A 230,686-nucleotide genomic window follows, 5' to 3' on the forward strand; every position below is an offset into this window, starting at 1 on the left:
CTTGGAATATGAGCGTTAACTTAATGAAATCGCATTCACAACTTGTTATTGTAGAGCGATTGTTATCCCTAAAAGCGTGCCCCTTTGAAAGAGAACACTCCCGTCGTCGAATTTAGCAACGTAAACAAGTGGTATGGCGATTACCACGCTCTAAAAGATATCAACTTCTCCGTACATTATGGCGAGATCGTCGTTGTGTGTGGCCCTTCTGGTTCAGGAAAATCAACGCTCATTCGTTGCATCAACCATCTTGAATCGATTCAAGACGGCAAACTTTATGTGTTTGACCAGCCTTCTCATGCAAAATCCCTCAAGCCCGGTAAAATCGGCATGGTGTTCCAGCACTTCCACCTTTTTCCTCATTTGACTGTACTGGAAAACCTTACCTTAGCGCCGATTCGCACACTCAAATTGTCAAAACAAGAAGCTGAAAAACGCGCACGGCATTACCTCAAGCGCGTCAATATTGAAGAACAAGCGAGCAAATACCCCATCCAGCTTTCCGGCGGTCAGCAGCAGCGCGTCGCGATTGCCCGTTCCTTATGTATGGAACCGGACTTACTCCTTTTTGACGAACCGACTTCGGCGCTTGATCCGGAAATGATCAACGAAGTGTTGGATGTCATGGTTGAACTGGCACAAAGCGGAATGACGATGATTTGCGTCACGCACGAAATGGGATTTGCCAAAAAAGTAGCGAACCGCGTGGTATTTATGGATGAAGGCAAAATTGTGGAAATGAACTCACCGACCGCCTTATTTGAAACACCAAAGCATCCACGAACCCAAGCATTTTTGAACCAAATTTTAAGTTACTGATGATAGTTCGCGTAATCAAACCCGTCCTTCAAGCTTTGCTGCAAATGATGCTCCTCTTCATCGCGATTGTGTGGGTGTTGGACTCTGGTGCCGATGCTATGGGCTATCAATGGCAATGGGAACGCGTACCTGATTACATCGCTTTTTATGAAGATGGCGAATGGTGGCCAGCAGAACTTATCGATGGGTTATTGGTCACGCTTAACATCTCGGCTATTAGTCTATTCTTCACCTTAGTGTTGGGGTTGGTCACCGCGTTACTAAGGCTTAGCGATTCGAAAATCGGCAATGTTATTGGCACCACTTATGTCGAGGTAATACGTAACACGCCGTTGTTGGTGCAAATCTATTTACTCTACTTCGTGTTTGGCCCCGTGATTGGTTTGGACCGATTCAACACCGCCGTTTTGGCATTGTCCCTTTTCCAAGGTGCCTACACTGCGGAAATATTCCGCGCAGGTTTAAACAGTATTCCTAAAGGGCAATTCGAAGCTGCACAAACACTCGGGTTATCACCGTTTTACACTTACAAAGACGTGATTTTGCCTCAGGTTTTACAGCGCACATTACCGCCTTTGACCAATGAAGTGGTTTCTTTGATCAAAAACTCTTCCATTGTAAGTGTGATGGCGATTTTTGATTTAACAACACAGGCACGCAACATCGTCTCTGAGACGGCGATGCCGTTTGAAATTTGGTTTACCGTGGCAGCAATTTATCTTGCTCTCACTCTATCACTTTCTGGCTTGTCTGCATGGCTAGAACACAAACTCGGAGCCAGTTGGCGCAAATTATAAGGAGATAACATGAAGTTATTCAAAGCGACCATTACTGCATTATTAGGGCTAGCCATCGCTATGCCTACAATCGCGAAAGAAGATGTTGCCACACCCAATGTAGATCAAATCAAAGAACGAGGCACTTTGCGCGTTGGTATGTCAACATTTGTCCCTTGGGCAATGCGCAACAAGCAAGGTGAGTTAATCGGTTTTGAAATCGATGTTGCCAAACGCTTAGCAGAAGATTCAGGTTTGAAAGTGGAATTTGTACCGACCGCGTGGGATGGCATTATTCCCGCACTACTGGCGAAAAAGTTCGACGTGATCATCGGTGGCATGTCGGTCACGCCCGAGCGTTCGAAAAGCGTGTTGTTTACTGAACCCTATTCACACTCCGGTGTTCAAGTAGCAGCAAATAAAGAACTGGCTTCTGGTTTTAGCGAATTTTCGGACTTTGACTCACGACGCGTAAAAATAGCGGCCCGTCGTGGCGCATTCACCGTTCAAGTCGCCAGAGAAACCTTCCCGAAAGCGAAGATTCTGCAATTTGATGACGACGCGCAAGCCTTCCAAGAGGTGCTGAATGGTAACGCCCACGCGGTCATTGCCTCTAGCCCAAAACCAGCACATGAGACAGTGAAACACAGCGACAAACTATTCCTTCCATTCTCTGAGCGACTATCAAAAGGTAACGAAGCCTTTGCGGTTCGTTTAGGGGAGGAAGATAAAAAAGCTCTTTTCAATAAATGGATTGAAGAAAGAACCCAAGATGGATGGTTAAAACAGCGTTATGAATACTGGTTCTCGACATTAGATTGGCAAGATCAAGTCGCGCAAGGCCAGTAATCTAAAAGGCTCGTGGTCTTCGCGAGCCTATACTTTCCAATCATCCATTTTACTTTTTCATCATCTATCGGAGTCAAATTTTTGGGCGAACAAACCACCACTCGCACAGTACCCACTAATTCCAACACAGGTTCCTTTCTATCGCGGTTAAACACGCTAGATTGGGTACTGCTTATTATCTGTGGTATTGGTGGCGTTTGGCTGTACCATCGCTCCACTGTTGGTGTACATTATTTGTGGCAGTGGAAAGAGGCGTTTGAACTACTTTTTACGCCAAGAGCCGATGGTGGTTTGCCCTACTTCTTCCAAGGTTTGATTTCGACGTTAAGGCTCAGTATTTGGGGCATTAGCTTCGCGTTAGTGCTTGGCACGTTGCTAGGCTTAGCACGCTTCTCTCGCTCCGTTTGGTTGCGCACACCTGCAAGCACATTTATCCAGTTGGTAAGAAACATCCCACCGTTGGTTTTTGTTTTTATTTTCTACTTTTTCATTTCTAACCAGTTGATCCCGTTACTCGGTTTGGAAGATCTTCTACGAAACTATAACGGCGAACCAAATACGCTACAGAGCTTTCTTTTTGGGCCTTATAACCTTTGGGAAAATCTTGCCTCTGGCGTGTTATGCGTCGGCCTACTCTCTTCTGCCTACGTTGCAGAAGTGGTGCGTGCAGGTTTACAAAGTATCGACCAAGGACAGTGGGAAGCGGCAGATTCATTGGGCTTGTCTCGGTGGGTGAAATACCGATTCGTTATCGCACCGCAAGTGCTCAAAGTCATCACCCCAGCACTTGCAGGTCAAACCATCTCTCTAGTGAAAGACACCTCTATCGTTTCACTGATCTCGATACAAGAAATGACGTTTGTTGGTACCGAAATGGCAAATTCATCAGGGTATATCTTTGAAATTTGGCTCATTGTCGGCCTTGCTTACTTTTTGATTTGTTTCGGGTTGTCACTTATTTTTCGCTATATTGAAGCAAAATCGGAATCCATTTCAAATTAACTCAACCGTATATGTAATTAGACACATTTGAATCTTCAAATCAGAATTGCATCCTGTTACATTGAAAAGATGCTAAATTTTCGGCGTTTTTCATGGAGTTAAAGAATCAATCGGACTACGAGCGATACATTAAGCAAGATAATCTTGGTGAATATTACGTAGTTCTCAATCAATTCACTTTTCACAGTGTTTATCAGCCGATTTTTGATAAGCACCAGCGTATTATTGGAATGGAAGCTCTACTGCGAATTCGTGGCATTGATGGTTCGTTAATTCGTCCTGATGTATTTCTGGCCAACAATGGCCTCGATCCCTACTTTCGATTGTGTGTTGAGTTTTTATCCAGAGCAATGCACATTCGAAATTTTGCACGCTGTTTCGCAGGAACGCCTATCAAACTGTTTCTCAATGTCATGCCTCAAACCCTACTCACCCTAACCAAAGACATGGGCTTTAAAGACAACGGCCTGCTTTACAAGCGCCTTTCCGACCTTGGTATGAGCCCATCAGACGTGGTGTTTGAAGTAGTCGAAGAGTCATGCGGTGATACTGATTTACTGATCAAAGCCGTGCAGTTAATGAGAGCGAATGGCTTTATCTTTGCTATCGATGATTTTGGCGCTCAACATTCTGATATCGCACGTGTTCAGCAGCTCTGCCCTGACATCATAAAAATCGATCGCTCCTATCTACTTGATTACTGCGCCGGAGAAACCTTTTCCATACATAGCGCCGTTGAGCTCGCGGCTCATATGGGAGCAAAAGTGATCATAGAAGGGGTAGAAGAAGACGTGCAGCTGCAAGCGATGTATCAACTTGATTTGGATTATTACCAAGGCTTTTACTTAGGTAAGCCTTGCGCCATTCATCACTGGACCGATAGCCTAAACATTGAGACGACAGTGCATTGACACTGCCCCCTTACGATACAGTAAAACCAAAAAAGCGCCGATATATACTCGGCGCTTTTTGGTTTTGCTTGGCGATGACCTGCCTAGCTAGATATTAATTTGCTTAGAAAAAGTCAATAGAGTTACGCCCACTCTTCGGATCGCGAGTCGCTTGCGGCTTTTCAGCTTTCTTACCTTTCTTCGCCGATTGCGACAGCGAGTTTTGTTGTGCTTTGCGCTCTTTATGCGCTGCTTTTCGGCCTGTTGACTTAGGTCCAGAGCCTTTAGCTGGCTTGCTTTGGCGAGATTTCTCTTTACGTGCAGATTGCGCTTCTTTCTTCGCTTTCTTTTCCGCTTTTTGCTCTGCCGTTTCAGGTTCAGTTACTGGCGCATCGCAAACCACAACATAATATTCCTGGTTAAACTCAAAAAAGTCACCATCATACATCTTGCGGCGCTTACGTGTTTCTAGTTCACCATTCACCGCGACGTAACCTTCTTCGATGATATGCTTTGCTTCGCCGCCACCGCTGACCAAGTTCGCGATTTTAAAAAGCTTGTACAGTTCGATCGGATGCGCATCAACGTCGATGCCAATCGCTTCGATCTCAATCTCTTCGCCTTCTAAATACTCTTCGTGGTCGTAATCTTGGGTCATGTTACTTACTCTTACTATTTGATGCCCTGAAGTTTAAACGCAATGCTTAAAAATAGAAACCTCTGCCGATGCTCAATCACTGATTAGCCTTGGCATTTGAGCACCTCTTAACCCATTTAACTTGCTACTCGTTAGCTTGTATGTCGAGGCTTGGCTCAAACGAAGCTGCAATTACGCAGTCTGAAGGTATATACTCTTCAAGTTATTGTTGAAAAGAGCGAATACTTTGTCTCAACCAAGCAGAATTACCTTTGTCACGGCTAACTTGTTTAATTTTGTCGCACCTCCTGATGCCTACTATGATTTCGAAAACATCTACTCGTTAGAGCAATGGCAAGACAAACTTGATTGGACGCAACGTCAAGTTGAAAAACTGGAAGCTGACGTGATTGGCTTACAAGAGGTGTTCAGTATTGAGCAAACTCGCGCATTCTTTTCAACCATCGGCTACCCCTACTTTGCGACCGTTGACACCCCACATGTAGAGGATGAGTACATTTACTCAAGCCCTATTGTGGCAATCGCATCTCGGTTTCCAATAGAAAAAGTACAAGCGGTAGAGTTTGACTTAGCAACGCTTGAGCCTTTTGGAGTAAGTGTTGCTCCAGAGTTCAGTCGCAAACCTATCTATGCCCAAGTCATACATCCTGTACTCGGTCATGTCGCCGTTTACGTGACGCACCTAAAATCTCAACGCCCAGCCGACTCAGAACAACCAGAAACGTCTAGCACGATTATTGGGCGCTGGTTATCCACCCAGCAAAGAGGTTGGGAAGCTGCGATGTTAAGAGACGCGATGCAAAAAAGGTATAGAAAGGAGCCAATGCCAACGGTGTTAATGGGTGATATGAATCAACCTATCACTCCAACCAGTGTTAATAGCGCATTGGTATCCAATGCTGGTGACAGCGTCACTGAATTGCAACTCAAAGATGGATGGTCATTACAAAGTGACGCTCTGAAGGATGAACGCCCCGCTACGCATTATCATTTTTCCACTGGGAATGTGCTCGACTATATCTTGCTCTCTCAAGAGTTTGACACCTTATCAGATATATCGGTTGCCGAGGTTGTTGATTATCAGGTGTCTAACCAACATCTGATCAACCCGATTTATGACAGAGATAAAAACGCCAGCGACCACGCATTTGTGGCGCTGACGGCTGAAGTAAAGCTTTGAGTAACCTGTTTAGTGACGTTTAACAATTTTACGTGGAATCAACTCAACACCCGGTTTATAACGCTTGGCGGAAGCGTTGAGTGCTAACTCCATTGCGCTGTCCGCGATCAACTCAAACTGTTGAGGCAAAGAATTGATTTTCACAGGCAAGAAGTCCAGCAGTCGATTATCACCAAATGTCGCTAGGCGAACTTTGCTCATGAGTTCTGGCTTTTCGAGCATCACATCCAACACACCTTCTAACAGTGTGTATGACGTTGTGACAATGGCATCTGGCAGCTCGTTCTCTGCTAGCCATCTCTCTAAGACTTTCTTGCCTTCTTCTCGGGAGAAGTGTTGTCCATAACCCACTGTTGCCGTTTTGCCACCTTGTTGAGAAGCGGATAGAAAACCGAGCTCACGCTCTTTTGAAACTTGAAGGTCTTGCAACGCTCCAATCAAGCCTATGGACTTTATATCCTCGGACAGTACTGACTGAGTGAGTTCAAGTGCGGCGTCAAAATCTTCGCTGATGACACAACAAAAGTGCTCATCATCCATTGGGCGGTCTAGCGCGATAACTGGCGTACCAGAATTTTGCAACTTAAGATAATACTCGTTTGCAGTGGGCATACCACTTGCCACAAATAACGCATCAATGCGACGACTGACTAACGCTTCCGCCACCTTTTGCTCTGTATCAGGATCATCATCAGAGCAGCCAATTAAAATTTGGTACCCCGCTTTACGCGAGTTTTGTTCAATCAGTTTTGCAAGACGCGCATAACTGGTGTTTTCTAAGTCTGGGATGATAAGCCCAAATGAGCGTGAATTACCTGCTCGCAAAGAAGACGCCGCATGATCTGGCTTATAATTGTATTCCTCTACAACGGCCATCACTTTCTTCTGAGTCTTCTCGCTGATGCGGTATTTCTGCGCTTTTCCGTTAATCACATAGCTTGCAGTTGTCTTAGAAACGCCTGCTAATTTGGCTATTTCATCCAGTGTCATATTCTAAACCTTATTCTGTGCGCGCGATCATATTAATACATCAGCGATCTTTCGATAAGTTGAATTATAAGCTGAACCGATTCAGTATAAAAGCTGAAAGGATTCAGCAAAACTTAAAAATTGACGTAAATCACCTGAATACACAACAAACCAATTTGTGAGCTAGGCTATAGGACAGCGGTAAAGGCTCGTTTGTTAACGTCAGTTTTTAAAACAGTTTTTCTGAGTCTTTTAAAAAATTTGCCAACAAGCTGAATCGATTTAGCTTGAAAGATAGAAAGGTTTGAGGAGTGATAAGCGCTCAGCAGAAGCAGCGTTCAACTTCTCACACAGAATACATTTTTGAATTGATACCTTAAGGCTGGAGAAGCACCATGCTTAAGCTAAATAAGAACGACATTACCCTCTCGCAATCAGCGACAGATAAGTTTGCAGCAATCAAGAATATTGCGCAAAGCCTGACAGACAAGGGCCTTGTTGAACAAGGTTATGTGGAAGGCATGCTAAACCGTGAAAACCAAAACTCTACGTTTTTGGGGAACGGTATTGCCATCCCGCACGGCACGACTGACACTCGCTCAATGGTGAAAACAACGGGTGTTGCTGTGCATCACTTTCCACAAGGTGTCGACTGGGGTGATGGTAACACGGTATTCGTCGCTATCGGCATTGCAGCTAAATCTGATGAGCACCTTGGCATTCTTAAACAGCTAACGAAAGTGCTAGGCGCTGACGGCGTAGAAGAACGCCTACGTAATGCAAAAAATGAAGACGAGATTATTGCCCTGCTCCACGGTGATGTTCAGCTTGAAGCAGACTTTGACGCTTCTTTAATTCAACTTATGTTCCCTGCGAGCGATATGCTACAAATGAGTGCTGTTGCTGGTGGTCTTTTGAAAAACACGGGCTGTGCTGATAACGAGTTCGTCGCAGATCTCGTTACCAAAACACCAACTCACTTAGGTAATGGCCTTTGGTTAATTGGCAGTGACAAACATGTAACTCGCACAGGCGTGTCATTTGTCTCGACGGCAAACGACTGCGAATATGAAGGTCAAAAAGTGCGTGCACTTGTCGCGTTTGCGGCATGTAACAATGCTCACCAGCCTATCCTAAAAACGCTTTCTAATATCGTGTTTAACAATGAGCACGGCAAGCTTTTAGATGCATCAGTAGAACAGATTCTTGCTTTGTTTAAAGGTGAAGAAGTCACAGCCGCATCCTCAGAAGAAGGCAATACCGCTGTATTTAAAATCAAAAACTCTCATGGTTTACATGCTCGTCCGGGTGCAATGTTAGTGGCGGAAGCGAAAAAATTTGAATCCACCATTCGCGTTGCCAACCTAGACGGTGATGGCAAAACAGTAAACGCGAAGAGCCTAATGAAAGTCATTGCGCTTGGCGTTAAGCACGGTCACCAACTTCAATTTACTGCGGAAGGCCCTGATGCACCGCAAGCCTTGGAGTCTATCGGGAATGCTATCGCTTCTGGCCTTGGTGAAGGTTAAGGAGCCGATATGACGAACAAAACAAGTAAAGTTGTCACTATTACGCTCAACCCGGCATTAGATTTAACAGGTTCAGTAAATGAGCTAAACGTTGGTTCCGTGAGCCTAGTGCAGCAAAGCAATCTCCATGCTGCAGGTAAAGGTGTCAACGTAGCAAAAGTGTTGAGCGATTTAGGCGCAGATGTCACGGTTACTGGCTTTCTTGGTAAAGATAACCCTGAGCTATTCCATCAGCTTTTCAATGACATCGGCGTTAAGAATGAGTTTGTAGAAGTACAAGGTGCCACTCGTATCAACGTCAAGCTCGTTGAGGCTAGTGGCAACGTTAGTGACATTAACTTCCCTGGTGTTCAAGTAACGGCTGACGAAATTGCTCGCTTTGAGGAGACGCTATTCCGTCTCGCAGAGACTCACGATTACTTTGTGCTTGCGGGTAGCTTACCTGGTGGCGTAACCGCCGAACAATGTGCTGCGTGGATAAAAGCACTGCATCAACAAGGCAAAAAGGTGTTGTTCGACAGCAGTAAAGCCGCATTGAAATCAGGTATTGAGGCTCACCCATGGTTGATTAAGCCTAACGATGAAGAACTTGGTGATTTTGTTGGCGAACACCTAGAAACACCAGAACAATGCCAAGCCGCCGCGCAAACACTGAGTGACAAAGGCATCGAGAACATTGTTGTGTCGATGGGCGCTGACGGTGTGATGTGGCTAAACCAAGGTAAATGGCTTCGTGCACAACCCCCTCGAATGAATGTAGTAAGCACCGTTGGCGCTGGCGATACGCTAGTTGCTGGCTTGTGTTGGGGTCACATGCAACTGATGCCGAAAAACGATTTATTGCGCTTCGCTACAGCACTTTCTGCCTTGGCAGTTAGTCAAGTCGGCGTAGGGCTAACCAGTCAGGAAGAACTGGAGAACATCAAGCAGCAAACTGAAGTTAGCGAGCTTTACCCTATTACAAACTTAGAACAAAACTAAGGAACAGAAGGTTATCGTATGAATATTGCCATTATTACTGCCTGTCCGAGCGGTGTTGCAAATAGCATCCTTGCGGCAGGGTTACTAGAACAAGCAGCCGCAAAATTAACCTGGAATGCAAAAATCGAATGTCAATCAAGTGTGGTTGAACCTACACTGCTGACGGAAACTGACGTTGAAAAAGCAGAAGTCATTATCATTGCGGCAAATACTAGCGTGGATACTTCTCGTTTCGTAGGGAAAAAGGTTTACCAAGCGGAAATCAGCGAAGTAGCAAAAGACGCAACTGCGTTTCTCCAGCAAGCGGTTGAAAACGCCACTTTACTTGAAAAAGCAACCACACTTGCAGCCCCTATCACTCCAGAAGCAACATCAGCAGCGAAGAAAATTGTCGCAATCACCGCTTGTCCTACTGGCGTTGCGCATACCTTTATGGCAGCAGAAGCGCTAGAAGAAGAAGGCAAACGCCGTGGCCATCAAATCAAGGTGGAAACTCGTGGTTCAGTTGGTGCGAAAAACCAACTGACAGATCAAGACATCGCAGACGCTGATCTAGTGATCATTGCTGCCGATATCGAAGTGCCACTTGATCGCTTCAACGGCAAAAAGATGTACCGCACGAAAACAGGCCCAGCTCTGAAGAAAACAGCCGAAGAGATGGACAAAGCATTCGAGCAAGCCACGATTTACCAACATTCAGGTTCTGCAAATTCTGCTTCGGCAGCAGACGAGAAGAAAGGCGCTTACAAACACTTGATGACAGGGGTATCGCACATGCTGCCTGTGGTTGTCGCTGGTGGTTTGATCATCGCTCTATCGTTCGTGTTTGGTATTGAAGCATTTAAAGAAGAAGGCACGCTAGCAGCAGCGTTGATGAACATTGGTGGTGGCTCTGCATTCGCATTGATGATTCCTGTTCTTGCGGGTTACATCGCGTTCTCAATTGCTGACCGTCCGGGTCTGGCTCCTGGTCTTGTTGGCGGTATGCTAGCAAGTTCAACGGGTGCTGGTTTCCTAGGAGGTATCGCAGCTGGCTTCATTGCCGGTTACGCGGCGAAGCTCCTTGCGGACAAAGTAAAACTCCCACAATCGATGGAAGCGCTTAAACCAATTCTGATCATTCCATTTGTGGCAACACTGTTCACTGGCCTTGTGATGATCTACATCGTAGGTGGCCCAGTTTCAGGCATCATGAACGGCCTGACTGACTTCCTAAACAACATGGGATCTGACAGTGCAGTTCTGCTAGGTATTATCCTTGGTGCGATGATGTGTTTCGACCTAGGTGGCCCAGTAAATAAAGCCGCTTACGCATTTGGCGTCGGTCTATTGGCTTCGCAAACTTACGCGCCAATGGCAGCAATCATGGCTGCTGGTATGGTTCCTGCGCTAGGTATGGGTTTAGCGACCTTCATTGCGAAGAACAAATTTGAACAAAATGAACGTGAGGCTGGTAAAGCATCATTTGTATTGGGCCTGTGTTTCATCTCTGAAGGTGCTATTCCATTTGCCGCGAAAGATCCAATGCGTGTGATTCCATCTTGTATGGCAGGTGGCGCGCTTACTGGTGCCCTATCAATGCTGTTCGGTGCAAAATTAATGGCACCACACGGCGGTCTGTTCGTACTGTTAATCCCTAACGCCATTTCACCAGTGTTAATGTACTTAGTGGCTATCGCAGCTGGTACAGCAGTAACTGGCTTTACTTACGCTTTCTTAAAAAGCAAAGCAGAAGCCAAACAAGAAGTCGCGGCATAAACAGAATTACACCGCTTAACAATGCCACCCTCGAATTTGGCATTCAGCACCTCCCTTTAATTCCGGTTAAGGGAGGTGTTTTTTATTCCGCAGCCGGAACGGCAACAATGTCTACTTCCCCACTGTTCATATCCACGGTAGCTTTATAAGTACTATGCGGATCACCGTAATGTTTAAAGGTGAAGTGGTATACATTGGCCGGCGTCCACAAAGTTTTCGAATCAGCGGGCATAATGTCATAGCCATCTTGCTGATAAAGCTCTGTCGCCATTACATTCGCAATTGCCGCCTGCTGGTTTGAGTCACGATCCACCTTTGGCTCCAAAGAAGGGTTACTCGGGTAAGATTCACCGTTGTAACTCATGAGTCGATATGAGCCATTACTCCAAACGATGAAATCTTGCCAGCCATTGCTGTAACTGTCGGCTAGTACAATAGGCGTGCGAGTGACAGACATTCGATTGATAACATTCCCCTCATTATCAAACATATAAGCTGCACAACCACCGCTGCCACAGAAATAACGGTCTTGTAGCAATACAATGTGTTCTGCATTGCCATCGCTGTTTAAGTCGGCGCTACCCGATATATAACGTAGATTGTCTTGTTCGAGTGAAAGCCCTTCAGGCGCTAAAACCTTGCTATCAATCCAGTTGGAGATGACTTCAGTGCTAACGCTGTTGATTTTAGGAATGGCTTGCTTAGCCTCTTCTGTAGTCATACTGTCTGTCGTAGTACAGCCGACCAAGGTGAAAGAACCGACGAAGAAGAGTCCGTGTAATACGCGCTTGTTCATGTTATCTCGCTCTTTGATGTATCGTTCCATCAGTATACGCATGATTTGCATTGCATTCGTAAGAAAATCATTAGAATCAAGTAAATGAATGGATTGCTGTACATTGGTAAGATCAAAAAAGCCCTGAAGAAAACCTTCAGGGCTAGGCAGGAAGCTGGCAAACAGCCAGGAGTCCCTATGCAGTGGTCGGTTTTACCCTAAACAGAATCGCAAACATTACTGGCACTACAATCAGTGTCAGTACTGTAGCAAAACCAAGACCTGCCATAATCGTTATTGCCATCGATCCAAAGAAGGCATCGAAGACGAGTGGAATCATCCCCAAGATGGTCGTCAGAGCAGCCATACTTACCGGACGAACACGACTGATCGCACTATCGACAATCGCGAGGTAAGGCTCTTTCCCTGACTCCAACTCAAGGTTAATTTGATCAAGCAACACAATACCGTTTTTCAAAATCATGCCACTTAGGCTCAGCAAACCAAGGAATGCTGTAAAGCTGAACGGCATATTTGTGGTAAGCAAACCAAAAGCAACACCAATGATCGCCAACGGCACGGTGAACCAAATGACCAACGGCTTTTTAATTGAGTTAAACAGCAAAATAGTAATGATGAACATCAACAAGTAACCCATCGGCAACGAACCAAACAGACCTTCTTGCGCATCTTTCGATGATTCATACTCACCCCCCCATGTGATTTCGTAACCTTCTGGAATATGCAGTGCCATCACTTTAGGCTGCACACGCGCAAACAAGCTTGCCGCCGTGTCGTCGCTCAACACATCGTGGTCAGCGAGCACAGTTAACGTGCGCTTGCGGTCACGACGCTGAATTAGCGGCTCGCTCCAATCCAATTTAACGCCATCAATCACTTGGTCGACCGGAATATACGTTTGCAGTGATGGGCTCCAAATGGTCACGTTTTGTAGTGATTCAAAGTCCACGCGTTCTTCTTCAGGAAGGCGCGTCATAATTGGCAAAGTGTGTGTACCATCGCGTAAGTAACCCAACGTGCTACCACCAAACGCCATTTGTAGTGTGCTTGAAAGATCTTCTTTCGAAATGCCCAAGCGACGAGCTTTAGACTCATTGAAAACAGGCACAAGCTCCTTAGTACGCTCTCGCCAATCGTGACGAATGTTTCGGGCACCAGGGTCGGTATGAAGGATGTCTTCAACTTGCACCGCTAAATCACGTAAAACTTGCGGATCGGGACCAGTAATACGCGCTTCGATCTTAGACGCTGGTGAAGGGCCAAATTCCATCAATTTAAATTGAAATGTCGGTGCATCAAACGTCTTCGCAAGGTTAGCGTCTAACTTGTGCAACAAACCGAACATGCTCTCACGATCAGTGGCGCGAACTTGGAACTGGGCGTACGCTTCGTAGCTTTTCTCTGGCTGGTAAGTCAGAGCGAAACGCTGCAAACCCTGCCCAATTGAAGCAGAAACAAAGTCAATATCATCTTGCTGACGAATGTAGCTTTCGACGTCTTCAGCTTTTTTGATCGTTTCGCGGATGTCCGTACCTTCTGGCATCCACATATCAACGTAAAACATCGGCGTGTTCGATGGTGGGAAGAACTGCTGTTTTACATTACCAAATGCCACGACAGCACCCACTAATAGCGCGACCATGCCAGCAACCGTTAGCCAACGGAATCGCAGTGCGAATTTCAACGATGCGCCAAATACAACAAACAGCCAACCTTTGTAGGGATCCTCTTCGTTAGTATCTTGGCCCTTGTCCTCTTCTTTCAACAATAGATCTGCGAGGAATGGCGTCAGCGTAATAGCGGTAATCCAGCTCAAAAATAGTGAGAAACACAGCACCCAGAATAGAGAGCCCATGAATTCACCCGTTGCATCTTGCGACAAACCGATAGGTGCAAAAGCCGTAATCGCAATGATGGTTGCGCCAAGCAAAGGCCATTGTGTTTGCTTTACAATATCGACGGCCGCTTGAACTTTAGTGCGCCCTTTTTTTAGGCCAACCAAGATGCCTTCCACGACCACAATCGCGTTATCAACCAGCATACCCAGAGCAATAATTAACGCGCCAAGAGAAATACGGTGCAGCTCGATATTGTTGTAATTCATCAATATGAAGGTACCGAACACCGTCAATAACAGCACGACGCCAATGATGACACCACTGCGTAAGCCCATCGTAAACAGCAGAACGATGATAACGATCGCCACTGCCTCTGCTAGGCTAATCACAAACGCTTTAACGGACTCATCCACTTCATTGGCTTGGTTGTAAAAGTAGTTCATATCGATGCCTGCAGGCTTGATAGACTCAAGGCTCGCAAGCTCCGCATCCAAACGTTCGCCAACCTCAACCACGTTCACACCTGACGCAAACGAGATACCGATATTAATTGCTTTTTGACCGTTAAAGAGTACGACGTTGCTTGGCTTCTCTTGGATACCACGAGAAATCGTTGCTACGTCTTTTAGACGAATTAGGTTCCCAGTGTCACGACCATGAATGATCAAGTTTTCTAGCGCTTCTACGGTGTTTAAGGTACCACTTGGACGAATGACAAGGCTTTCGCCATTGACCATCACTTCCCCTGCTGAAACCACATTGTTTTGTTGGTTCAACAAGCTCGCAACCACGTTCATGTCTAAGTTCAGCGCGGCAAGGCGGTCAAGAGAGATCTCAACAAACAGCATTTCTTGTTGATCGCCCGTGATATCCACTTTTCCTACGCCATCAACCAGCTCGATTTCACGAGTCAGGTAATCAGCATAGCGTTTTAGCTCCACATAGTCGTAATCGTCACCAGTGAGCATTAACATCACGCCATAAACGTCACCGAAATCATCAATGATCTGCAAAGATTGTACGCCCTGAGGCAAAGTTGGTCGCAAGTCATTAATTTTACGGCGCATTTCATCCCAAATTTGCGGCAGTTCATCAGGACCATAGTCCATTTCCATACTGACCGTGATTTGAGACATACCATCAGAAGACGTAGAGGTAATTTTGTCTATATAAGGGAGTTTTCGAATCTCTTTTTCTAAAGGATACGTCAGCTCTTCTTCAACCTCTTTCGACGTCGCGCCAGGGTATGTTGAAATGATCATGGCATCTTTAATCGTAAATGCCGGGTCTTCTAGTCGTCCAAGCTCCAAAAACGACGTTAGACCACCAACAGCAAGGATAATAATGAACAACCAGCTGATGACTTTATTTTTTATTGAGTACTCAGCAATGTTCATTATTGTTTATTCTCCACAACATCCACATGTTTACCTTCACGTAATTTACGTAGGTTTGAATTAATCAGAACGTCGCCTTGCTTAACTCCTGACGACACAATGGCTCCGTTGCCATTCACTTGGGAAATCATCACAGGCACCCGAGTGACAACGTCACCCTCTTTTTTCCATACAAAGAACTCATTCTCTTCGCTGCCCGCTTGAAGCGCCGTCACTGGAATACTGTAACCATCTATGGAGGTAATCCCCGCTTTCACCATATCGACCAGAACACTGACGCTGGTTCCCGGTAGAATCTCTGCTTTTGGCTGTGGCATCGTCAAATACATTTCGTAAGTTTGAGTTTCGGAATTAGGCTCACTTGTGTGCTCTAAATAGTCCAAAGCAAATGTGTCATTAATGCCGGAGAAAGTTGCTCTAGGTTTGTAGCTCATGTTGTCTGAATTTGGGTCCACCATAGCGAGAACATTGTCGGAAAGCTCAATACGCACGTACACCAAATCGTTTTGATATAGGTTCAACACTGGCTCTCCAACTGCCACACGTTCAAAACGCTCTTTGAAAACGTCAGACACTTTACCGACGAACGGGGCAAATAAACGGGTGTAGTTCAATTGATTGGTGGCGTTATAGAAATTAGCCTCTGCCAACTCTTTATTAGCCGTTAGCTCATCAAGCTCGGCTTTTGAGATCATCTGACGAGCGTGTAGGTCTTCGCCGCGTTTGAGCTGACGAATCGCCAGTGTATATTGCGCTTCTGCGTCATTTACGGCTTGCTTTTCTTTGCTGTCATCCAGCTTTGCGATCATTTGGCCTTGCTTAACAACGTCGCCTGCTTTCACCAACACGTGTTGAATTTCTCCCGCGCGGCGGAATGCCATAGGCGTTTGCTCTGCTGGTACAACTATTCCTTTAAAAGCTCGATATTGGCTTTGTACCGGCGCATCCACAGAGATAGTCGATACAAAAAGCGGCTGCTCGACGACAGCTTGGTTTTCATTTTTGCAACCCGTTAAAACTGCAAGCGCAATTGCAGAGATCGTAAATAGAGATCGTTTCATTAAATGCCTCCCTCACGAACCCAAGCTTTCACGACTTGTCCTTCGACCAGTCGCTCAACGCCAGCAACAACAACGTAATCATTGTTATCAAGCCCTGCTTTCACACCTCCAGAGGCATCAAGAGACACAGTGACTTTATTAACTTGCTGTGTGTTTCTGTCCATTACCCACACTTCGCCTTGCGTCTCTTTTTTGTTTACCCAAGCGGATTGAGGCAACGTCATCGCGTCCGATAGATGTTGTTTAGCTATGTGTACCTGCCCCGTCATACCTGTTAGCAAATTGCGATCTTCTGGTCGAGTTATAGTTACGATCGCCTCATAACTGTTGGTATCGACATTTGGCTGAGTCGAAATTTCTTTAAATTTTCCAGGGATACGTTTTCCTGGCTCGCTATCCATCGTCACCCACATATCGGAGTTTTGCAGTGACTCAAGTGATACGGATTCCGCATAACTGACTGGCAGTGTGAACGACACATCTAAGGTCGTGTTATCGATAAGATTCAGGATCTCTTGCTTCTCTGCGACCACTTGAAACGGGTTGACATAGGTGTATGACACGATGCCATCAAAAGGCGCGTGAATCTTGGTATAACTCAAATCTGTTTTGGCTTGTTCGTGGTTTGCCAATGCCGCTTTATATTGAGTTTCTTTCTGGTCGTACTCATCTGTACTAATCAGCTTTTTTCCATAAAGGTTTTTCGCGCGCTCCCATTGCGTTTTTGCTAACGCGAACTGAGCTTGAGAGGCGTCTAACGCAAGCTGAAGATCTTTAGGGTCTAACGTTGCAAGCACTTCACCTTTTTTTACCTCTTGGCCCATGCGAACAAGTAATTCATCGACCTCACCACCAACCTGAAAAGAAAGCTGTGCGCGATGTGTCGCATCAATACGCGCTAAAAAGGCATGCGAGTCTTCAACTTCTAGATCTTTCACCGCCAGTAATTTTACAGGTTTGATTAAAGGTTCAGACGGCTCGGAAATGGCTTTGTTACACCCAGTTAGCATGCCAGAGAGACTTAATGTCACCACAGCACCAACTAAAGTGCGCTTTAAATATTGTTTTCGCACCCGCTTTCTCCGTAGGTTTTATATATTACACAGTCGTGCAGTATATGCAGAATTTGAAATTGATCAACATATTTTCCAGGCGGAAAGCAAATTAATTAGTCAAAGCGTCCGGTTTCTGGTAAAAGTAAGCGCGTTGATTAATATTCGGGAAAATTCGAACTATGAATGAAAGAAAGCAGGGGCGTAGAAGTGCTGAAGCCGCAGAACAAACTAAGTGTCTGATCCTTAAGGTGGCAGCAGATATGTTTTGTGAACTTGGTTACGAGCGTGTCTCACTGCGCAATATCAGTGAAAAGGCTGGTGTTTCACATAGTTTGATCCGTCACCACTTCGGCAGCAAAGAGAAGATTTGGCAAGCGGTTAGCGACGCGATGGATGAATTCATGCAGTGCTATATGGCTGAATTAATCAATGAGATGCCTGAGAACACACCTTCGAATAGAAAAATTTATCTGTTCATGGTTCGCATGTTGGCATTTGCGCTCGTTAACCCTCACCCTGTACAGATGATCGCTGATGCTATTCGCCAAGGCGATGATGGTGCCCTGCTGCAGTATTTCTTAAAGTCAAAAGATGAGTTTGCTGCGATATTTACCGGAATTTTTGAGCAGTACAACAGTGAAAACCCTAACGCCCAATTTGATCAGTGGGAATCAAAGTGGCAGATGTTGATTTTTGCACATGGTGCAATCAGTCTTACTCCGATGATGCAAGAGACATGGCCTGACATCGCTGATAATCGCGAAAAAATGCTGATCAAACATTGGGAGCTGTTCAATACGATCATGGCGTCTCAGTTTGGGATTGCAAAAGAAGACATGATTCATCCGGAAAAACTTGAAGATATCGTTATCGACATGTGTTGTACAATAGACAAAGCGGTCGGATAAGGCTGCAGAAACTACGATAACTTCCAAGCGTATATATAAAGCCGATATACATAAAAATGCCGAGCTAGAAAGCTCGGCATTTTTGCTTGTTTCTTGCCTCGCGAATACGCGAAGAATGACAATAATGAGTAACCTAACCGCGGTAGTAACGTTGCGGTACAAACGGCATTTTCTCAACCGTCATTGGTAGCATTTTTCCGCGTACTTCAGCGAACAATTCGGTACCAATCGCAGCAAGATCAGCACGCACATAACCCATTGAGACAGGCTTACCTGCATTTGGACCCGCAGTGCCGCTGGTTACAACGCCAATTTTAACGCCATCAGCATCAAACAATTCCGCGCCTTCACGTACTGGTGCTTTAGTTTGGCCAACTAAACCGACACGCTTGCGCGCCACATCTTTGGTCTCGATCTGCTTAAGAATAATATCCGCACCTGGGAAACCACCTTCACGTTCACCGCCGATACGACGAACCTTTTGGATGCCCCATAACAAGCTTGCTTCTACAGGTGTAGTTGTTGTGTCTAGGTCATGACCGTATAGGCAAAGACCACACTCGAGACGAAGTGAATCACGAGCACCAAGGCCAATCCATTCAACTTCCTCTTCCGCGGTCAGTTTACGTGCGAGTTCTTCTGCCTTGTCAGCAGGAACCGAGATCTCGTAACCATCTTCGCCAGTGTAGCCACTACGAGAAACAATGCATTCGGCGCCTAAAATATCGACTTTACGAATATCCATGAACAGCATGTCAGAAACTTCTGGGGCAAAACGTGCCAATACAGCCGCTGCTTTAGGACCTTGGATCGCAAGCAGAGCACGGTCTTCGATAATGTCTAGCTCAACACCAGATGGCAAATGCGCTTGTAGGTGTGCAATGTCTTGTTCTTTGCATGCCGCGTTCACAACCACAAAAAGATGATCGCCTAGGTTCGCTACCATCAAGTCATCCATGATGCCGCCCTCTTCATTAGTGAAGAACGCATAACGCTGTTTACCAGACTCAAGATCCACAATATCTACTGGCACTAATGTTTCTAGGAACGCAGCTGCACCGTCACCAATTAGGCGAAGTTGTCCCATATGAGAAACATCAAACAGACCTGCCGCATCACGAGTGTGTAAGTGTTCCTTTTTTACGCCTAGAGGATACTGAACAGGCATATCGTAACCCGCGAACGGGACCATTTTGGCACCAACTTCAACGTGAAGTGCGTGTAGTGGTGTTTTCAGTAGTTCTTGAGTCATTTTCGTCTCCATTTAGATAGACCCGAGAATGCTATCGGCATTCGATGTGTTTCCAATAATAAACACGGCTCATTCTATTTTGCACGAACAAGACGTAGATCGACTTGCAAAAGTGTGACTCTTAACATTTTAATCACAACAAATCGTACAAAAAAAGCGCTTTAATGAGTGTGTTCTCATCAAAAAAGCGCCTTTTCATCATAACGACCACCGACAGCAATCGTTTGCCTTCACTATAGGAAATTTACAATTATTTATCACTATTTGGCTGTCACCCACAAAATGTGCGCATCTTCCTCGCTAACACTGGTCAACATATGTCCCATGTTCGCATCGTAATAGACGCTGTCGCCCTCGCTTAGAACAACAGGTTCGTAGAACTCAGAATAGAACATGACCTCACCAGATAAGATAAGCAGAAATTCTTCGCCATCATGACGAACCCAGTCTTTGTATTCATCAAAACTGCGAGCACGAATTTGGCTCTTAAACGGCATCATTTTCTTATTGGAAAGTTGAGTAGCGAGCAGTTCATGTTCATAGGTTTGCGTTGGGTGTGGTTTGCCTTCATTCTTCTTGGTAACATCCCTACGCCCTGTCGCAACCTTTTTTCTAGGTGGCTCAAATAGTTGCGGCATATCAATTTGTAAGCCAAGCGCCAATTTTTGCATTGCTTGAAATGTCGGAGAAATCTGCTCATTTTCTATTTTACTCAGTGTAGAACGAGCAAGCCCTGTTCGCTGACTGGCTTCTTCTAGTGTAATACCAAGTTTTGAGCGGATATCCTTGATACGCTGACCCAGCTTTAATGGCTCGATATTTTGATCATTTTGCTCTTTCGCTAACGTCATCGATGGGTATTCATCGTAAATACTTTCTGCCATAAATCCCTCTATAGATATCCTTATTTTTGTCCTACTAGCATTGTGCATGAAGCACATAGTGGATAAAAGTCCACCAAGTGAATTAAACCGTGCTCTTGTTAACAAATTTTGAAATCTTGTTTCCTATAGGAAATTTTTGGTTGATTGTTCCCGCCGCAGGCGCTATGTTACCAACTTGTTAGATGTAGAGATGCATATTTCCGTAAGAGATTGGTAAAGGAAACACGCAATCCGACGGAGTTTTTGCCCACATTTAGGGCCGGATGTTCACTCTGTTCTGCTATGCAGTTCAGCTGTTTTGAGGACAAATGAACCACAACCGCAAATCATAATTCATCTATTGCGGGTTCATTTTAAGATTTGGAAGGTCAACTACCATGAATAAGAGTTACCCTAACCACAGCTTGGAAAACTTTTTCTCTACCAACCTCTCTGCGACAGATGATGCTGTCTTTGCTGGAATTCAGGCGGAATCCGCTCGCCAAAACGAACAAATCGAACTTATCGCTTCTGAGAACATTGTTTCTAAAGCGGTAATGCAAGCTCAAGGCACATGCCTAACAAACAAATACGCTGAAGGTTATCCAGGTCGTCGTTACTACGGTGGTTGTGAGCACGTAGATACAGTGGAAGCCATTGCTATCGAACGCGCGAAAAAACTTTTTAATTGCGAATACGCAAACGTTCAACCTCACTCAGGCGCTCAAGCAAATGGTGCGGTGAAACTGGCTCTTCTTCAACCAGGTGACACCATTCTTGGCATGTCTTTGGACGCTGGTGGCCACCTAACACACGGTGCACGCCCAGCACTTTCTGGTAAATGGTTTAACGCAGTTCAATACGGCGTTGATCGCGAAACACTAGAAATCAACTACGACGACGTTCGTGCACTTGCAGTAGAGCACAAACCAAAGATGATCATCGCGGGTGGCAGTGCTATTCCACGCGTTATCGATTTTGCTAAGTTCCGTGAAATCGCTGACGAAGTTGGCGCAATTCTTATGGTCGATATGGCGCACATTGCTGGCCTTATCGCAACAGGTGCACACCCTAGCCCATTGCCACATGCGCATGTTGTGACAACCACAACACACAAAACATTGCGTGGCCCTCGCGGCGGTATGATCCTGACTAACCACGAAGACATCATTAAGAAAATCAACTCGGCCGTATTCCCTGGCCTACAAGGCGGCCCACTGATGCACGTTATCGCAGCAAAAGCGGTTGCATTTGGAGAAGCGCTTGGCCCTGAATTTAAAACTTATATTGATTCGGTGATCAATAACGCAAAAGTCCTAGCGGAAGTATTGCAAACTCGCGGTTGCGACATCGTAACTGGTGGCACAGATACACACCTAATGCTGGTTGACCTTCGCCCTAAGGGCTTGAAAGGCAACAAAGCAGAAGAAGCTCTAGAACGTGCTGGGATCACATGTAACAAAAATGGCATCCCATTCGATACAGAGAAGCCTATGATTACATCGGGCATCCGTTTAGGAACGCCTGCGGGTACAAGCCGCGGCTTTGGCGCTGAAGAATTCAAACTCATCGGTAATTGGATTGGTGACGTACTGGATGGTTTGGTGAACAACCCAGAAGGTGACGCAGACGTTGAAAAACGCGTTCGCAAAGAAGTAAAAGAACTTTGCAGTCGCTTCCCTCTTTACCAATAAACGATTTTTTAAAAATCACAATAATTCCTGACAAGTTATTTGGAGATTAAGCAATGGACAAAACACTGAAGTTTACAGATAGCCACGAGTGGGTACGTGACAACGGTGACGGCACAGTAACACTTGGTATTTCTGAGCATGCGCAAGAAATGTTGGGTGACGTAGTATTCGTTGACCTACCAGACGTAGAAGATGAAGTAGAAGCAGGTGAAAGCTTCTCTTTGGTTGAGTCTGTAAAAGCAGCGTCAGATATCTACTCTCCTGTTACCGGTGAAATCGTAGAAATCAACGAAGAACTAGAAGACAGCCCAGAGCTAATCAACGAAGAACCGTACGAAGGTGGTTGGATTGTGAAAGTGAAGCTTTCAAACCCATCTGAGTTGGATGACTTAAAAGACGCGGAAGAATACCTAAACTCTATCGAAGAAGAGTAATTAGGATGTGACGAAAGCTGTTCCCTAGCCTGTTTAGAGAGCAGCTTTTTTTCTAGGTTCGGACGTATAATTAAATGTGTCACTAACGACCATTTCCGTTACCCGAGCCAAGGAGTAGGTAAAGGACAATGACTGAATTACTTCAAAGCCTCAGCACACAAAATGAGTTCGTTGGACGCCACAACGGACCAAGCAAATCAGACCAACAAAAAATGTTGGATGCCATCAACGCGGTAAGCCTTGACGCCCTCATCGAAGAAACTGTGCCTGCACAAATTCGCCTAGAGCAACCAATGACGTTGGCAGAAGCGAAAAGCGAAGCAGACATGCTAGTGACGATGAAGCAGTTTGCTAAACAAAACCAAATTAAACGTACATTCATTGGCCAGGGCTACTACAACACGTTTACTCCAAACGTCATTCTACGTAACGTGCTAGAAAACCCTGGCTGGTATACCGCTTACACACCTTACCAACCTGAAATCTCTCAAGGTCGCTTGGAAGCACTTTTGAACTTCCAACAAATGATCATCGACCTAACTGGTATGGAAATCGCGAACGCCTCATTGCTAGACGAAGCAACAGCGGCAGCAGAAGCAATGACTCTGTGTAAGCGCGCAGGTAAGAGCAAGAGCAACGTATTCTTTGTGGCTGACGATGTTCACCCACAAACGCTAGAAGTAGTAAAAACTCGTGCAAAATTCATCGGCTTTGAAGTTCTGGTTGGTTCGCTAGAATCCCTACCAGAGCAAGACGTGTTCGGTGCATTAGTTCAATACCCAAGCACAACAGGTGAAGTTCGTGACCTAACGGACATCATCGCAAAAGCGCAAGCAAACAAAACGCTTGTCACTGTTGCGACTGACCTGCTTGCTTCTACCCTATTGAAACCTGCTGGTGAAATGGGCGCAGACGTAGCAATTGGCTCTGCACAACGTTTCGGCGTTCCTATGGGTTACGGCGGTCCACACGCGGCATTCATGGCAACGCGTGACAAACACAAGCGTACCATGCCAGGTCGTGTTATAGGTGTTTCTATCGATACCAACGGTAACCAAGCACTGCGCATGGCAATGCAAACTCGTGAGCAGCATATCCGCCGCGAAAAAGCGACATCGAACATCTGTACCGCTCAAGCATTGCTAGCGAACATGGCGTCTTTCTACGCGGTTTACCACGGCGCAGAAGGTCTACGCACTATTGCTCGCCGTACACACCATATGACTGCGATTATCGCCGCTGGCCTAACCAAAGGCGGCTTTGAACTTGCTCATAACAGCTTCTTCGATACCATCACCATCAACACAGGTTCAAAAACAGAAGAGCTTTACGCAAAAGCACTTTCAGCAGACATCAACCTACGTCTACTACCTGGCAAGCTAGGTATTAGCTGTGACGAAACAACCACGGTCGCTGATGTAGAAGCACTATTTTCAGTCTTTGGTGTAAAAGAAGACGTAGCAGCACTATCGACGGAAATCGCAGGCAACGAGTTTGCGGCAATTCCAGAAACGCTACGCCGCACAACAGAATACCTGACTCACCCTGTATTCAATACGCACCATAGCGAAACGCAAATGATGCGTTACCTGAAACAGCTAGAGAACAAAGACTTCTCGCTAACGCATGGCATGATCCCACTAGGCAGCTGTACGATGAAGCTGAACGCAGCAGCAGAGATGATCCCAATCACTTGGCCTGAGTTTGGTTCTATCCACCCATTCGCGCCAGCAGAACAAGCGGCAGGCTATGCAGCACTAGCGAAAGATCTAAAAGAGAAGCTTTGTGAGATCACAGGCTACGACGCATTCTCACTTCAGCCAAACTCTGGTGCATCGGGTGAGTATGCAGGTCTTATCGCGATTCAACGCTACCACGAAAGCCGTGGCGAAGGTCACCGCAACGTATGTTTGATCCCGAGCTCTGCTCACGGTACAAACCCTGCAACGGCGTCTATGGTGTCAATGAAAGTTGTGGTTGTTAAGTGTGATGAAGAAGGCAACATCGACATCGATGACCTAGCAGCGAAAATCGAGAAGCACAAAGACAACCTATCAAGCATTATGATCACTTACCCTTCTACGCACGGCGTTTACGAAGAGAAAGTGAAAGAAGTGTGTGAAATGGTTCATGCCGCCGGCGGTCAGGTTTACCTAGACGGCGCTAATATGAACGCGCAGGTTGGTCTAACATCACCAGGCTTCATCGGTTCAGACGTTTCTCACCTAAACCTACACAAAACCTTCTGTATCCCACATGGTGGTGGCGGTCCGGGTATGGGTCCTATCGGTGTGAAATCTCACCTAGCGCCTTTCCTACCAGGCCATATTGAAGACGGCGTAGAAGGCGAAGATTTTGCAGTATCAGCAGCAGATATGGGTAGCGCTTCTATCCTACCTATCTCTTGGGCTTACATCGCAATGATGGGCGAAGCAGGCCTAACAGATGCAACAAAAGTAGCAATTCTGAACGCAAACTACGTGATGGAAACACTTCGCCAACACTACCCTGTTCTTTACCGTGGCAAAAATGGTCGTGTAGCGCACGAATGTATTATCGACATTCGTCCACTGAAAGAAGAAACAGGCATCAGCGAAGAAGACATTGCGAAGCGTCTAATGGACTACGGTTTCCACGCACCAACTATGTCGTTCCCTGTGGCGGGCACGCTAATGGTTGAGCCAACGGAATCGGAAGATCTAGAAGAGCTAGACCGCTTCTGTGATGCGATGATCGCTATCCGCGAAGAAATGGAAAAAGTGAAAAACGGTGAATGGCCACTAGATAACAACCCACTTGTTAACGCGCCACACACACAAGTTGATCTTTCTGCTGAAGAGTGGGACCGTCCTTACTCTCGAGAGCTTGGCTGCTTTCCTTCTAAAGCAACCAAATCTTGGAAGTACTGGCCAACGGTAAACCGCGTAGATAACGTATACGGCGACCGTAACCTAATCTGCTCGTGCCCAAGCATCGATAACTACGAAGATTAATTTTTGGTAGCATCTAAATAGACAAAGGCGAACCGTTTGGTTCGCCTTTTTGTTTTTGGTGTGCCGCCCTAACATTTGTTGATACATCAAGAAGGAATGATGGCTAGTTATTGTTTGCACAAAAGTGATTTAGAAATATTGTGACTTCTGAGAACCTTTGAATTAGCACTAATATCTCAGAACCTTAAAAGCTTGTTGGAAACTCCTCATGAACACTATGTTATGCAGGTAATGTGTAGTTTCTCAGTTCAGTTGCAGTAAGTCCCATTTATTACCATAGAGATCTTGGAACACCACCACTGTCCCGTATTCTTCCACACGAGGCTCTTCATTAAATACAACACCATTTTTCTTCATCAACTCGTAGTCACGCCAAAAATCATTAGTTTGCAGGAACAGGAAAACACGACCACCTGTTTGATTTCCTACTGCATGCGTTTGCTCTGGGGTACTCGCTTGAGCTAAAAGTAGGTTTGTACCATTGGAGTTTGGAGGAGAAACTTGAACCCAGCGTTTACCACCTCCTAGGTTGGTATCTTCAACCAGAGTGAATTGAAGTTTTTGAGTATAAAATTCGATAGCATCGTCGTAATTTTCAACGACTAGAGCAATGTTTCCGATTTGCTGCTGAACAGTTTTGGACATGATGATTTCCGCTGTGTCAAAACGCTAATTGTACGCTAATTTGAGACTTTTCTAGAAAGCACGTAACGCCTTGCAAAAGTGTAAGGCACACAATACGAATGTTTACGCATAGCATCAAATAGACATCCTTTTTCGCTTTCTTCGTTCACTCCTTTATCTAACTTTATTGAGAGCATGTCGAAAATCTTCAATCTTTTGCTAAGAGCGTTTCTTATTATGTGAAAAACAGAGGAGAATGACCATGAAAAAACGACTCAACTATATTGAAGTAGCGCCAAAGGCAATAGAAATCCTATACGCTCAGGAAGCTTACTTCCATGAACAATTTAGCCAATCAGAAACCATGAACATGATCATATGGGAACTGGTTAAGTTACGCATATCGCAAATCAATCAATGTGCATTTTGTATCGACATGCATAGTAAAGATGCGCTTAAGTTAGGTGAAAAGCCGGAACGCATATGGGGGCTTAGTGCGTGGAAAGATATGCCATTCTACAGCGATGCAGAACACGTTGCACTAGGCTGGGCTGAATTACTAACTGCTGGCCTACCAGTAGATGATGATACCTATCAGCTGACCTTGAATACCTTCGGAGAAGAAGTTATGGTCAATCTAACAATTGCGATCAACGCGATCAATAGTTGGAACCGAATAGTTAAGGCATTTAAGCCAAAGGTTGGAGACTATAAGCCTAGATAATTCTATCTGACAGTTTTTACTTATAAGTCACTGCTTATTCCTCAGCTTAATATGATGAAAAGTTCATGTGTATCACTTTCTCATTTAAGTTGAGGTTAAATAGGATGATTCATTTGAACTTAGAATTTGATATTTTAAAACCTCAAAGGGCTTTAGCTGGCTATGTTCAAGCCATTTGGTCAGCATCCGTCAAACCTGATACGACGCAAACCGTACGTAAACAATTACTCAGTGATGCTGGTACAGGTGTGGTATTCATTTTACAGAATGAAGTGCAAATGGATGGTGAATGGCAGGCGCCGGGGATTGTCCTACTACCTGTGAGCATTCTGGCACATCAAGTCTGCCTACCGCCAGGTGCGGTGATGACTGGCGTACGCTTTCATCCTGCAGTTGGTTATCAACTATTTGGTAAACGCCTAGAACAGCTATTGCGGATTCAAGATGACCACCCTTTGGCTTCTTCTGCGCTAGCAACATTTGAGTCTCTGAAAACAGCGCGTTCGCCGTCTGCAAGGATTTCTACTTTGTATCGTTGGGTTCAAGCACTGATTGAGGAATATGAACCACAGTACGTCGGCCACATCATTGACCAGCCTACAGGGACGCTCAGTCAGCGCCAGAGAGAGCGCAATTTTCAGAAATGGTTGGGGATTACTCCTAAACATTACCAACGCATTAAACGAGTGAAGCACACTTTAGAGCAACTCCGAGCGCAACCCGATCTTACTTTATCGGAGTTGGCGCTGGAGCAAGGTTTTTCCGATCAAGCACACATGACTAGAGAGTGTAAGCAGATTGCGCGCATGACACCGAAGCAGTTTGTCCGAAAGAGAAATCTCTAAACCCTATTAGTTTTGTACATCAAACCCAGTTGATTCAGAATCAACCAAGCACTTGTTATGATGTTCGATCATATATCACCTACTTTTTAGATCGCTCACTCCAGCTTGATGTGAATTTGTTAGCTCGCTTTTGATGCCGCGTGCTGCTCTACCATAAACGCGATCACTTCTTCGTTTAAGCAAGATTTGCTGATGTATTGGCGTTGTTTACCAAGGTGAAGGATAAAGCCCAAATCAGTTTGTTCGAGTTGGTCGATATCATTCCAAGCGAGGCTGCGGTCAACTTTACCACTTTTGTAGCGCACGCCATCTGCATTCACTTCAAAAGCCACTTTACTGCCGCGACTTGAGCTGATGGTTTGACGCCTCAGCCACCAAGTTCTTTTGAAGTAAACGCTGCACGCTTCAATCACACTCAATACGATAAAGAACCAACCGACATAACCGTTAGGTAGCAGTTCAAACTCCAATAAAACCACACCAAAGATAAGAAACAGCATCCCTTTTAGGTACGCCTGTGGAAACTTCGTTGGTTGGCTAGTTTGATCATAACACTCAGCAAAGAAAGGTTTGTCGAGTATGTATTCTGTAGTGAATTCGAAATCTTTAGACATGTATGGTTACTTCAAGGCTTCTGTAAATGAGTAATCTTGGTTGCACTCTCGCAACGCCTGCATTGTAGCGCTTCTCGGGATTTATCTTTAGTCCTTTTGATTCTGTTTTGTAAATCAATGATACCGCCACGCAAAAAGACCTCGGTGCACTCGCCAAGATCAAACAAGGCGAACCATTTGGCTCGCCTTGTTAATTAATGGCCTGTGTTAAGTAATGACCTATGTGACTTCTTGAGTTTTCTACTTTAGAGGGTCGTTGTCTGGCAATGCACTGTGTATCCATACTGCCAGTCGGTGTTTGATGCTTGCGCCGTCTAGCTTACTTTCCGGTAGTGGCGTTATCTGTTTTGCATCGACCAAGAATAGGTAAATCGCTTTTACTCTCAGAGGTTGTGGTGACTGTGGAAGGTCAAAGCCTTGTAGTTTCGCCATCTTCCCACCAATCTCTAGTGCCTTCTTAACCAATTTGTCTTCATTGTGAAGCTTGGAGCTTTTTGACATTGATAAATCCTCTTCTTCGCTTCAATTAAGAATACATGAAGTATCGCCAATAACGTGTTATAAAACTCTCATATTGATTACGTAGCGTCGATTTTTTGGAATCTACATCGACAAAGATATACCAATTGGTTCACCTTTCTTTTTCTGTCGCTTTCGATAATACTCTTGCGCAATATTACTCAGTTGGAAAATTTTATGCCTCAAGCAAACTCTGTCGTCGTACTCGACTTTGAAACCACTGGACTCTCTCCTACTTTGGGTGACCGTGCAATAGAAATTGGTGCGGTAAAGTTAGTCGATGGCGAGATTGTTGATAGTTTTCAGCAACTCATGAATCCCGGTTTCAGAGTGAGCTCTTTCATTGAGAACTATACCGGCATTACCAACAATATGTTGCGTTCGGCACCAAGCTGCGAAGAGGTAATGGCGTCATTTAGTGAGTTCATTGATGGCGAGAACCTTATCGCTCATAACGCTTCATTCGATAAACGATTTTTAGATGCAGAACTTGAACGAATCAACTGTGGTTATTCGTGTGAGTTTGCTTGCTCCTTACTGGTGGCAAGACGGCTCATTCAAGATGCCCCATCACACAAACTAGGTGAACTTGTTCGCTATAAAAATATCGACAACGACGGTATTTTCCACCGTGCACTAGCCGATGCACAAATGACGGCCAAGCTTTGGCTCTTAATGGTCGAAGGATTAGAAAACTCAGGTATCGTTAAGCCAAGTTTTCAGTTGATGCAAACGGTTAGTAAAACAGCAAAAGGAAAGGTCGACCTGCTACTCGCCAAAAGCCGAGCTTAACTCCCTCCTAGCTAAAAGCTGACTCTAGTCTCTTAGACGTTTAAATGATTTTCGATATACATGCGATATTGGCTATATCAGTGAATATCGCAGTGCTTCTTATTCAAAACAAAGATTGGCTAGGTCACTCTATCCTCCAAAACTTCTAAAAAATCGTGAATTATGTCTCACCGATTTAGATACTCGCTATAGTCACTCAAGACAATACGCAACAATTCGAGGTGTATTCACTGACTACTGATTTATAAGCTATGATCAACAATGTTTTTCTGTTCTTAGAACAATTTGCAGCTTTACTCATACTCGTACTGATTTCTGCTTTTGCTGTTGGCTTTTTATTTTTTGGTAAGGAAGCTCAAGAATTTACACCAAGTATAAAAGGACGTATTACGAAGAACGATACTCCCATAAAAAATGCAAATGTAGTACTTAATATTCGGTCAGCAAATCGTTCTTTCGAACGTAGCTTCACCACTAATACAAATGGGGAATTCAAGTTTGATCCTGTTTTCAGAAAAAGGAACAAAGTTCTAAGTATTTTCGATGGTCTATTTCAAACAATATGCAGCGTAGAAGTGACCACAACCGTTGCTAATCAAAAGGTTGTTATTTGGAAAGGAATTTTCAGGCATCACGTCATCGGTGTGAAGGAAAGAGTAAATATGTCTAATTTAATCTGCGAAGCCACCAATCCCATCAGAAAGTTTGAATTTCAATCCCATGGGGATTCCGTAAGTAGTCAATGTGACTTAAGTGATTACTTAAAAGTAAACAGATAGAGTAATGTTTACTCTATCAAACTCCTCAACTTCCTACTCCGAAAACGGCAGTTCACTGGTCTCTCCTACAAAACTGGCTTACTATGCCAGTTACCTAAAACGCTTTGTGAGTCACTCATGAGCAGAAAAAATAACAAAAATCTCAGCATTCTTCTTAAACTCAACACCTTTATTGCACCTTATAAATGGCGGGTTGTGGCGGCTTTGGTTGCCCTTGTCGCGACGGCAAGTTTGACGTTATCCGTTGGCTATGGGGTGCGTATTCTTATCGACCAAGGCTTTGCACAGCAATCATTGCAAGAGCTCACCAATGCGATTCAGTTTATTGTCGGTGTCACACTGTGTATTGCCATTGGGACGTTCTTTCGCTTTTACCTTGTATCTTCGGTGGGTGAGCGCGTCAGTGCGGATATTCGCCTTGCGGTGTTTAACCATGTGATTACGCTGCACCCGAGCTATTTTGAGACCAACAGTAGCGGCGATATTATGTCGCGCCTGACTACCGATACCACGTTGCTGCAAAGTATTATCGGTTCATCGTTCTCGATGGCGATGCGTAGCGCTTTGATGTGCTTTGGTGCCATCATAATGTTGTTTGCCACCAACGTTAAGCTCACACTGATTGTGCTGGCTTCTGTGCCTTTGGTTCTGGTTCCGATTTTGTTTTATGGACGGCGCGTGCGTGCGCTCTCTCGCCAAAGTCAGGACTCAATGGCCGATGTCGGCAGCTACGCTGGAGAAGCGATAGAACATATTAAAACCGTGCAAAGTTTCAGCTCAGAGCCACATGAACGAGCGGCTTTCGCTGTCGAGGTGGAAAAAGCTTATGAAGTGGGCAGACAGAGAGTAAAACAGCGCGCGATCCTAATCTCTGGCGTTATTGTGATTGTGTTCAGCGCGATTGCAGGCATGCTTTGGGTTGGCGGCAGCGATGTGATTCACGGGGAAATGTCTGCGGGAGACCTAGCAGCGTTTGTGTTTTATGCCATTATGGTTGCCTCATCAACTGCAACCATTTCTGAAGTGATGGGTGAACTGCAAAGAGCCGCAGGCGCTACCGAACGGCTGATTGAGATCCTTCAAGTAGACAGCGATATCAAAGCGCCAAGCAACTATTTGCCTGTCCGTCCGGATATGCCTGCTGAGGTTAACTTTAATTCGGTGAGTTTCAACTACCCTTCTCGCCCAAATCAACCAGCTATCAAAGAATTAAATCTAACCGCAGAACAAGGCAAAGTATTGGCGTTGGTTGGCCCTTCTGGTGCAGGTAAAACAACACTATTCGAACTGCTGCAACGCTTTTACGACCCGCAGCAAGGGCAAGTGTTTTTTGGTGGTGAAGATATTCGACAGTTCGACCCAAAAGAGCTTCGACGCCAAATGGCACTCGTACCACAACAGCCAGCGCTGTTTAGCTATGATGTGTTCCACAATATTCGCTACGGCAATCCAGAAGCCACGGATGAACAAGTCATCGAAGCCGCCAAAAAAGCTCATGCCCATGAGTTTATTGAGAAGCTTCCCGAAGGCTATCACAGCTTTTTAGGCGAGCGGGGCGTTAGACTATCAGGTGGTCAAAAGCAGCGCATTGCGATTGCCCGCGCGATTCTAAAAGATCCAAAAATCTTACTACTAGACGAAGCTACCAGCGCCCTTGATAGTGAAAGTGAACATCACGTTCAGCAAGCACTTGAAGCACTGATGAAAGGACGCACAACACTTATCATTGCTCATCGCCTTTCGACTATCCAACATGCGGATAAAATAGCGGTGCTGGACAATGGTGAGTTAGTCGATGTTGGTAACCACCAATCATTAATGCAAAGCTGTGAGTTGTATCAGCGACTCGTGGCGTTACAATTTAAGCACTTAGAGTAACGCCTAGTTAAGCCCTCAAGAATAAGCAAAAACGGACCAAGTGATTTAATGCCAATAGCTTAACGATGTTTTTGTGTCATTCCAGCGAGCCTTGGCGAGACTAGGAATCTAATAGCAACGTGCTGAGTGGTTAAAGAGACAATTTTGACCATAAAGAGCTAGGATAGAAGATCCTATATCACGCACCTTCGCCGCTGTGCGAGATAACGAAATACAAAAAGATGCCACTCGTAGTTAAACGAGCGGCATTAAACCAAGTGGTTCTCGTTTTAATACAGGAACTCAGGTAAGAATCCAGTAACCAGCGTACTCTCCCTTCAACTAGAAACACTCATCCCCAAGTACCATATAAAATCCAATCAACTTCATTTGTAACAAGTTAGGTTTCAAAAATAGGAAATCACCACTGTAAAAATTCACCGCGTTTTGTCTTGCTGCCTATGGTTACAATGTTCGTGAAATCAATGCCTTTAAACCAAGTTACAAGTAAGTGGCACCGAGATGAACAGTGAAGCGAAACAACTTTTTTATCATTTATGTCAGCAATACGATGCGCTTTCTCAAGAACTAGAGTCTCGCGCGTTTCCTGAGTTTTCCGAGACCATCACTCATCCGCTTGGACACTGCTTTGTCCGTTGCCCTGTAGGCTGTCAGCGCTTTTCCATTGTTGCAGTAAACTTCGTGCCCTCCGTTCGCGGGCAAGGTGTGCTTACTGCATTTATCGACTACATTAAAAGCCATCCATATCATTACCAAGGCGTTGAAGTCGCTATCATTGAAAACAAAAGCTTAGCAAAACGACTGTTGTCTCTTGGCTGGAAGTATAAGTCTCTGTTTGGCAAAATTTTCTTCGCCAGCAAGCCTACCCTAGTGAAGGACTTTCAGTCAGCGTGATGGTTATTACGACACCGCATCGGTACCCAAAGTAAAACCATCACTCAAAATCTGTAAGCATATTGAGAAAAGTTTGGCGGTCTTCCGTTGTACTACCTCGATGAGCAGTGTATTCGACGTGCATATTCGGGCTAGCGTTGGGTGATAAATTGATGCCCCACAGCGCGTTAATTTGGTTTGGAACGATGGAGTAACGCACGTCAACAATTCGCATTTCGTTATTCGGGTCTTGCGCTACAAAACCATTTGAAAACCAACGGAAACGTTCGATGTCTTTCGCTTGCTGCGATTGCGGATCGAGCCATGGAAATTGAGTCTTCACATTGAGCTTTGGTGTGGATTCGCCTGGGTAAATTTTTATTGAGCGCCCCACTCTTACCGCATCCACATAGTAGTTATCTTCGGTTTCATAAATCACTTTCCAGACCAAAAGATTCCCGAAGGTTGGTTTTGCTTTTAGCTGCACAGCGCTGTGCTGTCGCTCTTGGACGATTTTCCACCCGGCCGCTTCTGCTCTATCTCGTTGAATAACCCCAAGAGTCAGATAAGCCAGAGACCATAGAAATGCGACACGCGCGTAATTTCGATTTCGCTTCATTGCGGCAAACAAAAGCAGGATCAAAATAGGAAATGTGAAAGCGGGGTCGATAACCGAGATTGTGTTCCAAGCATAGCGTGTGTTGCTTATCGGCCAAAAAAGCTGAGTCCCATAGCTGGTGCAAGCATCTAACAGCGCATGGGTGCTATAACCAAGGGCACAATAAAACCAACTCTGTCGGAAGTTTAGCCCTCGTCTTTTTGCAAACAACGGATACAACACTAAAGCACAGAGAAAGCTGCCAAAAGGGATAAACAACAATGAATGGGTAAAGTGTCGGTGATATTCCAAAAACAGCAATGGGTCAGTTGATGAACGGATAAGTACGTCCAAATCCGGCGCCATCCCTGAAACCACGCCTAACACGCCAGCAGCCACAATGTGCCGCTTGTTACTCGCAGACTGTGGCAAAGCAGCGCCCAGTAAACCTTGCGTTAACGGGTCCATTATTTACGCCCGCAACGAAAATGTAGCCGAGATAGAAAGCATATGCGCTTCAAAATAGGCTCAAATTTAAAAACCAGAACGCTCTCCGACATAAATTATCCGTATTTAAGTGGATTGGAAGACACACCTTAATGACGTATTAAAGTGTTCGAAAACAAATACTTTGATTTTAGTGTAAGAAGAAATCGCCCTATTCGCTAGTGAGAAGCGAACCTAAAGCGAGGCTCATGGTGTACGTCAAAAGTCCAAAACTGCGGATTTTACAGATGCAAAAATAAAACAAGGCGAACCGAATGGCTCGCCTTGTTTACTGAACGATTAACGACAAAAACCTTAGTCTTGAGGGTTTTCTTTCGCGTTGATTTCAGCGTAAGTGTTCAGAAGCTCTGTCAAAGTTTTCACCCAAACAAAAACATCCGAAGGTGTATTTTCAAGTAGTTTTTCCACTAGTGCACAGTGTGTTTCTAACGTGATCGCCTCTTCCAAATGGAATGAAATCGCATAGAAATGCCAAAGAACCAGTCGCGTCATTCGCTCGCTATTTTGCTTCGCATTGTCTGAGTCATCAAACGCTTGTTGAATTTCACTCAGTGCGATTGCTGTCATGCGTAACATGGCATCAAGACGTGCAGACAACATACGGTCTTCGCTATCCACTTCTTCTTGATCGAAAGTAAATAGCTCATTCATCACGTCTTCAGGCACCATTTTACTGATCATGCGAGCACTAAACTCTTCCAGTTCATGACGAGGCATGGTTACAAGACAATCGAAGGTGTAATCACGAAGCATAAAATCACTCTAGGTTGGAAATCAATTTCAGCCACGCATTCTAAATACTGAAATCTCAATTGCCAGCGTTTATTTCTATTGGGCTACCGAAAAACTACAGAACACCGTTGATCGCAATACCAACACCAATACGCTGCTGATTATGATCATAGTCAATCAAGCTCTTACCATACCCCGTCGAGTACTGTGCGTATCCCTGAAGTTTGCCCCAGATCGGAAATGACACCCCTAATTCGGCAAAGCCTTTATGCGTTTGGAAGTTCTGGCGGCCTAAGAAGGTAAACTCATAACCATTCCATTTGTACGCACTCGATAGCTCAAAGTGCCCCATGTAATCTTCGATATCCGGGTTATCATCACCTGTAGGATCATTCGGAGATGTTTTTTCATCCTCAGGTATACGCCACCACGGTTGAAGAGAAACCGCAAAATTGTCTTTCGCAAAGGTTAAGTTGGCGTAAACACGATTCCAACTGCGCGATAACTCTTGTCTCTGCCCATTCGACTCATGCTCAATACCAAAACCTAACCAAGTCGAACCATCAAGTGGCTTCCAGTCTGTCGGGGTATAATAAAAAAGCTCAGGACGATAATTGGTTTCACGAAATGGACGCGATGCGGCTCCTGTATACACTTGCCAAAATGACTTGAGCGTCATACCAAAGAACAAACCATCCCCATCAAACAACAAATCGTCGTAGTTCATTGGCACTTTAAAACTAATTTGGAACTCCGCTTCTTCCTTACGCAGCTCATCCCCGTACTTAGTGTCCGCATAAGCACGCTTATTTACGCGATCACTGTAAGTGAACGGCAAGATGTAGTTAACACGATGCGCCACCAAACTAAATGGTTCAAAGGCGTTTTCTCGTTCTGATTCCAAACGCTTGTCGACCAAGCTTTCCTGAAGCTCCTCAGGTTCTTCAATTTCTGGATCAGCGGGCACTGTACTTGTTACTGCATCGAGCTCACACTGCGCGCGAATGCTCTTTATGGTTTCCTCACCTTTGCTTTGCTTAATTTTGTCTAGCAAACATAAATCATAAGCACTGGCTGTTTCTCCCATCGCAACTGGCGCTGCCAATAAGCTCAGTATTGATATCCCTGCCACTTTTGAAGCCATCTGAAACCCTTAATATTCTTTATGTCAAACCAGATAATTTTAATTTTTCTTGGTAAACCGCTTGCCATTCTGGCGTTAAGGTAATGTTAAATGTTCGCCGACTTTACGTCTTGGATAAATACGACAGACCTCAAACATATCGGCCCACTATGAGCAACGCGCCAAAAACGTCCAAGAGTTGAGCATCATAAATAAAAACAAAAAAGACTCGTTTGCATGATGCTCATATTCCCTATGCAAAATACTGGCTCGCCACTTTGATTGCAAACGCGGCTATGAATAAACCCAAGCCATAAGCCAAATGCGCCAATGTGCTAAGAAAACGGGCTTTCCAAGGTGTTGGGGTTTTACTGGCAGCAAAACCAAATCCTAGACAAGGTTGAATGACAAAAAATGGGAACACCAACGTGACCACACCAGTGGCTAAGCCGGGCACTAGACTAGGCTCTACCAACCAATGATGCCCAAAAGCAGCAATGTGAGCCAAAGCGAAAACAACACCAATGGCATAGTGCAAAAACCAACCGAGTGCTTTTTCTCCCGACATCGCGTCTGTTGCCATAATTGGCGCATGCATAAGCTTTCCTTTGGGCATGTACAAAACCCAGCGCGCAACCAATGCATAGTTTAGTGGGGGAATACCAAACACTCTGCTTTGTAGCCAAGCCCATAAATCCATTATCAAAGTCGCACCAATCCCTATTAGCGCCGCTTGTAATCCTATTAAAAACAGCATTTTTCGCTCCTCAAGTTTTTGATTTGTTAAGGTCTTAGTTGCATGCTACAACTTAAAGCCAACTTGAAGTCAATGAGGAATAATATGGATATTGCAGAAGTGGTTAAAAAATCAGGATTGCCGACCTCAACGCTCAGATACTACGAACAGTTGGGGTTAATTCGCTCGATAGGAAGGAATGGATTGAGACGTCAATATTCACCAGAGATACTCAATAAACTCAACATCATTAGTTTGGGGCGTATCGCTGGAATATCACTTAACGAAATGGCAGAAATGTTGAATCACTCAGAAGACTCAAAACCATACATTGATCGTGACTTACTGGCGAAAAAGGCGCTTGAAATTGATGAGCAAATAACACGTTTGAAAGCGGTGCGAGACAGCCTAAACCATGTTGCCAGCTGCCCTCATGAGTCACATATGGACTGTTCTTCATTTCAGAAGCTTATGAAGGTCGTGAAGCGTTATGTCCCCAAAAAACCGAGATAAAGCACTCTACTTATTCTTGATTTAAAAGGAAGCAACTCGCGATTGTGAGTTACTTCCTCCCATCTTACTTAGCTTGCGCTTTTACGTACTTCTTCACTTTTTTCATCGCCATTTTTTGCTTTAACGGTGAAAGGTAATCAATGAACAAGTTACCAGATAGGTGGTCAATTTCGTGCTGCATCACAATCGCTAAGAACTCATCGCTCTCGATTGTAATCGGGTTACCATCACGGTCCAATGCAGACACAACAACTGATGTGTAACGCTCTACATCGGCATAGTATTCGGGAACAGATAGGCACCCTTCTTGACCAAGCGCTTTGTTTTCTCCGCTCACCACTTCTGGGTTAACCAAGATTAAAGGATCATTGCGTTCGTCAGAGATATCGATGACAACAACCGCCTCTTTTCTGCCCACTTGGGTTGAAGCTAAACCGATGCCATTGCCCGTTGCGTAAAGTGTTTCTAGCATATCGTCGATCAACGTTTGTACTGTCGATACATCAGTGACTTTTTCTGCTTTTACTTTAAGCCTTGGGTCTGGAATGGAGAGAATTTCGAGGACTGCCATACTTACCTTTCGTTATCTGTAAATCGTAATTTCCGGCGAATTATACACACGTTTCGGCAGACATAAACATGTTGAGTTTTCGTGGAAAGACCGTTTCGTCTAAAACATTCGATTTTGCTAGATACCAAAGAGGCACAAAGAAAGAGAAAACAATAACGCCAGCACGATATAGCTGGCGTCTTTTTTACGTATCTATCTTTAAGCGTTCGTTATATGTGAGTTACGCACTCTTTTGCGCTTTTAGCAAAACCTTAATCGCCATTTTTTCACCACTCTTGAAAATAAAGTACCCGAGACAAACGGTTATTAACGTTAATACAACGATAATAATACTGAACCAGCCTAGTTCCGCTATCAGTTCAAATATAGAGATGCCCAAAAACATTAAGATGAGAGAAAACACCACTAAGCTCGATAAATTCCAAAGCAGCACTGAGTACCATCTCGTTGTCGAAGGCATTATATTCCCTGTTTTATAGCCAAAATAATATCCTACACTCATCGCTGGTATTAACGTCCCAAGAAAGCCGACACCGTTCATTTCCATGCCAGAAATATACTCAATAATAAATAGCAGTATGGCCAAACAAACTGATGCCAAACACAAAAGCGACGTTACAAAGAGCACCGAGGGAGCGTTGTTTTCTGTTGAGTAATTATTTTTCGATTCCACTTTCATTTCCTTCCATTTATTTCAATAAAATCAGACTTTAGATCATGCTGCCGCTTGGACAACCTAGAGAAACAACGCCGCCATAACTCGTTGAGGGTGTAGCTACCATGACTAAATCAACAGGAAGAAACACAACGTCCGTTGCTAACGACAAAGGAATGTCAATCAATGAAAGTGGATATAACGCGATGGAAGTAATATCAGATCTTAAATAGCAAGGTTGTCGTGCGACTGATAACGCGGTGCCTGAAAACGGCTTTCCGTATCCGCCACCAGCATGCGCATCTATAGATGAACACCCCACCATTAAAGATGCTGACACCACAAGAAATACAACTTGTAGCTTTTTAAATATATTTATTTTCATTTAACCTAGATTCCAAATAACTATTATTTTTTAAAACTAAACCCTCTCTCTCAAATTGTATATTCAATGAATTTACTCATATAGGTCTAGTGCAACCATGTTAATACGTTCTATGTATTAGAAACAATTCATTTATTGCCAATAGCACCCGTGAGTTCATGCGACGTGACTAGAATCGCACTTGATTTTTTATGCAAGCACCAAGTTAAGCTCAACCTATTCGCTTTCCCGTTGGAGTCGCGTACCTTTCATCTGATGTAAAAAAGCCGCCAGAACCATTTGGCTCTGGCGGCTTTTGTTTTTATCGAAAACTCGATTACTGCTGTAGCTTAGCTTTGGCTTCTACTACTTTGGAGAAGTCTAGGCCCAGCTCTTCCACTGCTTCTTTAATCAGTACAGGGTCTTGCATTACCTGCGCCATTAACGCTTGAAGCTGATCTTGTGGCAGACCTAGTTGGCTGATAGTTGCCATTGCAGCCAGAGGGTTTTGAGTTAACGCCTGAAATAGCTCGTTGATTTGCTCGTCGCTAATATTGTTTTCTTTCAACATCGCAAGAATCGGGTTCATCAAATTACCTTTAAATACTATGTAAAACAGACCCGCAGTTTACCACTGGGGTTTGTTAGTTTGCACGCAGACTTTAACCACCACACTACCATCGACCAAGTTATGGTCGAATATTGGTGAACGTTGCGGTAGTGACTCCATCACTTTGCGATGAAAGCGCTTTTATATCCGCGTTAAAGTAATATGGATTAAGTGACATTTTACTCTCGGCTGGTCGCGCGTAGTAAAGCTTGGCAGGCTGTTTTGCCATTTGTTGCACGTATAAATACCCGACCAACGCATGTTCAAACTGGTGGTAACCATTTCCCCAATGGAACGCTTTGGTTGATTTAGGATTCAGACCAACACCTCCGTACTGATGATCCACCCACACGTCCATAAAGGTGGGTAACGTGTATTGAAGCGTTTCTTTCATCGAACCATCAACAAGAGAAACCGTCATCGCCGCTTGATCGAGTTCTGCCCATTCCCAAGACGAGCTATAGTGCTTGTGCGGTCTTGATTGCCAAGCAGGAATGCTCTCTTGCGTCCATTTACTCTGCCATTCTGGTGAGAAGAGCGCTTTGACTTGCTCAAAGTTTTGCTGGTATTGCGCTTGTTTAAGCGTGTGTTTCATGCCTTTGAAACCAAATTCTGTCCAATTGGAATTCTCCAACAACTGACCAGTGAGATACGTCATCCAATACGCTTTGATGGTGTGTCCAAAATCATTGTGTTTCGCATCTGGCATCATTACCGCTTTGTGGTGTATCGCGCCATAAAAGCGCTGCTCTTTGTCGGAGTGGTAGTTATCCAGCATCACTTGCGTCAGCCATTGCAGATCTTGTTTCCACTTGGCTTGCGCTGCCTCTGGTAAAAGTGGCGCCGTTAACAACAAGTAGCCATTAATTTGGTCAAGTTGAGCGACTAACTCTTGCTGCTTCTCACTTTCTCCATCACCATCTTTCAAAACCCACGCCAGACCGCGATCATCGCTTCGTCGGTATTGTTTAAATATAAACGCTTGCTGGTCGATAAGTGCTTGTTCAACCTTTGGATCTTGCGTCAAGTAGTAGTACATCGCCAAGCCCACCAAGGCGTAAGCTTGGTCTTGAGAAGTTCGCTGTTGCCACTCCATCCCCGGTTTTCCACTACGCGTAAAGCTCACGAAGCCACCGTTTTTCTCATCTTGTAGATGATCAATCAGGTAATAAGCCCCTTTCTTGGCTAGCTCTAATGCTTGTTTGTCACCCGTAAGATGAAAAAGCACGCCATAAGCGTAAGTTTGACGCGACTTCATGCGTGTGTATTCGCGATCGAAGTGCGGGCTAATCCACCCTTTGTTTAATTCTTCACACGGCTTTTGTGGGTCGAGAATGACACCGTTATCACAACGAAATGTCGGAAAATTCCCCGCAGGTTGCCCATGCGCACTTTCCATCATCCAATATGGGGCTAGGCCATTCGTCACATGGTTTAACCAATCATCCCCCGAAGGCAGCTCCACATCAGCAAAGCTGTTCATGCTCGTCGTTGCGAGCAATAAGGTAAGATATTTAAAAGACATAATACTCAATTAAGTTATTGAATTTTATCCAGTATAAATAACTCCCTTTACGCATATTGTCGTCGTGGTCACAATCGCCTTACGCATTTGTTTGCATTATTCATCTGTCTGCCTTATTCGATGACTGAGTCGAGAATAAACGCCACTCTGTCTTCGACTGACATTTCGGGCACTTCGATCAATTGATAACCAAACTTGTGGTATGCATCGACCATCTGTTGATATGTGGCGACCGCTTCAGAAAAATCTTGCTTTCGCTCTTCGTCGTTGCTGAATATCGACGCCCACGGTGGAAAAATGAATACTTGAGAATGATAACGAAGCGTCTGGCAATGCGTGATGAGCTCATGCGAGATTGGCAATTGTTCCAACTTGCTGTAGCCATATACGTCCACAATACTGCGATCAAAAAACACGTCCCCTTGGCGGACATTGAAAGCTCGGTAATTGCTCACTTCTGCCTTCATCATTTCGTCTCGAAAGGCTTGTTTGTCATTCCAAGGTAATGCTGAACCGTGATTCGTAACCTGCCTTTGTATTACGTGACGACCTGTTTCTGGCGAGCAGATAAAGCCTTGTGTTTTTAGTTGTTCGATTACCGAGGTTTTTCCTGCACCGGGACCACCAGTGAATACGATGAGTTTGTTCAAAATCTTTTCCTTATTTTTTGTTTGAGTGAAGTAATGCGTGTACAGCCAAGAAAACTGGCATTTGGCACGCCAGCGTTAAGCGAGATCGGCAGTGGAAAGTTTTGGGATAGAAATGAGCAGTGAAAAATATTGATGAAATGAAAGCTTAAACGGCGTGTTCAGCGTTTATGAAAAACGGAGGAATTTTGAGCGAACCAAACTTGCCCAAAATATTGGGTTGGGAAATGGAGAGATTGGATCATCAGGTTAACGCGTAAATTGGCTTTCTATATCAAGAAGATGGCACCTAAGCCTAAGAACGCAAAGAAACCGACGACATCGGTAACGGTTGTCAATACTACCGAGCCAGCCACGGCGGGGTCAATGTTAAACTTCTTCAACGTGAATGGTATCAGCGTACCCGATGCCGCAGCCGCCAGACTATTGAGAAAAATTGCGCAGCAGATAATAAGCGCCAATGGCCAAGAGTCAAACACCATGTAGACGACACCCGCGATGACTAATCCCATGATCAAACCATTAATGGTGGCGATTTTTAATTCCTTATTCACCAATAGCTTCAAGTTACTTTGGTGCAAATGGTTGAGTGCGATACCCCGAATGGCCACCGCTAAGGTTTGGCTACCTGCGATGCCGCCCATACTCGCCACCACGGGCATTAAGATCGCAAGCGCAACGACTTGCTCGACCACATTATCAAAAATACCAATGATTGCAGAGGCAACAAAAGCGGTCAGCAAGTTAATCACCAACCAAAGTGCTCTTAGCCTTGTCGCCACAGTTAATGGTGTGAACAAATCCTCTTCGCTTCGTACGTTTTCTGCCACTACAGCTTGTAAGCTGAGTTCACGCAAAGTAATCGCGATGGTCGCCATCGACAAAACCCCCATAATTTTGCCACCAGCCATGATAGGAAACCAATGCGCGCCACCATCAATCGAGACCTGTTTACTGACGCTTTGAATCGTTTGGATATCTTCCAGAATTGGCGTGACCACGGTCAAGTCTGTGAGTTTGGTATGGTTCTCATGCAGCAACAGGGTTTGAGGTTCTATCGTCCCAATAACGCCTCCGACATCACGCACGATGATCAATCGCACCGGGCTTTGTCCACGTTTTAACAACTCGGTTTTGATGCCTCCTACGCTGTTTTTAGGATTTGCGACCAAAAAATGCGGCTCGGCATATCTCCCCACTTTGTTATCTTCATACGACAGCGCTTGTTGAATGTGCGCGACCGACTCTTCACTTTGGTCGATAAGGTACTCATCCACAAACTCGGTCGGTAGAAAGTCTGCAAAGATGATCAGTTCCGAATCCGTGATGTACGCTAAGCGTTCATGTTGCAGCTCTTTGTTGAGTGATTGATGAATGTGCTTGGCGGTGTCGTATCGCAGCAAGTTTAATACCGTCCAGTACTTCTCTGGCGGCACCGCTTCTATCACGCGTTTACGATAAGCAATGTTGACCGACTCCAAAATGTTCGCGATTTGCGCTTCCTGATAGTCTTTCAAAAAACCGAGGTCTTCGGTCGACTCTATCGCTTTAATGATCTCGGCAAGCAAATGAGGCACTTTGCGATTAATTTGTAATTGGCTGGAATCTATCATCATTGTCACCGATTTCCTTGGGCATCACGTTAGTGTCAACACGATGTCTATTACCTAAAGGCATGAGATCCTGATGTTAAAATTCTAGGCAGTGGCGTGCACAATTGCGGAATTTATATTTTGCTCGCAGAAACAGAACGTCTTTGCATAAGGGGATGGTATAAACTTTTAGTGTGCATTAGGCGCATTTGCCTCGTTTGATAATGGAGTAATCAATGGCACCAGTATTTTTTCTGACTCAGCAAGCCGCCTTACCAAGTCGTAAGGTGCTTCGTAAAGTGATTCAGTTTGCGACAGCGCTGGCTCAACCCATCGTGGTATTGGTGGAAGACCACCGCCGGAGTGAAGATCACGCGTTCGCGCATTTCCTTAGTTTCAACTCTGACCATATAGAAAAGAGACAAGCTGAGTTTGAAGCTTGGACATCAAAATTTAAAGACTTCGTTATCGAACTTTGTGAAGAAGAGGAAGTTGAAACGCCAACACTCTCTTACGAGCATTTCAAAGGGAGTCATTGGATTGCTCAAGTCGCGAAACGGCTTGTCGACGACACAGATTTACTGCTCGTGGGGCATTTTAACAAGCACGACATTCAAACCTTACTCACCGAGCTAGCAAAAAACGATTGTGATTTATTGCTATTAAGTGAGCGTTCATGGCCTTCTCACGCCAACATGCTTTGCGCGATAGATCCGCTTCATCGCGGAGATGCAAAATCAGTCGTAGATAAAGCCATCGTATCGCGAGGCTCAAAGCTAGAAAAATCCTTGAGCGGAAAAATGACATTAGTTTACTGCCGCTACGTTGCGCCTTATCTGTCTCGCTATCGTGCAGAGATTTTGAGCAACCAAAAAGCAGGCATTACGGACTTTATTACTGCGCAAAAGTTAACACGAGTACCACTGCTGCTGCCAGAAGGAAACCCTGAAACGGCGTTACCAAAAGCAGTTAAGCAATCACAAGCGGCAATTCTGATTATGGGCGCGTGTAAGCGAAGCATGTCATCCCAATTTTGGTCTGGCAGCACTGTAGACACGTTACTTGATCAACCGCCTTGTGACCTGCTGTTGGTCAATAGCACGAAGGATTGATCAGGCTTCCCCATTCCGCCGCATCTTAAATAATATCACGCGCAGTTATTGGCTCTTCATGGTCTCTAACTGCGCGGCTTCATGTTCCGCGTTCAAGGCTTGTTTCTGCTGCTGTTTAACCTCATCCCAACTGCGTCCCGATTCAATCGCAGATACACGCTGCTCGTATTTAGTGCAGGCTCTTTCGAGTACTTTCTCAGGATCTATGCCCTTTTCTCTTTCCAACGCTTTTAATACATTAAGATAGTTCCACAACACATCGCCTAACTCGTCTTCCAAATGACAAAGGCGATCCTCACGAATCTCTTCACGGACTTCATCGACTTCTTTGCCAATGGCCTCCAGATAAGTCTCTACGCCTTTAAACCAAGTGTTGGTTTGGTCATATTGAGATTTTCTCGTCGCAATTGCGTACAGCTCATCAAATTTCTTCATTATCTCTCCGTAGAACGAGTTTTTATTTACGCCTCTTTAGGACGAATAAACTTCCCTTTTGCCGTCACTCTAACTTCATTATTGACCAGTAATTGAGCCACCAGTTGATATATACCGCGGCGTTCACCTTCACAGTGTGCAGTAATCGTGACGCGCTCATCTAGCTCAATAGGTGCATGGTAGCGCACATCCAACTGCGCGGTAAGGGCTTGAATGTCTCTAAATAACAAACAGTGCGTCATTGCACCATCGAGCAGCGAACTCGCAATGCCACCATGCAACAGGTCGGTGTAACCTTGATGACGCGGTAAAACGTGAAACTCTCCGACCACAGAACCATCGGCTAGGCACTGGTAGTTCACAGCCAAAGAGTTAGGATTTGCATCGATTGAAGAACAAACCGCACATTGATAATGAGATTCGTGTGTGGAATGAAAGTGACTGTTTGCGGACATGTTAAGTACTCGGCTTGTAAAAAGAGTAATTAGCATATGCCAATTATTAAAAAGAAACGGCGAGTAATCTTTGTTTGCATGTTGTAGGGCCAACAACCTCATTACCCATAACGTTAAATAATCATTTTCATAATTAACGATAATTTCCAGTTAATTTAGAGTGGCGATAAGGTTTGCACCGTGATTACGCAATGTTATGAAAGGCGACTTATGAAGTTTCTCCACACGATGATCCGTGTTGTTGACCTAGACAAATCTATCGAATTTTATACAAACGTTTTGGGAATGAGCGTTTTGGATCGTTTTGAAAACCAAGAATACCGTTACTCACTGGTGTTTGTTGGTAGCCCTGATCAACCAGATGGCGCGACCATCGAGCTAACTTACAACTGGGATACCGGCAGTTACGACTTAGGTAACGCATTCGGGCACATAGCGCTTGGGTGTGAAGACATTTACGCAGCTTGCGAAAAAATCAAAGCGCTTGGTGGCAACGTCACTCGCGAACCCGGTCCAATGAAAGGTGGAGAAACGCACATCGCGTTCATTAAAGATCCCGACGGCTACCAAATCGAACTGATTCAAACTAAACAATAACGAGGTTTCCTATGATAGACGCATTATTTCAACCGATTCAACTTGGCTCTCTCTCATTAAAAAACCGCATCGTTATGCCTCCGATGACGCGCTCTCGAGCCTCTCAACCGGGTAATGTTGCCAACGACATGATGGCCACCTACTACGCTCAACGCGCCGAAGCGGGATTAATCGTTGCTGAAGGCACGCAAATTTCACCAATGGGTCAAGGCTATGCGTGGACTCCGGGTATTTATAGCCCAGAGCAAATTGCTGGCTGGAAAAAAGTAACTGATGCAGTGCACGAGAAAGGCGGCGTTATCTTCGCGCAATTATGGCACGTTGGTCGTGTTACTCATCCTGACAACATCGGCGGCGAGCAACCTATTTCTTCTTCTGCGCTCAAAGCAGAAAACGTGAAAGTATTTATCGACAATGGCACAGACGAACCTGGCTTTGTCGACGTGGTTGAGCCACGTGAAATGACCAAACAAGACATCAAGAATGTTATTGAAGAATACCGCCAAGCCGCATTAAACGCGATAAAAGCTGGGTTTGATGGTGTCGAACTTCATGCAGCAAATGGCTACTTGGTTAACCAGTTTATCGATTCTGAAGCGAACAACCGCACCGATGAATACGGCGGCTCAATTGAAAACCGTCTGCGTTTTCTTGGTGAAGTGGTCGAAGCAATGACGCAAGCCATTGGCGCAGAGCGTGTTGGTGTTCGTCTTGCACCATTCACTTCGTTAAACGGCACCGTTGATAGCACACCAGTCGACACCTACACCGCTGCTGCTGCGCTGCTTGATAAACTCAATGTGGTTTACATTCACATTGCAGAAGTGGATTGGGACGACGCGCCAGACACTCCGCACGACTTTAAAACCGCAGTTCGTGAGGCGTATAAAGGCACACTGATCTATGCCGGTCGTTACAACGCAGAAAAGGCGCAACACGCGATTGAGAGTGGTTTAGCCGACATGATCGGTTTTGGTCGTCCGTTTGTTGCAAACCCAGACTTACCAAGCCGCATCAAGCATGGCTATCCACTGGCAGAACATGACCCTGCCACATTGTTCGGCGGCGGTGAAAAAGGCTTAGTGGACTACCCTGCTTATCACGCGTGTTAACTCATCTACGTAAAGCCGATTCGCAACTCGCGACAAACCAATAGCTAACCCAAAAGAACCTTGCTCTTCCCCCTGTGACGCCAAGATGCAGGGTTCTTTTTTAGGCTAAGCCACCAAGAATTAACGTCTTTGACAAGATGTGCAACCTCGGCACGCAGAGCGCGTCGTTTTACTTAGTAAACTGCGTTGTACTTTACAGTAGGCATTTTTCAGTGCGCGGCGGCCTGAAAACCAATCATCCGGTTTAGTGAGGATTAAGTAGCCATTAAATCTCTTAACCAACTCGGTTCGGTTGTTTTCGATAAATCGGTTATCAAACTCGATTTCGAAGTAATCCAACGCTTCTTCGATACAAGTAAAGCTGGCAATTTTTTCCTGAATCGTATTCTCTGTCATTGTTTCTTTAGCGTTATCATTTTCAATGAAGTCTAAGAGCCTCGCGCTTTACGTTCTTTGATTTAGCGCTTCTTAACATCACTCTTTCTGGGATTTCCATATTGAAATTCAATTTGGGAATTCGTTATTTCCCCCAGCCTTTTCATTTTGACACTCAATTTAAGGTGCTGATTTAAAGCAATATTATTTCTGGTTCATATTTTGCTCTACTTCGTTAAACGGAATGTTGGAGGGACACGATATGACTTACAGAGCGGAAGTGGACGGATTAAGGGCGATTGCTGTCACGTTGGTGATTTTGTTTCATGCAGGAGTTGAGCAATTCGCTGGTGGCTTTATTGGCGTCGACGTATTTTTTGTTATCAGCGGCTATTTGATCACCACCATCGTGATTAACGATTTGGAAAACCAGAAGTTCAGCCTCGGTGATTTTTATGAGCGACGCATTCGCCGCATACTTCCCCTGCTACTGGTGGTGATTGCCGTCAGCTATTTGATGTCTTGGTGGCTGTTTTTGCCACAAGCACACAAAGACGTTGGTCAGTTCGCAGTGTCTTCTATACTTTCTTCATCCAACATTCTTCTGTATTTAAAAGGTCACAATTACTTCGGTTTAGAAGATCAAGCCAATCCGCTATTTCACACCTGGAGCTTGGGCGTTGAAGAACAATACTACATTGTCATTCCTTTGCTACTCATGCTACTCGCTCGTGGCAAAAACGCGTTTTACCTGACTTTTTTCATCGCGGTATTTGCGCTGAGTTTGATGACTATTGTTTATGCGAGCAACGATCCTGATTTCGCCTTCTACATGATCTTCTCTCGTGCTTGGGAGCTGGCAACCGGTTCATTACTCGCATTAGTAATGAGAAAAGCCCAAGTTCAATCCAACGATACGCTGGCAACCATTGGCATCGTTTTGATATTGGCCTCTGCACTTTTGTTTGAAAAATCGCAAGATGGCGCGGGTATCACTTTGCTGGTACCGGTCATCGGTAGCGCGTTAGTGATTTTGTTTGCCTCTAAAGACAATGTCTGTGGTAAAATGCTGAGCCTCAAATGGGTCGTGTTCGTCGGCTTAATCAGCTACAGCTTGTACTTGTGGCATATTCCGCTATTTGTGTTTTACCGCTACATGCTGGGCGCAACTCAAGACGTCAATATCTCGCTTTACATTGCCGCTCTTTTTGTACTGTCTTACTTCACTTGGCGCTTTGTGGAAAAGCCGTTCCGCAGCCGAAAAGCCATGAGCATGCGCACTGTGTCTGCGGTTGTTGTGTTGTTGACGCTACCCTTGCTGACGTTCGGCGTTATTGGTCATCAAAACGGTGGTTTTCCAGAAAGAAGTGCATTTTTCGAGGCCATGCGCGTTAACAACGGTTACGGTTTAGATTGCAACGGCAACACCGACGTTAACGATGTGTGCTCGTCTGCGCCGCAGCCCACCATTGCTGTGTTAGGCAATAGTCACAGCATGGTTTACGTGAAGCGTCTGTCCGAAGTAACACCAACTGGCGTGGTGCAACTTACTCAAGATTCCTGTGCGGTCGGTTATGTCGACATCCTCGAAGCTGCTGGCTCAATTTCTTGCCGACAGTTCTTCAAACAGGCAGTCGATACCATTTTGCGTACCCCTTCTATTCGTCGCGTCGTTATCTCTTCCAACTTCAATAAAGAACTTTCACAAGCCGATTATGAGGTATCATTAACTGGATTGTTGAATGAACTGGAAGGGAAAGAAGTGGTCGTTTTCGGCCCAACGCCTTCTGCACCATTTGCGGTAGGAGAATGCCTTTGGAAAGCGCGTTTGTTCGGCGAGACAGAAGAGTCCGCATGCGATTTTTCTCCCAAGCGACATCACCCTCAAAACGTGGCGAAGTTAGTGAACTACTTTGAGCAATTTGAGCACGTAGAGTTTGTCGACTTGACCGATGCCATTTGCAGAAATAGCGTATGTCGCATGAAAGTTGGTGCGAACAACGCCATGTATACCGATGACAGCCATTTATCTTACAAAGGTGCTGAGTTAGTGCTTGGGCATTACCACAGCAGTACGAATGAAACTCAACAGTTCACTTACGACTTACAATAACCAAGAAAATAAGCATTTATGCTTCAGCGCTTATCTCAGGTAAGCGCTGAATATTTTAGAGCAAGACAAAACCAACGCCTCTATTTGAAAATGCGCGGGTCAAACGCGAAATCAAGCTTTTCAGCTTTCTTGATGATCTCTTTCATTTTGGGATGATTTGGGTTCACCACGTAGTTTTTATCGCGAGGTGAAATCGTTGAAGGCACTTGCAGCGCGGCAAACTCAGGATGAGGATCATTGAGAAACTGATCACCAATGTATTGCGTAGACTCGCTCGCCGGTATTGCTCGCCACGTCACTGGGAGATCTTCTTCATCTAAGGTGGCGATGAGATACTCAGGCATTTCAATACGATATAAATCGTACAGTTTGGTGATAGCTGGATCGTTGTTTACGTGAACAAACACTTCCAACGAGCAAAGGGATTCCGATTCAGAGAAGTAGAGGGCTTCGGTTCCTTTTGAGTTCCATCGCCCTCCAAATAACTTTGCGCCAACGGGGCTAAATGGCGTGTCAGCAAATTTCTTTTGTGTGAGACGATAGAGCTTCATATTACGAGAACACCCCGTGCTCTAAACGGCCGATCAAATCTTTCACGATTTCAAAATCCACCGTGGTCGAGACCATGTCTAGCGGCCTTTTTCCACCTAAGCCGTAAACATTCTCTTTCATCCATTCAAGCGCGCGTTCTTCGTTGTCAAACAACTCTGTTGCGAGTTTCAATAACATCGCTAATCGATAGATTGCATCACTCTCTTGAGTATTAAAACGCTCATCATTTTTAAGACGACGCTTAATTGTACTAACAGGAATCAGTGTCACATGTTGGAATTCACTTTGAGAAAGCTTTACTCGATCAACAATGTTCCGGTATACCTTGGGCTCAAAGCCTTTGTGAACCGCATCAATACGACCCGTTTCAGCATCTTCAATACCTAACATAAGCCAGAAATTGGCTTTATGAGATTGTTTCGGCTTAAAGCTTTTTAATGCTGCAGTTGCCATATCAGGCTCCTATGGTTCATATGGTTCATATGGTCTAGTTATTATGGTTCAAATGAGCTCAACTTTCAATCAAAGTAAAAAGACAGGTAAAGAAAAAGGCGAGCTTTGCGCCCGCCTCTCTTACTTATTCATCAACTTTGTTTACGCATCTACCGATTTGCATCGTTTCACTTACTACAAGTCAAAACGGTCGGCGTTCATGACTTTCGTCCATGCAGCGATGAAGTCGTGGATGAATTTTTCCTGATTATCATCTTGCGCATACACTTCCGCGTACGAACGTAGAATCGAGTTTGAGCCAAAGACAAGATCCACACGGGTTGCCGTCCACTTCACAGCGTCGGTTTTACGATCACGGATTTCATATTGATTAGCACTCACTGGTTTCCACGTATATGCCATGTCAGTAAGGTTCACGAAGAAATCATTCGACAAAGTGCCGACTCGGTCAGTAAATACGCCCTCTTTTCCACCACCGTAGTTACTGCCTAAAACGCGCATACCACCGATAAGTACCGTCATTTCTGGTGCTGTCAAACCCATAAGCTGCGCTCGGTCGAGCAACAACTCTTCCGGCTTAACCGCGTAGTCTTTCTTCAACCAATTTCGGAAACCGTCAGCAACAGGCTCAAGAACTTCGAATGATTCAACATCCGTCATCTCTTGGGTGGCATCACCTCGGCCTGGCGCGAATGGTACGGAAACATCATGACCTGCGGCACGCGCAGCCAGTTCAATACCTACGTTACCAGCAAGCACGATAGCGTCCGCAACACTACAGCCCTCTTCTGCTGCTATTTTTTCTAGCACAGCAAGAACACGACTTAGACGCTCTGGCTCGTTTCCTTGCCAATCTTTTTGCGGAGCCAAACGAATTCTCGCACCATTTGCGCCACCTCGGCGGTCAGAGCCACGGTAAGTACGCGCACTATCCCAAGCCGTGCTTACTAGCTCGCTAATGGATAGGCCACTTGCTTCGATTTTTGTTTTCACTAAATCGACATCGTAGTCTGTCTTACCTGCAGGCGTTGGGTCTTGCCAAATAAGATCTTCGCTTGGCACATCAGGTCCGAAATAACATGATTTTGGTCCTAGATCGCGGTGTGTCAACTTAAACCAGGCACGAGCAAAAACGTCATCAAAGTACGCTGGGTCATTTTGGAACTTTTCTGCAATCTTGCGATATTTAGGGTCCATTTTGAGCGCCATATCGGCGTCAGTCATGATTGGATTGTAGCGCTTAGAGCCGTCTTCAACATCGACAGGCTTGTCTTCTTCTTCAATGTCGATTGGCTCCCACTGCCATGCACCTGCTGGGCTCTTCTTCAGTTCCCAATCGTACTTAAATAGTAGGTGGAAGTATCCGTAGTCCCATTGTGTAGGGTGTGTCGTCCAAGCACCTTCAATGCCGCTCGTTACCGTGTCACGGCCAATGCCACGTGTTTTGTGGTTAATCCAACCAAGACCTTGTTCATGAACGTCTGCGGCTTCGGGCTCTGGACCAAGGTTTGCGGCATCACCATTACCATGACACTTACCGACCGTGTGACCACCCGCTGTGAGCGCGACAGTTTCTTCATCGTTCATTGCCATTCGCGCAAAGGTCACACGCATGTCATGTGCTGTTTTGAGGGGATCTGGGTTACCGTCCACCCCCTCAGGGTTCACATAGATAAGACCCATCATTACCGCAGCAAGCGGGTTTTCTAAATCTCGCTCACCAGAGTAGCGGCTGTTATCAGCATCACTTGTGGCTAACCATTCTTGCTCAGACCCCCAGTAAGTGTCTTTTTCGGGATGCCAAATGTCTTCTCGCCCAAAGCCAAAACCAAAGGTCTTAAAGCCCATGGATTCATACGCCATGTTACCGGCAAGGACAATCAGATCGGCCCAACTTAATTTGTTGCCATATTTTTTCTTGATGGGCCATAAAAGGCGGCGAGCCTTGTCGAGGTTTGCGTTATCTGGCCAAGAGTTGAGAGGAGCAAAACGCTGGTTGCCTGTCGCAGCGCCGCCACGTCCATCCGCGATACGATAACTACCCGCTGCGTGCCATGCCATTCGGATCATTAAACCGCCGTAATGTCCCCAGTCGGCAGGCCACCAGTCTTGGCTATCAGTCATTAACTCTTTTAAGTCTTTTTTAAGTGCTTCGACATCTAGCTTTTTCAGTTCTTCTTTGTAATTAAAGTCCTGGCCAAATGGGTTGGTTTTGGAGTCGTGTTGATGCAGGATGTCTAAGTTTAAGGCATTCGGCCACCAATCCATCACCGACTTATCTGTAGATGTTTGCCCACCATGCATAACTGGACATTTACCTACCGAACCGCCGTTTGTGTTGCTCATATAATGCTCCTTCGTATCGTGGTTGTGGTAACCACTCTTTGTTATTCAACAAATCGAATATCCACCTCAAACAGCGTAGTTCATACACTGAATTTTTAGTTAACGCCAAGTCAAAATTTCCATATCTCGGCTAATAAATAATTGTTATCAAACATGTACCTATATGCAGAAAATATGGATAGAGATCAGTTTAAGTCCATACCTGAATACTTGATCCCAGACAGTCTTGCCATGTTGTGATCCCAAGTCGCTAAATCATGGCGACTAAATTCATTCAGAGCGTGGTGACCACATGCCCTTGCCATAACTTGCATGAGCTCGACCGAGGATTCGAAGAAATTTTTCAGTTGCTGAGATGATTTTTCGATATCGAGACGCTGCCTCAAATCGGCATTTTGCGTTGCGATCCCCGCAGGGCAATTATTGGTGTTACAAATCCGGGCCGCGACGCAACCGATCGATTGCATCGCACTGTTTGCTATCGCCACTCCGTCTGCCCCAAGTGCCAACGCTTTGACAAAATCCATAGGAACTCGCAACCCACCAGTGATGATTAATGTGACACGGTCACTTGCGCCTTTTTCATCTAAGTACTTACGCGCACGAGCTAACGCAGGAATAGTTGGCACGCTAATATGATCACGGAATATAGTTGGCGCCGCGCCCGTGCCACCACCGCGACCATCTAAGATGATGTAATCGGCACCCGCATCGAGCGCAAATTGTATGTCTTGCTCAATATGGTTTGCACTGAGTTTAAAGCCAATTGGAATGCCGCCAGTGATGCCACGGACTCTGTCAGCAAACTTTCTGAAATCGTGAGTAGTATGAAGGTCTTTAAATGTTGGCGGTGAGATTGCTGGTTGCCCTTCGGGGATACCTCTCACCTGAGAGATCTTACCCACATTTTTATTTGCAGGAAGATGACCACCCGTGCCTGTTTTGGCGCCCTGCCCACCTTTAAAATGAAAAGCCTGAACATTAAGAAGCTTAGATTCATCGTAGCCAAACTGAGCACTGGCAAGCTCATAGAAATACCGCGAATTTGCAGCTTGTTCTTCAGGTAGCATCCCCCCTTCACCGGAGCAAATCCCAGTCCCTGCCAACTCAGCACCTTTTGCTAGCGCAACTTTCGCCTCTTCCGAGAGTGCGCCAAAACTCATATCCGACACCAACAAAGGAATAGCAAGCTTGAGCGGCTTACGCGCGTTTGGCCCCACAATCAACTCGGTAGACACGGGAACGTCTTCTAACAACGGTTGTGTCGCCATTTGCGCCACCATGATTTGTATAGCATCCCAATGTGGTAGCAAATGCCTAGGAACCCCCATTGCAGCCATCGGACCATGATGACCGAGTTTAGAGAGCCCTTCTCTCGCTAATTGGTGGATAAACTCTAGGGTTGGTTCTTCTTGAGTAGCGGACGCAGTCGGTTTGTCACTTTTCTCTCGCTTTTGCTCAGGGCCTTCTTTGCCGACTTGCTCATTAGAAAAACGCTTATGTGTTCCATCACAAAATGGGGCATTAGAGGTATGCTTGCACTGGCAGAGATAGGCATCTTCGTCTTTTTCCGCAGTAAAGCTCATTGGCTTTAAGCCTGTTCCCGAATGCGACCCATCGCAATAAGGTTGATTTTTAGAACGTCCACATCGGCAAAAGTAATATTCTTGCCCTTCGGTTAGATTCACTTTAATCGGCTTATTATCGGCGATGATTGGCTTGCTCATGTTGCCCCCTGTTTATTATTGTTAACCACGCTTTCTCGCTGGCTTGCAATAAGCGTAGAACAGGAGCGGAAAGAGCGTCAGCGAAACCAGAGTAAAATACGCGATTGTCGCTTGCCTCACCTATACTCTTTATGGGTCTCATACACGTGGAGGCTATATGACGATTGCAACCCGATTAGATGAATATTTGACTGAGCATAACATTCACTTTCAAACCGTGAATCACAGTCACAGTCATAGCTCGCTACAAAGTGGTGTTGCCGCAGGTGTGCCTTTAATGAATATCGCAAAAGGCGTCATTCTTGAGGATCATGAAGGGCATCATATGATGGCGGTCTTACCTGCCAACAACAAAATCAGTTTGTCGAGATTAAACGATGAATTTAACGCTACTTTCCACTTGGTGAAAGAGCGTATGGTTTACCGACTCTTCACTGATTGTGAGCACGGCGCGATTCCACCGATTGGTAGTCCTTACCACATGTCGACCGTTTGTGATGAAAGATTAGCAAACTTGGAACATGTCTATCTTGAAGCCGGCGATCATGAAACTCTGATTAAGCTAGATAGAAAGGCATTTAAAGAGCTAATGAACGACTGCAAATACTTAAGATTCAGCAGTGAAGTTCTGCATTAAACTTCCAAAAATCTGTCGACATTTCATGAAAAAGGCTCTTTCAAAAAGAGCCTTTCTTTTTCTATTGGCAGTGCGTGGTGGAAACTTCCCGACCTTAGGTAATCCGCAATTCAGAACACATAGAAGCAAAAAACGCCCGTTTGAGCGGTTTTAACAATCCAACCACTATCGAACAAAAATCTTTTGTATCGCTTTTATCGCCATAGCTCTGCGACGCATTAATGCCCCCGTCCTTGGTAGCCATTTCGGCGTGTGGAGTAAGGTTTTCGCGTGGCTAAAGGTTCTGAATCCTTCCACTCCGTGATAATGACCAATACCTGACTCACCAACGCCACCGAAAGGCGCATCTTCAGCGCCAACGTGTAATACCGTGTCATTGATGCCAACGCCGCCACTGTGCGTGTTGCGTACAATATGCTTGATGGTCGATTTGTCGTCCGACATAACATACAGCGCAAGTGGTCTTTGGTGTTGATTAATGTAGTCAATCGCTTCATCTACCGCTTTGTAGGGCTTGATGGGTAGAAATGGCCCAAATATTTCCTCTTGCATGATGCGCATATCTGTCGACACGTCTGTGATCAAATGAGGATACAAAAGCCTTTCCTGTTGAGGTGACGCTTCAACAGTATGGATGCTTGCGCCCTGAGCTTTGGCGTCCTCAAGTAGCGCAGTCAAACGATCATACTGTCGTTGATTAATAATATGGGTCAGCTTTTGATTCTTGTTGGATTTCAAATAGAGTTTTTCAAAACGTTTTAAGAACAGCGCAATGAACTCTTCGACGCGTTCTTGTGGTACAAACGCGTAATCAGGCGCCACACAAATCTGGCCAGCATTGATGCATTTACCAAACAAAATCGCATCAACGGTTTTCTTCATGTCTGCATCTTCTGCAATAATCACCGGAGATTTCCCGCCCAGCTCTAACGTCACTGGAGTCAGGTTATCTGCCGCTGCTTTTGCCACAGCGCGACCAACATTTGTCGAGCCTGTAAACAAAAGATGATCGAATGGCAGTTGACTGAAGGATTGGGCAACGTCCGCTTCTCCTTCAAATACTTCAACATATTCAGACAACTCGCGACAAATATTGACGATGACTTTATTGGTTTTGGGCGTAAATTCGCTGAGCTTCATCATCACACGGTTGCCTGCGGCCAGTGCAGTGACTAAAGGCGCAAGGCTCAAAATGACAGGAAAATTCCACGGCGAAATGATCCCGACCACGCCGATTGGCTGATACTGAACGGTCACTTTCGACGGAGCAAGCAACAGACCGGATTCACGCTTACTTGGTTTGCACCACTTTTTTAGCTGCTTGAGGGTGTAATTGATGTGCGAGACCGTCGGCAAAACGTCGGTCATGGCGGTATCAAATTCGGAACGATAACCAAAATCGTCACTCAGCGCTTCCACCAATGCTTGTTTATTCGCGATAAGCGCTTGTTTTAGCAAGACAAGGCGCTGCTTACGTTCATCCAGACTAGGATAAGGTTCGGCGGCATACGCCGCTTTTAAGCGATCAAGGCTTTGTTGTAACGAGTTGTCCACTTCAACCTCTGTGATTGCGTTCATGATGCTTCTCCTAACCTAGTTTCAACCGATCACGCTCCAAATTAACACGAGCGCAACAATGTTACTATTGTAGCGCTCGCGAAATTAGAGTTCGAACTCTGATTAAAATATCAGTGGGTTTGGAGCTAAGTCAGACGCAATTCATAAATGCCTAGTCGTTGAGAGCGGTCAAGCATCTCGAACTCGTGATCAACGTATTCTTTTAATGTGGCACCAGCACGCTCAGCAATATTGATACTGGCAATGTTGTCTTCCATACAGTGGAATTGGATGAATTGCGCGTGCCCTTTCTGTTTCAAAAAAGGAATCAACACTGCGAGTACTTGGTCGATCACTCGGTGTCCTCGCCCATTGTTGGCAAGCCAATAGCCAATCTCAGTGACGCGTGTATGCGAATCCACACCTTTAATGCCAATAACACCCGTAAACTGCCCATCAAAATAAATAGCGCACCAGTGGGCATCTAACGCTTTGCTGTTCACGCGCTGAGAGATGTAGCTCACCGCTTCTCTGCGGTTGGTCACAAAGTCCGTCCAAGGCAAATAACCAGAGAGGCTGTTTCGATACGTGTTCACCACTTCCAGTAAAACGGTCGCATGCTTAGTAGTGAGAGGCTCAATTGAGACCCTTTCTGAAACAGAAAAACTGGCCTGCATGCTATTTCCTTGATACGCCTTTTGGCACATGACCTCATCCATCCACATTATCCCTTTTTCAGTAAACACTACTCACAAATCCTACCGCCTCATTGCGTTGAGAACAAACTTCCATATTCGTTATGTCAAACGTGCTTAAAAGGATGGCTATCTCGTCTAGTCTGTTTGTTCAATTAACGTAAATGGCGTCAACGATTCCACATCCACGTAATGCCTCCACACATGTTCGTAAAGGTGGTGCTGATTTGCAAACGGGGCTAGTCGCTTTGCTTCTTCAAGCGTACACCAACAATACTCTGTGTGTTCTTCGTTAAGTACAACCGATTGGTTAGGTGGACAAAATAATACGAAGCATGGAATAACCATGATGCGGTTATTTTTTGCTTCGTAGAACTGTTCTAGAAAGTCTGCAGTATGTAACTCAACATCGTCAATTTGCGTCTCCTCTTTCAGTTCTCTGAGAATAGTTTGCCATCCGGTTTCACCGGCCTCTACACCACCAGCAACATGGCACCAATAACCACCTTTAACACGTTTGAGCAACAGCATTTTATCGACGCCATCAATTTTAGAAATGACAACGCCAGAAGTATGCGTTGCTTGTACTGGGATCATGTATGCTCCTTAAATATCTAGATATTTCCTAGATGCGCTCCATGCGCGAATCAAAGATAGGGTTGCTTGAGACTCCATAGTCTACTGCTTATTCTCACTCTCGGCAGATATGTTTGAATATCACGGATCATTTTGTGAGCTGAGTATGCTAAAGTGCGATCTGTCGCAACAAATGAGCAGTAAAATGTCTAATTCATTCAACACTCTGGTTCCCATTGGTGTGCGCTTTATGGTGCTCTCCGCATTCGGTTTCGCGCTGATGTCTGCCACAGTAAAGCATGTCAGTCTTCATGGTATCCCTGTATTTGAGATTGTTGCAGCGAGGGCACTCGTCTCACTTGTTATCAGCTATTTAGATGTTAAGCGAAAACGAATTTCTGTATGGGGCAATAATAAGCCATTACTGTTTGCGCGTGGCGCAGTGGGCACCATGGCATTGATGTGCGTATATTATTCGGTGACTACCTTACCTTTGGCAGAAGCGACCATATTCCAATACATTCACCCAGTATTTACTGCGCTCCTAGCCGTCTTTTTCTTGAAGGAACGCATTCAACCATCGACGTTCCTTTGTATTGCCTTGTGCTTACTCGGCATCTATATAATGGTAAGTCCAGAAACAGGACAAGAAGCAGAGCGCACTTTACCTATGTTTAGCGTAATGATTGCAATCTTGGGCTCATTTGGTAGCTCAATTGCTTATGTCATTGTTAGAAAACTTAGCCAAACTGAAGATAGTTCAGTGATCATTTTCTATTTCCCTCTGGTTGCTCTGCCCGCTTCACTCTTACTGATTGGCGATGATTTTGTTATGCCCGACCTGTATCTGACTTTCATGTTGGTTTTGGTTGGTGTATTCACCCAAGTTGGGCAATTGGGATTAACCAAAGCAATGCAAACTCAACAAGCGGGCAAAGCGTCTGCTTACTCGTATATTCAGATCGTATTTTCTGTGTTGTTAGGCATCATTTTCTTCGGCGAAATCCCGCTCATCTGGACGTACATCGGTGGTGCACTAATTGTAGCGGGCGCACTAATTAACGTATTTGGCCACCATTTGCGATTGCCATTCGTTAAGCGCAGCGCTTAACCCTTCAGCCCCAAAGCGAGATAACACTAAAACGTAAAAAGCCAGAGTCGACTCTGGCTTTCTTTTTATGTTTAACCTGACGTTAAGCGGATAATTTTAATCCAGCGATACCGGCAACAATAAGCAGTAAACTCAGCAATTTTATCAGCGTCGCGGGCTCGTTAAATATGTAGATACTGACGATTGCCGTTCCAATCGCTCCTATACCTACCCAAACGCCGTAAGCGATACCGAGAGGTAGCGTCTTTAATGCAATTCCAAGTAACCAAAAGCTCAACACCATAAACGTAACGGTAAAGCCAGATGCCGCCAATTTGGTAAAACCTTGTGAGTATTTTAGTCCGACAGCCCATGCCACTTCGCATAAGCCAGCAATGAAGAGAATTCCCCAAGCCATGTCATATTTCCCAACGAGATGGGGTCGTCCCCGAGAAAAGATAGAGCGGTGAGGTCGTCCTCACTTCTTTGTGACTCGCTATTATATACAGAAAATTGAACGTAAAAAAATAAGGCCCTGATATTTCAGGGCCTCTTTACATAAAAATCGCTAGGGCTTAGCGATGATGAATACGGTACCATCCGTCAACGTAAAGCTAACCTCACTGGTTTTCTTTCCGATACCGGATAAACTGCACTCGTTATCGTTATCACACGGCGTATTTGAAATAACATTCCACACGCCATTCATCAAGCCAGAACCAGTAATAATCGCCGTCCATGTTTTACCATTGTTGATTGATTGTGTAGTAACTTCATCAGATGGTGGTGGCGCTTCTTGTCCTACATAACTTGCTTCCACATTCAAGTTACTGTAACTGCTGTAAGCGTACACACCAATGTGCCACGTTCCTTCATTCGGAGAAGTAATACTACATGTTTCATTACTGTTGCTACTGTATGAGCGACAATCGTAGCTAGTTAAACTTGGTTCACTTCCCAGCTTAACGTAAAGATCCGCATCGCCGTTTGCTCCCGATGTGGTAACAGTAAAATCTGAACTGTTGGTAGGTACATCAATCGTAAAACAATGCCACTCACCAGTAGATGAAGAGTCTATGTTGCTGGAAACACCATTGTTTAGGGCGATAGCCTCACACGTGCTAGATGGTGGCTCGACGACTCCGCCATCAACTGAAACACCGACCTGAGCAAAAGCGTCGGCTACATCATTCGCCGCCACGTTTAAGCTTTGGGCGGCCGCCAATACACCCGCAGCTGCAGAGTCAAACGTTTCGCTTGGCGTCCAGTAGTTCTGGTTAGCGTACGCAAAAACCTCGAACGCTTGTCGCGTTCCCCAATTGTACTCAACCGCCAATAGATAAAACGCTTTGTTAAACACACCACTTGAATAATGCACATCCATGCCACTCACATACTGAGACGCATGATCAATTGAACGACCATCAAGGGGCGGATTATCCATATAGCGCAACGCCGCATTGGCAGCCTTTCTAATATCGTACCCAACTTTCCAGTCGTTAGAACCACGTGAATAGAATTCAGCCGCCTCACCTGCCATATCTGAGAAAGCCTCATTGATTCCGCCAGATTGCTCTGAATAAATCAGATCAGAGTTTTGTTCTGTAAATCCATGGCTAACCTCGTGCGCTGAGACATCTAAACTCACTAAAGGATAGAAATAACTCGCACCGTCGCCAAAAGTCATGCTTGAGCCATTCCAAAAGGCGTTTTCATAGCGTTTGCGGTAATGCACTCGCATTTGAAGCTGAAACGTTAAGGGAGCGGTATTTAGCCAATCTTTGTACATGTCGTATACCACTTTGCCAAAGTAATGCGCATCGTTTAACGGGCTGTACGCTCCATTAATTTCTTTAACACTATTGGTTGGACAAACGAACGTATGTGTATTGCCAGACGTCCTACCATTCAAGTTGATGGTTTTGACCACGCCAGGAATGTCCATCAAACACGTATCACCGGATTGCTGGACTAATAGAGACTCAAAGTCCACACCATAATGATAACGACCAATTTTTTGGTTTCCTCCCGGACCATTCGCTTCTACGTGCGCTAACCCCTCATATTGCAGCAAAATGTTTCCTGTTTTAGCATCAACAAGAAAGGTGGGACGTGTAGGCTTACCTCCATGCTCATTATCAGCAAAAAACTGGACAATATAAGCTAAGTGCGCCACGTCACTTTTATCGACATAAATACGCAAACCTTGGCGCTGATTCTCTATTTGGTATCCGTTTTCACGGTACGGCTTTTGCGTTGAAGACATTACTTGAGAAAGCGACAATTTAGGCACCATATCATTGATATCTCGGGCAATATCCTTTACGAGAGTGCCGTTGATATGCTTGATTTGGCCCTGTTTATCACGATGTACGACAATTTGCTTGCCCCAAATCGGGACGCCTTTAAACATCTGCTGATAACGATTATGCGTACCGCCGTTTTTACCTTTGTTAGTTTTCAGCTTTTGTACACGATTTCCATTTTGTAAACCTAACACACGATCTATATTTTGTGTGGCTGCAAGGTTGCGTTTTTCTAAAGCAACAACAAGACCATGGTTTTGCTCTAGCCGTTCGGACTGAGCGGCGGATAAAGATGTTGAAAAAAGAAGTGGTGAAGCAAGCATTGCCGTGACAAATAACCTGCTCTGATAGTTTGATACTGAACCCATCGGTTAGCCCCCCTATTTTGCATCAATAGCAAAGCCAAACTGACCAGTTCTTATTTGTTTGTTTCTCACCCCAAAGTGAAGTCAAACTTATCGTAATTATTCCGCTCATTGATTTTAGCACACACAATCATACAGCTTATGTTTTAGTGCCATTTCATCTATTAAAAACGACACCGTTTTTTAACAATTTGCATATAACCTTTTGGTGTTGAAAGTGTTGCGTTTATTGCACAAATCACACAAAAACTAATTGAACATGTAAATATGAAAACGTTTGTGTGATTGATATCGCTTAAAACAATTACTGATGACTTTAATATTCAGCCGAATCAATTATAAGGTATGACGTACCCATGAAAACAATCAAAACCTCTATCGCTCTCCTGGTTGGCGCCGCTCTATTATCTGGATGTAATGACGACACTGAATACGTCAATGTTCAGCCTAAAGAAGTAAAAATAGCGACTTACAACCTCTCTTTTGACCGTGCAACTTTTGAAGCTTTAGTGAGTGAAATGCAAATTGAACCAGCGCAGCAAACTGTATTGGTTAATGCCTATTTAGACGGTTCTATCGCCGCTGAAGACAAAACCACTGCGGAAAAAGTCATTCAAATTCGAAACGTTGCTGCGATTATTCAGAAGAATCGCCCTGACGTTCTTATGATGGCGGAATACAACAACGACGGAACAGGCGAAAACAAAGCAGCCCTTGAAGGCTTCCAGAAGAACTACCTGTCTGTCGCGCAAAGCATCAATGGTGCAGGCGGTGAAGCGAACCTTGAACCTATCGAATATCCTTACGCGGAGTCTTACTCTACCAACACAGGTTTGCTAAGCGAGTTTGACCTCGACAACAATGGAACAGCAGGTCAAATGCCGGGCGATGCATGGGGCTTTGGCATGTACCACGGTCAATATGCCTTTGCCCTAATGTCTAAATACAAGATTGATACGGCAAATACGCGTACGTTCCAAGCGTTTAAATGGAAAGATATGGAAGGTGCGAAGATTCCAACCATTACTATCTGTGACGGCTCACAAAAGATTCCAGATGGCATGAAGTGTGGTGATGAGTGGTACTCTGCAGAAGAATGGGATCAAGTACGCCTATCTTCTAAAAACCACGTAGATGCACCAATTATCATTCCGACTCGCAATGGCGAGGAAGTTGTGCATCTACTGATGTCGCACCCTACTCCACCAGTATTCGACCCAGGTAAAAACAAAGCGCAAAACGCAGCCGAAGTAGAGTTCTGGCATCACTACATTCAAGGTAAAGACTATTTCTACGACGATGCAGGTAAGCAAGGTGGCTTAGCGAGCGGGGCTAAATTCGTAATGATGGGCGATCAAAACCTTGATCCAGTAGCCGGTGACGGTATTAGCTCAGTAATGCAAGAACTGCATAATGACCCATTGGTTAACCAAACCGTGATGAATGGCGAGCTTTATCCGACAAGCTTTGGTGCAGCCGAACACGCTGTTGACCGCAGCTCAACTCACCCATATCCGAATCGCATCACTTCGACGTTTGGCTTAGGTGTAGATTATGCCTTGCCTTCTGCAAACCTAAATGTGGTGGACTCTGGTGTATACTGGTCAGCTTCTTATGAAGAAGGTCGTAAGCTATTTAACGATGCGCGTATTGGCAAGTATGGTGATGGCAAAGATGTGTCTTCCGACCATCGCATGATCTGGATTAAAGCACAGTTCTAAACTGTGTCATTTAAATAAAAAAAGCCAACCACAAGGATTCGTGATTGGCTGTATATATTTGTGAACAAAGTGGTTCACTAACAACGTCAGTTGGCTAGGTGACCCTCGGCTTAGAAAGGGTCACTCATACTAAAGCATGAGGCGTGCCAACTTTGTAGCGCACAAAAACAGGTTGTTATTTAATCACTTTCATTAAAACTTCACCAATAGCCACTGTTTGCTCACGCAATGAATTGCAATTTGCAAATTATTGTTGGCATTTCGCAATAAACCCTACCATTAACTTTTGTTCTAAGGCTTCCTAGCCAAATCACGTGCGAGGATTAATGCGAGTCCAAATACTTGCAAGAAGAGCCCGATATTCTTGTACCAAGCGATCTTTTCATCTTGCTTTACCATTAGCTCATTGAGCTCTACATTCTCAATGTAATAGTCATCAATGCGATCTCTATACGAAGCTTGTGCTTGGTTTATCTTTGACATTAGCTGAAGGAGTTTATCTATTTGTATTTCATCCGATTCGTGATGAGTCCAAGAGGATAAGTGCCCTTCCAATATCTGTTCTATCTCCGAAGGTATCGCTGCGCTCTGACCTATGTGCAAGTGAAGCAGCAACGCCTCTCTTTTTCTTTCTAGAGTTTCAACGCTATTCCACGCGAGTTGGATGGAATACAAGTTTTCCGCCTTTTGCTCTGCGAGTTGCGAATACTGTTTGCCAAGACTATCAAGGACCAAGCTAGTAAGAACGATCGCGCCAATATTCAGTACTAACCCAATCAGAACGAGTACCCATGGCGGCGGGATATAGCTACGAAGACTTACCATAACTTATCGTACGGAAGATAAATCATATTCAACACAACCAGCGAAAGTATCACTAGGAATGTCACCTGCATGCCCCTAACACGCCTTTTTAAGTCCTCTTTCAATATACCTCGAGCATGGATAATTCGACCGATCACGAAAATAATGCCTGTGAGATGTATCCAGGTTGGGTAAGCACTATTGGATTCTAATAGTGCCATTAGAATCAGAGTAATGGGGATATATTCTGTCGCGTTACTCTGTGCACTACGAGCGATTTGGAGAGCCTCTACTCCTCCGTCAGCATAAGCAACCTGATTTAAGCGACGCTGCTTAATCACTTGAACGGCCAACCAAATAATCAGTATTGCAAGAATGCTAGCGTATAGAGCTGTGATCATATGTCGTCCTTTTTGATCCGGTTTTCATTATATAGCGTGTCACTTGGCTATAAATATAGCGGTATCCTAATGATAATGCGTCAATTAACCTCAAATTATGCTTTGACTCGAATATAAGAAAACGAGCAAGAGAATACTTTATGGAACTAAAAACGCCCTCGAATAGAGGGCGTGAGAGTGGAATCGTGAATATTCAAGAATAGTGCACTATAAAGGATGATTGGCCAACTTTTTACGCTTATGCCCTTTGACAATACTTTCAAAGATTGTAAATAACAGCCCCACCCAAATAAAGGCAAAAGTCACTGCTTTAACTTCATCAAACAGTTCACCGAAAAACATCACAGCCAAAACAAATTGCAAGCTTGGTTCAATATATTGCATTAAACCAACTGTCGATAAGTTTGTTATACGTATCGCGATAGAATAAAAAATCAGTGGTAAAAGCGTGATCGGTGCGCTGCCAAAGTACAAAAGCAATGTTGTGATATCTACGCCTGAAGCCAACTCACCCACTGTCCATTGTTTGTAAAACAAATACGCCACGGCAACTGGAGTCAATAGCAGGGCCTCAACAAACAAGGTGGTGCTCCAGTCGTATGTTATCTTCTTCTTGTACAAGCCATACAAAGCAAAGAACAACCCCATCGTTAGTGCGATAACAGGCAACTGGCCATAATGAATCACTTGATACATCACGCCAATTGTTGCTAGCACAATTGCGATGAGTTTGCCTTTTGAAAGCTTATCTCCAAGAATAAACACGCCTAACGCCACTGACACCAACGGTCCAATAAAAAAGCCTAAGCTTGCATCAATGACTCGATGGTGAGTCAAAGCCCAAGTGAACGCACTCCATGAAATACACATCAAACTGCTCGCGACAAACGTGTACCACAAAGATTTTTTGTCACACCAGATTTCTTTCCAATTCGGTCCTCGACGGGTTATACCAAGCACAATTAAAAAACCGACCGGAACTGAGCCGATGATTCGCCATGCCAGCAACTCATCCATTGAAGCATTCGGTAAATAACGATAATAAATGGGTAGCAGCCCCCAAATTACAAAGGAGAATGCTGCCATAAAAGTGCCATAACGAGTGTTATTCATAAAACTATCGCTCATCTAAACGAATAAGTCAGCGCAAACAAATCGCGCTATGCATAATAAAAGGAACGCGATATCCCTGTGAGTTTAAGATGCTGAGGGCATTACTGGTTCAACGCTTGTACTACTGCTGTAAACCCACTCACAAAACACAACATAAGTGCTCCAAACCGAATTTTTTCTTTTGGTAACGATTGGGTGGTTTTCATCGCGAGCCAATACCCAAGTGCTGCCGCAGGTAATAGCGGAATAGTAATCACCAAATGGTGTAATGCGAAGAAACCAGCGGGAATTTGAACAACGAGCGAAATGATGGAACTGAAAACAAAAAATGCCGATAGGTTACCACGTAACTGATTTGCTTCTTGATGTTGCAACAACAACGCCATCGGTGGGCCTCCAATCGCCGAACTGGTACCAAACAATCCAGAAAAGAATCCTGCTAATGTCATACGCGCTGGTGTAGGTTCAACCCGAAACGGTAACACACTCACCACAACCGCGAATAACACCAAAAAACCAATCCAAAGTGTAAGAGCTTGAGTCGAGACAAAAAACAGTAGCAAGCCGCCAGCAACCGATCCGGGCACACGCCCAATCAATGCCATTTTTAAACCGCCGATTTCAACACTACTGCGGTGCTTCATCGAATTCATCAACGAAATAAATAACGCGACTAAACAGATTGGTGCAGGCACATACTCCGGCGCCCAAAGAATCAGTAAAGGTGCGGCAACAATTGCCAAGCCAAAGCCTATTGCGGTTTGTACATAAGAGCCAAGAAATATTAGCCCTATCGCAAGCAAGTTTATCGAATCGAATTCCATTTAGATTATTCTTATATTTGAAAGCCAAACACGAAACCAAAGCACATTCGCACGATGAATGCGTCGAGTGTGTTGTGATATGAATCTCGCGTAGCATTCATCAAAGTGAACAAAAAGACAATCCATTTGTGCGGTTTGCCGTCACTTCTTTTCGTCTTTCATTCAGCCGATGTACGCGTATGCTTATATCTAGGCGAATTCATGCTCGACTGTTCATGCAGCATTTCTTCCACGGAATTAATGACTGCTCAAAAACGGCCGCATTAGATCTTTGAACCCTCCTCCCGCTCTATATAGGCGTAATCGATTCTCACTACGTCGGTATAGCACTTTATGACTCATCGCTTTATACTATTGATCATTTTGTCATTACCGTACTTATTTACACAACAACAAGTGTACGGTCAGTGTTACTTTTTCTACCTTTAACTTGCTGTGAAAATAATATGAGAAAACAAACTGGATTTACTCTAATAGAGTTAGTCGTAGTTATTGTCGTGCTTGGCATTCTTGCTGTCACTGCCGCACCACGCTTTTTAAACCTTCAAAGTGATGCGCGTGAAGCGCGATTAGAAGGCATGAAGGGCGCGATTGCATCAGCGCTCGGTGTCGGTTATGGGAAAATGGCGATTGCAGGGTTGGAGAGCAAAGCATATGTTGCAAATTTTGATAATAAATTCACCAAAGCAGAGCTGCCTTTCGAAGGCTGTACTATTGGCGCCAACAAGCGATGCGTCTTCTTATACGGATACCCTGATGCAGATGAGACTGCTTTGGGGTTGCTTGTTCATGAACTTGAACATCAGTACGGTACAACAGATTGGAAAATTGAGGCTTTTGAAGATAAAAGGCTCGTAGCGATAATGGCAAGAGATGACAAGAGTGCGTCAAAAGAGAAGTGCAGTATCATTTATGGTCCACCACTTAGAGAAAACCAAGACTATACTCTAGTAATTAATCATTGTTCTTAAAACAACAGGGCTGCCCATCGGCAGCCTTATTTTTAATCTTATCGGGTTTGTTTACGCAAAGTTAAACACGTATTTATCCATCATATTCACCATACGGCCAATCTCTGGCTTGGTAATCGTATCATTTGCGCCAAGAGACAGTGCTTTGGCTCGGTTATCCTCACTCATCAATGATGAGAACATAATGATCGGCATTTCATGAAACGCTTCAGTATCGCGTAGTCTCTTCACTAAGTGCATACCATCCATTCGAGGCATTTCTACGTCCGTAACCACCGCATCTAACAGCTCTTTAACTGGCAAGTTTTCTTCTTTCGCGACCTCGATTAAGCTCATTAATTTCTCATGAGCCTCACCACCGTCTTTACAAGTGATCACATTGTAACCTGAAGAAGCTAATGTATCTTGAATCAAAGAGCGAATAAATGCTGAGTCATCCACCACCATGATCGTTTTAGCATTACGCTTACCCACCATTCTCTGGTTTAGATCTACCGACTTATCCCCTTTCACATCGTATTTTTCCATACTCAGCTCTGGGTTAATATCCGCGATGATTTTTTCAAAGTCGAGAATCATGATCAGGTTGCCTTCTTTGCGGACAACTGCCACTACACAATCTTGTTCGCCCGCTTCCAAAAACTGACTTGGTGATTCCACATCATTCCAAGAGATACGATGAATACGTGAAATACTATCAATCAGAAAGCCATTGGTCATTTTGTTGAAATCAGTAACGATAACAAATTTACGCTCTAGGTCCTGGCGTGTTGGTACACCTAACCAACCAGCTAAATCAACTAAAGGCGTCAATACATCTCTGGACGAAAACACCCCGATCATGTGAGGTTGTGCGTTTGGATAATCGGTTGTCTCTGGTACGCGAATCACTTCTCGTACTTTCGCAACGTTGATGCCGTAATAACAAGTTTTTGTGCTGCCATCCGGCAATGTTTTTTCTAAATGAAACTCGATGATTTCAAGCTCATTGGTACCACTTTCTGTCAAAATGGTGCTGGTTACGTTACTCATAAAGCCAATTATCCAACCAAAATACGCATCAGAAAAAGTTTGATGCAAACGCCATGAGAAGCCATTCTCAGGCTAAAAATCCAAGAATCCTTTTTAGTCGTTACAACAAAGTTTGTAAACCACCAAAAGGACGGCCAACGCACATTTCCATATCAAACTGTGAAAAAATGTCTCATTTTTGAACAGGATAACATGAGTTAACTTAGTGCGAGCTTACCTTCCCCCTTTTAGCGGCTATTTCGATGAAAAGTTTAGGGTTAATATTGATGTTTTTCGTTGGCCTATCACTATACCCACACATATGAAATCCCTCGTGTATTGGCGTATTCGATAGTATCTTATTCAATTGTGCTCAGTGAATTTCAATTATAGAAAATGTCATTTTCCTTTCCATCAGAAAGGTTTTTCCTACAATCCCTCTTAATACAATCATATTGCGTTGGGCGGTATGACAGTTCGGATAGTAGTGAGGCTCCATTTGAATAATGTTCTTATCATTGATGACCAACCACTTTACAGCGAAGCACTAACTTCTCTTGTTGAGAGCGTAATCAACACAGCCGAAGTCATTCAGTCGAAAGACAGCGCAGAAGTAATGGACTTAGTTCGAAATACAAAAATTGATTTTATTATTCTAGACGTTGTCCTTGGTGATCGAGATGGTATGCGTTTGGCGAAGAATATTTTAGCAACGGGCTATCAAGGTAAATTACTTTTCATTTCTTCACGCGACTATTCCAGCCTTTCTAAAGCGGCTTACGAGATGGGAGCTCATGGTTTCTTGAATAAAAACGAGACAAAAGAAGCGATTGCTGACGCGATTGTGAGTGTCTCACGTGGGTACTCTATGTTTAAGTCTACTCACGCTCCTTCTACTGGTGATGTCACGCTATCCAATCGCGAAGCCATGGTGTTCCACTACTTAGCTCAGGGCTATTCAAATAAACGTATTTCAGAACAACTATCGCTCAGCGCTAAAACCATCAGCACTTACAAAACTCGTATTTTGAAAAAATACCATGCAGATTCATTGATTGAATTACTGCATACGATCCCAAGCGCTGAAAACATTCAATGCGATCGTTAGTTCTTCATATATTTTGCAATGGCATCGGTTAATATCTGATGCATTGCGTCGTGACGATGGCTTTGCTTCATCTGAAGTACAACCTTTGGCCAGCCGTTGGGGTAATAAGATTCAGGAATACTAATAAAACGGTATCCTTCGATTGGCGCCTGATACTCCAGAAAAACCGTCGCCGCCTTTTTTTGTTTGAGCAGCTTTAGCACACTGCTCACGTTATCTAGCGCTGCAATTCGATTGATCACCATACCGTGATTCTCCATTGCTCGTTTTGCAAGCTGCTCTTTCTCTTTCCAACCGATAATTTCAAGCATAATAAATGGCAGTTTGGCAGCCTCTTCAAGAGTGGTGATCCCAAGCTCTTCCGGAACAACAACCACAGCAGGCGCGTAGCCAATAAATTTCTGATGGATAGATTTTGGCAATTCATCATTGAAGTAATGAAGCTGGGCATCCACTTTGCCTAAAAGGATTTCGTCCACCGTATATTCCGTGATGGTTGCGACAGTAATATGAGCTTTAGGAAACAGCGTCATTAAATCCATCGCCAACAAGTGTCCAAATGAGTACTGAGCCGTTTGGGGTAAACAGACCGTTATATCCTTACTGTATTTTTCTGGTTTGAATTCTGATCGAACTAAGCATGTTTCTAAGTTATCTAATGCATCTGCAATTTTGGGTAGCTGACGCATCAGAAAGTTGGTGGGTTCTAAATGATGTGGGTGACGAATGAATAGTTCATCACCAAGTTGGATGCGTAAGCGAGCAAGATATTTACTGATCGACGCCTCACTCTTGCCCAAGGCTTTCGCTACGGGTTTAAGCTGACGATGCTTTTCTAACAGAACCAGTATTTTTAATAGGTTTAGATCAAGGTCTTTGTTCACGATACAGTACCAGTTGGGTCTTATGATAATCAGCAATCAAAGGAGCATTATGCATTGCTCGACTAATATAAAAGACCAAGGGTACTGCTTGGTCAAATTTATCAAACAGTTATGTCATGGTTATGTATTGTTGTCCTCAAACACGCTGTTTTTTCATTTCATATAACTCTTCATCTGCTCTCACGATCACCTCTTGCATCGTTTCATCCTCTTCGCGCATAGCAACACCAGTACTAACGCTGATCTCTATATCTAATGTATTTAAACGATTGTGTTTAACAACGCCACGGAGCTTTTTCGCTAACATGGAAGCTTTGCTCATGCTGCATCCGGGCAAAATTACAATAAACTCATCACCACCAGTCCTGACTAAGTAGTCACTGTTCCGAAAAACCTTTCTCATTGAGTCTGCAATAATAACAATGACTTCATCGCCAACATGGTGTCCGTAACGATCATTAATCTTCTTGATACGATTTCCGTCAATCGCAATGATAGAGTATGGTTCAACCTCCATTCGATGTTTAAACCGCTCTTCTTTAAATACTCGCCGATTTAATAATCCGGTCAAGTCATCTTGCGTTACATCACTCAGAGCATTTTCTAATTGAATTTTGCTCTGTTTAGATTCATTGGCTTTTCGATAATAGGCGAACGCTACGACAAAATAGATGACAAGAATAAAGCTGTAGTCCACCACTATTTTACTAAACGGATATTGGTAAATAACAAGATTATTATTGTCGGCAACATAGGATTGAGTGTAAGCAAAATGAGCTAAGGGGTAGCTCGGAAAGTAAATAATTATCTGCTTATTTCCGTTACTAACCTCTACGTCAACGGCTTTGCCTTCATTATAAAGCGATGATAAATACAGTTGTTCCGAAAATTCGCCGACAAGCTTCCCTCTATAGTAGACGGGACTCATGATACTTAATGCCATCTCATCAGAATACGTGGTTTTGAAGGGCTTAGAGATAAGAACTCGGTCGGAGAGCTGCTCTTTCCACGCGGCAAGAATACAAGCGTAATTCACTCTGCACCATTCTATATCAAACGTCTCTTTAGATCCCTCTAGAGCTGGGATTGGTCGTTCTAAGATGAGTTTGTCACTAGTGTAAGAACGAAAGTACAATATGGCGTCTTCTCTATCGTAGACATTGGACAAATGAGCTTCTGCTTGGTGTAGGGCTTTACGAGCAACAGTTTCTACATAATCTAGGTTTTTATACGGCCTTAAAGCATAAATTGCATCTTGAAAACTGAAGTCAGTGAGTACTTCTATTTGTTCGATGCTGAAGTTTTCATACTGCGCCAATTGAGCTTCGGTCAACAAGCCTAGCAGAATGACCTTCTGCTTTGTTTTTGCTAAATTGTTAGCGTACGTATTAAATTGCTTCTTCTCATAAGAGATGAGTACAGCACCAATCATGGTCACCGATACAATAAATAACAACATCGCAACCGCAAAAGAAGAAACAAAACTTCTTACATTCATAACACTTTATGTTCCCACTACTTTTGCAAGTTCAATAACATCATTCACATTAAACTTGTCTAAAAATCGACGTTTCTTGGTACTCACGGTTTTATCACTGATAGCCACACAGATAAGCATTTGATCATCAAAGATCAAACAGTTCAATTTTTTCATATTTTTACTTCAAAATAGTGATTACCTCTAACGGCATGGGCTTATCAATGTAAAAGCCTTGGCAGATGTCTATTCCACATTCGCGCATGGTTTTATAGGTTACTTCGTCTTCGACACCTTCTGCGACAATACGAATATTGAGGCTTTTCGCTAAAGCACAAATAGCGATGACAATGCTTTTCTTTTTCAGGTCTTCACTCGCTCCGTAGACAAAAACGCGGGTCAAGTTTGATCTCGTTAAAAGGTAACTTTGCCAACTTTTCAAATGTAGATGAGCCCGTACCAAAATCATCAATTGATACCGTGACACCTTTCATTCTGAGTTTGATGAGGTTTTTGTAGATAGACGTGCTAGCTTGGAAAGCTTGCCGCTCTGTAATCTCAATGGTGATTTGTGACGGGTCGACACCACTTTCCGAGCATTGTTGAATAAAACGATGCGAGAAGTCAGGGTCGTTCAAGTTTTCGTGGTCGACATTAATCGAGACCTTTTGGGTTAATCCCCTATTGTTGATGTCATAGATTGTATTAATCAGCACTGATTGAAAAAGTTCAGAAGACAAATGGCATCGTTTTACGATCGGAAGAAAGTGGTTTGGTAACAACACGCCATAAATGGGATGCACCCAACGCGCTAACGCTTCATAACCTAAAAGCTCACCACTGTGTGCGTCTACCAAAGGTTGGTAATAATTCTTCACTCGCCCTTCACCCAAAGCAAACAAAAACTCTTGGTCTTGCAGTACGATAGGTTGAGCAAACGCTGTTTTTCGCGTTCTTTCATCTTTTATTTGGTTGAGGAGTTTAACCACTTGCATTTCGTCGTACGGCTTAGGCAGTTCTCCTAATATCTCAAAACTAAACCCTTCGCACATTTCTCGTACTGCCGAGATGATGCTCTGCTCCAACAAACTGACTAGCACGACTTGCCCGTGATACTGAATTTGGTCGAATACTTCCAAGATGTCGATACCGCCTTTTCCCGGCATCTGGAGATCGCAAAAGATCACATCAAAATATTGCTCTTGTGCACATTGACTAGCAGTGTCCACACAATTGAATGTACTGACTGAAGCGCCACTATGACCCAATATTTGGGTAAGTATCTTGGTTTGTAGAGGATGACCATCAATCACCATCACATTAAGCTGTGTATTCATTTATCTCTATCCAATAGTCTATATTTTCGATCTCCTGCTCGATTGGTTAAATTAATCCTGCCACTCGCTGATCAAAATCGACCAGCATTACTCAGCCTCAATGTAAAACTCAGTCTGCTTGTCTGTTCTCAATAACTGTCACTATCAATGAGTTAAAAAAGAAACTACTGGCAAAAATGTGGCAACGGACAACGCTGTAATACGACTTATCGTACTGAGCATAAAGCCTTACTCGGACTGGGCAGTCAGATTAATTTGTGTCGGCTAAAAGTCAAATTTCGACTAATAGCGAAATGAAATATAAATTACTGATATAAAGATAAAAATTTGAAATAAGTCAGGAAAAGCCGACAAAACAATCCACCTTTGACTACACAATATTTGCGCTTAATATCTCACCAAAGTGAATACTTGTTGTAAGTCCGTTGGCGAGCATACTCAACAAATGTTTGCTTGCTCGTTTGTAAACCGTGGCTTTTTGTCTCCATCTTGAATGCTTCGCCTTCATTCCGTGATAAACTAGCTCATTAACACGAAAAAAACGCTCAACTTTGCGGTACAGAGCCACAAAAGTAAGTACGGTTTTAACACACTCTGTCTAAAACTATGCTGCTCGAAGCTCAAATTACTACTCGTACGCCCGTTGGAGCAGTAAGAAAATTAAGGTATTAAATTCAAATGGTTAATAACTCAATCCAGTGGTTTCCTGGCCACATGCACAAAGCACGCAAAGAGATCGAAGAAGCAATCCCACAAGTGGATGTGATCATCGAAGTACTGGATGCTCGTATTCCTTTCAGTAGTGAAAACCCTTTGATTTCTCAAATCCGTGGTGACAAGCCAGTCGTTAAAGTCTTGAACAAGCGTGATTTAGCCGATCCTGAGTTAACTCAATTATGGATTGAGCACTTGGAGCAAGAGCAACACGTAAAAGCAATGGCAATCACGACGTCAGAACCACAAGAAGTGCATCGAATCATGGAGCTTTGCCGTAAACTTGCCCCACACCGTGAAGAGATAGGTAAAAACATTCGTACCATGATCATGGGGATCCCAAACGTTGGGAAATCGACAATCATCAATACTCTAGCTGGTCGAACGATCGCGGTGACTGGTAACCAGCCCGCGGTAACACGTCGTCAGCAGCGCATCAACCTGCAAAATGGCATCGTTTTATCCGATACACCAGGGATTCTGTGGCCAAAAGTGGAAAACCCACACAGTGGCTTCCGTTTAGCTGCTACTGGCGCTGTAAAAGATACTGCAATGGAATACGACGAGGTTGCGTTTTACACCATTGAGTACCTAGCAGCCCACTATGCAGACAAGCTTAAAGAGCGTTACCAAATCGAAGAGCTTCCTGAATCAGATATCGAGATCATGGAAGAGATTGGTCGCCGCCGTGGTGCACTACGCGCAGGTGGACGTGTGGACTTGCACAAAGTATCAGAGATTTTGTTGCACGAACTTCGCCAAGGCATACTAGGCCAAATTACACTAGAGCGCCCAGAAATGATCACTCAAGAGCTGATTGAAGTCGAGATTGAAACCGCTCGTAAAGAAGAAGAAAAAGCGAAGCGTAAAGAAGAGCGCCGCAAGCGCTATCTACGTAATAAGCGATAAACTGATATTATCTTTTCCCATTTATATTTTAAGGCGCGATTTTCGCGCCTTTTTGTTATCTAATGCGCCCATTTTTTCACTTTTCAAACTTTATATTCCTCATACAAAGTCCAGACATGAAGCACGAAAAAAACACCGAAAAATCGCCGTATAAGCTTTAAGCACAAACTAGTTTAGACCCCGGGCCCCTATAGAGTTACAGCCACCATCCAACCCTCAAATGTCGAGTTTGCAAGGGTCTGCAAACTTATGCAACCTGGTTAGTGACACTCTCCCCAAAATCCGCAATATGAATAAGTGTCAGCGCTGGCGTTTTTCCATATGAAGAAGAGATTTATTATGAGTGAAACTATACAAAGCAAACCACTTCCTTCCTTTATTGAGGAACGCCTAGATTTTCATATTCAAGATCTAATTGAACCGAACGAGAACAAGAAACACCTTGTTCTTGGTAAACGTCCAACGTGTAATGCCATTGTTATGCAAAGCAATGATTACCTTGCACTGTCTCATAACAAGGAGATTCAAAACGCGCATCGTGATGCGATTTCTCAACACGATGACAACGTCGTGATGTCCGCGATTTTCTTGCAAGATGATGAATCAAAACCTGCATTTGAAACTCAACTAGCCAGTTTTGTCGGCATGCCTAGCTGTCTGCTTTCTCAATCAGGATGGGCTGCGAATGTCGGTTTATTACAGACTATTTGTGCACCGAACATACCTGTGTATATCGACTTCTTTGCGCATATGTCTTTATGGGAAGGTGCACGTATCGCAGGAGCACAAATTCATCCGTTCATGCATAACAACACCAACCACTTGCGAAAACAGATTTCACGCCATGGTTCGGGAATTATTGTTGTGGATTCGGTTTACAGCACTATCGGAACCATTGCTCCTCTACGTGATATCTACGAAATAGCACAAGAGTTTGACTGCGGCTTAGTTGTGGATGAATCGCACTCGTTAGGTACGCACGGTCCGCAAGGCGCGGGGCTACTGCAAGAGCTGGATTTGACTCATATGGTGGATTTTGTAACCGTAAGTCTTGCAAAGACATTTGCTTATCGTGCTGGCGCAATTTTAGGTGCAGAAAAGCTGGCTAAGACGCTTCCATTTGTCGCGTATCCTGCCATTTTCAGCTCCACCGTGTTACCGCAAGAAATTATTCGGTTAGAAAAAACACTGGACGTCATAAAAAAAGCCGATGACAAGCGGGAGATTTTGTTTAAAAGAGCGAAGTCTCTAGCCGTTGGTTTAAAACGTATTGGGTTTACTATTCGCAGTGAGTCGCAAATTATCGCGCTAGAATGTGGCAACGAAAGAAACACTGAGCGAGTTCGCGACTTTCTAGAAGAAAGGAATGTCTTTGGCGCAGTTTTCTGTCGCCCTGCAACAGGAAGAAACAAGAACATCATTCGTTTTTCTGTCAATGCGGACATGACTGCCGCCGAAGTCGATCACGTTCTTTCCGCCTGCCAAGAAGCGTTTGTTCATCCCGATCTAGAGTTTGTATAAGCTAGAGTGTAGGTAAAAATAAAGAGCTCAGCCGTTTGCTGAGCTCTTTATCCGTATTCGCGTTATGATCAACTCGTCTCGAGATAACACAGTTGCGAGTGATTAAATCCAGTTTGCGATTTTGTCGAATAAGCGATTTTTATCCGCTGGTTTTACGATAAAGTCAGACATGCCAGAAGAGCCTATTTTGTCCAGCGTAACAGGTGAGCTATCCCCAGTATGCGCAATAATAGGTACCGACGCATAGTTTTTATCCGAGCTTCGAATTCGCCTTGAAGCTTCTACACCATCCATGATGGGCATCTCGATATCCATAAGAATGAGGTCAACGTTCTCTTGCTCTAATGTATCCAGTGCTTGCTGCCCGTCTTCTTTCTGAATCACTTCAAAGCCCTGCTTTTCGAGTAACATCGCGGTAAATTTTCGCAAAGATTCGTTATCATCCACGACCATAATTGTCCGTTTATTTGACGTATCCAAAGCCACTGAGGCCGTTGGTGTCGACACATAGCTTGAATCATACAAGAGACGGTCAATGGTTGGCTTAGTATTCAATAACCAGGCTTGAGTCTCGACCCAAATAGGCTCATATGCCGCTTTGCATGCTCTCTGTGTCGGGTGATGCTCAAAAAGATAAACGATACGAGCTTCCGTGAAAGACAAAAGAGATTCTAATCTATCCAATTGGTTTGCTCTTGCATCCAAGCTCTCAAGATCGATAAAAATCAGGTCGAATTCGAACTCATACTCTTTCTTTTTGAGCACTTGATTAACATCTAAGATCGTTGATTCAAAACCCATAAAACGGCTAATGTCCGTCACTTTCGACACAAGAATATCTTGATTAGTCACCGTTAGGATGGTTTTGAGTTTGGTCAAATCGTTTTTAATTTCAGTCACGATATCAGATGTGATCGGCGGGAAAGTTAACGTGAACTGAGACCACTCACCTAGCTGAGACTGGCATTCAATGTTACCTCCAAAAGAACGCATCACTTTTTTACAAAATGGCAAACCCAAACCATAGCTGCCTGACTTACCAGTTGTGTAAAAGTCCTGAAATATATTACGTAGGACATCAGGAGCAATACCAGCACCATTATCGGTTACAACGATTTGGTTTGAGTGCTCCGTGCTCGTCATGGACACATGTATGTGGAAATCTTCAGATGTGCGATGATGGAAGGCGTTCTTGAAAAGGTTATACATAACGTATTTGAGTAAGGTATCGCTACCAAGAAAATCAAACTCACTTCTCGCATCTAGGGATATAGCAAAGCGATCCGTCGCACGCTTATAACTAAAGCTTTCAATCGCTTTTTCAACCACAGAGTGAGCAGAATGCTTTTGAAAACTGGATCGCGAGACACGGTTTTCGTCTATAGATGTCAGAAGTAAATCTATCGTCTCGTTGCCCGACTGGATGATGTTCATCGCATCCTCACTAACTTCGCGCAGCAGGGTGACATCCTCTCCGCTCATCAGATATTGGTCTTTCTCGGCTTCTTTTTTATTGGGTAAGACTGATTGGATAACATCGATTGACGTGCAAAGGCCACTTAAAGGGTTACGCATTTCATGCGCAATTCCGGCCCCGAATGACTTGGCCAACGACACTTTCGCTTCGTGCTCTACTTGGTTCCGAAAGTAGAATAAATTGCCAAATACATAAATAAAGAGAAAGATTGGCACATGCGTCCAGTCCATTGTTAAATCGAGATGAAACCCTTTCGCCACCCAAGCAAAGAACGTCGCTAAACCTATTCCGGCAAAAGTTTGAGCGAACATAACTCTTGTGACATGAACCAATAGAATGTGCAAGAAAATCGCGGACATAAAGGACATGACCCAAACATTGGACCAGTCATTCATCAGTAACATATAGAAAAAGAAAAACGGTAAGCAGATCGTTATCGTCACTTGGTAGTAAATATGGATATATTTTCGCCACGTTGACGACAAGCGGTTTCTAAAAATGATGCCAAAGAACAATAGTGAACAAAACAGTCTGAGCGGCAAGTTTTCATAAGCCTGTGGGAAAACAAAATCCCAAACAAAGTAGTACAGCGGAAAGCCAAGAAACCCCATCCAACCAACGAGAGTCAGGTTGGGTTCTGCATATTGATAAACCTTACGTATCGAGTCCATATTATCTATTTTGCCTACTCCGCCTGACGCCCCAATAGTGTGATTTGTATTCATTCTTATCGTTTTATTATTAAGTAATTATATATTACTTAACGCTTATAAGCAGCGCGAAATGGCGCAAATATTTCGCGACGCTTGTCTTTAATTTCAATCTTTTAAGATAGCGACACTTGATTTACAACCAAATAAATGAAGTTGCATATAGTTTAGTGTAATTTTGCGATAATCGCGTTGTATCCTAAGGGATGTTAATCTCATATACGTTCGAGACACTTAAACAGCGCCTTTGGCTCGAACTTCCAAAGATTTAACGACAGCATTCACTGTGGATGTAACGCGGTGATGAACAATTGGCTTGGGGGGGTGTTATGGAACCTTTACAAATAAAAAACGTAATTTTTGATGTGGGAAATGTATTAGTACGCTGGTCTCCGGTAGAGATTGTTCGCTTAACATTTGGTCACTCAGTAGAAGCGGAAAAAATGGCCCAGTTGCTGTTTTCATCACAAATCTGGAAAGACTTAAACAAAGGAATCATTTCCGAAGAGGAAGCCAAACTGTGCTATCAACGTGAGCACAAAGTGACAGCGGAAGAAATGGACCGCTTTTTTTACTACGTAAAACATACACAAATATTACTTTACGGCAGTGTCGAACTGCTAAAAAGAATAAAAAGTGCAGGATATCGCGTTTATGCGCTCACAGACAACGTCAACGAAATTGTTGAGCATCTTCGTGCTACCTATGAATTCTGGCCGCTGTTTGAAGGTGCAATCATCTCTTCTGAAGTGCAGTTACTAAAGCCACAAGCTGAGATCTACCAAGCCCTACTTTCAACATATCAGCTTCAGGCCGAGGAAACGGTATTTCTTGATGATATGCCATACAACGTCGAAGGGGCCCGAGCGGTAGGCATGGAAGCCATTCAATTTGAAAATGCTCAGCAATGCGAGTCAGAGCTAAAAGCCATGGGGCTTTGCTTTTAAGTCGCCCACTGAAACACAAAACTTTAGGACAGGCACAAAAAAGAGCAGCGTTGATGCTGCTCTTATTGCTAAGCTAAAACGTCAGACTAGGAGTAAATAACGTTTTCTTCTATCCCACTGACTAATGACTGAGCATTCTTCCAACGGAATACCTTCTCCAATACTTCTGTACCACCTGGCGCACGCCAAGTTCGCTCTTGACATTCTTGACCTCCAATATGGCGGTAGAATTCAATTGCAGAAATGTTTTGCGATACGACTTCTAGATAAAGGCCAGTGTCTTTAAAGTACTGTTGCTGCCATTCTGCCACAGCAAGTAATAGCTGCTTGCCAATACCACGACCACGGTAGCTGTCATCAACATGCAGTGCGTCAATAAAGGTTCCACGCTCGAAGTCATGGTTGCCAAACACACAAACGAAGCCGAGCAACAAACCACCCTCTTCCGCCAAGACAATGTGCTGGTTGAATGGTGGGTTGGTCAGACGGGTTTGCCAGATCAGTAGTTTGTCGTCAATCGCCTCTTTATCAAGATAGTTATCACTAAGAATGCCACGGTAATGACGCTTCCAACTATCCGCATGAAGATGCGCAATGCGCTCGTAGTCCTTATATTCCGCTAATCGTAAATCCATTACGTATTCCTATTTTCTTACATTTTTTACTTCTTTATAGAGTCTCGGCATATTCCACCTTTATAACACTTGTTTCTTGGCAGATTTTATACACCTTAAGCCAGAGCTCATTTTTTAATACTACTCATTATTCAATTAAAAGCAAAATATCCCATCAAGTTCCTTAATGTACATCCAAAGGAACAGTCACATTTGTCTAACTTTAATTTGACTTACACGTGTACGCTGATATTCTGGCGAACAGTTGTTAGCTCAAAGTTAGGAATACACCTGTGACTCAAAACAAACCACCCATTATCTGGTTGAATACATTGATATTTTCTTCCAGTTTTGTTCTGACTTTTATTGTAATGCCTTGGTATGCATATCATTTTGGACTGGGTTGGGAGCATCTAGTTTGGGGAGTGATAGCATTCAGTTTTACGAATCTTTCTATTACAGCAGGCTATCACCGACTCTGGAGCCACAAAACATACGAAGCTCATCCAATTTTACGTGCTATTTTTGCGATTGGAGGAGCATTTTCTTTGCAAAATAGTGCATTACACTGGTCTTCTGATCATCGTGTACACCACAAGCATGTCGACAATAACGACAAAGATCCTTACTCAGCGAAACGTGGCTTTTGGTATTCTCATATTGGTTGGATGTTACGCGACTACAACAAATCGCAGGAAAACGAATACACCAACTGCCGCGATTTAAAGCGTGACAAAATCGTCATGTGGCAACATAAGTACTATGTTCCACTTGCTCTACTCACCAATATTGGCTTTCCGGTCGCTCTTGGTATTATCTACGGCGATATTTGGGGTATGTTATTAGTAGTTGGTGCCGCTCGACTATTTATGAGCCACCACACGACCTTTTTCATTAACTCACTTGCGCATGTTTGGGGAAAACAGACTTTCACGGACAAAAACACCGCTCGCGACAACGGCGTATTAGCCTTTTTTACATTTGGTGAGGGCTACCACAATTTCCATCATATCTTCGAGAATGACTATCGTAATGGTGTGTATTGGTGGCATTACGACCCAACCAAGTGGTTGATTAAGTCATGCTCTTGGCTAGGACTGACATCTAAATTACGCACAACGCCAACATTTAGAATAGAAAAAGCTCGCGCAACTCAACTCTTGAAGAAAGCAAAAGAAAAACTGGGAGCAAAACCGAATACGCAGACGATTCTCGATCAGTTACAACACGAGTTTGATGCGCTAGTTCATCACATGCAGGAATATTATGAAATGCGCAAGGAAGTACTCGGTGCAAAAACAGCCAGTGTGGTAAAAAAATACGAGTGCTCTGTGACAAAGATAAAGTATCAGCAAATCAAAGCGGAGTTCGAACGGCAACAACGCAGTTGGAACCTCATGGTGCGCCGATACGCTTAACTTAACCCATCCTTACGATTTAGCTTCGCTTCGGCGAAGCTTTTTTGTTGCAAGGATTATTACCCTCTCCCAACTCACTGAGTTGTTTCTTTTTCTCATTTTGAATCAATTCCCTCACTATTTATTCAAATTTCTGGTCATATTTTCCTTCCTGCAAACAGCTTCAAACCAGCACATAACACTTAGAAAACCAAATTCCAACAATACAATCTAACGAAATTAATTATTAAATTATTATTTGTCTCAGATCATGCAAGCCCCATATTTGTCTCGTGCCACAGTTAAGAATTCTGTAAATTCCTTGTCATAAAATGAAACAGTTTCTTTCTTTTTTTCATAACATTCGGAGATCCCTATGTTAGAGCTCTTAATTGGCTTAGTTGTCACCATTGCTGTGGGTTACTTTATCGTCAAAGGCTATAAAGCTGCGGGCGTGTTACTGACGGCTGGTATTGCTTTACTTCTTATGACTGGCGTATTGGGGCATGACGTGCTGCCCTCAAAAATCACCTCAACCGGTAACATGGTGACAGACGCGCTAGAATACGTGAAATACATGCTACAATACCGCGGCGGCGGCCTTGGTATGCAAATCATGTTGCTATGTGGCTTCGCTTCCTATATGACTCACATCGGCGCGAATAACGTTGTAGTGAAACAGTTCTCTAAACCGCTTTCTGTTATCAAGTCTCCTTATGTCCTTTTGGTAGCGGCTTACATTGTGGCGTGTTTGATGTCTCTTGCGGTAAGTTCTGCAACTGGCCTTGGCGTACTATTAATGGCGACATTGTTCCCAATGATGGTCGCAATGGGGATCTCTCGTCCAGCAGCGGTTGCAGTTTGTGCCTCTCCTGCGGCAATCATTCTTTCTCCAACCTCTGGTGATGTGGTGATCGCCGCCGAAAAATCTGGCTTGGCGCTTGATGTGTTTGCGGTACAAACAGTGTTGCCTGTTTCTATCTGCGCAATCATCGTGATGGCTGCCGCGGCTTTCTTCTGGAACAAATACTTAGATAAGAAAGAAAATACGCCAATGGAAAAAATTGACGTATCAGAGATCAAAGCCGATGCACCAGCGTTTTATGCGGCACTGCCATTTCTACCTATCATCGGCGTGTTCCTATTCAACGGTCGTACCATTCCAGGACTTAGCCTAGACATTTACACTATTGTGGTCGGATCGATTTTCCTTGGCGCTCTGATCCATTACGTTGTAAATAAGTTTGATGGTAAGAAATCACTGGAAGATTTAGATTCTTGTTACGCTGGCATGGCTGACGCGTTCAAAGGCGTTGTGATGCTTTTGGTTGCAGCGGGGGTTTTTGCGCAAGGTCTAATGTCTATCGGCGCTATCGATAACCTACTTCACCTTGCAGACAATGCAGGTGCAGGCGGTGTTGCTTTAATGCTTATCCTTACTGCATTGACAGTTGCAGCAGCAATTGCAACGGGGTCTGGTAACGCGCCTTTCTATGCATTTGTAGAGTTGGCACCATCTTTGGCTGCTAAAATGGGACTAAACCCAGCGTTCCTAATTATCCCGATGCTTCAAGCATCAAATCTAGGTCGTACTATCTCACCAGTGTCTGGCGTAATCGTTGCGACATCCGGCATGGCGAACATCAGCCCGTTTGAGGTTGTAAAACGAACATCTGTTCCGGTTCTTGCCGGTCTTATCACAGTTATAATTGGTACTATGGTGCTTGTTCCAATGAGTGCCTAACGGCATCGCCAATATTGCTTATCGACAAGGCCCGGCTTCTAGCTGGGCCTATTTCTTTCATCTCTCCAGTGCCATTATTCTTTCTGTATTGCTTTGTAAATGCATTTTAATTGTTACTCAACTCGTGACATATTTCTCGGTTATTACATCGCTTCTTCAGAAGCATTTGCTTAATATCTCAACAGTTTATATAAGAACTGAATACATTAAGAAAATGGGATTTATTATGACTGCATTTATTGTCTTTATCGTTATTGTCCTGCTCGTTGTGGTGTACGCCGTCAGTATCTACAACAAGCTCGTTACTCTACAAAACCGTTTCAAAAACAGCTTCGCTCAAATAGAGGTTCAATTAAAACGTCGATACGATTTGATTCCGAACTTAGTTAATACTGCAAAAGGCTATATGGAACACGAAAAAGAAACATTTGAACGTGTCATCCAAGCTCGTAATCAAGCAATTGCTGGCCTGAAAGCAGCCAGTGACGCGCCTGGTAGTGATGCGGCAATTAGCCAACTAAACCAAGCAGAAGGCATGCTGCAAAGTGCGTTGGGCAAACTTAATGTGGTAGTGGAAGCCTACCCTGAGCTTAAAGCAAATGAAACCATGAGTCAGCTTCAAGAAGAATTAACCAGCACTGAAAACAAAGTTGCGTTTGCTCGCCAAGCATTTAATGATGCGGTAACCAGCTACAACACATACAAACAAACGTTCCCGCCAGTGTTGTTTTCCAACGCATTCGGATTCCAAGATGGCAAACTGTTAGAGTTTTCTGACAGTGCTGAAATACAAGCTGCCCCAAAGGTTGAGTTCTAATGGATTTCTTTGACCATCAAGATACCGCGCGTCAACGCACTGGGCTTTTGGTGTTCCTGTTTTCCTTAGCAGTTGTCACCATCACTGGTTTGGTAAGCGTATTATCGATTGGTATCTATTACGGAGTAACAGGCGAACACTTTGATCAAGAAACCGCACTTACCTACGTCTTGTTGTGCTTTGCTGGCGTATTGCTGGTTGTTACGATAAGTTCAATGGTTCGCTTATCCGCCCTCACCTCCAATGGAGGCCGAGGGGTTGCTGAGAGCATAGGTGGCAAGCTGATTTCCTCAAACACCTTAGATGCAAAACATAGACAACTGCTCAACGTTGTGGAAGAGATGGCTATTGCATCTGGCATTCCGGTTCCTCCCGTCTATGTGATGCAGGAAGAGCGCGGTATCAATGCTTTCGCAGCAGGCATGAGCATTGATGATGCCGTCATCGGCGTCACACAAGGCGCACTGGATAGCTTCACGCGAGATGAACTACAAGGTGTCATTGCTCATGAATTCAGCCATATCTTAAACGGAGATATGCGTTTGAATACGCGTCTTATCGGCGTACTGTTTGGCATCACTTGCATTGCACATTTTGGACACTTGGTCTTAGATAACACTCATCATACGAGTCGCGTATCAAGAAGTTCTTCCGATTCCGATAAAGGCTTTGCGGTTATCATGTTGATTGCGATTATCTGTTTGGTTCTGGGCTGGATTGGCACCTTGTTTGGCTCGATGATCAAAGCCGCAATCTCTCGTCAACGTGAGTTTCTCGCTGATGCCAGTGCCGTTCAATTTACTCGAAACGATCAAGGCATTGCTGGTGCACTCAAGAAAATTGGTAGTCATATTGCGGGTTCTTCATTGAATACAAAAGCAAGCGATGAGATGAGCCATATGATGTTTGGTCAAAGCAAACTCTCCGGCTTTTCTGGCCTATTTGCGACTCACCCTCCACTAGAAGAACGGATTCGCCGAATTGAACCTGGTTGGGATGGAAGTTTTTCTCAAAGTTCGCATCGTCCAACAACAAGCTTTGAGAATGATAACGTTAGTGGATTCTCATCAGGGACGTCGACACAACCTGAGAAACCAACCACCGCAGAACTCAGCGAAGTAGGTCAACAACTACTTAACCAACTTCCTTCCGAACTTGTCGACATCGCTCGTGAACCATACAGTGCGCGCTTTATTGCTTTTGCCTTGATATTTGATGGTAGTGAACTCCAGCGAGAGATGATAAAAAGTCATATCCCCAATGTGTCTCAAGCACAATTATTACCATGGCTGGATTATGATTTGCCTCTTCATCTACGCTTTCCATTACTCGAACTCTCCATTCCTGCCTTGAAATCGCTAAGTGAGGGTCAGAAAAACAGACTGTGCCAGGTGCTACGTGAACTCTCTCAAACTGATGACCACTACTCACTCGCAGAATGGTGTGTCATCAACTTATTGGAGAAGCAACTACTCGAATCGTATGGATGTACAAAACAGTTCCAATCTTTAAAGCAATTAAAAGAGAGTGTGTTTTGGCTACTGCGCGAATTGGCTTGGGTTAGTCACTCTCAACCGGAAGACGCTCAACGTGCATTTAGCAGCGCCCTAACCTGTTTGGGCTTTAATGATGCAGAGTTACAACCCGCAAATAAGAACTGGGGCCTAAATCGCGCCGCTTTAGAGCTCCTACTGCAGCTCAAACCGAAAAGTCGTCGCTTGTTCGTAAAAGCGTGTCGATTAGCGATTGAATCGGATGGAAAGGTCACCGTTGCGGAAGGAGAACTCTATAGGGTAATCGCCTGCTTCTTAGAAGTTCCAGAGCCGCCACTAACAGTATCAGTCAATACAGGACAAACCCTACCGAGCCAAACACAACAAGCTAACTGACTTAGCTTTAAACAAAAACGCCAGCACTTTTGCTGGCGTTTTTTCATTATGTTTTCTTATTTGACGATTTACGCTGACTTAAATCGATCAGGGATCTTAGTGATACTTTCTCGATAACTAAACCATAAGTAGGTCACGGCGAGAGAGAAGAATAAATACGAAAGTGCGAAGACGATTGGAGATGTAATTAATTCAGCCGACATTCCCCACATCACACCAACAACCGTTATCGTCAACTTAGAAAGCATGCCGCAAATTAGTAAGAATAAGGCAAGCTGCGGAAAGCGCGAGCTACGGAATGCAAAGAAATAACAGCTCCCTACCGCTAGAGAAGCAATAGATAGACCCAACATAAATGAATGGATGTGGTCTGCAGATGCGACACCAGCAGATACCGAAGCCATGAGTAATAGGAACAGTTTCATAAGTCACCTCACAACAAGTCTAAAAAAGCATCCCTTCATAAATGAAATCTCATTTTTCGCTATATTCTGCTCCTATAATCTGCAATTACAAGTGACTTTTTTGTTCACTTAATGCACAAAAAACCTAATCAGCTCTAGTTATTACAAAGGGTTAACAATTTAAATTTAAGAAACCCTTTACATCCAATACTTACGGCGACAAGACGATATTTCAGTCATTTTTGTTACAGGGAGTTAACACGGTAACATTTTGAAATTTTTTATATGAAATGTGAGCTGTGCACCCAACTGCGCACTGAATTCTCTGTTTTGACTAGTTCCTCATTCCCAATAACAGAAATCATCACTTTTTGATAACACGCCAACCACATACAAAACCATGAATTCACATCCGCTTTTAATGTTTCAAATTATTTTATCAGTAACGGAAAAAAGAGATTCCAATCACATATTTATTGGTTATAATCCGCGCTCATTGCGTTAATCGTTGAAAAACGCAAACTAATTTTGAGAAAAAACATCTTTAAACCAACCCTCTTTGCGGCATTACCAACAAGAGGAAAAACTGAGAATGAAAATGAGCAAGATTGATAAAGCTATGCGCATCCTGTTAGCAGGGTTCTGTATCAACCTTTGTCTTGGCATCCTGTATGCTTGGAGTGTATTCAACAAGGCACTGGTAACTGAATCAGGCTGGAGTGCTGCAGAAGCTTCTGCACCTTATGCAACTGCAACCATCACTTTCTCTATCTGTCTTCTTGTTGCAGGTATTCTTCAAGACCGCATGGGTCCACGTATGATCCTTATCCTAGGTACTGTTCTTACAGGTCTAGGCATGATCGCGTCTGGCTTTGTTGACACTCCACTCATGCTGAACATTACCTTCGGTGTGATCACAGGTGCAGGTATCGGTTTTGGCTACGCATGCCTATCACCTTCTGCAATGAAATGGTTCCACGCTTCGAAGAAAGGCATGGTTAACGGCATTATTGCGGCTGGTTTTGGTCTAGCGGCTATCTACCTAGCACCAGTAACATCATCATTGATCGACAGCATGGGCATTCAAACCAGCTTTATGGTTCTTGGTGTTGGTATCCTAGCGATTGCGGTTCCTCTTGCAGCAACCATCAACAACCCACCAGCAGACTACACACCTGCTGAGCCGAAAGTAAAAGAAGGCCAAGCACCTAAAGCGGTGAAAAAGTCAGATGACCTAACTTGGAAAGCAATGCTGAAGACGCCACAGTTCTACTCTCTATGGATCATGTACGCATTCGCAGCTTCTGTTGGTCTAATGATCATCGGCAACATCACGACAATCGCAAGCGTTCAAGCAAACTTACCAAACGCGGTTTACCTAGCGTCTATTCTTGCTGTATTTAACTCAGGCGGCCGTGTTGCTGCGGGTATGCTTGCAGATAAAATCGGCGGTGTTCGTACGCTTCTACTTGCGTTCGTCTTACAAGGCGTAAACATGGTGTTGTTCGCAACGTTCGACTCTGAGTTCACTCTGATCATTGGTACTGCGATCGCAGCGGTAGGTTACGGTACACTTCTAGCGGTATTCCCTACGCTAACGGCCGAGTTCTACGGTTTGAAAAACTACGGTACTAACTACGGTGTGCTTTACACTGCATGGGGTATCGGTGGTGCAATCGGCGCAGCAGTTGTTGGCTTCTCTATGACGAACGGCGAAGGCTACACCTTGGCTTACACTATTTCTTCAGCAATGATGGCAGTATGTATCGTACTTGCGTTCATCACCAAGCCACTGTCTGAAGCGAAAGTAGCGCAGCTCAAAAACGCATAATTGCGAATTGATTTGATAGCGAAAAGGCTTAACCTATTGGTTAAGCCTTTTTTGTTATCGGTCGTTTATGGAAAGCCCTATCGAACTTGCACCAGACTACTATCTAGAAAACTTCTTTAAGCTGACTCACCACGCAGTAACCTGGTACAGCGATTTACTGGCCGAGGATGAACACGCTTGGCTTTGCTCGTTTGATTCCTTGAGCAAACACGCCCAGTGCCTGTTGGTGCGTTTATACAGCCGAAAAGGGTGTTGGTTTCGAAGTGATAAGCTGAGTTATCAAGAAATACCTTCTATCAATGAAGCACTGGCAGAATTGAGTCAACATGAGTTTGTGGCCCTTTCCCCAACACTCTCTCATCAAGAGTTAGCGTCTAACTTACTGACGAAACCGGAGATCTCTGCACTTTACCCAGAGCTACCGAAGTCATTAAAGAAAGATGCCCTTGTAGAGCGTTTAAGCAACACGGAATTTGATCGTTTTGAGCAGCTTGAGTTTACGATCATCAAACTCAATTCAGCTCACATGATCGACGTATTACTCACCCTGTTTTTTGCCAACACTCATCAAGACTTAAGTCAGTTTGTGCTTGATGACTTAGGTCTACATCAGTTCGAGCAATACCAATTGAGTAAAGTGCGCCGTTTCTTTGATTCACGTGAGCAAATAGACCGCTTAATTGAACTAAGCCAACTGGCCAACCTGTACTGGCAATTTGATCGAAAAGACAAAGCGAACCTCGACTTATTAATTGAGGCAATGCCTCATCCAGTTAGTCACCATTACGTAGATCGTAAACGCGAACACATGTTGAATGACATTGCGCGAGACTATGAGCGTATTAATGAGCTAGAGACCGCCCTATCTCTATTTAGCCAAACTCAGCTCACTCCGAGCCGAGAACGACGTGCACGTATCTATGACAAACTGAACCATGATGATTTATTTAGTGACATTGTCACAGAGATGCTGCAGTCGCCAATTGATGTGTCTGAGCTCGAAGTCGCACAAAAACTTGAGCAACGGTTGAAGCGAAAACAAGGCGCGAAAGTACCAAGAGTAGCGAAGCCACTCTGCTCCGAATACCATATTGAACTGGATTTATCTCAACAACGAGTCGAGCTTGCCAGTAAAGCGTATTTTGAGTCCTTAGGCTGGAATGTGTTTTACGCTGAAAATGCGTTGCTCAACTCGCTACTGGGGCTAACATTCTGGGATGCGATTTTTGCTCCTATTGAAGGGGCATTCATTAACGCTTATCAACACCGTCCTTTAGATTTATATCACTCGGATTTTGTTACCAAGCGCCAAGTTTTGATAGACACCGCTTTTGCCGAACTAGAAGCGGGCAACACCCAGACGTTATTGACAAAATACGATGAGAAGTTTGGCATCAGTAATCCATTTGTACATTGGAATTTAATAAGTAAAGAGCTACTCGAAACAGCGCTCAACACTATCCCAACCAATATGCTGATGGCGCTGTTCAAAATACAATTGAGCGACCTTAAGCTTTACCGTAATGGGATGCCGGATCTCATTGCTTTTAAAGAAAACGAGTTCAAGTGGATTGAAGTGAAAGGTCCTGGCGATAAACTCCAGGATAACCAATGGCGTTGGATCAAAGAGTTTACTCGACTTAATGTCCCGTTTGCGGTGTGTTACGTCGCCGCAACTTAACTTACTCTATATAAAGAGCTTGGTGTTTGTTCACTCAAACCGCTCCTCGGTTATCGCCCCTTGCTCTTTTTTCTAAACATTTTTTTCGTTTCTTCACGATCGCTTCACGCTTCTTCACACAAAATGCGCTTCTACTCACTAAGTTGATTTGAAGAGGCAAAATAAAATGAACAAAACACTTCTTGCGTTACTTGTTACCTGCTCAGTTTCGGTATCTGCGGCTCCTTATGTAGGTCTGGAATATGGACTAGGCACCACTGACCATGATTTGGAACCTCACTTTTCAACTGACAACGTAACACTCAACCCTGAGCTTGAAGACGGTATTTTCTCAGGTTTTGTCGGTTACGCGTTCAATGACAACTGGGCGCTAGAGTTGGGCTACAGCCAATTTGACCTTGATGATAATCGTTCAAAGAACCTTGGTATCAAACAAATTGATGGCAAAGATTACCATCATGAAATGGATTGGGATGCGTCAATCAAAGCCAAGCAAGTGTCGTTGGCACCTGTGTTTAACTATACATTAAATGATAAATGGACAACAAAATTCAAAGCGGGTCTAACGTACACGCAATACGACACCAAAGTTTCGAAACATCAAGAATATGAGCTTGTCGCGAATGACGATGTGGAAATGAACAACACGCTTTTCCATAGCACGGAGAAAAACAACGAGCTAGGCGCAATGTTCTCAGTGGGTGCGGAATACCGAATTTTCCCGCAGCTCACCATAGGTGCAAACGCAAAATATCAACTAGACAGCTACGCAAACACTGCATCCTTTAACGTAGGCACAACTTACTACTTCTAATTTAAGGAGACGATAATGAAAAAAATGATTTTAGCATCCATGTTTGCCCTACTTTCAAGCTCAGCTTTCGCCGCGTTTAATGGTCCAGAAATAAGCGTAATTAATTCGGTGAAAGAGGCGCACAACGCAACCGACGACAGCGCCGTCATGTTAACCGGGCACATTGTTCAATCTCTTGGTAACGAGACTTACTTGTTCAAAGATGAGACTGGTGAAATCGAAGTGGAAATCGACAATGAAGATTGGATGGGGCTAGACGTTGGTCCAAACGATAAAGTGACGATTCGAGGCGAAGTTGACTCAGAGTGGACAACCACGCAGATTGACGTAGAAACCATTCAAAAGCTTTAGTTCGCCTGACACCTCAACACAAACAACACAGCCACATATTGGAGGCTGTGTTGTTTATGGGCCTTGAAACTACTCGTTTAGCTGACCAAGCAAGGACAATCTTGCGGCAAGACTAATCGTATACTCTTAGGCTGAACATCAAACCGTATTGTTCTCGAATGATATGGTTCGCCATCTAAATTGAGCGGAAGTGGATTTGGGAAGTCTATCTCCAACCAGCTTGCTCTTGTGTGTTTTACAAACTCACCTTTCTCGCTAGGATTATTGATCTCTTCGATAACTTTCGGCAGCTCATGAGGTAAGAATGGACGCACCAATGTTAGATCCATCAAGCCATCATTAATCATCGCTTTCGACGCTAACTCTTGCCCACCTCCAGCTAAGCGACCATTGCAGAAAGCGCCAAGCAACATTTCTCCCTGATAAGCCCCGCCTTCAATTGTTATTGTTCCGTCATAAGGTTTAAAGCCGAGCGCTTTTACAACGCCAGTTAGTGTATAAGCGCCGCCACCAAGAAAGTTTTTAAGTTCAACAGGCGTTTCTGCCGTAACTTCTGCGCCAAACCCTGCTGTTGCCACGTTAATAAAGTAGCGATCGTTAGCCTTGACACAATCGACCAAAGCAGACTGCCCTTCTACGGCGAGAGATAAAGACGCCTTGATAGAAGCTGGCACTTGAATCGCGGTGGCAAAATCATTTGCGGTACCAAGAGGGATAATGGCTAACTCAGGGCGTTTTTCTTCTTCAATTTGGATAATCGCAGAAGCCGCCTCATTGACGGTCCCATCGCCACCAGCGACAACAATACGTTCAATCCCGTCATCAACCGCTTCTTTCACCAAGCGCGGCATGTCTTGAGATTCCCAAGTCACTCGCACTTGCACATCGACGCCCTTGTCTCTCATTTTCATGATTGCATCTCTTAACTCTGGGTTCCCAGCTTTTTTGCCGTTAAGGATGGCACGTATTGTCTTCTTCATTGCACTTCCTATTGGTTGATGGTTTTCCCTGCTTGTTTAATCTGTGATCGCAACCACTGATGGGCACTGTCGTTTGTCCGACTAGGATGCCATATTGTGCAGAGCTCATAGGTTTGTTCATCAAATGGCATAGATAAAGATTTAACATGATAGGTGTGGTTGAACAAGTTGATCATCGACTCGGGCATTAAACCAATATATTCACTACCGCATATAACAGGTAGCATTTCCAATACGCCAGAAGCTCGATACTTTACCTTTCTTTTGTCCAAGTCGACAATATCATCGGCGTTTAACAAGCTCTTACGACTCTGCCACTGCGAAACCACCACATGTTCTTCTTCAAAAAATTGTTCAGCCGTAATCTCGTCCTTTAAGCGTGGGTGCTCCTCGCTAGACACCACCACCAAGCGCTCAGTAAGCACAGTTTCAACTTTTAAAACTGTTCGTGCTCTTGGCGCGATATCAATGATCAAGTCGTAACGTTGCAAACGCAGATCGCTTTCAAAATCTTCTGTGAAGAGTGGATGAACCTCTAAAGCAATATGTGGTGCTAACTCACGGATCTGTTTCATGACTTGAGGGAGCAACTCAAAACTTGCAACAGAGACACAAGCAATGGAAAACACTCGATTCGACACTTTAGGGTCAAATTCGCTAGAAGCCGCCAGAGTTGAAGTAAAGTTTTGCACCGAAGTAAGCAGCGCAGGGTAAATATCCATAGCAAAAGAGGTAGGTTCTACCCCCTTGGTACAGCGATGAAATAAAGGTTCGTCATAAATATCACGAAGGCGTGCCAACGCTTTGCTGACTGCGGGCTGCGTGATGCTGAGACGTGCTGCCGCTTTAGATAAGTTCCCCTCTTCATAAATGGCAATAAAAATGGGGATGAGATTAAGATCGGTCGGTTTCATGCTATTTAGTTTTTCGAAAATCACTTTTTCTATTTTAATCGAACAGCATGATAGTTAACGTAGCCAAGTACAAGAAATGGGCGGTACGACCTGTTTTAATGAGTTTTAACTCAATTTTGACGTACTCCACTCACCGCATAAGTGAGTAGCTAACGTGCAAGCCAAAACTTACATTAAGATTTGCCTAAATATGGGGTAAGAAACTCGCTGACTTCCTCGCCGCATAAACCAATTTCTACCTCAATACCGGCTTGTTTTAGAATCTCGATACCTCGACCACTGTTGCGCGGATCTGGATCCAACATGGCTACGACGACTTTGCCAATACCGGATTTCACTAATGTCACCGCGCACGCTGGCGTGCGACCAACAAACGAACACGGTTCGAGCGTAACGTATGCCGTCACCGATTCTAACGAGCCTTGATATGCATTCAGCGCTTCTACTTCCGCGTGGTTGCCACCAATAGCTTGAGTATGACCTTCTGAAACGATTTGATTGTCTTTCACTAACACGCAGCCAACCGGCGGGTTGGGTTGACATTCAGGAAGCGCATTTTTGGACACTTCCAATGCGCGGAGCATAAACTCTTGGCTCATTTGAACTCTATTCTCTAATAAAAACGAGGCGCTATATTAGCGCCCCGTTTTATTCATTGCCATCTCTTCCAATGACTTTGTCCAGTTCTGGTAACGCTCGCGGAATACAGAATTTAAAACGTTGTTGTTTGGTCTGGATCTTGCGCCACATCGACTTCATTAAATGAGCGCTATTTTCACCATTTTGCATTCGCGACGCACTTTTTTGCCACGATTCACTCATATCGGCTTTGGTCATTTCCAGCTCTGCCGTATTTAAACGCAATTGTTTGTACAATACGGCCCTTGCTTCAGACCAACGTTTAGCCTTTAACAAACGGTGGAACGTCAACCATGCTGGTGTCGGTCTGTTGCGGTAGTAACGTTTAATGGCTACCAATGAAATAATCACAAAACCCAGCAATACAAGCGTGGATACAATCCATGCAAAGTACGTTTTGATGAAGGATTTCAACGTGTGCTTCGCAGCAAATGTTTTGCCCTCTAACACCACCGTTTCCACTTGTTGAGTCTTACTGTTCCACCAACGGAACTCATAATCTGGCAGGGTTAATTCACCACCTTGTTGAATCACGTACACGCTCTCTTCCGTGCGTGTTGACTGGTAATCACCACGTGTTTGCGTATCTGTCAGACGGTGGGGTTGAGGATACGCTTGGTAACGGGTTGTTGATTCTCCTTTCAACAAGTCTGGTAGCAACACAGATAGCGAATCTTGAGCTGAAATAGTGATTTTACGCGTGATTGCATCCCCAGCTTTGAGTGACTCAGTGGAGGTTTCCCACTCTTGTTTTACGTCTACGTGCGTTGCAGAAAACCAAGGCGTGTCACCGCTCAACAATCCCGATGGCAAGACAGTTTTGAACTTAATCGGCTGCGTGTAAAGGGTACCTGACACCTTCTCGCCGTCCGGTGCTGACACCTGAACGCCCACTGCGACAGGTGGAATCACAAAATCACCAGATGCTTGTGGATACAAAGTCACTTCCCAGCGTTGACGCGACCAAGTTTGTCCGCCCTTGTGCTCCGTGAAGTTAGTGGCTAACTGATTACGCTGTTTGGCGATAACATTGGGCATTTCAATACTGCCAATTCGCGTCCCACCCGTAAACCAGCGCGGCGTTGCCACTTCGATGGTTAAAATGACTTGCTCGTTGACACTAAAACTTGGCGTTTTACGCTTTTCCCCAGCCGTTGGTTGTTGACCGACCCACGCTTGCAACTCAACACCATGATTGCGTTGAAGATCGTAAATATCCTGAGCGAAAACGTGACGACTTACGAACAGACTCAAACAAACCACTAACCATGCCACTATCCTTGCAGGAAGTGCAAAAGAGGTCACGCGATGGGCATTCATCATCATTGGGCAGCCTCCTCTGTATTGTGTTCCGTTGTCGTAGTTGAGTTACCCGTTGTTGGCGAGCGTAATTGAATTTGAAATTTAGCGCGTAAGAAATACTTCGGATCCGCTTCGACTCGCTTTAGCCACTTGTCGGCTAATTCTTGGCTACCTAAGATGTCGTCTGCGCTTAACGTCTCTTTAATCATCAACTCTGCTGACGTTTGTTCATCCGCTCCTTCTGCGGTTTGAGGGTTGTCGCCTAGCTCGGTTGACGCCTCTTGCTCTGTTCCTGCTTGACTCTCACTCATCTGATTTATCTCATCGACGATGCCAGCAATCACTTTCAAGTTGTGCTCAACATCAGGTCTTAACGACTCGCTCAACGTTGGCTTACTGGCTAGGGATTTTAACAAGTCACGAGCAGCCAAATATTCACGCTGACGCGCCAATGCGCTCGCCGCATTGTAAAGACCGTAATCTCTAACCTCTTCGGACGGGTCGTTTTGCATTTCCAAAAACGCACTGTGCGCGAGCTCAAACTCGCTAGCGTAGTAGTACGCCGTACCTTTGCGTAATGGATCGACAAAGTGTTTTGCAGCTTCTAAATACGCTTGTTGGTTGAACAAACGCTGTCCTTGTTGGTCTGGCGTCAGCCACAAATCCCACCACCATTGCGCCACCTTGTCGAAGGTCGTCACTTTTTGCACAACTTGTGGCTGTTCGGCTTTAACAGAAATGTTCTCTGCCATTGCACTGGTCGGCATCAACAGTGTAGCGCTCACCATTGCAATCACGCACCACTGCACTAACCACCCTTTTCTAAACCACAGCATCATGATCAACGCGATTGGGAACAGCAGTTGATAACCCATGTCTTTCCAAGGCATTGAAGATTCGCCATTAAGCTGCATATTGCGCTCAACGTATCGATTCAGTTGTTCGATATCACTGTTATCGACCGTCACTTCCACCAACCGACCGTTGGTCTGGCTGGCCAGTTTTTGCAGAGAATCCAAATCCATCGGGTTGTTACTCACGATGTCTGTATTCCCCGCAGCAAGAATTAACAGTTGATAAGGTTTGCCTGCAAAATACGCTTGGTATTGCTTAATCGTGGCCGGGTTCACGCCGTCGCTCACCAACAAAACGGTGGAGCCTGGTTGAGCTTGCAATTGTTGATCAATTAACGGCAAGGCTTTTTCAGCAAGCTTACCTTGCACGGGCATGATTTCTGGCGTAATGGCCGCCAAGAATGGGTCAAATACTTTGCTGTCTTGAGTCACAGGCATCGCCACATGAGCACTGCCCGCAAACACGACTAAACCCGTTTTTCCGCCTTTTCGCGCAACTAACAAATCGCGTATTTTCTGTTTGGAACGCTCAAGGCGGCTTGGTGGGAGATCTTTTTGCAGCATCGAGTCGCTGTTATCAAGCACCACAAGCAGAGAGGCTTTATCTTCACCAAAGGGGGAAGATTCACGTTGCCACGTTGGGCCTGCACAAATCACAATGGCGATTAGCACAATCAGCATCAAGAGCTTAAGCGGCAGTTGCTTGCGCCAACCTCGCTCACCTATCGTCAAAGCATTGCGTAAATGTTCGGGAAGAATATCCTTCCAGCTTGGTTTGCTTTCTTCTCGCCAGCGCAACCACACCAAGAAAAACATGGGGATCAAAGCCAGTAACCACAGCGGTCGGATAAAATGAAACTGCGTAAAGAATTGCGTCCAACTAAGAGAATCAAACATCGCTCTCTCCTAATGATGATCGTGTTGCAGCCCTTCTTTTGAGTGTCGCGACGCTGAACGCGAGTAAATGCATGATGACCACTAACGCCATCAAGTAATGGTGAAGACTTTGTTTTGGGCGGTATGTGGTGCTTTCGTAAAGTTGAGGTTCCAGTTTGCCAATCTCGTCGTAGGCAGCCGACAGTTCATCACGGTTGAGAGCTTCAAACGCTTCACCGCCGGATTCTTTTGCAATGCGATGAATCGTGTCCATATCCAACGCGGTTTCACCTATCGTTTCAGGATCACCCATCGCAATCACGTACACTCGCACGCCTTTGGCTTTCGCAACTTTCGCCGCATCAATCGGTTCGACAAAGCTGCCCGTGTCGTTACCATCGGTTAATACAATCGCGACTTTTTCACGGTTTTGATCTTGTTCTAAAGCACCACGCGACTTATCGCTTTGCTCAAAAACTTTAATCGCTAAGCCAATCGCATCACCAAGATGGGTACTCTGCCCGGCCATCGCCACATCGGTTTGGTTAAGCAGTTCGAGCCACACTTTTTGGTCTGCGGTAAATGGCGTTTGCACAAAAGCGGCATCACCAAAAAGAACCAAGCCTAATCGGTCACCTTTACGAGACTGAACAAACTCCGTCAGCACTTCTTTTGCCGCATCAAGGCGAGAAATTTTTTCACCTGTACGAGAGGTGAAATCAGGCTCAGCCATGGAACCCGAAAGATCCACCACGACCATCACATCGCGCCCTAAACTCTCGCGAACTTGAGGCTCGCCTAACACAGTGGGTTTTGCCATCGCACACACCACCAAAAGCCATGAGAGAATTAACGTTGCTCGTTGCCACCAGCTTGGGGTTAACTGGCTTGCACCTTCTGACGGCGTCTCGCCAATCGCTTCCACCAACTGACTAAAAAACGGCACTTTGATCGCCATTTGCTTAGTGCGATATGCAGGCACCAAGTAGTACACCACCAATGGCAGCGGCAAAATCAGAAACCACATTGGGTGAGCAAATTCAAAACCAGACAAACCAGTTAGCGATGCAAGAAGATCATTCATGTTGACCTCCCTGATTTGCTTTGCGTTTCAATAATGGAGATTTCTTTGCCGCGCTTTTTTGAGCATCACAGCGGTGTTCACTCACCCAGTTTTTCGCACGAGCAATAAGCGTTACTCGCTCTTCGTTGGTTAGCATAACGCTTGGGTCAACAATACTTTGTAGCCAGCGCTTTGAAAGCTCATCGTTAAAGACCACTTGCGAGTTTGCTAGAGAATCTCCGGTTTGCGGATATAGCGCATCGAGCTTGCGCAAAAAGGCGGTATCAAACAATTTCGCGTTACGGCTATCAACATGAATCAACACAATTTTAAGCACAGAGAACAATGCTTTAGGCATGCCTTTGTCGCTCGGTTTGATTTGCGAAATCGTCAACAGAGCTTCTTGTCGGTAGCGGTTACACCACCATTGTTGAGCCAAGCGATACGCGACATACACCAATGCAATGAGCGCAACCGCCGCTAAAATTTTCCAGCCAATAGTTTGCGGATACCAACTCACGCTTGGTGGCACGGCCACATCATGTAGCTCTCTGAGTATGTAGGTACTCGGAGGCGTAGGAACACCACTCATTTAACGTCCCCCTACCAGTTTTTGAAATTGTTTAATGTGCTCGCCTGTCGTATCGAGTTCGATGTGCGGAAGGTGTTTCATCGCCATAAGTTGAGAGAGTGATTGTCGCTGTAAGCTAGTTCGAGCCTCAAGCTTTGCGCTCGCGGCTTCTACCTTTGCTTTGCTGTCTAAATTGAGTTGATACTGCCCATCACCAACCACCCATTTCGATTTTGCCAAATCGTCTGGTAGCGCTTGTTCTAATGGGTCACTGACCATCACTGTGAGAACATCGTTGTGCTGTTGTAGCTGTTTAAGGTGGTCAAGGTGGTGCTCCTCGCAGTCGCTCCAGTCGCTGATAAAAATCAATGTGGATTGTTTGAGCTTCATGCGTTTAATGAGCTCAATCCATTGACTGAACGTCACTTTTTCGGAATTGCGAGAGTCCACATTGAGCGATTGATTGGCTTTAGCGAGACGCTTAAGTTGAGCCAGAAGATCGTTTTGCGAACGCTGCGCCTTGCTGTGAAACAACGCCTGTTGGGATGCAATGACAAAACCAATTCGGTCGCCATCTTTTAACACACGCCACCCGCACATGGCCGCGATTTCTGCCGCGACAACCGATTTCATGACTTGTGTCGAAGCAAAAAACATTGCGCTGCGCTGGTCGACACACACGATCACGTTGCGATCTTTTTCTTCGGTGTAGCTGCGCACGTGCGGCTTGCCTGTGCGCATCGTGACTTTCCAATCCAGGTTACGAATGTCGTCACCCAATTGATAATGACGCAGCTCTTCGAAGTTCAATCCACGACCGCGAAACAGCGAATTGTGGCGGCCTGAGAGTACGCTACCCGCTTTTAGATGAGGAAGTAAACTGAATGAGTCTGCCTGTGCTTGCAGACGTACTAAGCGAGCGTAATCGCAGTACAAACGGGGATCCATCCCCTGTGATTTTGGCGCAAGAGTTGGCTTAGCCATAATGCCTCCCGCTTATCCAATTTCTACACAATCTAGCAGCTCTTGCACGACGCGTTGGTGATCGACTCCGTCTGCTAGTGCATCGTAGGTCAAAGAAAAACGGTGGCCCAGTACAGACGGAACCATGGCTCGCACATCGTCAGGAGTGACATGGTCACGTCCTTGCATCCACGCATACGCACGAGCGCATTTGTCTAGTGCGATGGAAGCACGAGGACTAGAGCCAATCTCAATCCATTTTGCTAAGTTTGAATCGGCATAACGCTCTGGCTTACGAGTCGCCATCACTAACGCGACGATGTAGTTTTCCACTAGATCTGACACAACAATATCAGGTAGTTGACGACGTGCTTCTAGCACCACGTCAGGTTCGATGTGTTTTGGCGTAATAATTTCGCTGCTGGTTTCCGCACCTAATTCTTCACTGCGCACCAAACGAATGATGTCACGTTCAGCGTCGTCTTCTGGGTAATCGACGGTAACCTTCATGATAAAACGGTCCATTTGCGCTTCTGGCAGCGGGTACGTGCCCTCTTGTTCTACTGGGTTTTGCGTTGCAAGCACCATAAATAAGTCTGGCAATACGTGAGTTTTATCGCCTACCGTAATTGTGCCTTCGGCCATGGCTTCAAGCAGTGCCGCTTGTACTTTGGCTGGCGCACGGTTGACCTCATCGGCAAGCACTATACTGTTAAAAATTGGCCCTGGTTGAAAATGAAGTTGCGGCTTGCCATCCAACTCTTGATAAACCTCGGTCCCCGTCACGTCCGATGGCAAAAGATCCGGCGTAAACTGGATTCGACCAAAACTTGTGTTTAGCAAGTTCGCCAACGATTTTACAGAACGTGTTTTTGCCGTTCCCGGCAAACCTTCTAGAAGAATGTGCCCGTTCGTTAATAACCCGATGACTAAAGCTCGAACCACGTGGCTTTGTCCAATGACGCTTTTTTCTGTTTGTTCGATGAGTTCTTTTATCGCTTGTTGTGCGTGGTTCATAGGGTACCTTTTCAGTGGTTTAAGCCGTCTTTTCAATAGTTAAGTATAAGAACAAATGAAATAACTTAAGGTTATATTCACTATGTTATCTTTGTGGTTCTTCAGATTGGAGCAGTTGTGCAAGACCAACCAACATCGGTAACGCGTAATCAAAGAACATTTTGATTCCCGAACACAGATAGTTTAGTCCAGCCTCGTCATTCGGCGTTTTGATCAGACGGTTTTTCGGACACTCGCCCCAGCAATAAGGCAAGTAGGGACACTGCTTACAATACGTCGGCAAAGATTCGCGTTTTGCCATGCCAAAGGTGTATTGTCGTGTAGAGAATGCCATGTCATTCAATGAGTGTTCATGAATGTTGGCGAGTTTGTATTCTGGGTATACATAGTGGTCGCAACTGAACACGTCGCCATTGTGCTCAATCGCCAAGCCTTTGCCACAAAACTCAGCCGTCACACAAAGTTGAGACGGTTTCCCCATTACTTGCGCTACCGCGGTTTCAAACAGGTTAACCAGTACACGGCCAAGATCGTTATTCACCCACTCTTCAAAGGTGGTCATTAAAAAGCGTCCCCAGTCTTCAGGATCGACCGACCAATCCGTCACAACAGACATTGGATGACCCGGTTTCGCCAGATCACTGCCTTTGGTTGGGATCATCTGTTCGTTCCAAAACTGCGGTGCGGTTGTTTGGAAGTCGTTCGCTTCAACCACCGGTGCAAACTGAATATAAGTCACACCCAATTCTTGGGTTAAAAATCGATACACTTCGAGCGGGTATTTCGCATTGTGACGATTCACCGTGACCAACGCGTTGAATTTCACGCCATGCGCTTTGAGCTTATCTACCGCTTTCATCACCAGATCAAACGTCGGCTTACCGCTGCGGGTTTTGCGATATTTGTCGTGCAGCTCTCGTGGCCCATCAATCGACAAGCCAACTAGGAAGTTGTGCTCTTTTAAAAACGCACACCACTCATCGTTTAGCAAAATGCCGTTGGTCTGAAGGTCGTTTTCAATGCGAACGCCTTGCGGCTGATGTTTCTTTTGCAAAGCTACGACATTGCGGAAATAGTCCAGCCCAAGTAGCGTTGGCTCCCCGCCCTGCCATGAGAATACAATTTCTTCGCCATCCTGACTTTCGATGTAGCTTTTCACGAACGCTTCCAATGTTGCGTCGTCCATTTTGGGCTGCTTTTCTTGGTGCAGTAGATTTTCTTTATGCAGATAAAAGCAGTACTGACAATCGATATTGCATTTTGCTCCGCCTGGCTTTGCCATCACATGGAATCGACGATCGTACGCACCCGGAACCGGTGCTTTAGACGCCGTTTTAAGAGGAACAATAGGCATGGTAGTAGAATGGCGAGGGGAAATTTTACTCATACGTTTCTCACTATTTAATATACCCAAATAACCTCGTAATCACATTTCAGCAGGAATTGAAGCTATTTGGGTATATAGCGCTCCGAAAAGCGCTATGGATTATCGATGTTCTTTATTACTTAGAAGACTTAGGTACGAATGAACCTGCTTCCATGCGAGGTGGGAACTCTTTAAACGTACCCATTACCTCTTTCACTTTCTCTACCGCTGGCATCATTAGGAATGAACGCTCGTACATCCAACGAGAGTAACCCATACCTTGGTCACCACGTTCGAATGGGTCGATACTCAAGTCGAAGATCAATGGAACACGAAGTTTAGTAAACGGCTTGCGCCATACATCCATGCCTGTTTCATTCTCTTGAATCATAAAGTGGAACTTGTACTTTCCTTGGCGTAATGCCACAAGATCACCGTCATCGCTCCAGTAAACGAATTCGTTACGAGCAGATTTGTCTGACTTACCCGTTAGATATGGCAGTTGGTTGTAACCATCTAGGTGAACTTTATAGTCCATATCACCAACTTTCTTACCTTTTAGTAATTCATCTTTAACTTTGGTGTCACCCGCTGCAGCAACCAATGTCGGGAAGAAATCCTCTAATGACATCATGCCGTTGAACGTTTTACCTGCTTCGATGTTTCCAGGCCATTTAATCAACATCGGCACACGGAAACTGCCTTCCCAGCCAGTGTTTTTCTCAGAGCGGAATGGTGTCATCCCTGCATCAGGCCACAAATCAACCATAGGGCCGTTGTCAGTGGTGTAAACAATGATTGTATTGTCATCCACACCCAACTCTTTGATCTTGTTAAGTAGGTGACCAATTTGATCATCGTGCTGCTTCACGCCATCTGCATAAAAACCAGCGCCTGTTTTACCTTTATAATCATCAGGTACGTGCGTGAAGTTGTGCATGCGAGTGGTGTTAAACCAAGTAAAGAACGGCTTATCTGCTTTTACTTGTTTTTCTATGAAGGTTTCCGCAGCATCAAGGAATTCACCGTCAACATTTTCCATACGCTTACGCGTAAGTGGACCGGTATCTTCAATTTTACCGTCAGCGTAAGAGTGGATTACGCCACGAGGGCCAAATTTCTTCTTGAACTCTGGATCTTTAGGATAATCCACGTTCTCTGGCTCTTCTTCTGCGTTCAAGTGATATAGGTTGCCGAAAAACTCATCAAAACCGTGGTTGGTAGGAAGGTGTTCGTCTCGGTCGCCTAAATGGTTCTTACCAAATTGTCCGGTTGCATAACCCATTTGCTTAAGCACGGTTGCAATCGTTGGATCTTTTTCCGAGATACCTGGCGGAGCGCCTGGTAAGCCCACTTTTGATAGACCAGTACGTTTTGGCATTTGACCAGTAATGAATGCAGAACGGCCTGCTGTCGAACTTTGCTGTGCGTAGAAGTTAGTGAACTTCGCACCTTCTTTAGCAATGCTATCGATGTTCGGCGTGTTGTACGCCATCATGCCTTGGTTGTAGGTACTAAGGTTCCAGTAACCAACATCATCACCAAAGATGACAAGAATGTTGGGTTTGTCCGCTGCGTGTGCAACTGCAGATGCAGCGCCTAATGCTAACGTACATGCGTTAAGTACGAGTTTTTTACTGCTCGTTTTGGTCGCATTTTTCATATTATCTCCAAGAGTTCGCTAGTGCGTAAAAATGGTATTCGCTTTTCAATACCATTGTTGATATAAGATAAAGCACTAATTTCAGGCGATAAATGCAGTCAGAATTAGTTAACCTATAAATTAAATTTATGAGTAACGTTATGGACTTGAATTTGATCCAAACTTTTCTTGTTGTCGCGGAGTTCCAATCTTATACAAAAGCCGCGGAACAATTGGGGCTGACACAACCTGCTGTGAGCGCTGCAATAAAGCGTTTAGAACAAGTGGTCGATAAGCAATTATTTGTCAAAAAAGGGCGAGGTATCGCACTAACATCTACCGCCTATCAGCTACTACCGCAATTCCAGCAAGCGGTTAATATCATTGATAATGCGATATCCGATAAGAATCATTTTGAAGTGTGTTGTTCCGAAATTTTATTGCACATTATGGACCCGATAAAGAACACTATTTTTTATGAATCGCCACCCGAAAAGTTCTTATTATTTGAGCTTCTAAGACAACAAAAAGTCGATCTTGTCATTGATACTGTTATCACAAAAGATGCAGCGTTTATTATTGAAGATGCCTACGAAGAAGAGGCGGTGATTATCTGTCGTGAGAATCATCCCCGCGTGCAAGGCTCGCTCTCAAAAGAACAGTTTTATGAGGAAACTCACTGTTTGTTTTCAGGGAAATGGAACAACATGAGCGGTTTTGAACAGCTATCCCAAGAAACTATTCAAGAGAGAAAAGTCGATTTGATCACATCTTCGCTTGCTGGTATGGCGTTGTACGTCGCGCAACGCGATTGTTTAGGCTTAGTGTCTCAATCTTTTGCAAACAAATGGAGTAAAGCCCTTAAGCTTCAAGTTCTGCAGTGCCCTATTTCTATATGCGCTATCCCTTACAAGTTTGTTTACCATAAGCGAGAGATGAACAACCCTGCTCATATTGCGCTACGTGAAAAAATTAAAGCGAACTTAACGGCTGCCCACTACGAGCCAGTTTCCTTGTAGGCCTTGTTGATTCGCATTTTCTTTGCCATTCGTTGCTCTTAAAGCTTTTATTAGACGGAAAAAAGAGGCTCATATGAGCCTCTTTTCTATATGGTTGCATCTTATTGCTTACGTAGCACTAGCCTACTTATTTGGGTTCTCTTTTAATTTCTCCATCACCTGATCGAGCGAGAAGCTTGCCGCTTTTTGCCTTGGTGGGAACTCTTTAAACGTTTCGAGGAATCGTCCTACGTAAGCTTGGGCGGGAACCAGCATATAAGCACGGTCTAGCATCCAATCATAGTAGGTGTTGGAAGTGATATCAGCGACTTCGTAAGGATCCATACGTAAGTTGAAGATCTTAGGAACTCGAAGTGTGATGAATGGTTCCGCCCAAATGCGCAGCGTACCTTTTGCTCGTTGCTCCATGAAAACCAGTTTCCACTTGTTATAACGAAGTGCGGTTAAGTCTCCATCATCCGAGAAGTAAAAAATCTCTTCACGCGGTGCTTTCTCTTCTTTGCCAGTTAAATATGGCAGGAAGTTGTAACCATCGAGATGCACTTTGAATTTCTTACCATTCGCACTATAGCCTTTGAGTAATTTCTCTTTGATACTGTCATCACCCGCGGCAGCAACGAAAGTTGGCATCCAGTCCATATGGTGCATGATATCATTCGAGACAGAGCCAGCTTTAATTTTACCCGGCCAACGTACCATCGCAGGGACTCGATATGCACCTTCCCAGTTGGTATTTTTCTCTCCACGGAATGGCGTTGTACCTGCATCTGGCCACGAGTTCATGTGTGGACCATTATCGGTTGAATAAAAGACTATCGTGTTGTCTTTTATGCCCAAGTCGTCCACTTTTTTCAGTAGTTGGCCGACATGATTATCATGCTCAACCATACCATCTGCATACTCACTGATGCCTGTTTTTCCCGAATTCTCTTCTTTCACGTGGGTACGGAAATGCATACGCGTTGCGTTCCACCAGACGAAGAAAGGTTTTTCAGCTTTGACGGCACGATCCATAAAATCGAGAGCCGCATCCAACGTCTCTTCATCCACGGTTTCCATACGCTTGCGAGTCAGAGGCCCGGTGTCCTCAATTTTGCCGTCAGCGTACGAGCGAATAACACCTCGTGGACCAAATTTTTTACGAAATTCTGGATCTTTAGGGTAATCGACGTTTTCTGGTTCTTCCTCGGCGTTCAAGTGATAAAGGTTGCCAAAAAATTCATCGAAGCCGTGGTTAGTAGGCAGGTGTTCGTCTTTGTCGCCTAAATGATTTTTACCAAATTGACCCGTCATATAGCCCATCGGCTTCAACATTTCGGCAATGGTGGCATCTTCTTCCTTCAAGCCAAGATCTGCGCCAGGAAGCCCTACTTTACTTAAACCCGTTCTAAGGACGGTCTGGCCGGTGATAAAAGTAGAACGGCCCGCAGTACAAGATTGTTCACCGTAATAATCCGTGAACATCATGCCCTCTTTCGCGATGCTGTCTATGTTTGGTGTTTTGTATCCCATCAAACCGAAGGTGTAAGCACTGAGATTGGACTGGCCAATATCATCACCCCAAATGACGAGAATGTTAGGTTTCTCTGCCGCGATACTGCTACTTGTCGCGCTAATTAAGGCGGCGGCAAGAATCGCTAATCGACGTTTTACGCCATATTTCGCTGTCATATAAACCTCTGTGTGTATTAGAAAAGAGCTTCCTGCAACAGAATGTATAGTCTAGAAATAGTGGATAAGCGAATCTTAGAAATAAGAACTTTAGAGACATTAACAGCTGCTCTAGTCCCCAAAATAGCTGATTATTTACTTTAGAAATTGTGGTAGTACTTATTGATTTGGCGATTTAAATTGGTGCTCGTTCCCTCGTAGAGTTATTTCTTCCATATCAGAATTTTGATATGACTCCGACATATTGCATTACAAATAAAATACAGCATTGATTTCACGCCAACATTAATGATAATAGTTTTTACTATCATTAATAATTAAAATGCCAATATGTTTGAGTCTACCCTTTCGTCTGCTCCTAAGACGGCAGCTTCCGATAACGGTCTCAATAATGAATATGAGCTCGTACTGGACAAGCACAGCCATACTGTGATGATAAATCGTCCGCCAGACAAAAAGTTAGTTCAGCTTACAAGCGTTCAATTCGAGCTGCTCCGTACTCTGACTCATTATCAAGATCAAGTACTTAGCAAACCTTTCCTTTATGAAACGGTACTGAAGCGCACGTTCTCAGAGCATGACCGCGCACTCGATATGCACATTAGTAGAATAAGAAAACGACTGGTTAGCGAAGGGATTAACGCGGATCGAATTCAGACCGTTCATCGACAAGGTTATGTATTTAAGCATGCGAAAAAGTAAAGAAATCGCGGCGAATTGCTCCAACTTTTGGTAATTGACCGCTTATTTTGCTTTAATTAATGCAAATTCTAATCACGTAAAATAACTCAATGAATTTGCGCTTAATTTTTATACTTTGCATTGCTACATTGTTTGCTGGCTGTGCAACCTATGCGGGCCTTAACTATGACCAACTGTTTGGTCCACAGCTCGTTCGTGAACGTACGGCGGACGTAGCTACACCTCAAGCAAACTTCTTCCAAAGCGAAGTCAAACCCATTATGGATAACCGCTGTGTCGTCTGTCATGCGTGCTACGATGCACCATGCCAGCTTAAGCTTTCTTCCGTTGAGGGTATTGACCGTGGCGCGAGCAAAGCACTGGTATATGAAGGAACAAGACTTACTGCCGCCGCGCCAACACGCTTATTCGAAGATGCAGAAACAACCCAAGAGTGGCGCGATGCGGGTTTTCATCCGGTACTTAACGAACGTGATCAGAGCATGGCGGCCAACATTGATGCAGGCCTCATTGCACGTTTGCTACAACAAAAAGAACGCCACCCGCTGCCTGATCAAGTCCAGTTAGAAGGTTTTGATTTTTCGATAGATCGAGAACAAACCTGTCCAACAATTGAAGAGTACGAACAGTACGAAAAAGATAACCCAACCTGGGGAATGCCTTTTGGTATGCCAAACCTATCAAACAGTGAATACCACACACTGATGACTTGGCTGGAAAACGGCGCGATAATGAACGTTCACCAACCAATTAGTGAACAAGAGCAAGCTCAAATCGACAAGTATGAAACTTTGCTCAATCGCGCTGATCTAAAAAATCAACTGATGGCTCGCTATATTTACGAGCATTTGTTTTTGTCTCACCTCTACTTTTCAGAACTCACTGAAGATCCTCGATTCTTTACGTTAGTTCGTTCTTCTACTCCACCGGGGCAACCAGTAAAACGTATTTCAACACGTCGCCCGTACGATGCTCCCGGGGTTGAGCGCGTGTTTTATCGAATTATTCCAGAACAAGGGACGATTGTAGATAAAACACACATGCCGTTCGCGTTAAACAAGCAACGTATTGAAAACTGGAACACTTGGTTTATCGATGCTGATTACACGGTTAATCAACTACCGAGTTATGAACCTGAAGTTGCTGCAAACCCGATGACATCATTTATCGATCTTCCGGTTAAATCACGCTTCAAGTTTATGTTGGACAATGCGCAAAACACGATCATGGCTTACATTAAAGGGCCTGTTTGTCGTGGCCAACTTGCACTGAATGTTATCAATGATCGCTTTTGGATATTCTTTCTAGATCCAGATAAAGCAGATATCCCTGAAGTAAATGAGTTTTACCGCTCTCAGGCTGATAACCTAAGACTGCCAGCAGAGCAGGAAAGCAATACGCTACCTGTTACCAACTGGGTTAAATACGCGCGTCAGCAAGCTCGCTACCTAGAAGCCAAGTCTGAATTTACCAATAACTGGTTTAAGGAAGGCGAAAACCTATCCACCGACGTAATTTGGGACGGTAATGGCACCAACCACAATGCGGCATTAACGATTTTCCGCCACTTTGACAGCGCGTCAGTCGTACAAGGGTTAGTTGGCGAGCAGCCGAAAACGGTATGGATTCTTGACTACGCGTTGCTAGAACGCATCCACTATTTGCTCGTTGCTGGGTTTGATGTGTACGGTAACTTCGGCCACCAACTCATGACACGAATGTTCATGGACTTTTTGCGTCTGGAAGGCGAAAGTAACTTTATCTCGTTGCTACCAACCGATATGCGTCATGAACTGCAATCAAGCTGGTATAAAGATCAAAGTCCACAGTTAAGTGACTTTTTACAACGCAACGTGAAGCCATTTAACCAACCAACCAGCGTCGAGTACAAAACTGACGATCCAAAAACAGAGTTAGTCGAGTTGCTTAGAGAACGAGTTTCAGATGTTCTTCTTCCGCGCTACGAGGTTAAAGATACTGAGCTTTCTGCTCAAAGTGAAAAACAGCTCCAACGTATTGGCCAAGTTCGTGGAGAAGGCCTAAAAACCGTTCCGCAAATCACCATGCTTATGGTGAGAAGCCAGTCTGGAAAAGATGAGTTATTCACCCTACTTCACAATAATGCGCACACGAATATTTCTAGCTTGTTTGATGAAGAAAGCAACCGCGACTTTGCTAACGATGATATGACCATCGTACGTGGCGTTGTGGGAAGCTACCCAGCGGCATTTTTCTCGATCAACGAAAATCAAGTAAAAGAATTTGTCGATCAATTTAGTGCCATCCAAAATGAATCCGATTACGTTAAGTTGTTGGATAATTTTGCGATTCGCAGAAGCTCAGAAAAATTCTGGCCGTTTAGCGATCGTCTGCACAATTGGTACCGTACAAAACAACCGATCGAATTTGGATTACTTGACTATAATCGTTTTGAGAATCGATGATGATTTAAGGGGGTTCTCATGGGTATCCGAGATAACATTGCCGCTCTTGAACAACAGATTTACGTTGCTTGTTCTGAGGGAGACTACGAAACGGTCAACATGCTTGAGCATCAACTCGAATACTTGCGTGGCAAAGTGGAGCATCCTTTTGATGACGACCCTTATGCCCTAGACACTCGATTCGAGTGGGAAGATGACATGACCGAATAGAAAAAACCTCCGGCTTGCCGGAGGTTTTTGTTTTTGGGATGCAATTGATTTACTTCGCCATCAACTCATCAAGAGCTTGAATTGATTCAGACACTTGAGACACCAATTGATCTTTAGTCGCCATGTAGGTATCTAAAGGTTGAGGCGCAGCTTCAATTTCTTGGCAAGAGTTCATTAATGCCGTAAGCCCTAAACTCCCTGCGCTGCCTTTTAGTTTGTGAGCAAGGTTCTTCACTTGTTTACTGTCATTACCACCAGCAGACGCTTGCAGCTTGCTTAGTACATCGGCACTGGTCGTTCTAAACAGATTAATGATGTGCAACATCTTCTCTCTGCCCAAGATTTTCATATCGGACTCAATCACGCTCGGGTTAATGATGACCACATCTGATTCCTCTGTTTTAGGGACTTGAATAACCTTTGATTGTATCGCTTGTTCTTGAGGCGAAGTTTGATCAAACGGGGTACAGTCGGCATTTTGTGGCAACAATAACGGCTTTCCATCCAGCACGTCCTGAATCAATGCCGCTAGAGCTTCTTTTGCCAATGGTTTAGGTAAATACCCGTCAAAACCTGCAGCTAAATAGCGCTCAACTTCTTCGGCAAAAACGTGCGCAGACACTGCGATCATAGGCGTAGCAGCAAGGGCTTTATTAGCTGGTTTGTTACATTCAATTTGTTTCAAACGTTGGATTAACTCGGTTCCATCACAGTCTGGCAAGTTGATATCGACTAAAGCGATATCAAAATCCTGCGTGCTGATCAGTTGCTCTGCTTGTGAGCCGTTTTCTGCCATCACGACCTGGTGGCCCATGCTTTCTAAAAAGCCTTCCGCAACCACTCGGTTTACTTCATTGTCTTCTACCAACAAGACTTTCGCTTTCACTTTGCAGCGCGCGGTTGCCACAGCACCGGTTTCAACAGGTTCACTTTCCTCTAATGGAATGGAGAACCAGAATCGACTGCCATGTCCTTCTTCAGAATCGACTTCTAAAATACCGCCCATCGCTTCAATGATTCGTTTACTGATGGCAAGGCCAAGACCCGTTCCTCCAGTTTGACTCATCCCACCTTCGGCTTGCGTGAAGGCATCAAACAACGTTCTCTGATCTTTTTTGGCAATACCAATCCCGGTATCTGATACTTCAAATAGGACTTGCGATTCATCCTCTGGATTGAGGCTCACATAGATATCAATTTCACCTTCGTCAGTAAATTTAATCGCGTTTCCGACGAGGTTGTTCAGAACCTGACTGATTCTGGTGACATCCCCTTTCCAATAGCGACTTACATCACTTTCAATATGATAGGAAAACAACAACTTCTTCTCTTGAGCTCGGCTGTTCATTAACTGGAAAGTATCTTCAACCATTTGGTGTAAATCGAAGCCCATGTGGCGAATCTCTAAATGCCCTGCTTCAATCTTGGAGTAGTCCAGCACATCATTCAGAATCGCGAGCAACGTTTTACCACTGCGGTTGATGATTTCCGCATAACGCTTTTGAATAGGGTTGAGGCCGGAGTCAATCAACAAACGTGCCGTTCCGAGCACTCCATTCATCGGCGTTCTGATCTCATGGCTCATGGTCGCCAAGAATGCTGATTTAGCTCGACTCGCTTGCTCTGCTTGCTTACGAGCTTTCGCGTGATTCAAAACCTCTTCATTCAAACGACGGTTTGCTTGTTTTAACTGAGAAGTGCGTTGCTCAACGAGCTCTTCCAAATGCTCTTTGTGCTCTTCGAGCTCTCGCTTGGCTTGAGCTTCTCCCTCTGCGACCACTTTTAGCGCTTGCGCTGTATTTCGAGCCGTGATGATAGCTTGCCCCATATGCGCTAGCTCATCTTTGCCTTTTACCTCCAGCTCGACGGCTAAGTTACCCTGCGCCACAGAAAGCAGCGCAGCAGAGTACTCTGCCAATCGCTTAACCACAGAAAGGTATACAACACGCCATAGAATCAGCACCAACACAATCAAACCAACAATTGAAATCACCGTTAGAGACCACTGAGCGAATTTCAGCGTGCTCGTCAATTCATCCACAGCGACGGTTGTTGTTTTGTTTGAATCATCAACCAATTTGTTTACGGTACCATTCAGCTCCGAAAACAATTCCAGTGTCTTTTGCATCAGTTGTTGAGATTGTTCGTTATTCTCATACTGCTGCATCAAAATAGTGAACACGACCTGACGCTTACCGAGCTCTGTTAGTAGTTGGCTCATTTGTTTGGAGCGAGTGGGATCTTCTACGGCAAGCACACGGCGCTTCATGATTTTGAGATTACTTTCAAAATCACTTTGCACCTGCTGGATTCGCTCAATATTGGTTAATGTGCGAGCTTCTTCAATTTGATTCAGCATTTTAAAAGCCAATAAGTGCAGCTCATGCAATCGCTCTGTCAGATCTAGATCCACTTCCACCAGCGCATCTAGTGCCTGATAAACTTGGGATTTTTTATTCGATTCTAATAAGTCATAGATATGTGTGACGTTAGCAACGGCAATGGTGCTCGTGTTCTGAACTTGCGTGCGAGTTAGCTGTTCCAACTCTTCACTCAGTAAGCGCATCTCTTCGACACGAGTATCAATCTCTTTTGCCAGCCACAGCTTTCTTTCAACCGAAACACCAAGTTCTGCCAAGTTGTCGATAACGTTCTGGACGTTACTCTCGAGATCTTCTAGCAATTGAGAATCAAACGACTCACTCCCCAGCTCTTTGATATGAGTAAGCAATGATTCGAGCTGTTCGAAAAGCACACGCCCAGACTCTTTTCTTTCCTGCTCGTTTCTTGCGTTTGATAACAGTTGTACAGACGAAATGATGCGAGTACTCAACTCAGAGACTTGCCTCGCTTCAATCATGGCGGGAATTGCAGAATCCACGACATTTCTTTCCGTCTTGGCAACTAAAGAAAATCCAGACACACCAATAAGTGCCGATAACATAACCAGCATTGCCATCGCAATGAAAGACAACAAGAGTTTACGACCGATGCTTGCGGTTGCTAGCAACATATTTTCATGACCTTAATGTTCGTGTTCAGCGACATATTACGTTATATTTTGCAGTGTTTACTTAATCTATGCCAACGAACTTCATTTCATGGTTAAAAATCAACACGCATTTCGCACAATTTTCAAACATTCTGCAGTCACATTAGCCCTTGTCGCTTCTTTACCAGTGGTTGCAGCAGAAAAAGTATGTGCCATCTACCCTCACCTAAAGGATTCATACTGGTTATCCGTAAACTATGGAATGGTGTCCGAAGCGAAAAAAGAAGGCGTCGAACTGAGAGTCCTTGAAGCGGGTGGCTATCCAAACAAAACGCGTCAAGAGCAACAACTCGCACTGTGCAGCCAATGGGGAGCAGATGCGATTGTCCTTGGGACCGTGGACCCACAGGCCTATGAGCATTCGCTTAAGAATTGGGTCGGAAACATTCCTGTCTTTGCTACTGTGAACCAACTCGATCTGGATGAAGAGCAAAGTGAGCTGTTAAAAGGTACGGTCGGTGTTGACTGGCACTGGATGGGATACGAAGCGGGAAAATATCTGGCTGCTCGCCATCCAAAGGGATCAGGAAAAACAAACATTGCCTTACTTTTGGGGCCGCGTACTCGTGGAGGTACGAAGCCCGTGACTGCCGGATTTTATGAAGCGATCCAAGGAAGTGATATCAACATCGTTGACTCGTTTTGGGCAGACAACGACAAGGAGTTACAACGTAACCTGGTTCAACGTGTGATTGATATGGGAAATATAGATTATATTGTTGGCAGCGCGGTTGCGATTGAAGCCGCTATCAGTGAACTGCGTAGCGCAGGCAAAGCTGAGGAGATCGGTTTGGTTTCTGTGTACTTGAGTCATGGTGTTTACCGAGGCCTATTGCGTAACAAAGTGCTCTTCGCACCAACAGATAAAATGGTGCAGCAAGGCAGGCTTTCCGTCATGCAAGCAGCGCATTACTTAAGGGGTGAAGAGTATGACAAACATGCCTCACCAACCATCAAACCACTGACTCCCAAGACGCTTCATGACGATACGATCGAAGAATCGTTATCTCCGTCAGAATATAGGCCGACATTCCGCGTTAAGGCTGTTGATTGAAAGACAAAAAACGTGTTCTATTGAATAATAACAATTTTAAAATCATACAAACGGAAACATCTTGATGCAAAAAACCATTCGTACCATGCCAACCCACAAACATGTGGCTTTGGTTGCCCATGACAACTGCAAACCTGAGCTACTTCGCTGGGTAAAAGAAAACAAAGAAAAACTGCAGAGTCACTTTCTTTACGCGACAGGCACAACCGGGCACATGTTGAGCAAAGAAACTGGACTGGCGATTAAGAGCATGATCAGTGGCCCAATGGGCGGTGACCAACAACTTGGCGCGCTCATTTCAGAAGGTAAGATCGACGTTCTCGTTTTCTTCTGGGATCCGCTAAACGCCGTACCTCACGACCCAGACGTTAAAGCGCTTCTTCGTATTGCTAGCGTTTGGAATATTCCTGTGGCAACGAACCGAGCCACCGCTAAGTTCCTGTTTAACTCCCCTCTTCTTGAGCAAGAAGTAGATATTGAAGTACCGGATTACGAAGCGTATCTTGCTGAACGCATGTAAGCTTTGATGCCAACCGAATAACGTAAAGGCGATACTGAGTATCGCCTTTATTGTTTCTAAAATTCAGAACTCTGCCTTCAACGCGAAGTGATGATCGGATAATCACCATTGACGAGCTCTTGAACAAATGCGGACCCAGCGCCAGTGTGCGTAATCCAAACTTTCTCTTTCGCACGCGTAATCGCCACGTAAAACAGCCTGCGCTCTTCTGCGTGAGGGAATTTGTCTTTGGACTCGGTCAATGCGCCATCAATGTGAATTTGCTTCTTCTTCGCAGGGAACTGCCCCTCATCCACAGAAAGAATAATGACAAAATCAGCCTCTCGCCCTTTACTCGCATGGCAAGTCATAAAACGAATATCGAGATTAGGAAAACGTCGCAACCAATCGTCATACAAGTCGGGCTTATGATAATGATTACGTCCTAACAATAAGACTGACTTGGTTTGCTTGGCTTGTTGATTCAATTGATCCAAGATCTTTTCAACTTGGTTACTCGGTGCGGTATGCACACTCTTCTGCTTACGTTGCTTGTGGCTATTTAGTGTTTTCGGCAATTGCGATGGGTTTTGCTGCACAAAAGTGTTTGCCACATCACCAATCTGATTGTTGAAACGATAAGTCGTATCTAGATGATGAACGGTAGAGTGAGCAAAGCGCTCTTTAAACCCAGTGATAAGATCGACGTCCGCACCAGCAAACTGATAGATGGCCTGCCAGTCATCACCAACCGCAAACAACGTCGCACCCGCTTGTTTCTGAGTGGATTCACACAGTGCTTCAATCAGCGCTAAACGGTCTGGAGAGATATCTTGGTACTCATCGACCATAATGAAGCGCCATGGAGAGACAAATTTCCCTTTATTTACATAATCTGTCGCACGACTGATCATGGTAGGGAAATCCACTTGATTGCTTTCTTTAAGCATTTTCTGCCACGCCGTAAAACATGGCCAACACAAGGCGAGTTCGCTGTTTAAACGAGTATAGTCTTGGTGATTTACCAACTTTTCTTGCACTTGCTTTTTGGTTAGCCCTACCGTAGCTAAGTGAGACAACTGAGAGTCTAGCCACGCGATCAGTTTTGGGTTTTCTGAGTGACTTCCTAACTCATCGTCCCCTTTTAAATAGGCAATCGGCCATTTGTCTAAATGTTTTTGCCAACGTTTAAAGTTAGTAGGCGTCATCCAATGCTTTTTCAGCCAATCTACACACCATGCCGTTCGCTGGTTGTCATCTAACGCCAACGGACTGATCTCAACAGGCTGTTGCTCAACTTGATTAAGTATATATAAGCCTAGTTGATGGAACGTATTCACACGCACACCGTCTGCGGCCATGCCTACTTTATCCACTAAACGCTCTTTCATTTCAGTCGCGGCATCACGACCGAAAGCCAGCATAAGCAACTCTTCTGCTTGAGCCTGGTGGCTTTGCAACAAGTATGCAACTCGAGCCGTTAAAACACTGGTTTTGCCAGAGCCTGCGCCAGCAAGGACTAAGTTGTGATCATCGTTGAGCAACACCGCATATTGCTGGGATAAGTTTAAAGGCGAAGATTCTATGCGATTAAACAGCACTTCCCAATTCGGACGCTCTTCCTCAAGCCAATCACGATTACGCTCACCAAGCGTCGCAGACGTATCAATAAGCCAAGGTTCGATTTCCGCCATGCGATTCGGCATCCGCATTTTGGCTTCTTCTAGAGTGGTTTTCATTTCGCTTAACTCTTGGTTAAGACTTTCCACCCAGGAGACCACTTGAGAGTGCGATAGATAGGCAGGAAGATGCTTAAGTTTGTAGAGCTCTTCTTCCCACTTAGGTAGATACTCAGCCAGTTTTCGGCACTGAGTATTGTGCCATTCTTGATACTGACGAACAGCTTCAAGAGCAAACTTACGGCATTGTGGCCACGGTAGCCCTTGTACTAGCCAGCTTTGTTGTTTGCCTTCGTGCTCATGAGCAAAAAACTGCAAAGAGCTCCATAACAACCCACGCTTTACGCTAACTTTGCCATTCCAGATCGTAAAAGGAATATGTTCTTCACTGCCTATTGAGCTTAATAAAACACTGTTCTCTTTTATTTCGACGTGATGGTACTCATTTTGAATAAAAAACTGTGCTTTGCTAGTGGCAGTGAGCTGCATGAAACGTGCGCCTTTTAATTTAGAAGTTGTCGATTTATATCATTTTAAGGCGCCAAATTGTAGCAATGGCGAGCACCTAAGTAAGCATCTTCTTTTATTCTTTAATAAAATTCACATTACTGTCGATTTAGTAACCTAAAGCTCATTCTATTTGAAGCTGACTTTACAATTATAGACACATTGCGTGGCTGCTTTAGTATAAGTCAATGACATCCCTGTTAATTTTATCAGCAACAACGAATTTTTCTTAAAGTAAATCATAAACGCGCTATAGTGGGTTTGGTAGTATTCCCCCGTTCTTCATCGGAAACATAAGGCGCATTGTGCAAGCAACTTCTAAATTTCGGCTCTACTGGGCAAACAAGACCATAAATTACAGCGTTCTTATCCTAATCACCTTACTGGGTGTGGTTATCCCGACTTGGTACTTCGAGCAAAACACGCTGATCACGCCTCTAATATTGGGCGTTATTGCAGCTGCTTTGGCAGAGAGTGATGATAGTTTCACTGGACGCATCAAGGCGCTGATTCTGACCTTTCTCTGTTTTGCGCTCGCCGCTTTCTCAATTGAAATCTTGTTCGACACCCCTTGGGCATTTGCATTAGGGTTATTTATCTCAACCTTTGGTTTTATCATTCTTGGAGCGATAGGTCCTAAATACGCGAGCATTGCTTTTGGCTCTTTGCTGATCGCCATTTACACCATGCTTGGCGCACATGAGAGTACTAACATTTGGTTTCAGCCACTGCTGCTTTTAACTGGTGCGGCTTGGTATTACTTCATGTCGATGATTTGGCAGATATTTTGGCCTCTTCAGCCTGTACAACAAAGCTTAGCCAATGTGTTCTTCCAAATGGCAAATTATCTCGATGCGAAAGCCAAGCTTTTTCACCCTGTCACCAACCTAACGCCACAGCCACTTCGGATTGAAGCCGCCAAGTGCAACGCAGCGACGGTGATGGCGCTAAACGCTTGCAAAGCGACATTACTAAACCGCTCGAAACGCGGCCACATTGATGGCCCTAGTGACCGATTCTTAAATATCTACTTCATCGCTCAAGACATCCACGAACGAGTCAGCTCTAGCCATTACCGCTATCAAGATTTAGCAACTGAATTTGAACGTTCTGATGTGCTGTTTCGTTTTAAATATCTTTTGGAATCTCAAGCCCAAGCGTGTCGCGATATTGCATTAGCGATTCAGCTAGGGAATGAATACTCACATACCGATCAGTCCATCTTGGCCTTAGCTGAAGTGCAAAATTCACTTGCTTACTTAGAAGAACAAAAGCAAGGACACTGGAAACGTCTGCTAATGCAGTTAACATATTTATTCAATAACTTAGCGACGGTAGAAAAGCAACTGAATAACATTAACAACCCAGATGTTGAGGGCCTAGAGGAAGATACGCTCGCCGATACTAACCCGCACACATTAAAAGCCATGTGGCAGCGTATATCCGCGAATTTACACAAAGATTCGATGCTGTTTCGACACGCATTGCGTATGTCGATTGCCTTGACGATTGGTTATGGAATCATTCAAGTATTCAACATCGACCGAGGTTACTGGATACTCTTAACCACTCTCTTCGTGTGTCAGCCGAACTACAGCGCAACACGTCAAAAACTGACAGCGCGAGTCATAGGCACTTTAGCTGGTTTGTTAATTGGCGTACCATTACTGACTTTCTTCCCTTCTCAAGAAAGCCAGTTAGTATTCATCGTTATTTCTGGCGTGATGTTTTTCGCCTTTCGGATGAACAATTACGGATACGCAACCGGTTTTATCACACTACTGGTCCTCTTCTTATTCAACCAGTTAGGTGAAGGTTACGCGGTTGTGCTTCCTCGACTAGCTGATACCCTCATCGGGTGTGTGCTTGCTGTAGGAGCCGTGCTGGTTATTTTGCCAGATTGGCAATCGAGAAGGCTGCACAAAGTCATGTCGGATGCGATAGATGCTAACAAACAGTATCTCGATCAGATCATTGGTCAGTATCGAATTGGTAAAAAGGACAACTTGAGCTATCGCATTGCTCGTCGTCAGGCCCATAACAGTGATGCCTCACTTTCTTCTGCCATCAGTACAATGCTTGCGGAACCTGGTAAATATCGTGCTGCCGTTGATGAGAGCTTCCGCTTCTTAACGTTAAATCACGCAATGCTGAACTATATTTCTGCTCTTGGTGCGCACCGAACTCGCATTGAAGATGAGTCAATTCATAAGCTCGTTTTAGATGCACACCGCTGTATTCATCAGCATTTAGACGTCCTCCATAAACAGCTTCACCAGCATTGCGAAGAGTGCGATTTATCTAATATTGACGATGCGGGACTCGAGCAACGCTTGAATGAGTGGCGAGATGAAGATGATAGTTCCGCTCGCATGGTACTGCAGCAACTTCACCTTATCTATCGCATGCTCCCAGAGCTACATTCACTTGCCAGTAAGTTTGCAGTGAGGGTGAACTAGTAACACACGCATATAAAAGGGAAGCGAATTGTCGCTTCCTTTTTTCTTTCTACTTTTCTATCTACCCCAAAGTGGGTAATTATGTACCTTCATAGGAAAAATCTGACGTATCACTTAACACACCTTGACAATGTTCGGACAAAAAGCAACCGATCAAATTCTAATCTATCTAGGTTGAATAAATATGTTGTATCCAAAGGACGAAGAATTTCGGGAAATGAAGGATAAACCGAATTACAACGAGGGTATTGAGATGAACGCACAACAATTTAATGAACTTAAACAAAAGCTCAGTGATTTAACGGCGAGTCAGTTGAAATCATTACAGGGTGAGATAAGCGTAAAGTTAAACAAAACACAAAACCCAGTACTTTCTGTTGAAGAAAGAGAAATGCTTTCTAAACTGTTTGCTTAATCAAATCATTGATATAAAACACTTGAACGTTTTATAAACTCCACCTATGCTCTCATTAGCATAGTATTGGGAGTGGTGATATGCCTGTATCAGGAATTCAATCTGGGCACCAAATTCTTCAGATGTCACAGCAGATGGCTGAAAAAGCCGCGCATGGTATTAATGATAATTTAGGTAAAGTGAAAGAAGAGATCTCTTCTCACAACATCGATTTGGCTAAAGTGGCAGATGTCGCAATAACCGCTTCAACTCCTAGCCTCCCTTCTCAAAAAGTTGAATCACTCATCAACCTTACGCAAGCTGCAGGTTACAACCGAGTGGGTGCGTCCGTCATTGAGAAAAACAATGAAGTCATTGGCAGCTTACTCGATATTCACGTCTAAAACTTCTTAGTTCCGACCTGTCACTACAAATCCGTAACAAGCCCTCTTTTGCTATCTAATGTTGTGCTATTTCGATTCAATAAGTCTCGATAAAAATCAATAACTCCCAATAAAAACGGACGCCTTGTTAAAGCCGCCCGTTTTATGTTGAATCCAGATTTATCCGTTATCAATAACACCGTGATTCAGCAATGACTCTACAATCTCATTGGAGCTAAGACCGTTGAAGTCTATCGATGTACCTAAGTTTTCCACAACAATGGTTTGCTGGACATTTGCATCCGTCGTAATGTTCAGAGAAACATTTTCTGTTGATGCGTCGTAATCGGCTTGAATGTGCGCAAGTAAATCATCAATACCTGCCGTTGGATCATTCAAATCAGCGATCACGTCTTTGAGGTCAATGGTGTCCTCATTAACGCTAAAGTCAGTGATGGTGTCAATCGCACCATTATCCACCGTGTCTTCTGTCCATTTAAAGATATCGCTACCCGCACCACCAGTCAGAATATCAGAGCCTAGTCCACCGATAAGCACGTCGTCTCCATCTCCTCCTAGGATATAATCATCTCCCGTACCTGCTGCTAAAGTAATGCCTGCATCACTACCAATAAGATAGCTGTCTTCACTTTCAGCGGACTGATCAATATCTTGATTATTTAGCGTAACGTTTAGATTAATATCTAATGGCGTTGAATACGCTTGATCACCATTTGATGCAGTAGAAACCGCAGTCAATGTAATATCGTAATCTCCCGGGATCGCATTATTGATGTGTAGCGTATCAATTTCATCTTCTGGAACAGTCCATGTTGTACCATCAAAGCTGATATTCGATGCTGTAGCTTCACTCGTGATAGTGGCTCCTCTTGGCACGCCAGTGAGCTCTAAGGCTAGTACTTCATCGACATCGGTCAACGCCGCCATAATACCCACCAGCGCGATGCCTTGACGGCTTGCACTTTGACTCGCACTAATTCTTTGAATGTAACTAAAGTTCTGATCAATGGCCAAGTTTGGTACGTCAGCGACAGGCGTTACGTTAATATCAAAAGTTTCTGATGTTTGTAATGAGGTACCCGTTAAGTTGTCATAGAAGATACCGTTGTCATCAGCGGTAACGGTAAGCGCAATAGAATTGCTGTTCACGTCACTGGCATCAATAAATACACCGACATCCGGATCCGTCGAAGCGAAAAGACTATTAAGCTGAGACAAGGTCCCCATCAGTACAGTTTCACCCGCTAAACCAACGCCTTGAGTAATGCCACTCCCAGCCGGGATAACGACACTTATATTACCCTCATCGATGCTGAGTGACACCGTCATGATTTCATTCTCATGAATACCTGCAAAATCAACATCGGTAATTTCGATACCTGAGATTTTTTGATCCGATGACTCCATAATCGTATTTGTGACCATTGAGCCATCAATCTCCGGAGCATCGTTAATCGCCTGCACTGTCATCACGGCTGAGCCACTGACGGTCTTCGGATCCGAGACTCCATTGGTCATGCCATCATCCGTAATATCGTAATTAAAGCTTACATCCCCGTAAAAATCAGGAGCAGGTTCAAAGCTCCACTCCGTTGAGCTCAGTTGAGTAAGCGTCCCTGCTGCAGGGTCGACAAGCGTAACATTGCTAACGGTTAAATTGTCCGACTCAATATCAACCGCATTAACCAGCAAGTCTGCTGCGGTAACAATAACAGCGCCGCTGTCTTCATCAATACTTGTCAACGTCACTTCCGATGTTGTTGGCGCATCATTCACCTCTGTGACTTCAATTACAAATTGGCTACTATTTGAATTGAGTGTTTCATCGACACCGCTAATCACGATACCTTCGTTGCCTTGGTCATCAACAGTGATATCGACATTGACGTTACCAAAGAAGTTAAGCGCTGGATTAAACTCTACTAAACCATCAGCGATAGCGGCGTTAAGGTCAGATACGGTTCCTTTCAGTTCAATTGAACCCGTGCCGTCTCCAGAAATCGTCAATCCGTAATTGGCAATAATCGATGGTTCGAGCGCCAAGTAACCGCTATCGACAGCAATATTCAAGACATACTCTGCGGTAGGATCATCAAGTACCGCATCCACATCCGAAATACCAAATGTATCCAGCAGGATAGCGTTGTCTTCTGGTGTTTCAACGTCAATGACATTCACGAAGTCCGGTCGATCATTCACCGCTTCAACATCAACAGCTACGTCAAACTCCTCGGCTGAACCTAAACTTTGGCGACCATCGAGCCCGGTATCAACGGCTTGCACTTTGAAATGCAGTGACCCTCCCCATGAGTTATCGTTTCGATCACCAGAATTAAAGACCACTTGATCCAAATCTTGAGCATCGATTTCTAATACGAAGACGCCATTTCCTTGATCAGTAAACACCGTTCCATCAGGTAATGAAACACTCGCCCCATCAGGGACATTTGAAATCTCAACTCTCAGCGTCTCTGGATCATTTTCCTGGTAGGTTGCGCCATCTCCGATGGACTCTTTGTTATCAACCACCAACGCATTGACGTTGATAACAATATCTTCTCCCTCATTCCCCGCAGCTGAAGTATCAGGATTCACATCAACATCATCGCCAATAGGATTCACAACCAGCGTAAAGTTATTAGTTCGCTCAGTTGGTACTTGTAACAATTCTTCTTGGATGAACACGGTAATGCCAATCTCTGCCTCGCCACTGAAGTTTTTCGGCGGTTTGATTTGGATGTCACTCAAATCAACGGATGTCTGAGTAAGGTCTTTTAGCTGAATACTCCATTCTCCTCCGCCGTTGTTCTTAACAACATAATCAGAGGAATTGGATTGCACGACAAAATCATCAGGGATCCCTGTTAACTTGAGTGAAACGAAACTTTCAGAGACATCATTATCGTTTAAGCTGATCGAAACCCCAGAGCCTGATTGATTCAACGAAATTAAAGTATCTTCGTCACCAACCACGGTAATTGGCTTCGTAGGATCGGCACCTGTAATCGTAATATCGTCCACCACTGGCGTAACTTCGAATGTCACGTCATCAGTAAAAGTTCTTATGTCGATATTATCGCCAGGGTTATTTAGGATAGACTGATCAAATACAGCCTCGTCCGTGATCTCTCCTTCGATATTAATCTTGACGGTGTTTTGTCCCCCACCTACGGGATAATTTTCTTTCGGCCTAAACAGAACATTATCAAGCGCACCCGCTAAAATCTCTGCTTCATTAAACTCAATACTTGTCCCTAAGCTATTGCCATTTGCGTCAACAAACTCCCCCAGTGTTGTGTCATCGAGCTCTAACTTGATGTTCGTTAGCGTTTCCTGACCACCTTGGATATTGTTATAACGGTCGGCAAAATCGACATTCAGATTAAGTTGGATTAAACCATCTTCATAACCCACACCATCCGCCGTTGGTACATCGTTATTTAGGTCATCAACGGGTTGTTTGTTCGCGTCTAAACCGAGAGTACCTGTGATATCCACTGTCACATTTGGTGTAACATCACCATCTAGTGGCTGATCACCCGCCGAACTCGGAACATCTGCAATCGGTAAAACCTGAACTGGAATTCGCACGTTGTTTTCTTTTTCGTCGCCAGACTCTGTGTCTTTGGTGACAAACCTCACAGGCAATTCAAAATCACCAGCGTAATCTTCCGCCAAGTGCATCGTTAAACCGTCCAAACCTGTGATATTGCCACTAGCATCAATATCTGCTTGGAAAACGTATTTACCATTGACAAAATCGATATCAGTGCCTGTTATCACCAAGCCTGGAGGAATACCGGGAGCGGATGGATCAATAACAACTGTCAAAACATCTTCCACACCATCCGCATTAATCGCATCGACTTTCGACGTCAATTGAGTGCCAAGGTCGATCGCATTATCTTCCGATGCTTCAATTTGGACGTCATCAGCCACCTTAATTTCAGCTGCAACACTTGTTTGCGGCGTGAGAACCGTCGGAAACTCAAGTGTCACGTCAGTTTCTCTTACTACTGTTGCGTCTTTTTCAACGGCATCTTCACCTAAATCGTTGACCTCGGCATAGATGGTTAACCCAATTTGAGATAGACCGCCGTTGTCACCATCATCGCTGTCGTCGTTTGGCGTTAAATCAAGACCGGAAGGCGCTTTAATCGAGAAGTTTTCTTCGTCAATGACTGTCCATCGACCGCCGCCTTCGTTCAATGCACCAACAATGACCAATTGATTGAGAATCTCAGGGTCGACATTGTGGAACTGAACAACAAGCTGAGTCACCACTTCATCTGAAGAGGCGTCAAACTCTTGGTATTTGATGATATTCGCACCAGACTCCCCACCCGTTGAAGTATTGATCGTAAAATCAATGTTCCCTTGACCGTCTGACTTCACGATGTCAGTGACAACGCCAGTGCTTTCAGTAACAAGCAAACGTGTCTGGGCGTCTAGCGATCCTGTTGTATTTTCTGGCTCAACGATTGGATTGACTTGGACATGCACCATGCCATTGATGGTTTTTTCTGCAATTCCCTGTCCTGGATTAGAAGCATCGACATATTCGTGGTCTATCTCTTTCACCGTCACCGTAGTATTCAAATCAAAGTCAGTACTGGAGTCTTGCTCTAATTGCACCTGGACATAACCACTTTGAGAGATTCGAGCAGAGAAGTCTTGCTCCGACTCGTTCGCTAGTGGCGAAAGTGTTAATGTTCCAGAAACCAATGTTTGTGCTACGCCATCGACATAAACTGTGCTGCCTGGAGGAAATCCAGAAATCGTCACATCACTAAAGAACTCGTCTGTATCAGGGCTTTGAGCCAACGTTGGCTTCCAATCAATATTAAAGCGTGTATCTTCATCACCTTCTGATTGAACCGTGTAGTTATCTTGCGCATCAATGACAGGAGCGACAATAATTCGGATCTCACCCGATGAGGTTCGACTGTGACCATCATTCTCTGTGACGATCGTCGTTGCTGTAATATGAATGTTCTCCGTCGATGACGCTTCCGGTTTAATAACAATTCCAGAATTAATATTCGCCGTGGTGATATTGGCTTCATAGATTGGCTGATTTTGCGCGTCATAGCCTACAAAGGTCAGATCGACGGATGCACCATCGCTATCAAATACCTCGACACCTGCCGGAATATTGGACAGCAGAACCGTAACCGACTCTGAGTGGTCATTCGGGTTATCTGGTAACTCGCCAGAGATGACACTAAAGCCCAACTCTACTTGACCATTCTCATCGATATTAGTCTCAATACCTCTTACATTGCCGTCATTAAACTCATGCCAGATCCCTGATTTATCATTCAGCTCAATAAATGGTATGTCAGCTACGCCTTTCACACCGACGATCACTGTTTTGCTGCCTAGTGACAAAATATCTTCGGCAACCCCATTAGATAAGGATGCCGTGTCTTTGACGATACCTTCAACGTTGAAAGTAAAGTCATCATTGCTGTGCAACGGAGGAAGCACTTCGACCTTGGCTAACTCAGATTCTGGCACTTCGTAATAGAGTACATTGCCGCTTGAATCGGTTACTTCTACGATTTGGCTTGGGTTTGCTGAATCAAGCCACACTAACGTAACGCCATCAATTGAGAAGTCAGAAATACGCACAAATAGTGCTTCAGAACCATCTAAATCCGCAGACGGCTTCATGGTAATCACTTCACTTAACTGAAGTGGATCATGATCCGTGACAGGATTGACGGTATCTTGAGTTCGAGCGTTATCCTCAAAGACATTGATTCGGTTGACCGTAAAACTACCTGGGTCCGCGATTGGGTTAACATCAATGATGATAGTTTCTGTCTCTGAACGTGCCGTTTCCTTCCCTGATAACGGATTGTTGTTTTCTGTTGTAATCGCGGTTACATCAATCTTGATTTCGCCCGAGAAATTATCGATTGGGTCAATTTGAACGTCACCAATTCGGCTGGCATCTACGAGATAAACACCACCAGTTTGTGGAATCGCACTACCATCCGAATAGACTAACTCTGCGTTACCTTCCCCTTGTGTAAAGACGAGCTCGTACACTATATCTTCAGGATTACTAGTATCCTGAGTTTCCGCCGTGATATTAAGTGCGACGTTGTTTCCGTCTTCATCGACAGAATAGTTAAACTCGCTGCTCGTCGTCCAAGTCGCAATATCTGCAACGGCAGCAACTTCAATGTCTAAACGACCATTAATCGTATGATCTGGCGTACCATTATTAAGAATTTCCACACGGATACGAGGATCGATACCAGAAGCATCGGTTGATGTATGACGATCTGGTACGAAGTACAAGTTATCTAACGAGACAAGCTCACCATTGAATGACTGCTCGACATTTGATGCGTCGAGAACAACCGTATTGCCCACAGATGTTAATTCAATGTAGTTGCCACTGCCGTCTCGGTAGTAGAACGTACCGTTGTGAGTATCAGCATCTCGAATAGTGATATCACCTAAGCTTTCGTTACGATCGATATCATGCAAATCGATAACCAAATCGACTTTCGCCGGTGTCACATCCAGCGTCGACAAGTTGTCCTGCGTATTTGCAGAGTCAACGCCCACAACGACACCATCACGCCCTTGGTCCTCGAACGCAATAACGGTAGACGTGTCAATTTGTGCATTGCGGTCTCTTATCGAGATATCCACATCGGCATCTGCGATATCGCCATCACCATCGGTTGCAACAACGTTGATGGTGAAATCAATCGAGTCGGTTTCTGTATGGTCAAGATCGTCATTCGGACGGAATGACACACTGCCATCAGTTCGAACAACCAAACGACCTATTTCAGTATCCACTCCGTCAAGAACCTTGTGAACAAATACGACTTGGTCGCTGCCGTTCAAATCGACAGAATCAGAATCAACACCGTTTTGCTTAAAGTAAATGCCTGAATCATCAGCCGAAAATGAAGTCACTTGTGCGCCGTCAGCACCAAGATCGTCATCACCTTCTACAGGGTCTTGGAATAAGTGAACCGTGCGGCTGCCTTGTCCCTCAACACGCGAAATAGATGCATCGTACAAGGTTGGAACATCATCGGTGATCGTCACTGGTAAGTTGATATCAGCCGTATCGCCATCAACATCGGTCGCGAAGACTGGGAGATCAAGTATAAGTGTATCTTCGCCTTGGATTGAGTGGTCTAGCACACCCTCAAGCGTAAACTTGTAAGAGCCGTCAGCGTTCAAAACTAGCGTGAATACTGAGTTTCCATCCGGAGTCTGCCCTTGATAAGTGTAGTTGTTGTTGCTTACTGCAGTTTGAACAAGTGTCACCGCTAACCCACCGGAAGTTACTCCTGGGATCGGGTTAGAAGTAAGATCCAACTGGTAAGAGACAACGGTATCTGCCCCCTCCACCGTATCGAAATTGCCCGTTGCTTCTAGGCTGTCTTTGTTGGTTGCCTGAGAGCCATTAGCGAGGTCATCCTCGTCAACAGCCAAAGCATCTGCTGATGTAATTTCAGGAATGTCATCAACAATGGTGATTGGAAGGTTCAATGATGATGACGTATCACCATCAAAATCTGTCACTGTAATTGGGATATCAATGACAAGGTTGTTTTCACCTTGAACAGCGTCATGGTCGATGGGTCCCAATAGTTCAAATTGGTAACTGTCGTTATTCGCATCAAGAGACAGCGTGAAGATCTTAGTTGAGGTGCCAGCAATGACCGCTTGGTAACTGGTTACACCACCAACCGAGCTCACCACATTCAACTCGATGCTGTTGCCGTTTGAAGTTAAGCCAGACACAACCGCATTGAGGTCAGAAACTTGGTAGCTGACTATCTCATCCGCGCCATCAACGACTTCAAATCCACCAGTTAATACCGTTGAATCGCCACTTGTCGTGTCTGAGCCACCAGCAAGATCATCTTCATCAACGGTTTGTTGGCTAGAGTCTGTCACTTTCACAATCGCTGGAACATCGTCCACCACAGTGATCGGCAAGGTGATGTTATTGGACACATCGCCGTCAAAATCGGTCGCATTGACTGGGAAGTTGATGACTAACGAGTTTTCATCGTTACCCGCAGGATGATCAAGTGCACCCAACAGTTCAAATTCATAACTGTCTACTGAACCATTTAGCGTCAGTTTAAAGACGGTATCCGTCGTACCTTGTACATAAGCTCGGTACTCAATCACACCGTTTGAATTTGAAAACTCAACCAATTCAAGCGGCTGACCGCCTGAGGTAAGTCCTGATACAGGTGACGTCAAGCTATCCAACTGGAAGCTAACGATAGAATCAGCACCATCGGTAACGTCAAAGTTGCCGCCAATGATATTGGATTCTGGCGTATCGTCTGAACCTTGGCTTGGAATATCATCCTCATCCACAGACAAGGTACTACCAGAGCTAATAGCATCAATGGTTGGCTTGTCATCTACGACAGTCACTGGCAAGGTCGCAGTGATGGTATCGTTGTCGCCATCTGTAATCTTCACAGGTAGATTCAACAAAATCTCATCAGAGTTAACCGCGTGATCTAACTGACCAGATAACTCAAAGTCGTATTTACCATCTTGATGAAGTGTCAACGTGAAGACAGTCACTCCACCCGGAGTTTGTCCCACGTAAACAAGCGCGTCAGCAGTTGAAGCACCAACGTCTTGAGAAAGTGTTACCACTTCTCCACCCGATTTCAGATTCGGGATAGGATTTGAGCTCAGATCTAATTCGAAAGAATCAATACCATCTGCGCTAGTGACTTCGAATTCACCTGATACCGTTAACGGCTCTTTAGTGCTATCAGAACCAAGAGGTAAGTCATCTTCGTCGACACGTAGACTTTCAATATTGGTAACAACTGGAACATCGTCCACAACGGTAATTGGCAATGTGAAGGCTGGAGAAGTATCACCATCATTATCTGTCGCGGTCACAGGGAGGTTAATAATGATCTCGTTTTGATGATTACCATCTGGGTGATCAAGCGGCTTCTGTAAATCGAACTCGTAGGAATTGTTCGTTGCATCCAACGTCAGTTCGAACACCACTTCAGCAGGATTGCCAGAGACACCTTGGTATACGTTCACGCCGTTTGCACTAGAAGACAAAACTAAGGTGATAGCATCACCATCTGAAGTCAGAGAAGCAACAGGCGTGGTCAGGTCACTCAGCTGAATAGAAGCAACTTGGTCAGCACCTTCGGTGATATCAAAAGTACCTGAAATAACAGTATCTTCTGTACTTGCAGCATCAGTGCCTGCTGGTAAGTCATCTTCATCAACGGTTTGTTCGCTGCCTGCTAGTAAACCATCAATGGTCGGAACATCATCCACAACCATAATTGGTAAGGTGATGTTGTTCGACACGTCTCCATCAAAGTCAGTCGCGTTTATCGGCAAATTGATGACCAGTTCATTTTGGCCATCAGCATTTGGATGATCGAGAGGAGCAAGCAAATCGAACGTGTAGCTATCATCAGAAGCATCAAGGGTCACACGGAATACTGGTGTCGTCGTGCCATCAATACGAGCTTCGTAAACTGAAACGCCACCTGCGTTTGAGACTTCAACCATGACCAGTGATTGACCACCAGAGGTCAGGCCTTGTACTGGCGTCGTTAGGTCAGAAACACCATACTCTACAATGCCATCAGAGCCATCAGTCGCGATGAAGTTACCGGCAATGCTGTTCGACTGCGTACCATCAGATCCAACTATTGGGATATCGTCCTCGTCAACCGTTTGCACACTTGTTGCTTCGATGCCACCAAGCGTCGGCTTGTCATCAACAATCTTGACAGGAATTGTCTCAACTGACGTGTCGCCATCAAAGTCTGTCGCAATAATTGGGAAATTGAGTGTCAGCTCATCGCTATCAACAGCATGGTCGATTGGCCCTTCAAGCGTAAACTGATAGCTACCATCGGTATTCACCGTCAGCGTAAAGACCGCTTCACTCCCCGCCGTCGCCTCGTAAGTAAAGCTACCGTCGCCATTTGCGATTTCAGTCAGCGTGACGGCCACACCTTGTGATGTAAGGCCAGCTACTGGTGTTGCAGAAGCGTCAAGCTGATAACTCACCACTCGGTCCGAGCCTTGTGTGGTGGTAAAGTTGCCATCGATTGAAATCGGGTCAGTTTGGTCTGAGCCAATCGTGCCTAAGTCATCTTCATCAACGGTAATCGCATCAACATCGGTAATGGTCGGTTTATCATCCACGATGGTGACTGGGATCGTTTCTGTGGTGGTATCACCATCAAAATCCGTTGCGATGATTGGGAAGTTCAGTGTTAACTCATCACTGTCTGTCGCATGGTCGATTGGACCTTGGAGCGTGAAGTTGTATGAGCCATCCGTATTAACGGTCAGCGTGAAGACAGCATCGGTTCCCGCAGTTGCTTCATAGGTGTAGCTACCGTCGCCGTTTGCGGTTTCAGTCAGCGTCACTGCCACACCTTGTGATGTTAGACCATCAACTGGCGTTGCAGCAGCATCCAATTGGTATCTTACTACCCCATCAGAGCCTTGCGTTGTAGTGAAGTTGCCATCGATTGAAATTGGATCTGAGCCGTCAGAGCCAACCGTCGCTAAGTCATCTTCATCCACGCGGATCGCGTCTACGTCAGTGATGGTTGGTTTATCGTCAACGATGGTGACAGGCAATGTTTCTGTTGAGGTATCGCCATCAAAATCTGTCGCGATAATAGGGAAATCGATTTGTAGGCTGTCGCTATTCACCGCATGGTCTAGTGGGCCTTGCAGAGTAAAGGTGTAGCTGCCATCTGGCTTCACCACCAATTCAAATACGGCATTGCCATCTGCTGTGGCTGTGTAAGTAAAGCTGCCATCACCATTTGTTGTCTCAGCAAGTACGACAGGCTCACCATGAGAGGTCAACCCTGCTACTGGATCTACTGTTGCATCAAGCTGGTATTTAACAACACTGTCCGAGCCTTCAGTTGTGCTGAAAGAACCCGACATGAACGCATCATCGTTTTGGTCTGAGCCAATTGTTGCGAGATCATCTTCGTCCACCGTGAGTGGAACAACGTTGTCAATGGTTGGAACGTCATCAGTAATCGTGACGGGAATGGTCGCGGTCGTCGTATCGCCATCAAAATCTGTTGCAATGATTGGGAAGTTTAGAACTAATTCATCGCTGTTTAACGCATGATCAACCGGCCCTTCTAGACGGAAGTTGTATGTGCCGTCTGCATTCACGTTCATGGTGAAGACAGGATTGCCATCCGCGGTAGCCACGTAAGTAAAGCTGCCATCGACATTCGCAGTCTCTACCAAAGTAACAGGCTCACCTTGAGAAGTTAAACCTGAAACAGGATCAGCCGTTGAATCAAGTTGGTAGCTCACCACTCGGTCTGAACCTTGAGTAGTCGTGAACGAGCCTTCAACAAACACAGCGTCAGTTTGGTCTGAGCCGATAGATGCGAGGTCGTCTTCATCCACAGCCAGAGGCACAACATTATCGATGATTGGTGCATCATCCGTGATCGTGACTGGAATGGTCGCCGAAGTCGTATCACCATCAAAGTCGGTGGCAATAATTGGGAAATCAATCGTCAGGCTGTCGCTGTTGGCGGCATGGTCAATCGGGCCTTGCAGCGTAAAGTCGTACGTACCATCTGTTGCGACATTCAACGTGAAGACAGGATTGCCGTCAGCGGTGGCCACATAGGTAAAACTGCCGTCACCATTCGCGGTTTCCACCAAGGTAATCGCCTCACCCTGAGACGTTAGCCCCGCAACAGGATCTGCTGTTGAATCCAGTTGGTAGCTCACCACTCGGTCAGAGCCTTGTGTGGTCGTAAACGCGCCTTCAACGAACAGATCGCCGCCTGGGTCTGAGCCCACACCGCTAAGATCGTCTTCATCGACACTCAACGCATCCACCGCTGTAATGGTCGGTACATCATCAACAATCGTGACTGGAATGGTTTCAGTAACGGTGTCGCCATCAAAGTCGGTTGCGATAATTGGGAAGTTAAGTGTCAACTCGTCACTATCCACGGCGTGATCAATCGGCCCTTCTAGCGTGAAGTTGTAAGATCCATCAGTATTCACTGTCAGCGTAAAGACCGCTTCAGAGCCCGCGGTTGCTTCGTAGGTAAAGCTGCCATCACCGTTTACAGTTTCAGTTAATGTGACCACCACACCTTGCGATGTTAAACCGTCAACTGGTTTTGATGAGCCATCTAACTGGTAGCTCACCACTCGGTCTGAACCTTGTGTGGTGGTGAAGTTACCATCAATAGAAATTGGATTGCTTTGGTCTGAACCGATTGACGCGAGATCATCTTCATCAACCGTAATGGCATCTACGTCAGTAATAACTGGCTTATCGTCCACGATGGTGACCGGGATAGTGGCATTTGTGGTGTCACCATCAAAGTCGGTCGCGATGATTGGGAAGTTGAGCGTTAACTCATCACTATCAACAGCATGATCAATTGGCCCTTCTAGCGTGAAGTTATAAGAGCCATCAGTGTTCACTGTCAGTGTAAAGACCGACTCGGTGCCTGCTGTTGCTTGATAGGTAAAGCTGCCATCGCCGTTTGCGGTTTCAGTTAGCGTGACTGCCACGCCTTGTGATGTGAGTCCAGCCACTGGTGTTGCAGAAGCATCGAGCTGATAGCTCACTACTCGGTCCGAGCCTTGTGTGGTGGTGAAGTTACCATCAATAGAAATCGGGTCAGTTTGATCTGAGCCAATCGTGCCTAAGTCATCTTCATCAACGGTAATCGCATCGACATCGGTAATGGTTGGCTTATCATCCACGATGGTGACTGGGATCGTTTCTGTGGTGGTATCACCATCAAAATCCGTCGCGATGATTGGGAAGTTCAGCGTCAGCTCATCACTGTTGGTCGCATGGTCGATTGGACCTTGAAGCATGAAGTTGTATGAACCATCCGTATTAACGGTCAGCGTGAAGACAGCATCGGTTCCCGCAGTTGCTTCATAAGTGTAGCTACCGTCGCTGTTTGCAGTTTCCGTCAGCATCACTGCCACACCTTGCGATGTTAGGCCATCAACTGGCGTTGCAGCCGCATCCAATTGGTAGCTCACTACCCCATCAGAGCCTTGCGTTGTAGTGAAGTTGCCATCGATTGAAATTGGATCTGAGCCATCAGAGCCAATCGTCGCTAGGTCATCTTCATCCACACGGATTGCGTCTACATCAGTGATGGTTGGTTTATCATCAACGATGGTGACAGGTAGTGTTTCAGTCGACGTATCGCCATCAAAGTCTGTTGCGATAATCGGGAAGTCGATTTGCAGGCTGTCGCTATTCACCGCATGGTCTAGTGGGCCCTGCAGAGTAAAGGTGTAGCTGCCGTCTGGCTTCACCACCAATTCAAATACGTCATTGCCATTTGCTGTGGCAGTGTAAGTAAAGCTGCCATCACCATTTGCTGTCTCTGCAAGCACGACAGGCTCACCATGAGAGGTCAACCCTGCTACTGGATCTGCCGTTGCATCAAGCTGGTATTTAACAACGCTGTCTGAGCCTTCAGTTGTGCTGAAAGAGCCCGACATAAACGCGTCATCGTTTTGGTCTGAGCCAATTGTAGCGAGATCATCTTCGTCTACTGTCAGTGGAACAACGTTATTAATGGTTGGAACGTCATCAGTAATCGTGACTGGAATGGTCGCGGTCGTCGTATCGCCATCAAAGTCTGTTGCAATGATTGGGAAGTTCAGTACTAGCTCATCGCTGTTTAACGCGTGATCGATTGGCCCTTCCAGACGGAAGTCATATGTACCGTCAGCATTCACATTCATGGTGAAGACAGGATTGCCATCCGCGGTAGCCACGTAAGTAAAGCTGCCATCGGCATTCGCAGTCTCTACCAAAGTAACAGGCTCACCTTGAGAAGTTAAACCTGAAACAGGATCAGCCGTTGAATCAAGTTGGTAGCTCACCACACGGTCTGAACCTTGAGTGGTCGTAAACGCGCCTTCAACAAACACAGCGTCAGTTTGGTCTGAACCAATGCCTGATAAATCATCTTCGTCTACAGCCAGAGGCACAACATTATCGATGATTGGTGCATCATCCGTAATTGTGACTGGAATGGTTGCCGTGGTCGTATCACCATCAAAATCGGTGGCAATAATAGGGAAATCAATCGTCAGGCTGTCGCTGTTTGCTGCATGGTCAATCGGGCCTTGCAGCGTAAAGTCGTACGTACCATCTGTTGCTACATTCAACGTGAAGACTGGATTGCCGTCAGCGGTCGCCACATAGGTAAAGCTGCCGTCACCATTGGCGGTTTCCACCAAGGTAATCGCCTCACCCTGAGAGGTCAGCCCCGCAACAGGATCAGCCGTTGAATCCAGTTGATAGCTCACCACTCGGTCAGAGCCTTGAGTAGTGGTAAACGCACCTTCAACGAACAGATCGCCGCCAGGGTCGGAGCCCATACCGGTAAGGTCATCTTCATCGACACTTAACGCATCCACCGCTGTGATGGTCGGTACATCATCAACAATCGTAACTGGAATGGTTTCAGTGACAGTGTCGCCATCAAAGTCGGTTGCAATAGTTGGGAAGTTCAGTGTCAGCTCATCACTATCAACCGCGTGATCAATTGGCCCTTCTAGCGTGAAGTTATAAGTGCCATCCGTATTCACTGTTAGCGTAAAGACCGCTTCAGAGCCCGCTGTTGCTTCGTAGGTGAAACTGCCGTCACCGTTTGCAGTTTCAGTTAATGTGACAGCCACGCCTTGCGATGTTAAACCGTCAACTGGTGTTGATGTGCCATCGAGTTGGTAGCTCACCACTCGGTCTGAACCTTGTGTGGTGGTGAAGTTACCATCAATAGAAATTGGATTGCTTTGGTCTGAACCGATTGACGCTAGATCATCTTCATCAACCGTAATGGCATCCACGTCAGTAATAACTGGCTTATCGTCCACGATCGTCACAGGGATCGTGGCATTTGTGGTGTCGCCATCAAAGTCGGTCGCGATGATTGGGAAGTTCAGTGTCAACTCATCGCTATCTACTGCATGGTCAATTGGCCCTTCAAGCGTGAAGTTATAAGAGCCATCAGTGTTCACTGTAAGCGTAAAGACCGCTTCAGTACCCGCTGTCGCCTCGTAAGTAAAGCTTCCATCGCCGTTTGCGGTTTCAGTTAGCGTGACTACCACGCCTTGTGATGTGAGGCCGTCAACTGGTGTCGAAGAAGCATCGAGCTGATAGCTCACTACTCGGTCCGAGCCTTGTGTGGAGGTGAAGTTGCCATCGATTGAAATCGGGTCAGTCTGATCTGACCCAATCGTGCCTAAGTCATCTTCATCAACGGTAATCGCATCGACGTCGGTAATGGTTGGCTTATCATCCACGATGGTAACAGGCAATACGATTTGGCTTGTGTCACCATCGAAATCGGTAGCAATAACGCTAAAATCAAGAGTTAAACTGTCGCTATTTGCCGCATGGTCGATTGGACCTTGCAGCTCAAAACTGTACGAGCCGTCGGTATTCAAAATAAGTGTGAAGACTGCACTGCCATTTGCCGTTGCGCTATAAGTGTAACTGCCGTCTGCATTTTGAGTTTCGGCAATGGAGACGGTTTGACCTTGAGATTGCAGGCCATTTAAAGGATCAGCGTTTACATCCAGCTGATACTGTACAACGCCATCAGAGCCCTGAGTTGTCGTGAACTGGCCTTCAACCAGCGTTGGCTGTGATTGGTCAGAGCCTACCGAACTTAAGTCATCTTCATCGACGGCAAGAGCAACAACGTCGTTAATGGTTGGCACATCATCAGTAATGGTTACCGGTAGAACAAGTGAACTGGTGTCACCGTCAAAGTCCGTTGCAACAATCGTGAAATCCAAGGTTAGGCTATCGCTACCCACAGCATGATCGATTGGACCTTCAAGAGTAAATGAATAAGAACCGTCAGAGTTCACTTGTAAGGTGAAGATAGCGTCCCCTTCTGCCGTTGCAGAATAGGTAAAGCTGCCATCTGAGTTGACAGTTTCCGTCAGAGAGATAGATCGACCCTGTGATTCCAACCCATTGAGTGGATCAGTGCCGCTCTCTAATTGATAACTTACAACACGGTCTGAGCCCTGAGTCGTTGTGAAACTGCCTTGCGCGAGCACAGAATCGCTTTGATCGGAGCCAATGCTTGATAAATCATCTTCGTCGACGGCTAGTGCATCAACGCCATCAATCGTAGGAACGTCATCTTGAACTTGAATGACAATTTGCGCCGCTTCTGGTGTGTTCGAACCTTCAGTAATCGAGGAGCGGTCGCCATCCGCATCTACCGCATAAACTGGCAGTGAGAAAGTGAGCGAGTCATCGTTAGCACCCGTATGGTCGAGTTGTTCATACAAGTTGAATTGGTATTCGCCCAATGCAGGGGCATCAATCGCCACATCAAATACGGTAATACGCACGCCATCCAGCTCGATGAAGCCCTCGTAAGTACGCACGCCGTTACTCTCGGACGCTAATTCTAGTTGAACAACCTGCCCTTGAGATTGGAGTTCTCCACCAACATTAAACTCTGTAGGTTCCAACTCATAATGGTCAATGATGTCACTACCGACCGCTGTCGTGATCGACCCAGTGCCACTTGTTACTACCGCGCCTTCCTGTGAACCTTGGTCAACACCCGCTTCGTCTAAAGACAATCCCGTCACGTTTTCAATCACTGGATTATCGCCATCAAGGATGGTTAACGTAAAGGTGTTGCTTGCCGTATCTTGGTCGAAATCGACGATTGTGGTTGGCAAAGAGAGCTCAATCGTATCTTCACCGTTTGTTTGTTCTAACGGCTTAAATTGCTCAAATTGGTAGGTGCCATCGGTGTTCAGACTGATGGTTAAGACGGTTTCATTCGAGCCAGCAATGTACAAGGTGATAGTACTGCCGTCTTCAGAGAGTACCGCTTCTGTCGCCTGATTATCACTCAGTAGGCCATCGAACTGACTAAGCCCTTCTTGATTAAACGTGACCGTTGCCAATTGATCACTACCAATATCAACAAAGGTGCCAGTAATCGGAGTAGAAGAAGATTCAACGTTTTCGAAAGTAACGTTTTGCGGCGCCGGATCATCGCCATCAATAACGGTTGTCGTGAAATCGATAGGTGCTTGAATACTGTTACCACCAATATCTGCGCCTGTAATGTCAAAAGCGATATTGATTTGATCACCGGAGATGGAAACTTGACCATCAGCAACAGAAGCGACATGGTCAATGCCCTGGCTAATCGTGGTGACGACCTCTAACTCTAAATCACGGCCTAAAGATGTCGCTTCGATCTCTATACGAAGCACTTCGTTACCTTCTTGAGTGCCGATAATGGCATTTTTCGCTTCGTCATAAACGAACGCCACTGGCTGACCACCAGAGGTAATATCACTGTTAAGCTCAGTTAACAAAGACTCTAAAGAAGACGTTTCGGGTACAAATGAAGCGGTATCAAGTGCGAGATCCCCTGCTTCAACCAGCACACTAGAAGAAATGGTTTGCGGATAGCTTGATAGAGAAATTGAGCCTTCTGTTACGCTAGATTGCAGTGATTGTCCGCCATCGGCAAAAATAGTGACATCCAAATCATCAGCTTCATCGCGTTCTTCTACACCGCTACGAGTCGCTGACGTCTCAAAAAAGGTGGAGGCAAGTACTTCCGGATTATTATATTCAACGGTCACATAGCCAGCATTGGCTGAGCCTTCAGCGCCAGCACCAGCAGCCGTTGCTTCCAAAATAGCAGTCGGGTCAGCACCATCTAAAATGGCCTGTTGGATAGCCGCGACATCATTAGCGTCAAAGTTAGCACCTTCGATAGCTGTTGGATCGAAAGTAACCTGGCCATTAACTGGAGATTGCAACAAGGTTTCTGGTTGTTCAAAAGAAGGTTCTGGAAGGCACGCGACACAATTAGCATCAATCAGATACAGCTCATTATGTATCTGTACATCAAGAGAAGCGTTATTTTCAGTAATGATCACTTCGCCAGATATTAACTCATCCCCCGCTTTTATAGACCTGACTTTTCCATCCAGACCTAAAACCAAGACTTCACCTTTGACAGCATTTACAATCGCGTTCTGCGGCACGGTTTGCGTACTCATCTGACCTCCGCTAATGGCCTACGTTTCCCATTAACCTTTTTAGATAGTTTTTAAATGATTTAGTGCGGCATACTGCACACCTTTAGACGATTAGACTAAGTATCAACTCATTAAACAATCGATAAATGGCGCACTAATGAGCAAAGTAAGTAAAACTTACTAGTAGTCACAGAAATGTGACACATGTCCTAACGCCGCAATATCGATTAATTATATGAAATTGATATCTTATTCCGTATAAGTGTAGTCGTTTTAAAAAAGAAGATAGATGAAAACGCTCAGCTAAACGCCAAACTACCGGTTGCAATCAATAATGGAAGAAAAGCAATAAGAATGTTGTATACACCTGAACGTGATGACAACTTAATCAATATTGGTGACGAGAAAAACGTGACGATTGAATATTGAATGACATAAATCGTTGGACAAAATATAACCATGAAAATGTGGCTCACAATATGAATTCCCGAGCACCACGAATTCGGCTTTGTCCTGATATACAGTAAAAAAAATACGAGCAAGCTAATAAGAAAATACATAAACATCACACTTGAAAATAATTATCATTTTCAATCATATGTAAATATTCCCCCACTTTCAATGATGTGAGAGCTATTAATACCATCGTTATTATCAATCAACACAATAAGTAAAATTATCAGTAATTCCCGTCCTAAACGTTTGCGTAATCGCTAACCTTCTCTTAACCTTGATTTGAGGCTTTTATCACGGTTTTTCCATTGATATAGTGCGTCCATACAACAAAAAAAGACCATTCGAGGCATGGAGCTTCCTCATTAATCTCAAGATGAGAAGAATTGGTACCGACAAAATTCGGCAGATTTTAAGAGGGTCAAAAAATGGACATGAATATGGTTGAGATTTTAGGTTATGCAGCTTCAATCATGGTCGCAATTTCGCTAACTATGAAAGATATTGTTAAGCTTCGTATCCTTAACTTTATTGGTTGTGCGCTATTTACTGCTTACGGACTAATGATTGATTCTTGGCCTGTAGTATTAACTAACGGCTTTATTGCTTGCGTTAATATCTACTTCCTAGCAAAAATGCAACAGGAAAAAAAAAGCCTAGAATCTAGAGCCTAAAAAGCAATAGCATTCGAACAATAAAAGCCCGCGAATGATAAGAGCGCGGGCTTTTTGCTTTTAATGCGCTCTCATTTTCTGCACATTCATCAATAGCTCTAGCGAACCCAGTTAAGTGCTAATGTTTCTCGACGAGAGAACATGTCTACATGCGATGAGATTATCGCCTTCACTGTGCTCAGTTTCTCTTCGGAATCCGCCTCACAAATAATGGTCAAGCTAGACTCGCAAAGAGCAAACTCCGCTTTTCCCGTCGGGAATGCCACCAAACCGCTGTTTTCATTCCAAGTAGCAGGAACCTTTCGTCCAAAATGCCGACAAAGCGTCACTAAGTATTTGTCAGCGTGTTCGCTATCTATTCGGGTGCTTTCTTTAATCATGAATTTACTCGTGTTTTGAAGCGCCCCCTCTCGGGAGCTCTATTAGAATTGATAAGCAGCAGAAAGTTTGAAGTTGCGACCCGGCTCGTAGTCATCAAGCGTGAAGCCACGTGCCGTACCCGAACGAGACGCATGAGAGCTGTACAACTCGTCAAATACATTATCAATACCAAAGGTCACCGACAGTCCATCAATATCAGACGGCACCCATTGAGCATATAGATTATGTACATCATAGCTTGCTTTCTTTGGCTGACCATCAAAGACGTTGTCTTCCTCTAGAACAAACATTGAGTTCCACCCGAAGATCGTTTCTAAAGCGTCTGACTGGTAATCCAAAGTTAGAGCAATACTATCACCCATATCAATGCTACGCCCATTACCCCCAGCAACAGGGCCACCAGTATTCTTGTTTTTGGTGTCCGACTTAGAGTAAGAAAGTTTGCTGTTAAACTTGTCGTAGCCATAAGAAGCACTTGCCTCAAAGCCTTTAATCTCGACATCACCTAAGTTGTAAATCAGGTAAGTTTGAGTCGCGTTTTGGTACTGGTCTGCAATGTAATCATCAATTTCCGTTTGGAATGCCGTAATATTCGCTCCAAAGAAATGCTTATCAAAGGTTTTATCAAAACGGACACCACCCTGTGTGTTCAACCCCGTTTCTGGCTTTAGTCCATCCTCTAAAAATGCAACGTCTTGGTAGGCAATAAAGGTTTCCATCAGCTCAGGGCCTTTGAATAGAGAGCGTGCGCTCGCAAACAACGTCCAATCCTGAGTGACTGCCCATTCTGCTGCTAGGGCCCAGGTCACATCATCATAATTACTCGTCCCCGTTTCAGCTTCACGTTTGTAATCATCAAAACGCATACCTGCGGTAACAAAGAAAGCATCAGAGAAGAAGAACTGGTCTTCTACAAACAATGCGGTTGAAATGGCCGATTCATCCATGAACTTACGACTACCGTAGTAACTTGAAGATGTCTTATCCATGTAGTCGAAACCATAGGTGATTCGATTATCAAACTCACCTAACATAACATCCGACTGGAACTTACCATTCAAACCAAAGTTTTGGTTTTTAGCGGTGTTCTTCGATAAACGGTTCGAAGGCCAGCGAGGAGCCATAACGCTCTCATCCCGTTTAATTTCTGTCTCGGTATCATAAAGTGTGACGTTACCTTTATGCTGTTCGCCTCGCAGCTCGTAACTCAAGGTAACGGTATCTCGGTCATAATCCGTAGGAATAAGTAACGTGCTCGATAAGCCATTGTTCGCACTACCCGACATATCAGGACGCGGACTGTAATCACCACTGTCTCGGTACATGTCATAAGAGAGCTCAAAACGATGGATGTCGTTTAGTTCATACCCCAACTTAGCCAGAATGTTGTAAACATCACCCGCAGAGCCATAGGTTTTGTTGCCGTCACCATCTTCGAAGTCATCACGCGTAACGTAATGACCATAAACCATCGCATCAATGTTTTCGGACAAAAGCCCGTACAGCGTCAACGAGCCTTGTTGGTTGTCGTTGGATGCATAACCGCCATAAACACGAGCGCCAAACGTTTCATCGTAACGAAGTAAATCGCGAGCGTCTTTCGTTTCAAAATAAACCGAGCCGCCTAAGCCATTTTGAGTCACAGAGTTATTACCTACCTGGATATCGGCAGATTTGAGAATGTCAGGGTTTAGCGTCAAGTTACCAATGTGATGGAACATGCTCGCATGCTGAGAAGCACCATCAAGACGAATGTCCAAATCGGTTTCGCTCAAACCACGAATGGTAATACGTTGATTCACAGAGTGTGTTCCACCAACATCCACACCGGGAATATCGCGCAGTAAATCAGACATATGATCCGCTTGCTTCAGTGACATGTCGTCCGCAAACATCGACTCAGTATTGCTAGAAACTTTTGTTCCCCATACAACGACTTCTTCAAAATGTGACTCGGTATCTTGAGCTAAAACAGGGTTTGATAGCGCCATTCCCACTGCAAGGCAAAGGCTTGAAAGCTTGATAGATGAACAAGCAGGGCTTTCCATAACTTCATTCCTAAATATTAATGATAATAATTCTCAGGTATAATAAGCATGAGTTTTATAAATACAAAGGCGATTTGATTATGCGAAATCGCACAAGTGTTATGAGGAAGTGTCAAATGCGGGAAGTCACACCAAAACGAACTAGAATTGCCAAGATCGCTTTAACCCAAAAACTGGAAGCCACAGAAAAGCAGTGGATCGTCACGCAAGGTCAACCTTGTCAAACTCAACTGGCAGAAGGCAAATTCCTATCATATCAGTACAATGATCAAATCTTTATTCATGGTGGACGTTGCCTAGAGCTTGTTGATTCACATATTGTTTCTACTGCACACGCCTCACTGTTGGTCACTATTCTTTTAGAAGGTAAGCTCTCGTTTGGCTATGACGATTTGCAATTTGATTTAGACGCAAGCGACGGCCCTAAAGGTGTCGTGGTGAACCTACTCAAACCTGCAAACTTTCGTCGTTCACTGCTCAAAGATAACGTCATTAATAAGATCAACATATTGGTTAAGCCCCAGTGGCTAGAGGCTCGCCTTGACCAAACCTGTCGTCATCGGTCCTTTTTTAACTCTCATCAGGCGTTTCATCCTCTAGAGCTTAACCAGGCGTTATGCGAACTGGCTGAAACGCTGACAAGCCGAGAAACACCACAAGAATTCCAAGATAAGTTGGAAGTTGAAAGCTTGATCTATCAAATTTTGCATCAAGCGACTGAGCAAATCCCCAAAAACTTCAGTGCTAATAAAAATAACCATGAACGGCACACAGATGGTCGAATAGAGGATATTGTTAGCTATATAGAAACTCACCTTGAGCAAGAACTAGGCTTAGAAAAGTTGGCAAGCGTGTTTTCAATGAGCGTTTCAAACCTGCAGCGCCGATTTAAACAATCACTGAATATGACCGTAAATGGTTATATTCGCTTTCGTCGCCTTGAGATTGCGAGGCAACACTTGGAACGTGGCCTAGTGACGATCACGGAAGCGGCTTATGAAGCCGGATACCACCACCCTTCCAACTTCACCTGCGCTTTCAAAAAGGTATTTGGTGTACCACCGCATGAAGTGATAAAAGAGTAAAGAGGCCCCAGGTAACTGACTGTTATTTAGGAGTGTCTTATCCACAACATCGGTATATACTCGCCTTAAACGTTATGGAGGTTGAACATGAATATTGGTGCTGTCGCAAAGCTTACTGGGCTTTCATCTAAGTCGATTCGATTGTATGAAGACAAAGGGATCATATCTCCACCAGCGCGCAGCGACTCTGGCTATCGCGAATATTCAGATAATCATATTCAAGAGCTTAACTTAGTATCACGCGCAAAAAACGCTGGCTTTTCACTGCAAGAATGCAAAGAGTTTGTGCAGCTTGCCCATAATCCCAACCGAAAAAGCAGCGAAGTAAAAGCAAGAACCATGGATAAGCTGAGAGAGGTTGAAGAAAAAATCGCGCACCTTATGGAGATCAAAACGCAACTTGAAGGTTGGGTTTCTTCTTGTCCGGGAGACGCTGAAAGCCGATGCCCAATCATAGACGAGCTCACCAAGTAAACTCGCCTATCTATCCTCATTGAAGAATCGCTTTCATTAAGCACTGAGGTTGGATTAGTGGTAAGTACACATGCGCTTGCCGTTTAATTCGATAATATTAAACGGCGTTTCGTAGATATCCTCTAGCGTAGACGCCTGAATCACCTCTTCCACCGCACCACTTGCCACAACTTTGCCTTGCTTAAGCGCCAATATGACATCCGAGTAGCACGCTGCGAAATTAATATCATGAATTACCACCACCATGGCTTTGTTCATGTCATGAGCTAACCGCTGCACGACTTTCATGATCTGAAGAGAGTGTTTGATATCTAGATTGTTAAGTGGTTCATCAAGAAAAACGTAGTCTGTATCTTGTGCAATCACCATGGCAATAAACGCAAGCTGTCGCTGACCACCACTTAATTCATCCAAATATTTGTCTTGGATACCTTGTAAATCTAGGTAGTCGATCGCTTGTTCAATCACCGCATGATCTTCTTTGGTCAGATTTCCTTTGGAGTATGGGAAACGGCCAAAAGAGACCAACTCTTTCACGGTAAATCGCATGGTAATCGAGTTGGCTTGACGAAGTACCGCCAGCTTTTTCGCTAACTCTTTAGTGTCCCATTCCGCAATTTCCTTGCAATCAATGATAACACTACCACCATCCCGCTCCGTTAAGCGCGAAGCCATAGATAACAGCGTGCTCTTTCCCGCGCCATTCGGGCCAATAATCGATGTTACCTTGCCCTTTTCAAACTGAGTATTGGCCTCATCAACCACTTTATTTGAACCGAAGGCCTTCGTTAATTTGTCTATCACTATCATATTTATACAACTTTGTTTTTCAGTAGTAGGTATAAGAAATACGCACCACCAATAAAGTTAATAACGACACTCAACGTCGTCTCAAAACTGAATACGTTCTCGATAATCCATTGCCCAGCCAGTAACGAGCTGATGGAGAGAAACGAACAACCAACCAGTAGCGTTTTGTGTTGGTAACTTCTGAACATTTCTCGGCTTAAGTTGGTTACCAGCAAACCAAAGAACATAATTGGTCCCACTAGAGCCGTAGAAATAGCAATCAGAACCGCCGAGATAATGAATACATTTCGCGTCACCTTAGGTACATCGACGCCCAAACTTTTCGCATTGTCTTGGTCGAGCCAAAACACATCTAAAGTGCGATGCATACTAAATAGCAACCAACATGCAAACATCAAAGCTGGCGCACTAAAGTAAACCAAATTCACTTTGACATTATTAAAGCTGGCGTAAAGTTTCGATTGAACGATTGCAAACGTATTTGGATCCATCAGCAAAGAGAAAAATGACGCCGCATTGGAAAATAGCTGACCAAAGATCAAGCCGACCAATAGCAACGTAATCAAGTTCTTGCTTCCTTTAGAAAAGTAAAAACCAAACAACAATAACGAAAACGACACCATTACAATTACGGCAATCGCGAAATTGACGTACAAGTTAAGAACTAAAGTACTCAAACCACCAAATATCAGCACGATCAAAATTTGCGTCAACACATACAACGCATCAAACCCCATGATACTTGGCGTTAAAATTCGGTTGTGCGTAATGGTTTGAAATACAAGTGAAGACTGAGCAATAGCCACACCCGCTAGCACTATCGCCAATACTTTAGGAACTCTACGAGATAAAAAATACTGGTAGTTGTCAGCCGTTAGCCCAATACCAATAAACAAACATGCAAAAAGTACCGCAATGCCACCTAGCAGTAGGATTTTCGTTGAATCACGCATGTTGCTTACCTCGCAACAACATCGCGATGAATACCACGCCACCCAATATGCTGATCACGATAGAGATTGGCATTTCATGAGGGAAGATAATCAAACGACTCACCAAGTCGCAACACAGCACTAAAGTCGCCCCATACATGGCCGTAAGCGGAATGTTCTTTTTGAGGTTATCACCATAAAAGTGACTAACGAGGTTCGGCACAATCAGACCAAGGAATGGCAGCTGCCCAACAATCATCACGACACTTGCTGACATGATTGACACCAACAGCACGCCAATCGTGACAACCTGCTGATAATTTAACCCCAAGTTAACCGCGAAATCTTTTCCGATACCCACGGCTGAAATCCGTGCGGCAAAAAGATAGCTTAGAATAGCCATTGGTACCGCGATGTACAGTAGCTCAAAGTCACCACGTAAGATGTTGGCAAAATTCGCGACTGTCCAAGCATTCAGACTTTGAAGTGCATCGTATTTGTAAGCGATAAACGTGGTCATGGATTGGATGACATTGCCGAAAATAATTCCGACAAGTGGCACAAAGACCACACTCTTAAATTGAATGCGTTGAATAAAGAAAATAAATGCTAGCGTCCCGAACACCGAAATACCGAAGACAAGCCATAGGTGATTGTCGTTACCAAAGAAAACCACGCTCAGTACGTAGCCCAGCATGGCACATTCGATCGTACCGGTTGTAGAAGGTGCAGCAAATCGGTTCTGACTAACTTGCTGCATAATAAGGCCTGCAATACTTAAGCCTGCACCAGCGAGTAATATGGCAAATAAACGTGGTATACGGCTGGTAAAGAAAAGCTCCAACGCTTTCTCATCACCCGAAAAGAGTTGTTGGGGCGTCATGTTTGCCACCCCAACAAATAACGAAACCGCGCTTAAAACCACAAGGGTTAGCAATAACTTTTTCAAAGTTAACCTCTGCTATCTTGGATTACAGTTCAACGGTTTGCTTGATCTCACTGACCATTTTTTCTGTTGCAGTCACACCAGACATCGACAAGTACCACGCGTCCACATCTAAATAAGTGATTTTGTGATTCTTATATGCGGCGGTTGCTTTGACTAAGTCGTTATCCATGGACTTACGAATATCGTTATCTGGCGTGCCTTTCAGCGAATTGCGGTCAACTACGAGTATATTTTTCGGGTTAGCTTCACGAATAAATTCATAAGAAATAACATCTCCGTGAGTGCCCGTTTTCACGTGTTCAACCGTTTCCAAGAAACCGAAATCGTTATAAATCACACCAAATCGTGATTGAGCTCCAAACGCACTGATGTTGTCACCCATGCTTAAAATCGTTAACGCATCATTGTTATTTGATTGATTGTAGTCACGGATTGCTTTGAATTGAGCATCTAGCGCTTCAATTTTCTGCTCTACTTTTTCTTCGATATCGAAGATTTTACCAATATTGCGCCATTGTGCTTGCGTACCTTCCCAGTAACCTTGATTTTCTTTCGCAGCAAAAACAACCGTAGGAGCAATTTCACTCAGCTCTTCATATTTCGCAGACGCTCGCGGACCAACCAATATCAAATCCGGTTTTTGCATGTAAATGGTTTCAAAGTCAGGTTCAAACAAACTACCCGCAGAGGTGTAGTTATCTTTGCTGTACTTTGAAAGGTAGCTAGGCAGATTAGAAGAGTTAGAGACTGCAACAGGATCGATACCAAAGTTGTCCAGCGCATCTAGCGGACCAAAGCCAATCACAACCACGCGTTCTGGTGATTGCTCCAGCTCGGTTTGACCCATGTAATGGTCAATCACAACCTTAGCAGCGAAAGAAGGAGAAACAGTAAATAGCGACAACATAGCCGCACCGACGAATTTTTTCATTTTGTTAAGCCTTAATGAGATCTATTATCATGCGCGTTCGCAATATAACGTTACTCTTTACTGCATTCAACAAAATTTAAGGTACTTTACATTAGTTACGCTTATTCGAGCTCCAACTATATCAAAGACTTATAAAAACCATTCATTGCAATATCTAGGTGTATCATTCATGCGCTTCGATAAATGCTTTGAGTGCAAGCTCATCAATAATCTCCAACCCGTTTTCCGTTTTTGCAATCAATCCCTTTTCAATCAAATCTTTAACTGCACGTCGATAAACACGACCAGAAGTACCAAATCGCTCAGCTTCTTGATTTACTTTGTCAAAGCCACCGAGCAATGTGTTGGTTTGATTACGGACGAAAAGATCATACGCAATATTATAAGTAATGGGATGCAATAACCGATTGGTATAGATATCCATAGAATCTTGATAATCTTCGGCCAACGCTGAAGTAAAGAACACCATCATTTCTGGATGCTTTTGTAGCGCTTCAGTTAGTTTTTGGATGCAGATAACATCAACCTGCATGTGCTCATCTGCAATCACATTCCATTGGCAAGGAGTCTGAGTGAAGTACTCCATTTCACCATAGATATGATAGTCGCAGTTTGCCTCTCCTAATTGAAAGCGTCGCCCATTCGCGGCCAATATGCTCATTGACACTCGACCTACCGGCACAACATATAAGTACTGAAGTTGCTCACCTTGACGGAGAATTTCTTCCCCAGCATCAAAGTAACGCGTACTAATTTGACACTGATAGATCATCTCACGAAAGGCAACGCTCTTTTTTTCAAGGTATGTTTTGAAGCGGCCAGTTGGATACGGGCTGATTTTCATTCTCTGCTCTCTCAGAAAAGTTACTGATAACTATCTCAGGTGGATTGTACCCCGTAACACCAAATAAAAAAGCGACAGAGGCCTGTCGCTTTACATTCATTGATTTATAAGAGTTACTGAGGTTAGTACGGACTACCTCTGAGCGATCAGAGCTTCTAACGCCGTCATTGCAGCAAGATTCTCACCTTGCATCATTACTTTCGCTTCATCAACGTACTGGCTAACCCCTTCTTTCACATCTTGTTGGTACAGAACGACGTTATTTAAGATCGAAGCCACATGAAGACCACGTAACCGGCCAACGGCAAACAAAGCTGAGGTTTCCATATCTGCACCTAAGACGCCCTTCTTGTTCCAGTATTGGCATATCACATCTTCGTCATCGGTATAGAAACTGTCGTGAGAACGTACCACACCAAAATGATAACGTGCCTCTTGCACCGACAGGTAACGCTCAACTTCCTTTAATAAGGAAAAGCTTGCGTACGCCGGATAAGCCGAATCCACATACGCTTTGGAGCCGCCTTCATCTCTTACCGCACCTTCGGCAATGATTAGCTCGCCAAGCTGAATCCCAGATTGCATCGCACCTGCCGATCCAACACGTACTACATGAGTTACGCCGCACTGTTTTAGCTCTTCCACCGCAATGATCATTGATGGCGCGCCGATGCCTGTGCTGCATACTGAAACAGGCTGGTCCTTGTATTTGCCAGTAAAAACACGGTACTCGCGATTTTCCGAGATCATTTCTGCATCATCCAATAATGCGGCAATACGATTAGCTCGGTCTGGCTCACCACATACAATGACGAGAGGAGCGACTTGTGTTTCATCAACACCAATATGAGGTTGTTTCGCCATTTTTCGTTCCTTAAGCTGCAGCTTGAGCTAAGGTTTTATCGCCATTGCGCTTGGCGCTACGTGCCCATTCACGCGTACCATTGGCAGCAATGAACATCAAAATCGCATACTGAACGGACATCGCATAAACACCCTGTGTCGCGTAGATGCCAACACTAATGATGTTAATCACAACCCAAAGAATCCAGTTTTCCACATATTTACGTGTCATCAGAATTTGTGCAACAACAGAAAGTACTGTCATGGTTGCATCCCAAAACGGGAACGCATCAGGTTCAAGTACCGGATCAGCCAAACCTGCACCAAAGAGATTCAAGCTATCAACAGCAATGTTTGCTAATGCAAAGAAAAAAGGGTCGATGTAGATGGTTAACAACGCGATAGACACAACGCTAATAGAAGCAGTGGCGATGAGTTTCTGTTTGTTTAACCAGCGTACTTCCAGCGTTTCACCTTCCGCGTTTGGACGAGTCCACGCATACCAACCGTAAATGTTCGCACAGAAGAAAAACAGTTGAAGAAGTAATAATCCGTATAACTGAATTTGGAAAAAGATAACGGCAAAAAGAGTGACATTCAGCAAACCGAATAAGTAGTTGATGGTTTTTTCTTGGCTAGCAAACCAAATGCAAAGCAACCCAAAAACCGTACCGAAAGCTTCGATCCAACTCATTGCGTAACCGCCGCCAATTGGAATGTTAACTAGGGTGTTGTTTATATCGAGTAAGGCAAGTAGGTCCATGTCGATGTCCTTTATTATTTTGTTTGGGAATATGCCTATATTAGGGCGTGACACCTAACAAAAAGGAGGACATTTGTCCCCCTCTTGATGCACTCGATCATAATTCAGTTCAATATTTGCTTGAAAGCAATAAATGACTCAATTGAACCGCTTGGAAATTAACACGCCTAAGAATCCAAACCTAAATAGCGCTTTTTGAATGCGGAAGCTGATGCAAATAAAGCTGACGCCAAAAGTGTAATAACAAACCCAATGGCGTACTCGAATGCTTCATTCACCAAGAGCTGATAACAGCTCACAAAAAAAATTAGTATGACCGCAATAACATTAACTCGGTGAAACCAAGGATGCTTTACGGAGAACTTAGCGTAACCTTTTGATAACATTTAACTAATCCGCCAGACAACAATTAATATTTTTATTTATAATCAATGGTGATAGTAAGGCTTTATAGTATAAAGAGAAACGACTTTTTTGATTTTTTAGCTCAACATCACAGGTCATCTAGTGCTGCTTGACTTTAATATCTTGACACTTTTTCGTTCAACTAAGGTAGGTTCTAATTGCACGACTTGCGCTTCTGTTGATTTATCATCCAATTTTCGGACAAGCGTTTCCACGGCAGCTTGCCCAAGACGGTATTTAGGCTGGTGAATTGTGGTGAGTGATGGCGACATGAACTTCGCGATATGTATGTCATCGTAACCGATGATTGAAATCTGTTCCGGGACTTTAATATTGAGCTCATTTGCGGCGTTAATCACACCCATCGCCATCATATCATTGGAAACGAAAATCGAGCTGGGTAAGGTGCCTCGCTGCGCCATTTTCATAAATGCTTGATATCCGCCTTCACATTCGAAGTCCGATTCAATTATCCAGTTAGCATTAAATTCCAAGCCAGCTTCGTTCATCGCACGTTTGTAACCTTCGTATCGCATTTGTGCTTGGTGTTTAATCAAAGGGCCGGTGATACATCCTATTTCTGTGTGGCCGCAATCAATCAGGTATTTCGCCGCTAGGTAACCGCCACGAAGCGAGTTATCTTGAATTTTGTCGCTCGTAAACAGCATCGGCCCCCAATCCATCACCACGACAGGGATATCAGGATAACGCTCAAATACATCGATACGCTCCCCTTCTAGCGAGGAGCACATCAAGATCAAACCATCGACACGCTTTTGCAAAAGCGTATTAATGGATTGGCGCATGCGTTCATTATCACCTTCTGTGTTACATAGAATGAGACTATAGCCTTTGTGATAGCAACTGCGTTCGACGCCTTTTACGACTTCGCCAAAGAATGGGTTGGTTGAAGTGGTCACTAGCATACCAATGGTTTTGGTACGATTGACTTTGAGGCTACGCGCCAAAGCTGATGGCGCATAGTAGTTGAGTTCTTTTGCGGCATTATTGACGCGTTCGGAGATCTCTTCACTCACAAAACGCGTCTTGTTAATAACATGGCTCACTGTTGAAGTGGAAACCCCTGCCAGTTTTGCGATGTCTTTCATCGTCGCCATGTTATTACTCCTAATTAATGAGGCGTTTAAGCCCTATTGTGCTGCGAGAAACGCGTCCACCTCTTCGCGAGTTGGGATCGACGTCTGAGCGCCAAAGCGGGTCACAGAAATTGCAGCCGCCGCATGTGCAAACTTAATTGCTGATTCTAAAGGTAAATCCTCTAACAGGCCAGTGACGAATGCCCCATTAAACGTATCCCCTGCTGCGGTGGTATCAGTCGCGTCAACACGGAACCCCGGGATGAGCTCACCTCTACCATTTTGACTTAACCAAACACCCTTCGCACCGAGAGTGATCATGACAATTTCGATACCTTTGCTATGAAGCACATTCGCCGCTTCTTGCGCGCTGTCATTATCCGTTACCGTTACCCCCGCCAGGACTTCAGCTTCGGTTTCATTTGGTGTAATGACATCAATACAAGCAAGCAGTTCGTCTGACAGTTCACGAGCAGGGGCAGGGTTTAAAATGACGTTAGTTTTTGCATCTTTCGCCACTCGCGCGGCTTTCTCAATGCCGCACATCGGCGTTTCCAATTGCATCAGCAGGTAATCCGCTTGGCGAATGCGATCTAAATCTGGCTCAATCGCTTCTGCTGTCAATTTGGCATTCGCTTCTGCTGAAATACAAATGCTGTTTTCACCACTATCCGACACTTGAATCATCGCAATGCCAGTTGGGCAGTTTGGTTGCATCTTCACACCAGTGATGTCGATGCCGTCCATATTGAAGTTTTCACGAATATTGATGCCGAACGAGTCATCGCCTACACAAGCAATAAAGCCAATATCAGCCTTGAGTCGAGCTGCAGCAACAGCTTGGTTGGCACCTTTGCCACCTGGGATAACTTGATAGTTGCGACCATGTAGCGTTTCGCCAGGGCGAGGGAAAGAAGGCACTTGAAGAACATGGTCAGCGTTTACACTACCTAACACCACTAACTTATTCATACGGTTATCCTCGGTTCTGAATGAACCCTTTTTTTGAAAAACTATTTTGGAAAATACATTAGATGACTTTAACTTCTCTTCCTAACGAAGGAGTCACGATAAAAAGTCAAAGGCATCTATACCCTGCATTTTTAAGTCTCTTGGGTATGTTTGCCCTCTCCTCCTAAACGACAGATATAAACGGAGGAGAGAGCAAAAATTAGGACGCTTTATTGAACGTCAAACTTATTTAGTCACTACTTTTAGTGGCACCGGAATGTATTCTTCTACTTTTTCACCTTTCAAGACTTTGTCAGCCGTTTCAACACCTAAAGCACCAATAAGATCTGGTTGCTGTGCGATGGTTGCTGCTAGCTTGCCACGGTTAACTGCGGCAATGCCGTCTTCCGTGCCATCAAAACCAACGATAACGACGTCTTTGCCAGAAGCTTGAACGGCGCGAAGTGCACCTAGCGCCATTTCATCATTCTGTGCGAACACCGCTTGTACATCAGGGTTAGCCGCGAGTAGGTTTTCCATCACGTTTAGGCCTTTAGTACGGTCAAAGTCTGCTGGCTGGCTGGCAAGAAGATCCATATCGCTGCCCTTCACGGCATTCATGAAACCTTCACCGCGCTCGCGCGCCGCCGATGTGCCCGCAATACCTTCAAGCTGAATTACTTTTGCTTTTTCGCCAACTTTTTCCATGATGTAGTGGCCTGCCATTTCACCACCGATCACGTTGTCGGACGCGATGTGGCTCACGACTTCACCACGGCTTGCGCCACGGTCTAGTGTCAATACAGGGATCTTAGAACGGTTCGCCATACGAATCGCATTAGACACAGCATCAGAATCCGTTGGGTTGATAAGAATTGCTTTTACACCGCGAATACTTAAATCCTCGATGTTCGACAGCTCTTTGCTCGGGTCATTTTGCGAGTCCAGTACAATTAAGTCGTACCCCAATTCTTTCGCTTTAGCTTCCGCACCGTCTTTCATCGTTACGAAGAACGGGTTGTTTAGCGTCGAAACCACAATCGCCATCGTATCTTGGGCTTGTGCCGCTACTGATACAGTGGAAGAAAGAAGTGCAGCAGAAATAAGAGTTGCAAGTTTTTTCATCGTTCTAGTCCTTTGTGTAGGGTGAGCCAGCACACGCCCACTGGCTCGGTTTGTATTCAGGATTTAATGGTTATGGATTATTTGTTTTTGTTGTCTACCAGTACTGCGAGCAAGATAACCACTGCTTTGGCAATCATTTGGTAGTAAGAAGAAACATCAAGTAGGTTAAGAGCATTGTTCAAGAAGCCGATGATCAGCGCACCAATTAGCGTACCCATGATGCGTCCTTTACCGCCCATCAAGCTGGTACCGCCAAGTACAACCGCAGCAATCGCATCTAACTCGTAACCCATACCCGCTGTTGGCTGCGCCGAAGACAGACGAGAAGTCACGATGATGCCTGCAAGCGCTGCCAGCATACCGCAGATGGCGTACACACCAATCTTCACTCGGTCTACATTGATACCAGATAGACGAGTCGCTGATTCGTTGCCACCTAGTGCATAAACGTAGCGACCAAAGCGAGTGTGGTTAAGTAGATACCAAGCCGCAGCGAATACAACTACCATCAACCAAACGGGTACTGGAATACCTAGCGCGTAGCCGGTACCAAACCATGCAAACGCATCAGCTGTGTCAGTAAAACCTGTCGAGATTGGACGACCTTCGGTGTACACCATAGTCACACCGCGTAGTAACGTCATGGTAACCAGCGTAGCGATAAAGGCCTGTACTTTGCCTTTCGCAATGATGATGCCGCTAATTGCGCCTAACGCTGCACCTGCGACTAAAGCAGTCGGAACCGCCACCAGCACCGGGACTTCAAGCGCAATCATGCTTGCCGCAAAGGCACCACATAGCGCCAGTACGGAACCAACACTCAAGTCGATGCCTGCGGTTAAAATAACCAGTGTCATACCTACCGCGATAATGGCATTCACTGAGGTTTGACGAAGAATGTTGAGAATGTTGTCGACCGTAAAGAAGTTCGGGTTCAAAAATGACACAACAACAATCAAAAAAATCAGTGCTATCAGTGATTTTTGCTCAATCAACCACTCTTTTGTGAACAACTTCTTGTTGCTAGCTTCGGTTGGTTTGCTCATGGTATTAGTACTCATGCTGCTTCCTCATTGATCTTTTTGCCTACGGCACAGGAGAGTAATTTTTCTTGATCGGCGTCTTTCGCATCGAATTCGCCAGTAATACGACCTTCATGCATAACCAGAATGCGGTCACTCATACCGAGCACTTCTGGCATCTCGGAAGACACCAAGATGATGCTCATGCCTTCGGCTTTGAACTTGTTGATGAGTTGATAAATTTCTTTTTTCGCACCGACATCGACGCCACGTGTTGGCTCATCGAGAATCAGAACTTTAGGTTTGGTCATTAACCCTTTCGCGATCGCCACTTTTTGCTGGTTACCGCCGGATAAGTTACCAATGATTTGGTCGCGCGTAGGGGTTTTGATATTAAATAGCTTGATAAAATCTTCCACGGCAATCACTTCATCGCTATGTTGGATTTGGAAGCCTTTAGTCAACTGATTGAGAGAACAAAGTGACATATTCTCCTTAACCGAGAGACCTAACACCAAGCCATCGCCTTTGCGATCTTCAGAGATATAAGCGATGCCATTTGCTAAGCCATCTTGTGGGCTAACCGGATTAATGGTTTTGTTATCGAGGTTGATAACACCATGCTCACTTGGAAACGCGCCGTAAATCACTTTCATCAGTTCGGTGCGGCCTGCCCCCATCAAACCAGAGATACCCAAAATTTCACCGCGTTTCAGCGTGAAGCTCACATCGTGAACGCCAGAGCCAGTCAGGCCAATCACTTCAAGGCAAGTTTCGCCATGTTGTACATCAATACGTGGATATTGCTCTTCTAATTTTCGGCCAACCATCATTTCAATTAGGCCGTCTTCATCAGTGTCTGCTACTTTGCATTCACCGATAAATTTACCGTCACGAAGCACGGTAATGTCGTCACAGATTTCAAAGATTTCTTTAAGACGGTGTGAGATGTAAACGATGCCGCAGCCCTGCTCTCGAAGCTCGTTGATCACTTTAAATAGTGACTCCGTCTCGGTATCAGTCAGCGCGTCAGTTGGCTCATCCATAATGATGACTTTCGATTCAAACGAAAGCGCTTTCGCGATCTCCACCATTTGCTGTTCACCTAAGCTCAAATCACCAAGCAACGTTTTCGATGAGTGCTTTACGTTAAGGCGTTGAAGCAACTTGTCTGCTTCTTCATACATCTTGCCCCACTGAATACGCCCCATCGTGCCGGTAAATTCACGACCTAGATAGATGTTTTCAGCAATCGTTAGTTCAGGGATCAAGTTCAATTCTTGGTGAATGATGCTGATGCCCGCTTCCTGTGAGTCACGCGGCCCTTTAAACGCGGCAGGTTGGCCTTGATATTGGATGCTACCCGCATCCATGTGATAGATGCCAGTCAGCACCTTCATCAAGGTTGACTTGCCTGCTCCATTTTCTCCCATGAGCGCCATGACACGGCCTGGGTAAACATTCAGGCTCGCTTTGTCCAGTGCTTTTACGCCCGGGAACGCTTTCTCAATGTCGCTCAGTTGTAGAATGGCTTGAGTCATAATCTGTCCTCAATATCTCTGGCTTAAAAAACCACGCCCGCTTGAAAGATAACGTTCGCGTATGGCGAGCATTCGCCAGTTCGAACGACAGCGCGGCTTTGTGCCGTGCGTGCTTTAAATGCTTCATGTGACACGTAGCTGATCTCGATAGATTTACCCGTTTCTTCGCTCTCTTTGCTCAGTTCGTTAAGCAATGCTTGATGCAAAACAGGGCTTACATCAGAAAACTCTTCCGCAATGATGACCCCTTCGATTTGCGACTCAGATAGAATCACGCGAACAGTATCAAGAAAACTTGGTACGCCATGCGTTAGCGCCAAATCAATTCGCTGTACATGCTCAGGGATTGGCAGGCCAGCGTCACATATCGTGATCTCATCGGTGTGGCCTAGCGTCGCCACCAAGTAAGAAATATCTGAGTTAATTAGGGTACTTTTTTTCATCTCATCGACCTTTCGGTTACACGTTCATACAACCATGAGCGCCTGTTTTAAAGTGCTTTCGTTATTAACAGAAAACTCATCGAAACGTTTCGATGAAATAGTAATTCGTTGTGGTAATTTGACCAGAGTGAGATCGATAAGGTGTGAGAATGATCCGTAATTAACGGGTCATCGAATAGTAAAAAGGTACATGAGTCACACTTTGTCATCGAAACGTTTCGATATCTGGTTTAATCGACACTTGAAGTGAGGTTTTTAAAGACAGTTGAAAAAGAGGTACGTCCCATTACTGAGAAATACTCTAGTTAATGAGATGGAAACCTTACACATCATCACAGTTCTTGGATGGTTGTCTGATTTTGGAGAACGCTCACCTTACAATCTGGTTACAATTTGCAAAACACATCATCCGTTCAGTACCTTATATGGTATGCGACGTTTGTAGGGACACAAACGGAAACTAAAAGCCATAATGAAGTTAAGCAATCGAGTCATCTTGCTTGTCGCGCCAGTGATCTTATTAAGCGCGCTGGTATCAAGTTATATTATTTACAGCATTCAAAAAGTAACGCTCATCAAGCGAGAAGACAGCTATATCCAATTGCAAATGGAAAAGCTCGCAGGGCAGTTCCGACAAGCCAACATATTCCTCAATAGTTATGCATACACATTAAGCAAAAGTGATGTATTGCAAGACTACTTGGTGAATCATAGCAATCCGTATCGTGAGCGCGTGTTATTTAACCGACTCGATGAAACCGCAGATGTGTTAAGCCATGGCTATACAGGCGATGCAAGCATGGCGATTCTCGACGGGAAACAAAACCTTCTTTATTACACAGAAAATAAATACTACGAATCTTCAGGTGTAGTCGACCCTAAGGTATTGGATTACATCTCGCGAAGCTTTAGTACGAGAGAAGCGTTTAACCATACTGGCTTTATTTACAATTCCAGCGGGCAAAGTATTCTTCTGCAATACGAACTGATCGACAAACGAACAGGGACACAACCTCTAAGTTTTGATCCGCAAAATGTCTTTTTCGTGGTGGTATCGGTATCGCTCGAAGCCTTCAATGAGATCAAGCACGAAATCGAGTTCGACACGCATAGCGTGATAACTTTTGCCGACAAGCCTATTTATCTCGATATTCCTCTCGCTCAGACGATTGAACTATTGCCACACTTTTATGCGGTACTCTCCCCCGCTGAATATTTGATGTGGAATAAAGTAGATAAAGTGTGGCTAGAACTGGCCCTTTCCTTTGGTGTGGCGGCGTTTTGCACCATCACCTTAATTGTTTTGGTTTTGTATCGTTATGTATTACACCCCGTTTCTCGCCTCGATAAACAGCTACAAGAGCTGGAAACAAATCAACGCGGCAACATTGAAAAGCTAGAAACAAACGATGAAATAGGACGCTTATCCTCACGCTTTTTTGATATGTATGAAGAGCTCAACGTCATATATAAGAAGACAAAACGCCTGGCTGAAACGGATCACCTAACGCAACTCGCTAATCGCCATCGTTTCCATGAACTTGCAACTCGTGAACTCGTCTCCCCTTCGCAGCATTTGTGGGTCATTTATGTCGATCTCGATAACTTTAAGTACGTTAATGACAAATACGGGCATGAACTGGGAGACAACTTATTAAAGGTGTTTTCATCACACATCAAAAATGTCTGTCAAAAATTCTCGCACGACTACGATAGTCCCTGTTTTGCAGCAAGATTGTCTGGTGACGAATTTGCTATTTTATTGAGCTCAAATCAGGATGCACAACGCCTACCCGACTTGCTGGCCTCAGAGTTGCTAAAACCGATTAGCAATCTCAGTCCATCTTGGAGTAATTCATTCCCCGTGACTGCAAGCGTAGGTATCGCTCAGTACCCTCAAGACGGTACAGACGTCGCGAAATTACTCTCCAGTGCCGATGCGGCAATGTATCAAGCCAAACGAGCCGGGAAAAACCAGTACGCTTATTACTCAGCAGCTCTCAATGTTGAGTCTCAAAGACGCAGTCAGCTTGAGCGAGCGCTCAGAAAAAGCAACGTAGAAGAAGAGTTCCATCTCGTTTTTCAACCCTATATGAATAATCGGGACAACGAGATTGAAGGACTCGAGGTATTATTGCGCTGGGAAGCGGAAGGCATTGGTCCCGTGCCTCCGAAAGAGTTTATCCCAATCGCGGAACAGGCGGGCTTATTTGATAAAATTGATCGCTGGGTTTTCGCCAATGCAACTGCAGAATATCACCAATTAAGAAATATTTTTGGCAAAGACATTGTCCTTTCGATCAACCTCTCTTCAGCAGAGCTTAACTCCATCGAAATGGCGAATTATATTCATGACCAAGCAAGCAGAAACGGTGTGAAACCAGAATGTATTGAGTTAGAGATAACAGAAACCTTTGCCGCAGAACAACAAGGTACAGCATTACTTGATGAGCTGTCGAAGCGTGGCTATCGTCTCGCCATTGATGACTTTGGCTCTGGCTATACATCGCTGACTCAACTTGTTCAATATCCAGTTCAAAAGATCAAGTTTGACCGAGAGTTCCTCGTTACATTGATGAAAACCAACAACGGTCATGTGATCAAACCCATCATCGATCTATGCCACGCTCAAAATAAAACGGTCACCGCAGAAGGTATTGAGCACAATGTGATGCATGAATGGTTATCGTCCTACCGCTGTGACTATATGCAAGGCTATTTATTTGGTAAGCCAATGAGTAAGGAACAACTGAATTTGTGGTGGCAATCCGCAAATGACGATAGCCGCTTCGATGGTTCCATAGTAGGTTCAATTACTGTTCAAGGGACATCTTATTAAAGATTAAGTACAGAAGCCATGTATGTGGCTGCTGTACTTGGTCACGTGTGATTCATAGAGAGAACAAAAAATCTAGCTCTTACTATCACACACCTATAGATATAATACAGTTGCATAAAATTACCGTTTATCTACTCTTAAACAAGCACCTCTTTGAAATCCAATCCAGTCAAATTTAGTTCTTTGACTCTATCGTACAATCCACCTTTTTTGTCCGTGCAAAACGTTCTGAGTCCCGCACCTTTTACTCTGAATAAGCCAGCTTCATTAATGGCTTCTCTATTCAAAACGAGTTTCTTAAACGGCCTAGTACGACTCGGTTTCCCATTACGAAGGTTATACTTGGTAGCAGAGCTATCAATAGCATCGATTTGAGTAATAATATTTAATGCTCGCCAAGGCTGTCCTTTTAGACTCAATGGCAAGAATTCGACATTCTCGCTTAACGCACCAAGCTTATCAGCAATGGCAGCTGGCACAGCGAAAGTAACCGCTCCCCAAGCAGCAACATCAGGCCTAGGTAATGTGTTTTCACCTTCAACATCTAACCATTCAATATCAATACTTCTCCAACTGTCTTTAACAGATTCTCCATACAGCTGGATAGGTTCGTTTGTGGTTACTTGAAGGGACATTTCCAATGCAGATTCTTGCAAGATTGCAAAATCATGCGCATTGGGTGTGACAATAAACACTTTGTTAAATGCTGTCATAACCATCCTTAAACAGGTTGAATAGCTTCTCTTAATGGGAACTCTCCACCCTCAAGATTTTCGCCTACTTAGCTAAATATATCAATTATGCTTGGTATGTTAATGTCACTGCATTATCAGGTATGACAAAATAGGTTTAAAGATCAAAATTAAAAACTCGATACTCAGCTAAGAAAGGGGATTTTTCTCTATGAATCAAACATAAGGTCCAACATAAAAAATCACTCTTAGATTCAACAAGATAAAAATTGATACAAGTTCGTACGTTAATTTTTGGTATTATTATTTTTCGATGAAACCTCACAGTTATTTAAATATTTAATCAAAACGATAGAATTACTTTTTGGTAAGTTTAGTTCAGATTTTATGTATTTAATTGAAAACAAGAGGAAATAAGTAAAAGCTGACAAAACTTACTTTTGTACTGCTAATCACCGGCTTAGATGATTCGTGTAGAAGCTCATTTGTCGGCTCCACTTAGACTTAGCTTTATCACTTGTGAACAAGAAATGCCCTTCTTCTCAGTATTTCTCTACCTTTCTTATCCATCTTGTTGTTTACCCATTCACTTAAAATGCACTAACACACATAACGAGTTGACGTTACGATTTGTTACGAGTCAAATCACAAATCTAAACGCAAGCTAAATAGACGTACAAAAAACAAACATATTGAAATAAAAAGAATTTCTAATCTAGAAAAAATAAAACGTCGTTTTTATAAATTCGCCACCTCACAAATATCCTTAAACACAGTTTTATTAATTACACATATCAGATATTATTTATGCCGAAGTTTATCGAAACAATCGATTAACTTCATAATTTATTTGAGTTTCAAACAGTTAGTTTTTAACTTGAAAACTTATCGTTAACCCAATATTAAGTACCTAAGCGTACAGTAAGAAACATTGGGAATAGAATTATATTGATGTGCATGTTGTTTTAACGAATGCATGAAGCAATCGGTAAATTTGTAACACCATAGAGTTTTATTTAGCCAAGATGAAAAAGTTAATTTTATTATTTATATGGACATTTCTGTCTGCCTCTCCTTTTGCCTTTGCAAAACAAGCAGATAACGAAGTCAAAAGTCACATACCACAGAATCAAATTGAACAAGTGTTCAAACAAGCAAAGTTAGATGGCGTAGTAGACTTTAAATTGTTTCGTGACGCTTATATCGCGTACCAAAAAACACCCGATAGAAAGAAATCAGTACTAACCATTATCGACTATAGTAAACCATCGACTGAAAAACGCTTTTATGTGGTTGATTTAGATAAAAAGAAGCTTATCTACAATACTTATGTTTCTCACGGTGTGAACAGTGGAAAGAAAACAGCGACGCAGTTTTCAAATGTGGTGAACTCGCGTAAAACATCACTGGGTACGTTTTTGACTGACACCACCTACTACGGATCAAATGGTTATTCACTTCGATTAGATGGTCTAAGCTCAGGGTTGAACGATAAAGCTCGCGAGCGTTATATCGTTGTGCACGGTGCCGACTATGCTAACCCTTCTTTTATCAAGAAGAATGGTTACCTTGGGCGCAGTTGGGGTTGCCCTGCACTGCCAAAGAAGTTGTCTCGTGAGATCATTGACACCATAAAAGGCGGCAGTGTTATTTATGCAAGCGCATAACGCGGTGCAAATTATGTGGGGAAGAATGCTCTATTTCTTCCCTAACAAATAATCGGATTGGCTCAAGCTTCCTTGTCTCATGACTCTCTTTACCTGTTTCTCCAGTTTTCGCTTGCCTCAACGCTAAAATTATTTAGGTATTAGCTTATACCCAAATAACATCAGAAAACTCTGTTCATCCCTCTTCCATCTCGTTAGTATACGCTGAGTTGGTCAGACACCGATTTTCATTGTTATCATAGTGTCACTAAGATTCCGTAGTCATAGTGATAGTCTATGACGTTATATGTTTAGGGTTACTTCTTGCGTTATCTACACCGTATATTATTGATGCTTTCATTGTCCCTATTTTCAGGGTTCATCGTTGCCTCATATGCGCATACGTATCACCACACTAAACATTACACCTCTGAACGCTTGCTTAAACTTGCGCAACAAGACGATTTTGAACTAGCACATAGCGAATTCCATACTTTTGCCTCTCCAAGTTCTTGGGGCTCAGAAGGTTATTATCTGCATATAAAGCGCGAGTTGTTAGCGCTGGTTTCCTGCCGCCGAACATCCGCCACTGATGGTGTTTTATCATCAGATTTTACTCCTGATTATTTTTTACTTGTTGCTTTCTCTTCCCCACCACTATTGGAATTGGCAAAACAAGCATCTCGCTTACCTCTTGATGGTTATGGCGGGCTGATGAGTAAACGCTCTCTCTATCGACTCTCAGGAAGAAAAGAAGCCAATTTAATGTACGTCTTTACTCATGGTCGCAACGCCTTCCCTGTTGTTTAACTTTTTATGACATACAGAGAACACGGAAATGTAACGATGAGAACCAATACGCTCATTGTTACTAGAACCAATTTGAGGTCCATATAATGACAAAATTCGCTACGACTATCGCACTAGCATTACTATTTGCAACGGGCTCAGCCTTCGCTAACACAGAAGCAAAGCCAGAAGAAATGAGCAATGAGACTCTGCTAGAGTGTGCCAATGTTTCTAATGCACGTATTGCGGTTCCTGAACACAGAGCGATGTTCAGACACTACCTAATGTCTGAAAGAAACTATAGTTTCAGCCAGTTATCTTCTGCTGAGCTTGAATTTAAAGCAGCAGATAAGAATGAATCCGAAGTAGAAACTATCTACAAGTCTCAGTGTAAAGAGGTTGGCGAGTACCTATATAGCATTGGCTATTAAACTCGAAACCCTAACGACACTCAAAAAGAAAGGCGCATACATTGCGCCTTTCTTTTTACTGATAAAAACCAGCCGATTAGATGTCTAATCTGTATACAAGCTTAAAAGTGCAAATCAAAGTAAACTTACTGAGAAAACTCTGACACATCCTTGGATTTACAGAACGCTCGACGTGCTTTAACAAACAAGAAACTAAGCACCCCAATCACAAGAGTAATTATTGGGGCCGCCATTAATAGCATTGTGATCGTTTTGCTTATATTCTCTGGTAACAAGGGAAGCAATAAACCAAAACCGCATAATATCAGCGTCCATAAAATCGCACTCAGCCACGCAAAGTAATGGAATTTACTAATACCTTTCACTCGCAACCCCATCATTAATGGCAATAGGGAACGAACAACCGGAATAAACCGCGCACAAAAAAGCGCGATCAATCCATGTTTACTGAGTAATACGTCGACCTGTTCCAAACGCTTTTGAGGAACCGCGCTCACCCAGCCTTGGACCTTAGGTAAGCGATTTAGCCACTTGCCTTGTAAGTAAGCCGCCCAACTTCCCAATCCCGCACTAACAGCTATCACCAACATGATCATTATTGGATCAAGGACACCAACCGCCGCCAGCGTACCGGATAATACGACGACACTGTCGCATGGGAATGGCGCAGCAGGAATAAAACCACTTTCCAAAAAGATAAGCGCAGCAACAACAAAATAAACCAATCCTGCACCGCCTGGCGCCATTAACGCCGTAAAATCTTGATGCCAAAAGGCACTCAAGACCTGAATTATCGAATCAAACATAAACCGCTCCTAAGCATAACTAACCAAAAATTGTAAAAACATGGAATGTGTTAGCGAGCATGTATAAAGCGGTATATGAGATTCGATTCTTTCCTCGCACCGATTCTGTATTTAGAATGAGTAAAAATACTTTCAACACAACGACCTAAAGCCTCATTGCCGATGCGTTTTAGCAGCCCCATCGAGTGAATTGCCGAACGATGTGTCCACCAAACTACAGCAAGCGTTTCAAACCATTCGAGTTCTACATCGTCGTTCGAGCTCGTTTCCTTAGAATGGCTAACCCTCAATATATTCCGGCTGTTTAAACTCGGATAGTCTTGTTGTATTGGAGAGGCAGGGTGTTCTGAAAAGTGCTTCGACTTAGCGTCAACAGCAATATTCTGGTTATGAAAGGAAAGAAAATTTGGGTATGAGTGCGCCATACTCATGCTCGGAGCCAACAAGCAGAAAAGTAGTCCGAGTAAAGCAATCAGAGTCGTACGCACAAAGGTAACCAAAACCAAAATAATAAGTTCTTTTAACCCTGTGCGTAACGATTGGCAATTAGTATTCTTAATCGTTAAGAATACTAATTATTTTTCACCGTAAGGGTAGTTTTCAAACATTTTCGCAATTTCTTCTTCAATCAGAGACTCTCTTTTCTCAGAGCTCATAGACTCAGATAGTTTCCTGCTTGAAACACCTTTCCACACAACCTGATTAGCCTTTGCATCAACAAGCTCTACCACCAGTTTGCCATACTTACGTTCTTTGTATCGTTCCGGGCTTGAAGTGATCACGCCAAAGCTATTCCAACCATAACCGAAACTCACCGAAGACCCAGAAGAGACAAGCTCGGACTCTTCGACGATATCATGATGAACGTAAAGGTCCCCACCACTATTCACTTTAATTAAGCCCTTGTCTTCAAGCTGTTCAGCCAATCCTTGTTCAATACGTCGACCATCAATACTCGTAGGGGCTTCTGCTTGGGCACCGAAATCAAACGTTCTGTAAGCTGAAAAATCGGCTTGCTTATCAACATCCGTTGTTACGGTTGTACAAGCCGATACGAGCATCATCACCGCCCCTAATATCAAACCTTTCCACATGTTAAATCTCCTTTGGTTAAGCTGACTGTTTCAGCGGAATTACGCTAGTGCTATACATACGCTTCAGCAGTAAAAAGTAATCATTTCAATATCTAGTCTTGACCATGAAACCTGACTGTTCAATAAACGCGATTAACCTTTACACTGACAATCTTGAATATCATCAATGCCTAAACGCTAGTAGACAGTGTGTTTGCCCCTAATTAGCAGCCATCGATTTTAGAAGCGGAATCGCTGACCCTCCTGAAAAACAGAGACAATGGACACTTTAACACCAAGACGCTACTTTTTTAGGCATCTGACAAACAATTGATGAGAAAAGACTTTTCTTTTTCGTTCAGTGTGGCATATTACCTGAGTCCTATCGATGCGCGGGCATCGTATAATGGCTATTACCTCAGCCTTCCAAGCTGATGATGCGGGTTCGATTCCCGCTGCCCGCTCCAATCTCTTTTATCTCAATCTACTCAAAAGAATCCGATGGCGGAGCAAATAGACAGCGCCAACGTTGTTTCCACGTTAAATTTGGTCGTGTTACGTCATAAAACATATCTTTCCATTCTGCAAACGTCACACGAATGGGATTAAAGCTGTTTACAGGTTTAGAAATTCCATACCTAACGGTTTCCACTTCTGGTTCAAACGTTCCAAACATCCGATCCCAGATAATCAACACTCCCGCGTAATTTTTGTCGATGTACTGACGGTTTATACCATGATGAACACGATGATGAGATGGCGTGTTAAATACCCACTCTAGCGGTCCAAGCGAGCGAATTGATTGAGTATGAACAAAAAACTGTAAGCCCAGATTAAACAGCACAACAAAGACGACCCACTTAGGATCAAAGCCAATAATCACCAAAGGCAACCAGAAAATCCACATTCCCGCTAACGGATACATCAAGCTTTGACGAAACGCGGTGCTGAAATTCATTCTCTCCGAGCTGTGATGGACCACGTGCGCAGCCCACATCCAACGAATACGGTGGCTAGCTCGATGAAACCAGTAATAGAAAAAGTCTTGCAGGACGACAAGTAACAAAAACGCTGAAACGCTCATTTCGATATCAAACAATCGCCAATCAAACCACCACAAATATAACTGAGCAATCAGTAAACCTGTGAGTATGTCTGTCGCTTGGTGTAAGCCCGCAAGCACAAAATTACATACAACTTCCGGAATATAATACGTCGCGCTTTCAGGCAAACGTCCCCTTCGTTGTCCAAACCAGTACTCTGCAACCATACATAAAAAGAAAACAGGCGCCAAAATCATCAGAAGTAATTCAGGGCGTTCCATCAACTGTGTCCAATCCATTGTGTTTCTACCATTTTGCATAGTGATCTTCAGTAAGACCTATGACTTCTTCTAACTGATGTTTGATACCATTCCCATCAACGATGTAGCCAGAGAAATAGCCGATATATTGACGAAAATTGCTTTTGAGAAACCAAAAGTTCTTCTTTTCTGAACGTCGATTTAAAGGCGTGAATACTAGGTCAATCCGTTTATCTTCCGACGTTATATGCCATCTTTGTCCTTCATCATTTCGTGAAAATTGAAACTGAACAGACTGTAAAAAATGCCGTTCACCATTAATCCAGAATACATTTTCACAGTAGCCCGTTTCATTGACACCCGCAGCTAAGTTCAGCCCCAACCGTCTGCCGCTTTCAAAGCAATTAATACTCGCCCACCGCCAGCTTGTCTCCCGTCGCATGTACCCAGCGGAAAAGTCGTAACCAGCAGCCACTTCTGAGAGATCTTGTTCCTTTCCTAATATGAATAAATTGCCATCTACCGTTAACGCATTGTGCTTCTGCGTATAAGTCCAACCCGCATAACCGGTTGGTGTACATAACATTAATGGCAAACTCATACTTTCTGGACGTAAGTAGAGATCAGCATTGACAGATTTCGTCACAAAGTGGACGTGCCAAATACCATTCTGAATAGAAAACTGAATACTTTTGTCAGCAAGATGGGCATGACTAGACCAACTGGAAGGCTGAGTTTGATAATCAATATTAAAAGGCTTTAACCACTGCTGCTCCACTAACTCATTATTTTGAATATCAAACAGATAGCAAAAACCAGATGCTAAATACCTAATATCCGCAATCGCAACCCCAATCACGTAGTTAGGTGTGACCAAATTAACGAACTGAAACTGCTTATAGTCACAGTAACGGCGCCACTTAGACGCTGGCTTATCCATCTCATCAAGGTAGGTAAACTTATCTAACTGTAAAGATGTGGGAATCCCATCAAGATGGCCAAACACTGGTAGACCGTTTTGCTGAATAAACGAGTCCAGAGTCTTAAGCTCATGCATATTTTTATCTTTTTCGAGTCAACACGCTCAAATGTTAACACCGAGTTAACAAAAACAGTTTGCGTGACAGCACAACAATATCGACTAATTTGGCTTCTGCTCGCTATATGTGAAACCGATCACTCAACCATCCAATCATGTCACTCACTTAATCTTCCTCATCAATACGACCAGAAGTTGGAAATTGAGCGTTCTCATCCGCAGGAAAGACCATTATAGCCATTGAGAATTGGTCAAAATCACTATTTAATGGGAATAAATTCATATAAACTGATTGCTTATTCATATCAAGGAAGAGATCTATGTCACACATACACGATACTATTGTTGCGTTGCAACACAGTAGCCCGGCTCAAAAAGAGTTTTACCAAGCCGTAGAAGAAGTATTAACTTCTCTCGCTCCAGTCATAGAAAGCAATAATAAATATAAAGAACAAGCGATTATCCAAAGAATCGTAGAACCAGAACGTCAAATCATGTTTCGAGTTCCTTGGGTCGATGACGCAGGGAATGTGCAAATAAACAAAGGCTACCGCGTCGAGTTTAACTCCGCGTTAGGTCCATACAAAGGCGGACTGAGGTTCCATCATTCAGTGAACGCGAGCATCATAAAGTTCCTCGGCTTTGAACAGATTTTTAAAAACGCGCTTACTGGCCTTCCAATTGGTGGCGGAAAAGGCGGTTCAAATTTCGATCCTAAAGGAAAATCTGACGGTGAAATCATGCGATTTTGCCAATCATTTATGAACGAGTTATACCGCCACATTGGCCCTGCTACCGATGTTCCTGCTGGCGATATCGGCGTCGGTGCGCGTGAAATTGGTTATATGTTTGGTCAATATAAGCGATTGACGGGACGCTACGAAGGAGTACTTACAGGCAAGAGCCTTCTTTGGGGGGGCTCACTTGTTAGGAAAGAAGCAACGGGATATGGAACCGTATATTTTGCGGAATGCATGCTCAATGACCGTAATGATTCACTCAAAGGCAAAACTTGCCTCGTTTCTGGCGCAGGTAACGTCGCTATCTATGCAATTGAAAAGCTATACCACATGGGAGCAACCCCAGTAACATGCAGCGATTCTAGAGGCACGATCTATCATGAACACGGTATTGATCTGCAGCTCCTCAAGCAACTTAAAGAAGTGAAAAGAGCAAGTTTAGAAGAGTATTTAGACACTTACCCTGAAGCAGAGTATACGCCGTTGGGTGACTATCCTAATGAAGGGCATGCTGTATGGCGATATCAAGCTGACGCCGCATTCCCTTGCGCGACCCAAAATGAACTAACGTCAAACGATGCTCTTGCTCTTATCGATAATGGGTGTGTTTTGATTAGTGAAGGCGCAAACATGCCAACCACTCGTGATGCGGCCAATATCATCGTGGATTCCGAAATGGCTTATGGGCCAGCGAAAGCAGCCAATGCAGGCGGCGTTGCAACCAGTCAGCTTGAAATGGCACAAAATGCCAGCATGCAAAACTGGACCTTTGAGCAAGTCGATAGCCAGTTACAGACCATCATGAAAAACATCTTTATTAATGCAAACGAAACCAGTCGAGAGTTTGGTCAACCTGGTAATTTAGTTTTAGGCGCAAACATTGCCGGCTTTAGAAGAGTCGCTGATGCGATGATCGAGCAAGGCATCGTTTAGTTCACAATAGCCAGCAGCCTGACTGCTGGCTTAACACTATTCGGCGATACACTGCGCTTTGACAAAGAGCTTCATTTAATCTGCAATAAGCGTCGTCACTTCAGTTTTAACCGAATTGGCGATAAAACAATTCTCATGAGCCATGTGGTGCATTTTTTCTAATTGAGATCGTGTCGGTTGATTATCACCAGCAAATGTTATCTTAGGGTTTAGTGTTACCTTAGACACCCATTCTTTTCCATTTTCACCTTTTTTCAGCTCCCCTACTGCTTCATCTAGGTAGCGATCCACAACGTAACGTCGTTTCGCCGCAATAGAAAGAAAAACAAGCATGTGACAACTGGAAAGTGCCGCAACAAATGCTTCTTCCGGATCAACGTTTTCTTCTACAGATAATGGCAACGGCACTACGTGTGGAGATGGTGACGCAGGGACTTGCAACCCGCCATCAAACTTCCAAATGTGCGCCCGACTATACTGGTTATCACTGAATACTTCGTCAGCTTCGCGATGCCATTCGATTAAAGCGGAATGCTTACTCATTCTAACTCCCTGATTTTCTCATTGACGAATCAACACATCCATTCACGTCATAGTAAACCATAACGAAACAAGGTAAGGAACGCATGAACTCAGAGAGGTTACAAAATTTGTTGAGGATCGACGTTTTTTTTCTGTATGTCATCCAGAAGTCGATTAGCCTGATGGATGTTAACTTGTAATCGGTTGATTAGCATCTGTAACCGCTCAATTTCAGGAGTTTGCTTCGCTTTGAGCGTGTTTTCTAGCGCCTCCGTTTGTCCAGCTAAAATCGGCAAACCAAGGTTCAATGCCATACCTTTTGTTTTATGCAACGTGTCTTCTAGAGACGCGAAATCTTCAGCCATAAAATAATCAATAAGTTCATCAACCGATGATTCAAAATCGACAATAATACTTTTTAGTAGCTCATCTATCGCTTCCGGCGCTTCTTGCAAAGAAATGAGCATCTCTGAACTGGATAACTCTTCTTCTGTCAGCCGTAGCTTCTCTATTGGCTTGCGCTGCAACTGGAGAACGTTGTTGTCATTCGTTAATGGTAAATTCTCTTTTGGTTCGAGCCTCGCAGCAAACTGTTTAAGAGCGTCCGAAAAGCTCTCTTGCTGTAGCGGTTTTGTAAGCACATGATCCGCTCCGGCTTCAATAAAGCTATCATGCGCCTCACGAAATACATCTGCCGTATACGCAAAGAGTAATGTTTTGATACCTAACTCTTGTCGAATCACACGCGTCGCTTCAACACCATTCATCTCAGGCATGTGATTGTCCATCAAAATCAGATCATATTCGTTATCTCTCGCCTTTTTAACCGCCACCAATCCGTTTTCAGCAACATCGACCTCATGTCCCAACTTTTCGCAAAACCCTTTCGCCACAATGGCGTTCACTCGATTATCTTCAGCAAGCAATATCTGCAAATTGTGTGTTTTCTTGCGCGTTTTTGGGGGCTCTTGTGCCTTTGGAAGTTCGCATTCAACCCAAGGAATGGGCAGCTCAACGATGAATTGACTTCCGACGCCCTCCACACTTTTCAATGTAATCTTGCCATCCATCAAGCCAGTTAATTTTTTAACTATTGCCAAACCAAGCCCTGTGCCTCCAAATTTTCGGGTAGTTGAAGAATCGGCTTGCTCAAACGAGTTGAAAACATGTTCTTGCTTGTCTAGCGCGATACCAATACCAGTATCACTCACAATCATCACCAAGCAATGATTTACCTTATCAAGTTCTGTTCTGATTAACACATGCCCTTCACTGGTAAACTTCACCGCGTTGCCAGCAAGATTAAACAAAATCTGTCGTAAACGTGCGCAGTCTCCGGTAAATTCAATGTATTCAGGCACTTCATTTTCCACGATCAATTCGATATTTTTTTCATCGATGAGCGGTTTTATTGCGCTACACACAGGAGAAATGACTTGGTCTAAATTGAACTTAGCCTGCTCAAATTCCAGTTTGTTTTCTTCAACTTTAGAGAAATCCAAAATATCGTTAAGAATCGTCATCAAGTGTTGGCCAGAATCAAGAATGACTTTCACGTACTCTTTAGTCGTCGGCTCTTTGGTTTCCTCTGCAATCATTTGAGAAAGGCCTAATACACCATTCATCGGCGTTCTTAATTCGTGACTCATTGCGGCGAGAAAACTTGATTTGGCTTTTGCTGCTCGCTCGGCTTTATTTCGCGCCTCCTCGATTTCGAGGTTCAATTGTTTTAAGTTGTACATTCGATATTGCGACTGATACAAGAATGCACTGACTAACAACATCACGGCAATAAAAACAAACAACCAAGTAAAACGCGCTTCACTTTGGGCAATATTGAGCAGCCGATGCTCCGCATCCTCGATAAAAACAAAGTATCCATGATCAAGCAGTTCATTCGTGAGTAGTTCTATCCTTTTATCGCTCGCTTGAAGCCGATCTAAGAAATTGGCTTCACTTTCACTCTCAACTACGTTTTGTGTCAAAAGCAGTTGGTTGAGAAACTCAAAATAGTGATGCCCACTCAACGTCTTTCCGGTATCGGTAGAAATATCTTGCTGATATAAGTTGAATAGCATTAATAACGCGTATTGATTCTCTACCTGAACGCCAATCAACATATCGAGCTTCAGCGTTGTATCAAGCACACGGTTTTTGAATAGATTGAGCGTATCCTCAACTTTTTTATGATTGGGCGTCACAGGGAACCAAACTGACTCCCTTGATGAATTTAGCAAGTTCTCAGCTGCGACTTCTATATCTACTAAAGATGTCGTCAGTTCATAATTCTTCCTATCTTCAACCGCATATCGATTCACGATAACATCGCGCTCTTCAATCAACTTGTGCCCAATATCCGTCAACTCCGCGTGGAATTCTTGTGCACTTTTTGAATTCACATGTGACATATACGCCAATACACAACACGTCAGCATGGCAATAAAAAAGCAGAGATTAACCAGTTTGAATTTACTCATTTTCCAACACCTCTAAAATCACGGGTCTGGGTGCTGTCAAGGACTGTAAGAACGCTTCAATATCAGCGACACTTTCATCGCTCATCGTAATTCCGAGCTGCGTTTTCGCCATAATCTGTATCGCCTCAGATAACTGGTCAACTCGTCCGTTATGAAAATAAGGGCTTGTTAGGGCGACATTACGTAAACTGGCGACTCTAAAATAGAATTGTTCTTCACTTTCCGTCGTAATCAGGTGCCGTCCCGAATCCTCTACTACTGGCTTGTCTTTGAAATAGGCGAACCTTTGTATCATCGCTCCGCCAATATTTTTGCCCTGATGACACTGTACGCAACCTGAAGACTGAAATGTTTTCCACCCCCTAATTTGCTGCTCACTGAGGACATGGGTGTAACCCAGTAAGTAGGCATCGAATGGTGCACCTGGAGTTTGGAGCCCTTCGACAAACTCCACAATGGCGGACTTAATATTGTTAATATTAATCGGTAGCTCACCATCACGACTAAATAGCGCTTGATAACGTTCGCTTCCTTTCACGTACTGCTCTATTGTTTGCCAGTTTGAGTCCATTTCTATTGGATTGTGGATTGGCCCATCAATCTGAGCCATCAAAGTGTTTTCGGTACCATCCCATAAAAAACGATAATTTAACGCTGCATTAAACACTGTGATGGAATTTCGAGTTCCATCACCTTTCACTCCTGTAGAGACGGGGGTATTTTCAGCGCCATTGGTTTGCAAGTTGTGGCACGTCGCACAACTGATGCTACCGTTTGAAGATAGCTGAGGATCACGAAAGAGATGCCAGCCAATTCTCGCCAGCTTAATATCTACGACAGGGTCACCTTCTATCGGCTGAACTAACGAAATATCACCTAGCACCTTAGCATTTCTTGCGATTGTTGCTTGGCTCAAAATGAGTGCCACAACAACTAATGTGATTATGCTGAATTGCCTCATCAACTGCATACCTTACACTTGCCATTAGTATGAGGTTAGTTGCATTTTTAGGTTTTTTCCATTAATGGAAAACGGTTACCAGAGCTGCACGCGGAGGGACTTTTATTTAAAGCTCACATAAGGAGCAAATGACGAAGGCGAGTAACGAAGAATTGACTCGCTTCGTGGAGTTATGTGTGCATATTTTAGCTTATAGAAGCCAGCAACCTTTGAACCCAAGTAATCTCACCATAGGAGATGAGATCGAAGATAGTAAAGAAAATGGCACAGATAATGGCCAGTTTGACCAAGCGTTGAACAAGAAACATCATAATTACCCATCATTTTTTCGCAGTTTACTATTACAAAAGAAGTTTAGATACAGAAGAAAAGCACTAGTTACACTAATAGACTGTTTTATAAAAAGATTTATACCTTTACTAGCTGCACGATTAAACCGTAATTTGAATGCGCGGTACGTTATTGAGCATTTTAATTGCAAACACGAAAATCTAGTAATTAGGGCAAACGTTTCACTTACCATATCAGCTCAGCAAATCCTTCATTTTATCTCTATAATTTGAATCTATATCAACAATTTCTGTTAGAACATGTCGTACACTTTCAGTGAATTAACATCTATAACTATTTTTTAATGAAAACACTTCGCTTGTTTAACTTGAATCTTCGCTATAAAACCGCCCTATACTTTTCATTAGGACTGCTGGGCATGGTCATCAGCTTCCTTTTTATTAGCCGTTATTTTTTCCTGTATAGCTTAGATGAGCTCGAAGACATGGAAATTAACCATGCGAATCAGCAAGCACTCGCTGTCATCGACATGATGGTGAGTCAGCAAGAAAGCGCCTCATACGATTGGGCGTACTGGGACGAAACATACGATCTGTTTGTTGATCGTGATATTGCGAAATATAACGAGCGAAACCTTTACACAGAGAGCATTGATGCGTTAAACCTCGATATGATGGCGTTTATCACGACTAATGGACAAACCCTGCTCTCCTTAACTCGTGAGGATAACCCCGACACTTCTTCAGAACTCACCGCTAAAATGGCGAACCAACCTATTCTTCAAGATTACATCAAGTCCATGAATCACAAGCTTGATATCCATAGAGAGAGCATCTCAGGGTTGTTTAAAATCAACGATACTATTTGGGGTCTTAGCCTCAGCCCAGTTAGAAATAGTGAAGGCGACCGCCCTTCTAACGGATGGATGCTTTGGGGAAGAAACCTATCTTTGCGCTTTCCTGGAGACTTTAAATCCATTTTAACTGCGGAAAACTCATTAGAGACGCAGATGGTAAGTGGATCAGACAGTAGTGAGATGCGGGATATAGAGAAGACCTCGCGGTCAATAACAAAATGGGCCTCACTCTCTGATTTATCTGGTGAACCAATCGCATGGCTAAAAACGAAAACACAGCGAGAGCATTATGCGAAAGGTAATACGCTATTTATGTACCTGTTTGCAACGGTTGGCGTTGTGGCATCAATCATCGCTGCGGGTACCTACATCACGTTTAAAAATAAGGTCGCCACTCGCTTTAATCATTTTGCTGAAGGAATAAGCGAAATCGCCTCTCAATACCAGCTTGAAGGCTTGCATTCTGTAAAAGTAGACGAATTAGAGTTAGCGACAAAACTGGTACAAAAGCTCTCTGAAAATACATCGTTAACCCAACTGCAATTGAAAGACTCGATGGAAAAGTTTGGTGCTCTGTACCATAGCTCCTCACTAGGCATGCTAATTGTTATTGATCGTAAAATTGTCGATGTAAACCAACGAGCGTTAGAGCTGTTGAGCTACAGCAAATCGCAATTGATAGATCGTCCTCTAGACACCTTGTGCCCATCGGAGGACGATGAATGTCGAGTTGACGCCATGTTCAGAGAGCTGAAAAACGGTAAAACACAATTCGAAGCGCAAGTGCTCGATAGCAATACCGAAGAAATCGACTGTTTGATAGAAGCCACGCTCATTCAACATCATGGTCAAAGTGCACTGATGTTGTTGCTTCAGGATATGAGAGAGACAAAACAGCAAGCAGAAATGATCCAAAAACTCACCGACTTTGATCCGGTATCCGGTTTCTGTAACCGTCCTGTCATTCTCAATGCACTGCACGAGCTCGTAGAGACACGGCCAAACCATTTTTCGTTTGTGTACATTAACAGTAAGACTCTCAAGCAAATTGCAGGGGTATACGGTCACCTCATTTTTGATGAAGTGATTCAATACATCGCATCCGCTATACGCGAGCAATTAGGGGCATTCCAAATAGGCCGAATTAGTGAGCATGAATTTATCGTTTTGATTCCAGATATCGAGCACCACCAAAAAGCGATAGATGCTACCAATCGATTACTGAATCATTTGTCACATAAGGTCCAGCTCTCTGGGATCATGATGTCATTAGACAGTAAAGCGGTGATGATGGATCTAAACATTACTCACCAGTCTGTCGAGCATTTACTGCTTGCAGCACGTTTCTCATCACAATCCGCTAAGGGTCGTCACTCTCACGAAGTATTAGTCATTGATGAAGAACTATCAGAGCAAGCGGAAACGTCTATGGTGATCAATCGCGATTTAGAAAATGCCATTAGACAAGATGCGATTAAACCGTTTTTCCAGCCTATCGTGGATGCTAAAACCACTGAAGTCATTAGCTTCGAAGCACTTGCTCGTTGGCAACATCCAACATTAGGGATGATTTCACCAGAAGTATTTATTCCGATGGCAGAACAAGGAAAACTTATCGTCGAATTGGGAGAGTCCATTCTCAAACAATCGTGCGAATTTATCAGTCGGCTCAATGGAGTTCGTCATGCGCAAGGTTTGTCGATGTTAAGCGTGCATGTGAACTTAAGCGCGCAGCACTTTTATCATTCAGGACTGATGCCCTACCTAAAAAAAGTGATGGCTCAATACAACCTCTCTGCGGGCCAGCTTGTGCTTGAAATTACCGAAAGTATGTTGATGGGCGGAGAAATAGAATCAATCCAAAGCATTCAAGACATCAAGCGACTTGGTGTTGGACTCGCTTTGGATGATTTTGGTACTGGATACGCATCATTCAGTAGCGTATGTAATTTTCCATTGGATATTGTGAAGCTGGATAAATCTTATATTGACGAGATTGAAACCAATGACAGAGCGAAAACACTGGTAAGAAACATTGCCAACATGTCTCAAGAGTTAGGGTTAACGATTGTCGCCGAAGGTGTTGAAACCGCGAGCCAAGTACGCAAGCTTAAAGTTTGGAATATTGATGAGTTGCAAGGGTTTTACTTCCACAAACCGATGCCTGCCGAGCAAGCACTCGTTCAATTTTCTCGCCACGTAAACAGTTAGTCTCTCTCCTCTAAAACACATTAGGAAGGCAAAGTGATTACCGTCACTTTGCCTTTTTGTTGAGCCTCTTCACACCAGACGCCCCACGATTCGTGACTACCGATATTCATATTAAGGCCCGTAGCCTCAGATGTGCCATGATAAATGCTGATATGACTAATTCGAGTGATCAATTACTTATTTGCACTAGTATTACTGCGTATATACTTGAATTAGGTTTTCAAAAAGTCCCTGTGACCGCACAAGGAGGACTGCATGAAACGACTATGGATATGGGTCTTACCTTTACTTTTGTTTGCTAGTCAAGCACTGGCCAATACTGTCTGGATTGTTCCCGTCAAAGGCGCTATAGGTCCTGCTACTAGCGACTATTTGTCTCGTGAGATAGAAGAGGCACAACTCAACGGTGTCAGTTTAGTGATCTTAGAGATGGACACTCCTGGCGGCTTAGACAGCGCAATGAGAGATATTATTCACGCAATTACCACCTCCTCCACTCCAATTGCAACTTGGGTTGGCCCGTCAGGATCTAGAGCGGCTAGCGCAGGGACGTACATTTTACTCGCCAGCCACGTTGCTGCCATGGCTGAAGCCACTAACCTTGGCGCGGCAACACCCGTCGCGTTAGGTGGTGCCCCTCAGCCCCCTTCATCGGATGATGGCAAAGATCAAAACGCGGAAGAAACGTCAGAAGGAACCAACGAAAGTTCAGAGAAAGTTCCTGCGAAAACCGCGATGGAGAAAAAGGTGATTAATGATGCTAGAGCCTATATTAAAGGCTTAGCAAAGCTTCATGGCCGAAATGCAGAGTGGGCAGAGAAAGCAGTGAGCGAAGCAGCGAGTTTGGACGCCACAGAGGCATTGGAATTAAACGTTATTGATTATATAGCCAACTCACCAGAGGATTTAGTCAAAGCCATTGATGGACAAACAGTTAAAGTTAACAATCGTGATGTGACATTGTCACTGGAAAATCCCGTATGGATTGAAAGAACACCCGATTGGCGAGCAGAAATGCTAGCCGTTATCACAAACCCAAACGTCGCCTACATCCTGATGCTCATTGGCATCTACGGTTTGCTTCTTGAGTTTTACAACCCGGGCATTGGCTTACCCGGCGTGTTGGGTGGTATTTGTTTGCTCCTCGCCATGTACGCGTTACAAATGATGCCTGTGAACTACGCTGGGCTTGGTCTGCTGTTACTCGGAATTGCACTGATGATCGCAGAAGCATTCAGTCCGAGCTTTGGCATTTTGGGCTTAGGTGGCGTTGTCGCCTTTGTGCTCGGTTCCATCTTCCTCATGGACAGTGAGTTGCCAGGGTTTCAGATCGCCCTTCCTTTAATTTTCGGTATTTCTATCTTTTCTGTCGCGCTGATCGTGTTGACGGTCGGCCTGCTGCTCAAAATACGACGACGACGTGTGACAACAGGTTTAGAAACTTACCCAGGGAAAATCGCTGTTGTGAGCGATGACTTTATCGATGGCGAAGGGCGCGTTCAACTTGACGGTGCGCTATGGAGAGCCAAAACCAAAGACCATCAACAACTCAAACAAGGTGATCATGTCACCATTGTGAATGTGAAAGGGCTGACCTTAACCGTGATGCCTGATGACCGCCAAAATAAATAGGAGGCGCTTTATGATGCTCTATACTGTTGCGGTGATCGTGGTGCTGTTGTTCGCACTTGCGACCCAAATGTTTAAGGTTTTGAGAGAGTATGAACGTGGGGTTGTATTCTTTCTTGGTCGCTTTCAAGAAGTAAAAGGCCCTGGCTTAATCATTCTTATCCCATTTATCCAACAAATGGTACGGGTGGATTTACGTACTGTCGTTTTGGATGTGCCGACACAAGACTTGATAACCAAAGATAACGTGTCTGTGCGCGTCAATGCGGTTGTTTATTTTCGCGTAGTCGATCCTCAAATGGCAATTAACAACATTGAAAGTTACAGCGATGCCACCAGCCAGTTAGCGCAAACCACGCTGCGATCAGTATTAGGCCAGCATGAACTGGATGAATTACTTTCAGAGCGCGAGCGTCTCAATAAGGATTTACAATCCATCCTCGATCAACAGACTGATGACTGGGGCATCAAGATTGCCACGGTTGAAGTCAAACATGTTGATTTAAATGACAGCATGGTCAGAGCGCTAGCGCGTCAGGCTGAGGCAGAACGTAACCGTCGTGCGAAAATCATTCACGCTACCGGTGAGTTAGAAGCTTCTAATAAATTAAAAGAGGCAGCTCAAATGCTCAACGAAGCGCCGAATGCGCTGCAATTGCGTTACATGCAGACCCTCACGGAAATCACGACAGACAAAACATCGACTATTATCTTCCCAATGCCGATCAATCTTGTCGAAGCCGTCAGTGATATCGCCGAAGCGGTAAAAAAAGAATAAAGAGACACAAGATAAATAAAAACCATATTCAAGGAAGTAACAACCTTACACGTTACTTCCTTGCTTTAACTTGCTTGTTTTCGAAGAGTATTTAGTTTCTCTTTTAGTGTTTGGAGCACTCCCGCTTCATTACCGACAAACCTGTTTTAAAACAAGCTCTCCACGCTGTTTCGACATCATCGTCGTATTCAAAATCACACTCTTGAACCGTTTCGATAAGGCTTTCAAACCAAACATCAATATCCTGTGGTTCAATGCCAATATCGGAACTCGCATGCTTCTTACCATATTTCTCCACCATCTTGTGCGCCTCGTTAGAGGTATCGGCCATCATAAAAAACACGATAGATCCTCTAAGCATTCGCACCTGTTGGTGCATGTCGACACCATCAAACTTTTGTCTGAAGCTTGTACTTTTTGACCATAAATTCTTGTAAAACAAGTCGAAAAAGCCTTGGTTCGCGATACAACGTTCATAACTATCGTTGAAAACTTGAATCACGTTCATGTTGCTCTCCATTACTCTCTTAATATGAGTGTAATTTAATAATCATCAAAAGCATCTAAATGATGATGCCTAACCCTATGAAGCACGCCAATTTTCAATAAAAAGTAAAAAGTGATTCAAATAAACGCCCTCTTATCAATGAAAAAATATCCCGTATTATGAATCCATATTCGAGGTACGCATGGTTGTCGATGCTAAGCGCATCCTCATTTGTCACAAAAATAAAAAGGATACAAACGTGTCTCATCAAATCATTACTGATCTAAACAGCCGCTACACTGCTAAAAAATACGACGAAACCAAACGCGTTTCTCAAGAAGACATGGCAATCATCAAAGAAGCACTCCGTCTTTCAGCGTCTTCAATTAACTCGCAACCGTGGAAATTCATCGTGATTGAAAGTGATGAGGCCAAGCAACGCTTCCACGATACATTTGCAAATATGCACCAATTTAACCAGCCACACGCGAAAGCCGCGTCACATACGATTCTGTTTGCGTACGATCCAAACTTCACCAAAGAGAAGTTCGCGAAACGTGTGGATGCCGAAGTAACGTCTGGCCACCTACCGGCGGAAATGTACAACAACTTTATGGGCGCCTACGCTTTTGCCGATGCAAATACGGATGAAAATGGCTTTAACGGAAACTGGACAAAAGCACAAGTCTATTTAGCGCTAGGCAATCTACTACACACCTTGGCTCGTCTGGGTATTGACTCAACGCCGATGGAAGGCGTAGATCCAACACTGATTGGAGAAGTATTCAAAGAAGAATTAGAAGGCCATGTCTGTGAAGTTGCACTGGCGATTGGCTACCACAAAGACGGGGAAGATTATAATCATGGTCTACCAAAAGCTCGCCTTGCGATGGATGATGTAATTACAACTCTATAGTCGACCGTTTCCTTAGCTTAACTACTTAACTCATTGTTTAAACCAAAAAGAGCCGCACTAATGTGCGGCTCTTTTTTAGCTTGGCTTCAACTCTATTCCAACTTTATGCCACATGCTCAGACTTAAAATTACCAAGCAATGCATCGTAAAGCTCGTGGTCACTTAACACACCAACTAACTGGTTGTCCTCCACCATAAGCAGAGGCTGATTGCTGCGCTGCTTAAGCTCAATCGCTTCTCGCATACTGATTTCCGGGCTAACCTGAACCAGAGAGTTTTCGTTTACCTCATCAAGGTTCGAAGAATCGCTCTTCCATTGAACCAACGACTTATCTGTATCCGCTAAGCTTAAGCCTTTGCTCTCTTGGGTCACCCAAATACCTTTGTCAGGGCAAATCAGAACACGCTCATCTTCACGAACTAAGTCGTCACGCATCAAAGAGCGTCCCTTAAGTACGTTCAATGGATTAGTGTGGGCTACAAAGTCAGCCACATAATCGTTTTCTGGAGCAAGAATGATCTGCTCGGGCTTGCCGTGTTGAATCAGTTTTCCTGATTCCATAATGGCGATGTTATTACCGATTTTAAGCGCTTCATCCAAGTCGTGACTCACAAAAAGAATGGTTTTGTTTAGCTTTTCTTGAAGCAGAATCAATTCATCTTGAAGCTGAGCACGAATCAATGGGTCAAGCGCTGAAAACGGCTCATCCATTAACAAGATATCTGTGTCCATCGCGAACGCTCGCGCTAGGCCAACACGCTGCTGCATACCACCAGAGAGCTCGTGCGGGAATTTCGTTTCCCACTCAGACAAACCGACCATTTCGAGCTGTTCACGCGCTTTTTTACGGCGCTCTGCTTTGCCAATGCCTTGCATTTCTAGACCAAACGCAACGTTATCTAATACCGTTAACCATGGCATCAATGCAAACTTCTGAAACACCATGGATACGCGGTGAGTACGAAGGTGGCGCAACTTCTGTTCGTCACAGTTAGAGAGCTCAACCATGTCGTCGCCGTCTTTAATTTTCAGAGAGCCACGAGAAATTTCGTTCAACCCGTTAACTGTTCGCAGCAAACTTGATTTACCCGAGCCTGAAAGCCCCATCAAAACACAGATCTCACCCTGTTTCACGTTCAGCGAAACATTATCAACCCCAACCACTTGGCCAGTTTCGTCGATGATCTCTTGTCGAGACTTGCCTTGGTCTAGTAGTGCTAACGCTTGTGACTGCTGCTGACCAAAAACCACATCAAGATTTTGAATAGTAATTGCGTCCATGATTAAACCTCCTTCTGGTTTGGTGCTTTACACAAGCGGTCAAGAATGATGGCGACGAGTACAATCGCTAAACCCGCTTCAAAACCTTGCGAGATGTTTACGGTATTCAGTGCACGTACGACTGGCTTACCAAGTCCATCAGCACCAACAAGTGCCGCAATGACCACCATAGAGAGAGACAACATAATACATTGCGTAACACCGGCCATAATACTTGGTAATGCCGCAGGTAATTCCACCTTAAACAGCAACTTCATGCGGCTTGCACCAAATGCTTTGCCCGCTTCCAGTAGCTCCTCCGGCACTTTAATAATACCGAGGTAAGTCAATCGAATTGGCGCAGCGATAGCGAAAATGATGGTCGAGATTAGGCCAGGGACAATACCTAAGCCAAACAGAACCAAGGTTGGAATTAGGTAAACGAATGTCGGCACGGTCTGCATCAAATCGAGGATTGGTCGCAACAAGGTATATAACCAAGGACGGTGTGCCGCCATAATGCCCAACGGCACGCCAATTAATACGGAAATCGTTGTCGCTGCAAACACAAGGACAAAGGTTTCCAGCATTTCTTGCCAGTAACCAAGGTTGAGAATTGCGAGCAAGGCCAACACGATGAATACAACAAGCGGAATGCTGCGGTGTAAGAACCAAGCAATTGCCGCCGTCATAATGATTGGCGCTGCAGGTGGCATCCATTTAAAAATGTCCACCACGAAAAGAATGATCGTTTCAAGTGTAATAGAGATTGCATCGAAGAAACCCGATGCATTGATGGTTAACCAATCGACGCCAGTTTCCATCCATTGGCCCAACGGTAGTTTGTTGTCCGTAATAAAATTCAAAATAAAACCTTTGTGTTAATGAAGCGGGCATGACTGCCCACTTTCTTTTTCAAAAAAACGCGCTTAAAAACTGCTTAATTAAGCGTTAGTTTTTAAATAGTTAGTAATTGCAGTTACTGCGTCTTGACCATCCACCGTCTTAACGCCTTCTAGCCACGCTTCAATTTGTTCTTGGTTTGCGTTCAACCATGCTTGCGCTGCTTTCGACGGTTTCTGCTTCTGGTTGAGAATCGCTTCCATCAATTCGTTTTCCATTTCTAGGTTGAATTCTAGGTTTTTCACTAGCTGACCTACATTTGGACACTCAGCAAGGTAGTTTTTACGTACGTTTGTGTACACATTCGCGCCGCCGTAGTTAGGGCCGAAGAAGTCGTCACCACCCGCTAGGTATTCCATTTCAACGTTGCTGTTCATTGGGTGCGGGGCCCAACCTAGGTACACAATCCATTGGTTGCGGCGCGCAGCACGTGATACTTGAGACACCATGCCAGCTTCACTGGATTCAACTAGGCTGAAGTCTTTTAGGCCGAATGCGTTGCTATCAATCATTGATTGAATTAAGCGGTTACCATCGTTACCTGGTTCAATGCCGTAAATGCGGTCTTTAAATTTGTCGGCATGTTTTACTAGGTCAGCGAAGTTGGTCACGCCTGCGTCATAAACGTACTTTGGAACCGCGAGTGTGTATTTTGCGCCGACGAGGTTCGCTCGTACGGTTTCAACGGTACCTGCATCACGGTATTTCGCGATGTCACCTTCCATTGTTGGCATCCAGTTACCTAGGAAAATGTCGATATCGCCATTGGCCATAGAGGAGTAAGTTACAGGCACTGACAGAAGATCGGTCTTCGTTTTGTACCCCAACCCTTTTAGCAGCTCAGATGTCACGGCGGTGGTCGCCGTAATGTCAGTCCAACCTACATCTGCAAAACGTACCGTTTCACATTGGTTGGCATAAGCGCCTGTTGCTAAAGTACTTAGTGCGATTGTTGAGAAGATTTTTGTCATCTTAGACATATTGAATTCCTTGTAATGATTACTGACTTTTTTCGTTTTTATGAGATCGAATCGAGATCTCTTTTTGGCGGATGCATTCGTTGCATCTCTTGCCAGTTCGGTGCAACCCAAACTGGTGCGTTGTTCGACGTTTCCAGGGCGTTATCCAAAATCATGTCCGCGGCACGTTCTGCCACCATAATCGTTGGCGCATTTAAATTACCGTTCGGAATGGTTGGGAAAATAGAAGAGTCCACCACACGCAAGCCTTGAATACCGCGTACTTGGCATCGCTCATTCAAAACCGCTAATGGGTCATTGTCTGCGCCCATTTTGCAGGTACAAGATGGATGGTAAGCACTCTCGACATTCTGCTTCACCCATTCATCAATTTGTTCATCCGTTGTGATATTCAGACCCGGCTGGATCTCATCACCACGAAACTCATCCATGGCTGGCTGATTGAGGATCTCGCGAGTAAGGCGAATACAATCACGCCAATCCTGCTTATCTTGTTCAGTGGAAATGTAGTTAAACTCAATCTTCGGCTTATCATTCGGATTCGCAGATACAACTTCGACCGAGCCGCGACTTTCGGGCTTGTTAGGTCCAACGTGCACTTGGAAACCATGACCGTCAAAAGCAGCTTGTCCGTCATAACGCATTGCCGCTGGCAAAAAGTGATATTGAATATTTGGCCACTTTAGTCCCTCACGAGAACGAATAAACGCACATGATTCAAAGTGGTTAGTAGCCCCAAGGCCTTTGCGAGTTAATATCCACTCAGTGCCAATCAAGCCCTTGCTCACCAAACCTAATTTGCTGTTGAGCGTGATAGGTTGCTTACAGTGATATTGGAAGTACACTTCTAAGTGATCTTGCAGGTTTTTACCTACCCCTTCCAACGGATGTTTCACCTCAATGCCTGCTTTTTCTAATACTTCTTTAGGGCCAATGCCTGAAAGCTGCAACAGCTGAACTGAGCCAACCGAACCAGCACTCGAAATCACTTCATGATTCGCAAAACATTGCTGAACTGAACCTGACTTTTCGAATTCAACACCAACCGCTTTCTTGCCTTCTGCGCCTGTTTCTTCTAGTAATACGCGATGAACTGTCACTCGCTTCATTAGGGTGAAGTTTTTGCGTTTTTTAGCACGGCTTAAGTATGCATTAGAGGTTGAAGCGCGTACGCCTTTGTCAACGGTCATGTGCATTGGGCCAAAGCCTTCTTGCTGATAACCGTTGTAATCTTTTGTTTCTGGGTAGCCCGCTTCTTTGCCTGCATCAATAAAAGCTTGATACAGCGGATTGAGCTTCATATCGTTGCCGTTACATGTGCCGACTGGACCGTTATCGCCTCGGTATTCATCAGCACCACCAATCCAAGACTCTGCCTTACGGAAATAAGGCAAACACGATTGATAATTCCAGCCTTTCGCGCCTTCCTCTTCCCACTGGTCAAAGTCACAAGCGTGTCCACGAACGTAAACCATGCCGTTGATAGAAGAGCTACCGCCCAGAACTTTCCCGCGAGGACAATGAAGTTGACGGCCATCCAACCCTTGCTCTTCAACTGTCTCAAACTGCCACGCGTATTTTTCAGTGTTCATAGGGTAAGAAAGCGCCGTTGGCATTTGGATAAAAATACTTTTATCCGACCCACCCGCTTCGAGTAATAGGACCGAATATTGACCACTTTCACTTAAGCGATCCGCTAACACACAGCCGGCCGAACCCGCACCGACGATGATATAATCGTAGTGTTGTTGCATTTTGATTCTCCTAGGAGTTAATACCAATCACAGTAGATAAGTGAACGAAATTAGCGTAGGAAAAATGCTTGAGAACAAGGCGGAAATTTTCGATAAGTAGTTAGCCTACAATCAAAATTGACAACGCAGTTATCGAGCATTTTAACAAGCTAAAGTGGTCAGTTATCTACTACGATTGGTATCATTTGTAAGGGCTTTCGAAGTCGCTTAGCTGAACCAGAACACTCTTCGTTTGCGTGTAATGTTTAAGGGTTTCGACACCGTTTTCACGGCCAACACCTGATTGTTTGTAGCCACCAACTGGCATTTCCGCAGGTGAGTCGCCCCATGTATTCACCCAACAAATACCAGCTTGAATTTGATGAATCACGCGGTGGGCACGAGATAGGTTTTGAGTAAATACGCCTGCAGCCAAGCCATAATCGGTGCCATTTGCACGCGCAATCACTTCCGACTCATCACGGAATTTCAGCACTGACATTACCGGACCAAAGATTTCTTGCTGAACGTGGCTCATGTCATCATCGCAATCGACAAATACGGTTGGAGCAACAAAGTTACCATTGGCTAAGCCATTCTCTGTTACTTTGTTGCCACCAGTCAGTAACGTCGCGCCACTCGCTTTCGCGGCTTCAATCGCTTCTAGTACTTTCGATTCATGATCTTTAGAGATCAGCGCGCCAATTTGCGTGTTCTCATCAAGCGGATCGCCGACAACTAACAACTCAGTTCGAGCTTTAAGTTGTGTAATAAAGTCATCATAAATGCCTTCATGAACAAACACGCGTGTACCGTGCGTACAAACTTCACCTTGCGTATAGAAGTTCGCCACCATGGCCGCAGAAACGGCATCGTTTAACTTCGCATCATCAAAAATAATCAGTGGAGACTTACCACCCAGCTCCATCGTTACTTGTTTTAGTGTCTTAGCGCTGTCACTCATGACGACTTTACCGGTGCCTGATTCGCCCGTGAACGATACTTTTGCGATTTCAGGATGCGCCGTTAGCATCTGCCCTACTCGGTAATCCCCTTGTACGACATTAAATACGCCATCTGGCATGCCCGCTTCTGAATAAATTTCTGCTAGCTTAAGCGCTGTTAATGGTGTTTCTTCTGATGGTTTGAAGATCATAGCGTTGCCCGCAGCCAGTGCTGGCGCCGATTTCCACATCGCAATTTGGATTGGATAATTCCAAGCGCCAATACCTGCACAAATGCCCAATGGCTCGCGACGTGTGTAGAAAAACTGGTCTTCGCTGAGTGGCTGCTGCTCACCTTGCAAGCTTGGAGCAAGACCCGCATAGTACTCAAGAACATCGGCACCTGTCGTTATATCAACCGCGATAGCTTCTTGAATTGGCTTACCAGTATCTGCCACTTCTAATGCTGCCAGCTCGTCATTACGCTCACGTAAAATGGCAACGGCTTTGTGTAAAATACGGCTACGCTCGATCGCAGTCATTGCTGACCATGCAGCAAAACCTTTCTTTGCCGACTCAATCGCCGCTTCGAGATCGTCTTGGTTCGCTTGTTTAATATTGGCCAATGGCTCACCATTCGCCGGATTGTAAGTGGTGAAGTGCTCATCTGAACACCCGTTGTACATCGCACCATTGATATAGTGTGCTTTCATTTCCATTTTGAAGACCTGTGACTTTTATATTTTTTCAGAATAAAACGTAAGTTGTTTGTCGAGATAGTCGTTGATGATGATTCTCGCTCTTTCTGCATCAATGCCTTGCGGGTTGAGCGTTCCGCGCAGCCAAATACCATCGATAAGTGACGCAATACCATGAGCAACCAGTTCGGCCTGCTCTGCATTTAATAATGCTTTGAGTTCTTTTCTTAGGTGGGACAATAAACGTCGTTCATTGACACGCTGCAAACGCTTAAGCTGTTCGTCATGCATTGAGTACGACCAGAACGCTAGCCAAGTCTTAGCAACTTGGTTTTCTGCCTGATAGCCGACAAAGTTACCGTCAATGATGGCATTAATTCTCTGATGATGAGCATCGCTTGGCAGCTCACGTAACTTCTGCGTGATGGTGGACGAAAGCTGACGCAAGATTTCGCGCATCGTTTCCTCCAGCAATCCGTGCTTACCACCGAAATAGTGGTTGATAATCCCCGTTGATACACCTGCTTCTTTGCTGATCAACGAAATACTCGCAGCATGTAAACCGACTCTATCAATCACTGACATTGTCGCTTTCACCAGCTGTGGTTTTCTGATTTCAGGCATCCCCACCTTTGGCATTTTGCGTCCTTGTTATTTTTAATTGAACGGTTAGTTAAATATAAAATGCCTGAAAATTAGTTCGAACTCAAATCATTTTTTAAGAAAAAGGTTATTAACAAAGGAAGGAAAGTTGATGGTGTACGCAAAATTTCCATGCGATAACTTGTCGTAAAAGTCAAAGATGCGTTTAAAAATCCAAATAAAAACACAAATAAACCAATAACTTATTGAAGTGTCAATTTTTAACACACCTTTCAGAGAATTGTTTTTCGTGCCACAAAAATCCACACCAGAAAAATTTTACATCGACCACTAATCATTTCACCTGTATCGGCTTTGTTTGTATAAAAAACAGACATACTCGTTTGTTATAGCTTCGTATACACAAGTGACATTAGTACTTTGAAAATGGGGGAGATAAAACGAGTAGAAAATACTGAACGCTATGAGTATGTAATTCGATACTCTTAAGCGATTTTGAAGTAACCAGTAGGAAGGATGAGTTCAGGCTCACCGTTTGATGAGCCTGCATTCTTGATTATTAGGTCAGCTTGCGCCCTTTCACGCAGTTACGTCCATCCGCTTTAGCTTGATAAAGTAATTTATCTGCCTGATCACAGAGTGGTTTAAAATTCATCTCGCTATCTTCAGTCGTCACAACACCAAAACTACAGGTCACTCTCACTTCTTCATTCTGTTCCGTGACGAACCCATGTAAGGATAAAGCGCTACGTAATCGTTCAGCGGTAATGAGAGAGTCTTCATGATCGGTATTGGGCATCACAACAACAAACTCCTCACCACCAAAGCGTGCAACAATGTCATTTTCACGCACCGTCTCTTCTAGCACTTTGGCAACGCCTGTTAGTACGGCATCACCGAACACATGTCCATAGGTATCATTTACCTGTTTAAAATAATCTACATCGATTAGCGCTAAACTTACCGGCCCCGACTGCGGCTTCTTTGGCACCATTTTCTGTTTATCGAGTTTGCTATCCACCCATTTGTTTAAAGCTAGGTAGCCGTACTTAACTTGCTCGACTTGCTCAGACACAAAATGCTGGACCTTTTCTTGCTTAGATTGAGGCGTCGGCTTTTCTTTGCGTTCACGTTTCGTCTCTACGGGTTTAGTGAACCAATCTTCTAAAAAACGGCGATTGAATAACCCTGTCAACGTATCTGTCTTTGCTAGGCGGCGCATTCTTAAACGTGATCGATTCACAACAAGGAATACCACTGCCATCAAAAAGAGAACACCAATGAGTGCTAGTAGCGCTTCACCCAATAGATAAAAGGTACGACGGTTATTTTCCAGTTCCATACGCTGCAACACGTTGTTCCAGTTGAGATCTTCGTTCTCATATTCAAGTCTTTCTAGCTCAAATAGCGTCTGCTGACGCTCAAGATTTTCAACTTCTCTTTGGTTGCTAAATTGGATGAATTTATCGTGATAGTTGCCGTAAGTTTTATACGCTAATTTAAAGTCATTGCTTCCCGCGTAGGCCATGGCAGCCACTTTTAGTAGTTCCATTTGCTGTTGCTTAACATATCGGCTCTCGATAATTTCCGGCAACATAGGCGCGATCATCGCTAGAAGTGTCTCAAACTGCTTCTGTTCTAGCATATATTCGGCTTGCAACAGCTTAAATGTCGCTAAGTAGGCGCTAGAGGTTTCTCTATACTGTAAGTTCTCCGCCAACTTTAAGTGGCGAACCATCTTATTTTCTTGGTTCGTCTCACGGTATAGCGCAGCAAGCTCGAGGTTAACTCGAAACCTAAAGCGCCCGTCACCAATGATTTGCGCGAGCTTTAGCGCTCTCTGATACGATACAATCGCCTCTTCGTATTGGAACTGTGCCTTATGAAGCTTTGCTATCGTTAAGACGCTCAGCAGCTCATTGAACGACATGCGTCTATCCCTAAAATAACGGTACGCTTGTTCCAACAATGCTTCTGAACGGTCATAGCCCTGAATTTTGACCAGTACGTCACCAAGCTCTAGCGCCGCCCGTTCGACCAGTCCTTGAACGCCAGAGGACTCAGCCGCATCCATTGACGACATAATTGCGGCATAGGATTTTTTAAACTCGCCCTGCTCATCGTAGTAACGTCCTTTTAGCAACAGGATCTCAGACTCGAGCTGCTTATCGCCATTTTCACGCGATGTTTCCAACAAACTATCCAACGAAGAAAGCGCGGTATCGATATCGCTCTTTCCGACCATAGTTCGCATCTGAATCAACTTAAATAAGAGATACTCATGGCTTTGTGGACGCACAAGTTCCAACCCTTTTTGTGCGACGTTTTGGCTCTCTTCCGCGCGCCCAAGTAGCTCTAGAACCGTGGACTTTGCAAGCCAATAACGTACCAGTAGCTCTGTTGGTTGATTTTGTAGTAGAGAGTCTTCTTCTAACGCCTCAATCAAAGCTAAAGAGCTCTGAGGTAATGCGTAAATTTGATTTTCAATGCCTTCTAGCGACTGTAAAAACTTACCTTCTTGTTCAACCTTTTCTGCGGATGCCTGAATAGAAAGACACAGACACCCCAATAGTAGTGGCATCGTCCTAAGCGAATGAAATAGTGACATTATTGCTCTTCCCTAATGGGTAGTTACTTCAGTGTAATAGAGAATTCTGGTTATTTTATTATTAAGGTAGCTGAAGGTTATTCAGCCAGCCTCATATTCCCATGTATTTTGCGCTGAATAATAAATCACCATCTTTAGATGTCGAAATGGTTTTCGGTCACAATATAATCAATAAGAGTATTTTTCATACCCCTAGAAGCAAAATCTCACTAATGAGACAAATAATTGTCTTGATTGTGAATTAATGTATTTACATAAAAATTAACACGAGAGCACTTATTCATACCAAAAATACAAAAGAGTTGTAAATGTAATCGGTACAGCAGCCGTTGCTAAAACATCCATTAAAAATTATCGATAGAAACAATATAAGAAAGGAGGAAGGAAGCGGACAATCAAGCTCGCTCCCCTTTTTAATATGAGGAGGGGCTACATTCGCATTCCGCCATCGACTTCGAATACTCTTCCAGTCACGAACTCATTGGTTAACACGTATTTGATGGTCGAAGAAATTTCATCAGCAAGACCTAAGCGTCCGACAGGAATCATTTTAACTAAACGCTCCATCGCTTCAGGTTTTATTTGGTCCGTCATGGCAGTCTTGATGACACCCGGAGCAATCGCTACTGAGCGAATTCCGAAACGCCCTAACTCTTTCGCCCACACCGTCGCCATGGTGGCTACCGCCGCTTTGGATGCAGAATAGTTAGTTTGACCAATATTCCCCGCACGCGCGACGCTAGATATGTTGATCAGAACGCCTTTGCTATCGGTGTTCAGCATTACCTTGCTCGCTTCGCGGCCACACAGAAAAGTACCTGTCACATTCACATCCATAACAGACTGAAATTGTTCCAGCGACATCGCGTTAACCTGACCATCTTTAACTTTGATGAACATGCCATCGCGCATAATGCCTGCGTTATTGATCACGCCATTGAGCTGTTTGAAATCCGCTTCAATTTGCGTAAAAGCAGCGCACACTTCTTGTTCTTCCGTCACGTTCGCTACATAAAAACGAGTGGTGACTCCGAAAGATTCACACTCCGCTTTCGTTTCAGCCAGTTGGTCTGAATTGAGGTCGATAAGCGCAAGGTGAACACCGCTTTCCGCTAGCGACAGCGCCATTTGTTTACCAAGCCCCTGCCCGGCCCCCGTGATCGCAATAACCTTATTTGCTAGATCCATAAGCACTCCTTAGGCCTGATTTTGCTTTTGGTAGAACTCAAACAAGCTTGAAAAATCTTTTTGTCCGTTGCCCTGACCGTTGTGAAAATTAAACAGGTTACGAGCCAAGCTGCCCATTGGCGTTGATGTTTGACTGGCAACCGCCGCTTCCATCGCAAGACCGAGATCTTTCGCCATTAACTGACTCATAAAGCCGCCCTGATAACCATTGCTTGCAGGCGTGTTTTCCATCACACCTGGGCACGGGTTGTAAAGCTCTAGCGCCCAGTTACGGCCTGAACTTTGCAGCATGATGTCAGACAGCACTTTGGGATCGAGTCCGTTTTCCATGCCTAAATTGAGTGCTTCACAAGTGCCGCTCATCAAAATGCCCAACATCATGTTATTGCAGATCTTCGCCACCTGACCGGCTCCGGCATCACCTGCATGGAAAATGTTTTTGCCCATGCGGCTAAGCACCACCTTGGCTTGAACAAAGTTCTCTTGTGAGCCGCCAACAATGAAAGTCAACGTACCTGCCGCTGCGCCCGCAACGCCACCAGATACCGGTGCATCAACAAAGCTGATGCCAAGCTGCAGCGCCTTTTCGCCAACCAAACGAGCGGTCGCTGGATCGATGGTGGAAGAGTCGATTAGCAGCGTTCCAGAATCTACGCTATCTAAGATCCCGTCTTGACCAAGATAAACACTTTGAACGTGTTGGCTAGCAGGTAGCATGGTGACCACCACGCTCGCACCTTGAACGGCTTGTTTTACCGAATCTGCACTCGACGCACCAAGTGCGGTAAGTTCTGCCACAGCGTTTGGATTCAAATCAAACACTTCGACGTTCAAGCCCGCTGTGAGTAGGTTCTTAGCCATAGGCGCGCCCATGTTGCCAAGGCCAATAAATGCAATTTTATCCATGTCGTATTTCTTCCTTGTCTAAAGTGCCACAGTGGCAACCGAGGATGCGGTCAGTGGGTATTCTGCTGAGTCAATTGGCGCGAAGAAGCGTTCCAAAACTTGTGGCGTTACGTCAGAAACCGTGCGATGTTGCCAAGTCGGTTGATTGGTTTTATCGATAATCAGCGCACGAACCCCTTCTCTAAAATCACCTTCTAAGCCGCAACGTAACGTCAGATTAAATTCCATATCAAAACACGCTTTCAAAGAGAGGTTTTGATACTGCGTTTGCTGCTGATAAGTGATATTGAGCGACAACGGACTGCCATAATTCAATGCTTTTTGCGCATTGATGAACCACTTATCATCAACGTCGGCACTGCTGATTGCGCGAACAATCGAATCTAAATCACCCGAACAAAGCTGCTCAATCAATCCGGCATATGGCATCAACATCCCTTCGCTTGGCTCGTCCACTTGTACCGAACGTAGCGTAGTAACGATTTTTTCGTTGATGTTTGCTTCACCTTTCCAACTTACCGATGCGAGTAGATCCAACAGTGCTTGTTTGCTTTCTGGCTTTGCAATCCATTGGCTTAATCCCAACGCTTTCATGTCTGTCGCATTAATTTGGCAAGCCGTCAAACTTAAGAAAAGTGCCAAATGTTTTGGCAACTGATTTAGGAAGTACGTCGCGCCTACGTCTGGGTAAAGGCCGATTTTAATCTCTGGCACCGCAAAGCGTGTGGTGGTTTCTGCTACGCGATGACTTGCGCCCATAAATAAGCCCACACCGCCGCCCATCAGATAACCATGCCCCCACGCGATGATCGGTTTTGGATAAGTGTGAATAAGATGATCACAGCGATATTCGAGGTCAAAGAAGGTTTCCATCGCTGAAAACGCAGAATCAAAATCTTGCTCTTTGTTTTCAAGCGCACGGTAAATCGCTTGAATGTCACCACCAGCACAAAACGCTTTTTCACCCTTGGCATGCAAAAAGACCGCGGCGATACTGTCGTCCATTTGCCATTCATTAAGCTGTTTGTACAACTGCTCAATCATCACGTAACTCAGCGCGTTAAGGGCGGCTGGATTATCAAGCTCCAACACACCAATAACAGAGTCATCCGCGCACTCCAGTTTTGAAACATTTACTGTACCTGTCATTTGGCCTCCACTAGCTGTTTGTCCATTGTGGCTTACGCTTTTGCAAGAAGGCGTTCACACCCTCAGTCTGATCTTGTGTATTAAACAGCTGTAAGAAGAGTTCACGCTCCAAGACCAGTCCGGCCGCGTGAGTTTGGCTGCGTCGACCTTGAATAAGCTTTTTGCATGCAGACACGGATTTCGGCGATTGACCTGCGACACGCTGTGCCAGTGCCATCGCAGCATCCAGAGCTTTGCCTTGTGCAACCACTTCTTCGACTAAACCGATTTGTTCCGCTCGCTCGGCCGTCACTCGTTCGCCACATAGAATCATACGCTTCGCCCAACCTTCACCTACCAACGCGGTCAGGTTTTGCGTTCCGCCCGCGCAAGGCAACAAGCCGACCGATGCTTCAGGAAGTGCCATTTGTACTTGTTCTTCTGCGATGCGAATGTCACACGCCATCGCCACTTCCAGACCACCACCCATCGCATAGCCATTAACCGCTGCGATAGAAACGCCATTGAACGCAGACAACGCTTCAAAGGCTTCACCAAAAGCGAACGCCATATCTGCTGCTTGCGATTTATCGCCGGATGCAAAGTTGTTGAGATCCGCTCCAGCAGAAAAGAATTTCTCACCTTCGCCCGTCAGTACCAACGCATAAATAGAGCGATCATTACTGAGTTCAATCGCCAACTCTTTGAGCTGATTTAGGGATTCAAGCGTCCAAGTGTTCGCTGGCGGATTACTAATCGTGAGTTTGGCGATATGCGCTTCGCGCTCTAGTTTGATTTGTGCCGTCATAATCTTTCAGTCCTTTGTTATTCCTTTAGGTAAGGCTATGTCTAGCTGACTAAAGCAGTTCAACGCCTTCCGTTAGTAATCGTCTTGCGACGATCAGACGCATGATTTCGTTGGTGCCTTCAAGGATTTGGTGAACACGAACGTCTCTAAAATGGCGCTCAACAGGATATTCTTTGATGTAGCCATACCCACCATGAATTTGTAGCGCCTGATCGCAGACTTTAAAGCCCACATCAGTAGCAAAGCGTTTTGCCATGGCACAGTACGCACTTTTTTCAGCGTGTTGGGCATCGAGTTTAGCGGCAGCGAGTCGCACCATTTGACGCGCGGCAACCAGCTCAGTCGCCATATCGGCCAACTTGAATTGCAGGGCTTGGAATTGCGCCAGTGAACGTCCGAACTGTTTGCGTTCTGTCATGTATTGTTTGGCTTCGTTCAGTGCTTGTTGTGCCGTGCCGACGGAACAAGTAGCGATGTTGATTCGGCCGCCATCCAGACCAAGCATGGCGAACTTAAAGCCTTCGCCCTCTTCACCCAACAGATAGTCAGCCGGAATGCGGACATTTTCAAAGGTGATCATGCGCGTTGGTTGGCAGTTCCAACCCATTTTGGCTTCTTTCTTACCGTAGCTAATACCTTCGCAATCAGCAGGAACAACGAATGCAGAAACACCACCCGCCCCTTCGCCGCATGAACGCGCCATCACGACCAATACATCTGTATCACCCGCGCCAGAGATAAACACTTTTGCGCCATTGAGGACAAACTCATCGCCGTCACGCACTGCACTGGTCGTCAGTGAAGCGGCATCAGAGCCGGCATTAGGTTCGGTTAAGCAGTAGGAAGCGAGCTTTTCACCCGAAATTAGATCCGCGCTAAATTGTTGCGCCACTTCCGCTTTGGCAAAGCTGGTGATCATCCACGTCGCCATGTTGTGAATGGTCATAAACGCAGTAGTCGCGGTACAACCCATAGCCAACTGCTCGAAAATGATCGCCGCATCCAAACGAGACAATCCCAAACCACCATGCTCTGGCGGCGTATAGATGCTGAGAAAACCCAGCTCACCCGCCTGACGCAGTACATCTTTAGGGAAATGATGGTTTTCATCCCACTCGGCCGCGTGCGGCGCTAACATTTGGTCTGCAAACTGCTTTGCTACTTCGGCAAACGCGAGTTGATCTTCGTTTAATTCAAAATCCATCTTGAAGTCCTAAGGTCTAATTCGTTGCACTTGAAGCCAAGCCATCTAAAGGTTTGAAAGGCTTGGCTAGAGGTATCGCTACTTCTGTGACTAGCTCAATTGAATGGTCATGTTTGGACCGCTTGGAATGTCATCTTCAAACCAACGCGCAGTGACAGTTTTCGTCTCGGTGTAGAAGCGAACCGCTTGTTTACCGTAAGCATGCAGGTCGCCGTAGAAGCTGCCTTTCCAACCCGTGAATGAGAAGAACGGCAATGGCACTGGAATCGGCACGTTAATACCTACGTTACCCACTTCGATATTGTGCTGATACTTTCTCGCGGCAGCGCCGTTCGCCGTGAAAATAGACGTACCATTACCAAAGCGGTTTGCATTGATCAGTTCAATAGCTTCATCTAGGTCATCCACTTCCATAGTTAACAGTACAGGCCCGAAAATCTCTTCCTGATAAATCGACATGTCTGTCGTCACATTGGTAAACAGTGTTGGACCGACCCAGTTACCGTTCGGGAAGCCAGATACTTCGCAATCTGTCCCATCCAGAACACAATTCGCGCCAGACGCTTTACCTTCATTAATCAGATTCACCACGCGCTGCTTCGCTTGCGGGCTAATCAGTGGGCCATAACCTGCGGTTTCATCGTCCCACGCCCCTGGCTGAACCTGAGCTAACGCCTCTTTAAGCTCTGGAATCCATTCTTTGGTTTCGCCGACAAATACCGCCACCGAAATCGCCATACAGCGTTGGCCTGCGGCACCGACTGACGCGCCAACTAGGTTATTGATGACTTGCTGCTTGTTTGCATCTGGCATGATGACCATGTGGTTCTTCGCACCCGCAAATGACTGCACGCGCTTTAGGTTGTCCGTACCCGTTTTGTAGATGTACTCACCAACTGGCACAGAACCAACAAAAGAGATCGCACGAACGACTGGATCAGTCAGAATGCGGTCGACTTGCTCTTTGGTGCCGTGGACAATTTGCAGCACGCCTTTTGGTGCGCCTGCTTGTTCAAACAGCTCCGCCAATTTCATTGCAGTCAGCGGAACTTGTTCCGACGGCTTCAAAATAAAGGTGTTGCCACAAGCGATCGCCATTGGGAACATCCATAGAGGGATCATAGCAGGGAAGTTAAACGGAGTAATACCCGCACAAACACCGAGCGGTTGAATGTAAGAGTAACCATCAATATTGGTCGCGACGTTTTCAACCGTTTCGCCCATCATTGAGCTACAAATGTTCGCCGCTTGTTCTACGACTTCAATCCCGCGCCAAATGTCACCCTTTGCATCCGCAAGAGTTTTGCCTGTCTCACTTGAAAGCAGTATCGCCAACTCATCGTGTTGCTCTTTTAGCAGGTGTTGGTAGCGCAGCATCAATCTTGCACGCTCCGGCGCAGCGACTTCTTTCCAACGCTTAAACGTCTCTGTTGCGCTAGCAATCGCCGCATTCATTTCTGACTCCGTGGCACAAGGTACTTGCGCAATCACTTCGTTGGTTGCCGGGTTAGTTACATCTAGCCATTGTTTTGAGTCGGAGATGGCAAATTCACCACCGATATACTGCTTTACTTGTTCTGTCATGATGACATCCTTGTATTTTTCAGCTTGTTACTGACTACTGTTATGTAAGTGAAACTTTGTTGAGAGTGATTTAGCAGATTTCAATCGCGATAGCGGTAGCTTCGCCGCCACCAATACAAAGCGATGCAACGCCACGCTTACCACCAGTTTGTTTAAGAGCGTGAATCAAAGTGACAAGGATTCGATTGCCACTTGCGCCTATTGGATGCCCCAGCGCACAAGCCCCTCCGCGAGGGTTCACTTTGCTCTCGTCCAGTTCGAGTGCTTTCACCGCATATTGAGTCACGACAGCAAAAGCTTCATTGATTTCCCAAAGGTCCACGTCTGATTTGTCCCAGCCCGTTTTTTCAAGCAGCGATTCAATCGCGAAGACTGGTGCGATGGTGAACTCATCAGGCTGTCTTGCATGCGTGCTGTACGCGACAATTTTGGCTAGAGGCTGAAGGTTTTCCTGACGACCAAACTCACTATCGACTAAGATAATTGCCGACGCACCATCCGAAATGGAACTAGAGTTTGCTGCGGTTACGCCGCCATCTTTGGCAAACGCAGGGCGTAAGGTAGGAATTTTAGTGACGTCGAGTTTGCTCGGTTGCTCATCATCTACAACCAAGGTTTCGCCGCGTCGACTTTTTACGTTAACAGGCACGATCTCTTCTTTGAAAAAACCTTGTTCGATTGCTTGCTGCGCACGAGTCACCGACTGCTGCGCCCAGGCATCCATACTTTCACGGCTGAACTGATACTTTTGCGCCGTCTGTTCTGCAAAGACACCCATCAGCTCGCCTTGGTAGGCATCCTGCAACCCGTCATAAAACATGTGATCAAGCACTTGCTCGTGACCTAAACGGAAACCATCACGCGCTTTCTTTAATAGATAAGGAGAAGACGACATGTTTTCCATGCCACCAGCGATGACAGCATGCGCATTGCCAGATTGAATAAGGTCATATGCCAGCATGACGGTTTTCATACCCGATCCACAAACTTTGTTCAGTGTCGTACAACCAATCGATTGTGGCATTTCAGCTTTAATACTTGCTTGTCTTGCTGGCGCTTGCCCCACGCCGGCGGGTAAAACGCATCCCATCAACACTTCGTCTATTTTTTGCACATCGAGTTGGCTTTCAGCTAGTGCCCCTTGGATGGCTTTCGCACCGAGTTCCGTGACATCTGTTGAAGCTAATGCACCTTGAAAAGAGCCGATAGGCGTTCGCTTAGCGGCAACAATCCATGTTTCATTTTTCATTCCATTAACCTTTTATTGACGTTTACGTCATAACTATACTAACATTTACGTTAACGTCAAGTTTGAGGTTATTGTTTGTTCGAGTGATTCTTTTATTTCGGGTAAATGCGAGTGATATCAAGGCTCAAGAGTGGATGTTGTTTATTTACTTTAACGTTAACGAATTGTATATTCGTATGAATGTTATACGAAAGTCGTAAGGTTAAGGAATGAACACATTTAAGATCAGCGAGCTCGCGAAGGAGTTCGACATTACCACCCGAAGTATTCGCTTTTACGAAGATTTAGGTCTCCTAACTCCAGAACGTAAAGGCAACACACGAATCTACAATGGTCGCGATCGAATTCGACTAAAACTGATTTTGCGAGGTAAGCGATTGGGCTTTTCTCTTGCAGATATCAAAGAGTTATTTGAACTCTACGATACCGATCAAAGTACTGAGCAGTTGAACTATATGATTCGGTTGATCGAAGAGAAGAAGGCAGCATTGCAACAGCAAGCAAACGACATTCAAGCGGTAATGATGGAGTTAAACGCGGCGCAGTTGCGATGCCAAAATACACTGAGCTCCATGAAAGGCGAAAAAGTCACCTAACACCTCAACTCTGGGATGTAGGTGACGTAAAGGCAAGGACACGCAATGAAATCTACCTACTCTTCCCTGAACTTTGTTTATGACGAAAATACCGATTTGCTTCGTGAGCAAATCAATAGTTTTGCCGCAAGAGAGATAGCGCCTTTAGCGCAATCTATCGACCAATCTAACGACTTTCCAAACCATCTTTGGTCCAAACTGGGTGACATGGGTCTTTTAGGTGTGACCACCAGCGAGGAGTTTGGTGGTGCGAACATGGGCTATCTCGCCCACGTGATTGCCATGGAAGAGATCAGCCGAGCATCAGCCTCAGTTGCGTTAAGTTACGGCGCACACTCTAACCTTTGTGTTAACCAGATCCACCGCAACGGCACACAAGCGCAAAAAGAAAAATACCTACCTAAGCTCATCTCGGGCGAGCATATTGGTGCTCTTGCTATGAGTGAACCCGGTGCTGGCTCTGATGTGGTCTCTATGCAGCTTAAAGCGGAACGTAAAGGCGATATTTTCCTGCTAAACGGCAACAAAATGTGGATCACCAACGGCCCAGATGCACACACCTATGTTGTCTACGCCAAAACCGACCCAAGCCAGCACTCCAAAGGCATCACGGCATTTATTGTAGAACGCGGCTTTCCTGGATTTACTCAGGCGCAAAAACTCGACAAGTTGGGTATGCGCGGCTCGAATACCTGTGAGCTGGTGTTCCAAAACTGCGAAGTCCCAGCGGAAAATATTCTCGGTGAAGAAAACCAAGGCGTGAAAGTGTTGATGAGCGGTTTGGACTACGAACGCGTGGTACTTGCCGGTGGCCCGCTTGGCATTATGCAGGCGTGTATGGACATCGTTGTGCCTTACATTCACGACCGCAAACAGTTCGGCAAATCCATCGGTGAATTCCAGCTAGTTCAAGCCAAAATCGCCGACATGTACACGCAAATGAATGCCGCAAAAGCGTACGTTTACGCTGTGGCAGCCGCTTGTGATCGCGGTGAAACCACCCGTAAAGATTCTGCTGGTGCGATCCTCTACAGCGCAGAACTGGCAACCAAGATGGCGTTGGATGCCATTCAGCTACTCGGCGGTAACGGCTACATCAATGAGTTTGATACCGGCCGTTTGCTACGCGATGCCAAGCTGTATGAAATCGGTGCGGGCACGTCAGAAATTCGCCGCATGCTTATTGGTCGCGAATTGTTTAACGAAAGCGCCTAGTTAATCCACTCAGGCGTTTTGATTCTAACAACTTCCTTATTCAACCTAAATTGGTGACAGGCACTCTATGCCTGTCACTCCGAATGGAGATCGGCTATTTATGGCTTGTTTGACGACCAATATTAATACCCATTCAGAGCAGTATCAGGAAAACTACCGCGCTATGGCATCGCTCGTGGATCAACTCTATACCGTGACTGCGCAAATCGAAGATGGCGGCGGTGAGAAAGCCCGCGAGCATCAGCAGAAGAAAGGCAAACTTCCGGTTCGTGAGCGCATTCTTGCCCTACTCGACCCCGGTTCATCTTTTTTAGAAATCGGTCAGTTTGCTGGCTGGGATGTGTATCCAGATTACGTTCCATGCGCGGGCGTGGTAGCGGGTGTTGGCGTAATTGACGGCACCGAGTGCATGATCGTAGCCAACGACGTGACGGTAAAAGGCGGCAGTTACTACCCACTTACGGTTAAAAAACACTTACGCGCACAGGAAATTGCAGAAAAATGCCAACTGCCGTGTGTTTACTTAGTCGACTCTGGAGGTGCTAACCTACCCCGCCAAGATGAAGTCTTCCCGGACAAAGACCATTTTGGCCGTATTTTCTACAACCAAGCCCGTATGTCGGCCAAGGGTATCCCGCAAATTGCGGTGGTCATGGGGCTATGTACCGCTGGCGGCGCTTATGTTCCTGCGATGTGTGATGTTTCCATCATAGTCAAAGAACAAGGCACGATTTTCTTGGCAGGTCCACCTCTTGTAAAAGCAGCGACAGGTGAAGAAGTCAGCGCGGAAGATCTTGGCGGCGCAGACGTTCACTGCCGAACCTCTGGCGTGGCGGACTATTACGCAGAAAATGATCACCACGCGTTAGAGTTGGCAAGACAAGCGGTTTCACAAATCAACCACTTGAAACCCGTTCAACTCAAGCAAAAAGCACCACAGGAACCACGCTTTCCTGCGCAAGAGCTGTACGGCATCGTCGGTACCGACCTTAGAAAGCCGTTTGATGTTAAAGAGGTCATTGCCCGAATTGTTGATGATTCACAATTTGATGAATTTAAAGCCTTGTTCGGAGAAACCTTGGTTTGTGGCTTTGCTCATATCCACGGTATGCCGATTGGTATCGTCGCCAACAACGGGATTCTATTCTCTGAGTCGGCACAGAAAGGCGCGCATTTTATTGAGCTGTGCGCACAACGCAAAATTCCTCTGCTTTTCTTGCAAAACATCACGGGCTTTATGGTCGGCCAGAAGTACGAAGCCGAAGGCATCGCCAAACATGGCGCGAAAATGGTAACCGCTGTAGCGTGTGCAGACGTACCGAAGTTTACCGTAGTGATTGGTGGCTCGTATGGCGCAGGTAACTACGGTATGTGTGGCCGCGCCTATGATCCAACCATGATGTGGATGTGGCCAAACGCACGCATCTCCGTTATGGGTGGAGAGCAAGCAGCTGGCGTGATGGCGCAAGTGACCCGCGATATCAAAACGCGCAAAGGTGAAAGCTGGAGCACAGAGGAAGAAGAAGCGTTCAAACGTCCAATTGCGGAGCAATATCAAGTCCAAAGCCATGCGTATTACGCCAGTGCCCGCCTGTGGGACGATGGGATTATTGATCCTGCAAAAACCCGTGATGTTGTGGGTATTGCTCTATCTGCTGCGCTTAATGCACCAATACCAGACAGCAAATTTGGCATCTTCCGTATGTAGTCGGATACAAAGCAAAACCCTAACTCCTCGCTATCCATCAATGATGAATAAAGTGCTGATTAGCGAGTATTGGAATATCAGACTGAAATGTCAGACAAAGGAAGTCACATGACCGGACTACTGCTTGAAAAAGACAGCAATGGCGTTGCCTGGTTGAGCCTGAATCGGCCAGAAAAACACAACGCGTTTAATGACGCATTGATTGCCTCACTAATTGAGACACTAGAACAGCTCGAAAAGGACGATTCTCTCCGTGCACTGGTGTTAAGTGCACAGGGAAAACACTTTTCTGCGGGAGCAGATCTGGGCTGGATGCAATCAATGGCAACCAAAACCGAAAGTGAAAACCTGCAAGATGCACAGCAACTAGCAAAACTTTTGCATACGCTGGACACCTTCAGTAAACCAACGATTGCCATGGTGCACGGCGCAGCATTTGGTGGCGCGCTTGGGCTGATCTGCTGCTGCGATATTGCCATTGGCACACCTGAGAGCAGCTTCTGTTTGAGTGAAGTGAAACTCGGCTTATTGCCCGCGACCATCGGTCCCTACGTAATCCGAGCAATTGGACAACGACAAAGCCGACGCTACTTTTTAACTGCCGAGTTGATTGATGCCGAAACCGCGCTATCGATGAACATTCTTCACCAGACCGACTCTCAGCCAAGAGAAGCCGTCAACCGCATCATTGATCACCTGCTTAATAATGGTCCGCAAGCGATGCAGGCAGCAAAAGCACTCTGCTTACGTTGTGATAGCCAACCTATCGATCACTCATTAATTGAATACACCAGCCAAGCCATAGCAACCGCCCGCGTGTCCAGCGAAGGACAAGAAGGGCTGACTGCGTTTTTTGAAAAGCGCACCGCCAATTGGAGGAATCATGTTTAAAAGAATACTGATCGCAAACCGCGGTGAAATTGCCTGCCGAATCATTAAAACCGCAAAAAGCATGGCTATCGAGACGGTTGCCGTCTATTCCGAAGCGGACCGCAGCAGTTTACATGTTAAACAAGCGGATTTCGCTGAATTCATTGGCCCAGCTCCGGCGAGTGAGTCTTATCTTGATATCGATGCGATTATCGATGCAGCGAAAAAATGGCAAGCCGATGCTATCCACCCTGGGTATGGTTTTCTTTCCGAGAACCCGAAACTAGCCAAAGCGTGCAGCGAAAATGACATCGTCTTTATTGGCCCTTCCACCAGCGCAATTGAGGCTATGGGGTCGAAGTCTCAAGCCAAAGCAATCATGTCAGAGGCGAACGTACCATTGGTTCCGGGCTATCACGGCACAGACAACAGCATTGAGCACTTATCGGCTGAAGCGGAAAAAATCGGTTATCCGGTCATGCTGAAAGCAACCCAAGGTGGCGGCGGTAAAGGCATGCGAGTGGTCAATAGCGCAGCCGAACTACCGTTAGCCATTGACGGTGCGCAGCGTGAAGCACTTTCAAGCTTTGGCGATAAGCAGCTTCTTGTCGAAAAATGCATATTGCAACCGCGCCACGTTGAAATTCAGGTCTTTGCTGACCAACATGGCAACTGTGTCTATCTTTCTGATCGTGACTGTTCCATTCAGCGTCGTCACCAAAAAGTAGTCGAAGAAGCACCTGCACCCGGTCTTAGTGATGAACTGCGAAAACAAATGGGTGAAGCCGCGATTCAGGCCGCTCAAGCGATCGACTATGTTGGCGCTGGTACGGTTGAATTCTTGCTCGATAGCCGAGGTCAATTCTACTTCATGGAGATGAATACCCGTCTGCAAGTTGAACACCCTGTCACTGAATTGATCACTGGCGTTGATTTGGTTGAATGGCAATTCAAAGTCGCAGCTGGCGAGTGTTTACCTATCTCGCAATCCGAAATCACCCATAACGGACACTCAATCGAGCTGCGAATTTACGCCGAAGATGCCGACAACGACTTTATGCCGTCGACTGGACGCATTGATTATTTACAAGAACCCATTTCGGACAGCAATGTTCGACTAGCATTTTTGCGCGTTGATAGTGGTGTGACCCAAGACGATACCATTAGCGAGTACTACGATCCGATGATCAGCAAACTGATCGTCTGGGGGCAAACACGTGATATCGCGCTCAAGCAGCTTAAGCAGGCGTTAACTCAATATCACGTGCGTGGAGTGACTACAAACATCGGTTATCTGCATAGCATTATTTCGCAGCCAGCCTTTGCCGAGATTGAGCTTGATACAGGTTTCCTCATCACACATCAACAAGGCATAAATGAGCAGCAAAGTGTGTCGGATTCTATCTGGCTAACGTTGGCGGCGGTTGCTCGCTGGAATGATCTCATTTCAAAAAATGACAGCTCAACGCTACCCTCGCCAACCAAACGAGGTTTTAGGCTGTCAGTTGACAACGTTTATCGATTTAACTTCACGAATGCCAATGTCAACCATCAAGTACGCTTGCACCAATCACCGCAAGATACAGAAGCTCACTTCACTGTCCGATGTGGTGAGGAGTTACATCAGGTCACTCTGCTTGAAAATGACAACCCGTTTATCGTCGATATCGATAATGTGCGTTACACCTTTAACGCGCTCAACGACGAACAAAAGACAACCGTGTTTTATCTTGGTCAGCAACGTACGTTCGCTCATCAACCAAGTTTTGAATCACCAAAAGGCAAAGACGACGAACTTAGTCCAACCGCACCACTGAACGGCGTGATCTCCGCGGTCATGGTGAATAAGGGAGACAAAGTAGCGGCTGGTGATCCGTTGTTAGTGCTCGAAGCGATGAAGATGGAATACACCATTACCGCTCCGGTAGCAGCGACCGTTGATGAAGTGTTTTATCAACATGGAGACCAAGTACAGCACGGTTCCATCCTGCTGCATTTAATTTCTGCACCCGATAATGTCTGTGAAAATAAGGAGCACGAATATGCTACCAGCGAAGGTTAATATCGTCGAAGTTGGTGCACGTGATGGCCTACAAAATGAAACTGCTGTGACGCTGGTTGATAAAATCCGTTTGATCAATCTGCTAAGCAACAGTGGCTTAAAGCACATTGAAGCAGGCTCTTTCGTCTCGCCGAAATGGGTACCTCAAATGGCCGATTCCGATCAGGTGTTTGCGGGGAGCACTCAGCAACCGAACGTGGTTTATAGTGCGCTCACACCAAATCTCGCAGGGTTAGAACGAGCGCTGGAAAGTGGCGTAAAACAAATTGCGATATTTGGCTCCGCTTCAGAAGCGTTCAGCCAGAAAAACATCAACTGCAGTATTGCGGAAAGCCTAGCCCGTTTTGAACCCGTTATCGAACTGGCGAACCAACACACCATACCTGTGCGCGGGTACTTGTCTTGCACTATGGTTTGTCCCTACGAGGGAGAAATAAAACCAGAGCAAACCACAGCGGTAGCGAATGCGCTGTTTGATATGGGATGCTATGAAATATCTCTGGGCGATACTGTCGGTAAAGCAACGCCTAATCGCGTTATCGCCATGCTGGATTCGCTGTTAACGCAACTGCCAAAAGACGCGCTCGCGGTACATTTTCATGACACCTATGGACAAGCTTTGGCCAATATTTACCAAGCCTTGTTAATGGGCATCAACACCATTGATAGTGCGGTTGCTGGTTTGGGCGGCTGCCCTTACGCGAAAGGTGCCAGTGGCAATGTTGCAACGGAAGATGTGCTTTATCTTTGTGAGCAACTTGGGATTGAAACAGGCATTGATCTTAAAATAATCAACCAAGCAGGTTGGCAAATTTGCCGAGCCTTAGGTAAACGGCCGATGTCGAAAGTGGCGTTAGCATTGGGTGATCCAAACAGCTTGTAAATTGCTCAACCCACGATACACAATTACAAACGAGCATGTTTAATAACATGCTCGTTTTTTTGAGCCGATTTAATCTAACCGAAACACTAAACAGAGGCGTGCTTTTCCTCTGCAAGGGTGTGGCATCCCCACTTCGCAATCATATTAAGCAAATCACTTTTCTGAACTGGTTTTGTCAGGTAATCATCCATACCTAATGCGATACTTTTTTGTTGCTGCTCTTGCATCGCATGTGCGGAAAACGCGACGATTGGACACCAAGGAAACGCACCACTTTCCTGTAACTCACGAATGTCTTTTGTCACGCCAAAACCATCTTTGTTTGGCATAGAAATATCGGTAATCACCAAGTCCGGAGAAAGCTGTTTATAAAGTTCAACGGCTTCAACACCATCTTCCGCCAACGTCAGTTTAACACCTGTGTCTTGCAACATTTTTTCAATCAATATTCGATTGATATGGCTGTCTTCTGCGACTAATAGGTGCAGGCTAGAAAAGTCAGGATTCTCATCTGAGGCAAGTTCTCGACGCTTTTGTGTCTTAGTAGAAAACAGAGCTTGCAGTTTATGCTGCGTGACCGGTTGCGGCAATAAACGATCCCGCTCGCACGACCATGCCTGCCCTTCCTCCATCACGCAAGGTGCAAGGAACAGTACCCGTTTGGCAGCGGATTCTGTCGCATCAAGCTCATAGAGCTCATCTCTATCTTGAGCATTGTTTACACTCGCGAGGATACGATCAAAACCATCCAATTTTTTACCCAAAGACTGCGCAGTTGACCAATCGTTGGCATGAGTAACTTCAATGCCAATCTCTTGAGCTAAATGTATCAAGTGTTGCACGCGCGGTTGATAATCATCAATAAACAATAGTCGATTTGCACTCAGCTCTATCGGATCGGAAAGAAGCTGACTTTGCTTAGGCAACTGCAAACTAAAGCTAAAACACGACCCTTTTCCAAAATCTGAATGCACACAAAGCTCGCCGTTGTACATGCTGATCAAACGTTTTGAGATTGCCAACCCCAAGCCTGTACCTTCATGGCGTCTTGTCGCGGAGGTATCGACCTGCTCAAACTTATCCATAATATGAGCCAATCGATTTTCGGGAATACCAATGCCCGTATCACTCACGGAAAAATCAAAACCGTGCTCACTTTCTCTGACTTTGAGTAGCACATGGCCTTCATCTGTGAATTTCACCGCATTACCGATCAAGTTAAGCAAGATTTGATTAATCCGACCTTTATCACCGACCACGACCGTATTCATGGCCAATGGCATATCAACCAACAACTTGAGGTTCTTTTTATCCGCCTGATAGGCACACAAAGCGGTGCAGCTCTCGACGAGTGAACGCAAGTCAAACTCCTCTTCAACTAACGTCAACTTGCCCGCTTCTACTTTGCTGTAGTCGAGGATGTCGTTAATGATGGTCACAAGGTTATTGGCAGATTTGTGCAGCAAGAGCAATAACTCCCTTGGCTCTCGACGGTTTTCGTTCTCAAGCAATATCTCGCTGATCCCCATGATCGCGTTCATTGGGGTGCGAATCTCATGGCTCATGTTCGCCAAAAATTCCGATTTGGCTTGCATCGCCTTTTTCGATTTATCTAAAGCAGACGACAGACGCCTCTCCATCCTGCGCCTGTCGGTGATGTCACGCTCTACCGCAATAAAACGTAACAGCCCGCCATCTTCATCAAACACAGGAGAGAGCTCCAACTCGACCCAATACGGGTGCTTCGACTTGGTATAGTTGAGTATTTCAACCCTAATAGGAGAGTGCTTACGGACACTGTTTGAGAGCAATGCCACCGTATTTGGATCTGTGTCTGGCCCTTGGAGTAACTCGCCCGGCGATTTGCCAATAACTTCTTCCAACGTATATTCGGTTAGCTGTTCAAACGCAGGGTTTACCCATGCAATAGTGCCGTCAGGGTGAGTAATGATAATGGTATCACGCGCATGTTCAGCAACCTCAGCAAGCTGCGATATTTTGGCCGATAACTGTTGCTGGGTTTGATGCTCTTGCTGAAGTTTAGTTTGCGCTTGCGCTAAAGAGCGTGACATTTGGTTAAACGCTTCGCCAACACGTGTAACTTCGTCATTGCCTGAAATCGAAATTTGCGAACCCGGACCTTGCTGTGAAACCTTGATTACCCCAGTACGAAGAAGATCGAGCCGCTTCATCAAATAGCTACCGAGAGCATACGAAAACATGGCCACCAGCGACATTTCAATAAAGGCGATAACCAAACTTGCTTGAGTCGCAAATGAAAGAACTTGATGTACATGTTCAACATTCACCCCCATTTCAACCTTACCGAAAGTCTGCTCTCCAAGAGTAATCTCTTGCGCAACATCGTAAACTCCATCGGTCACATCAAACGGTCTCACACCAGTATCAACACCGCTGTAATCCCCCTGTAGCGTCAGCTCGACGCCATCTTGGTTAACAATACGAATATAAGCCAGCTCGCGCTCACTCACGACAGAGCGAGCAAAACTGTCTAGATAGGCTAAGTCCGTCGCAATCACCGCATCTCTCGACGCCTGAGCAAATACACTCACCAAGTGTTGGCTCCCAACCTCGAGGCTAGTCTCGTTGGAACTTTCCAACCAATTAAGCCCACTAATGATGAGTACACCGAGCGCAAGGGCCTCAATAAGAGCAATGCCAAGTATCGTTTTCGAACGCAGCGTCATAGGACAACCATTTATCTTGAGATTCCCAATTGAACAACATCTTGCCAATCTTGGTCTTGTGCAAGCTGTAACCCGTCAATGTTGAGTAAAGTAAAACTCTCCTGTGCTTTTGGATCGTCATTAAGTTGCGAAATTGCCTTTCGTAAGGCAAGAGTAATCTCTTCATCGACATTATTTGAAACCGCAATAGCATGAGGCGTATAACCAGCAGTTGTATAAATGATGCTAAGTTGGTCTTTTATTTCACTCGGTAAGCTCTCAAAGGTACGCTTCACGCCACCACCAGCAATGTACAAACCTTTAAGTACCCCCAAATAGACTGAGTCGTGCGAACCGACGTATTTAGGCGTAAACTTGATGCCTTTCCGCGCCAACTCTGATTGTGTGATGATAGAAGCAGCAAATGCTCGTGGGGCAGGAAAAGCGATGGTCTTGTCTTGCAGCTCATCAAGGGAAACCGACTTCCCTCGCCTTGCTACAATAATGCCTGTGATGCGCTTATTCTTCGCTCTTGATAAAGCCGTATAACCTGGGTTTTGATTCACCAACGTAAAGTGATATGGGTTCATGTATGCAATGTCGTAGGCTCCAGCCATCAAGCGTGCTTCGAACGTGGGAATATCACGTGCCGTGGCAAACTTAATCTCAACGCCAGCAAGATCTCCCCAGCGTTGCAGTAATGGCTGCCATTGTTGCACTAGTTTGGTCGCCGACTGTTGCGGTACGACACCAAAAACAATGGAAGGTTGAGCAACGACAGAAGGTGACCATGTGCATAACACCATAAGCAACGTAAATATTCGCTTGTGAAGCCGCCAAATCAACGTCTTTAGTTGGGAGTTCAACAAAATCATCTCCTTATGTTTGTCTTTCGTTAAAGATAGATAGCTATCTGAAAGATTGCGAATTATCGGATTAAATTGCCTCGTGTCTCAGATACCATTTATACTCAAATGAACACCTACAACAGGAGCAGGTAAATGCTTATTACATTTCGTTGCCATAGCCACTCGAACGTCACTATGTTTGGCGATATTGCGATAAAGATGATCAAAATGATGGGGCATAGTGGCTCAGTACCAGGGTCAATTTCCGCTCAAGACATCCCTGATGCTCTATCTAGATTGACCTCCGCTCTCGCAGCACAAGAAGCGATAGAGCAGAACAACAGTCAAGCAATGGAAGAAGATGAGGAGCAAGAGGAACAAACGGTCAGTTTAGGACGCAGAGCATTTCCACTTATTGAGCTTTTAAAATCGGCTATTAAAGAAGAATGCGAAGTGATGTGGGACAGCCAATAAATGCTCCAAATCAAGCTGTGGAGAGGAAAGCAACATCCAATCTATACTTTCCTCCCCTGCTAAAAGGAACTCACCCAATTCACTTCACTCCTCTATTTGAATGACTCTTAACGAGTGCTTACTCAAAACTAACCTATTGAATATAAATCAGTGATAAGCCTCTGATTTTATAATAAAAATCCCCTATTGACTGAAACACTCACTTATCATTGTGGCCTCAACTGCAAACCATTAATGGAATGATTGTTATGTCAGAACTGACTCGGATGCGCTCTGGAGAAACCTATAATTGCCTGGATGAAGAACTAAAGCTAATGCGCGCCAACACTGCGCAGCTTGTCTTCCAATTTAACCACGAGCCAAACCCAGATATCCGTAGACAACTATTGGCGGAAATGGGCGTCCAATTAGAAAACAGCGCCTGTATAGAGCCACCGCTTCAACTTACCTACGGTTGTCACTTGTCCATCGGGGAAAACACCTACATCAACTGGGATGCCATTATTCTGGACAATGGACAGGTTGAGATTGGTGCGAACGTCATGATTGGGCCTAGAGTGCAAATTTACACAGCCGCTCATTCACTCGATACACAAAGACGCTTAGCCGGAGATGAGATCGCCAAACCGGTCAAAATCGGCAATAACGTTTGGATTGGTGGGGGCGCAATCATACTGCCAGGCGTGACCATTTGCGATGAGGCCGTCGTCGGCGCTGGCTCTGTCGTAACCAAAGATGTTGCGCCAGGCGATCGAGTTGCTGGAAATCCGGCGCGCTCCATTAAACCAAAAAACTGAAGAAAGTCGCTATTTTGCCAAATGTTCGCGAATAATGTTGGCAAGCAGATTGAGAGCATGGACGTATTTGTCATTGAGCTCAAAAGAAGCGTTAAGACGAATACAGTGATCGTATTGTTCTGTCAGGCTGAACATCTTTCCCGGTGCGATGCTGATATTGTCTTTTAGCGCTTCTCGATATATCTGCAAGGCGTCGATATGCTTGGGAAGCTCTAACCAAATAAAGTACCCGCCGCTTTGGCTTAACACTTTGACTTCTTCAGGTAACAGCTCACTAAGCCGATCCGTCATCTTACTTTTACGTTCAAACAGCTTTTTCCGTAACTGCTTCAAATGCGATTCATAATTGCGGCTTGTTAAATAGTGCACCAATGTCATTTGTACTGGTGCACTCGTCGCTAACGTACTCATTAACTGTAACTTTTGTACCTCTAGCGCCCGCTTTCCCGCCGCAACCCAACCAATACGTAGCCCTGCGATTAATGATTTTGAAAACGAGGAGCACAACATGGTATTGCCCGTGTCATCAAACATTCTTAGTGGGTAAACCGAGTCATTCCCGGCATGCAGTTCGCTGTACACATCATCTTCAATCACTGGCACGTTATATCGCTGTGTCAGTTCAATCAGCTTTTGTTTTTTCTCGTTGGAGAGCGTAAAACCCAGAGGATTTTGGAAGTTCGACATCAGCCAACATGCTTTCACATCGTGTGTTTGCAGCGCTCGTTCCAATGAATCTAGGTCAATACCCGTGACTGGGTCTGTTCTTACTGAGAGCGCTTTCAAACCTAACCGCTCTAAGGATTGCAATGCGCCATAGAATGCAGGCGACTCCACAACCACCCAATCTCCCGGTCTTGTGCAGGCTTGCAAACTGAGCGTTAACGCCTCCAGCGCGCCTGCCGTAATGACAATTTCATCGGGTGAAATTTCAATGCCTTTCGCAGCATAACGCTTCGCGATGATGGTGCGTAATTGTTCGTTTCCTGGAGGTAAGTTATCAAAGGTGGTGGAAATCGGCATATTGCGAGCGGCTGCGCTCATCGCCCGATTCACGTGATAGCGTGGGTACAAACTTGGATCTGGATAGGCAAAGCCAAAATTGATCATGGATGGATTTTTACTCGCCTGCAGCACATCAAATATAAACTCATTGATGTCTACCTGCTCTGTCCACGAAACCGCGGCTGGCGCTTGGGGTTCATTTGAACTCTTAATATTGGGAGCGACTCGATAACCAGAGCGCGGCTGTGAGGTGACCCAGCCTTGAGATTCCAGAATTTGATAAGCGTGCAATACCGTCATCAAGCTCAAACCCGAGTGTTCAGATTGGCGACGCAGAGAAGGCAGTTTGTCACCCGGGTGCCATATCCCCGATTTTATCTGCCTTTTAAGCTGTTCCACTAACTCTTGATACTTCGCCAAACGCAAATCCCCTTCCATAAAGCTGAACTCAAAATAATAACACTTCAATATTTAATCTGTTATAGGTTTATAGTCACTGTCTGTACCTACTTCCCCTACTCCGCTCCTTTTAAAATAGCTCTCTCATAAAACTTAAAAGATCAAAGGAAGTTTAATGTTTGGCCTCGACGCATTTATGCTTGCACGGATACAGTTCGCCTTTACGGTATCCTTTCATATTATTTTCCCCGCTATCACCATAGGTTTGGCCACCTATCTCGCCGTGCTGGAAGGCTTATGGCTAAAAACACGTAATCCCGATTACCAAAAGCTCTATCACTTCTGGTCGAAAATTTTTGCGGTTAACTTTGGAATGGGTGTTGTATCTGGTCTTGTCATGGCCTATCAATTCGGCACCAACTGGAGTGGTTTCTCCGACTTCGCTGGTTCTATCACTGGCCCATTACTGACTTATGAAGTGTTAACGGCTTTCTTTCTCGAAGCCGGATTTCTTGGCGTAATGCTGTTTGGGTGGCGTCGCGTCGGCGAAAAGCTGCACTTTTTTGCAACCTCGATGGTGGCGTTAGGCACGATCATTTCGACGTTCTGGATTCTCGCCTCCAACAGTTGGATGCAAACGCCACAAGGCTATGAAATTGTCGACGGACGTGTGGTGCCAACCGACTGGTTTGCTATCGTTTTCAATCCTTCATTTCCTTATCGTTTGGCGCACATGAGCGTCGCGGCTTTCGTCAGTTCAGCACTCTTTGTAGGCGCGTCAGCCGCTTGGCATTTATTGAGAGGCAATCAAACGACTGCGGTAAAAACGATGTTTTCGATGTCGCTCGGGATCTTAGTGTTCCTTGCGCCACTCCAAGCCGTGATTGGCGATGTACACGGGTTAAACACTCTCGAACACCAGCCCGCCAAAATCGCTGCCATCGAAGGACATTGGGATAACAGCGATGGCAAACCAACCCCATTGATATTGTTCGGCATGCCAAACATGGAACAAGAACGCACAGACTATGCCTTAGAAATTCCTGTTTTAGGAAGTTTGATCCTACGCCACAGTTTAACTGAGCCAATCCCGGCGCTGAAAGACTTCCCGAAAGAGGAACGACCGAACTCACCTATCGTCTTTTGGTCATTTCGAATCATGGTCGGGCTAGGACTTCTGATGATTTTACAGAGCTTCTACAGCATATGGTTACGAAAAAAGAACACGCTTTATACCTCGCGTTGGTTCCTCAAGTTTTCATTATTTATGGGGCCATCTGGTCTTATCGCAATACTCGCTGGCTGGTTTACGACAGAGGTTGGTCGGCAACCTTGGGTCGTTTATGGCGTACAAAAAACGCGTGATGCGGTTTCTGCACACGGAGACCTACAAATGAGCATCAGCCTGCTGTGTTTCCTTGTTGTGTACAGCTTGGTGTTTGGTTTTGGGTATTACTACATGATCCACCAAATCAAGAAAGGTCCCGATGCAATCGAACACGATGAGCACGACATGACGACCGTTTCAGGCCGCATCTAGAATTTGTCACAAAGTGAAGGTAGAAAATATGCATTTTGATTTATCCGTGATTTGGTTCGCGATCATCGTTTTTGCCACTTTGATGTACATCATCATGGATGGCTTCGATTTGGGTATTGGAATACTGATGCCCTTCATCAAGGATGAAAAACAAAAAGACGTCATGGTCAACAGTGTCGCGCCAGTTTGGGATGGCAACGAAACTTGGATTGTGCTTGGAGGCGCATCTCTATTTGGCGCTTTTCCGATGGCTTACGCGGTGATTATTGAAGCGCTAACCATCCCTTTAACGTTGATGTTGATTGCTTTGATCTTTCGTGGAGTCGCATTTGAGTTTCGCTTTAAAGCATTGGAAAACCACTTAAAGTTCTGGGATCGCTCTTTTATGGTCGGCTCGATTTTAACCACGTTTTTCCAAGGCATCGTTGTTGGCGCGGTAATTCAAGGCTTTGCGGTGGAAAACCGCGTCTTCGTAGGTAGCCAACTCGACTGGCTCAGCCCTTTTCCCATCTTTTGTGGCTTGGGTTTAGTCGCAACGTACGCGCTGCTTGGTAGCACATGGCTCATCATGAAGACGGAAGGTGAACTGCAAAACACGATGTACCGCTTCACTAACAAAACACTACTGGCGATGATCTCCGCATTAGTCATTGTGAGCGCTTGGACTCCACTTGCTTACCCTGCCATTGCGGAAAGATGGTTTTCTCTGCCTAATTTGTTCTACTTACTGCCCGTACCTGTCATTACTGGGCTGGTATGTTTGAAGATTGCCGACTCCGTTAAAAAGCGTAAAGAGCGCAGCCCTTTCGTGATGGCATTGGTGATCGTGATTCTCGGGTTCGCTGGGCTTGGCATCAGTATCTGGCCAAATATCATTCCTCCTAGCATATCAATATGGGAAGCAGCGGCTCCTGCAAGCAGTCAGCGCTTTATGCTCGTTGGAGCAGTGATCATCATCCCGATCATTCTGGCTTACACCTTTTGGAGTTACTACGTCTTCTCCGGAAAAGTAAAAGAAGGCGAAGCGTACCATTAACGAGTTGATAAGGAGTGAGTATGAAAATCAAAAATTGGTGCCGCCAATGGGCTTGGATGATTGGAATATGGGTCGTTAGCGTCGCTGCATTAGGGTTAGTGTCTATGTTATTTCGCGTCATGATGACCGCTGCAGGGTTAAAATCTTAGCTCGACACGTTTAAGTCAATAAAAAATGGATGCCTCTAGATCTTGTGTAAGAGCTAGAGGCGTTGAACCTAATACTCAATCTTAATGAAAAAGCCAAGCGTTAAGAATCTACTCAAAACATTCTTTCATAAGTCTACATTGCCTGAAGTCGTTCATGCATGCTTACGAGATCAAAAGGTTCAAGCTTTTTCGCAATGCTCAGTAATGCTTCCTTTTGATCTAGCGGTAAACTTTGAAACTTCGACTCTAAACGTAAATCCACTTTGCTAAAAAGTAGCTTTCTAATTTGACTAGCTTTTGCCTTTGATAATTGCAATCCATCATTATCGGAGGTTTCAATTATCATGATAATTCTTGCTAAATCACTGAATTCATCATCAGAGCATAAATAAAGTGATTGTTTGTATAAATAGCCAACCGAAATTTCAAAATCAATATTAAGCGCTTGAATCTGAAAGACAATGTTTTCACTCATATCATTTTGAGAAGCAGAGTTGATACAATCATCAAATCGCCTTTCAAATGTAACAAATCGATTATTGAGCTCGTCCAACATAGTCGTATCTTTTGCGAATGATTCTATAGGTAAAACCAATAAGAACATTGGCAGTAGGTATTTTTTCAGCGACCGACTATTCACAATCAAGTCCTTCTTCTAAAAAACTTTCATGCGGTGTTGGTGCAATTGTTGCTTTCAAATTCAAGTCCATTAAACTCGCCAAATGGCTTTCATTAAACTCTGATAGCTTTCGCAGCTTTAGACTGGCTTCATTAAACTCTTGGTAGAACTTATCAGGTTGAGGTATCACGACTGTTTTTATGTTTGCTCGTGTTGCTGCAAGCATACCCGAATAAGAGTCTTCAAAGGCAATACAGTTACTTGAATCTACACCTAGTTTATTGATTGTTGAAAGGTAGACATCTGGCTCTGGCTTGCCCTGTTCTACATCGTCTGACGATGATATCGCGTCAAAGTAACTGGCAATACCGAGTTTGTTCAAAATGGTGGGAATGAGTTGATAAGGTGAATTAGTAGACAGCCCTATCTTAAACCCTTTTCCCTTAAGCAATTTGAGTGTTTCTGTAACACCCTCTAATTCGCATCCTTTTTCAATTATTAATGTCTCCACTTTATCCACAACAGCATTCTCTACTTCCTCTAGGCTCTTTTCTTGCCAAGGATTACGTTCATACCAAAACCTTGTTACTTCACCTGTCGTCATCGTCGCAGTCTGCTTTGATAATACTTCGGTCACTTGGACGCCAACTGATGAAAACACCTGCTTTTCCGCTTCCTTCCACAAAGGTTCTGAATCAATCAGCAACCCGTCCATATCAAAGACCGCAGCGTATATCATTGGTACATCCTCAGTAAGTTCTATTCGTTGAGTAAGATTTGTCTATTCAACCAAAGCATAGCTTTGCATATAACGAGGGAGAGTATCACATTTGCCTGTGGCTATCAGAGCCAGTTCGATGACTCATCTTTAAACCTCAACATGACCGATGTGCATGGCTACTTTTAACGCTTGTTTATTGAGATTAGACACCTCCCAAGCAACGACAACACGACTGGTTAGGGGGATATCATCAATCTCGGCGACTGTCGCGGAATCATCGAGATGTTCAGCCAGTGAGCGCGGAACGAGAGCAATACCTAACCCAGCCTGCGCCATGGCAATCGTCGTACGAAGTTGCGGTGCTGCGAACTGTGGTTCGAGCCTTACTCCTGCGTCGGCAAAAAGTGTACTCATGCCATCAAACAGTGCGGGTCCAGTCTCTCGTGGAAACAGTAAAATTTTATGGCCTCTCAACTGTTTCATCTGGATACAGGGATATTTTGCCAGTTCGTGCCCCGCCGGAATCACCGCGACAAACGGGTCGTTAAACAACACCTTGTGCTCAAAAGGCTCACTGGCGTAACAGGGTAGCCGCATGATTGCGAGATCAAGTTGTTTGCTTTTTAACTGAGTGGCAAGCTCTGGCATTGATAGTTCCGCCGTCTGGAAGTGAACCCCATCCTCTTGAATTCGCCCAATCCTCTCTAATACCTTAATGCAAGTTGATGTTGACGTTGCGAACCCGATTTTAACCTGCGTATTTTCACCACGGGCAATCTGTCGAGCTTTTGCTTTAGCGCGTTCCACATCAGCAAGAATATTTACCGCATCCGTATAAAAGACTTGCCCTGCATGGGTCAGCTCTACTCCTCTAGACAAGCGCTTAAATAGGTCCACACCAAGCTCGTGCTCTAACTTTTTGATTTGTTGACTTAAAGGAGGTTGCGCAATCCCTAGCTGTTCAGCTGCTCGGGTAAAGTGACGAGTCTCGGCGACCGCGACAAAATACTTCAGGTAGCGAAATTCCATATATTTTCCATATCAAAATAAATCTTTTTTATATTGGATTTAGCACCGTGTAGAAGTCAATCTAAATATACTCTTCATTGCATAACTGGTCTTACTCATGCGTGGATTTTATAACCCTCTATGTGCTTGTTCGCTTGAAGTAGCGAAAGAATTTTCTGAATACCATCACGTTACCGGAGATGGTGAGATTTATCAGACTTCGTTAATAAGTGCTTTGATCGCTGGTGTTTACGAAGGCTCGACAACCATAGAAGAACTGCTGAAACATGGGGATTTTGGTTTAGGTACGTTCAATGAATTGGATGGTGAGTTGATTGCGTTTGATAAGGAAGTTTTTCAACTCAAGTCGGATGGCTCCGCAAACCCGGCAGACCTGGCGCAAAAAACGCCCTTTGCTGTCATGACTTTTTTTAAGCCTGATATTGAGCTGCCACTGACATCGCGCATGTCACGTCATGAAGTCCATAGCCTCATAGACGACATGGTTCCAAGCGATAACCTATTTTGCGCAGTGCGCATTGATGGCGTTTTCGATTCCGTTCGTACTCGCACCGTACCTAAACAAACACGCCCTTATCGGCCAATGCTTGAAGTGGTCAAAGAACAACCAACATTCCGCTTCACGCATAAGCAAGGCGTGGTCGCCGGCTTTCGCAGTCCTAAATATACGACTGGCATCAATGTACCCGGCTATCACGAACATTTTATTACCGATGACCGCCAAGGAGGTGGTCATATTCAGGATTACAGCATTTCGTCAGGATTTCTCCAGATTGGCAAAGTCTCACGGCTAGTGATTGATACCCCAGTATCGACAGACTTTCTCAGCGCCAATTTGGCTCCGGAAGATATAAATACCGCTATAGAAAAGGCGGAAAAGTAACAAAGTCAGGCAAATAATAAGGACAACAAATGCAATCCAAACCTTCAAATAAAAATGGAGCTCAGTTGATCGCTCAACAGCTAGAGTCTCTCGGCATTAAGTACATTTTCGGTATTCCCGGTGCAAAAATCGATCGACTGTTCGATGCGATTGAAGACACTAACATCCAAATGATTCCGGTACGCCACGAAGCTAACGGCGCATTTATGGCGGGCGTTATGGGAAGACTAACCGGCAAAGCAGGCGTCACCATGGTTACGTCAGGTCCAGGCTGTGGAAATCTAGTTACGGGGGTTGCAACAGCAAACTCCGAAGGCGATCCGCTGATTGCTATCGGTGGTGCGGTGAAACGAACTGACCAGCAAAAACAAACACACCAGAGCATGGATACCGTCAGTATTTTTCGCTCTATAACTAAGTTCAGTGCTGAAGTGCAGCATGTGGACGCCGCAAGCGAGATCATGGCGAACGCATTTCGTATCGCAGAGTCAGGTCGTCCTGGGGCTTGCTTTTTGAGTCTCCCCCAAGATGTTTTATTCGAGCAAACCCAAACGGACATTATTGTCCCCTCGCCTTACACACAGCCTGGTTGCGCAGACATCGCAGCAATCGAAGAAGCGGTCAGTCGAATCAGTAAAGCAAAGCGCTGTGTAGTTTTACTTGGCCTTCACGCGAGCCGCAGTCAAAACGCTGCTGCTATCGCCCGATTTCTTCAAAATACGCAGCTACCCGTTGTCGGCACTTACCAGGCCGCCGGCACGGTAGACATCAATTACTATCATCACTTTGCTGGGCGTGTCGGTTTGTTTAATAACCAACCTGGCGATGTTTTACTGCGGGACGCCGATTTAATTCTCACCATCGGCTTTAGCCCAATAGAGTATGACCCTGAGCTTTGGAACAGCCACCGCAACCCAGTGATTCACCTCGATATTGAACCAGCAGAATACCAACTTAATTATCAACCTTGTGTTGAAATCGTCGGAAACATTGCGCAGTCATTAGACAAAATGGGCAGCTATATCTCTGAATATGCTCGCCTTTCCCCAACGGCACTTTCAGTACTGGAAGAGGTAGCACTGCAACGGCAAGTGATCAAGACCTATCCCAATGTCTATAACAAGCAAGGGTTTCATCCACTGGCACTGATTAAAGCCATGCAATCTATAATCACACCAGATACCACGCTATGTCTTGATATGGGGAGCTTCCACATCTGGATCGCTCGTTACTTAAGCTGTTTTCGAGCTCGCCAAATGCTAGTGTCTAACGGCCAACAAACAATGGGCGTTGCACTACCATGGGCCATTGGTGCCAGCCTACTAAAACCTGGTAGCAAAGTGGTATCGATATCGGGAGACGGCGGTTTTATGCAATCGAGCATGGAGTTAGAAACCGCGGTTAGACTGAACTGCAATATCGTCCATATTGTGTGGGTTGATAACGCCTACAACATGGTAGAAATGCAAGAGATCAACAAATATCAGCGCTGCTCTGGTGTGAAATTTGGACCAATTGATTTCAAGGCCTACGCCGAATCATTTGGCGCGAAAGGCTTCGCAGTGACTAGTCAACACGAATTGCTACCGACATTGAATAAAGCCATGGACGTTGAAGGACCAGCAGTGGTGGCTATCCCCGTAGATTACAGCGACAACGACAAACTGATGTTGCCGCGCACAGAGAAAAATCAAGATCCCGTTTTTGTAAGTTTCGAAGGAGAAATCGCATGAGAGGATTAAAAAATAAAGTCGCACTCGTGACTGGCTCTGCCAATGGTATTGGTTTGGCCATCGCAAAACGTTTGTATGAAGAAGGCGCAAACGTCACTCTTGCCGATTGGAATGAAGAGCAGTTGGCAAACGCCGTTGAGGGCTTTGATAAACAGCGTGTGTCTGCGCATTCCATTGATGTTTCTGATCCAGACAAAGTCGCAGCACTGATTTCTGATGTTGTTACCCGTTTCGGTAAACTGGATATTTTAGTAAACAATGCTGGCGTACACGTCCCTGGTACCGTGATTGAAGGTAGTGTGGAAGACTGGAAGAAGATCTCTGGTGTAAACATTGATGGTGTTGTTTATTGCGCGAAGTTTGCGTTACCTGAACTCTTAAAAACGAAAGGTTGTATGGTAAATACCGCGTCCGTTTCCGGTTTGGGTGGTGACTGGGGTGCCGCATTCTATTGCGCGAGTAAAGGCGCAGTGGTGAACCTTACCCGAGCGATGGCATTGGACCATGGTGCGGATGGGGTAAGAATTAACGCCGTATGCCCAAGTTTAGTAAAAACCAACATGACAAACGGCTGGCCGCAGGACATCCGCGATAAATTCAATGAGCGCATTGCGCTCGGCCGAGCCGCCGAACCTGAAGAAATTGCGTCTGTCGTGACTTTCTTGGCAAGTGATGACGCATCTTTCATTAATGGCGTAAACCTACCTGTAGACGGCGGTGCCACCGCATCAGATGGTCAACCTAAAATAGTATAAGCATTAACACTGACTGAGCAGAATTTTTAACTGTAAGGTATCCACGCAAAAAAAGAGCCGAGTTTGTACTCGGCTCTTGTGTGTCTATTCTTAAGCCTGCGACGTTGCTAAACCTGCCGACGCGCCGCCTAATAACACATGATTAAACTCCATTCGAGATTCTTGGGCTTGTTCAGACAGTTCTTGCTTCTTCTGTTGAGCCAACTCAAGCGCTTCGGTTAGTTGCTGTAGCTCTGTTTGCATCTCTTCTGGTAAATGATGGTCCGAAAACCCAGATTCACAGCTGTGCTCTAAGGCAAATGCGCGAATTCTCTTACGCATGCTCATCAGGGCCGCCATTGCTTCGCGCTCTTCTTCAGCCGCCTGTTGAGCTAAGTCTTTAAAGCGCTCAAATTTCGCCAAGGCCATTCCCTCTGTTGACCAAGGGTCAATTTCCGGCAGTTCTTCAATGTTAATGGTTGGCTCTTCGTATTCTGCTTGATGTTTAATATCTAGGCTCGCCGCGCGAACAAAGGACACCATCAACATCACCGAGATAACTAACAATGGTAAACCTCCCACGATCGCAGCGGTTTGTAATGTCGATAAACCTCCCATGAACATTAGGACGGTTGGCAGAAAAGACAAAGTAAACGCCCAGAACAAACGGTTCCAGCGCATCGGTTCTTCCGTCACATCATTTTGAACCACAGACGCAAGAATGTACGAGATAGAGTCAAACGACGTCGCCGTAAAAATGATACACAACAGTGTAAAAACACCAATAACGATTGGCCCTAACGGCAGTGTATCTAACGTTGCAAAAATGGCCGCCGGTGCGCCCGATTCGTTGAGGATTGCGATGACATCAAGCTCACCCGTCAATTGCAACGATAAACCATAGTTACCTAAAACAATGAAGAATAAGAAACAACCTAAAGAACCGTAAAATATAGAACCTACGACCATCTGTTTGATCGTTCTTCCACGCGAGATACGCGCAACAAACAATCCCATACAAGGAGCAAAGACCAACCACCATGCCCAGTAGAAAATAGTCCAGTCTTGCGGGAAGTGTGTATCTGTAAACTCACCATAACCACCAAACGGCTCTGCCCAGGTTGCCATAACAAAGAAGTTAGACAACATACGACCAATAGAATCTAAGCCCGTTTCTAACATGAACACGGTTGGCCCAACGGCAAGTACAAAGAGTAACAAGCCCATTGCCCCCCAGAAGTTAATGTTACTAAGGAATTTGATCCCCTTCTCAAGCCCTGCATACGCGGAGTAACCAAAAATCGCAGTACAGAGAAGTAATACAGCCACTTGGCTGAAGGTATTGTTTGGAAGACCGAAGATGTGATGTAGACCACCGTTGATAAGAGGCGCTGCTAAGCCAAGCGTAGTCGCCGCGCCACCCAACATACCAAAAATAAACAGCACATCAATAAACTTGCCAATACCACCGTTTGCACGCTTTTCTCCTAATACAGGCATTAACGCACTAGAGATTTTCAAAACAGGTTGTTTGCGTACATAAAAGAAATAAGCGATAGGTAGAGCTGGAATAAGGTAAATTGACCAAGCGATCGGTCCCCAGTGAAACAGACCATAAGTCGCGGCCCAGCGAATGGCTTCTTCACTGCCTGCTTCCAACTGAAATGGTGGTGATTGATAGTAGTATGCCCACTCGATACACCCCCAATACAGAATACTTGCGCCAATACCTCCACAAAATAGCATTGCAGCCCATGAGGCGTTACCAAATTCTGGTTGCTCGTCGGCTTCACCAAGTTTGATTTGGCCAAGATCGCTGAACACCGTGTAAATCATAAAACACATTGCTGCGATACCCAGTGCGAGGTATAACACACCAAGTTTATCGGTCATGAAAAATTTGGCCGAAGCTATCCAATCCGCACCTTGTGTGGGAAATAAAATTAAAGGTATAACTACGCTGAGTAAAAGAAAGAGTGAGCCTAAGAAGGTAGGCTTATCGATGAGAGAAAATGATTTGTCCATATTATATATCCTTATGTTTTCAAAGGACATGATCTACATTTCTCACAACTTCGCCAATTCACAACACTTATCGTTACCACAAGAATAATTGTCTTTAAAATATGCATTATGTGACGCTGATTTTGTATTCATTATTTGATGCCATAGCGTTTAAATACGGCAGCTTTTCTGCCACACCATCCAGCGCTCTCTACCTTTAAAAACCTCAACACTGTTTGCCACCACTGAGGATTCCACAAGCTTAAACGCCGGTTCTAGATAACCCTCCAACTCCCCACTTCGCAAACAAAATGGAGGGAAGCGAGAGTGGTAATCATCATCTATAACGAAATAACCAATTAACAAACCGTCTCTTGGCAGCAATTTATCCACCATAGCAAAGTAATCTGGCCACTGGTCTCTCGGTAGTGCAGCGAGAAAGGATTGATTTTGGCGCAACATGGATGGATGCCGAACTCGCAGCCCCAGCCAATGACGGCGCTTGGCAGACGTTCAACGCCAAAGAGACATTCCCCCAAGCGGGCTACTACGAATTTGGGGCAAAAGCGACTGATGACCAAAAGGTGGGCCAACCTTTTGCTATCGCATGGAACCCGAAAGGTTACCTCAACAACACCTTCCACCGCATCGCATTGATTGTACGAAGCTAAAGAGTCAGTAGCAGAATAGTGAGAACTTAGGGGACATAACAAGGTGAGAACAAAACAACCATCAGAGCGGGTACTCCCGCTCGCTTTCACCCTTTTGGCTTTGTTGAGCGACCCTGTCCTTGCGAGTAACGACGAGTTGATTGCAGCAGGCGAGCAGCAAGCCATGGTGTGTAAAGCTTGTCACCAGTTTGAATCCAATGGAGTAAGTGTTGTGGGGCCGCCTCTTTGGGGCTTAGCAGAGCGTGATATTGCCGGCTTTGCAGGCTTCAATTAAAGCGAAGCCATCAAACAGCATCAAGGTCAATGGGACGCAGAAAAACTAGACGCTTTTTTGGCGTCACCATCGGAGTTTGCTCCGGGCACAAACATGGTCTTTCCCGGCGTAAAAGACCTGGGTGCGCGAGCCGCAATCATTGCATGGCTAGCAACCCAAAACCCTACGCCACCAGATTGGAATACTGCTTCATCTGAAATGGAGGTCAAATCAGCTGGTGATGGGATATTAGCGCCAGGAGAGAATATGGAAATCGTCGCAGCAGTATGTCGGCCAGTCACTCTTTACACATGGTCACGCAGCAAGGATTAAGCCGACAAAGATGGGATGAAACCTTAGACTGGATGATTGAAGAACAAGGGATGGATGAACTGCCGGGTGATGATCGCGAAGCCATTCTGAAATACCTTTCGACCTATTATGGGGGTAACTCCCGCCTTTAAAACTAACGCTTATTGATATTTTACATACGTATTCTTTCTATGTGAGTATCCCCTCAACAGGAATAGAGTGAAGTAACCTCTGTTATTTCACAGTATGTATCGATGAGGTTTAAGAGATTGAAGGCAGAAGAGTTTTTTGACAACCATTACCTTTCTATTTGGGTTTTTCTTGTTGGCGTGGCAGTCATTACCTTGATTATGATGGGAGGCGGCATGGCAGTAACGTTGCTGGCAATATTGATTGACCAGTCGTCTGAGCACTTAACAACTGATGCTTTCTTGGCTCTAAACTTTTCTTTTGCTGGGATCATGACTCTACTGCTTGTTATCCCAAACATGATGATTGTTAGAGGCAAACCTAAAGCGGCAGAAATCAACTTAATCAATATTTACTTTCAGTTCCTTGTTTACGCTCTTGGCCTATTCCTTCTTGAAGATGAACATAAACTTTTTTTTGTTAGTTTTGTACTTTTTCCTATTATCGCTCTCTGGCTCATGGCATCGACCAAATATCATACATTTGTGACTTACTTTTCAGCGATTAAAAAAGAGCCAGAAAGTTTCCGCGAATACTTCTTCAAAAAGATTAAAAGCGACTAACACTTCTGCCACACCATCCAATACTCCTTACCTTTAAATACATCCACACTATTTGTAACGGTTGAAGATTCAATAAGTGTAAACGTTGGTTCAAAATATTGCGCCAACTCCCCACTTCGCAAACAAAATGGAGGGAAGCGAGAGTGGTAATCATCATCTATAACGAAATAACCAATTAACAAACCGCCTCTTGGCAGCAATTTATCCACCATAGCAAAGTAATCTGGCCACTGGTCTCTCGGTAGTGCAGCAAGAAAGGCACGCTCGTAAATCACATCAAATGCGTGCGTAGAGTCAGCGTTAAATACATCCCCCAGCACGACTTTATCTTTGTGCTTACCTAATGTCGATTGCGCCATTTTCACCGCTTGTTCACTGTAATCCATCGCGATCACGTCATGCCCATATTGAATAAAAGAGCTGAGTTCATAAGCAGCGCCACAGCCAGGGATAAATACAGACTGACCGCTATTAAGCGCTTTTTCTAGGTAAGCTTTTAGCTCTTGAGGTGTGGTTTTGGCATCCCATGGCATAGTGCCTTGGGTAAACAAATTATCCCAAAACTGTTGATTGATGGTCGGTGCCTGCTTCATTTATCGCCCTCCTGATTGTACTGGCACAAAAAAGAAAGGGATACACAGCACAATGTGGTATCCCCTCTCCTAGCCTTTGATTTTTACGTTGTTAGCTTTTTATAAATGCGTTTTACAATGATGGGTTAACTGCGCAGGTCATTGATTAACGGCTGCTCCGCTTGGTTCGGTACAAACTGGACATTGCCTTTCAGTTTAGTGACAGACTGGAGTGTTGCTTGAATGTCCTCTGCTGATACATGCACATCATGACAACAGAAAGTAATGGCATCGTTGAAGCCATCGCGCTCAATTTTCAAGGAGCCTTTAATATCGTGGCGACGACAGACTTCTTGGATCTGATGCGGATAAACAAACAGCCCTTTTACTTTCACCGCGGAGTCTGCTCGTCCCATCCAGCCCTTAATTCGTGCATTCGTGCGTGAAGAATCAGAACTTGTCTCTAGATATGCCGATAAATCTCCCGTTGCGTAGCGAATCAGCGGGAACTTCTCATCGAACGACGTTACAACGACTTCACCGACTTCTCCCGGTTGTACAGGAACACCATCAGGATCAACGATTTCAACAATAATATCTTCGGCAATCACTAATCCTTGTTCACCAGACACTTGATAAGCAATCAAACCAAGCTCTGCACTTGCGTAGGCTTGAAAGACTGCAATGCCTTTTTCCTCAAACATCTGTTCCATGTCTGCTGTAACCGCTTCACCAGAGACCAGAGCTTTCTCAAAGCTAGGCAGCTCATTGTATTTCTCTTGATACTTTTGTAGCAACGTCAGCAAATACGAAGGTGTACCAGTGTAACCATTAGGTTGAAGCTGTTTAATTGCCTCTATTTGCGCTTCGGTATTGCCTACTCCAGCCGGAAATACCGTACAGCCACAAGCCCTTGCGCCACCATCCATAATAAATCCGCCAGGAGAGAAATGGTAAGAGAGCGTGTTATGCACTAAATCACCCGCACAGAACCCAGCAGCGTGAAACGCGCGCCCCATACGCCAGAAATCGGCCTCATCCGTTTGAGCCTCATACAACGGCCCAGGAGATTGGAATACGCGCGCCATTTGACCAATGGCAACGCTATTTAAGCCACCAAACGGCGGTTTAAGTTGCTGCTGATTAGGTACATTGAACTTACGTGTAATCGGGAGCTGAGCAAGCCCTTCACGATTGTTTGCCAATATAGGATCAAACTCAGAAAAATGCGCTGCGTAATGTTCGCTATTGGCTTTCGAATTTTCAATCAGCGCTGGCAGACGTTGAAACAGCGACTCTTCTCGCGCCTGTAGAGACAACGATTCTTTCGCATCAAATAGTTCGTTCATCCTTGCTCCTTACAACCAACGCTTACGACGTTTGTAAGATTTCAGATTCTTAAAGCTCTTGCGATCTTCATCGCCGCCGCCAAGGTAGAATTCTTTTACGTCTTCATTGTTTAGCAATTCGTGCTTGCTGCCATCTAGTACGATTTTGCCTGATTCCATGATGTAACCGTAATCGGCCGCTTGAAGAGCGAAGTTGGCATTCTGTTCAACCAAAAGCATGGTAATACCTTGCTCTTTGTTGATCTTGTTAATAATGCTGAATACTTCTTTAACTAGCAGTGGAGAAAGCCCCATAGACGGTTCGTCCAACAAAATCATCTTCGGTCGAGCCATTAACGCTCGGCCAATCGCTAACATTTGTTGCTCACCGCCAGACAAATAGCCCGCCAGGCCAGTGCGCTCTTTGAGTCGCGGGAAATAGTCAAACACCATTTCGATGTCTTGTTCAACTTCGTTGTCAGTGCGTGTATAAGCGCCTAAGCGAAGATTTTCTATCACCGTCATATCTTCAACAATTCGGCGCCCTTCCATAACTTGGAAGATGCCCGAACGGACGATCTCTTCCGGGCTTTTGTTGTCTATACGCTCGCCCATGAAGTTGATTTCGCCGCGCGTCACTTCACCATCTTCGGTTTTCAATAAACCAGAAATGGCTTTCAACGTTGTGGATTTACCCGCACCGTTGGCGCCCAGTAAGGTCACAATCTGCCCTTTTGGAACTTCTAAACTCACACCGCGAAGTACTAGTATTACTTCGTCGTAGACGACTTCAACGTTGTTCACTGAAAGCAGTATTTCTGCCGGTTCGATATTCGTTGCTAATTCAGCCATCAAGCTACTCCTTGCTAGGGTGAGAGTGTTCTCTCACCCATCCTTATTTTCAGTAAGCTTTGTTATTAATAAGTCGTAGATTAGTAACCTAGCCAATCGTCACGACGTGACAATGTCACCTGAGATACTTTCTTAATATCAACTGCGCCGCCATCGTTGTTGCCCATAAAGACGTTCACGGTTGTTGTGCCTCGGTGATCTTCCGGTTTCCAGTTCGCAGGGACACAAACACCTTCTAAGCCTTGTGGTACCCAGTTGTCATGGACATACATGCCCTTCTTGATGTTTTCACCTGTGATGCCACCGTTGTCTTTCGCCCACTCCATTGCTTCTTTCATATAGAACGCAGAACAAATACCGCGAATGTAATGGTGAGTTCTGAATTCGCCCGGCTCTGATTCAGACTGCTTAGAAATCTCACGGACCAGTTTCATGCCTTCATTATCATCTCCCCAAAACGCAGTCATACCTGGGAAAACGTAATCTTTAAGGCCATCGCCTGCTGCTTCAAGCACTGGCTTATCGCCGCCCCAAATGTTTGCCATGTACTGGAACTCTGTCCCAACCGTGTTACAAGACTTCACTAGTGAGATAACCGAGCTACCGATATTAGCAATGTAACCGTAGTTGGTGCCTGACTCTTTCAGCGACAAACATTGCGCTTTGAAGTCCCCTGGTTTTAGTGACACTACGACTGGGTTTTGCACATCAAAACCAAGTTCTTTGGCGTACTCTGCACACGCTTCTTTTGGCGCATTCGGGAATGGATGGTTATCGCCAATGTGCGTAAATTTCGGCGCACCTTGATTGCCCTTAGATTCCCAATCTTCTTTCGCCCACTTAACTAGCGCACGGCACGCATCTGAGTACGACGCACCATAAAAGAAGTTATAAGGCGCTGGTTTCGCGGTTTTTGGGTTTTTACCGGTTGGGTCAGTTAAGTGACCAGAGTAAGAAGCAGAGAACACCGGCACTTTGTCTTTGGTAACAAACGAAATAAGCGCTTCGGTATCCGCCGTACCCCAACCTTGCAGCGCAACCATGTCTTTACGCGCAACCCAACGTTTATAGTTAGAAATCGCCACTGGTACTTTGTACGCCATGTCTACTGTTTCAAATTCGAGCTCGGTACCGTTAATGCCACCGTTTTGGTTAATCCAACGCAATGCGTCTCGCACGCCAGAACCATAAGGCTTGCTCACATAGGCAGTTGGTCCAGAAAAGTCGACTAATTGCCCGACAAACACAGAATCTTTTGCCCAAGTTGCGGTAGTAAACAGTGCAGATGACAGCACCAACGTTGTCGCTAAATGTCCTTTGTTCATAACTCGTTGTCCTTGTTATTGAGGTATATTCCACTTAATTCCACGTTAATATGAGAACGGATAGTGTTTCCAATATGCTCGAATCTGTTGCCAGCGATGCGATAATCCTTGAGGTTCGAAAATGAGGAACAGCATGATGACTAGACCAATCGCCATTTCTTTGAAGTAAGCCAGACCATCAGTGAAAGCGGTGGTATCACCAAACGCTGAAAGCCCCGTTACACCAAACTCTAAAACTTCAGGCAACAGTACGATAAATATCGTCCCCATCAGCGTACCTTTGACTGAGCCTAAGCCACCAATGATGATCATTGCCAAGAACTGGATAGACATCATGATGGTGAAGCCTTCTGCTGATACAAACCCTAGATAATGTCCGTAGAGTGCGCCCCCGATGCCTGCATAGAATGCACACACTCCAAATGAGAGCAGACGATACTTGGTTAGGTTGATGCCCATGATCTCTGCTGACAGATAGTGATCTCGTACTGAGACAAACGCGCGACCGTCACGAGAACGGATTAAGTTTGATGCCCACATATACATGAAGATCAGCGCAAACAGAGCGATGTAGAAGAAGCTTTCGTCGGTCGTAAACTCAAAGCCAAACAAATTAATTGGGTTCGCGCTTGCACCGTATGAGCCGCCACTGAACCAATCTGCGCGAGCAAAGAAGTCCTCTAGAATAAACTGCGCCGCCAACGTTGCGATAGCTAGGTATAAACCTTTAATTCGAGCCGCTGGCAGACCAAACAGCATCCCCACAATCATGGTTAAGTAACCCGCAAGCGGAATCGCAAACACGACTGGAATGTTAAACTGGTTATTTAACCAAGCCGATGCAAAGGCGCCAAAACCAAAGAACGCACCGTGACCTAGCGAGATTTGTCCGGTAAAACCAACCAGAATGTTTAAGCCCAACGCCGCGATACCGAGGTATGCAATCTGAATAAACAGGTTTAGGAAGTAAATATCCAAGACCAGCGGTGCTGCCAGCATGGCGATGACACCTGCAATCGCAAGGCTTCTGATGGTTTTGGTTTCAAAAATTGGCGTATCGCTTTTATATGTGGTTCGAAAATCCCCACATGGGCGCATGCTAAGTTGAGCCATGTTATTTCTCCTTAAATACGCTCAATATCTTTGGTACCAAACAGGCCATATGGCTTGAAGGCAAGAATGATTAACAGCACATAGAATGGTGCGATGTTGTATAAGTTACCCACTTGCAGGTATTGGCTATCAAAAAACTCAGCCAAGTTTTCTAGCACCCCGATGGTAATACCACCGACAATTGCGCCGACTACCGAATCTAAGCCACCTAAAATAACGGCTGGGAAAACTTTGATACCAATAATGGATAGCGCGTCAGATACGCCGTTAACGATACCGATAACAATCCCTGCGGTTGCAGATACCATTGCCGAAATGGCCCAACTGATGGCGAACACTTTCTTGATGGAAATGCCAAGACTCTGGGCTACTTGCTGGTTAAATGCCGTTGCGCGCATTGCCAGACCCATTTTGCTGAATTTGAAGAACCAGTAGAACGCGCCCATGATGAGCATTGAGAAGATCAAGCTCAGAATGTAAGCAAACTCAACATTCAAACCTCCGATATTCACCACGTTGGTTTCGAACACTTGCGGGTACGACACAGCAGAGACACCGAATATCCACTTCATCAGCGCTTGGAAAAACATCGATAGACCAATGGTCACCATGATCACAGAGATAATCGGTTCACCAATTAACGGTCTGAGCACAATGGTTTGCACGGCGATACCGAACACCATCATGAACGCAAGCGTGAGTAAAAAGCCGATAAAAAATGGCAGTTGCAGATGAACAAGCGCCGCCCAGCATACCCATGCGCCAATCAGCAAGAACTCACCCTGAGCGAAGTTGACCACCTGAGTCGATTTGTATATCAGTACAAAGCACATGGCGACCACGCCATACAACATGCCAACGATCACGCCATTAATGACGAGTTGCAGTAATAAATCCGTATTCACTATGCGATCCTCCGTTGTTCGCTATCCACCAGTGTTGGCTCATGTTCAATAAGCGTTTCAATCACTAGCGACGTTTGAATGCGTGTTTTGGTGCCATCCTGATAAGTGATCACCGTATCCACATCGACTTTTGGATCGTCGCTGTAGATGGTTTCTATGATGTCTCCGTATTTCTCCGCAACCACACCACGACGCACTTTACGCGTACGAGTTAGCTCGCCATCGTCGGCATCTAGCTCTTTGTAAAGTAGAATGAATTTGCTGATCTTCTGTGCATCCGGTAGGGATTCGTTCACTTTTTGAACTTCTTCACGAATCGCTTGGTACACTTCTGGTTGAGCAGATAAGTTGGTGTAGTTGGTAAATGCCAAGCCACGCTGCTCTGCCCACTTCGCGACGATCGCGTAGCGAATACAGATGATGGCGGATAGCCAAGGTCGACCTTTGCCCACCACTACGGCTTCTGCAATAAACGGCGAGAACTTGAGTTTGTTTTCAATAAACTGCGGAGAGTAGCGGTCGCCATGACTGGTTTCCGACATGTCTTTCAGACGATCAATCACCACCAAGTGACCAGAGTCTTTAAAGTAACCCGCATCGCCCGTGTGCATCCAACCGTCTTGTACGTCTTCGTCGTACGCTTCCTGATTGTTCAGGTAGCCAGTAAACATGCCCGTACTTTTCGCGATGATCTCGCCCACACCGTTGCTGTCTGGATTGATGACTTTCACTTCGGCATTGTCAAACGCGACGCCGACGGAATCGTAATCCACATCGTCCGCTTGGTGGACGGTGTACGCACCACACATTTCGGTTTGACCATAAAGCTGTTTGAGTGGCACGCCGATCGCTTGCAGATAACGGAACGTATCCGGTCCCATTGCCGCACCGCCGGTTGCCGCAGATGTCAGGTTCGAAAAACCTAAACGGTCACGCAGAGCACGCAGAAGAATCCATTCAGCCAACTTAGAGCGTTTACCCTGCTCCAGCGCTTTGTTGGCTAAGCTCATACCCAGTTTGTACATCTTCTGCTTAAACGGTGTGGAATCCATCATTCGCGCAGACACGTCTGCCACTATGTTTTCCCATACACGCGGCGCAAGCAGCACGAAATTCGGCCCGATCTCGCGCAGGTCAGACATCATGGTTTCCTGCTCTTCCACAAAATTAACGATTTGACGCGAAATCAACGCCTGACCGACCACATACACCTGCTCCATAATCCAAGGCAAAGGCAGAACAGAAACGTAGTTGTCGCCTGGAGAGCGCGGGTCGGCACGCAGATAAGCCGCACAGTGATCTAAGAAAGTGCCGCTGTGTAGCTGAGCCAACTTTGGTTTGGAAGTCGTACCCGACGTGGTACAAAGAATCGAAAGATCGCTGCCTTTGGTTGCCGCAACCATATTGAGATATTTATCCGGATCCGCTTTGTCGATCAGTTGACCTTTTTTATAGACCTGCTCAACGTCAATCAGTCGTGGGTCGTCGTACTTGCGCATTCCTCGCGGGTCACAATAGATAATGAATTCTACGCTTGGGATCTCATCACCGAGCTCAAGTAGCTTATCGCATTGCTCTTCATCTTCCGCAACCACGACTTTTGCTTTGGCATAGTTGATGAGGTACGCCACTTCTTCGTGCATGGAATCTTGATAGATGCCCAGCGAGAAACCTTTGATCGCATGTGCTGCTAACTCGCCCCATACCCATTCCGGGCGGTTATCACCTAGCAAACCAACGACATCTTGCTCACCAATAC

The 230,686-nt window shown here is 44.9% G+C and carries 189 protein-coding genes, 1 tRNA gene and 3 pseudogenes (1 of these 193 only partly in view); 79 read left to right on the forward strand and 114 right to left on the reverse strand.

The annotated features are described in order from the left end of the window. The first annotated feature begins 84 nt into the window (after positions 1-84). The 5 genes from OO778_RS17180 (at position 85) to OO778_RS17200 (ending at position 4,357) form a co-directional block, all read left to right on the forward strand. Positions 85-819 carry an amino acid ABC transporter ATP-binding protein gene (locus OO778_RS17180; RefSeq protein WP_005397638.1) on the forward strand — a complete coding sequence of 245 codons (735 nt, stop codon included), beginning with the start codon at positions 85-87 and terminating at the stop codon, positions 817-819. Continuing rightward, entirely contained in the window at positions 819-1,616 is a 798-nt protein-coding gene (locus OO778_RS17185; protein WP_005397640.1) for an amino acid ABC transporter permease, read from the forward strand. The genes OO778_RS17180 and OO778_RS17185 overlap by 1 nt, the downstream gene beginning before the upstream one ends. Before the next feature lie 9 nt (positions 1,617-1,625). Next, positions 1,626-2,444: a transporter substrate-binding domain-containing protein gene (locus OO778_RS17190; RefSeq protein WP_104970670.1), complete on the forward strand. Its 819-nt coding sequence runs from the start codon at positions 1,626-1,628 to the stop codon at positions 2,442-2,444. A gap of 81 nt (positions 2,445-2,525) precedes the next feature. Next, positions 2,526-3,446, forward strand: coding sequence for an amino acid ABC transporter permease (locus OO778_RS17195; protein WP_005397995.1), 921 nt, complete (start codon positions 2,526-2,528; stop codon positions 3,444-3,446). A 92-nt stretch (positions 3,447-3,538) separates the two neighbouring features. Next, entirely contained in the window at positions 3,539-4,357 is an 819-nt protein-coding gene (locus OO778_RS17200; protein ID WP_005397994.1) for an EAL domain-containing protein, read from the forward strand. A gap of 103 nt (positions 4,358-4,460) precedes the next feature. Here OO778_RS17200 and OO778_RS17205 read toward each other — a convergent pair whose 3' ends face one another. Then, positions 4,461-4,994, reverse strand: a complete 534-nt coding sequence (locus OO778_RS17205) for an RNA-binding S4 domain-containing protein (RefSeq protein WP_005397993.1) — start codon at positions 4,992-4,994, stop codon at positions 4,461-4,463. Between the two features lie 226 nt (positions 4,995-5,220). Here OO778_RS17205 and OO778_RS17210 point away from each other — a divergent pair, with 226 nt between their 5' ends. After that, on the forward strand, positions 5,221-6,174 hold the full coding sequence (locus tag OO778_RS17210; protein WP_005397991.1) for an endonuclease/exonuclease/phosphatase family protein: 954 nt from the start codon (positions 5,221-5,223) through the stop codon (positions 6,172-6,174). Between the two features lie 9 nt (positions 6,175-6,183). On the opposite strand, the gene cra is transcribed toward OO778_RS17210, so the two are convergent. Further along, the gene (gene cra / locus OO778_RS17215) at positions 6,184-7,164 is read right to left on the reverse strand and encodes a catabolite repressor/activator (protein WP_005397989.1); all 981 of its coding nucleotides are present in this window, start codon (positions 7,162-7,164) and stop codon (positions 6,184-6,186) included. Between the two features lie 374 nt (positions 7,165-7,538). On the opposite strand from cra, the gene fruB reads away from it, so the two are divergent. The 3 genes from fruB to fruA are packed head-to-tail and all read left to right on the forward strand — an operon-like array spanning position 7,539 to position 11,411. Further along, positions 7,539-8,672: a fused PTS fructose transporter subunit IIA/HPr protein gene (gene fruB / locus OO778_RS17220; RefSeq protein ID WP_005397987.1), complete on the forward strand. Its 1,134-nt coding sequence runs from the start codon at positions 7,539-7,541 to the stop codon at positions 8,670-8,672. A 9-nt stretch (positions 8,673-8,681) separates the two neighbouring features. After that, positions 8,682-9,653: a 1-phosphofructokinase gene (gene pfkB / locus OO778_RS17225; protein WP_104972548.1), complete on the forward strand. Its 972-nt coding sequence runs from the start codon at positions 8,682-8,684 to the stop codon at positions 9,651-9,653. Between the two features lie 18 nt (positions 9,654-9,671). Beyond that, positions 9,672-11,411, forward strand: a complete 1,740-nt coding sequence (gene fruA / locus OO778_RS17230; protein ID WP_005397982.1) for a PTS fructose transporter subunit IIBC — start codon at positions 9,672-9,674, stop codon at positions 11,409-11,411. 82 nt (positions 11,412-11,493) lie between these two features. Here the strand turns inward: fruA and OO778_RS17235 are convergent, their stop codons facing one another. The 4 genes from OO778_RS17235 to OO778_RS17250 all read right to left on the reverse strand — a co-directional run bounded on the left by OO778_RS17235 (position 11,494) and on the right by OO778_RS17250 (position 17,576). After that, a complete protein-coding gene (locus OO778_RS17235) occupies positions 11,494-12,207 on the reverse strand; it encodes a hypothetical protein (protein WP_104970828.1) in 714 nt (237 codons plus the stop codon). Positions 12,208-12,382: 175 nt separating this feature from the next. After that, on the reverse strand, positions 12,383-15,442 hold the full coding sequence (locus OO778_RS17240; protein WP_264912264.1) for an efflux RND transporter permease subunit: 3,060 nt from the start codon (positions 15,440-15,442) through the stop codon (positions 12,383-12,385). After that, entirely contained in the window at positions 15,442-16,503 is a 1,062-nt protein-coding gene (locus tag OO778_RS17245) for an efflux RND transporter periplasmic adaptor subunit (protein ID WP_264912265.1), read from the reverse strand. Before OO778_RS17245 ends, OO778_RS17240 begins: the two co-directional genes overlap by 1 nt. Next, complete coding sequence (locus OO778_RS17250) at positions 16,503-17,576, reverse strand: efflux RND transporter periplasmic adaptor subunit (RefSeq protein WP_258647889.1); 1,074 nt, start codon at positions 17,574-17,576, stop codon at positions 16,503-16,505. Before OO778_RS17250 ends, OO778_RS17245 begins: the two co-directional genes overlap by 1 nt. Positions 17,577-17,737: 161 nt before the next feature. Between OO778_RS17250 and vdeR the strand changes: the two genes are divergently transcribed. Next, positions 17,738-18,466, forward strand: coding sequence for an efflux transporter transcriptional repressor VdeR (vdeR, locus tag OO778_RS17255; protein ID WP_006742273.1), 729 nt, complete (start codon positions 17,738-17,740; stop codon positions 18,464-18,466). A 133-nt stretch (positions 18,467-18,599) separates the two neighbouring features. Here the strand turns inward: vdeR and gcvT are convergent, their stop codons facing one another. Both gcvT and OO778_RS17265 read right to left on the reverse strand, forming a co-directional pair. After that, positions 18,600-19,718, reverse strand: coding sequence for a glycine cleavage system aminomethyltransferase GcvT (gene gcvT, locus OO778_RS17260; protein ID WP_065646281.1), 1,119 nt, complete (start codon positions 19,716-19,718; stop codon positions 18,600-18,602). Positions 19,719-19,978: 260 nt separating this feature from the next. Further along, positions 19,979-20,602 carry an XRE family transcriptional regulator gene (locus OO778_RS17265; protein ID WP_005395176.1) on the reverse strand — a complete coding sequence of 208 codons (624 nt, stop codon included), beginning with the start codon at positions 20,600-20,602 and terminating at the stop codon, positions 19,979-19,981. Positions 20,603-20,979: 377 nt separating this feature from the next. Here OO778_RS17265 and OO778_RS17270 point away from each other — a divergent pair, with 377 nt between their 5' ends. From OO778_RS17270 to gcvP, 3 genes are all read left to right on the forward strand, one after another. Further along, positions 20,980-22,275, forward strand: a complete 1,296-nt coding sequence (locus OO778_RS17270) for a serine hydroxymethyltransferase (RefSeq protein ID WP_005395177.1) — start codon at positions 20,980-20,982, stop codon at positions 22,273-22,275. 53 nt (positions 22,276-22,328) lie between these two features. After that, complete coding sequence (gcvH, locus tag OO778_RS17275; protein WP_046876056.1) at positions 22,329-22,709, forward strand: glycine cleavage system protein GcvH; 381 nt, start codon at positions 22,329-22,331, stop codon at positions 22,707-22,709. A gap of 128 nt (positions 22,710-22,837) precedes the next feature. Further along, the gene (gcvP, locus tag OO778_RS17280; protein ID WP_264912266.1) at positions 22,838-25,702 is read left to right on the forward strand and encodes an aminomethyl-transferring glycine dehydrogenase; all 2,865 of its coding nucleotides are present in this window, start codon (positions 22,838-22,840) and stop codon (positions 25,700-25,702) included. Positions 25,703-25,945: 243 nt separating this feature from the next. Here the strand turns inward: gcvP and OO778_RS17285 are convergent, their stop codons facing one another. Beyond that, on the reverse strand, positions 25,946-26,347 hold the full coding sequence (locus tag OO778_RS17285; RefSeq protein ID WP_006742276.1) for a VOC family protein: 402 nt from the start codon (positions 26,345-26,347) through the stop codon (positions 25,946-25,948). Positions 26,348-26,588: 241 nt separating this feature from the next. Between OO778_RS17285 and OO778_RS17290 the strand changes: the two genes are divergently transcribed. Both OO778_RS17290 and OO778_RS17295 read left to right on the forward strand, forming a co-directional pair. Beyond that, the gene (locus tag OO778_RS17290; protein ID WP_074190628.1) at positions 26,589-27,050 is read left to right on the forward strand and encodes a carboxymuconolactone decarboxylase family protein; all 462 of its coding nucleotides are present in this window, start codon (positions 26,589-26,591) and stop codon (positions 27,048-27,050) included. Between the two features lie 104 nt (positions 27,051-27,154). Further along, complete coding sequence (locus OO778_RS17295; protein ID WP_207545964.1) at positions 27,155-27,895, forward strand: helix-turn-helix domain-containing protein; 741 nt, start codon at positions 27,155-27,157, stop codon at positions 27,893-27,895. A gap of 119 nt (positions 27,896-28,014) precedes the next feature. Here OO778_RS17295 and OO778_RS17300 read toward each other — a convergent pair whose 3' ends face one another. Beyond that, positions 28,015-28,509: a YcxB family protein gene (locus tag OO778_RS17300; RefSeq protein ID WP_074190627.1), complete on the reverse strand. Its 495-nt coding sequence runs from the start codon at positions 28,507-28,509 to the stop codon at positions 28,015-28,017. 240 nt (positions 28,510-28,749) lie between these two features. Then, a complete protein-coding gene (locus OO778_RS17305; protein ID WP_005376453.1) occupies positions 28,750-29,010 on the reverse strand; it encodes a DUF5062 family protein in 261 nt (86 codons plus the stop codon). A gap of 195 nt (positions 29,011-29,205) precedes the next feature. Between OO778_RS17305 and OO778_RS17310 the strand changes: the two genes are divergently transcribed. The 4 genes from OO778_RS17310 to OO778_RS17325 all read left to right on the forward strand — a co-directional run bounded on the left by OO778_RS17310 (position 29,206) and on the right by OO778_RS17325 (position 33,371). Then, positions 29,206-29,820 carry a 3'-5' exonuclease gene (locus OO778_RS17310; RefSeq protein WP_074190626.1) on the forward strand — a complete coding sequence of 205 codons (615 nt, stop codon included), beginning with the start codon at positions 29,206-29,208 and terminating at the stop codon, positions 29,818-29,820. Positions 29,821-30,071: 251 nt separating this feature from the next. Beyond that, positions 30,072-30,599 (forward strand): carboxypeptidase-like regulatory domain-containing protein, encoded by a 528-nt coding sequence (locus tag OO778_RS17315; protein ID WP_074190625.1) that lies wholly within the window; start codon positions 30,072-30,074, stop codon positions 30,597-30,599. Positions 30,600-30,716: 117 nt separating this feature from the next. Continuing rightward, on the forward strand, positions 30,717-32,477 hold the full coding sequence (locus OO778_RS17320; protein WP_264912267.1) for an ABC transporter ATP-binding protein/permease: 1,761 nt from the start codon (positions 30,717-30,719) through the stop codon (positions 32,475-32,477). Between the two features lie 501 nt (positions 32,478-32,978). Next, positions 32,979-33,371 carry a hypothetical protein gene (locus tag OO778_RS17325; RefSeq protein ID WP_124007848.1) on the forward strand — a complete coding sequence of 131 codons (393 nt, stop codon included), beginning with the start codon at positions 32,979-32,981 and terminating at the stop codon, positions 33,369-33,371. A 40-nt stretch (positions 33,372-33,411) separates the two neighbouring features. Here the strand turns inward: OO778_RS17325 and OO778_RS17330 are convergent, their stop codons facing one another. The 4 genes from OO778_RS17330 to OO778_RS17345 all read right to left on the reverse strand — a co-directional run bounded on the left by OO778_RS17330 (position 33,412) and on the right by OO778_RS17345 (position 37,067). Further along, on the reverse strand, positions 33,412-34,416 hold the full coding sequence (locus tag OO778_RS17330) for a metal-dependent hydrolase (protein WP_264912268.1): 1,005 nt from the start codon (positions 34,414-34,416) through the stop codon (positions 33,412-33,414). 333 nt (positions 34,417-34,749) lie between these two features. Next, positions 34,750-35,208 carry an exoribonuclease R gene (locus OO778_RS17335; RefSeq protein ID WP_264912269.1) on the reverse strand — a complete coding sequence of 153 codons (459 nt, stop codon included), beginning with the start codon at positions 35,206-35,208 and terminating at the stop codon, positions 34,750-34,752. 94 nt (positions 35,209-35,302) lie between these two features. Then, entirely contained in the window at positions 35,303-36,331 is a 1,029-nt protein-coding gene (locus OO778_RS17340; protein WP_264912270.1) for a phospholipase A, read from the reverse strand. A gap of 232 nt (positions 36,332-36,563) precedes the next feature. Further along, positions 36,564-37,067 (reverse strand): DUF2938 domain-containing protein, encoded by a 504-nt coding sequence (locus OO778_RS17345; protein WP_264912271.1) that lies wholly within the window; start codon positions 37,065-37,067, stop codon positions 36,564-36,566. An 84-nt stretch (positions 37,068-37,151) separates the two neighbouring features. Here OO778_RS17345 and OO778_RS17350 point away from each other — a divergent pair, with 84 nt between their 5' ends. After that, a complete protein-coding gene (locus tag OO778_RS17350; protein ID WP_258459998.1) occupies positions 37,152-37,559 on the forward strand; it encodes a helix-turn-helix domain-containing protein in 408 nt (135 codons plus the stop codon). A gap of 64 nt (positions 37,560-37,623) precedes the next feature. Here OO778_RS17350 and def read toward each other — a convergent pair whose 3' ends face one another. The 7 genes from def to OO778_RS17385 form a co-directional block, all read right to left on the reverse strand. Further along, positions 37,624-38,130, reverse strand: a complete 507-nt coding sequence (gene def, locus OO778_RS17355) for a peptide deformylase (RefSeq protein ID WP_020842054.1) — start codon at positions 38,128-38,130, stop codon at positions 37,624-37,626. Positions 38,131-38,350: 220 nt separating this feature from the next. After that, a complete protein-coding gene (locus tag OO778_RS17360; RefSeq protein ID WP_029817912.1) occupies positions 38,351-38,809 on the reverse strand; it encodes an ABZJ_00895 family protein in 459 nt (152 codons plus the stop codon). A gap of 31 nt (positions 38,810-38,840) precedes the next feature. Then, positions 38,841-39,170, reverse strand: a complete 330-nt coding sequence (locus OO778_RS17365; protein ID WP_074190618.1) for a YceK/YidQ family lipoprotein — start codon at positions 39,168-39,170, stop codon at positions 38,841-38,843. Between the two features lie 316 nt (positions 39,171-39,486). Then, a complete protein-coding gene (locus tag OO778_RS17370; RefSeq protein ID WP_104970655.1) occupies positions 39,487-39,738 on the reverse strand; it encodes a DUF2999 family protein in 252 nt (83 codons plus the stop codon). 100 nt (positions 39,739-39,838) lie between these two features. After that, positions 39,839-41,284, reverse strand: a complete 1,446-nt coding sequence (locus OO778_RS17375) for an N-acylglucosamine 2-epimerase (protein ID WP_264912272.1) — start codon at positions 41,282-41,284, stop codon at positions 39,839-39,841. A gap of 113 nt (positions 41,285-41,397) precedes the next feature. Then, the gene (locus OO778_RS17380; RefSeq protein WP_264912273.1) at positions 41,398-41,934 is read right to left on the reverse strand and encodes an AAA family ATPase; all 537 of its coding nucleotides are present in this window, start codon (positions 41,932-41,934) and stop codon (positions 41,398-41,400) included. Between the two features lie 266 nt (positions 41,935-42,200). Continuing rightward, positions 42,201-43,547 (reverse strand): magnesium transporter, encoded by a 1,347-nt coding sequence (locus OO778_RS17385; protein WP_021448459.1) that lies wholly within the window; start codon positions 43,545-43,547, stop codon positions 42,201-42,203. Positions 43,548-43,759: 212 nt separating this feature from the next. On the opposite strand from OO778_RS17385, the gene OO778_RS17390 reads away from it, so the two are divergent. Continuing rightward, entirely contained in the window at positions 43,760-44,635 is an 876-nt protein-coding gene (locus tag OO778_RS17390; RefSeq protein ID WP_264912274.1) for a universal stress protein, read from the forward strand. A gap of 45 nt (positions 44,636-44,680) precedes the next feature. On the opposite strand, the gene OO778_RS17395 is transcribed toward OO778_RS17390, so the two are convergent. Together OO778_RS17395 and OO778_RS17400 are read right to left on the reverse strand one after the other, a co-directional pair. Beyond that, positions 44,681-45,070, reverse strand: a complete 390-nt coding sequence (locus tag OO778_RS17395) for a MazG nucleotide pyrophosphohydrolase domain-containing protein (RefSeq protein ID WP_005395204.1) — start codon at positions 45,068-45,070, stop codon at positions 44,681-44,683. Positions 45,071-45,096: 26 nt separating this feature from the next. Further along, positions 45,097-45,525 (reverse strand): PaaI family thioesterase, encoded by a 429-nt coding sequence (locus OO778_RS17400; RefSeq protein WP_203342540.1) that lies wholly within the window; start codon positions 45,523-45,525, stop codon positions 45,097-45,099. 210 nt (positions 45,526-45,735) lie between these two features. Here OO778_RS17400 and gloA point away from each other — a divergent pair, with 210 nt between their 5' ends. Together gloA and OO778_RS17410 are read left to right on the forward strand one after the other, a co-directional pair. Continuing rightward, positions 45,736-46,122 carry a lactoylglutathione lyase gene (gene gloA / locus OO778_RS17405; RefSeq protein WP_264912275.1) on the forward strand — a complete coding sequence of 129 codons (387 nt, stop codon included), beginning with the start codon at positions 45,736-45,738 and terminating at the stop codon, positions 46,120-46,122. A gap of 11 nt (positions 46,123-46,133) precedes the next feature. After that, on the forward strand, positions 46,134-47,234 hold the full coding sequence (locus tag OO778_RS17410; protein WP_264912276.1) for an alkene reductase: 1,101 nt from the start codon (positions 46,134-46,136) through the stop codon (positions 47,232-47,234). A gap of 120 nt (positions 47,235-47,354) precedes the next feature. Here OO778_RS17410 and OO778_RS17415 read toward each other — a convergent pair whose 3' ends face one another. Continuing rightward, positions 47,355-47,630 carry a nitrogenase-stabilizing/protective protein NifW gene (locus OO778_RS17415; protein WP_140090937.1) on the reverse strand — a complete coding sequence of 92 codons (276 nt, stop codon included), beginning with the start codon at positions 47,628-47,630 and terminating at the stop codon, positions 47,355-47,357. 241 nt (positions 47,631-47,871) lie between these two features. Here OO778_RS17415 and OO778_RS17420 point away from each other — a divergent pair, with 241 nt between their 5' ends. Continuing rightward, positions 47,872-49,722, forward strand: a complete 1,851-nt coding sequence (locus tag OO778_RS17420) for an acyltransferase family protein (RefSeq protein ID WP_264912277.1) — start codon at positions 47,872-47,874, stop codon at positions 49,720-49,722. Positions 49,723-49,802: 80 nt separating this feature from the next. Here the strand turns inward: OO778_RS17420 and OO778_RS17425 are convergent, their stop codons facing one another. The 4 genes from OO778_RS17425 to OO778_RS17440 all read right to left on the reverse strand — a co-directional run bounded on the left by OO778_RS17425 (position 49,803) and on the right by OO778_RS17440 (position 54,800). Next, positions 49,803-50,273: an RES family NAD+ phosphorylase gene (locus OO778_RS17425; RefSeq protein WP_005376497.1), complete on the reverse strand. Its 471-nt coding sequence runs from the start codon at positions 50,271-50,273 to the stop codon at positions 49,803-49,805. Position 50,274: 1 nt separating this feature from the next. Then, positions 50,275-50,727: an antitoxin Xre/MbcA/ParS toxin-binding domain-containing protein gene (locus OO778_RS17430; RefSeq protein WP_258623401.1), complete on the reverse strand. Its 453-nt coding sequence runs from the start codon at positions 50,725-50,727 to the stop codon at positions 50,275-50,277. A gap of 174 nt (positions 50,728-50,901) precedes the next feature. Then, positions 50,902-53,073 carry a catalase/peroxidase HPI gene (gene katG, locus OO778_RS17435; protein WP_258623402.1) on the reverse strand — a complete coding sequence of 724 codons (2,172 nt, stop codon included), beginning with the start codon at positions 53,071-53,073 and terminating at the stop codon, positions 50,902-50,904. A 185-nt stretch (positions 53,074-53,258) separates the two neighbouring features. After that, the gene (locus tag OO778_RS17440) at positions 53,259-54,800 is read right to left on the reverse strand and encodes a glutamate synthase-related protein (protein ID WP_264912278.1); all 1,542 of its coding nucleotides are present in this window, start codon (positions 54,798-54,800) and stop codon (positions 53,259-53,261) included. A gap of 157 nt (positions 54,801-54,957) precedes the next feature. On the opposite strand from OO778_RS17440, the gene OO778_RS17445 reads away from it, so the two are divergent. After that, a complete protein-coding gene (locus tag OO778_RS17445; RefSeq protein ID WP_006742302.1) occupies positions 54,958-55,437 on the forward strand; it encodes a YbaK/EbsC family protein in 480 nt (159 codons plus the stop codon). A gap of 165 nt (positions 55,438-55,602) precedes the next feature. On the opposite strand, the gene OO778_RS17450 is transcribed toward OO778_RS17445, so the two are convergent. From OO778_RS17450 to OO778_RS17460, 3 genes are all read right to left on the reverse strand, one after another. Beyond that, the gene (locus OO778_RS17450) at positions 55,603-57,015 is read right to left on the reverse strand and encodes a coniferyl aldehyde dehydrogenase (RefSeq protein ID WP_264912279.1); all 1,413 of its coding nucleotides are present in this window, start codon (positions 57,013-57,015) and stop codon (positions 55,603-55,605) included. A 125-nt stretch (positions 57,016-57,140) separates the two neighbouring features. After that, on the reverse strand, positions 57,141-57,713 hold the full coding sequence (locus OO778_RS17455; RefSeq protein ID WP_264912280.1) for a GNAT family protein: 573 nt from the start codon (positions 57,711-57,713) through the stop codon (positions 57,141-57,143). Positions 57,714-57,827: 114 nt separating this feature from the next. After that, entirely contained in the window at positions 57,828-58,286 is a 459-nt protein-coding gene (locus OO778_RS17460; RefSeq protein ID WP_006742305.1) for an NUDIX domain-containing protein, read from the reverse strand. Between the two features lie 184 nt (positions 58,287-58,470). On the opposite strand from OO778_RS17460, the gene OO778_RS17465 reads away from it, so the two are divergent. Beyond that, the gene (locus OO778_RS17465; RefSeq protein WP_264912281.1) at positions 58,471-59,376 is read left to right on the forward strand and encodes a DMT family transporter; all 906 of its coding nucleotides are present in this window, start codon (positions 58,471-58,473) and stop codon (positions 59,374-59,376) included. Positions 59,377-59,458: 82 nt separating this feature from the next. Here the strand turns inward: OO778_RS17465 and OO778_RS17470 are convergent, their stop codons facing one another. After that, positions 59,459-59,773 (reverse strand): multidrug efflux SMR transporter, encoded by a 315-nt coding sequence (locus OO778_RS17470; protein ID WP_054867402.1) that lies wholly within the window; start codon positions 59,771-59,773, stop codon positions 59,459-59,461. 150 nt (positions 59,774-59,923) lie between these two features. After that, complete coding sequence (locus OO778_RS17475; protein ID WP_264912282.1) at positions 59,924-62,029, reverse strand: M4 family metallopeptidase; 2,106 nt, start codon at positions 62,027-62,029, stop codon at positions 59,924-59,926. Positions 62,030-62,382: 353 nt separating this feature from the next. Between OO778_RS17475 and OO778_RS17480 the strand changes: the two genes are divergently transcribed. Further along, complete coding sequence (locus OO778_RS17480) at positions 62,383-63,747, forward strand: endonuclease/exonuclease/phosphatase family protein (protein WP_264912283.1); 1,365 nt, start codon at positions 62,383-62,385, stop codon at positions 63,745-63,747. A 291-nt stretch (positions 63,748-64,038) separates the two neighbouring features. Here the strand turns inward: OO778_RS17480 and OO778_RS17485 are convergent, their stop codons facing one another. From OO778_RS17485 to OO778_RS17500, 4 genes are all read right to left on the reverse strand, one after another. Continuing rightward, on the reverse strand, positions 64,039-64,572 hold the full coding sequence (locus tag OO778_RS17485; RefSeq protein ID WP_264912284.1) for a DNA mismatch repair protein: 534 nt from the start codon (positions 64,570-64,572) through the stop codon (positions 64,039-64,041). Next, entirely contained in the window at positions 64,566-64,952 is a 387-nt protein-coding gene (locus OO778_RS17490; RefSeq protein ID WP_005395243.1) for an MAPEG family protein, read from the reverse strand. Before OO778_RS17490 ends, OO778_RS17485 begins: the two co-directional genes overlap by 7 nt. A 207-nt stretch (positions 64,953-65,159) precedes the next feature. After that, positions 65,160-66,065, reverse strand: coding sequence for an EamA family transporter RarD (rarD, locus tag OO778_RS17495; RefSeq protein WP_005395245.1), 906 nt, complete (start codon positions 66,063-66,065; stop codon positions 65,160-65,162). 101 nt (positions 66,066-66,166) lie between these two features. Continuing rightward, positions 66,167-66,889 (reverse strand): sulfite exporter TauE/SafE family protein, encoded by a 723-nt coding sequence (locus OO778_RS17500; RefSeq protein ID WP_258635082.1) that lies wholly within the window; start codon positions 66,887-66,889, stop codon positions 66,167-66,169. 446 nt (positions 66,890-67,335) lie between these two features. On the opposite strand from OO778_RS17500, the gene OO778_RS17505 reads away from it, so the two are divergent. Further along, positions 67,336-67,860, forward strand: a complete 525-nt coding sequence (locus OO778_RS17505) for a prepilin-type N-terminal cleavage/methylation domain-containing protein (protein ID WP_074190600.1) — start codon at positions 67,336-67,338, stop codon at positions 67,858-67,860. A 51-nt stretch (positions 67,861-67,911) separates the two neighbouring features. Here the strand turns inward: OO778_RS17505 and OO778_RS17510 are convergent, their stop codons facing one another. Beyond that, positions 67,912-68,892: a chemotaxis protein gene (locus OO778_RS17510; protein ID WP_025998672.1), complete on the reverse strand. Its 981-nt coding sequence runs from the start codon at positions 68,890-68,892 to the stop codon at positions 67,912-67,914. A gap of 478 nt (positions 68,893-69,370) precedes the next feature. Here OO778_RS17510 and OO778_RS17515 point away from each other — a divergent pair, with 478 nt between their 5' ends. Further along, positions 69,371-69,979 carry a response regulator transcription factor gene (locus OO778_RS17515; protein WP_005395257.1) on the forward strand — a complete coding sequence of 203 codons (609 nt, stop codon included), beginning with the start codon at positions 69,371-69,373 and terminating at the stop codon, positions 69,977-69,979. Here OO778_RS17515 and OO778_RS17520 read toward each other — a convergent pair. From OO778_RS17520 to OO778_RS17535, 4 genes and pseudogenes are all read right to left on the reverse strand, one after another. Then, positions 69,976-70,863, reverse strand: a complete 888-nt coding sequence (locus OO778_RS17520) for a LysR family transcriptional regulator (protein WP_074190599.1) — start codon at positions 70,861-70,863, stop codon at positions 69,976-69,978. The two genes, OO778_RS17515 and OO778_RS17520, sit on opposite strands and share 4 nt — an antisense overlap. A 136-nt stretch (positions 70,864-70,999) precedes the next feature. Next, a complete protein-coding gene (locus OO778_RS17525; RefSeq protein WP_264912285.1) occupies positions 71,000-72,361 on the reverse strand; it encodes a GGDEF domain-containing protein in 1,362 nt (453 codons plus the stop codon). A gap of 6 nt (positions 72,362-72,367) precedes the next feature. After that, positions 72,368-72,517, reverse strand: coding sequence for a hypothetical protein (locus OO778_RS17530; RefSeq protein ID WP_048624969.1), 150 nt, complete (start codon positions 72,515-72,517; stop codon positions 72,368-72,370). Between the two features lie 4 nt (positions 72,518-72,521). After that, positions 72,522-73,677 (reverse strand): annotated as a pseudogene (locus OO778_RS17535) (EAL domain-containing response regulator). A 678-nt stretch (positions 73,678-74,355) separates the two neighbouring features. Between OO778_RS17535 and ylqF the strand changes: the two are divergent. Continuing rightward, a complete protein-coding gene (gene ylqF / locus OO778_RS17540) occupies positions 74,356-75,300 on the forward strand; it encodes a ribosome biogenesis GTPase YlqF (RefSeq protein WP_005395264.1) in 945 nt (314 codons plus the stop codon). A gap of 339 nt (positions 75,301-75,639) precedes the next feature. After that, positions 75,640-76,821, forward strand: a complete 1,182-nt coding sequence (gene cqsA, locus OO778_RS17545; RefSeq protein ID WP_074190597.1) for an alpha-hydroxyketone-type quorum-sensing autoinducer synthase — start codon at positions 75,640-75,642, stop codon at positions 76,819-76,821. Positions 76,822-76,923: 102 nt separating this feature from the next. Here the strand turns inward: cqsA and OO778_RS17550 are convergent, their stop codons facing one another. Beyond that, positions 76,924-78,969, reverse strand: a complete 2,046-nt coding sequence (locus tag OO778_RS17550; protein ID WP_074190596.1) for a hybrid sensor histidine kinase/response regulator — start codon at positions 78,967-78,969, stop codon at positions 76,924-76,926. Positions 78,970-79,337: 368 nt separating this feature from the next. Here OO778_RS17550 and OO778_RS17555 point away from each other — a divergent pair, with 368 nt between their 5' ends. After that, positions 79,338-79,955 (forward strand): HAD family phosphatase, encoded by a 618-nt coding sequence (locus OO778_RS17555; RefSeq protein WP_074190595.1) that lies wholly within the window; start codon positions 79,338-79,340, stop codon positions 79,953-79,955. 86 nt (positions 79,956-80,041) lie between these two features. Here the strand turns inward: OO778_RS17555 and OO778_RS17560 are convergent, their stop codons facing one another. Next, a complete protein-coding gene (locus OO778_RS17560; protein WP_005398196.1) occupies positions 80,042-80,590 on the reverse strand; it encodes a GNAT family N-acetyltransferase in 549 nt (182 codons plus the stop codon). Positions 80,591-80,862: 272 nt separating this feature from the next. Here OO778_RS17560 and OO778_RS17565 point away from each other — a divergent pair, with 272 nt between their 5' ends. The 4 genes from OO778_RS17565 to OO778_RS17580 all read left to right on the forward strand — a co-directional run bounded on the left by OO778_RS17565 (position 80,863) and on the right by OO778_RS17580 (position 86,416). Then, positions 80,863-81,987, forward strand: a complete 1,125-nt coding sequence (locus OO778_RS17565) for a fatty acid desaturase (protein ID WP_074190594.1) — start codon at positions 80,863-80,865, stop codon at positions 81,985-81,987. A gap of 355 nt (positions 81,988-82,342) precedes the next feature. Continuing rightward, a complete protein-coding gene (dcuC, locus tag OO778_RS17570; RefSeq protein ID WP_005398199.1) occupies positions 82,343-83,710 on the forward strand; it encodes an anaerobic C4-dicarboxylate transporter DcuC in 1,368 nt (455 codons plus the stop codon). A gap of 226 nt (positions 83,711-83,936) precedes the next feature. Beyond that, positions 83,937-84,527, forward strand: a complete 591-nt coding sequence (locus tag OO778_RS17575; RefSeq protein ID WP_006742324.1) for a LemA family protein — start codon at positions 83,937-83,939, stop codon at positions 84,525-84,527. Continuing rightward, positions 84,527-86,416 (forward strand): M48 family metallopeptidase, encoded by a 1,890-nt coding sequence (locus OO778_RS17580; RefSeq protein ID WP_074190593.1) that lies wholly within the window; start codon positions 84,527-84,529, stop codon positions 86,414-86,416. The genes OO778_RS17575 and OO778_RS17580 overlap by 1 nt, the downstream gene beginning before the upstream one ends. A 68-nt stretch (positions 86,417-86,484) precedes the next feature. Here OO778_RS17580 and OO778_RS17585 read toward each other — a convergent pair whose 3' ends face one another. After that, entirely contained in the window at positions 86,485-86,841 is a 357-nt protein-coding gene (locus OO778_RS17585; protein ID WP_005398137.1) for a hypothetical protein, read from the reverse strand. Positions 86,842-87,418: 577 nt separating this feature from the next. Here OO778_RS17585 and OO778_RS17590 point away from each other — a divergent pair. From OO778_RS17590 to OO778_RS17605, 4 genes are all read left to right on the forward strand, one after another. Then, positions 87,419-88,651, forward strand: coding sequence for an OFA family MFS transporter (locus tag OO778_RS17590; protein ID WP_031780690.1), 1,233 nt, complete (start codon positions 87,419-87,421; stop codon positions 88,649-88,651). Positions 88,652-88,718: 67 nt separating this feature from the next. Beyond that, complete coding sequence (locus OO778_RS17595) at positions 88,719-90,332, forward strand: VRR-NUC domain-containing protein (RefSeq protein WP_264912286.1); 1,614 nt, start codon at positions 88,719-88,721, stop codon at positions 90,330-90,332. A 166-nt stretch (positions 90,333-90,498) separates the two neighbouring features. Then, the gene (locus tag OO778_RS17600) at positions 90,499-91,146 is read left to right on the forward strand and encodes an AcfA family outer membrane beta-barrel protein (RefSeq protein WP_264912287.1); all 648 of its coding nucleotides are present in this window, start codon (positions 90,499-90,501) and stop codon (positions 91,144-91,146) included. A 15-nt stretch (positions 91,147-91,161) separates the two neighbouring features. Beyond that, the gene (locus tag OO778_RS17605) at positions 91,162-91,497 is read left to right on the forward strand and encodes a NirD/YgiW/YdeI family stress tolerance protein (RefSeq protein ID WP_104973619.1); all 336 of its coding nucleotides are present in this window, start codon (positions 91,162-91,164) and stop codon (positions 91,495-91,497) included. A gap of 77 nt (positions 91,498-91,574) precedes the next feature. Here OO778_RS17605 and yegS read toward each other — a convergent pair whose 3' ends face one another. From yegS to OO778_RS17660, 11 genes are all read right to left on the reverse strand, one after another. After that, positions 91,575-92,477 (reverse strand): lipid kinase YegS, encoded by a 903-nt coding sequence (yegS, locus tag OO778_RS17610; RefSeq protein WP_225461050.1) that lies wholly within the window; start codon positions 92,475-92,477, stop codon positions 91,575-91,577. Between the two features lie 8 nt (positions 92,478-92,485). Next, positions 92,486-93,391 (reverse strand): LysR family transcriptional regulator, encoded by a 906-nt coding sequence (locus tag OO778_RS17615; protein ID WP_264912288.1) that lies wholly within the window; start codon positions 93,389-93,391, stop codon positions 92,486-92,488. 173 nt (positions 93,392-93,564) lie between these two features. Then, positions 93,565-93,990, reverse strand: coding sequence for a bifunctional diaminohydroxyphosphoribosylaminopyrimidine deaminase/5-amino-6-(5-phosphoribosylamino)uracil reductase RibD (locus OO778_RS17620; protein WP_193447240.1), 426 nt, complete (start codon positions 93,988-93,990; stop codon positions 93,565-93,567). A gap of 49 nt (positions 93,991-94,039) precedes the next feature. Next, a complete protein-coding gene (locus OO778_RS17625; protein WP_264912289.1) occupies positions 94,040-95,356 on the reverse strand; it encodes a BatD family protein in 1,317 nt (438 codons plus the stop codon). Beyond that, on the reverse strand, positions 95,353-97,083 hold the full coding sequence (locus tag OO778_RS17630; RefSeq protein WP_264912290.1) for a VWA domain-containing protein: 1,731 nt from the start codon (positions 97,081-97,083) through the stop codon (positions 95,353-95,355). Before OO778_RS17630 ends, OO778_RS17625 begins: the two co-directional genes overlap by 4 nt. Continuing rightward, positions 97,076-98,146, reverse strand: a complete 1,071-nt coding sequence (locus OO778_RS17635; RefSeq protein ID WP_264912291.1) for a VWA domain-containing protein — start codon at positions 98,144-98,146, stop codon at positions 97,076-97,078. The genes OO778_RS17630 and OO778_RS17635 overlap by 8 nt, the downstream gene beginning before the upstream one ends. Further along, positions 98,139-98,717, reverse strand: a complete 579-nt coding sequence (locus tag OO778_RS17640; RefSeq protein WP_074190588.1) for a DUF4381 domain-containing protein — start codon at positions 98,715-98,717, stop codon at positions 98,139-98,141. The genes OO778_RS17635 and OO778_RS17640 overlap by 8 nt, the downstream gene beginning before the upstream one ends. Continuing rightward, positions 98,718-99,680 carry a DUF58 domain-containing protein gene (locus OO778_RS17645; protein WP_264912292.1) on the reverse strand — a complete coding sequence of 321 codons (963 nt, stop codon included), beginning with the start codon at positions 99,678-99,680 and terminating at the stop codon, positions 98,718-98,720. It lies immediately after the preceding gene. 12 nt (positions 99,681-99,692) lie between these two features. Beyond that, a complete protein-coding gene (locus tag OO778_RS17650; RefSeq protein ID WP_074190586.1) occupies positions 99,693-100,676 on the reverse strand; it encodes a MoxR family ATPase in 984 nt (327 codons plus the stop codon). Positions 100,677-100,761: 85 nt separating this feature from the next. Next, positions 100,762-102,063, reverse strand: coding sequence for an anaerobic sulfatase maturase (locus OO778_RS17655; protein ID WP_074190585.1), 1,302 nt, complete (start codon positions 102,061-102,063; stop codon positions 100,762-100,764). Positions 102,064-102,178: 115 nt separating this feature from the next. After that, positions 102,179-103,705 (reverse strand): arylsulfatase, encoded by a 1,527-nt coding sequence (locus OO778_RS17660; protein ID WP_264912293.1) that lies wholly within the window; start codon positions 103,703-103,705, stop codon positions 102,179-102,181. Between the two features lie 140 nt (positions 103,706-103,845). On the opposite strand from OO778_RS17660, the gene OO778_RS17665 reads away from it, so the two are divergent. Next, positions 103,846-104,703 carry a LysR family transcriptional regulator gene (locus OO778_RS17665; RefSeq protein ID WP_005396661.1) on the forward strand — a complete coding sequence of 286 codons (858 nt, stop codon included), beginning with the start codon at positions 103,846-103,848 and terminating at the stop codon, positions 104,701-104,703. 123 nt (positions 104,704-104,826) lie between these two features. On the opposite strand, the gene OO778_RS17670 is transcribed toward OO778_RS17665, so the two are convergent. Continuing rightward, positions 104,827-106,374: an arylsulfatase gene (locus OO778_RS17670; protein WP_264912294.1), complete on the reverse strand. Its 1,548-nt coding sequence runs from the start codon at positions 106,372-106,374 to the stop codon at positions 104,827-104,829. A gap of 330 nt (positions 106,375-106,704) precedes the next feature. Here OO778_RS17670 and OO778_RS17675 point away from each other — a divergent pair, with 330 nt between their 5' ends. The 3 genes from OO778_RS17675 to OO778_RS17685 all read left to right on the forward strand — a co-directional run bounded on the left by OO778_RS17675 (position 106,705) and on the right by OO778_RS17685 (position 109,730). Beyond that, the gene (locus OO778_RS17675) at positions 106,705-107,076 is read left to right on the forward strand and encodes a winged helix-turn-helix domain-containing protein (protein WP_227483998.1); all 372 of its coding nucleotides are present in this window, start codon (positions 106,705-106,707) and stop codon (positions 107,074-107,076) included. An 89-nt stretch (positions 107,077-107,165) separates the two neighbouring features. After that, positions 107,166-109,520 (forward strand): fatty acid cis/trans isomerase, encoded by a 2,355-nt coding sequence (locus OO778_RS17680; protein WP_074190582.1) that lies wholly within the window; start codon positions 107,166-107,168, stop codon positions 109,518-109,520. Positions 109,521-109,538: 18 nt separating this feature from the next. Continuing rightward, the gene (locus tag OO778_RS17685; protein WP_005376565.1) at positions 109,539-109,730 is read left to right on the forward strand and encodes a hypothetical protein; all 192 of its coding nucleotides are present in this window, start codon (positions 109,539-109,541) and stop codon (positions 109,728-109,730) included. Between the two features lie 49 nt (positions 109,731-109,779). On the opposite strand, the gene torS is transcribed toward OO778_RS17685, so the two are convergent. Beyond that, entirely contained in the window at positions 109,780-112,743 is a 2,964-nt protein-coding gene (torS, locus tag OO778_RS17690; RefSeq protein WP_109169885.1) for a TMAO reductase system sensor histidine kinase/response regulator TorS, read from the reverse strand. A gap of 88 nt (positions 112,744-112,831) precedes the next feature. On the opposite strand from torS, the gene torT reads away from it, so the two are divergent. Continuing rightward, the gene (gene torT / locus OO778_RS17695) at positions 112,832-113,836 is read left to right on the forward strand and encodes a TMAO reductase system periplasmic protein TorT (protein ID WP_046875992.1); all 1,005 of its coding nucleotides are present in this window, start codon (positions 112,832-112,834) and stop codon (positions 113,834-113,836) included. A gap of 64 nt (positions 113,837-113,900) precedes the next feature. Beyond that, positions 113,901-114,356, forward strand: coding sequence for a methylglyoxal synthase (locus tag OO778_RS17700; protein WP_005376571.1), 456 nt, complete (start codon positions 113,901-113,903; stop codon positions 114,354-114,356). Positions 114,357-114,433: 77 nt separating this feature from the next. Here OO778_RS17700 and helD read toward each other — a convergent pair whose 3' ends face one another. After that, complete coding sequence (gene helD / locus OO778_RS17705) at positions 114,434-116,503, reverse strand: DNA helicase IV (protein ID WP_074190580.1); 2,070 nt, start codon at positions 116,501-116,503, stop codon at positions 114,434-114,436. A gap of 323 nt (positions 116,504-116,826) precedes the next feature. Between helD and yccS the strand changes: the two genes are divergently transcribed. The 3 genes from yccS to OO778_RS17720 all read left to right on the forward strand — a co-directional run bounded on the left by yccS (position 116,827) and on the right by OO778_RS17720 (position 119,778). Further along, entirely contained in the window at positions 116,827-118,980 is a 2,154-nt protein-coding gene (gene yccS / locus OO778_RS17710; protein WP_005396670.1) for a YccS family putative transporter, read from the forward strand. Between the two features lie 184 nt (positions 118,981-119,164). Continuing rightward, a complete protein-coding gene (locus OO778_RS17715) occupies positions 119,165-119,395 on the forward strand; it encodes a hypothetical protein (protein WP_041853076.1) in 231 nt (76 codons plus the stop codon). An 80-nt stretch (positions 119,396-119,475) separates the two neighbouring features. Beyond that, a complete protein-coding gene (locus OO778_RS17720; protein WP_074190579.1) occupies positions 119,476-119,778 on the forward strand; it encodes a hypothetical protein in 303 nt (100 codons plus the stop codon). 159 nt (positions 119,779-119,937) lie between these two features. Here the strand turns inward: OO778_RS17720 and OO778_RS17725 are convergent, their stop codons facing one another. Continuing rightward, positions 119,938-137,886: a retention module-containing protein gene (locus tag OO778_RS17725; protein ID WP_264912295.1), complete on the reverse strand. Its 17,949-nt coding sequence runs from the start codon at positions 137,884-137,886 to the stop codon at positions 119,938-119,940. An 860-nt stretch (positions 137,887-138,746) separates the two neighbouring features. On the opposite strand from OO778_RS17725, the gene OO778_RS17730 reads away from it, so the two are divergent. Then, a complete protein-coding gene (locus tag OO778_RS17730) occupies positions 138,747-138,992 on the forward strand; it encodes a YgjV family protein (protein ID WP_005397186.1) in 246 nt (81 codons plus the stop codon). A gap of 98 nt (positions 138,993-139,090) precedes the next feature. Here the strand turns inward: OO778_RS17730 and OO778_RS17735 are convergent, their stop codons facing one another. Then, positions 139,091-139,372 (reverse strand): DUF2218 domain-containing protein, encoded by a 282-nt coding sequence (locus OO778_RS17735; RefSeq protein ID WP_074190577.1) that lies wholly within the window; start codon positions 139,370-139,372, stop codon positions 139,091-139,093. Between the two features lie 42 nt (positions 139,373-139,414). Next, positions 139,415-141,421: a TonB-dependent siderophore receptor gene (locus OO778_RS17740; protein ID WP_074190576.1), complete on the reverse strand. Its 2,007-nt coding sequence runs from the start codon at positions 141,419-141,421 to the stop codon at positions 139,415-139,417. A 116-nt stretch (positions 141,422-141,537) separates the two neighbouring features. On the opposite strand from OO778_RS17740, the gene OO778_RS17745 reads away from it, so the two are divergent. Further along, on the forward strand, positions 141,538-142,506 hold the full coding sequence (locus OO778_RS17745; protein ID WP_047008259.1) for an AraC family transcriptional regulator: 969 nt from the start codon (positions 141,538-141,540) through the stop codon (positions 142,504-142,506). Between the two features lie 87 nt (positions 142,507-142,593). Beyond that, on the forward strand, positions 142,594-142,980 hold the full coding sequence (gene cueR, locus OO778_RS17750) for a Cu(I)-responsive transcriptional regulator (protein WP_012842332.1): 387 nt from the start codon (positions 142,594-142,596) through the stop codon (positions 142,978-142,980). A 54-nt stretch (positions 142,981-143,034) separates the two neighbouring features. Here cueR and vctC read toward each other — a convergent pair whose 3' ends face one another. The 13 genes from vctC to rbsD all read right to left on the reverse strand — a co-directional run bounded on the left by vctC (position 143,035) and on the right by rbsD (position 155,636). After that, on the reverse strand, positions 143,035-143,790 hold the full coding sequence (gene vctC / locus OO778_RS17755; protein ID WP_005397181.1) for an iron chelate ABC transporter ATP-binding protein VctC: 756 nt from the start codon (positions 143,788-143,790) through the stop codon (positions 143,035-143,037). Between the two features lie 2 nt (positions 143,791-143,792). After that, the gene (gene vctG, locus OO778_RS17760; protein ID WP_005397178.1) at positions 143,793-144,743 is read right to left on the reverse strand and encodes an iron chelate uptake ABC transporter permease subunit VctG; all 951 of its coding nucleotides are present in this window, start codon (positions 144,741-144,743) and stop codon (positions 143,793-143,795) included. After that, on the reverse strand, positions 144,736-145,671 hold the full coding sequence (vctD, locus tag OO778_RS17765; RefSeq protein WP_256936498.1) for an iron chelate uptake ABC transporter permease subunit VctD: 936 nt from the start codon (positions 145,669-145,671) through the stop codon (positions 144,736-144,738). The genes vctG and vctD overlap by 8 nt, the downstream gene beginning before the upstream one ends. 22 nt (positions 145,672-145,693) lie before the next feature. Next, positions 145,694-146,602, reverse strand: coding sequence for a siderophore ABC transporter substrate-binding protein (locus tag OO778_RS17770; RefSeq protein WP_134645591.1), 909 nt, complete (start codon positions 146,600-146,602; stop codon positions 145,694-145,696). A gap of 163 nt (positions 146,603-146,765) precedes the next feature. Continuing rightward, complete coding sequence (locus OO778_RS17775) at positions 146,766-147,446, reverse strand: Crp/Fnr family transcriptional regulator (protein ID WP_256936497.1); 681 nt, start codon at positions 147,444-147,446, stop codon at positions 146,766-146,768. Between the two features lie 132 nt (positions 147,447-147,578). Beyond that, complete coding sequence (locus OO778_RS17780) at positions 147,579-148,310, reverse strand: nucleoside phosphorylase (RefSeq protein ID WP_258614616.1); 732 nt, start codon at positions 148,308-148,310, stop codon at positions 147,579-147,581. A gap of 10 nt (positions 148,311-148,320) precedes the next feature. Beyond that, positions 148,321-149,052 carry a nicotinamide riboside transporter PnuC gene (pnuC, locus tag OO778_RS17785; protein ID WP_005397168.1) on the reverse strand — a complete coding sequence of 244 codons (732 nt, stop codon included), beginning with the start codon at positions 149,050-149,052 and terminating at the stop codon, positions 148,321-148,323. A 500-nt stretch (positions 149,053-149,552) separates the two neighbouring features. Then, positions 149,553-150,575 carry a substrate-binding domain-containing protein gene (locus OO778_RS17790; protein WP_005397164.1) on the reverse strand — a complete coding sequence of 341 codons (1,023 nt, stop codon included), beginning with the start codon at positions 150,573-150,575 and terminating at the stop codon, positions 149,553-149,555. Positions 150,576-150,608: 33 nt separating this feature from the next. Next, positions 150,609-151,526, reverse strand: coding sequence for a ribokinase (rbsK, locus tag OO778_RS17795; protein WP_264912296.1), 918 nt, complete (start codon positions 151,524-151,526; stop codon positions 150,609-150,611). A 225-nt stretch (positions 151,527-151,751) separates the two neighbouring features. Next, on the reverse strand, positions 151,752-152,630 hold the full coding sequence (rbsB, locus tag OO778_RS17800) for a ribose ABC transporter substrate-binding protein RbsB (protein WP_005397160.1): 879 nt from the start codon (positions 152,628-152,630) through the stop codon (positions 151,752-151,754). A gap of 77 nt (positions 152,631-152,707) precedes the next feature. Beyond that, entirely contained in the window at positions 152,708-153,691 is a 984-nt protein-coding gene (rbsC, locus tag OO778_RS17805) for a ribose ABC transporter permease (RefSeq protein WP_006741011.1), read from the reverse strand. Beyond that, positions 153,688-155,193 (reverse strand): ribose ABC transporter ATP-binding protein RbsA, encoded by a 1,506-nt coding sequence (gene rbsA, locus OO778_RS17810; RefSeq protein ID WP_258614629.1) that lies wholly within the window; start codon positions 155,191-155,193, stop codon positions 153,688-153,690. Before rbsA ends, rbsC begins: the two co-directional genes overlap by 4 nt. A gap of 23 nt (positions 155,194-155,216) precedes the next feature. Beyond that, a complete protein-coding gene (gene rbsD / locus OO778_RS17815; protein ID WP_005397153.1) occupies positions 155,217-155,636 on the reverse strand; it encodes a D-ribose pyranase in 420 nt (139 codons plus the stop codon). A gap of 472 nt (positions 155,637-156,108) precedes the next feature. On the opposite strand from rbsD, the gene OO778_RS17820 reads away from it, so the two are divergent. Beyond that, positions 156,109-158,475, forward strand: coding sequence for an EAL domain-containing protein (locus OO778_RS17820; protein WP_074190570.1), 2,367 nt, complete (start codon positions 156,109-156,111; stop codon positions 158,473-158,475). Positions 158,476-158,612: 137 nt separating this feature from the next. Here the strand turns inward: OO778_RS17820 and OO778_RS17825 are convergent, their stop codons facing one another. Then, entirely contained in the window at positions 158,613-159,188 is a 576-nt protein-coding gene (locus OO778_RS17825; protein WP_074190569.1) for a DUF1629 domain-containing protein, read from the reverse strand. A 1,004-nt stretch (positions 159,189-160,192) separates the two neighbouring features. Here OO778_RS17825 and OO778_RS17830 point away from each other — a divergent pair. The 3 genes from OO778_RS17830 to OO778_RS17840 all read left to right on the forward strand — a co-directional run bounded on the left by OO778_RS17830 (position 160,193) and on the right by OO778_RS17840 (position 162,033). Then, on the forward strand, positions 160,193-160,834 hold the full coding sequence (locus OO778_RS17830) for a murein L,D-transpeptidase catalytic domain family protein (RefSeq protein WP_006741014.1): 642 nt from the start codon (positions 160,193-160,195) through the stop codon (positions 160,832-160,834). A 330-nt stretch (positions 160,835-161,164) separates the two neighbouring features. After that, positions 161,165-161,623, forward strand: coding sequence for a hypothetical protein (locus OO778_RS17835; protein WP_006741015.1), 459 nt, complete (start codon positions 161,165-161,167; stop codon positions 161,621-161,623). Positions 161,624-161,709: 86 nt separating this feature from the next. Next, the gene (locus OO778_RS17840; protein WP_046875977.1) at positions 161,710-162,033 is read left to right on the forward strand and encodes a hypothetical protein; all 324 of its coding nucleotides are present in this window, start codon (positions 161,710-161,712) and stop codon (positions 162,031-162,033) included. 125 nt (positions 162,034-162,158) lie between these two features. On the opposite strand, the gene OO778_RS17845 is transcribed toward OO778_RS17840, so the two are convergent. Then, a complete protein-coding gene (locus OO778_RS17845) occupies positions 162,159-162,839 on the reverse strand; it encodes a DedA family protein (protein WP_053807828.1) in 681 nt (226 codons plus the stop codon). Positions 162,840-163,414: 575 nt separating this feature from the next. Then, positions 163,415-163,933, reverse strand: coding sequence for a DUF4136 domain-containing protein (locus OO778_RS17850; RefSeq protein WP_005397138.1), 519 nt, complete (start codon positions 163,931-163,933; stop codon positions 163,415-163,417). Positions 163,934-164,304: 371 nt separating this feature from the next. Between OO778_RS17850 and OO778_RS17855 the strand changes: the two genes are divergently transcribed. Further along, positions 164,305-164,379 (forward strand) — tRNA-Gly (locus tag OO778_RS17855). Positions 164,380-164,396: 17 nt separating this feature from the next. Here the strand turns inward: OO778_RS17855 and OO778_RS17860 are convergent. Both OO778_RS17860 and OO778_RS17865 read right to left on the reverse strand, forming a co-directional pair. Further along, a complete protein-coding gene (locus OO778_RS17860) occupies positions 164,397-165,254 on the reverse strand; it encodes a sterol desaturase family protein (protein WP_005397136.1) in 858 nt (285 codons plus the stop codon). 7 nt (positions 165,255-165,261) lie between these two features. Continuing rightward, complete coding sequence (locus OO778_RS17865; RefSeq protein ID WP_104970605.1) at positions 165,262-166,272, reverse strand: DUF2804 domain-containing protein; 1,011 nt, start codon at positions 166,270-166,272, stop codon at positions 165,262-165,264. 302 nt (positions 166,273-166,574) lie between these two features. Here OO778_RS17865 and gdhA point away from each other — a divergent pair, with 302 nt between their 5' ends. Continuing rightward, entirely contained in the window at positions 166,575-167,927 is a 1,353-nt protein-coding gene (gdhA, locus tag OO778_RS17870) for an NADP-specific glutamate dehydrogenase (protein WP_258622036.1), read from the forward strand. Positions 167,928-168,002: 75 nt separating this feature from the next. Here gdhA and OO778_RS17875 read toward each other — a convergent pair whose 3' ends face one another. The 3 genes from OO778_RS17875 to OO778_RS17885 all read right to left on the reverse strand — a co-directional run bounded on the left by OO778_RS17875 (position 168,003) and on the right by OO778_RS17885 (position 171,887). Next, a complete protein-coding gene (locus tag OO778_RS17875; protein ID WP_005392541.1) occupies positions 168,003-168,470 on the reverse strand; it encodes an OsmC family protein in 468 nt (155 codons plus the stop codon). Positions 168,471-168,568: 98 nt separating this feature from the next. Continuing rightward, positions 168,569-170,926 carry an ATP-binding protein gene (locus OO778_RS17880; protein WP_237309451.1) on the reverse strand — a complete coding sequence of 786 codons (2,358 nt, stop codon included), beginning with the start codon at positions 170,924-170,926 and terminating at the stop codon, positions 168,569-168,571. Beyond that, the gene (locus tag OO778_RS17885) at positions 170,919-171,887 is read right to left on the reverse strand and encodes a cytochrome c peroxidase (protein WP_167394253.1); all 969 of its coding nucleotides are present in this window, start codon (positions 171,885-171,887) and stop codon (positions 170,919-170,921) included. Before OO778_RS17885 ends, OO778_RS17880 begins: the two co-directional genes overlap by 8 nt. A gap of 709 nt (positions 171,888-172,596) precedes the next feature. Between OO778_RS17885 and OO778_RS17890 the strand changes: the two genes are divergently transcribed. The 3 genes from OO778_RS17890 (at position 172,597) to OO778_RS17900 (ending at position 177,652) form a co-directional block, all read left to right on the forward strand. Beyond that, the gene (locus OO778_RS17890; protein ID WP_258614636.1) at positions 172,597-175,245 is read left to right on the forward strand and encodes an EAL domain-containing protein; all 2,649 of its coding nucleotides are present in this window, start codon (positions 172,597-172,599) and stop codon (positions 175,243-175,245) included. A 255-nt stretch (positions 175,246-175,500) separates the two neighbouring features. Further along, complete coding sequence (locus OO778_RS17895; protein ID WP_085344417.1) at positions 175,501-176,877, forward strand: nodulation protein NfeD; 1,377 nt, start codon at positions 175,501-175,503, stop codon at positions 176,875-176,877. A gap of 10 nt (positions 176,878-176,887) precedes the next feature. Then, on the forward strand, positions 176,888-177,652 hold the full coding sequence (locus OO778_RS17900) for a slipin family protein (protein WP_264912297.1): 765 nt from the start codon (positions 176,888-176,890) through the stop codon (positions 177,650-177,652). A gap of 103 nt (positions 177,653-177,755) precedes the next feature. On the opposite strand, the gene OO778_RS17905 is transcribed toward OO778_RS17900, so the two are convergent. Further along, positions 177,756-178,160: a globin gene (locus OO778_RS17905; RefSeq protein WP_258622040.1), complete on the reverse strand. Its 405-nt coding sequence runs from the start codon at positions 178,158-178,160 to the stop codon at positions 177,756-177,758. Positions 178,161-178,398: 238 nt separating this feature from the next. On the opposite strand from OO778_RS17905, the gene OO778_RS17910 reads away from it, so the two are divergent. After that, on the forward strand, positions 178,399-179,055 hold the full coding sequence (locus OO778_RS17910) for an NAD(P)H-dependent oxidoreductase (protein WP_031780265.1): 657 nt from the start codon (positions 178,399-178,401) through the stop codon (positions 179,053-179,055). 103 nt (positions 179,056-179,158) lie between these two features. On the opposite strand, the gene choV is transcribed toward OO778_RS17910, so the two are convergent. The 14 genes from choV to OO778_RS17980 all read right to left on the reverse strand — a co-directional run bounded on the left by choV (position 179,159) and on the right by OO778_RS17980 (position 196,852). After that, a complete protein-coding gene (choV, locus tag OO778_RS17915; RefSeq protein ID WP_264912298.1) occupies positions 179,159-180,337 on the reverse strand; it encodes a choline ABC transporter ATP-binding protein in 1,179 nt (392 codons plus the stop codon). A gap of 2 nt (positions 180,338-180,339) precedes the next feature. Beyond that, entirely contained in the window at positions 180,340-181,182 is an 843-nt protein-coding gene (choW, locus tag OO778_RS17920; protein ID WP_264912299.1) for a choline ABC transporter permease subunit, read from the reverse strand. Between the two features lie 78 nt (positions 181,183-181,260). Next, positions 181,261-182,199, reverse strand: a complete 939-nt coding sequence (locus OO778_RS17925) for a choline ABC transporter substrate-binding protein (protein ID WP_005392553.1) — start codon at positions 182,197-182,199, stop codon at positions 181,261-181,263. Between the two features lie 38 nt (positions 182,200-182,237). Continuing rightward, positions 182,238-183,953, reverse strand: a complete 1,716-nt coding sequence (betA, locus tag OO778_RS17930; RefSeq protein WP_264912300.1) for a choline dehydrogenase — start codon at positions 183,951-183,953, stop codon at positions 182,238-182,240. A gap of 181 nt (positions 183,954-184,134) precedes the next feature. Next, positions 184,135-185,595 (reverse strand): betaine-aldehyde dehydrogenase, encoded by a 1,461-nt coding sequence (betB, locus tag OO778_RS17935; protein ID WP_264912301.1) that lies wholly within the window; start codon positions 185,593-185,595, stop codon positions 184,135-184,137. Between the two features lie 18 nt (positions 185,596-185,613). Next, positions 185,614-186,213 (reverse strand): transcriptional regulator BetI, encoded by a 600-nt coding sequence (betI, locus tag OO778_RS17940; RefSeq protein ID WP_005392557.1) that lies wholly within the window; start codon positions 186,211-186,213, stop codon positions 185,614-185,616. 523 nt (positions 186,214-186,736) lie between these two features. Further along, the gene (locus OO778_RS17945; RefSeq protein ID WP_264912302.1) at positions 186,737-188,785 is read right to left on the reverse strand and encodes a tetratricopeptide repeat-containing diguanylate cyclase; all 2,049 of its coding nucleotides are present in this window, start codon (positions 188,783-188,785) and stop codon (positions 186,737-186,739) included. 429 nt (positions 188,786-189,214) lie between these two features. Further along, complete coding sequence (locus tag OO778_RS17950; protein ID WP_005392559.1) at positions 189,215-189,973, reverse strand: SDR family oxidoreductase; 759 nt, start codon at positions 189,971-189,973, stop codon at positions 189,215-189,217. 9 nt (positions 189,974-189,982) lie between these two features. Next, positions 189,983-190,879, reverse strand: coding sequence for a 3-hydroxyisobutyrate dehydrogenase (gene mmsB, locus OO778_RS17955; RefSeq protein ID WP_237309456.1), 897 nt, complete (start codon positions 190,877-190,879; stop codon positions 189,983-189,985). A gap of 18 nt (positions 190,880-190,897) precedes the next feature. Continuing rightward, complete coding sequence (locus tag OO778_RS17960) at positions 190,898-192,028, reverse strand: enoyl-CoA hydratase/isomerase family protein (RefSeq protein WP_264912303.1); 1,131 nt, start codon at positions 192,026-192,028, stop codon at positions 190,898-190,900. 10 nt (positions 192,029-192,038) lie between these two features. Beyond that, positions 192,039-192,815, reverse strand: a complete 777-nt coding sequence (locus OO778_RS17965; protein WP_264912304.1) for an enoyl-CoA hydratase — start codon at positions 192,813-192,815, stop codon at positions 192,039-192,041. 49 nt (positions 192,816-192,864) lie between these two features. Further along, positions 192,865-194,019: an acyl-CoA dehydrogenase family protein gene (locus OO778_RS17970; protein WP_005382663.1), complete on the reverse strand. Its 1,155-nt coding sequence runs from the start codon at positions 194,017-194,019 to the stop codon at positions 192,865-192,867. A 90-nt stretch (positions 194,020-194,109) separates the two neighbouring features. Then, positions 194,110-195,603 (reverse strand): CoA-acylating methylmalonate-semialdehyde dehydrogenase, encoded by a 1,494-nt coding sequence (locus OO778_RS17975; RefSeq protein WP_264912305.1) that lies wholly within the window; start codon positions 195,601-195,603, stop codon positions 194,110-194,112. A 70-nt stretch (positions 195,604-195,673) separates the two neighbouring features. Next, positions 195,674-196,852: a thiolase family protein gene (locus tag OO778_RS17980; protein WP_264912306.1), complete on the reverse strand. Its 1,179-nt coding sequence runs from the start codon at positions 196,850-196,852 to the stop codon at positions 195,674-195,676. A 209-nt stretch (positions 196,853-197,061) separates the two neighbouring features. Here OO778_RS17980 and OO778_RS17985 point away from each other — a divergent pair, with 209 nt between their 5' ends. From OO778_RS17985 to OO778_RS18010, 6 genes are all read left to right on the forward strand, one after another. Beyond that, positions 197,062-197,448 carry a MerR family DNA-binding transcriptional regulator gene (locus OO778_RS17985; protein ID WP_203492019.1) on the forward strand — a complete coding sequence of 129 codons (387 nt, stop codon included), beginning with the start codon at positions 197,062-197,064 and terminating at the stop codon, positions 197,446-197,448. A 45-nt stretch (positions 197,449-197,493) separates the two neighbouring features. Further along, on the forward strand, positions 197,494-198,663 hold the full coding sequence (locus OO778_RS17990; RefSeq protein ID WP_015313375.1) for an isovaleryl-CoA dehydrogenase: 1,170 nt from the start codon (positions 197,494-197,496) through the stop codon (positions 198,661-198,663). A 100-nt stretch (positions 198,664-198,763) separates the two neighbouring features. Continuing rightward, positions 198,764-200,371, forward strand: coding sequence for a carboxyl transferase domain-containing protein (locus OO778_RS17995; protein WP_203490483.1), 1,608 nt, complete (start codon positions 198,764-198,766; stop codon positions 200,369-200,371). 108 nt (positions 200,372-200,479) lie between these two features. Next, positions 200,480-201,262, forward strand: a complete 783-nt coding sequence (locus OO778_RS18000) for an enoyl-CoA hydratase/isomerase family protein (RefSeq protein ID WP_170892919.1) — start codon at positions 200,480-200,482, stop codon at positions 201,260-201,262. Beyond that, entirely contained in the window at positions 201,255-203,303 is a 2,049-nt protein-coding gene (locus OO778_RS18005; RefSeq protein ID WP_264912307.1) for an acetyl/propionyl/methylcrotonyl-CoA carboxylase subunit alpha, read from the forward strand. Before OO778_RS18000 ends, OO778_RS18005 begins: the two co-directional genes overlap by 8 nt. After that, positions 203,284-204,186, forward strand: coding sequence for a hydroxymethylglutaryl-CoA lyase (locus OO778_RS18010; RefSeq protein ID WP_264912308.1), 903 nt, complete (start codon positions 203,284-203,286; stop codon positions 204,184-204,186). Before OO778_RS18005 ends, OO778_RS18010 begins: the two co-directional genes overlap by 20 nt. Before the next feature lie 86 nt (positions 204,187-204,272). Here OO778_RS18010 and OO778_RS18015 read toward each other — a convergent pair whose 3' ends face one another. Together OO778_RS18015 and OO778_RS18020 are read right to left on the reverse strand one after the other, a co-directional pair. Next, positions 204,273-206,894 carry an ATP-binding protein gene (locus OO778_RS18015; RefSeq protein WP_256936480.1) on the reverse strand — a complete coding sequence of 874 codons (2,622 nt, stop codon included), beginning with the start codon at positions 206,892-206,894 and terminating at the stop codon, positions 204,273-204,275. 11 nt (positions 206,895-206,905) lie between these two features. After that, positions 206,906-207,742 carry a phosphate/phosphite/phosphonate ABC transporter substrate-binding protein gene (locus OO778_RS18020; protein ID WP_264912309.1) on the reverse strand — a complete coding sequence of 279 codons (837 nt, stop codon included), beginning with the start codon at positions 207,740-207,742 and terminating at the stop codon, positions 206,906-206,908. A gap of 132 nt (positions 207,743-207,874) precedes the next feature. Here OO778_RS18020 and OO778_RS18025 point away from each other — a divergent pair, with 132 nt between their 5' ends. Continuing rightward, complete coding sequence (locus OO778_RS18025) at positions 207,875-208,195, forward strand: DUF1840 domain-containing protein (RefSeq protein ID WP_031427956.1); 321 nt, start codon at positions 207,875-207,877, stop codon at positions 208,193-208,195. Between the two features lie 248 nt (positions 208,196-208,443). Beyond that, complete coding sequence (locus tag OO778_RS18030) at positions 208,444-208,992, forward strand: sugar O-acetyltransferase (RefSeq protein WP_074190546.1); 549 nt, start codon at positions 208,444-208,446, stop codon at positions 208,990-208,992. A 9-nt stretch (positions 208,993-209,001) separates the two neighbouring features. Here OO778_RS18030 and OO778_RS18035 read toward each other — a convergent pair whose 3' ends face one another. After that, the gene (locus tag OO778_RS18035; protein ID WP_083612650.1) at positions 209,002-210,435 is read right to left on the reverse strand and encodes a PLP-dependent aminotransferase family protein; all 1,434 of its coding nucleotides are present in this window, start codon (positions 210,433-210,435) and stop codon (positions 209,002-209,004) included. Between the two features lie 136 nt (positions 210,436-210,571). On the opposite strand from OO778_RS18035, the gene OO778_RS18040 reads away from it, so the two are divergent. The 3 genes from OO778_RS18040 to OO778_RS18050 are packed head-to-tail and all read left to right on the forward strand — an operon-like array spanning position 210,572 to position 213,121. Then, positions 210,572-211,936, forward strand: coding sequence for a cytochrome ubiquinol oxidase subunit I (locus OO778_RS18040; RefSeq protein WP_074190545.1), 1,365 nt, complete (start codon positions 210,572-210,574; stop codon positions 211,934-211,936). A 28-nt stretch (positions 211,937-211,964) separates the two neighbouring features. Further along, entirely contained in the window at positions 211,965-212,972 is a 1,008-nt protein-coding gene (gene cydB, locus OO778_RS18045) for a cytochrome d ubiquinol oxidase subunit II (RefSeq protein WP_074190544.1), read from the forward strand. Between the two features lie 20 nt (positions 212,973-212,992). After that, on the forward strand, positions 212,993-213,121 hold the full coding sequence (locus OO778_RS18050) for a DUF2474 domain-containing protein (RefSeq protein ID WP_074190543.1): 129 nt from the start codon (positions 212,993-212,995) through the stop codon (positions 213,119-213,121). 133 nt (positions 213,122-213,254) lie between these two features. Here OO778_RS18050 and OO778_RS18055 read toward each other — a convergent pair whose 3' ends face one another. The 3 genes from OO778_RS18055 to OO778_RS18065 form a co-directional block, all read right to left on the reverse strand. Further along, a complete protein-coding gene (locus tag OO778_RS18055; RefSeq protein WP_264912310.1) occupies positions 213,255-213,761 on the reverse strand; it encodes a hypothetical protein in 507 nt (168 codons plus the stop codon). Then, a complete protein-coding gene (gene hxpB / locus OO778_RS18060) occupies positions 213,754-214,479 on the reverse strand; it encodes a hexitol phosphatase HxpB (RefSeq protein ID WP_074190541.1) in 726 nt (241 codons plus the stop codon). The genes OO778_RS18055 and hxpB overlap by 8 nt, the downstream gene beginning before the upstream one ends. A 129-nt stretch (positions 214,480-214,608) precedes the next feature. After that, a complete protein-coding gene (locus OO778_RS18065; protein ID WP_074190540.1) occupies positions 214,609-215,490 on the reverse strand; it encodes a LysR family transcriptional regulator in 882 nt (293 codons plus the stop codon). 97 nt (positions 215,491-215,587) lie between these two features. Between OO778_RS18065 and budA the strand changes: the two genes are divergently transcribed. The 3 genes from budA to OO778_RS18080 are packed head-to-tail and all read left to right on the forward strand — an operon-like array spanning position 215,588 to position 218,861. After that, positions 215,588-216,373 (forward strand): acetolactate decarboxylase, encoded by a 786-nt coding sequence (gene budA, locus OO778_RS18070; protein ID WP_074190539.1) that lies wholly within the window; start codon positions 215,588-215,590, stop codon positions 216,371-216,373. A gap of 29 nt (positions 216,374-216,402) precedes the next feature. Further along, a complete protein-coding gene (gene alsS, locus OO778_RS18075) occupies positions 216,403-218,106 on the forward strand; it encodes an acetolactate synthase AlsS (RefSeq protein WP_074190538.1) in 1,704 nt (567 codons plus the stop codon). Then, positions 218,103-218,861, forward strand: a complete 759-nt coding sequence (locus OO778_RS18080) for an SDR family oxidoreductase (protein ID WP_074190537.1) — start codon at positions 218,103-218,105, stop codon at positions 218,859-218,861. The genes alsS and OO778_RS18080 overlap by 4 nt, the downstream gene beginning before the upstream one ends. Positions 218,862-218,951: 90 nt before the next feature. On the opposite strand, the gene OO778_RS18085 is transcribed toward OO778_RS18080, so the two are convergent. Together OO778_RS18085 and OO778_RS18090 are read right to left on the reverse strand one after the other, a co-directional pair. Further along, positions 218,952-220,865 (reverse strand): BCCT family transporter, encoded by a 1,914-nt coding sequence (locus tag OO778_RS18085; RefSeq protein ID WP_048624916.1) that lies wholly within the window; start codon positions 220,863-220,865, stop codon positions 218,952-218,954. A gap of 150 nt (positions 220,866-221,015) precedes the next feature. Continuing rightward, positions 221,016-221,306, reverse strand: coding sequence for a hypothetical protein (locus OO778_RS18090; protein WP_074190709.1), 291 nt, complete (start codon positions 221,304-221,306; stop codon positions 221,016-221,018). Between OO778_RS18090 and OO778_RS18095 the strand changes: the two are divergent. The 3 genes and pseudogenes from OO778_RS18095 to OO778_RS18105 all read left to right on the forward strand — a co-directional run. After that, positions 221,273-221,515: pseudogene (locus OO778_RS18095) on the forward strand (molybdopterin containing oxidoreductase); the annotation flags it as partial. The gene OO778_RS18090 and the pseudogene OO778_RS18095 overlap by 34 nt on opposite strands. A 43-nt stretch (positions 221,516-221,558) precedes the next feature. Continuing rightward, positions 221,559-222,232: pseudogene (locus OO778_RS18100) on the forward strand (c-type cytochrome). Positions 222,233-222,349: 117 nt separating this feature from the next. Beyond that, complete coding sequence (locus tag OO778_RS18105) at positions 222,350-222,832, forward strand: hypothetical protein (RefSeq protein ID WP_104970585.1); 483 nt, start codon at positions 222,350-222,352, stop codon at positions 222,830-222,832. Here the strand turns inward: OO778_RS18105 and OO778_RS18110 are convergent. The 7 genes from OO778_RS18110 to OO778_RS18140 all read right to left on the reverse strand — a co-directional run. Further along, entirely contained in the window at positions 222,829-223,425 is a 597-nt protein-coding gene (locus OO778_RS18110; protein ID WP_074190535.1) for a methyltransferase domain-containing protein, read from the reverse strand. The two genes, OO778_RS18105 and OO778_RS18110, sit on opposite strands and share 4 nt — an antisense overlap. A 125-nt stretch (positions 223,426-223,550) precedes the next feature. Next, positions 223,551-224,753, reverse strand: a complete 1,203-nt coding sequence (locus tag OO778_RS18115) for an AMP-binding protein (protein WP_264912311.1) — start codon at positions 224,751-224,753, stop codon at positions 223,551-223,553. Positions 224,754-224,762: 9 nt separating this feature from the next. After that, positions 224,763-225,584 (reverse strand): ABC transporter ATP-binding protein, encoded by an 822-nt coding sequence (locus tag OO778_RS18120; protein WP_053349214.1) that lies wholly within the window; start codon positions 225,582-225,584, stop codon positions 224,763-224,765. 80 nt (positions 225,585-225,664) lie between these two features. Continuing rightward, on the reverse strand, positions 225,665-226,909 hold the full coding sequence (locus OO778_RS18125) for an ABC transporter substrate-binding protein (protein ID WP_005373285.1): 1,245 nt from the start codon (positions 226,907-226,909) through the stop codon (positions 225,665-225,667). Between the two features lie 45 nt (positions 226,910-226,954). Continuing rightward, positions 226,955-228,022: a branched-chain amino acid ABC transporter permease gene (locus OO778_RS18130; protein WP_005382737.1), complete on the reverse strand. Its 1,068-nt coding sequence runs from the start codon at positions 228,020-228,022 to the stop codon at positions 226,955-226,957. Positions 228,023-228,033: 11 nt separating this feature from the next. Beyond that, a complete protein-coding gene (locus OO778_RS18135; protein ID WP_005392598.1) occupies positions 228,034-228,927 on the reverse strand; it encodes a branched-chain amino acid ABC transporter permease in 894 nt (297 codons plus the stop codon). After that, positions 228,927-230,686, reverse strand: partial view of a long-chain fatty acid--CoA ligase gene (locus OO778_RS18140; RefSeq protein WP_264912312.1) — the 3' portion only. 193 nt of this gene lie beyond the right edge of the window; 1,760 of the gene's 1,953 nt are visible here — the last part of the coding sequence; its start codon lies beyond the right edge, outside the window — the gene reads right to left on this strand; it ends in the stop codon at positions 228,927-228,929. Before OO778_RS18140 ends, OO778_RS18135 begins: the two co-directional genes overlap by 1 nt.

It is taken from the genome of Vibrio sp. STUT-A16 (assembly GCF_026000495.1).
GTDB lineage: Bacteria > Pseudomonadota > Gammaproteobacteria > Enterobacterales > Vibrionaceae > Vibrio > Vibrio diabolicus.

Coding starts and splice junctions, on each gene's coding strand:
- OO778_RS17185 (WP_005397640.1), top strand. CDS start 819: ATGATAGTTCGCGTAATCAAACCCGTCCTTCAAGCTTTGCTGCAAATG.
- OO778_RS17190 (WP_104970670.1), top strand. CDS start 1,626: ATGAAGTTATTCAAAGCGACCATTACTGCATTATTAGGGCTAGCCATC.
- OO778_RS17200 (WP_005397994.1), top strand. CDS start 3,539: ATGGAGTTAAAGAATCAATCGGACTACGAGCGATACATTAAGCAAGAT.
- OO778_RS17205 (WP_005397993.1), bottom strand. CDS start 4,994: ATGACCCAAGATTACGACCACGAAGAGTATTTAGAAGGCGAAGAGATT.
- cra (WP_005397989.1), bottom strand. CDS start 7,164: ATGACACTGGATGAAATAGCCAAATTAGCAGGCGTTTCTAAGACAACT.
- fruB (WP_005397987.1), top strand. CDS start 7,539: ATGCTTAAGCTAAATAAGAACGACATTACCCTCTCGCAATCAGCGACA.
- pfkB (WP_104972548.1), top strand. CDS start 8,682: ATGACGAACAAAACAAGTAAAGTTGTCACTATTACGCTCAACCCGGCA.
- fruA (WP_005397982.1), top strand. CDS start 9,672: ATGAATATTGCCATTATTACTGCCTGTCCGAGCGGTGTTGCAAATAGC.
- OO778_RS17235 (WP_104970828.1), bottom strand. CDS start 12,207: ATGAACAAGCGCGTATTACACGGACTCTTCTTCGTCGGTTCTTTCACC.
- OO778_RS17240 (WP_264912264.1), bottom strand. CDS start 15,442: ATGAACATTGCTGAGTACTCAATAAAAAATAAAGTCATCAGCTGGTTG.
- OO778_RS17245 (WP_264912265.1), bottom strand. CDS start 16,503: ATGAAACGATCTCTATTTACGATCTCTGCAATTGCGCTTGCAGTTTTA.
- vdeR (WP_006742273.1), top strand. CDS start 17,738: ATGAATGAAAGAAAGCAGGGGCGTAGAAGTGCTGAAGCCGCAGAACAA.
- gcvT (WP_065646281.1), bottom strand. CDS start 19,718: ATGACTCAAGAACTACTGAAAACACCACTACACGCACTTCACGTTGAA.
- OO778_RS17265 (WP_005395176.1), bottom strand. CDS start 20,602: ATGGCAGAAAGTATTTACGATGAATACCCATCGATGACGTTAGCGAAA.
- OO778_RS17270 (WP_005395177.1), top strand. CDS start 20,980: ATGAATAAGAGTTACCCTAACCACAGCTTGGAAAACTTTTTCTCTACC.
- gcvH (WP_046876056.1), top strand. CDS start 22,329: ATGGACAAAACACTGAAGTTTACAGATAGCCACGAGTGGGTACGTGAC.
- gcvP (WP_264912266.1), top strand. CDS start 22,838: ATGACTGAATTACTTCAAAGCCTCAGCACACAAAATGAGTTCGTTGGA.
- OO778_RS17285 (WP_006742276.1), bottom strand. CDS start 26,347: ATGTCCAAAACTGTTCAGCAGCAAATCGGAAACATTGCTCTAGTCGTT.
- OO778_RS17290 (WP_074190628.1), top strand. CDS start 26,589: ATGAAAAAACGACTCAACTATATTGAAGTAGCGCCAAAGGCAATAGAA.
- OO778_RS17295 (WP_207545964.1), top strand. CDS start 27,155: ATGATTCATTTGAACTTAGAATTTGATATTTTAAAACCTCAAAGGGCT.
- OO778_RS17300 (WP_074190627.1), bottom strand. CDS start 28,509: ATGTCTAAAGATTTCGAATTCACTACAGAATACATACTCGACAAACCT.
- OO778_RS17305 (WP_005376453.1), bottom strand. CDS start 29,010: ATGTCAAAAAGCTCCAAGCTTCACAATGAAGACAAATTGGTTAAGAAG.
- OO778_RS17310 (WP_074190626.1), top strand. CDS start 29,206: ATGCCTCAAGCAAACTCTGTCGTCGTACTCGACTTTGAAACCACTGGA.
- OO778_RS17315 (WP_074190625.1), top strand. CDS start 30,072: ATGATCAACAATGTTTTTCTGTTCTTAGAACAATTTGCAGCTTTACTC.
- OO778_RS17320 (WP_264912267.1), top strand. CDS start 30,717: ATGAGCAGAAAAAATAACAAAAATCTCAGCATTCTTCTTAAACTCAAC.
- OO778_RS17325 (WP_124007848.1), top strand. CDS start 32,979: ATGAACAGTGAAGCGAAACAACTTTTTTATCATTTATGTCAGCAATAC.
- OO778_RS17330 (WP_264912268.1), bottom strand. CDS start 34,416: ATGGACCCGTTAACGCAAGGTTTACTGGGCGCTGCTTTGCCACAGTCT.
- OO778_RS17335 (WP_264912269.1), bottom strand. CDS start 35,208: ATGCTTCGTGATTACACCTTCGATTGTCTTGTAACCATGCCTCGTCAT.
- OO778_RS17340 (WP_264912270.1), bottom strand. CDS start 36,331: ATGGCTTCAAAAGTGGCAGGGATATCAATACTGAGCTTATTGGCAGCG.
- OO778_RS17345 (WP_264912271.1), bottom strand. CDS start 37,067: ATGCTGTTTTTAATAGGATTACAAGCGGCGCTAATAGGGATTGGTGCG.
- OO778_RS17350 (WP_258459998.1), top strand. CDS start 37,152: ATGGATATTGCAGAAGTGGTTAAAAAATCAGGATTGCCGACCTCAACG.
- def (WP_020842054.1), bottom strand. CDS start 38,130: ATGGCAGTCCTCGAAATTCTCTCCATTCCAGACCCAAGGCTTAAAGTA.
- OO778_RS17360 (WP_029817912.1), bottom strand. CDS start 38,809: ATGAAAGTGGAATCGAAAAATAATTACTCAACAGAAAACAACGCTCCC.
- OO778_RS17365 (WP_074190618.1), bottom strand. CDS start 39,170: ATGAAAATAAATATATTTAAAAAGCTACAAGTTGTATTTCTTGTGGTG.
- OO778_RS17370 (WP_104970655.1), bottom strand. CDS start 39,738: ATGAACCCGATTCTTGCGATGTTGAAAGAAAACAATATTAGCGACGAG.
- OO778_RS17375 (WP_264912272.1), bottom strand. CDS start 41,284: ATGTCTTTTAAATATCTTACCTTATTGCTCGCAACGACGAGCATGAAC.
- OO778_RS17385 (WP_021448459.1), bottom strand. CDS start 43,547: ATGATGATAGATTCCAGCCAATTACAAATTAATCGCAAAGTGCCTCAT.
- OO778_RS17390 (WP_264912274.1), top strand. CDS start 43,760: ATGGCACCAGTATTTTTTCTGACTCAGCAAGCCGCCTTACCAAGTCGT.
- OO778_RS17395 (WP_005395204.1), bottom strand. CDS start 45,070: ATGAAGAAATTTGATGAGCTGTACGCAATTGCGACGAGAAAATCTCAA.
- OO778_RS17400 (WP_203342540.1), bottom strand. CDS start 45,525: ATGTCCGCAAACAGTCACTTTCATTCCACACACGAATCTCATTATCAA.
- gloA (WP_264912275.1), top strand. CDS start 45,736: ATGAAGTTTCTCCACACGATGATCCGTGTTGTTGACCTAGACAAATCT.
- OO778_RS17410 (WP_264912276.1), top strand. CDS start 46,134: ATGATAGACGCATTATTTCAACCGATTCAACTTGGCTCTCTCTCATTA.
- OO778_RS17415 (WP_140090937.1), bottom strand. CDS start 47,630: ATGACAGAGAATACGATTCAGGAAAAAATTGCCAGCTTTACTTGTATC.
- OO778_RS17420 (WP_264912277.1), top strand. CDS start 47,872: ATGACTTACAGAGCGGAAGTGGACGGATTAAGGGCGATTGCTGTCACG.
- OO778_RS17425 (WP_005376497.1), bottom strand. CDS start 50,273: ATGAAGCTCTATCGTCTCACACAAAAGAAATTTGCTGACACGCCATTT.
- OO778_RS17430 (WP_258623401.1), bottom strand. CDS start 50,727: ATGGCAACTGCAGCATTAAAAAGCTTTAAGCCGAAACAATCTCATAAA.
- katG (WP_258623402.1), bottom strand. CDS start 53,073: ATGAGCAACACAAACGGCGGTTCGGTAGGTAAATGTCCAGTTATGCAT.
- OO778_RS17440 (WP_264912278.1), bottom strand. CDS start 54,800: ATGAGCAAGCCAATCATCGCCGATAATAAGCCGATTAAAGTGAATCTA.
- OO778_RS17445 (WP_006742302.1), top strand. CDS start 54,958: ATGACGATTGCAACCCGATTAGATGAATATTTGACTGAGCATAACATT.
- OO778_RS17450 (WP_264912279.1), bottom strand. CDS start 57,015: ATGAACGCAATCACAGAGGTTGAAGTGGACAACTCGTTACAACAAAGC.
- OO778_RS17455 (WP_264912280.1), bottom strand. CDS start 57,713: ATGGATGAGGTCATGTGCCAAAAGGCGTATCAAGGAAATAGCATGCAG.
- OO778_RS17460 (WP_006742305.1), bottom strand. CDS start 58,286: ATGATCCCAGTACAAGCAACGCATACTTCTGGCGTTGTCATTTCTAAA.
- OO778_RS17465 (WP_264912281.1), top strand. CDS start 58,471: ATGTCTAATTCATTCAACACTCTGGTTCCCATTGGTGTGCGCTTTATG.
- OO778_RS17470 (WP_054867402.1), bottom strand. CDS start 59,773: ATGGCTTGGGGAATTCTCTTCATTGCTGGCTTATGCGAAGTGGCATGG.
- OO778_RS17475 (WP_264912282.1), bottom strand. CDS start 62,029: ATGGGTTCAGTATCAAACTATCAGAGCAGGTTATTTGTCACGGCAATG.
- OO778_RS17480 (WP_264912283.1), top strand. CDS start 62,383: ATGAAAACAATCAAAACCTCTATCGCTCTCCTGGTTGGCGCCGCTCTA.
- OO778_RS17485 (WP_264912284.1), bottom strand. CDS start 64,572: ATGGTAAGTCTTCGTAGCTATATCCCGCCGCCATGGGTACTCGTTCTG.
- OO778_RS17490 (WP_005395243.1), bottom strand. CDS start 64,952: ATGATCACAGCTCTATACGCTAGCATTCTTGCAATACTGATTATTTGG.
- rarD (WP_005395245.1), bottom strand. CDS start 66,065: ATGAATAACACTCGTTATGGCACTTTTATGGCAGCATTCTCCTTTGTA.
- OO778_RS17500 (WP_258635082.1), bottom strand. CDS start 66,889: ATGGAATTCGATTCGATAAACTTGCTTGCGATAGGGCTAATATTTCTT.
- OO778_RS17505 (WP_074190600.1), top strand. CDS start 67,336: ATGAGAAAACAAACTGGATTTACTCTAATAGAGTTAGTCGTAGTTATT.
- OO778_RS17510 (WP_025998672.1), bottom strand. CDS start 68,892: ATGAGTAACGTAACCAGCACCATTTTGACAGAAAGTGGTACCAATGAG.
- OO778_RS17525 (WP_264912285.1), bottom strand. CDS start 72,361: ATGAATGTAAGAAGTTTTGTTTCTTCTTTTGCGGTTGCGATGTTGTTA.
- OO778_RS17530 (WP_048624969.1), bottom strand. CDS start 72,517: ATGAAAAAATTGAACTGTTTGATCTTTGATGATCAAATGCTTATCTGT.
- ylqF (WP_005395264.1), top strand. CDS start 74,356: ATGGTTAATAACTCAATCCAGTGGTTTCCTGGCCACATGCACAAAGCA.
- cqsA (WP_074190597.1), top strand. CDS start 75,640: ATGAGTGAAACTATACAAAGCAAACCACTTCCTTCCTTTATTGAGGAA.
- OO778_RS17550 (WP_074190596.1), bottom strand. CDS start 78,969: ATGGACTCGATACGTAAGGTTTATCAATATGCAGAACCCAACCTGACT.
- OO778_RS17555 (WP_074190595.1), top strand. CDS start 79,338: ATGGAACCTTTACAAATAAAAAACGTAATTTTTGATGTGGGAAATGTA.
- OO778_RS17560 (WP_005398196.1), bottom strand. CDS start 80,590: ATGGATTTACGATTAGCGGAATATAAGGACTACGAGCGCATTGCGCAT.
- dcuC (WP_005398199.1), top strand. CDS start 82,343: ATGTTAGAGCTCTTAATTGGCTTAGTTGTCACCATTGCTGTGGGTTAC.
- OO778_RS17575 (WP_006742324.1), top strand. CDS start 83,937: ATGACTGCATTTATTGTCTTTATCGTTATTGTCCTGCTCGTTGTGGTG.
- OO778_RS17580 (WP_074190593.1), top strand. CDS start 84,527: ATGGATTTCTTTGACCATCAAGATACCGCGCGTCAACGCACTGGGCTT.
- OO778_RS17585 (WP_005398137.1), bottom strand. CDS start 86,841: ATGAAACTGTTCCTATTACTCATGGCTTCGGTATCTGCTGGTGTCGCA.
- OO778_RS17590 (WP_031780690.1), top strand. CDS start 87,419: ATGAGCAAGATTGATAAAGCTATGCGCATCCTGTTAGCAGGGTTCTGT.
- OO778_RS17595 (WP_264912286.1), top strand. CDS start 88,719: ATGGAAAGCCCTATCGAACTTGCACCAGACTACTATCTAGAAAACTTC.
- OO778_RS17600 (WP_264912287.1), top strand. CDS start 90,499: ATGAACAAAACACTTCTTGCGTTACTTGTTACCTGCTCAGTTTCGGTA.
- OO778_RS17605 (WP_104973619.1), top strand. CDS start 91,162: ATGAAAAAAATGATTTTAGCATCCATGTTTGCCCTACTTTCAAGCTCA.
- yegS (WP_225461050.1), bottom strand. CDS start 92,477: ATGAAGAAGACAATACGTGCCATCCTTAACGGCAAAAAAGCTGGGAAC.
- OO778_RS17615 (WP_264912288.1), bottom strand. CDS start 93,391: ATGAAACCGACCGATCTTAATCTCATCCCCATTTTTATTGCCATTTAT.
- OO778_RS17620 (WP_193447240.1), bottom strand. CDS start 93,990: ATGAGCCAAGAGTTTATGCTCCGCGCATTGGAAGTGTCCAAAAATGCG.
- OO778_RS17625 (WP_264912289.1), bottom strand. CDS start 95,356: ATGATGATGAATGCCCATCGCGTGACCTCTTTTGCACTTCCTGCAAGG.
- OO778_RS17630 (WP_264912290.1), bottom strand. CDS start 97,083: ATGTTTGATTCTCTTAGTTGGACGCAATTCTTTACGCAGTTTCATTTT.
- OO778_RS17635 (WP_264912291.1), bottom strand. CDS start 98,146: ATGAATGATCTTCTTGCATCGCTAACTGGTTTGTCTGGTTTTGAATTT.
- OO778_RS17640 (WP_074190588.1), bottom strand. CDS start 98,717: ATGAGTGGTGTTCCTACGCCTCCGAGTACCTACATACTCAGAGAGCTA.
- OO778_RS17645 (WP_264912292.1), bottom strand. CDS start 99,680: ATGGCTAAGCCAACTCTTGCGCCAAAATCACAGGGGATGGATCCCCGT.
- OO778_RS17650 (WP_074190586.1), bottom strand. CDS start 100,676: ATGAACCACGCACAACAAGCGATAAAAGAACTCATCGAACAAACAGAA.
- OO778_RS17655 (WP_074190585.1), bottom strand. CDS start 102,063: ATGAGTAAAATTTCCCCTCGCCATTCTACTACCATGCCTATTGTTCCT.
- OO778_RS17660 (WP_264912293.1), bottom strand. CDS start 103,705: ATGAAAAATGCGACCAAAACGAGCAGTAAAAAACTCGTACTTAACGCA.
- OO778_RS17665 (WP_005396661.1), top strand. CDS start 103,846: ATGGACTTGAATTTGATCCAAACTTTTCTTGTTGTCGCGGAGTTCCAA.
- OO778_RS17670 (WP_264912294.1), bottom strand. CDS start 106,374: ATGACAGCGAAATATGGCGTAAAACGTCGATTAGCGATTCTTGCCGCC.
- OO778_RS17675 (WP_227483998.1), top strand. CDS start 106,705: ATGTTTGAGTCTACCCTTTCGTCTGCTCCTAAGACGGCAGCTTCCGAT.
- OO778_RS17680 (WP_074190582.1), top strand. CDS start 107,166: ATGAATTTGCGCTTAATTTTTATACTTTGCATTGCTACATTGTTTGCT.
- OO778_RS17685 (WP_005376565.1), top strand. CDS start 109,539: ATGGGTATCCGAGATAACATTGCCGCTCTTGAACAACAGATTTACGTT.
- torS (WP_109169885.1), bottom strand. CDS start 112,743: ATGTTGCTAGCAACCGCAAGCATCGGTCGTAAACTCTTGTTGTCTTTC.
- torT (WP_046875992.1), top strand. CDS start 112,832: ATGGTTAAAAATCAACACGCATTTCGCACAATTTTCAAACATTCTGCA.
- OO778_RS17700 (WP_005376571.1), top strand. CDS start 113,901: ATGCAAAAAACCATTCGTACCATGCCAACCCACAAACATGTGGCTTTG.
- helD (WP_074190580.1), bottom strand. CDS start 116,503: ATGCAGCTCACTGCCACTAGCAAAGCACAGTTTTTTATTCAAAATGAG.
- OO778_RS17715 (WP_041853076.1), top strand. CDS start 119,165: ATGTTGTATCCAAAGGACGAAGAATTTCGGGAAATGAAGGATAAACCG.
- OO778_RS17720 (WP_074190579.1), top strand. CDS start 119,476: ATGCCTGTATCAGGAATTCAATCTGGGCACCAAATTCTTCAGATGTCA.
- OO778_RS17725 (WP_264912295.1), bottom strand. CDS start 137,886: ATGAGTACGCAAACCGTGCCGCAGAACGCGATTGTAAATGCTGTCAAA.
- OO778_RS17730 (WP_005397186.1), top strand. CDS start 138,747: ATGGACATGAATATGGTTGAGATTTTAGGTTATGCAGCTTCAATCATG.
- OO778_RS17735 (WP_074190577.1), bottom strand. CDS start 139,372: ATGATTAAAGAAAGCACCCGAATAGATAGCGAACACGCTGACAAATAC.
- OO778_RS17740 (WP_074190576.1), bottom strand. CDS start 141,421: ATGGAAAGCCCTGCTTGTTCATCTATCAAGCTTTCAAGCCTTTGCCTT.
- OO778_RS17745 (WP_047008259.1), top strand. CDS start 141,538: ATGCGGGAAGTCACACCAAAACGAACTAGAATTGCCAAGATCGCTTTA.
- cueR (WP_012842332.1), top strand. CDS start 142,594: ATGAATATTGGTGCTGTCGCAAAGCTTACTGGGCTTTCATCTAAGTCG.
- vctC (WP_005397181.1), bottom strand. CDS start 143,790: ATGATAGTGATAGACAAATTAACGAAGGCCTTCGGTTCAAATAAAGTG.
- vctG (WP_005397178.1), bottom strand. CDS start 144,743: ATGCGTGATTCAACGAAAATCCTACTGCTAGGTGGCATTGCGGTACTT.
- OO778_RS17770 (WP_134645591.1), bottom strand. CDS start 146,602: ATGAAAAAATTCGTCGGTGCGGCTATGTTGTCGCTATTTACTGTTTCT.
- OO778_RS17775 (WP_256936497.1), bottom strand. CDS start 147,446: ATGAAAATCAGCCCGTATCCAACTGGCCGCTTCAAAACATACCTTGAA.
- OO778_RS17780 (WP_258614616.1), bottom strand. CDS start 148,310: ATGGCGAAACAACCTCATATTGGTGTTGATGAAACACAAGTCGCTCCT.
- pnuC (WP_005397168.1), bottom strand. CDS start 149,052: ATGGACCTACTTGCCTTACTCGATATAAACAACACCCTAGTTAACATT.
- OO778_RS17790 (WP_005397164.1), bottom strand. CDS start 150,575: ATGGCGACGATGAAAGACATCGCAAAACTGGCAGGGGTTTCCACTTCA.
- rbsK (WP_264912296.1), bottom strand. CDS start 151,526: ATGAATAAGTTAGTGGTGTTAGGTAGTGTAAACGCTGACCATGTTCTT.
- rbsB (WP_005397160.1), bottom strand. CDS start 152,630: ATGAAAAAACTTGCAACTCTTATTTCTGCTGCACTTCTTTCTTCCACT.
- rbsC (WP_006741011.1), bottom strand. CDS start 153,691: ATGAGTACTAATACCATGAGCAAACCAACCGAAGCTAGCAACAAGAAG.
- rbsA (WP_258614629.1), bottom strand. CDS start 155,193: ATGACTCAAGCCATTCTACAACTGAGCGACATTGAGAAAGCGTTCCCG.
- rbsD (WP_005397153.1), bottom strand. CDS start 155,636: ATGAAAAAAAGTACCCTAATTAACTCAGATATTTCTTACTTGGTGGCG.
- OO778_RS17820 (WP_074190570.1), top strand. CDS start 156,109: ATGAAGTTAAGCAATCGAGTCATCTTGCTTGTCGCGCCAGTGATCTTA.
- OO778_RS17825 (WP_074190569.1), bottom strand. CDS start 159,188: ATGACAGCATTTAACAAAGTGTTTATTGTCACACCCAATGCGCATGAT.
- OO778_RS17830 (WP_006741014.1), top strand. CDS start 160,193: ATGAAAAAGTTAATTTTATTATTTATATGGACATTTCTGTCTGCCTCT.
- OO778_RS17835 (WP_006741015.1), top strand. CDS start 161,165: ATGCTTTCATTGTCCCTATTTTCAGGGTTCATCGTTGCCTCATATGCG.
- OO778_RS17840 (WP_046875977.1), top strand. CDS start 161,710: ATGACAAAATTCGCTACGACTATCGCACTAGCATTACTATTTGCAACG.
- OO778_RS17845 (WP_053807828.1), bottom strand. CDS start 162,839: ATGTTTGATTCGATAATTCAGGTCTTGAGTGCCTTTTGGCATCAAGAT.
- OO778_RS17850 (WP_005397138.1), bottom strand. CDS start 163,933: ATGTGGAAAGGTTTGATATTAGGGGCGGTGATGATGCTCGTATCGGCT.
- OO778_RS17860 (WP_005397136.1), bottom strand. CDS start 165,254: ATGGATTGGACACAGTTGATGGAACGCCCTGAATTACTTCTGATGATT.
- OO778_RS17865 (WP_104970605.1), bottom strand. CDS start 166,272: ATGCATGAGCTTAAGACTCTGGACTCGTTTATTCAGCAAAACGGTCTA.
- gdhA (WP_258622036.1), top strand. CDS start 166,575: ATGTCACACATACACGATACTATTGTTGCGTTGCAACACAGTAGCCCG.
- OO778_RS17875 (WP_005392541.1), bottom strand. CDS start 168,470: ATGAGTAAGCATTCCGCTTTAATCGAATGGCATCGCGAAGCTGACGAA.
- OO778_RS17880 (WP_237309451.1), bottom strand. CDS start 170,926: ATGAGTAAATTCAAACTGGTTAATCTCTGCTTTTTTATTGCCATGCTG.
- OO778_RS17885 (WP_167394253.1), bottom strand. CDS start 171,887: ATGAGGCAATTCAGCATAATCACATTAGTTGTTGTGGCACTCATTTTG.
- OO778_RS17890 (WP_258614636.1), top strand. CDS start 172,597: ATGGTCATCAGCTTCCTTTTTATTAGCCGTTATTTTTTCCTGTATAGC.
- OO778_RS17895 (WP_085344417.1), top strand. CDS start 175,501: ATGAAACGACTATGGATATGGGTCTTACCTTTACTTTTGTTTGCTAGT.
- OO778_RS17900 (WP_264912297.1), top strand. CDS start 176,888: ATGATGCTCTATACTGTTGCGGTGATCGTGGTGCTGTTGTTCGCACTT.
- OO778_RS17905 (WP_258622040.1), bottom strand. CDS start 178,160: ATGAACGTGATTCAAGTTTTCAACGATAGTTATGAACGTTGTATCGCG.
- choV (WP_264912298.1), bottom strand. CDS start 180,337: ATGGACGCAATTACTATTCAAAATCTTGATGTGGTTTTTGGTCAGCAG.
- OO778_RS17925 (WP_005392553.1), bottom strand. CDS start 182,199: ATGTCTAAGATGACAAAAATCTTCTCAACAATCGCACTAAGTACTTTA.
- betA (WP_264912300.1), bottom strand. CDS start 183,953: ATGCAACAACACTACGATTATATCATCGTCGGTGCGGGTTCGGCCGGC.
- betB (WP_264912301.1), bottom strand. CDS start 185,595: ATGGAAATGAAAGCACACTATATCAATGGTGCGATGTACAACGGGTGT.
- betI (WP_005392557.1), bottom strand. CDS start 186,213: ATGCCAAAGGTGGGGATGCCTGAAATCAGAAAACCACAGCTGGTGAAA.
- OO778_RS17945 (WP_264912302.1), bottom strand. CDS start 188,785: ATGTCACTATTTCATTCGCTTAGGACGATGCCACTACTATTGGGGTGT.
- OO778_RS17950 (WP_005392559.1), bottom strand. CDS start 189,973: ATGGATCTAGCAAATAAGGTTATTGCGATCACGGGGGCCGGGCAGGGG.
- mmsB (WP_237309456.1), bottom strand. CDS start 190,879: ATGGATAAAATTGCATTTATTGGCCTTGGCAACATGGGCGCGCCTATG.
- OO778_RS17960 (WP_264912303.1), bottom strand. CDS start 192,028: ATGACAGGTACAGTAAATGTTTCAAAACTGGAGTGCGCGGATGACTCT.
- OO778_RS17965 (WP_264912304.1), bottom strand. CDS start 192,815: ATGACGGCACAAATCAAACTAGAGCGCGAAGCGCATATCGCCAAACTC.
- OO778_RS17970 (WP_005382663.1), bottom strand. CDS start 194,019: ATGGATTTTGAATTAAACGAAGATCAACTCGCGTTTGCCGAAGTAGCA.
- OO778_RS17975 (WP_264912305.1), bottom strand. CDS start 195,603: ATGACAGAACAAGTAAAGCAGTATATCGGTGGTGAATTTGCCATCTCC.
- OO778_RS17980 (WP_264912306.1), bottom strand. CDS start 196,852: ATGAAAAATGAAACATGGATTGTTGCCGCTAAGCGAACGCCTATCGGC.
- OO778_RS17985 (WP_203492019.1), top strand. CDS start 197,062: ATGAACACATTTAAGATCAGCGAGCTCGCGAAGGAGTTCGACATTACC.
- OO778_RS17990 (WP_015313375.1), top strand. CDS start 197,494: ATGAAATCTACCTACTCTTCCCTGAACTTTGTTTATGACGAAAATACC.
- OO778_RS17995 (WP_203490483.1), top strand. CDS start 198,764: ATGGCTTGTTTGACGACCAATATTAATACCCATTCAGAGCAGTATCAG.
- OO778_RS18000 (WP_170892919.1), top strand. CDS start 200,480: ATGACCGGACTACTGCTTGAAAAAGACAGCAATGGCGTTGCCTGGTTG.
- OO778_RS18005 (WP_264912307.1), top strand. CDS start 201,255: ATGTTTAAAAGAATACTGATCGCAAACCGCGGTGAAATTGCCTGCCGA.
- OO778_RS18010 (WP_264912308.1), top strand. CDS start 203,284: ATGCTACCAGCGAAGGTTAATATCGTCGAAGTTGGTGCACGTGATGGC.
- OO778_RS18015 (WP_256936480.1), bottom strand. CDS start 206,894: ATGACGCTGCGTTCGAAAACGATACTTGGCATTGCTCTTATTGAGGCC.
- OO778_RS18025 (WP_031427956.1), top strand. CDS start 207,875: ATGCTTATTACATTTCGTTGCCATAGCCACTCGAACGTCACTATGTTT.
- OO778_RS18030 (WP_074190546.1), top strand. CDS start 208,444: ATGTCAGAACTGACTCGGATGCGCTCTGGAGAAACCTATAATTGCCTG.
- OO778_RS18035 (WP_083612650.1), bottom strand. CDS start 210,435: ATGGAAGGGGATTTGCGTTTGGCGAAGTATCAAGAGTTAGTGGAACAG.
- OO778_RS18040 (WP_074190545.1), top strand. CDS start 210,572: ATGTTTGGCCTCGACGCATTTATGCTTGCACGGATACAGTTCGCCTTT.
- cydB (WP_074190544.1), top strand. CDS start 211,965: ATGCATTTTGATTTATCCGTGATTTGGTTCGCGATCATCGTTTTTGCC.
- OO778_RS18050 (WP_074190543.1), top strand. CDS start 212,993: ATGAAAATCAAAAATTGGTGCCGCCAATGGGCTTGGATGATTGGAATA.
- hxpB (WP_074190541.1), bottom strand. CDS start 214,479: ATGATATACGCTGCGGTCTTTGATATGGACGGGTTGCTGATTGATTCA.
- OO778_RS18065 (WP_074190540.1), bottom strand. CDS start 215,490: ATGGAATTTCGCTACCTGAAGTATTTTGTCGCGGTCGCCGAGACTCGT.
- budA (WP_074190539.1), top strand. CDS start 215,588: ATGCGTGGATTTTATAACCCTCTATGTGCTTGTTCGCTTGAAGTAGCG.
- alsS (WP_074190538.1), top strand. CDS start 216,403: ATGCAATCCAAACCTTCAAATAAAAATGGAGCTCAGTTGATCGCTCAA.
- OO778_RS18080 (WP_074190537.1), top strand. CDS start 218,103: ATGAGAGGATTAAAAAATAAAGTCGCACTCGTGACTGGCTCTGCCAAT.
- OO778_RS18085 (WP_048624916.1), bottom strand. CDS start 220,865: ATGGACAAATCATTTTCTCTCATCGATAAGCCTACCTTCTTAGGCTCA.
- OO778_RS18090 (WP_074190709.1), bottom strand. CDS start 221,306: ATGTTGCGCCAAAATCAATCCTTTCTCGCTGCACTACCGAGAGACCAG.
- OO778_RS18110 (WP_074190535.1), bottom strand. CDS start 223,425: ATGAAGCAGGCACCGACCATCAATCAACAGTTTTGGGATAATTTGTTT.
- OO778_RS18115 (WP_264912311.1), bottom strand. CDS start 224,753: ATGAACGAACTATTTGATGCGAAAGAATCGTTGTCTCTACAGGCGCGA.
- OO778_RS18120 (WP_053349214.1), bottom strand. CDS start 225,584: ATGGCTGAATTAGCAACGAATATCGAACCGGCAGAAATACTGCTTTCA.
- OO778_RS18125 (WP_005373285.1), bottom strand. CDS start 226,909: ATGAACAAAGGACATTTAGCGACAACGTTGGTGCTGTCATCTGCACTG.
- OO778_RS18130 (WP_005382737.1), bottom strand. CDS start 228,022: ATGGCTCAACTTAGCATGCGCCCATGTGGGGATTTTCGAACCACATAT.